Origin of the sequence: Paenibacillus lutimineralis (assembly GCF_003991425.1) — a bacterium.
Classification (GTDB): Bacteria; Bacillota; Bacilli; order Paenibacillales; family Paenibacillaceae; genus Fontibacillus; species Fontibacillus lutimineralis.
Window position 1 is genome coordinate 3,863,748 of record NZ_CP034346.1, and the last position, 230,686, is coordinate 4,094,433.

Consider the following 230,686-nt stretch of genomic DNA (forward strand, 5'->3'; position numbering starts at 1 on the left):
CCCTTCTGCGGCAAATAATAGCGCTCAAGCACCTGGAATAACGTGGTCTTCCCTCCACCGCTTGGACCAACTACCGCCGTGACAGTACCAGGCTCCATCTGGAAGCTTATCTCCTGAAGGATAGGTTCATCCTGCTTATAACCGAACGACAGATTTTCAATTTTAACTGGAAGCTTCGCATCCGTCACCTCAAGGCCGGCATGGAAATCCTCCTCCTGCTCGTTCATCGTCTGCATCATCCGCTCGGTCGCACCGTTGGCTTTCTGCAGTTGGGTGAAGAAGGTGCTGAGCTGAGTTACAGGAATGACGATCTGAATCAAATACAGAATAAAGGCTACTAGTTCCCCAGCGGTCAGTACGCCTGAAGATACCTGCATACCGCCATAACCGATGACTATCACGAGCAGCATCATTAAGACGAAGCTCATCAACGGACTGATCCAGGCCATAATCAGCCCTTCTTTGATCCCGAATTTCAGCAGATTCTGAATTCCTTTGCTTCCGTTCTTATACTCTATCCTTTCTGCATTGGAGGCTTTTACAAGACGGATCTCCGACAGCACTTGGCTGATCATCGCCGTGAAGGAGGCTGTCTCATCCTGCATGCTGATCGAGACCTTATACATCTTGCGGCCGATTGGCACAAGTATAAGGGCCGCCAACGGAATCACGAGGAACATAATCAACGTCATCTTCCAGTTCAGATAGATCAGAACAGCGATGGAACCGATGATGGAGATGATACCACTGAAGAAGCTGGCTACATGCTCGGAAATGAAGGTCTTAATGACTCCTGTGTCATTCGTCATCCGGCTGACGGATTCCCCGGTCCGGTTATTATCGAAATAAGAGACCGGCAAAGCAAGCAGCTTCTTCCACAATTTATCGCGAACGATGGCAACTACTTTCTGGCCGATATAATTCAACAGGAAGATAGACACGCCGGCCGCCAGCGTCTGCCCGATAAAGGCGGCGACCAGACCAACGATCTGCATTCGGCTAATGGATTCCAGAGAGAATCCGTCGACAAGGCTTTTGGTAAACATCGGGATAACCAGACCGACCAGCGTAGAAACAACGCTTAATAAAATCGAGACAATGATTAAAGCCATCGGTGGCTTCGTCTCTTTCATTAATCGATAGAATGACGAGAAATTAGGTTTGGATATATCTGTTTTCATGGTTCCTCTCCTTGAATTATTTAGAGGTAGTTCAAATTGTCGCCCTTAACCTCTAACGAAACAGGGTATCGCTATTTCCAGCAAATTGGGCTGGCAAACTTTCTAACGAAACTGGATAACGTTATTGAAGTGAATAAGGGGCTTATCACCCTATTTTCTTCCAAATAACGATATGGTGTTTCGTTAGATTTTATTTGCCACTGTTTTTAGGCAAATAACGATCTGTAGTTTCGTTAGACATAAAACTGGCCTTTTTGAACATTCCCTTTTTATTCTTAAGAGAAGAATACCCTACTTATTTAAACTGAAGTTAAACAAACCTTCTTCTAAAAGAGGAAGTTCAAAAAGTCCACTTTTGATCACGAAGTCAATCAAGAAGTTATTCGGCATCGAATCTTGAATTCAGCCGGGTCCTCCGGTGCTCACGTACAAACTACGTACGCTCCGCTCCTCAGACCCTAGCTTTATTCAACCTTCTCGGTGCTGAAAACCGGCCTTTTTGAACACGCACTAAAAGTAGTTCAAGTTATAAATTCTCGACCTCGACGCTGATTACATGATCAATATTCCGTACAAAGTTATAAATCTCTGTTGTATATTCCTTCTCCGACGCTGTAATCACCATGTCTACCCGGTGACGCCCTTCATCCAGGTCTTTGATCTTAAGCCGGCGGATGCGATGTTGTAGAATATGTTTGTTGCCGCTCTTGTCATCTTTGCGTTCAATAATCCGAATCAGATCCGTGACATTACCATGCTCCTCCATGACGACCTTCAGAGATACATCACGTTGATTCAACTTATAAGGTCCGATCCACTTAATGAGATACGGGACGAAATTAACAGCGAGAATCAGCAAAATGACTGCTAGCGCAGCTTCGATATAAAATCCCGTACCAATCGCAATCCCAATCCCGGAAGCCGCCCAGATCATCGCTGCGGACGTTAGTCCGGAGATTCCTTCATTACTGCGGCGCAGAATTGCACCTGCCCCCAGGAAACCGATCCCGCTAACTATTTGAGCCGCCAAGCGCATCGGGTCCATATTCGGATGATCCGGCCCGGCAAATTTCTGAAAGGCTTCAATCGAGACGATGGTGACAAGACAGCTCGAGATGCAGATGACCATACAGGTTTTAATCCCCAGCGGCTTCTGCTTCAGCTGCCGGTCGATTCCAATGAACAAACCGAATAATAAAGCAATGCAAAGTTTAAACACCATTTCCCAATCTGAAACCATAACATTTCTCCTTCAATTATATTGAGTATTATTTATTATCCCCTACGGGTAGAGATAAGCTCTCCCGAACTTAAAGAGGTTATTTAAAAAGTCCCCTTTGATCACGAAGTAACACTGAGAGCTATTCGACATCGAATCTTGAATTCAGCCGGGCCTTCCGGTACTCGCGTACCCACTACGTACGCTCCGCTCCTCATGCCCTAGCTTCATCCAACCTTCTCGGTGCTGAAAGTCTGACTTTTTAAACATGAACTTAAAGTAAACTCCATTTTATAATGAAGCACAAATAAAAAAAAGACTCAAAATGAGTCCCATAGTGCGAACGGTAAAATAATAGCCAATACAGCTAATGTCGTTCTGAAAACAATCTCCTGCAAAGATCCCGTATCGATCGCGACCGGCTTCGGCAAGAAGCGGAATTTCCGGTTCAAAGGCCAGAGTAGAGCAACCCCTTGATCATTCAAAAGATCGATGAGCGGATGTGAGGCATAAGCGGCGATAATCGTCCAATAATAGAAGTCAGGCAGTGGAGTTAACAAATAACCTAACAACACTAGGAACAACAAGGAGTGTGTCATCGTACGATGCTTAACGCGCAAGATTTGCAGCAGCCATGATAGCGGCAGCAGAATCTTGGCCATCGTTGATCCTCTCTTATCAATGTCCGCTAGCGGCCCTACCAGACATCCGATCAGCAGCGCTGCTCCCGATTCCCAGGATAGAAGCGGCTGATTGTAGTAGATGATGACGCATTCGGCCGCGACCAGCCCTGCTAAGGTGTGTGTCTTCTGAAGCATTCCATAATTCCTCCGTATCTCTAAGCTGTCTTCGCTATTATAGCAAAAAAATGAACGAAATAGTTTCATATTTTGTCTTGATACGACTTTTATTTACATTTTTTATCTATTAAGGAGGAGCTGCCCATTCGGATAGAGAAATCATTACTTACCACTTTACGTCTGGGGCGGAGCAGGCGAAAGTAGGGATTCCGCACGACGGTCGCCAGTGCACAGCGGACGTATAACATAGATATTCTAATTTCAGGGGTTGTTCGACGTTGGAGTTAATCCGGAGGATTGAAGAACTTCGGTTGGAATTAAATAAACTCTCCACACGCAAGCTGACCGACCGAAAAATCGTAATTCTGAGCCAGAAACTTGACCAATTACTCAACGAATATCATAAGAACAACAAGTAATGGATTTAGAGGAGCCGCCTAAAGCGGCTCCTTTATCACATCACCGCTATGCTTCCTATTAAACTCATAAAAAAAGCTATCCCGCTAATCGTAGATTAGTCGGGGTAGCCAATTTTATTTTCGATGATATCGTAGCAGTCAGGTGCTAACTAAAATTAGAAGCGAGCTGCAAGGTGAGCTGCACGTTTGATGCCGTCTTGAATAATCTCTTCCGCGCGATCCGGGAATTGATTGTGGCCTTCCACGATTACATTCTCGGTGTTCTTGATGCCCCAGAATGCCAGGATATTAGTTACATAATTCAAGGACATTTCCCAAGAAGCCATTGGTCCTTCGGAATATACCCCACCACGAGCGTGCAACAATGCTACTTTCTTGTCGCCAACAAGGCCTACAGGGCCTTCTGGAGTATATTTGAAAGTCTTACCCGCTTGGTTCAAATAGAACAGGTAAGTCAGAAGCTGAGCAGGAATGGTGAAGTTCCACAATGGGAACGCAAATACCACTTTGTCTGCGCTCAGGAATTGATCAAGGTATGAGTTCTCAAGTTCAACGGCCTTCACTTCCTCTGGAGTTGCTTCGAATCCGTTAGCCAGTTTGTACCCACCGTTAATCATATCGTTGTCATAGTACGGAAGGTTCGCATCAAATACGTTCACTTCAGTAACTTCATCCCCAGGATGATTTTCCTTGTAGGATTGCAAGAAACTTTCATACAATTTCACTGTTGCGGATTGCTCAACCGAACGGTTGTTAGCTTTGACGAATAATACTTTAGCCATTTTTATGGTTCCTCCTGGTGTAATTTACTATTTTCCTATCTACTAACTTTTTCTCTTGAAGTATCGTTAACATAGTAAATTACCCAAGGTGATTTGTCAATTGCAGTTTTTAGAAAATTTCTGTAGCTTTTATCACATTTTCATTATCTTGTTTTCAAAGAACTTGAAATCACTTTCTCCCTATAGGTTTCTGCTGCTGACACCATATGTGACAAAGCTGCGACAGTTTCCTCCTGTCCTCTTGTCTTCAGTCCGCAATCGGGGTTAATCCAGAATAACTGCGGATCTAGTACCTCCAGCGCTCGTTCGATCAGAGACAACATTTCTTCCTCGGAAGGAACTCTTGGACTATGAATATCATAGACGCCAAGCCCAATGCCGAGCGGGTAAGTATGTTCTTCGAAGCTGCTGATCAGTTCTCCATGGCTGCGCGATGTCTCGATCGAGATCACATCGGCATCCAGGGCCTGGATCGAATCAATGATGTCCTGGAATTCGCAATAGCACATATGCGTATGAATTTGCGTTGTATCTTGCACTGAACTTGTAGAAATCCGGAAAGCATTTACCGACCAGTCCAGATATTCCTGCCACTCCTCCCGTTTCAGAGGCAATCCTTCTCGAAGTGCAGGCTCATCCACCTGAATCATCTCGATCCCTGCTCTCTCCAGAGCCTCTACTTCTTCACGCAAGGCAAGAGCAATCTGATACGCAACATGCTTCCGAGGGATATCCGTCCGTACAAACGACCAGTTCAATATAGTGATCGGTCCGGTCAACATACCTTTAACTGGCTTCTGTGTCAGCGATTGAGCATATTGTGTCTCTTTTACAGTCATAGGCTGGCCGAATTCCACATCCCCGTAAATAATTGGCGGCTTCACGCAGCGCGTCCCATAGGACTGAACCCATCCACCACGTGTAAAAGCAAAACCAGGCAGCTTCTCGCCGAAAAATTCAACCATGTCCGTCCGTTCGAACTCTCCATGTACGAGTACATCCAAACCGATTTCTTCCTGGATTCGGATCCATTTATCAATTTCAGATTGAATGTATTGATCGTATTGCTCCGTGCTCCATTCGCCTTTGCGCCATTTCTGCCGTGCCGAACGCACTTCCTTCGTCTGCGGGAAGCTGCCGATGGTCGTGGTTGGAAGCAATGGCAGCTGCCATTTCTGTTCCTGCTGCACTCTGCGTGCTGCGAATTCATTCTTCCGCTCCGCAGGCTGCTGCAATGCCTGCTCAACCCTATTGCGTACATTATGACGATTACGGACCGGAGCAGCAGACAATGCCTGAATGGATTGCTCATTCTCCACAAATAAGGCAGGAATGGACGAGCTGCTGAACGATTCCTTTAGACTAGCGACTTCATCCAGTTTCTCTTCCGCAAAGGCCAGTGCCTCCTTCAGAAGCGGTTCTAGCTCCGTCTCTCCTTGCAGGCTGACCGGTACATGCAGTAAGCTGCCCGATGGCTGCACAATAACCTTTTCCGCCTCCGGAGCTAGCTCTACGATCTCATCCAACAGCTGCTTGGCCGCCTTCAGGTCGCTGCGCCAAATGTTGCGTCCATCGATGACTCCTGCTCCGAGCACCTTGCCTGCCGGATAGCCAAATTCTCGCAGTGCCGCAAGATTGCCCTCTAGACCGTGTATAAAATCCAAGCCAATTCCCTGCACCGGCAGAGCAATCACCTGCTGATAACCGGACACTGCGGCGAAGTAGGTTTGCAGCATGATGGAGATTCCCGGTACTTCCTGAACAATTTTCTTATAGATCGAATTAAGTTGCTGGATATCCTCTGCGGTTAGCTCTGTTACGAGAGCTGGCTCATCGATTTGTACCCAGGCTGCACCTTCTGCCGCAAGCTCACGCAGCACCTGAATATAGAGCGGCAGCAGCTTGTCGATCCAAACGCTGAACTCTCCCTCTGCATATCCTTTGGACAGTTTCAGGAACGTATACAAACCAAGTAATACGGGTTTGCCTTCAATTTGCAGAGCTTGCTTCGCTTCTCGGTACGCCTCTAGCGGATAATTTACAGTCAGCTTCGGCTCTCTGTCTCCAAGCTCAGGTACGATATAGTGGTAATTCGTATTGAACCACTTGGTCATCTCGCTAGCCGCAGCCTGTTTATTTCCTCTGGCGATAGCATAATAGGTGTCTAACGGTACTGCCACGCCGTCATACTCGAATCGTGCCGGGACTAATCCGAACATCACCGCCGTATCCAGCACATGATCATAATAGGTAAAATCACCGACTGGAATGACATCGATTCCTTTGCTTTGCTGCGTACGCAAATTGTCCAGGCGGATCGCCGTCAGTCGTTCCCGCAGTTCTGGCTCAGCGATTTGTCCTGCCCAATAAGCCTCAATCGCTTTTTTCCACTCCCGATTCCGTCCAATTCTTGGATACCCTAGATTACCGCTTACGATTTTGCTCAATTCAATCAACCTCCATGAATAATGTTTGATGAGACACACGTTCATAAATCCAGTCCAGTTTAAATAAAAAGAGGCTCCCTTTAAGCAGTGCTAAAGAGAACCTCTGTATGGATATACAATGGCAGTAATCTTTAACACCTCCCTATCTCCCGTAGGTAATGCAGTGTTGTCAGAATAGGCAGGTCTCCTGGCTCCAGATTCAACGTCTTCATGCTGCCTTCCCGATAGACTTGTATCAGTGGCAAGAATCGCAACGGACTCCTCTGTTACAGTGGCGGGACCGCGCCGGTATTGAACCGGACTTCCCTTTTAAGCTCCCAATCCATTAGACTGGAGCACCTATCCCCACAAATATTAAGTTGAGAGGTAGTTCAAAATTGGCCTGTTTGAACTTGTTTTATTCTTAGATATCATCATACATTGCATCGGGATACGATACAACCAGTAGTCTTATCGGAATTTACTATAACTAGTTATAATTGTCCTGAACCGCCTTTTGCAGCATACCAATACAGCGATCGAGATCGGTCTTCACCTGCTTCTTGTAGAGCTTAGCCTTGTCCCGTCCATCTTCCGTAAAATGGTACAGTACAATCTCCTGAAAGTCGACGCTTGGATCATTTCCCTTCAACTGCTTAGTCCGATATAGAACTCCTTCCTGCACCAACTCATGTAAAGCCCGGTAAATCTCGCTCAGCGGAGGCACATACCCGAACAGCTTGAATTCCTCCTTCATTTCCTCCAGCATCTGATAACCATATCCACGCCGCTGCTCCACCTTCGTAATCAGGTATAACTTAATGTAAGCCCGCTGGGCAATCATAAAAGCCATGGGCTGTCACCCCCCTTTTGTTTCCAGTATACTTAATATATGAATTTTTCACAATAGTTGATTTAGTAGCCCTTTTTAAGTAGTGGAAAGGTAGCTAGATCGTCCTGAGAGTAGCAATTAAGGTAAAAGTAATTAAGCAGCATGAATTTGATCTTACTATTATGAATTTTTCATATAATGAAATTATAACACAAGAGTTTGTTGTCATTCCTTATTTCCAGCATTTAGTGCGAGATGACCGGTTGTGAAATAAGAAACTAGGAGTTTGGAAGCTTATACTTCCGTTGGAAAAGGAGTAAAATCAGTATGATTAGAATTTGATACTTATGATGAGTGGAAAGAAAATTACGATATAGTGGTACGAGATATTAAAAATAGGAAGCTCATCTATAGTTCCTATCGCGATTGGAGTGATAAGAGTAATGACGTTTGAACCGGAGAATAAACTCGAGGAAATTTTAATGACGGCAGCAACCGCCCCCTCTGCCCGATATGATTTTTACAAGGAACTGGTGGGTTCCAACATTTACACGATTCAATACGGAAGTGAAATTGATACGAATGAAGGAGTATTAAAAGAAGGTTCCTCGATTCAATTATTAAATATTGAAATCAACCAGAAATTATATATACCGATCTTTACATCATTACGCCGTTTACAAGAGGCCATTGATCAGGAAGTTAATTATTGTTCGATGAATGCCGTGGATTTCTTTCAATTAACTCGTGGCGCTGACGTATTTCTAAATCCAACTTCAAGCTATGGAAAAGAATTTACGGCAGAGGAAATAGAGTCCATTCTAAATGGATCCATTTTCAGCCCTTCCCAGCAATATGAAGTACAGAAAGAGACAGAGGTTATGATCGGACAACCGGCCATTATGCCAAAAGAGCTCCTTGATGTACTAAGCGAACTATTTGCGGATATGAAAGAAGTTAAGCTCGCCTATCATGCACATTTCTTCAACCCACAAATGGATGAGAGACCACACACACTCATCGCTCTTGAAGTGTGTGACAACATGAATGAGATTGTTGCCAAAGCAGGAATGGTGGCAAATTCCGTATACGTTCCTGACCCACCCGTTACATTTATTCAGTTGGATGGGTCATCAGGATTGGAAGATTACTTTAAGTCCAATGTGAAGCCTTTTTACAAAAAAAGAGTTCTTGGGCTATTCTAGCGTTCCTATACGTGTTATATCCAACTCGGCGAATCTACAGACCCGCACTAAATCCACCCTTGCTCCATGGCATAGCGCGTCAATTGTACCCGATTCTCTAAATGCAGCTTGTGCATGATATTCTTCAGATGGTTCTTAACGGTCTGATCGGAAATGTCGAGATCCTTAGCAATCTCCCGATTAGTCATCCCTCGGGCGACCAAATCGAGTATTTCACGTTCACGATTCGTAAGTGGATGGTGGCCGGTCTGATTCGGTTTCTGTAATGAAAACTCCTGTAAAATACGTAAAGCCAGCTCACTTGTCATCGGTGCTTCCTCACTGGCCACTGCGCGAAGATATTCAAGCCAAATACCCGGCTCAAGATTTTTCAGCAAATAGCCCTGCGCTCCCTGTTTCAAAGCCTCAAATAGATAAGCTACATTATCGGAGACGGTAACGAGCACAATTTTCACATAAGGAAATTTCAGCTTGATCTCTCTCGTCGTCGCAAGGCCGTCCTGACCTGGGAGATGGATGTCCAGTAGAATTAGATCTGGCATCCACATTTCCGTCTGTAATACAGCCTCCTCCCCACTCTCAGCAAATCCGATGATTTCAAAGCTCTCATCCTCCGAAAGGATGTCACTAATCGCTTCGCGAGCGTGGGGATGGTCATCAACGACCAATACGCGGGTTCTCATAATTTTCTTGTCCTCCTTGGATCATAATACAGGTCTCTCCAGACATCGATTCTACGGTTAAGCTCCAATGCATCTGTTCGGCTCGCTGCTTAATGATCCGCAGTCCGTACCGCTCCGGCGATAGTTCCCCTACTTTAAATCCATTCCCCCGGTCGATAATGCTCACTTGAAAAGCTCCTTCTTGCTCTCTTCCCTGCACAAAGATGTCCTGAACAGCGGCATGCTTGCTAGCGTTCACGATCGCTTCCCGGATGCAAGCAAGCAGCTCCAGCTTCTCCTTGGCTGACCACCGTTCCTCTGATAGTGTCCAAGCCAGATGCAGACCCAGTTGATACTCATCGGCAATCTGCTGAATTCGTTCCGGGAATGAGAGATGGTTCCCTTCCGCATCAATATCTGGCGGCAGCTTCAGATCGGATATCGCCTGCCTGACATAACGATTAACGTCCTGAATGGTCGTTCTGAGCTCATTTAAATCCGCCACTTCCCCGCTAGAATTCTGTCTTTTCTCCGCTCGATCCACTTTGACAGACAACAGGAACAATGATTGCGCGATGCCATCATGCAGTTCTCTGGCTAACTGCTCCCGCTCTTCCCAGCTCGCCTTAAGAGACCGCTCCTTCTGGAGTTCCTCCTGCATACTCTCCAGCTTGCGGAACCATTTATACTGCAAGGTCACACTAATCATGAACAGCAGCACGGGTGTTAAGTAATTGCCTGTATCCATCGATAAATACGGCATCAGAAATTGATGTCTGACATATTCCCAAATCCCGATCAGTAGCGTCGGGACAATTAAGATCATCCATTTTAACTGTCGATACGACATGCTGCACCTCCAATATCTACTTAATATAAGGTTGGTCCACCTGCCAACAGTATTATAAGCTATTATGCAAGGATGGGCATAAATCCAAGCAAAATAAAACCGCCCCATGCTCGGGCGGCATTTGAGCTAATGATTATAAACTCAACGCAGAATGATGATGTTCCTTCTTCTTCTCTTCTTCATAAAGGCGAATGCTGATCGCTAGACCCATGCAAATCATATTAATCACAAGCGAAGTTCCGCCATAACTGATAAATGGCAGCGTGATTCCGGTAAGTGGCATCAGTCCAATGAACATCCCGACATTCTCAAAGATTTGATAGAGGAGCATGGACACAATGCCTACGATTAGGTAAGGACCGGCTCGTTCCTTGCATTCCAATGATATCAATATCAAGCGATGGATGAGCACAAAATACAACAGCAGCACAACTGAACTACCGACAAAGCCGAATTCTTCAGCAATCACGACGAAAATTGAGTCCGAATATGTAAAAGGAACCCGATCGGACTGCACATTCTCCCCCTGCATATAGCCCTCGCCGCTCATACCGCCGGCAGCGATCGCCATCTTGGCATTTCTCGTATGATAAGCCGCATCATCCGTAGCCACCTCTGGCATCAGCCAAGGATCAATCCGATTGATCCAGTGTTGGCGGCCGATATCGACGAGAAATTGCTGAATCTCATCATGATGTTTCTTATATGCCCCAATCCCCCCGATGACTGCTCCTACCAATAAGACTGCTGCTAGAAAGGCATGGGTGTATTTAATATTCCCAATCCATAGCATACCGCCAAGTATGACAAGATAGCTTAGCGCGTTCCCCAGATCATTCTGCACCATAACTGCGGCGAATGGAATGAATGTAATGAGACACATCGGTAGGACGTCCCGCCAGAATCCCAGCTTAGGCTTTTGCTTGCGAAATAGTATATAACTTAGGAATAGCACTAGAGGCAGCTTGAAAAATTCAGCAGGTTGGAAGCTCATCCTAACCACCGGGATCGTCATCCATCCTGTGGCGTTATGATAGGTGTTCCCGATAAAATTTACGAGTACCAGCAGGCCGAGTCCAAGCAAGTAAATATAAGGAGCCAATTTGAGCAGAATCCGGTAATTGACCAAGGAGATAACAGCTAGAACAAAAAAACCAAAAATATAATATTTCAGCATTTGCATATGGTATCCCTGATACGCCGTGTTCATGGTTGCACTATACAGAACGGCGATGCTAATACCCATAAATAGCATCAGAATAAACAGAATGACGAAGTCAAATCTTTTTAACCTGTCTAGTATAAACATGGCTTCACATCTTCACTTTGGATTTGGACAAGCTGCTTCCACCAAGCTGAAATACAGTAAATTCTTGAATTTATATTATCATAATTCAACCACCGAAGGAATGATCTGGAATTGTATATCAGCAAAAAAACAGGACAGATCCCGAAAGATCTGCCCTGTAAGTAAACGAAGTTTTACCCAAATGCGAATTACAACATCTTATTGATTTCGTCCTTGATCGCTTCGGATTTCGGACCGAATACAACCTGAACTGCGCCTTGACCGAGTCTCATTACACCGGAAGCGCCTAGCTTCTTAAGTGCTGAATCATTCACCTTCTTATCATCCCTAACGACTAGGCGAAGACGAGTGATACATGCATCTACAGACTGAATATTGCTTGGTCCACCGATCTGCTCCAAGATCTGGGCAGCGCGACTGTCGGAGGAGGATACAACCCGATCCCCACTGGAGGCATCGGCCTCTGCGTCTTCTTCGCTATCATCTTCACGTCCAAGCGTCTTCAAGTTGAACTTGACGATGATAATGCGGAACAGGAAGTAGTACAACAGGAAGAATCCAACACCTACCGGCAGCAATATCCATGCGTTCGTCGACAGCTTCATGTTGACGAGATAGTCGATCAAACCAGCCGAGAAGGCGAATCCTAGCTTAACATCTAGCAGGTACATAATCAGTCCTGAAAGCCCAGTCAAAATCGCGTGCACAACATACAGGACTGGTGCAACGAACATAAACGCAAATTCAAGCGGTTCAGTAATACCTGTCAAGAAAGAAGCAACAGCGGAACCGATAACGAGAGAAGCTACCATTTTACGTTTGGATGGCTTAGCTGTATGAATAAACGCCAGCGCCGCACCCGGCATAGCAAACATCATGATTGGGAAGAAGCCGGTCATGAACATCCCTGCTGATTTATCTCCAGCGAAGAAACGCCACAAGTCACCGTGTACAACCTCACCAGCTGCATTCGTGAAATCACCGATTTGGAACCAGGCGATTGAATTCAGAACGTGATGCAAACCAAGCGGGATCAACAGCCGGTTTGCAATACCAAATACCAATGATCCGATGCCTCCAAGTCCTACGACCCAGTTACCAAAAACACTGATTGCATCTTGAATTGGGCTCCAGATCATGCCAGCAAACACTGCGAAAACCATCGTACTTGCTGCCGTGACAATTGGAACGAACCGTTTCCCTGCAAAGAAACCAAGCCAATCTGGCAACTTAATATTATGGTATTTATTGTATAAATAGGCAGCCCATAGACCTGTAAAGATACCGCCCAGAACCCCCATATCCAATTTGACATCATCCGCGATAAAGGAAAACACACCAGGGATTTCTGCCAGTACTTTGGTTAACACCATGTAAGAAATAAGTGCCGACAATGCTGCTACCGCATCTCCGGCAAACCCGATCGCGACACCGATTGCAAAGATCAGAGCCAAATTGCCAAAAATGGCCGATGCACCTGCATTTAAGAAAGTAGCAATATATTGATTGATGAATCCTCCAACTGCCGAACCGAGACGTAAATCCTTCTCATAATCAATCAGAGCCAAACCTTGCAAAATCCCTGCTGCAGGTAGTGTTGCAACCGGAAGCATGAGCGATTTGCCAAGCTTTTGGAGTTTTGCTAGCATTGAACAATCATCCTTTCAAATAGTGATATTAAGACTTCATAACCGCCTTTAAAATAACGTCTTGGCCTGCTGTCACTTGTCCGCTGAGTCCTTCCAAGCTCTCGGTCACTTCATCAGCGTTTGTAACAATAATTGGCGTGATCGTTGGATAACCCGCGCTAGCAATCTTAGCGGTATCGAATTCGATCAGCACTTGACCAGCCTTCACTTTGTCTCCAATGTTGACATGTGAAGTGAAACCCTCACCCTTCAATGAAACGGTGTTAATACCGATGTGGAACAGAAATTGCAGCCCTGAAGCATGCTCCAGCATGACGGCATGGTTCGATTTGATCACATGTACGACGGTGCCTTCGAAAGGTGAGATCAATTTACCCTCTGTTGGCTCAATCGCGATCCCCTTGCCCATATGCCCTGCTGCAAACGCCTCATCTGGAACCTCCGTTAATGGAACGGCCTTGCCTGTTACCGGTGCTAAAATTTCGAATTGCTTGCTCTCAGTTGATTTCTTTCTCCATTTAGAAAACATGAGTTAAACTCCTCCTAATCCTGTATGTTAGATGAACAATGGTTATACCGACCTAAGTGTCCTAATACGATCATATCTTCTATAATCTTACTTTCGCATAAGAACTATTCTTGCCGGGCTCCCTCCCCACGTCATCATCATCTTGATACCGTTTACATAACGGGTGTCGTCCATTCCTTAGACATAGTCTAGACTTAGATTCGTCTGCCTAAAGATTTGCACAAAAAAGAGCCAAGAAAAGAATCCTAAATAAATAGGACTGCTTTTCTTGGCTCATGCCCACAAATTGAATGGTAACACGCCAAATGTAACCGATATGTTGTTATGTGACTATCATAAATCAAGCTTCTGGCAACGTCAATAGGAAAATTGAAAGCGTCTCTATTTCTCTGCAATAGTACCAAGCTATGGATGATTCTACCGCCATCTCGGAATAATAAGCAAAAAACGAAAATGGAGATCGCTGTGAAAAAGATACTATTCATTTATGGCTCGGACTTACGTGGCATTATTACCAATTGGGCTGCCGCCATCATTATATCAGGATTAATCTTCCTCCCTTCTCTATATGCCTGGTTCAATATCGGTGCTTCCTGGGATCCGTATGGTCAAACCTCGGGGATCAAGATCGCGGTTGCAAATGAAGATACTGGAACTTCGATGCGTGGACAATCCATTGCTCTAGGGCAAGAGATCGTCAACTCACTGCATGAGAACCATAATATTGGTTGGGTATTCACCGATAGAGACAAGGCAATCCGGGGCCTAAAATATGGCAAGTACTATGCCGTCATTATCATTCCGGCTAATTTCTCAGCTCGAATTGCAACGGTTCTTACCCCGAACCCCGAGAAAGCGGAAATCCAATACTATGTCAATGAGAAGATTAATGCCGTCGCGCCAAAAATCACAGCCAAAGGAGCTAGCTCGATCGTTAGCGAAGTCAGCCAGAATTTTGTGAAGACAGCCAACGGGACCATTTTTCGTATTTTCAATGAAATCGGGGTGGAATTAAGACAGGAGCTTCCTCTCATTAACAACGCCAGGCATCTCGCCTTTCAAATGGTACAGCTCTTCCCGGAGATTAACGAGGCGGCAAATATCGCTGTAGAGGATTTACAAAAAGGACAGACCATCGTCACTAAAGTACAAAAAGAACTGCCCTTTGTCGCCGAACTAGCCCAAAAAGGCGAAGGCTTTGCCAGCCAAACCTCTGATTTCCTTGCCCGTAGCAAGGACGCTGTACAAGCTGCTGGCCCAGTAGCCAAAGAGACATTAGTACAGCTTAAGCAGTTGGCCGATCTGGCTGGTCAGACGATCAACAATCTGTTATCTGGCCTCGATGTGGCTGAAGATCTGGGACCATTGCAGCTGCCGGAGCATTTGGAGACTGGGCTTACTGTTGCTGCTAAGGGAGCTGATTCACTTGGCAAGCTGCTAAGCCGATTACAGTCCATTGCTCCTAGCTCCAGATTAAATGCAAAAATAGCTGAACTGGACCGAATAGCAGCAGATTTCAGACAGATGGCGCAAATCGCAAGGGACATTTCCGCATCTGCCGACCAAGGAAAAGACGTCGTACGTTCCTTACTTGAAAAATTCAATAGTCTGGCCAAGGATGCTTCCGGACGTCTGGATGGACTAATCGGCAGCTTCGACAGCACAATACTTCCTGCAATGACAGCCGCTCTCGAACAAGCACAGAAAGACGCCAATCATACGAAGAGCATCTTGTCGGAGGCTTTATCTGACTTACCTGTCGTCAGCGACATTATTAAAGATGCTAAGAAAGGTCTGGTCGTGGCAACAACAGAGGCCAAGACCATACGCGGACGCCTTCCAGAGGCAGAGCGTAAGCTCAAGGAAGTGACCAACCGCATCACGGCTCTGGAGAAAAAAGGCTCGCTAGAGGATCTGATCAAGCTGCTGAGTCTGAACTATGCCAAGGAGGGCGATTTTTTTTGCCGAGCCGGTCATCTTGAAGGAGACCCGGATGTTCCCGATTCCGAATTATGGATCGGCGATGTCCCCCTTCTTCACCACCCTATCATTATGGGTCGGCGGCCTGCTGCTCGTCTCCATGCTTACCGTCGAAGTGCATGACAAGACCATTCACGGCGTTCCACTACGCAGCTATCACGAGTATTTTGGCCGCTTCTTCACCTTCTTGACGCTGGCATTGCTGCAATCGCTCTTCGTAACGGCAGGAGATCTGTGGATTCTAGGAACCTATGCCGCGGAGCCACTCCGATTCATTCTGTTCGGGCTCTTGATCAGCGCGGTGTTCATGCTCATGATCTATACGTTGGTATCCGTATTCGGCAATGTTGGCAAAGCGATGGCGATCGTTCTGCTCGTTCTGCAACTAGCCGGTTCGGGCGGTACATTCCCCATTCAGGTTACACCGCCCTTCTTTCAGGCGATCTATCCTTATCTGCCCTTCACCTACGGAATCGGACTGATGCGGGAGGCCGTCGGAGGAAGCGTTGCCGGCTTGATCACAAGGGACATCAGCATTCTGCTTATCTATGCCGGCTTATCGTTAATCCTTGGGCTGGGTCTCAAAAGTTTCGTGAACCGCGTCTCCACAAAATGGGTCAAAAAAGCCAAATCCGGGCATCTGATCCATTGAAGCCTAGAAGGAGCTCACCCAACAAGAACTAAGCTTCTAAATTTCTGTCGTTTGATTGGAATTTACCCGGAAATCTGATGTCTGGATTCGAACCAGACACCATCTTCTTGTATCGCATCACAGTCACAGCATCCACTTGTAGCAAATTTGTTAAAGAAATAAACAGCAATAAGGATCTTGCTATGGAATACACCGATCTCTTAAAAGAGGCATTAGATGGAAACACCAGTGAGAAATTTGTGTGCTAAGTTTTGCGAAATGGAAAAAGAAGTGATGGAGATTTATCCGGATATATTTACAGAGACTAGTTCAGTCTGTGCAGATAATAAATTGAAAAGGAACCACCCCTCAGCTGCGAGCCACGGGGTGGTCTTGTTTATTCGGCTGCCAAAATATCGGCAAATCTATCGGGGTGCAAGAGCTTTATCACCCGGCGGTGGATCTGAATGTTTTTACTATTCCGTGGATAGTGACCATCCTCAAAATATAAGCATTTCCATTTCGGTTCTTTTCATATGGCATCATATCTTTTCGTGCTTGATCGGTACGGCATGTTGTTTAAAAAATACAAGCTGTATGCAATAATGATCTTAAATAGAATTTACGTTTTTTCTGATGCATCATGATTATCTTATTATAGGAGGCAGCAATGAAGTTTACCGAATCATGGATTGATAAGGCTGATAGTGCCATACGTAAGAAGATCATAGAATTTAACCTATCGCAAGCAACTGGAGAGCTTAAAGACGACGTAGGAACGGTTGAAATTACACTTGTTAACGATCAGGATGAACTGGTGGCAGGGATTACCGCATCGATCTATTGGAAGCAGATGCATGTCGATTTTCTGTGGGTCGACGAGTCGCTCCGCGGCAAGAACAAAGGGTCTGAACTGCTCGAAAAGGCCGAGGAAATTGCCAGACAGCATCATTGCCGTTACATCCAGCTAGAGACCTTTAGCTTCCAGGCACCGGAATTTTACAAGAAAAAAGGGTTCACCGTCTTTGGTATCCTTGATGATTCCCCTTATGACGGAGCACAACAGTATTTTCTGAAGAAAATACTTGAATAACCAGGGTTACAAACAAAAAAAGGGCGCCCCAGGCCACCGCTCGTAACTTGGGGACTGCCCTTTTTAGGCATATAAATGAGTGGGACGACCATCTTCGAACAGAAGGAATGGCCTCTCGAAATTCCCCATTTTATAAAATATCAGTTCACATAATCCGCAATCTAATCTCGTATCGAAGCTTCTTAATACGTTTATACCTTTCACCAATCAGGCCCGCGAGCTGCAGATTTCACTAGCAATTGAATGAACTCAGACGCCGATTTATGACTGTCATCGTCGCAAATATACCTATGAAGAAAAACAGCCTGTTGAATGAAGCTCAACAGGCTGTTTCTTATTAAGAAGGGGTACTCGGTACATTGAATCGTCCTAACGAAACTGCATATCGTTATTCCTTCGAAAATACGTCGGTAATTATTCTAACGAAACTACGTATCGTTATTTGCAATAAATTCAGGCCTTGAACGGCTTTTTTGGCAAAATAGCGATACCCTGTTTCGTTACATTTTTCAGGAGCCTGTTTTGACGCAAATAGCGATATAGTGTTTCGTTAGCGATCCCCACTTCAAATGAAGGCTATAAAAGAACGGTTTTCAGCACCGAAAAGGTTGGATAAAGCTAGGGACTGAGGAGCGCAGCGTACGTAGTTTGTACGTGAGCACCAGAAGGCCCGGCTGAATTCAAGATTCGATGCCGAATCCATTGCATATGAAAAAACTTCATGATCAAAAGCGGACTTTTTAAGCTTCCTCTTCAAATCATGGCTTTAAAAGAACGGTTTTCAGCACCGAGAAGATTGGATGAAGCTAGGGACTGAGGAGCAGAGCGTACGTTTTGGGTACGTGAGCACCGGAAGGCCCAGGTGAATTCAAGATTCGATGTCGAGATCGCCTCTTGATATTACTTCGTGATCAAAAGCGGACTTTTTAAGCTTCCTCTCAAGGTTTGTTGGGGCGGACCTTGCGGGTGGCTGTAGCCTCCAACGGATCATCCGGCCAATAATGTTTCGGATAGCGCCCCTTCAGATCCTTCTTGATCTCAAAGTAAGTACCGCTCCAGAAGCTGCGCAAATCCGAGGTCACCTGGACAGGACGGCTGGCAGGCGACAGCAGATGCAGTGTAATCGGGATACGTCCGTAGCCGATTCGCGGCGTCTCCATCATGCCGAATACCTCCTGCAGACGGACTGAGACATATGGCGCCTGCGGACCCTCATATTGAACCGGTATCTTGGATCCGCTTGGAACGATCAAATGTGTCGGCGCTTCAGCCTGAAGTTCCTGCATTCGAGCCCAACCGATCCTATTTTCCAGAATCGTATAAAGCGACAGGCTCTGGAGCTCCGAACGCTTGCGCATACCGGTCACATAAGGCGCTAGCCATTCATGTACGTGACGAGCCAATGCTTCATCCGTTAGATCAGGCCAGGAAGGCTCAAGACGGCGCAGGAACTCCACTCGAGCCTGCAGCTGTTTTGACTTGGCATTCCAAGGCAGCAACGTGTCGATTTGCTCCGCCACTGCGCTAAGCAGCGCTTCTGTAATTCGCTCTGCGGTTGGATTTGGATCCGGCTTATCCTGTAGCAAAATGGCTCCTAACGTCAGACGACGGCGCACCCGCACTACCCCAGTATGTTCATCCCAATCCGCATGAGCGCTCTCCTCCATCTGATCCCGATAATACTCATATACATGCTCCTCCGGCATCGGAGCGGCTAGCAAAATACGGCCCTCCGCGCCTTCGTCATCAACTTCTGCAATGGCAACAAACGGCTCGTCGCCGAGCAGCTGCCTATTCCGGAATACCGCTCCCCGGCCCGAACGCAGTAGGTATCTTCCATCCGAGCGTCGCCGTGCGATCCGGTCCGGATAGGCATAAGAGACAAGTAACCCGCAAAATGACAGCCAATCATCGGTATTTCCACCAGCCATCTCATTACTGGGCTGGATATCATCGGCTATCTTATGAAGCTGCCGCTCCCATTGGCCGCTGACCTGCAACAATCGCTGCAAGGCGTAGCCGTCCACATCGGCGCTATTCGCGGCACCGGGACGCGGGCTTCCTTCTTCGCCAGCTGCCATGACAAGCGATAGGCGCGTGCGCAGATCGCTGTCATTGGCAGCGGCTTGCCCGCGGAACAGGTCGCGCTCTTCGAGCAGCGCGGCCAGACGGCAGGCCGCGCGGGAGAGCCCGAGCGGGACCGCGCGCAGCAGCATATGGGCGAGCCGCGGATGCAATCCGAGCGAGGCCATCTGACGGCCGTGCGGCGTGATCGCGCCGGCCGCATCCAGTGCGCCGAGCTGGCGCAGCAGCTCGGTCGCTTGGCGGTATGGAGCAGCTGGCGGCTCGTCCAGCCAGACCAGCTCCTCCGGGCTGGCGCCCCAGGCAGCCAGCTCAAGGGCAAGCGGCGTCAGGTCCGCTTCCAGCATTTCCGGCGGCGTGGCTGGGGCCAGCAACCGATCCTCAGCCTCGCTCCAGAGGCGGTAACACACGCCTGGAGCGAGGCGGCCCGCCCGACCGCGGCGCTGGTCGGCCGAGTCGCGCGCCGCGCGCATCGTCGTGAGTCGGCTCATGCCGGTGCGCGGTGAGAACAGCGCGGTACGCCGCAGACCGCTGTCGATGACAACCGTGATCCCGGCCACGGTCAGACTTGACTCGGCGATAGACGTCGCCAATACGATCTTGCGCTTGCCCGCAGGTGGTGCGGCAATCGCCTGCTGCTGCATCTCCTGTGGCAGCGCGCCATAGAGCGGGGTGATCAGCACGTCGCTGCCCACCCGCTGTTCCTGCTCTAAAGCGCTTTGCACGCGGCGGATCTCCCTTGCACCAGGCAGAAACACAAGCAAACTGCCCGAATGGGCATTTAGCGCCTGCAGAACGGTGCGAGCTACCGCCGCTTCCAGCAGTTCATTCGGTCGCGTTGGCGCGTAAATCGTCTCCACGGGATACATGCTGCCCTTGCATTCAATGACTGGGGCGTCTTCAAGCAGACAAGCCACGGCAGCAGCATCCAATGTAGCCGACATGACTAGAATCCGTAAATCCTCACGCAGTATGGAACGGCTCTGCATCGCCAGCGCCAATCCAAGATCCGCATGCAAACTCCGCTCGTGGAATTCATCAAATATAATGAGTCCGATTCCGGTCAAACCCGGGTCATTCTGCAGCATCCTTGTCAGAATCCCCTCTGTCACAACAGTAATTCTAGTTCGGGCGGACACTCGGCTCTCTGTACGGATGCGATAGCCGACCGTCTCTCCAACGGATTCGCCTAATTGCTGTGCCATATAGACGGCCGCGGCTCGCGCAGCAAGACGCCGGGGCTCCAGCATGATGATACCTTGGCCATTCAGCCATGGCTCATCCAACAGCGCCAGCGGCGTACGCGTCGTCTTCCCCGCCCCTGGCTCCGCTGTCAGGACGGCTCGTCCATCCTCTTGTAATTTCTCTATTAGTGTTGGCAACACCTTATCGATTGGCATCGGTTGTGAATTATGCATAAATAGCTCCTGTACTTTTATTTGTGTATACGATCAATTTGTGGAGGCCAGAGAACATCATCTCCGGCTCCTTATTTACTGCCATGTATAGCGTATAGAATTCACTTACAGTGCGCAAGCTCCTTCCGTTTTTAAAATAACTGTATTTATACACTTGTTCCGCCAACTTATTGCTCAAAAGAGAAATTTAGTTGCGGATATGCAACTATTTTCTCTTTTTTTCTCCAATGCACTGTGTATTTCAATAAATAAGTGTATAAATGCAACTATATGTCCAAGGAGCGGCTTATAAAGCCAAAATAGTTGTAATTAAGCACTTATTCTTAGCAGGTCGCTTCAAAATAAGATATGAGGCTATACCGCTGATAGAGATAGGCAATGAAGCATACTACCTATACTTCATTAGCCTATGTATTCAACATTTGCTGCTCTTGTTCACAGCCCATCCCTGAAGAGTTATAATGTGCTAGGAAAGTTATTGGTACGAGGAAGTGATTGGAAGATGAGACGAGGACGCTTTGCGCCTACTCCTTCAGGGGATATGCATCTTGGCAACGCCAAAATCGCCCTGCTATCCTGGCTGCAAATCCGTGCGGCCGGCGGACAATTTATTCTGCGAATTGAAGACATTGATATACAGCGCTCCAGACCGGAGATTACAGAGAGGATTATCATCGATTTGAAATGGCTCGGGCTGGATTGGGATGAAGGCCCAGAGGCGGGCTGCTCCTATGGCCCTTATTGGCAAAGCGAGCGGCTCGAGCTGTACCATGAAGCATTGGTCAAGCTGCAGGCGAAGCACCGCCTCTATCCGTGCTACTGCAGTCGCGCCGAGTTGCTGGCTGTGGCTGGCGCGCCGCACGGCCTTGCCTCCGAGGGCACGGCTTACGCTGGGACCTGCCGCTTCCTGAGCGAAGCAGAGCGCATAGAAAAAGCCAAGAGCAAGACGCCTTCGCTGCGTTTTGCTCTTGGCGAGGATGCCACCTCCTTCGAGGATGGCATCTTTGGTCCACAATCGTTCCCGCCCGGCAGTGGCGGGGACTTCATCGTACGGCGAGCAGACGGGATGTATTCCTACCAGCTCGCCGTCACCATCGATGATGCCTTGATGGGCATCACCGATGTTCTGCGCGGCGCGGATCTGCTCGATTCCACGCCGCGCCAGCTCCAGCTCTATCAAGTGCTGGAGCTAACCCCGCCTACCTTCGCCCACGCACCGCTGCTGCTCGGCGAAGACGGACATCGCCTGGCCAAGCGGCATGGCGATCTCAGCATATCCGCGCTGCGCACAGCTGGCGCGAGGCCAGAAGCAATCATCGGCTGGATCGCTTACATCTGCGGAATCATCAGCAAGCCGGAGCCCGTCCAGGCAAGCGATCTGGTCAGCAGCTTCTCGCTGCATTCAATAAAGCACCAGCCTTTTATACTGACGCAGCAAATCATTCGTCAGCTCCTGCCCTCCTAATCTAAAGGAGAGACAGAAGCTAAGCTATAACAACGACTCCGCACCGTCGATGACAATGCGCGCCCCTGTAATATGCGAGGATTCATCGCTAGCCAGGTAAGCGACCAAATCGGCTACTTGAGCAGGTTGGCCCGGACCATCCGCAAGCGGCTGTGAGCCCTCCGGATATTCGACGGGAATCACAATCTCCTTCAGTTCTTCACGAACTTCAGTGGACGAATCAATATTCGTCGAAATGGCACCCGGGCAGATGACGTTGACGCGGATTTTATATTTGGCAAGTTCCAGCGCCATCATCTTGGCAAAGGCAACCTGTCCCGCCTTCGTTGTACTGTATGCCGACATTCCAAAGCCGGAGAAGCGGTCATTACCATTGATTGAGCTCGTTATGATAATGCTTCCACTGTCTTGCTGTTTCAAATAAGGTACGGTATGCTTGACGGTCAAGAATGTACCACCCAGATTAATGCTGATCGTCCTCTCCCAATCATCGAAGCTCAATTCCTCCACAGGCGCCAGCACACCATTAATCCCGGCATTTGCGAAGACGATATCAATCCCGCCAAAATGAGTCACCACTTCCTTCACGGCCTGCTCGACCCTTACCGGATCAGCAACATCGACATCGAAGGCTCGTGAATGGCCATGAATCACTTCATTAATATGTCGCTCCGTACTACGGGTGCGCTCATCGATAAGATCAAAGAGAGCGACATTGGCCCCTTCCCCCGCTAGCTTCAATGCTGCTGCTCTACCGATCCCAGAGCCCGCTCCGGTGATCAGCGCTGTTCTTCCACTAAATCTTCCGGACTTGCTAAGATTTTCTGTCATATTGAACACGCTCCTCATTATAGATCATGCGACACAGACACATAACATCTGTTCATGCAAAAGTCCCTGTCACAAGATTACCCATAATGAGGGGCTATTTAATCATTAAAGATCCCTTCTCTTAAAGATGGACCAGGAGATTAGATAGGATATGACGATGATCAGCAGCAATGAGCTTATACCAAGCGCGATACTCCCTGTCTGATGGGAATTGATCCATGAAGTGACCTGCTCAATGTCATTTGTGTCACCCGCAATGCTCGATATAGCGATATTGCCCAGCATGACAAGTACCATCATGGCGATATTCAAAAACTGCGCACCGTGTATACCAAGCCAATAATACAAAGGCAAATAGATACTCATCGTCAACAGCACCGAAGCCAAGCTTCCGGCTAACAGAAAGTATTCATTAAATACAATCTCCGAATTAAATTGCCTTATCCCAAAGCTGACTCCAAAGCAAACAGCCTCCGCTAAGAAAATGGCCAAGACTGAGGATACATATTTGGCTAACACGATAATGCTGCGCTTAATTGGCAATGTGATCAGGAACTGCTGATTGCCCAGCCGCATATCGCTACCAACGACGAGAATCAGCATCATCCCCGGGAAGAGACCATATAGCATATTCGGATTATTCGTTGAGAACATTCCAGAGAACGCGAGTACGTAGAGTGCGATAATCCATAAATAACGGCGCTGTAGAATGAAATCCTTACGTACCAGATTGATAATATTAGACACGGACCTTTCTCTCCTTTACCGTAAAATACATAATATCCTCCAGTGTCGGCTGCTGATACATTACCGAATTACCGAACATGGAGACCGCACTGCTGCGATCAGCAGACAACCCTTCAAAGCCCAGGCTCGTCTCTCTAACTCCGACAAAGGCTTGACGCACATCATTATCCAGTAGCTCCTTGCCACCCTTAATAAGCACATACCGCTCCAGAATTTCATCCTTCGTATCTGTAAATACGAGCCTTCCCCGATTCAAGAACGTCACATAGTCAGCAATCCGATCTAGATCAGTCGTTACATGAGTCGAGAACAGAATCGTCCTCTGCTCATCCAATATATATTCAGACAACAGCTCCAGCAATTCACGACGGAACACCGGGTCAAGCCCAGCCGTAGGTTCGTCCATGATGAGCAGCGAAGGATTGTGTGCCAGCGCAATCGCAATCGCATATTTCATCTTCATTCCTTTGGAGCAGTCCTTAATCTTCTTGCGCATTGGAAGCTCGAACTGATCCATATATCTCTGGAAAGCGAGCTCATCCCAATCTTTATAAAAAGGGGCTACAACCTTCTTCATCTGCTCCATACTTAGCCAATCATAAAAAATATTCTCATCGGAAATATAACCGATCTTCTGCTTATATACAGCTTCTTCCTTCCCCGTGTCCTGCCCCAGTACTCGGATGCCGCCCTGATCCGGCGTTACAATCCCCATAATCATTTTAATAATCGTACTCTTCCCCGCTCCATTCGGGCCGATCAGTCCAGTTATATATCCCTTAGGGGCCTCAAATGTAACGTCCGACAACTCATAATTTTTATAATTCTTGCCTATTCCCTGAACTTCAATGGCATTCATCCCTCTTTACCTCCCTCTTGATCTAACAACCTGATCCATTCGATCAGATCATCGGTGGACACTGAAATTTGATTAGCCCCATCCAGCAGCTCTCTGATCTGCTTCTCCAATTGTCTCATCTGCTGCTCACGGATAAATTCCTGGTTTCCACCTGATACGAACGAACCTTTGCCCACTACAGAGTCGATCAGTCCTTCCTGCTCCAGCTCGTCATACGCTCGCTTTGTCGTTATGACACTAATTTGCAAGTCTTTGGCCAGTTGACGGATTGACGGAAGAGCGCTCCCTGGCGCAAGCTCCCCCTGCAGAATACCGCTGCGGATCTGTCTGACAATCTGCGAATATATGGGTTCTCCCGAAGAGTGGGACAATAAAATGTTCATGCTTCACCTTCTTCACTTATCAGTGTTATGTTCGTTTCTAGTGTATATATACAATATATACAATCAGCGCATATTTTGCAACGGATAGTTAAGGTTATAATTTGAAAGTCAAAATGATTTCTAATTGATTCTAACGGTCAGTGTGCACAGCAAAAAGGCCATCACCAAGGTGATAGCCCTTTTGAGTAAGCTTGTTTGGTTATTCTATCCTGCTATAACAAACTGAAGGATTCCAACCAGGAGCATGGCCCCAGTTACAATGAGAAAGCCCGTTATAAACCATTTTAAATAATGACTTGGCCGGGTTGGTTGCCCTTTATACTGCTCAAGCTCTCTTTCCAACCGCTCCACACGCTCGCGAAGATCACGAACATCATCATTATTAAATGAACTCATTATCTACTCCCCCTCAGGTAAAAGGTTATTCAATAATCCCCCGTGTGATCACGAAGGAATTCACGAAATAGGCTCGGCCAGCCAGTCTTTAATCATCTCCTGAATATTTTCCATCGAAGTAGGCGTTGCGATCATCCAGTCCTCATCATGCTTCGCACTTGATCGAATCAACCAATTAATATGATGATTACTCATAAATTGTACGTATTGAACTTCCCAGACATTATTATTCCATAAATAAAAACGAAGTGAACCTTTGGAGGTATTCGACTTGATACATCTTGCCAAAGCAATCATGGCTTCCTGTTCATCTGTAGTATTCGAGAGCTGTTCTATCAATTCCTCTACATCCAGCTGTGTAGCTTCAGATAATATTTCATCAAATTGACTCCTGGACAACATAAGAGCCGGAAGCTCTCCAGGGTTCTGTAGCTTCTGCTCCGTACAGCCAAATGAATGCACAAGCTCATTATTATCTATGTTCAAATAAGTTAATCGATATTGTCCTTCATCTTTCTTGAGACATTCGATTCTTATGATTTTATCTTCGTGTATATACAGAAACTCCTCATACTCCCGGTCGTCCAATATATACTGAAGTAAATAAGCTTTCTTGGCTAGATAAATATGACCGAGCATAATAAGCAGTTGGGCTGAAATTCGAAGCTCTCCATCTGTTCCGGGGATGAAATATCCTTTACGCTTCAGCAATTCTCTACCTTCATACCAGATTTGCTCTGCAGAATCGGATGCGCAACATTGAAGCACGAAAGCTTCCGTATCTTGATCCGGCAAGCCTTTCTCCCCTAATAGATTAATCATGAAATATAATTCCATAGAGCTTATGATGAATTCGCCTGGCTGGTCTGATTCCACTGTGTCCATCTTCACACCCCCTTTTTTGTTATTATTTTCCACTTTATTCAACCTCAAAATAGGTGTACAACAGCGGATAAACTCAGTTGTAGCAACTATTTATAAGCAATTCAAGAATTCCCATATAGCAATCTACCATGTTATCAGAGACGGTTCAACTTATTTGACGCAACTTTCTTGAAAATGTTGTGCCTAGTATTTTTTTCTAGTATTATAAAAGCAAATATGTATGATTGTCTTACAAGCGTCACAAAACATTAATTGAAAAATAATGAAATATTAATGTATTTTTAAGCATTCTAACCTACAATATGTAATATGAAACCACTGTATAGAGGTGATCTGGTATGAGAATCTTAATAAACTTTCAAAATGTTCAAGTTCCTGTATATTTTAATGCTGAGACGAAACAACCCATTCAACGTACATTAAAATTGCTGACAAGCGCTCTCGATAACAAATTGCGAAATGGCAAGAACGCCTTGAAGAAATGCTTGAACTCATTGATTAGTATCGAAATTGAAGGATCCGAAGCGATTCTGCATAGTAAGAGCGAATTTGACACTGTGGCACTATCGCTCTATTAATAACAACATTACTTTACTAGACATAGAAAGACCCGTAAGCAGTTATTCGCTTACGGGTCTTTCGTTGTTAAGGCATGATTAGAGATTAGCTGCGAATCAATGAGATCAGCTCGTTCAATTCATAAATCTCATGCCAAGGCTTTCCCCCTTGCAGATCCGCATTCCAACCATGTGCACGGCGAAGCCACACGCCTCTGATGCCTATGTTTGCTGCTCCCCATATATCATTTCGCGGATGGTCGCCCACGATAATCGTCTCCTCTGCCGCTGTTCCCAATCGTTCCAGCGCAGTCCTATAAATTCTTGGGTCCGGTTTCTTTATGTCGATATCCCCCGACACAATAATCGTGTCAAAGAATGGTCTCAAACCAAGCTGATCAATCTTTCCATGCTGAACCTCGCTTCTGCCATTGGTGATAATGCCAAGTCTGAGGTCAAGCGCTCTGCATTGTTCCAGTGTCCAGACAGCATGATTCATTGCTCTGGCATGAGTCATATAGTTTAATTCATAGTATCTCGTTAATTCGTCCAGATCTGGCCGTTCCACCCAAGGAAGTCTTTCGATCAACTCCCGGAAGTATCCTTGTTTCTCGCGATATCCATCTGCGTCGCTCTCGATCATATAAGCAATCAGACGTTCCCGCTCCTCTGCACTCACCTCAATCAGGCACTCCTCGATGAGCTGCAAGGCGAATTGCTGGAATGTCCAATCTCTATCCATTAACGTATTGTCCAAATCAAACAGTATAGCTTTGATACTCATGTCTTCCCCCTATGATGTCTCTTGCATATTTATTTTAATATCTTTACTTGTACTCCTTACTTTATTCTAATAAACGTGTCAACCCTGGGCATCCCTATCATACTTTACTTCCAGCTTCAATTTTAACATCGGTAATTCTTTAAATAGGTTAATGTTCAATGAAAAAAGCGCAAGCCCAACACGCAGGCTTACGCTTTATTTTAAATATCCAATTGTATTACATGATCTCTTTACGCCTGTGGGTCAGCAGCATCTCCTGGTCAGTGATGTACAGCGGAAAAGGCGGTAATTCCTTCAAATAATGCTGATCTCTTAGCAGTCGGACATCGACCTGATTATACTGCGAATTGCCCAGAACAGGGATTTTCCCCCGTTCCTCTATATAATCGTCTACAGCAACCTGAACGATATCCAAGTAATATGGAATTTCCCGATCTGCTTCTTCAAATATTTCGTACGTCTCCCTCGATAGATAGAACTTCTGATCGCTTACTCCGCCCAAATATCTCGACAAACGCGATAATTCAAGGCTGCCATCAGACAGCAGCAGTGATTTCCGCGAAATACCCTTAGGCATATCAGTTTCGAATTGCAACACGGCCTTTTTGACCTGCTCCAGCGTCACATGGATTGCAGGCTTAGGTTCGGCAAGGGGGGGCTTGCGGCTATTTTTTCTTCTCCAAAATAGAGGCATAACTCTTTCCTCCCTTTACGCTTTATAATAGAAATGCGAATAACGGAAAGCGTTTACACTTCTAGTGTATCCTTAATTTTATATTTTGAGCGCATTATATGGTAATTGTCACTATATTGTCAATATTTTTCTTGAAAATGTATTCATTTTTGTACATCTGGATATTAAAGAACTTTTGCTGTAGGATGGATATGGCTTATTCTTTTGGTGAATTGCCAACTATTTTTATCGTTCTAGGAGGTATCTCATGCAGGATGTTATCATTATCGGAGCTGGCCCATGCGGACTATCCGCTGCGATCGAATGTCAGCGCCGCGGATTACATACGCTAGTTCTGGAGAAGCATTGCCTTGTCCATTCGATTTTCTCTTATCCAACGCACATGCAGTTCTTCAGTACAGCTGAGCTGCTGGAGATTGGCGATATGCCTTTCTCGACCCCGAATGAGAAGCCATTCCGGCATGAAGCCCTGGCTTACTATCGCAAAGTCAGCGAGCAGTATGAAGTCCCTATAGCTTCTTATGAAGAAGCAACTAAAATCGAGCGGCTGCCGGATGGTACTTTTAAAGTGCATTCGATTACCCGCGGCGGTGAGGTCTGGGAATATGAGACACGTTATGTCATTATCGCTACCGGATATTTCGATCATCCTAATATGCTTGGCATTCCTGGGGAAGATACAGATAAAGTATCCCATTATTTTCAAGAAGCCCATCCGTATACGGGGATGAAGGTTGCTATTATCGGAGGCAGCAACTCTGCAGTAGATGCAGCTATGGAGCTGTCCCGAGTCGGAGCAGAGATCACAATGGTTTACCGTGGAGATGAGCTCTCCTCATCCATTAAGCCTTGGGTTAAGCCACTGTTTGAGGGTCTCGTTAACAAAGGGAGAATTAATCTGATGTTATCCTCTCGAGTCATTGAGATTAAGACTGCGGAGATTGTTGTGGAGCTAAGCGATCATAACCATGTCCACCTTCCGAATGATTTTGTGCTTGCCCTGACAGGCTTCCGCCCTGACCGCAAGCTGCTTCATGAGGCCGGCGTGGAGTTAACCGATGAGATGGAAAAACCGAAGTTTGATACGGAGACGATGGAGTCGAATGTCCCGGGGATCTATGTTGCAGGTGTTATTGCTTCAGGACGAAATGCCAATGAGGTATTTATCGAGACAGGACGCGGGCATGGGCGGGTTATCGCCGAGCATATTCTGTCCTCTCTTGGGCGAGAATAGCCTCATTCCACTTTTGATCACGAAGTAAGTCATGAAGCTACTCGACATCGAATCTTGAATTCAGCCGGGCCCTCCGGTGCTCACGTACCAACTACGTACGCTCCGCTCCTCACGCCCTAGCTTCATACAACCTTCTCGGTGCTGAAAAGCGGAACGGTCCACTTTTGATCATGTATTTTATTAAGGAGAGCTTGCTATGAATCAGATTGATATGACTTCATTGCTACTACTATTGATGGCAGCACTCGGAATTTTCAGTAACAATATGCCGATTACCGTCGCCATGATTGTACTTCTTCTACTTCGGGTGCTGCATATGCAGTTCATGTTCCCTTGGCTGGAGAAGTACGGGCTTACGATCGGGATTATCGTATTGACGATCGGTGTAATGACTCCGGTCGCCAGCGGCAAACTCTCGCTGCAGACGCTCTGGTCATCCTTCTTCAACTGGAAGTCAATACTTGCGATCGGCGTTGGAATGCTCGTGGCCTGGTTAGGCGGGCGCGGAGCCGCCCTGATGGGGAATCAGCCGACGATTGTTGCTGGACTACTGATCGGCACCGTCCTCGGTGTCGCCTTCTTCCGCGGCGTCCCCGTCGGCCCCCTTATCGCGGCCGGTATTCTCTCACTTCTGATCGGCAAAATGTAAATCAGCAAAACAGGCCTCTGCATATCGGTGCAGAGGCCTGTTCTATTATTCTTCCCCTGACCATTCCCGGTAGAAACGCTCTACATATTGTTCCATGTAGGAATGTCTCTCTGCCGCGATTTGTTTCGCGGATTCGGTATTAATCAGGCTATTCAATTTAAGTAGCTTCTCATGGAAATGGTTGATTCCCGTGCTTTTCTCTTGCCTATACTGCTCCGTGGTCATCTCGGTTCGCGGCGAAATTTGCGGATCATGAATGGGATTCCCCTTCACCCCTGCATACAGGAAGGCTCTCGCAATAGCAATCGCCCCAATAGCATCGATCCGGTCGGCATCCTGTACAACTTGCCCTTCCAAAGTACGCATCGGCGGGTTCTTGCCGGCATTGTAGGATAGATTCGATATAATCTCTATAATATGCTCCTGGTCGGCGCCCTTAAAGTCATGCTGTGCGAGCCAGTCTCTGACCTTATCTAGTCCAGCCTGCTTCGAGACATTGAGCTTCTCGTCCGCCACATCGTGGAGTAATGCTGCAACCGTGCAGATGAATTCATCCGCTTTCTCGGCCCGGGCCAGCCGCTTGGCCATTTGAACAACCCTCTGTATATGCCACCAATCATGCCCGGTCTGGTCATGCTCCAATTCCGCGCGGGCAAATTGCTCGGCCTCCCGGATCAATTGTTCCTGAAGTTCGGTCAATACTTTAATTTCCATATATTCAAGCCCCTCTCACTGTGAAGAATCGCCTTGCTATAAGTTCAATTAAGCGTTCAAATTCTGTATATTATACAGTTGCGAGTAGACGCCATCTTTTTGCATCAACTCTTCATGGGTTCCCCGTTCAGCAACTGTACCGTTCTTCATAACGATAATCTGATCCGCATGGGTAATCGTCGACAAGCGATGGGCCACGATCAGGGTTGTTCTACTCTTGGACAATTGCTGCAACGCTTGCTGAATTAAATGCTCGGACTCCAGGTCGAGCGCCGAAGTCGCTTCATCCAGAATAAGGATCGACGGGTCTTTCAAGAACACGCGGGCGATGGCAATCCGTTGCTTCTGGCCGCCCGACAGCTTCACGCCTCGTTCCCCGACTTCAGTATCGTAGCCCTGAGTCAGGTTCATAATGAAATCATGGGCGTTAGCCGCCTTCGCCGCCGAAATGACAGCCTCCTCATCTGCCTCCGGGTTCCCAAGCATAATATTATCTCGGACTGTACCACTGAACAGGAAATTATCCTGCAGTACCATGCCGACCTTGCTTCGTAGGCTCTCCATCGTCCACTGGCGAACATCTTTGCCGCCGACGATTACAGAGCCCTTCTGAATATCATAGAAACGCGGAATCAAGCCAACTAATGAAGATTTACCGCCGCCGCTCATCCCAACGAAAGCAACCGTTTGTCCTGGATTCACCTGCAGCGAAATATTTTTCAGCACCCAACTGCCTTGCTCTTGATATTTGAACCATACATTCCGAAAAGCGACTGAATGGCTACCCGCCGGTAATTGCATAGCATGCTGATCATCGGTCATATCATAAGGCTCGTCCAGTAATTCCAACACACGCTCCCAGGATGCCGAAGCCTGAGTCAGAATGGTCGAGGAGTTGATCAGCCGCTTCAGAGGCGCATACAGACGATCCAGATAACCGAAGAAAGCGACAAAGGTTCCCAGCGTCAAATGACCTTGGATAACCTGATATCCCCCATAACCAATAACGAGCAGCGGAGCGACATCCGTCAACGTATTAATCACAGCGAATGTCCAAGCATTCCAACGGCTATGAGCCATTGCCTTGTTCAGATATTTGCCGTTGATCGCCTCGAATTGCTTACGATCATGCTTCTCCAGCGCAAAGCTGCGAATGACCGAGATCCCTTGAATTCGCTCATGAAGATAGGCCTGAATTCCAGCCAGAGCGGCGGAACGGTCTTTGGTCAATTTCTTGAGACGTTTATAGAGAACTTTAACGGCGATCGCATAGAGTGGAAAGATGGAGATGGAGACCAGGGTCAACAATGGATTCAAATAGAACATAAAGCCAAGCACGAACACCAGCGTGAATGTATCCAGCCAGACATTCATCATCCCGACCTCGACTATATTCTTCGTCTGCTCTGCGTCGTTAATGAAGCGAGAGATAATCTCTCCCACCTTCGTATTCTGATAGTATTTAAGCGACAAACGCTGCAAATGACCGTACAGCTTATTGCGCAGGTCAAATAGTATTTTTGCCGTGATGAATTGCGCGAAATATTGCCGGGCATATTCCACCGGGCCGCGGACAATGACGAACAGCACGAAGGTAATCCCCAGCACAATCATCAGCTGCGACACTTTATGCTCGATATCCATAGCTCCGTTCATCAAAATGTCGTCTACTACGTATTTTTGCACCAAAGGCAGCAGTGATGGAATCCCGAATTTCAGTATCCCGATGATCAACGTTAATATAATCCACTTTGTATACGGCTTTACAAACTTAAAATAGGCCTTCCAATACTTCAAATTGTGCACATCCCTCATGTCGTTCTTTCTAGTATTAAATCTATAACTCTATCAGGCTTTTTACCACGTGACTGGCTATCTGAGTTGGAGCCAAAAAGAGCTGCCCATAAATTCTAACGAAACTGAGAACCGCTATTGGGACGCCCTTCTCCATTATTGCTTCACGATAGCTTTGCGGCCAGGCTCTCCGCATATTCATCTATCCGCTCTTTGATAATTTGTGTACTCAAACCGGTGAAGCCAAGGTCAATCCAGCCCTGATACACCTCTGGCGGCCAGCACAGGAAGTCGGTCAGACTCAGCATATCCCAATAGCAATCTGTGACCTCCTCCGTACTCCCTGGGCTGTTTAAATACGCCTCGAGAAAAGCATCCGCGGTCTCGACCCCGTGCAGCTGCACGAGGTTTACACGGCAATGCCCCGTGTCGATGCCCGCAGGGCCGTAGCAAGAATTGACCCAATCCACAATTCCGCTCACTTTTCCGTTCTTCCATAGGATATTGGTCGGATGATAATCACGATGGATGAAGCGCGGTGTATATATAGGGGTATCCCCTTGAACCCGCTTTATGATTTTCCCCCAGGCTTCTGGAGAACCGGTCCAATCTGGAATCTGTAGCGCAGTGATATTATTGTACGTGAAGTAGTTCCATCTCATTGGAGCTGTATCTGCTTGATGCAGCCCAGCCAAAGACCCCGCTAGTCCCTCTATCCAACCTGGTAACTCCTGAGGCTGCAGAATCACCTCACCTTCCAGCCGTGTCATCAGTACAGAAGGGAAGCCGCAGGATTGACCTGCGAAATCACCAGCAATCCACTGCGGTGAAGGAACATCTGCTCCATAAGCCCGGATTAAGGCCTCGGCCTCATGCTCTGCAAGATCTGGCTCGTGTGCCAGCCATTCACGATCTGTGAATTGTCGAAGCACGTATTCGAACGTCTCCCCTTGCCTCTTCCCCTGTATTCCATACACTGCCGATGAGATACCACCCTTCAAGGCGTTGACCTGCTCGATCACAGAACCTGTTCCCGCCTGCTGCAGCAGCCATTGCATTGTGGCCTCTGACAGCGGAAGAGTAGAGTTATTACTTGTTGAACTCACTACATCCTCCCCTTTGTTTCCGAGTTTTTTATGTGAAGACTGTATTTGCCCAGACAATAGTGATATACTCCTAATTATTATCAAGTTATTGTCTTCGCGCCCCAATTATTGAGGCGATGCAGAGAAGCAGGCATATGAACAACCCCTTTACTGCTTATGGAGACAAGTTGCCGCATTAGGAGGAGAATCATGTCACGTAGATTTGTCATTGAAGCCGTGATGGTGGCGATTTACGGTGAATTGTTAATACCGTCTGCACCTGTGGAGTATATCGTTCCTTACAGTACCGTCATGGAACTGTATGAATTCCAGAACAGTCAGGAACCATTAATGCATGATCCTGCTGATGATCTCCATGTCAAACATAAAATCAATGAGCTTATCACTTATCTCGAAGAACCGCTCAATCGCAAAAAAATAGAACGCGCCCTAAGTGTTCCCTGGTCCAAAAGTCCGTCCATCCTATTCGATGACAATATTGTATGGACCATCGTCAACGCGGTCGATAACGAACGATTCGGCGACTTTCTCGATCCGATAGAGACTGAGATTATTCTTACCGCCGAACGGGAACGGGCCCCGATTCTATCTGACCAGCTTGAGCTCATTCGCCGCATTATTGAAGCGGAGATCCCTGTACAAGTGTTCGATATTGGAGATTTTGATTTTGCCATGGAAGACAATATATTCTATAACAAGCTTCGGTAAGCATAACGATAAGTACAATCTAACAAGGCCCGCCTATAGCGGGCCTTGTATGTATTTTCGCATCCGTATTCCCAATCAGTGAGAGTTATTTGTGCGTGTTCCAACCTCTTATTTAGAATCAGCAGCCTCATATTCGTACTCAATGTCGCCGGCGTTCGCATTATAAGTTACATTGAAATGATATCCTTCCAAATACCATAAATCCCGCTCTTCCATATAGAACTTGATCCCCCCAGCTTCAGTCAGGAATCCAGGAACTGTCGGAACATTGACTTCAATTCCTAGTGAGAAGCCGGGATGCACCCCTCCGCCGGAACTATAACGAGGAAAAAATCGAATAGCTTGTCCTTCTTGTAAGTCCAGTTCCTGTTTAAACCACTCAGCAGCTTCATTTGTAATATTTAGCATAGCTTTTTTCCCTCCTATCAAGTTTATTGTAGATGAATCTGTCCATAAAGCCAAATGAAGATTTGATAAACCCACCCCTAGCTCAAGTCGTAAAAAATTTGAATTGACATCTTTGTAAAACCAGTGATAAAATCGTCAGAGTAATCGATTGAAATTATTACCAAACCAGAAAGGGTGAATCTCGGTGACTATCTTTAATACTTATCCTGTATTGTTCCATACAGGACAACATCAATTGAATACCGAAGCAGCCCTGCAGGTTCGAATAGATTAACTGGCCCCCATTGTCTCATTGTCAATGGATATAATCGAATTCGGTCATACCGTATGCTGCTTCATCTATAAGCAGCGTTAGCGGTATATGCGGAGATCCTTACGGCATATCGTCTACTGACGGTATGCCTTTTTGTATGGTTTCCTCAGCTGCAGACGCTAAATGATGCAAACTAAAAAGGCTGTCTTGATCACGAACTATGAGATTTCGAACGTAAGGAGGAAACCTGAACATGTTTTCTGTATTAAAAAATTTAGGCTGGTTCTTCGGGCAGGAAAAAAGGCGCTACCTGATTGGAGTGACCTTCCTGATTCTCGTCGGCATTGTGGAGCTTGCTCCACCGCGCTTGCTTGGCAACGCCATTGATGAAATCGTCACCGGCTCCATTACCTGGGGCTCGCTGACCAAGTATATATTGCTCATTCTTGGTGTACTGGCATTTATCTATATGATTACTTATGTGTGGATGCACAAATTGTTCGGCGGCTCCAATCTGGTCGAACGGCTGCTTCGTACCCGGTTCATGAACCATCTGCTGCGGATGACGCCTCCGTTCTTTGAGCGCAGCCGTACGGGCGATCTGATGGCTCGGGCGACGAACGACCTGCGTGCAGTATCAACGACCGTTGGCTTCGGAATGCTGACTTTGACCGATTCCACGGCTTATTTAACCACTATTTTGGTCGCCATGGGAACGCTCATTAGCTGGAAGCTGACACTTGCAGCCATCCTCCCTCTGCCATTTATTGCATTAGCGATGAAAATATATGGGAAGATCATTCATGAACGCTACACACTAGCCCAGGACGCATTCGGCGGCATGAACGACCAGGTCCTGGAATCGGTTGCCGGCATACGCGTCATCCGCGCTTATGTCCAGGAACGCAATGACGAGCAAAGATTCGAAGATATTACGAATGATGTCTACAGGAAGAACTTGGCGGTTGCTAAGGTCGATGCTTATTTTGAACCAACCATCCGCCTGTTCGTTGGACTTAGTTATGCGATTGGCCTAACCTACGGGATCTACCTTGTGTTCCAGAATGAACTGACCCTGGGCGATCTTGTCTCCTTCAATATGTACTTAGGGATGATGATCTGGCCGATGTTCGCGATCGGCGAACTAATCAACGTCATGCAGCGCGGCGGAGCTTCACTCGATCGGGTGAATGAGACGCTGAATGTCAAGCCTGACGTACAGGACATCGATAATCCGGTGCATGTGGAGTCGCCTGACAGTATACAATTTAAAAATGTCACCTTCCGCTATCCTACCTCTACGGTAAATAATCTTGAGCAGATTGACCTGACGATTCGCCGCGGCGAGACGCTGGGCATCGTCGGTAGAACGGGCAGCGGAAAATCAACTTTACTGAAGCAAATTCTGCATGAATATCCACTTGGAGATGGGCAGATTACGATTTCCGATGAACCTCTGCAGAATATTGCCCTGAACCAGTTGCACGGCTGGATCGGCTATGTTCCTCAGGAACAGATTCTGTTCTCCAAGACGGTGCGGCAGAACATCCAATTTGGCTTGCCGAATGCACCGGATGAGCAGATTCTGGAGGCCATACGCACCGCCGCTTTTGATCAGGATTTGGGAACCTTGTCCGATGGGCTCGACACCCTGGTCGGCGAGAAGGGCGTGGCTCTCTCCGGCGGACAGAAACAGCGCGTATCATTGGCCAGAGCATTTATTGCCGACCCGGACATCCTGATCCTGGACGATGCCTTGTCCGCAGTAGATGCCCGAACTGAAGCCCGCATTATCGATAACATACGAAGCAAACGCTCCAGCAAGACGACACTGATCTCGACCCACCGCCTGTCTGCTATTGAACATGCTGACTGGATCGTCGTGCTGGAGAAAGGACGAATCGTAGAGCAAGGTACCCATGAGACACTGCTGCGAGAGGGCGGCTGGTACCTTGAGCAATACGAACGTCAACAGGTGGAATCAAGCCTGGACGACTAAGGAGGTATCCAAAGAATTGCACACCAATGTTGCTAAATCACTTTTTAAATACGCCTTAACGGCTAAAAATACGTTTATACTCGCACTTGTTATGCTGGCGATCGGTGTAGCCGCCGATTTGGCCGGCCCGTTCATCGCCCGCTCCATGATCGACGATCATATGCTTGCCATTGAACGACCTTTCTTCGAGACAAACAATCCAGGCGGTTCGGAGACCGTTAAATTCGATGGCCGGTACTTTAAGCGCGGCGATCGTTTCTCGGATGGAGAAGCTAAAGGAAATGAAGCACGCCTGATTCAGGCAGGCACTTCCTTCATCTTCGTCGAGCAATCGATCGCAGATGTGACGGGGAAACGAAGCTATCAAGACGGTATTCTGACGATCAATAAGAATGGAGAAATTCAGCAATACCCGGGACAGAAACTAAGCTCATCCGAGCTATTTGCCTTCTACAAGCCTGAGGTTCCTGGAATAATTCAACTGGTCGGCTGGTATTTCGTCTTCCTGGCGATCTCCATCATCATGGAATTCGGCAAAACCTATTGGCTGCAGTCTTCTGCCAACAAAGTCATCCAGAAACTGCGCATTGACGTTTACGCCCATATCCAGCGCCTTCCGGTACACTTCTTTGATAATTTACCGGCTGGTAAGGTCGTATCACGGGTTACAAATGATACCGAAGCGGTCAAGGACTTGTTCATCGCGGTATTATCCAACTTTTTCTCCGGGGTCATTAATATGATCGGGGTCTATGTCGCCTTGTTCCTGCTTGATTTCCGCCTAGGACTGATCTGCTTGTTCGTCGTTCCTGTCATTTGGGCCTGGGTTGTGCTGTACCGCAAGTTTGCGACCAAATATAATACGATCATCCGCTCTCGTCTGAGCGAGATCAACGCGATCATCAATGAATCGATTCAGGGCATGTCGATCATCCGTATCTTCCGCCGCGAAGCACAGACGAAGGAAGAGTTCGAGAATCTGAACAATGATTATATGAAGCATCAGAATAAAATGCTTAATCTTAATGCCCTGACCTCCCATAACCTGGTTAACGTAATTCGCAGTCTCTCCTTCGCCGTTGTATTATGGTTCTTCGGTTCGGAGCAGCTTAGCGGAGCCGGCATCATCTCGCTTGGTGTCCTATACGCCTTCGTTGACGTCCTAGGTCGGCTGTTCCAGCCGATTACAGGTATGGTCAACCAGCTCGCTGCACTGGATTCCTCCATGGTGTCTGCCGGAAGAGTATTCGCGCTTATGGATGAGCCGGGCGAAGAGGTAACAGACGGTTCGATGCCGCGTTACAAAGGAAATGTGGAATTTAAGGATGTATCCTTCGCTTATAAGCGTGATTATGTCCTGAAAAATATATCCTTCGAGGCCAAGCAAGGACAGACGGTTGCCCTCGTTGGTCATACCGGCTCCGGTAAGAGCTCGATCATCAACCTTCTGTTCCGCTTCTACGATCCGCAGAAAGGAACGATCACGATCGATGGGCAGCCAATCAAGGAACTGCCAAAGCAGTGGATTAGACAGCATATGGGCATCGTACTGCAGGATCCGTATCTGTTCACCGGCACGATTGCCTCCAACGTCAGTCTCGGTGACGAGCATATCCCCCGTGAGCGGATTGAGAAAGCGCTGGATGATGTCGGAGCCACGCGCATTCTAGCCCATCTTCCTAAAGGCCTGGATGAGCCCGTTGTGGAGAAAGGCAGTACGTTATCCGCAGGCGAACGGCAGTTAATCTCCTTCGCGCGGGCGCTAGCCTTCGATCCAGCGATTCTGATTCTCGATGAAGCTACAGCTAACATCGACACCGAGACCGAAGCCCTCATACAAGAGGCGCTGGAAGTACTGAAGCGCGGGCGCACAACCTTCATCATCGCGCACCGTCTGTCGACCATTCGTAGTGCCGACCAGATTCTGCTGCTGCATCGCGGTGAAATCGTCGAACGCGGCACTCATGACGAACTGCTGGCCAAGGGCGGACGCTATTATCAGATGTACCGCTTGCAGCACGGATCGGGCGATCCACAAGCATCGCCGACTGCTCCCACTGCTGCCTCATCTGCTTCAGCGCTAGTATAATGCTTAAGGTTTGACCCACAAAGCTAGCGACGATATAACTTAAAAAGAGCAAGTATCAAGGTACAACCACCTCGGTACTTGCTCTTTATGTTTGATAGAGATGTCTTGAATTTTCCTATCATATATTCTGTATCATTTCTTCTTTAAGCAGTTCAAGCTCAAGTTATGTTCATCGTCGACTGATCCGCTGACTTGCCCGAATCTTTTCTTGCTCTGCGCTTATCGCTCATCCATGCAAATATAATCCCTGGTGATATCATTAAGCTAGCGTAGATAAAGGATTTACGGAAGCCATTAACAGAAGCTTGCTTCATATCGGCTCCGGCTGATGTGAGCAATAGCTTTACTTCCTTCATTTGATCGTCCCTGACTGAGGCAAATGCCTTTTGCTGCTCTGGATCAAGCTTGGCTACAGCTGTCTCCATCCCCTTCGCGATCCGACCTGCCACCTCTTCCTCTTGAAACTCACTTCCTGATCCAGTCTGCATGTTGTTTCCTATTTCATCCACTGTTGCAACGAGCACCTCTTTGATCATTGGCATTAGCCGCTGATTCTCGTTCACTTGCTCCAAAATGTGCACCTTTTCGGTTTGCATTTCTCCACTTATACTTTGCTGCAGCAAGGTAACGATGACGGCCACCCCCAATACACTGCCTATCGATTTAGTCATATTCATAATACCTGATGCTATACCGACTTTCTCTTCAGGTACATGGCGGACTCCTGCCGACATCACCGGTGGCATCGTCAAGCCGACACCGATTCCGGCAATAAATAATCGAAGCAGCACATCGCCTAGTGGAGACTGAGCATCCAAACTGCTCATAGCGTAAATGGCGCCGAAAATGACCGCAACCCCTGCCGATCCAAACCAGCGGCTACCGAATTTATTAGATAACGAACCTGATATCGCCGAACTGATGATTGAGCCAGCAGCTAATATCGATAAGACTAGCCCTGCCTTTAACTCCGTCATTCCCATCTCCCGGGTCAGGAAAAAGGAAGTCAGCAGAGCCAGATTGGATAATGCCGCTCCGACAATAAACATCGCCAGTGAAGTGCCGTTAAACTCCTTTATTTTCAGAAGTACTAGCGGAAGCATTGGATCCTTTTCCCGCGACTGCAAATAGAAGAATAAAACGGCAAATATCAGCCCAGAGCTGATCAACGAATAGAATTCGATTGAATTCCAGCCATAATCATTCGCCTTAATAAAAGCGTAAGTAATAAGTAGCATACCGGCGGTAATAGACAACATGCCGCTATAGTCCACCCTCTTACCTGCCGTTTCATCCCGTGATTCTTTAATAAACAGGAGGGTCAGCAAGATGCTTAAAAGACCTAGCGGAACATTAACATAGAAGATCCATTGCCAATTAAGTTTTTCTGTTAAGATCCCACCCAGCGATGGCCCGCTGGCTGCGGCAAGTCCTGCAATTGCTCCCCATATGCCGATGATCATCCCATGCTTCTCTTTTGGAAAAGTCGTCGTCGTGAGTGGAATTGTTACTGGCACGATGATGGCTCCGGCTAGTCCCTGTATCGCTCTGAACAAAATTAGCATGCCAAGCGAGCTCGATAGTCCGGCAAGCAAAGAAGACAACGTAAACAATACTAATCCTAGAATAAATATTTTTTTGCGTCCGAACTGATCTGCCAGTCTTGACGCTGTCAAAATCAGTGCGGCAAAGGCCAAATTGTAACCGTTCATGACCCATGAAATTTGCGAAACCGTACCCCCGAAATAGCGTGTCATTTCAGGCAGAGCAATGTTTACTATCGTTGTATCAAGTAAGGCCATAAAATATCCTAACAAAATGGCTGAAAAAGCCAGCACAGCTCTTAATCGTGTATTCATCTCTTACACTCCTTTACGTAATATGAACTTCAGTTCACTTTTTGATTATATGAACCTTAGTTCATGTTTGTCAACAAAATTATGAACTTAAGTTCATGTTTCATTGACAGGCCTACTATTCTCACCTACAATCGTAATTACAAAGGGGGCAATGAAGAAGTGACCGAGAACGAGTACGAGAGCAAAATCCGAATACCCCGGCAAGAACGGAGCATCAAAACAAAAGAAACCATTTTGCAAGCAGCGATGGAGCTTTTTTCCGAGAAAGGCTATCATGGTACCAACACAAAAGAGATCGCTGCTGCGGCAGGTGTATCCACCGGCAGCTTCTATTCTTATTACAAAGACAAACGAGCCGTATTTTTAGATTCACTGATTATTTATAATAATACGCTCGTAGAGCGGATCGATACCTATCTTGACGGAGTGGACTTCCAGTCCATGGACAAGATTGATTTTATTCGGGAGGTAATCGATAGCCTTATATTCTCTCACAAGGTGTTTACCGAGTTCCACAAGGAATTAGCCGTGATGTATAATTCAGACCCTGAAGTTCAAACGCTTATGGATACACAATTTGAATTCGGACGCCGGAAAACTCTCGATTACTTATTAATGAACCCTGAGGAACTCAAAGTGGACAATCTTGAAGCCGCTTCTGTCGTCATATTTGAGACACTGAACAGAGTCGTGGATCTCATCGTCTTCTCTCCTCAAATTGTCGATGTCGAACAGCTAAAAACCGAGCTTGCAAAGATGCTCGTAGCTTATTTATATAAATAATGAAATCATGTAATCTGAAAACTCATTATAAATGTAAACAACGCAGCCCGATCAGGCTGCGTTGTTTACGTCTGTACTATCGAATTGTTTATTTCAACCGTTTAAGCTCCATCGGTGATGTATCGTGAACCAGCGCGACCTTATAGGAGCTAGAAATATAAGTTTCCGTTTTCGTCGTTGTAATGACCTGCGGATACATTTGCCCCGGCTTAGGAGAGAGCAGCTCATAATAGATGGTCGCTACCTGATCCTTGCCGAACTCCACCTTAGTAACGGCAATCCCGTATCCTGGGTTCGGCTGGTTCTCACGCTGTAGAATTACTTTGTTGATCTGGTCATTCACTTTTTCCATACTATACGTGACTTCGTCCTGCATCGGATCATCCGCTTTCCTGTGATTATCTACAAACTCGCGGCTATTGTAGACCCATTTTGCTGCTTCTATTCGGGTGAGAGGCTGTTTGGCGTGGAACTTGCCCGCATCATCCAGCTCTGTAATCTTCATAAGCAGCAAAGCTTGAACACTGTTAAAATAACTCGTCGTTACTTCATCGGCATCCGCGATCTGAATAAGCATAGCTATGAGTGGATAATCACCGGTCGCATGGATACCTTGCTGCAGCAGGATGGCGAATTGTTCCCGTGTAAGCTCCTTACTGACCGAGAAGCCTTGCGGCAATTCGATTCCATTGTCCGCCGCGATCACCAGCGACTCATCATACCAATGCCAATTTTTATCCGTATTTTGGGAACTCACCTGGTTATCAGGCTTGGCCTTCAATCCCAATGCCTGTACGATCATATGAACGCCCTGAGCCCCGTTCACCTTACCGAGCGGAACGAACTTATCCTTCGTCATCCCTTGGATAATTCCTCTATCCTGCAGGGATTCAACCATTCGCGCATCGTCCCCCTGTACATCATTAAATGCCGATGCAGCAGGAACAAGTAGGAGCGACCCCGTTAGAAGTGCCGCAACAGCCAGATTTAATTTCTTTATTTTCACGATAGATCACCTCTGCTCCCATAGACGTACACAGTCGCCAAATGTTGCACTATTTTCCCAGATCAATCTGGTTGAACAATTGCTCAGTATATTGCTGCAGTTTAATCTCCATCACCCTGGCTCATCGCAGAATGTCCGCAGCTGCCTGGTATGTACAACAATCCCACCTACCGATCAAGGTAAGTGGGATTGTTCAAGGTTTTCCGGATTCTCACCAGTCCGGACGGTAAGTTCCAATCTCTCGTGCATTAAGGCAAGTGTAATTCCAGCAGTCTATTGCTTCGACTTTTGGGATGCACCTTTAGAGGCTTTTGCATCTGCACCAGCTACAGCAGCGCCTGTTTCTTCCGCAAATTCCGTATTAAGATTTGGAACACCCAATTTCTTTTTTACTTGCTTGGACCTATGCTTCGCATTATTCTGGTTGTTCATCACTTTACACCTCCTCAAGTCGTATGAATCGGCAATTATCTGAACGGTTTGAGATAACCACGGTTTACTCAATTAGTATTATGTGATGAACAGCTTCACCCTATGCTGTTTTCGGCTTCTTCTGCTCTCATAATCCTCCCAGCTCTATGCTTTTTGGGTTCGATCTCCTGTACCTTTTCTGTCCATCCACCACTTTGTCATTCTTACTCCTCTTCTAATACAGCTAATAGAGCAGCTTTACATATAGCACTTTCAGCAGTAACATCTACAACGTTAATACTCTTTTTTTCGTCCCTATAAAACGTTGCCTCCCACCGTTCCCCTTCATTGTTTAAAATGAAAAGCCAACCTTTCTTCTTCATTTCCTTTACAACATCAAATGCCGCATGGACGTCTCTACTATAGTCCCTCGGGTAGAAAGACGTATTGCCTCGCAAGAATCTCCCGGATCTATGCTTATCAGGTTGATACTCAAAAACCTCTAAAGCCACGGCATAATTTAAATTTTCAAGTTCAGAGTCTAGTATATCTTCAGGTGTCATACTTCTCTCTCCTTCTCTAAGGGACTAAGCCCTACCTGATCCGTTCTATCTCAATGTCATCACCCAAATTTACTTTCTTATTCAATTTCATTTGATTACTTTCTACTGTGAGTTTGACCAGCGGATGATTCGTTTGTTAAAATCAAACTACAAATAGGAAAAGGATGAGGACGATGGTTCGTCGTTTGAAACGGTTTAAAAATGTTGCTATTGCACTAAGCTTCTAAGTAAAAAAGTGATTCATACTACTTAGAAGCGAGGGAAAATAATGAAACAACAACGATTTGGCCACTGGTCTGAAATAATGTATCTAAAGGAAATTGTCACCAACCCAATGATTACAGTAGGGGATTACTCATACTATTCTGGTTATTACGATAATCATGATTTTGAAGATGGCTGTGTAAGATACCTATGGGGGGATGAAAAATCAAGAGCGTTATTTAATCCCATCCAAGACTATGGTTGGCAGATAGATAAGTTGATTATTGGAAATTACGTATGCATAGCAAGTGGTGTAATTATTTTGATGGGTGGAAATCACAATCATCATCCTGAATGGATTACCGTGTATCCATTTGTGGAGCACATTGAAACTTCTTACAAACCTAAAGGGGATACAATCATCGAAAGCGATGCCTGGATTGGTATGAATGCAATGATTATGCCCGGTGTGACAATAGGTGAAGGTGCCATTGTTGCTGCAGGATCGGTTGTTACAAAAGATGTCCCACCATATACAATAGTAGGCGGTAACCCTGCTAAAGAGATAAAGAAGCGCTTTACAGACAAAGAAATCGAAAAGTTAAAAGAAATGCGTTGGTTCGATTGGGAACGTGAGAAAATTGAACGAGCCAGTCATATCTTGTCAAGTTCTTCTATTAATCAATTGTATGACTTTTATCAAAGGGAAATAAAAATTTAACGTTTAATTCCAGCCCCTTCTTAATTAGCTATTAAAAAGAGGCTGTTTTCTATAGAAAGACATATTTTATACAAATATTGCACTTGTTCAACCAGATTAATCTGGTCGAACAAGTGCTCTGTATATTGCTGCAGTCTTATATCCAGCTGTTTTACATCTAGTTAACTCTACATCAAAAAATAGCACTCTACAAGTCATTTTCAGGTAAAATGCGGGTGCTAAATTAACCGCTTGGGCGATGCTCCTGAGCGGTATTTTTTGCTGTACTTATGCCGAGCATATACAACAATCCCACCTACCAATTAAGGCAAGTGGGATTTCTTTTTTACTCCGCAGACAGAATATCAGACATCCAAATCCATTGCCAATCGTTCTGAGCGGTCGAAAGCTTAATCTCCCGACGATACGTCTGGATTGCTGTTACGATGCCGCTGATCTCGACATTATCGTACTCGTCAAATAATCGCAAAGTGATTCTCCTGTGCTCGTGGAATGACACAGATAATACTTGCTGAATCTGTTCCAATTCCTGACCGTCCAAGATCGGCCTAGTCTTCCTTGTTGCCTCTCGACTTTGACGCTTCATAGCTTCCTTATGTTCGGGCAAGATAAAGCTTCGCTCCCATATGCCCCCATCTTCAAGTAACCCTGCCATACATACCGCCCCTTTAATATTTAGTCCAATAATCAATGTTGCTTGATATCGTCGGCTTAGGTGTAGGCAAAGATGTATCCCGTTCCCAGCCTTCCAGGATCACAATGGTATCAAGTCGAGGGTTATCCGGCCAGAAAATATACCTCTCCTGTACTAACACATCCAGAGCGGACTTAATATCCTGGTACTGTCGGCCAGTCGTGCGTTCTAACTCAGGCTTCATCGGCATTCGGTGCCGCTGCGTTGAGAAGTTGAACAGAATTCGAAGAACTTTACGTTCCAAATCACTTAACATTACTCTCACCCCATATAGGAACATATGTTTGTATTATATGCCTGATGGCAGAATTTGATCAATATGAAAAAAAGACCACTCCACTGAGTGAATCTTTACAGATTTATGTCTCACAACATTAAATCACATATATAGACATTATTGTTTAGACAATCCATGGGTTTATTTGTATTATTCTTTATGCAGATAAATTATAAGGAGATGCTGTTTTGAATAAAAAACTAATAGTTTCTATGTTGATTACATTATTATTTGTGACTTTACTAAGCTCTACTCATACTTTCGCAAGCTATGAAGTTGAATGGACAAAGAAAAGTGATTTACCACAAGCTAGGGCAGGTTCTGCTATCGTCGAATATAAAAATAATATATATGTTTTTGGTGGAACTTCAGACGGTTTGGGTGCTGCTCCTGGTAATAAAACCAACACGACATTTGTGTATGACCCAATTCATGACACTTGGTCTGAAAAAAGCTCAATGCCGACTATTCGATCAGCTGCATCGGCTACTGTTCTCAATAACAAAATATATGTTATTGGGGGATATCAAGGTCCAAACGCAAATAAGAAACTAAATACTGTGGAAATATATGATCCATTAACAGACACGTGGATAAGCGGAAAACCATTGCCTGTTGAAAGATCCTGGCCAGGTGTAACTGTAATTGAGGGAAAAATTTATATTTTTGGTGGTGGGACTCCTTCTGATCTTCCATCGAATACAGTATACAGTTATGACCCTCTAAATGATGAATGGTCTACTATGTCCCCACTTCCCATTAACATGTATAATGCTTCAGTGATTAAAGCGAATGATAGAGTATACCTTATGGACAACACAGGATATTTACTTGAGTATAATCAAGAAATAGATTCATATTCACAAAAAGCAAAGGCTCCCGAAAAAATAGGAGGATCATTTAGTTTTATTGAATATAAAGGTAAATTATTAACTCTAGGTAACCAAAATAATACTATAGTATATTCATACGACCCTAACTCTGATAATTGGGACAAAGCTTTTGATCTTTCGTTCTTAAGATATCAAAATGGAGCTGTGACAGTGAATGGGAACATTTACGTTATTGGAGGGTGGAATAAGGTAAATATATTAAACACAGTAGAAATGCTCTCGTTTAAAGATACACAACCTGAACCACCTGGTAATCGCGCAATTCTCACAATAATCATGACAACTGGTTTAGAAAAAGAATTCGACCTCTCGATGGAAGAAGTGAACGCCTTTATTGATTGGTACGATGTTAAAGAAAATGGCGTAGGACCTGCAAGATACGGTATAGACAAGCATAATAATAACAAAGGACCATTTAGCAAAAGAGTTGACTATGTAATATTCAAGAACATACTGTCCTTTGAAGTGAATGAGTATACAACGGAATAATTAAATGGAAGCCCGCTGATCATATAGGTTAGTGGGCCTTCTTTATTAAGCGCCCTCAACGATTAAAATAACGAGATAAACTATCGAGGAGTTTTAATTATGTGCGGACGCTTTACTATCACGGCCCCTATCGAGGACATAATGATACAGTACTACGTCGATAAAAATACAAATATAAACTATAAACCAATATATAACGCAGCTCCAATGCAGTATGTACCTGCTATTATTCATGGTAAGGACGGAAATCGGCTTGGAGAGCTTCGCTGGGGACTCGTACCCTCCTGGGCTAAAGACGATAAGATCGGCAGCAAGATGATCAACGCCCGCGCGGAAACGATCACGGAAAAGCCGTCGTTCAATCGACTTCTAGCATCCCGACGTTGTATTATCCCGGCCGACGGGTTCTACGAATGGAAACAAGACGGGACGCGAAAACAGCCGTACCGGATCGTGTTACGCGATGATAATCTTTTTTCTTTCGCTGGGCTATACGATATTTGGGCGGATGCGAACGAAAATAAGCTCGCTACGTGTACGATAATTACCACAGAACCAAATACCCTCATGGCCGAAATTCACAACCGTATGCCGGTGATCTTGCATCGGGAAGACGAAACCGAATGGCTCGATCGTGGGAATACGGATATATCTCCTTTGTTGAAACTGTTACGCCCGTTCGACGCGAATAGAATGCGTGCGTACCCCGTATCATCCGCAGTTGGCAACGTAAGGAATAATTCCCCGGAGTTGCTAAATGAAATTTCCAGCCATTAGACCAATTTTGCAAATATAAAAAAGTCCACCAACCATTTAAGGTCAGTGGGCTTTTCTTTCATATTGTATGGCGGCATGGGCATTTGATGTACCCCAACTATTGGAAAGTTGAAGCTGATATTAGATTGATCAATTAAAAAACAAAGGCCATTGAAATGATTACGAGCAGGATGAACAGAACTAAAATCGCTGCAGTTGATGTAAATAATCCACCGCCACATGATCCTACACCGCCTACACCGCCAAATACTTCACCCATGTGCTTACCTCCTTGTATTTAGAGTACACACCATCCTATTCAATTTTTGTAACACAGATTGGGCTCCTTACTTATAATAAAGCCTATTTATTAGATACTTATACTACAAGTTATACCCTCCACTATCTGGCTTCGTAGGGTTCGAGATAATCCCAAGTGTCACCAGCAGCCCCAGGAACACATCAACGATCGTTAAGATATTCTGCTTCATCACATCAGTTAAGTCGAACAGTCCTGTCAGATGTCCAATAAGCTGAATAAGGAGCAGTACTTGAGATACAATACTGACCCATAATGCGTAATTACGCCATCTCTTCTTATTCATCATTGTAGTTCCCCTCCCTTCTCGATTGTCTCAAGCTGCCTTTCAAGCTCAGTGATCCTTATCGTGTTGCCATCAATAAGTTTTAAAAAGTTATTCCGCAGCCGGTTATTGACGATGGCCGTTTGATCCCTGGTAATCGGAGCTCCTGGCCGTCTGCCGTCAAAGTAACCGTTTGCCTTACCCTCGGCCCAATCTTTGGCCGCCCATTCATTTACCTGGTTAACATTTCTTTCAATCACTGTCGGCTCCTCCTTCTTCGGTCCGTATTTATTCTTCAGATCAGCCTTGGTACCATCGAATTCATTAAGGTCCACCTGTCCATGAATCCAGTTTACCTAACGGGATCCATTCGGTAGGTGTATCCTCCGGCTTGTCCGTCATTGTACTGCCAGAACTCCCAGCGTCTCCATCCTGATGCATTGGCGTTTGAGTGCTATACCGTGCAATCCAGAGTGGGTACTGGCTCAATCCGCTGAAGTTACCAATAAATGCTGGATAGGTGTAGAGTATCGGAGTGATGCCAGTTAACCGTTCGATTTCACTTAGAAATGCTTTCGCGACCACAGTGGCTCCCTCGACGCATAAACTGCCAGATTTCGATTCGTAATCCACCAGCTGACTGGATCTCATCTTAGAACTTCTTGGCTACCGCCTTTGCAGCTTCTGCCATCCGTAACAGATTCATCTAAGTAGTGATAGGCACCAATTAGTAGGCTAGACGCCTTGGCACCTCGAACATTTTCAATAAAGCGCCTGTCCACACTATTTTGGGTCGCCTTGATATAAGTAAATGATATGCCGCTCGCCGCTACTTTAGGCCAGTCGATTGCTCCGTTCCAATGTGAAACGTCGATACCTTGAGCATTGCCTGATTTACGTCCTTGCATGTTAAGCCCTCCTTGTATCTTAATCACAGTTAAAATAGCTCCTACGACAATCGTAATGATCGATGCTGCGATAGTACGCCACATCCACTTCTGAGCGTCCTCGTTCTTGTCCATTCGGTGGTGAGCTGACCTAGCCGATGATAACGCCTACTGCCGTCTCATTGGCTGCAATTGCCCGGTCCAGCCTCTCATCCATGCCGTCAACCTTCGTCTCTACTCTTGTGATCCGCTGTAGCATTTCTGCTTGTACAGCATCCATTCGCGTACCTTCTCTCAACTAAAATAGCCATCTGGCATAAATAAATCACTTTCCTACAATAGGCGTTCCTTAGACTGCTGCTCTATTGACAACTTCCGCTACTTCGTTATCAGCATCCTCACTACCTTCATTTGGTGAATTCTGACGTGCTTGGGCTGCAATAGCTTCCCCAATACGTAAATCAAGCTCACGTAAGATTTTTCTGAATGGATGATTTTTTAGTACGGCATTAATTACGTGAACAATTTCATCCACTGGTTTCTCAAGATCGAGATGTATACCAAGCATTGGTTTAATTTTAGCCAATCTGTTCGCCTCCAGTCTTTTTGAACGCAAAAAGAGAACACTCCCCAAAAGAGAATGTTCTCTAGTTATATTGTAGATTGTATTTGATGCTAAGTTACTACGTTTCTTGAATATCTTTCAATGTAGAAAAGAAGTTCTGGATAGTTTCGTTGGATGCTTTTACATTCTTCTTTTTCTTGCTGTCTTTATTACTAATGTAGACATCATAGTACGTTTCTAACAGAAGCAATTTAGTACATTTCGAATCTTGTTCGTCACTTAACCTTGGGTTGTCTAGATATTTATCAAAATAGCTATCAACATACGTTTTGTCTGCTTCGCTTAATTCATCTAGCGTATTGTATTTTGATGTATAAATTAATATTAATTTTTCAGTCTCCATTTCAAAGTACTGTACTTATACGGCCGCCACTTTGTTAAGATATTCGGTCGTCTCGATGGCCTTCGGTCTATTATGTCACGCTTAATTTTCGTATTGCTCATTAAATTGTGGTTCTGATTCTAATTCGCCATGGTAACTTGAGTCAAATTTTGCTATGTTAGTATGAATAGACTACTAAACTTATAGAGGAGTGCGTTATGAGTAGAACACTTGAGGAATTACAAAAAGAAATCATTTTTGAAGCAAGAAAAGGGTACCCCATTTTGCTGTCGGGCGTAATTGTCTTTTTAATTTTCACCCTTATGCCCTTAGTTTTACCAATAGAAGCTGTGCGTTTAATTTGGATATTTGGCTTAGGTGCCATTTTTCCTATTGGAATTCTAATTAGTAAAATTCTTGGTGTTAATTTACTTACTACCGGTAACCCTGTAGGTACTTTAGGAGGAATAGTTGCAGCTCCGCAAGCTTTTTACATACCTGTATTTATAATTGTATATATGAACATACCTGAATACCTTCCCTTCACCATCGGTTTACTTGCAGGCTCTCATTTTCTTCCTTACATGTGGATTTATAAGAGCAAAGCTTATTTATTTGTTACTTTAGGTACCTGTTTTTCTTCCCTAATCTTAGGTGGATTCCTTGTTGATCAAGCATTCACTCTTGTACCTTTAGCAATAGCTATTGTGTATGGTATTGGTGCTCTTTTAATTATTAGAGAACTTAAAGCTAGTCTTGTTTAATCACCTTTTATTAGGTGATTTTTTTATATAAAAGAAGAGATTTATACTGCATAGTTTGGGCTTTGAAGTAGCGGAATCATGTCAAATCTTTCGCCAGCTGCGCGTTTCAAACTTCTTTTCGCCAAGGGCTATCAATGTGCCCAAGCTCTTTACCTCCAAGCCTGATTAATTCTTCCTTTAATTGTTTCCAAAGAGCCGCTTAGAGGCAGATCTTAGGGAAGCGGAAGAACGGGCCGAACGAGCGGATGTCTCACTCATTCCCTTGCCGCAACAGTGGTGGCTATAGCTGAACTGAATGATCGGTGTTACGGGTAATTGCGGGTAATGTTACTGTTTCTCCAGATCAATCTGGTTAAACAATTGCACTGTATATTGCTGCAGTCTTATCTCCATCATTCTAGCTTCATCGCAAAATGTTCGCAGCTCGGTGATCATCGCCTCTCTACCCTGCTTGTCAAACGCTTCATGAATCCTGAGCTTAAAGTAATCATGTACGATGTAATTGCGCTGCTTCCAGATTGCTTTCAGCTTCGCTGACTCTTCGTCCGCAAATGAAAAATGATGCTGAATTTCGTTCACCAATTGGCCGAGCGAACTGCTTAGCTTCTTGCGAAAGTTCTCGTTAAACTGTTCCGCGCTCTGCATATCTCCCTGCGACACCTTCATCACCATGATCAAATTGGCCAGCTGCTGCTCCAGTGCCTGTGAATAATATACCGCTAGCCCAAAGTAGGTGAACAACTCCTTGGAATTCTCATCCCCCGGTACAAAATTCTCTTTCATAGCGACCTTCCCCCACAATATTTCCTGTTATTGTCTTATTGTATCGCACCTATAACCGCTATACCAGAGCCACTGAAATGGGGGAATGCAAGATCCGCCAATCTGTTCAACATTCTACCTGGAGACTTCCACTTAGGATTGGGCTGCTTGCTCCTCCAGGCTCTTAAGCCCCTCTGCAAGTGCTGTCTTATCAAAATGCTCGCCAATAAAGACAGCCACATCCGGCACATCTCCCTGCGGATTAATCTTCATAAAGTCTGCTTCCCGATAAGCATATTGGAACATGAAACGGCTAGAAGTATCGGAGAAATGCAATATACCTTTCCCGCGATATACTTCTCTTGGAAGCTCCTTAATAAACTTTTCAAAGTCAACACTGTTCACTGGGCCTGTAAAATAATGCGTATAGACCGTAACATGCTCGTGCGAGTGGTGGGCCGAATGGGACCCGTGATCATGGTTTTCATGATCATGGTCATCATCATGTGTATGGGCATGATCACTATGGTCTCCGTGTTCGTCTAGCTCATGGCTAGGTTCATTTGCTTCATTTCTACTCAACAGCAGCTCGATATCTATCACGCATTTCTTAGCTGTAACTACTTGGGCATAGGGATTAAGCCGCTGTAGCAAAGCTTGTAGTTCACGAAGCTCATCCGCAGAGACAAGATCAACTTTATTCAGAATCAGCCATGATCCACAGCGAATTTGTTCAATCATCAGACGATAAGTTTTCCCTTGCTGTGCTTCATACAATGCTGCTAAGTGAGCAGCGTCCACCACAGTGATCATCGGTCGGATATCCAGCTTCAACAGTAAGGACGATTCCGAGACCGCATCGAAAATCTCCATCGGGTTGGCTGCTCCCGTGGCTTCTATAATCACTACGTCCGGCTTCTCCCCTTGGATCAACTCATAGAGCTGCATGCTTAGATCACTGCGAATCGTACAACATATACAGCCACCCAACATCTCCGCCATCGGTACCTCCGGATCAATCATCAGACCGTCCAGATTAACTTCACCAATCTCATTCATAATGACAGCTGGCTTAAGCCCTTCATTTTTCCATTTCGCAATTAAGCGCTGCAGCAGCGTTGTCTTCCCACTGCCCAGAAATCCTGACAATATGTAAATGGGTGTTGCTTTATTCATCTTTTTCATTCCTCGCTCTCTAGTTAGAGGTTGTTCAAAAAGTCCCTAGCTTTTTCCAACTGAAGCGTTTTGAAAAAACGCACATCGGAACCCTAAGCTTCGGTGCTGAAAACCGATCTCTTTGAACCCCCATTATAATGACTCTCTTCCATGAATGCGAGTTTACACCATGCTATAGAAACACGCAACTTTCTGGGTTTAATACTTAATGAGAAGCTAGAGGAATATGATAAAATAGAAAGATAACATCACGTTAGAGAGGATAATTGATATGATACGATCAGTTGATGAACATCGAAGCCAAGCACCGTCTCGTAAGAACTGCCTAATTATTACGGTGTCGGATACCCGGGATAAGAGTAATGACTACAGCGGACAATTTATTCAGGACCTGCTTGCAGCTAACGGATATAATGTTGTGGATTATACAATTGTCAAAGACGATTACGATGGAATCCGCCAATTACTACGGCAAGCCGCTGCACACCGTACTATCGATGTCGTCCTGCTTAGCGGCGGAACCGGTATCGCCCCGAAGGATATGACCTATGAGGCAGTGCGCAGCTTGCTTAATAAAGAAATGCCAGGCTTTGGAGAATTATTCCGTCATTTGAGCTTTATTGAAGATATCGGCTCTGCCGCTATCCTTAGTCGAGCGATCGCAGGAACGATCAGTAGTATGGCTGTCTTCTCTATGCCAGGCTCCCAGGCCGCTGTTAAGCTAGCGATGGAGAAGATCATCATTCCGGAATTGCCGCATATTTTGAATGAAATTCATAAGAGATAGACAGCTGCAAAAGAAATCCCCCTGCTGGCGACAAGCCTGTCAGGGGGATAGTTATTATTTTTACAGTGAATCTTCGTTGATCTGTTGTAATACCTGTTGAAAAACATTCTTAAGCTCAGCGCTATACTCGCTTTTCTTCTGCCCGCTTGAAGCATAGATCAGAGCTACCTTGCCTTTCGTCTTGATAACGTAGGCTTCATCCTTTGCCGTACCCGCACCATATATTTCAGATATTTCACTGATCCGGTCCTGCTCACTCGGATACACATTGAAAATCAGAAAATGCCTGGCATCGCCATTGATATAATAATTGTAGCTGATCCCTCCATTCAAGGCTTCCGCATACGTCTCATGGGTAAGCCTGATTCCACGATTCGCACACTCCGCCTGCAGAGATTTGAGAAGTGAACTGTTCAGCGTCGTTCCGCTAACCAATTGCCGATCATTACCCTCTTGATAGCTCTTCATATTTAATCTGTCGAGTTCTTGCTTCACGATCTGCTGCGAACCTGAACCGCAACCGCTAAGGAGCAGCACGGCCAGCAGCGCATTCAAGCCCCATGCTAGGCATCTCATCGGAGTACCCCCTTCCTCATCGAAAGCTAGTCTTCTGTTGATGATGTTAGCATGGCTCATCTACGCCCTCTTTATACCAGTTTTTCCCTAAGGGAGGTTGTCAAAAAATCTGCTTTTGATCACGAAGTAAATCATGAAGCTATTCGACATCGAATCTTGAATTCACCCGGCCTTCCGGTGCTCACGTACCCACTACGTACGCTGCGCTCCTCAGTCCCTAGCTTCATCCAACCTTCTTGGTGCTGAAAACCAGCCTTTTTGAACACACACTAACAGAGGTTGTCAAAAAATCTGCTTTTGATCACGAAGTAAATCATGAAGCTATTCGACATCGAATCTTGAATTCACCCGGGTGTTGAACGAACTATTATTCATCAGACTGCTCGTAAAATATCAGGTGCTCCTTCTCCGCCCTATAATATTGCAATCGTTCCTGCAGGCTACCCGTATGAAATTCAAACATATGACCATCGGGATCGAGGAAATATATCGAGCGTTTGTCCTGCTCATCCCGCTCCCGTCCGGGCAGCAGTGTTACATTCAAAGCGGTCAGCCTGGATATCAGCAGCTCATAATCGGACTCTTCGATTGTAAAAGCAATGTGAGTATAAGTCCGTTCAGTCGTATTACGCTCAACATCCTCTTGATTCAGGGCAATCCACATTCCATTCAAATCGAAGTAAGCCAGCTTTCTCCCCTTTACCAATATCCGGGCTCCAAATACATTCTCATAAAACTCAATGGATCTATCGAGATCCGAGACAGAAAAGCATAAATGATTAATACTTTGGATTTTCATAACATAGCAAGCTCCTTCAAGTTGTGAATTCCGTCTTATCTGCAAAGTGTTCACTCTGTTCTTCTGATAGGCGTGATACTCGGTGAACGAAGCGAAAAATGACTATTCTTCACTTAATTGAGGCGGGTAACGGTACATTGTCGCCTGTTCAAATGCATAAGCCAATTTGATTAGGGTCGGTTCACTGAACGCCTTACCCGAGAATACGATACCGAATGGTCCCTTGGTAGAGTCGCCGTCTGTATCAACGATTCCTTGCTGAGAGTAGCCTGCTGGGACCGTGATCAAAGGATAACCTAACCGGGCAGCGATGTACATCCCGTCTACATCCCCTGGCAACAGAAGAGCGTCCAACTCATAGCGCTCTAGAACATAGTCAATTCCCTCCGTGTTCGGAAGATGATTGTACTGTTGTCTCTTCTCTATGTATTCCTGTTCTGTTAGCACCGTTGCCTCTGCTCTCAACAGTGTATCCTGTCCGTATCTCAGCGCGATCTCTGAATTGGCTTCATTGTATTCAATTAGATCACGTAAAGAATGAACCTGTGATATATCTGGCAGTTGAGCCAAGTAATGATTCAGATCCCGTTTGAACTCGTAACAAATCACATCATTATTCCAGTTTTGCTGCTCGACAACAATATCCACGGGATCAATGATGACAGCACCTTCTTGCTTCAATGTTTCAATCGCCGTCTCCATGATCGCTCGCCGCTCTACGTCCAGCCCCATATAATAATGCCTTGGGACACCAATTCTCGCCTGACGCAAATAATCTGCATCAAGGAAAGAGGTGTAGTCGGTATACGCGTGGCCTTCACTCGACTTTGTTGTTTGATCCCGTTCATCAGCTCCTGTCAGCACGCCCAACATCATTGCCGCATCCTTAACTGTCTTCGCAATAGGGCCGGGAGTATCCTGACTTGCGGAGATAGGTATAATACCAGCGCGACTAACAAGTCCTACCGTCGGCTTAATTCCGACGAGGAAATGCTGGCAGGCCGGCCCGATAATGGATCCCGCCGTCTCTGTTCCAATGGCTGCCGTCGCGAAATTAGCCGCAACTGCGGCGGCGGGGCCAGAGCTAGAGCCACTGACGAACAACTCACCTGGATTATAAGGGTTGAGGACAAGCCCGCCTCGCGAACTGTATCCAGCCGGCATATAACTCGACATAAAGTTAGACCACTCCGTCATATTTGCTTTGCCCAGAATAATTGCACCCGCTGAGCGAAGCTTGGCGGCAACGGCAGAATCCTGTGATGCTACAGACCCTGCTAATGCAACCGATCCGGCACTAGTATGCATCTTATCGCCAGTATCGATGTTGTCTTTTAGAAGTATGGGGATTCCGTGCAGCATCCCGCGACTCCCGCTATCTAGCCGCTCTTGATCCAAGGATCTAGCTATAGATATCGCATCCGGGTTAATCTCAAGTACCGAATTAATCCGCGGGTCATATCTGTCAATCCGGTCTATGTATTCCGCTACCAGTTCCTCTGAGGTAACAAGCCCTTCCTCCAGGGCCGTCTGCAGCTTCGTAATATCTACTTCAACGATCCATTCTCGTAAATTCAAGCTCATTAATAACAGCTCCTATCCAGATACTTGAAAAACCCCCAATAATCCGAACCAACTGATGCTTGCTTCGAAATTCTTCTTCAATCCTTCCACAGCCTCGTTACTTGAGTTAGTCGGGTTCCTTGAAACTCCATTTTATAAATGTCCGGCTTCTTCGTCTCAATGAAGAAATCCCAGCCATAGTCTGGGTCAAAATAATTCATCATCAATGTCATGACGTTGCCATGTGTACCGATAACGATTTTCTTCCCCCGATGCTGTTCAAGCAATTCAAACATTACAGGAACAGCTCGCTGCTGACAAACCTTGCTCGATTCTCCCCCAGGCAAAGCATATTCCGGATCAGAGAACATATTCTGCACTTGTGTCATAAACTGCTCATCCCTGATCAAATAGCTATCATCAGCAAACTGCCTCTCCCTGAGATCTTCATAGGTCTCTATCGGCAAATTCAACTTCCCGGCCAGCCCCTCCACGGTGAGCATCGCTCTCGCATACGGGCTAGAGACGATCATATCGATACCTTCATCCTGCAGCAGCTCTGTCACCTGCCTGGACTTCAATTCTCCATCAGGACTCAGTCCTCTTATTCTCTCTTCACCAGCCGTATAAGGCGACTCCGCGTGCCGTACCATATAAATCGTCGTTAACATAGTTGCCTCCTTCCAGCTGATCGCTGTTCATCTGATATTCTATCTCATCCATAACATTCTAAGTTGTTCATCTTCCCAAGTTTCTAGCTCCAATAATTTGCTGAAAGGATCTCCATCTAGCTGCAGTAGATTGGCAAAGGTCGGTTCCGTCTTCAGCCCCTCACGCTTCAGAGCAATCACTTGTTGTCTAAAATCCTCTCCATACAAGCGAAGCAACCGATTCTCAATCACCATATGTCGATACCCGTTCTGTTCCATGACAGGCTTCTGCTGTGCAAATATTTCCACAGGCCAATGCTCCAGCCAGAAATTCACTTTAAGTCTCCATAAGCCGTCTACTTTCCGTCTCGTCAGAGTGTAACCCCGGTACTGCTGCAGATGAGCCCTGGCTAACTCTTCTAACGCATCGAAGGAAGCGATATCATTTACTTCGCAAATTAAATCCAAATCACTGTTCTCAACGTGAATCCCGATTGGAATGGTTCCAACCAGAATCGGACGATATAATTCGAGAAGATGCATAAGTCTGTACTTGACTAGCAAATGATAGACTTCACGTTGCGTTGCATTACCACGGAGGAGATACTTTAAATCTGTCCAGTTATGACTCAAATTGAAGATTTCCTTTCCTTAACTTATCTATAAGAGATCAACGCCTGTTTACTATTATCAAAAGTAAATACTAACTTGTTCCCATCATCTGATGTCTCCTTCATTTCTTCTAGGTACGAATCCGGAGCATAATTCCTTACAGTCTTTCTCCAAAAGGCCTGTGCTCTCTTGTTGCTGTCCGTTGGATTCGTCTGCAGTTCCCAAGTGCCGGAATGTAGATTAAAGACCTGTATGGCTGCCGCTTCAGCAACCCCCTGACCACGGAAGGAACGCAGGATGAAGAATTCATTTAAATAAAATTCAGTTCCATGTGGCGTATAAGGCGGTGTCGCTACAAGTGCAAATCCCGCTGGAATATCTTCTACAGTGACGAGATAGGGGATTAGAATAGCCGGCTTCTCCCACCAGATATCAAATACTTTATTCTGATCCTGTAGTGTCAACGTATCGTCCGTCTCAAAGACGCCATATTGGTTCGGTCTCCATCCCCAGACCTCAGATAGATCATGCAGATACAATGGATATAGATTATTAATTACAAATTTCGTAGTCTGATCGGTTAAGCTAATGGATACTTCCATGCTCTTATCGCCTCCGCTTCTGACCTTAGCTTTTATGATATGTGACTACAAGATGGAGAATAACTATAGTTATTCTTTACTGCTACCACTAGATTTCCTACCGATGTACAATAAATGGGACGAAGCTCCGAGAATATAAGGGTTCTCCGATTCATTCATGATCAATTCCATCAACTGAGTGAAGGCATCGTCCCCTTGCCTCTTCCAATAATCCCACTGCTCTTCCGTCATTCCCCCAGCGACACTGCTTGAACCGATAAGTTTGATCGTCTGGAAGCCTTGCGATTCCATGAAAGGGATAATTTCAGCGATATCAAAATAGTAGGCCCCAGTAAATCTACCTTCATCGTCATGGTTAAAGGCCCCAGATTTCATAAAGTCTGTTATCCCTTGAACGGTATGATTGGGCCTCCACCTTTCCGGATATTGCAAAGACGTGGACAGGAACCTCGTTCTAGACATAAATGCAACGAAGATAAGTCCATCTTGCTTGGTCACCCGGTACAATTCAGCAATTGCCCGGTTTCGATCATCTTGGGACTGTAAATGATACATCGGTCCTAACACCAATGCCGCGTCAAATTGCTCATCAGAGAGTCCACTTAAATGTCTCGCATCCATTACGTGAAAACCATCGAACTGCTTTTCTAGATTAAGCTCTATCGCTTTTTGCTCCGCTAGTTCCACTAGCCTCGGTGTCAAATCAGTCAAGGTAACCCGATAACCCTGCTCTGCTAACCACATCGAATACTTACCTGGACCTGCTCCGTTATCTAGAATACGACCAGATCGAGGGAGGTTCTTCTGCATGTGGTGTAGATGAATCAAGTATTCTAATGGCTCGCGATCGAGCCTTCCCCACTCGTCAAACTGATTATAGTATCGTTTCACCGAATCCATAATGCCCCCTCCTTATTGCTCAGTCACGTTCCACGGTTCCATAGGTGATCTTCATATTAAGCGCGTAGGTTAACCAGCTATTTACTCCGAATTTCTCGGATAATAATAATTCAGCGTTGTATTGACTTATCGCTTCTTCCTCTGTCAGACCCTTGGCCAACAAACGCTCAACGACTTCGGTTCGATTTCCAGGGATTTGTCCCAGCCCTTCTTCTATCAGAGATTGATAGAGTTTGTCTTTCGCCAGTGGTTCCATGTTCTGATCCAAAAAATTCACTTTGTCGCTCACCCTGCATTCAACATCGTGCAAGCCCATCTGACTTAGCATGATTGGAAGCTGAATTCCAATGTTTCCATCCTTACCATTAAGCCGAGCATCTTCTTCATATAACTGTTGCAGCAACCCCAAACGAATAATTCTCGATTGTTCAATCCCATCCATATAATAGTTCGACATATTCGCAATCCAGTGAGGTTCAAAACAAATGATTCGCCCATGATTCTGAACGCTGTCGATCATTTTCTGGAGGATTGCTTTCGAATCCGGCATATGTAATAGAAAAGCATGGCACATAGCAATATCATAATCTCTTGCTATGACCACTTCTTCGATATCAGCTTCGATAAATTCAGTCTCGAATTTCTGATGCTCAAATATTTCCCGAGCTGCTTGGATCAACTTGCTTCCTTTATCGATCCCTGTATATGTCGATCCTTCCGGTAAGAGCGGCAAGAGCTTTAGCCCTAAATAACCATACCCACAACCGAAGTCAATAATCTTCACCGGTCGATCGATCTTCCAGACGACTTTTACTAGAAATTCCAGATAATCATCGTTATAGTAGAGACAGCGAGTATTGCGCAAATAATCAACCTGGCGATCCCAATAATAGTCACTCATATACATCGGCTCCTATATTCATTATTGCTACTAAATTCACATATATTTGATATTGCGCTGATCATAGAAATGAGGGGGAGAACCATGAGAGATCGTATTGTTATCATTAGCGGTGCCAACTCCGGGATTGGCAGAGCAGCCGCCCTTAAGTTTGCTTCCACAGGGTTCCATGTAGTAATGGCCTGTCGTAATCTAAGTGCAAGTCGCAGCGTACAACAGGAGATTATCGAGAAGAGTGGAAACGATAAAGTAAGCTTGTTGGAACTGGATCTCGCTTCCTTTTCATCGATCCGCCATTTCTGCTTAGCTTTCCAACAAGCCTTTGACCAACTTGATGTATTAATCCATAATGCGGCATACCTTAAACACGGCGAAAAAATCTATCAACTTAGCCCCGATCACATTGAGCTTTCCTTTGCCACGAACTTATTTGGACCCTACTTAATGACAAAGCTATTAATGGATCCGCTTCGTAAATCATCGGATGCCCGGATCCTCCATGCCTGCAGCACGAACATCAAGCACTTCTTTGATCCCAAGCGAAAAATTGAGTTTGACAATCTTCAAGGTGAATTCAAAGATAACCGTCCTTATAGCACCTATAAAATGTATGGTGACTCAAAGATGGCATTATTTATTATGACGAAAAGATTGGCTGAGGAACTTAAACGCTATGACATCAAGGTCAATGCGCTGCAAATTCCCGCTACAAAAATATCCAAACGGACCATAGACAACTTATCCCCGATCTGGCGGACTCTCGCAGTACTCCAGAACCTATTTAATCCCTTACCAGATGAAGTAGCGGAGTGCTACTATCAAATTTGTACGGCGGAGAAATATGCGAATCTGTCCGGGCATCTCTTTAATAAGCAGGGTGAGATTATTCTGCCAGGTCAGACCAAGCCTGACCCCCTCACACAAGCCAAGCAAATATTCGGTTCAACTTATTATCCCGCTTATGCGGATGATCCTGATATCGCCCAACAAGTATGGGAGCTATGTACAAAATGGACCTAACGTTAGGATACAGGTGTCAACCTGAACCCAGCCATTAAGCAGATTTGAAGTTGAAGAATCGATCAGCCGACTATGCCAACAAATCTTCACGTAGATACTGGTTATTATTAAGGATGCTGCGTGCTCTTGATAATGTGTCTCTACCCTTTGCTAGCTCTGGAGCTATACGGGATAGCAGGACCCATCTCAAGCAAGCCAGTGCCTCGAAATGCTCGGATTCATCAGAAGTAAACGCCCTCTCATCCATAAATAAAGACTGATATGTCAAGCCGTTACGTTCACCTGCGTAAATCCGCATTAATAGTATCGACCAGGCAGCATCATATCGAGAGTCACCAAGCTGTACATTGGTCCAGTCAATAATGGAATACTTTCCATTCAGGTACAGAATATTCCCCAAATTATAATCCCCGTGAATGATGCAGTTCTGACGCATACTCACTTTAGGAGCAAGCTGCTCAAGCAAAAGCTTGATGTCCTCATATTTCTCAATCATCGGAAAGAAATAACGGACAAAATCATACTTAGGGAGAGAAAGCCCTTTCAATTCGGAAATGGGAAACCGATGTAACTCAGTCAGTTTCTGTACAAGGGTCGACAATATCGATTTATTCAGCTTATTGATAGGTTGCCCGTCATAAGGCGTTAGCAGGACCGAATTTCCCTCCTGATCCAGTCCATAACCCAGCGGCTGCGACACGGCTATCCCTTGAGCGGATAGAGCATGCAAGAGATTATACTGTAAGGCCACATCAGGCTTGGAATCTCGATTCCATACCTTAAGCACGGCATGATTGTCAGCAATGCTTATTTTTACGACTTCTGCCTCTAAGCCGGAAATCAGAGAAGTTAGTGTATAAGCACCGGGAGTCAATAGAGCACCTGCTACAGTGCCCCCCTCTAGCCAACGAATCTCATTTATCTGATCTATCACCACGCTCACATCCTTCTTCATCTGTACAGCTTGTAATGATGATAGGATTCACCATCGATTTCTATAGCTCCTACCTTCGTAAATCCGGACTTCTCGATAACTTTATTGGATGCAACATTTCGTAATAATGCGATGGCGTTAAGCTCGGATATGTTCGTGTGCTCAAACAAGAACTTAGTCAACCCATTCACAGCTTGCGTAGTGTATCCTTTATTGCGATGATTCCTTGAAATAGCATACATGACTTCTCGATTTGGAGCAGGCAGTTCCTCCTTCATTCCCGTACAGCACCAACCAATAAATTCGCCCGTCTCCTTTAAAATAATCCCCATTCTAAGACATAGTTCATTGATCTCACCATCTTCTACAGTCGCCTGTAGAAACCGCTTATTCTCAGGAATTTCATAATTCATCATCCAATCAAGTCGCTGTTCTCGCGAAGCCCTCCAGTCCGGTAGATATTCATATATTTCCGGCTGCTGGGTCAAATTGACCAGACTATCAAGATCCTGAAGTCTATACTCGATCAGTAGGACATCCTCACACTCAATCGTAAATTCTTGATCAACAGTACCCTTTTTTATATCGTTCATTTTACTCTCCCCTTGGTTCTTCAATCTTCCGACAAATATATAACGCGCATCCTCCTATAGTTGAGCAGATTCCGCCGTACATTCGATCAACCAGCAATCTCTTAATTGCCCTTCATGCAGCTCATGCTCCTTGAGCAGCTTCTTCTTGACGAATCCGCACTGTTCATAACAAGCGAGAGCCCTTGCGTTCCAGGCTTGCGGGTCCATGACCACTTTGGCCGCTTTACGCTGATGGATTAAGTAGTCCCGCATCGAGCTGACCAGCTTCTTACCGATGCCTCTATTCCAATAACCCGGGTCACCAATAAATTGATCCGTTCCATAGATGATACCGTCTGCATCGGTATACCCATATTCTAGTCTGGAATCCTCCTCGAGCGGGTAGAATTGGATGTAGCCGATCGCTTGGCCTTCATATTCAACAATACATCGCGTCTCGTCATCCTCCAGATAGAAATGCTCCCTGACCATTTCAAGATCATGTGGTCGGTCACGTCCCTCATAGTATTGAAGTACTTCCGGATTAGACAGCCAATCTGCAAGAAGCTGCTGATCCGCCTCTGCAATAGAGCGGACCGTGATTTTATCATTTCTATAGATCATTTCTAATCCCCCAGTTGTTTCTTAAGGTCTAGCATTTCGCATACGTATCATAGAAAAATCTGTAACTGTAGAAGCAAGAATAGCATCCTTCAAAGGATGAAGAACCGGAGTGAAACGTAGTTCGATATCATAAGACAAGAGCCGATCCAGCATATCTTGGATGGGTTCAATGTGAAGCGGCCGTACCGTCTCTCTGGAGACATAGTATCCGGCGTTGTCATCCATCAGCTCAAACCCATTATCTGCAAAGCAGTATTTGTATATCCGAACCTGCTTCATGCGCTCCAGCCAGCCGCTCTCCACAGCAATGATCGTATTTGCCGCCGTTTGTGAGAAAAATCTCGCTCGGTCAGCCTCGCTGACTCTTGAAGAATTTGAATATATAATGCGAGGACATTCCCTGGGAAAAAGGTAATTTATCAAATGCTTCTCGTCTATCGCCCAAACGACCGGCGGCAAATCCGGCCAAGCCTCGGTTTTCCTTGGAACAAACACTTCTATATTACTCTCTTCACTGATATGATAAAGCAAATTATCGCGCTCCCTGCTTAAAATCTGGATTGAAGTCGATTGATATTGATCACTGAGACATTGCTTGGCATTCATAATTGGGAGCCGCCTCAGAATTTGTCATTACATTGCTCTTTCAGAGACTAGCCACGTTTTGGCCTCTTCTGGATCCAAATAGAATGAAATAATCACCTTGAGCTTTGCTTTCCTAATTCCCCTCTTAAGCCTCCAACGATAAAAACCCGATAATCCTACAACGGATAATTTATCGATATGATGGTTTAAATTTATGATATTTTGGATAAATGCGTTACAGACACTCGGAGTAAATGAGGTTTTATCAAAATCAACCCATATTTTCAGCCGCCTCTTTACCTGAACGATAAACTCCTCTTCTTTCTGCATTAATTGCAACAGCGCCTGCTCGTCCTTGTATTTGTTCCCATATTTGAGACAGTGAATCTCTCCCCCTTTATAGTAATAGGGAAACGTCGAGCCACCCGGAGATTTCATCATTATCACTCCTTCTCTTAGAACGATCACTTGCAACTCACCTTTATGATCTAATACCTTGTAGTATCAACTCATGATCCTTCGATAAAATACATTGGAACCGTTCAACGCCAGGGTACTTTTCTCCCAAGCTATGGATTTCGAACCCAATCTTACTGTAGAATCCTATGGTATCTTGATCCGTCTCAGCGATTATTTTAGCTGGATTATAGCTGTGCATATATTCATAAATTAACTTTGTACCTAATCCGAGCCGTCGATATTGGGGGTTAATTGCAATATGCTTCAGCTCCACCGCTTCTTCTGAGTATGAAACTATACCTATTAACCCAACGAGCCGATGATGAATAACTTCACCGTAAAGCCCCCTACTGTCATCCGTTAAATAGCTATCCAGTTCACGAGTTATCCGTACGTCATCAGGCCACATACATTCAGCCAACAATGACTTCAACTCCGTCAAATCATAATATGTTTTTAAATTTATCAATCCGTTCACCTACGCTTACTTCAACTCGATCTCATAAGGGTCTGACTTGATGCTAACCCTACTGTTTTCCCCACTGCCTGTGATGTGGAACTCAGCCTGAGCCACAATTGTATAAATGCCGGGCCGCTCAAGCACTATTTCATTTAATTTCGTGCTGACATGTCCACCTCCATCATAGCTGTACTTGCTGTTCGGCTCCAGGAGAACTCCAATTCCAATGTCACTTATCGTGTATGTTCCTCGTTCGTTCGGTACTTCAACTCCATCAGAGTTATAGACCACATACGTGAACATCGCTGCTCCATGCAGAATCTCTACCTTTTTATCACTGTTATTGCATAGCAAGCCTTCAATCTCAAACGGTTCATTAACTTGTATATCCGATGGAATAATCATTTCAACGCTAAATATAGATTCATCCTTATCCGGATTACTCTGTTGTACATAGAGAGAAGCCGTTAAATCCTCAGAATTACCAGAACTTGCAGGTAAGGTCTCTCCACTTCCACAACCCGAGAGAACCACTCCTGCAACTATTAGTATAAGTAATAAGCGGAGAGTGTTCTTCCTCATCTTCCCCCCCTCCTTAAGCTAGAGATTTCTTCTATTCTTCTCAGCAATATAAATGTCTAGAGCCTTGATTCCACGATGCGCCAGCTTAATGAACAGGATAAGGCAATAAACACCTAACACCGCGATCAAAATATAAAGCACGAAGATAAAAACCGAGAGGCCTCCAAAAAGCGATACAGAAGTATCCATCACAATAACCCTCTTTCAATTAAATATTGTCGTCACTTCATTTGATTTTCAATATTGTACCATATTTTCCTGTATACCTCTGCGTATTCTGTAGATCCATAATTGCTAAAACAGTTCTAAGGAAACACAGTATCGCTACTGTGACGAAAATAAGCTCAAAATAAATCTAACGAAACTGGGTATCGCTATTTGATATAAAATAACGTAAACTGTTCATTTTACACACACTCTCTACCCGATGCAGCTAGGTTCCAATTCAAGCATGTACACAAAAAAAGAACGCACCACTTCTTCAGCGATGCGTTCCTACTATAATTTTCATTCGTACTGCTTCTAGTTCATATATACGGCCTTGCCCGTACGTGCCGATTCGTAAATTGCTTCAAGAATCTCCGAGACAACGCAGGCCTGTTCCGGCGTAACGACCGGCTCAAGATCCTGATCGATCGCTTCAATCCACTTTCTCATTTCAACGTCGGAGGCATTCTCGGCTTGGCCGTCATAGAAAGCTACCCCGCCGGAGCCAAGCTCAATCTCGTTGGTGTACAGACGGCTAAATTTCTCACCGTTAATGCGCAGTCCGCCCTTCATATCCGCACCGGCTTCCGTTCCGCTGAGGCTGCATTTTGCCTCATCCACTTCAAGCGAATTGAGCGCCCAGCTGGATTCGAGCATCACCGTAGCGCCGTTCTCCATCACGATCATACCAAATGCCGAATCCTCAACCGTAAATTTCTCAGGGTCCCAAGGTCCCCAAGCATTTGCCGCATTCTCGCGTTTAGCAAGTTCATGATACTTCGTACCGAGAACGACCTTTGGCTTGTAATTGTCCATCATCCACAGCGTCAAATCGAGCGCATGGGTGCCGATATCGATCAGTGGGCCTCCGCCCTGCTTCTCTTCGTCCAAGAATACACCCCAAGTTGGTACTGCTCTTCTGCGAATCGCGTGTGCCTTGGCAAAATAAATATCCCCAAGCTCCCCTTCCTCGCACAGCTTCTTCATATACCAGCTGTCTGCCCGGAAGCGGTTGTTGTAGCCAATCGTCAGCTTCTTCCCGCTGCGCTTCGCTGCTTCAACCATTCTTCTTGCATCGGCAGCTGTCTTCGCCATCGGCTTCTCGCACATGACATGATGACCGCTCTCCAAAGCTGCGATGGAAATATCAGCATGGGCGTCATTTGGGGTCAGAACATGGACGATATCAAGCTGCTCTTCTGCAAGCATCTCTTTATAATCCGCATAGACCTTCGCTTCCGGTGTTCCAAATTTGGCCGCGGCTTCCTCCGCCCGCTCAGGAATAATGTCACAGAATGCGACCATTTCCACATTCTCCAGCTTGCTCAGGCTTGGCATATGCTTGCCGTTGGCAATTCCGCCACAACCTACGATTCCGATCCGGTATACTTTACTCATATATAATCACCCTATTCTTAGTTAATAGCTTGCTTCCACTTGCGATAAGCTGCAGGAGTCATGCCGAAGCGTCTGCGGAATACAGAATGCAGATAGGTCGCATTCGAGAAGCCCTCGGTCTGAGCGACCTGCTCTATCGGCATGCTGCTCTCCTCCAGTCTGCGGCAGACAGCTTGCAGTCTAATGTCTTCAACTATTTTACTAAATGGCCGATTCTCATCCATGCTTCTGAACACCCTCTGCAATTGCCGAGCACTAATATTCAGCTTCTCGGCCACGTTGTCCAGGGTCAAATTGTTTGCATAATTCGCTTCAATATACTGAACAGCGTAATGATAGCGATGCTCCAGCATGTCGCGGATCGGCGCCTCGGCACCGGTATCGCCCGAGTCCCAAGCCCGGGCTGACTTAAGTAGAATGCTGATAACAGACTGCTTAATCGATGTGTAGAAGCCCCGATACTTCATATCCGCCGCCTCATAGGCCTCAAGGAAGCAGTGCATCGCATGATGGGTATCCTGCGTCGGCTTGAGCGGAAAATGCCGAAGCTTCTCGATGCATTCTTCCGCTTCGGCCGCCTCCCATGGGTCCACATCACTCTTAAATCTAGGGACGATATCGACATGGAGGCATAATTCATCCATCGCCTCTTCGGGCGACGCCTCCTGATAGTGCATCACGCCGGGCCCCGTTAAATAGAACATGCCCTCAGCCAAGGAGTAAGGGGTATCCTCAAGAATAACTGCACCCTTGCCCCTTGGGATGAAGTGGAATTCGAACTCAGCGTGGTTGTGAAAATCAATAAACCGCCCGGCATCAAACGACGTTAAATGAAATCGTAGAACACGAATTTCATAATGCCCCCAAGAGACGATGATCTCCAATCTCTCCATCATGTCCTTCTTCTCGAACATGACTTCATACGGAAATGAATTCACTAGCCTGGGCTCCATCTTCTACTCGCCTAGCTGCGCGGGCTGCACTACACGGCCTTCCTTAGCCGAGCGATTCGCCGCCTCCATTAATCTGGTCAACTCCAAAGCCATGCTGATATTCTCATCAGCCTGGGTACCGTTCTGAATATGCTGCACCCACTGCTCAAATGCGCTCTCGCGATTGCTTCCGGTTGACCGCTCATGCCAAGCTTCTCCAAGCTGAGCACGGTTACTTCTGATCCGTAGCGTCTCATCCGGCGTTCCATACATCAGTGTTCCTTCCGTCCCATGAACCTCGATCGAGAATGGAGAATGGCTGTTTACAAACCCCGCCTCAACGACACCGATCGCTCCCGATGCTGTGTACAGGCTAACGACGGCGTTATCTTCAACCTCTTTGCCTGTAATATAGCCGAAGTTCGCGCTTACGCCAGTAATCTCCTGGTCCAGGAATAGACGCGTCAAATACATCGGGTGACAGCCCAGATCGATTAACGCCCCGCCAGCACATTGCTGTAAATTATAGAAATGCTCCGGCAACCAGCCGGCAATAGCACCGTTATGAGATAGACGAACACGCACATAAGTGATCTGACCTAACAAGCCCTGCTTTAAAATATCCTGAATAGCCAGCGTATAACCATCATTCAAGCGAGGTAGTGATACCGTCAGTTTCACTTCATTACGCTCGATCTCTTTTAAAATTTGCTCCGCTTCCCGAACTGTCGGAGCCAGCACCTTCTCAGTGAAAATATGCTTACCTGCATTTGCAGCAGCAGTGATTACCTCTTCATGTGTATCGGTTGGAGCATCTACAATAACTGCATCGATTTCCGGGTTGGATAGCATCTCATCAAGCTTCGCATAATAGGGAACACCTAGTTGTTCAGCCGCCTCCCGGCCGCGCGCCTCATTGTCGTCCCAAACTGCTGTGATCTCTGTGTCTGTGTGCTCCTGGGCTTGGCGTGTGTAATCCCAAGCGTGAACATGCCAGTAACTAACCTTGCCTATTCGAATTGTCATCTATTCTAGCCTCCCAAGTATATATAATTTCCTGACATCTAGTTATTAAGTTACCACAATAAATCGTTGTTTTTTAGTCAAAGTATACGACAATTATATATAATATTACGACAAAGTTATACTACTATTCTAATATCACTATACTGTATAAAAAAACAGATCAGGTGGGACTCATCCACCTAATCTGTTAGCTAAACTCGCTTCAAGAGGTTGTTCAAAAAGTCTACTTTTGATAAGAAAACCGATCGAAGTTATTCAAGGATGAGCGACCGCGATCCAATGGTAGGTTTTCTTGCGATAAAGAATTTCATCAGCTACGCTGATAACGAATAAATTCTATATCTAACACGAAGTGAATCAGGAAGCAAATTCGACATCGAATCTTGAATTCAGCCGGGCTTTCCGGTGCTCACGTACCCAAAACGTACGCTCTGCTCCTCATGCCCTAGCTTCATTCAACCTTCTCGGTGCTGAAAACTGGCCTTTTTGAACACGCACTTCTTTCTATGCTATTTTATCTACCCTTAAGGCTTTTTACTTCATGAGATTAATAACCTGTCTTCCCACGGCTTGGCCAGCGAGGACGGTCGTCAATGCCTCTGATACCCGTTCGAGCGGAAGCTCAGTGACCCCTTCAGCGAGAGCCATCTCCGGCCTCCACTCACCAGCTAGCTGCTGCCACAATTTTGAGCGCAGCGGCATCGGACATAACACCGAATCGATGCCAAGCAGATTCACTCCGCGCAGGATGAACGGAAATACCGTAGTGTCAATTTTATTGCCTCCAGTTAAGCCGGAGATAGCAACCAATCCGCCGTATTTGATCTTCTTCAGTACTTCACCTGTCACCGCCCCCCCCACAGGATCAACGACAGCAGCCCATTGCTCCTTGGACAGCGGCCCTTTCCCGCCAGCCATGGCTTCCTCGCGGCTAATGATCTCAGCGGCACCAAGCGCACGCAATTTCTCACTGGCCTGCACCTTTCCTGTGACGGCGATAACATGGTAACCAAGCTTGCCTAAAATGGATACCGCCATGCTTCCAACGCCACCAGAAGAACCAAGAACTACAACCGGACCGAAGTCAGGCGAGAGTCCGTTCGCAATCAGTCGCTCTACTGATAAGGCCGCTGTAAAGCCAGCCGTCCCAATGGCCATCGTCTCCATAGGCGTCAGCCCTTCAGGTACCTTCACCAGCCAATCCCCAGGTACACGGGCGATATCCGCCAGTCCTCCGTCCTGGCTTACGCCAAGTCCGTAACCGGTGCATAGCACGAGATCCCCTGGCTGATAACGACTGTCGCTCGACTCCAACACTTCACCAGCCAGATCGATTCCCGGAGTGATCGGGTAGCTTCGTACTATTTTTCCATCCGGAATGCTGGCAAGTCCATCCTTATAATTGACACTCGAATAGTGAACCCGGATCGTTACGTCCCCGTCAGGAAGGTCCGCGATCTGGATCGTCTCTATCCCCGTCCGAAATCCCTGTTCGTCCTGATTAACCCGAAAAGCTCTATATGCTTGCTCCATCCTATTCTCCTCCTTAGATCAATCTTGGAAAAGTTAATTTATCAGCTATAATCATTTATTACTATCTTACAACAATTAAAGCTGAAGACTGAAATATACCAGCTCATTGTGGCATATTTCAATCTCCAGCTCCATGCTTTACTTCATATTGTTACGGAATAATTCCCGTTATTACAGGAGAGGATTCTCGTGCTTCGCCTTCAGAATCTGCCAGCGACGATCCACTTCCTGTTCGAATCCAGTTAACGCTTCGGCATTTTCAGGTTTAAGCAGATGACGTGTCTTGCCCATCGTCTTCAGCCAATCTGTAAGCGGAACCCGTTTGTTCTTTTCCTCTGGATTATAAGTAATCGTTGTCTGTCCATGCTCGACCTCATACAACGGGAAGAAGCAGGAATTTACCGCTGCATCCACGATGTTCGTGCCTTCATCATCTGGAGATATCCAGTTCAATGGACACGCGATCAGAATCTTGCCATAGACGAGTCCTTCATTTTGTGCATACCACTGTGCTTTGGCAGCCTTCTTCACCAGATCCTGCGGATACGCTTCGCTACCGGTAAATACATAAGGGATATTCGTCGCCGCCATAATTTGCGCCGTATCTTTATGATGGAATACTTTACCCTTCTGCACCGAACCGATATTCGAAGTCGAAGTACGATGTCCGAGCGGTGTGGAGTAGGAGAGCTGGGCACCTGTGTTCATATAACCCTCATTATCATATTCGACAATGATCATGCGATGTCCGCGCAATGCTGCGCCAATCGCCGGTCCCATACCGATGTCCATCCCGCCGTCGCCAGTAACCATAACGAAGGTGAAGTCATCCTGTAGCCCTAATTCATCTAGTTCTCCTCTACGCTTGCGCTCCCAGAACATCTCAACTACGCCAGACAGCGTTGCGGCTCCGTTCTGGAACAGATTGTGGATGTAGGTTGCCTTATGTGATGAATACGGGTAACCCGTCGTAACGACCATCGCGCAACCTGTATGGAACAACGCTACGATATCGCCCTCAATCCCCTTGAAGAACAACTCCAGACCAGAGAAAATACCGCAGCCTGGACAAGCGCCATGCCCAGGGGCAATCCGCTTCGGCTTCTTCGTCAAGGCCCGCAGCGGAGGAATCCGTACGCCGAGCTTGCCGGTCTCTTCATTCATTTTCACCTGAATTAGACCGGTCTTGAGGTCCTCGAACTTCATCGGCTTCAGTACAGGCTGAGGTACTTTGGTCTTATCCCCAGGGGTATGTCCGTAGTAATCAAATGGTACTACCACTTTATTCTTCTCAGCTGCTTCAATTGCCAGTTCGAACAAGTTATGTCCGTCTTCAGCATAGAACTCTTTACCGCCAAGGCCGTAAATACGACTGATCACTTTCGTTGAGTGATTGCCGTAAGTAAACAGAGCCGCCTTGATCTCATTCACCATATTACCACCATGGGCACCAAAGGAATCAGCGCGGTCGCCCACTGTGATCGCTTTGACATTTTTGAGGGCTTCAGCAATTTGCTTCTGTGGGAATGGACGGATCATATTGGGTGCAATTGAGCCGGCCTTAATGCCTTGCGCGCGCAGTTCATCAACGACGTCCTTAATGATCTCAGAAGCCGAGTTCATGAGGAATACTGCAACCTCAGCATCCTCCATCCGGTACATATCAAGCATTTGATATTCGCGGCCCGTAAGCTCCCCGTATTCGCTAGCAATTCGCTCAAATACTTTCTCAGCGTTATACATCGCTTCGGATTGCTGATATTTATTATTGATATAGTCCGGTTCATTCATATATGGTCCAACCGTAATCGGATGGTTGCGATCCAGGGTATCTGGGAAGCCTGCCGGTGGACGCTCGCCCACAAACTTCAGAACATCCTCATTATGCGCGAATGTGCGAACACGACGCTTCTGGTGAGATGTAAAATAACCGTCCGAAGCGACCAGAACAGGTAATCTGACCTCTGGATCCTCAGCAAGCTTAAGCGCCAGAATATTCATATCATAGACAGCCTGCGGATCGCGGCACATCAGAATCGGCCAGCCTGTATTCAAGGCAAAATACAAATCCGAATGGTCGCCATGAATATCGAGCGGGCCGGATATAGAACGGCAGACCAAGTTCATGACCATCGGGAAGCGGGTGCCGGATTGCACGTTCATCTGCTCCAGCATATACATATAACCGTTCGCACTCGTGGCATTAAAGACACGACCGCCTGCTGTGGAAGCACCATAGCAAATCCCGGCCGAGCTATGCTCACCGTCAGATGGAATCAGCTTGATATCATGCTGACCGTTCGCCTTCATCAAATCTAGAAATTGAGCTACTTCCGTCGATGGAGAGATTGGAAAATACCCCATGATATGATAATTAATCTGATGGGCGGCATACGCTGCCATCTCATTACCGGATTCATATACGATCCGTTCTTCCACCTTGGCTAATCTTTGTTCCTTCTCCATATTGATTGCCATCAATGTTACCGCCTTTCTATTTCAGATTTATTGAATGGCCAGGTCGAATAAATGCGGAACGCGATGCTCCTCTGCATAGCCTTCTTCTTCACGAGCTTTGGAGAGCGCGTCTGTTGGACAAGCATGAATACATTTCAGGCAGCCTTTGCAATATTGATAATCGATGCCCTTCAGGAACATCTGTGGTCTGCCCTTCTTATCCGGAAGCTCTTCCCAGACGAAGCAATTATCAGGACATACATTGTCGCACTGGGCACAATGAATACAAGAAGCAGCCTCGAAATGCGGCATCATTCCCGAACGAGAAATACTCAAGTCTTTCAAAATGCTATTGCCCGGATTTGAGATAATACCGCCGATAGGTTGTGTCTCGTATCCAAGCACCGGCGTGTCCATCCGTACAAATTCCGGCATGCTTGCTCCTTCTGGAAGATCGAATGTCTCGAACGTTACTTCCTGATAGCCGCGTTCAAAGGTAGCCAAAGCCGGAGCAACCGTCTGCGGGTACTTCTTCTCCAGCGACTTGCGGATAACATCCTTCATCGTCTGCGGATCAAGGAACGGACAGAGTCTGAACATAGCCCCCAACATAGCCATATTTACGCGATTCTTCTCTTCGAGCGCGATGCCCGTAGCATCGACCACGGCGATCGTTCCGCCGATTAATTTCATTTTCTCTTTTAGATCTTTTGGAGTTTTCGTTGAATTAACAAGAACCGTGCTATCTTCATATATACCGCTAATTACATTTACGGTCTTGGCAAGCGCCTCCTGGAATATTCCAACAATATGCGGACGCTCTACCGGTGAGGTATCCCGGATCGGAGTATCCAGATCACAGAAGCGGATATGCGCCTTAACCGCCGAGCCCTTCTTCTCCGAACCATAGGACGAGAAGCTGACTCCGTTGAAGCCCGCTCCTTCCACGCCAGCCTCCGCCAGCATTTTGCCAGCTAGATTAGCGCCTAATCCCCCAATGGATTCCAGACGAATCTCAAAAAATCCAAGCTTATTCTTTTTTGGTAACTGTGCCACGTCATAGCTCCCTTCTTCGCAAATGCGAGATCATAACGACGTTAATCAGTAATAAATATCATAAAAAATAGACCCTACTTAATTTTTCAATCTATCACAGAAGCAGTGTGACGAATGTAACAAATGTCATATGGACAATCTCATTTTGACTGTTTTACTTGGATTGTCACAAAATTTAAGTATTGTCGAATTTCGTAGCAGCTTATATATAATAAAATCGATTTTTGCGCTTTCCCGAGAAATAATTCAATTGCACGCAAAAAAGACTGCTACAAGCGAACACTACGCCTAAAGCAGTCTTTGAATATAAATAAATTATTCCTCTATTATCTCATGTACACTAAGCCGTTCCTCAATCATTCTCTGCCGAAGCTCCCAAGCCTCCTGACTTAATCTAACACGGTAGATTTCCGGATTTAACTTGCGTAAGTATTCCGGCCAGAACATGTCGACCTGCTCTTTATGGTAGGCTTTAATCTCTTCCAGTGTAGGCAAGTCATAGACTAATTCCCCCTGCTCAAAAATCGGTTGAAGCATTGGGATCGCCTCATAGTTCTTCACAGACTTCTTAATATATGGATGCACGGGATCGAACAGTCGTAAATTACCGCCCGTCCGGGCCTGCTGTTCATGCGGGAAGCAGACGTAGTCGGCGATGCATTTGCAGCTCTCCTTGCTGACAATCCGCAGTATATCCTTCTTCCCTGGAGAAGTAACCTTCTCCGGATTGCCAGAGATCTTGATTGTTGGCTCCATTACGCCGTTATACTCGCGCTCCACCAGCTTATACACTCCGCCGAGCGCCGGCTGGTCTGCTGCCGTTATGAGCTGTGTTCCGACTCCCCAAGAATCGATTCTGGCACCCTGTGCCTTCAAGTTAAAGATCGTATTCTCGTCCAAGTCGTTGGAGGCTACGATCTTCACATAAGGGAGTCCAGCATCATCCAGCATCTTGCGGGCCTTAATAGACAGATAGGCAAGGTCGCCGCTGTCAATACGGATGCTGCCAAGACGTTTGCCAGCCTCCTCAAGCTTACGTGCCGTCTTGATTGCATTCGGCACACCGCTCTCTAGCGTATCGAACGTATCAACTAATAGCGATACTTGATCCGGCAGCGCTCTAGCATATATATCAAATGCCTCTTCCTCGGAATCGAAAATCTGTACCCAGGAATGCGCGTGCGTCCCTTTGGTCGGGATACCGAATACTTTGCCAGCCAGCAGGTTCGATGTTGCATCAAATCCCGAGATATACGTGGCTCTGGCTCCCCAGATCGCCGCATCAGCTTCCTGAGCACGGCGCGTTCCGAACTCCATCAAGATATCATTCTCAGCCACTCGCTTAATACGGGATGCCTTCGTTGCAATCAGCGTCTGGAAGTTCATGAAATTAAGCAACGCCGTCTCCACAAGCTGTGTCTCCATAATTGTGCCTTCCACGCGAATCAGCGGCTCATTCGGGAAGCATAGAGCCCCCTCTTTAAAGGAATAGATATTGCCGCTAAAGCGGAAGTTGCGCAGCAGTTCCAGGAACTCAGGCTGATAATTCTCCTCCTGCGTTGCCAAATAGCTGAGGTCCTCTTCCGTAAATTTCAAACTGGATATATAGTTCACAATCCGCTCCAACCCTGCAAACACCGCATATCCATTACCGAACGGCAACTTGCGGAAGTAAGCTTCGAATACGGTTTGCTTCAGATGGGTACCATTCAGCCAGTGTGCATAGATCATATTGATTTGATACTTATCCGTATGTAACGCCATATCTGTACAGTACATGGTCCTCGTCCTTTCTATCAATCCTGATGACAAAAAAAGGCAGCAGGTGAAACTCCCTCTGCCCTATTATAAATTAGGCTAAAAACCGATCTTTTTGAACACTCACTTTAGGTATAAATCGATAACTGAGGTGTAAAATCAGTAAACCGGTAGAGCTGGGCCGGACGCTGGGAATACTGGTTGGACAACATCGGCTTGCCGTCCTCATCACGAACCTCTTCCAGAATGCCCTGCCTGCTCCGCGTGGAGGTGATTTTACGAATAAAATTAAGCTCTGCAAAATCTGGTACAACCGTCTGAATCACCTGATATAGCTCACCCAGCGTAAAATGTGGTGGCAGAAACTGCTTGGCAATTGTCGTATGCAGCATTTGCTGCTGTATTCTTAAATAGGCATCCTGCAATATTTCACGATGGTCAAAAGCCAGCTGCAGCTCATCAAGCGCCTCGCGCACCGGGAACAGACCCACTTCCTGGGCATCATCCGCAGCTTGCCGCTTCTCGATCACCCATTCCTCAACCAATGCGAAGAAAGCGTGCGAAATAATCCACCCACGCGGGTCGCGGCCTGGCTTGCTGTATACGCCGAGATATTCCAAGTGATGTCCGTCAACTCCGGTCTCTTCCTTCAGTTCTCTTCTTGCCGTCTCGTACAACGATTCATCTTCCTGGCAAAATCCCCCTGGCAAAGCCCATGCCCCCGCAAACGGCCAGCTTCTTCTGCGAATCAGCATGACCTTCAGATCAAACCTTGGCAAAGATTTGGTCGAGGCCTTTCTCTCCTGACGGGTCAAAGTAAACATCACGATATCCGCCGGAATTCCATCCGGTGTGCGATATTTCTTAACCTCCATCACGCCCTTGGCCCTCTCTTGCTCTTGTTCTTTACTCATCACGATTCACCATCACCACATCAGTCATAATGATAACGCCCTTAGAGGTAGTTCAAAAAGTCCGTTTTGATCACGAAGTAACACTGAGAGCTTATTCGACATCGAATCTTGAATTCAGCCGGGCCTTCCGGTGCTCACGTACCCACTACGTACGCTCTGCTCCTCAGGCCCTAGCTTCATCCAACCTTCTCGGTGCTGAAAACCGGACTTTTTGAACCTTTACTTAAATATATTATTATATAACATTCTACCCTAAGGACGAAAAATGCAATAAAAGAAAATACGGTTTCTTTGTTAATATCGTTAATAAATAATGGGATTAGCCATGTGCTTGTCTGTCATAACCTGCATTTATCTTCGCTCATTCGCGAGGCAAACGGAATGTTCCAGTAGCTACGCAGCATAGTTCATCATTACTGTCACGAACTTCTGCACGGCAGGTCATGGTACGAAAAGTCTCGTGCACAGGATAAGCATAGGTTCTGATGGCTCCCGCTTTAGCTGCATGCAGAAAATTAACATTCAGATGCGTCGTTACCCCAAGGCGTCCCTTAATTGCGCCTACCAGGGTTCCCATCGCTTGATCCATCAGCGACGACAGAACTCCTCCATGCACGATACCAACATAATTCAAATGCTTCTCTTGAATCTCAAGCTCCAGCTCCACACATTCCTTATCAATCTGATTGAATTTCATGCCCAAATTGCCTGAGAAGCTCATTTGCTCCTTCAGCATAATTTCTGACCAATCCATGAACCGCAACCTCCTTATTTTCTATGTATTTTTCTCTTCAAGGCGCCGATTCAGCAATCAATAAAAAGGTGCGGAAGCACACTTCCGCACCGACTTATTACGTCATTAATCTCCATAGCCGGAAGTCGTTGCCGGCTCTCCGCTTCCCGTCTCTACATTTACCTTCTGTGACACAGTGTCGCTTATTACCGAAATGACAAGCTGCAGCAAATAGTTGATATCACTTTGGCTTTGCTGAAAATCAGTAACGAGTGGAATATTGTCTAATTCATCCTGCAATGCTGAAATTTCAGCTTCGATCTTATCCACCATTGCTTTGTTCTGAAAGCTCTCAAATGCAACAATTTCCTTCTGCTTCTTCTTAATGGCGCTAATTAAACTTTGCACCTTATCATGCTTCTGAATTTGATGCTCGGCTTTCTTAAATTGCTGAACTTCCTCGCTAGTGCCGATCAAAGCGGCCAATTCTTTCGCTTTTGCCATAATATCTTCGCGAATAACCATATCTCGGGAATCAAACTTCGGAATCCCACAATCGGTCTGCTGTTGATGTTGCTGCGTCAAGGTTTTCCCTCCTCATCATATGCTATCGGTTAGTAGAGTTCTAATTCGTTCAGGTGGTTTCTATCGTCTAATTAAGACACGGAAGTAACGCTCTCCGGTAAGATATTCCCCTTAATGTACCAGGTCATCGGCTCTGTGATTTCTACCATGACGAATTTGCCGATCAAATCGGTGCTTCCTTCAAAATGAACGAGCTTGTTCGTTCTTGTGCGGCCGGAGAGAATATTCGAATTTCGCTTGCTTTCCCCTTCGACCAACACTTCAACAATTTCACCACGAAGCGCATCATTAAACTTGCGACTGTATTCATTGATCGCAGCATTCAACCGCTGCAGTCGCTGCTTCTTCACTTCCATCGGTACATTATCTTCCATGACCGCAGCCGGTGTACCTTCCCGCGGCGAATATATAAATGTAAATGCCGAGTCAAAGCCGACTTCACGAACTAAAGACAGCGTCTCTTCGAACTGCTCATCCGTCTCTCCTGGGAAGCCAACGATGATGTCCGTTGTCAGCACTACATTGGGTATTGCGGCCCTAATCTTCGCAGCAAGTTCCAAATAGCTCTCGCGCGTATATTTACGGCTCATCTTCTTCAGCACAGCACTGCTGCCCGACTGCACTGGAAGATGAATATGCTCTACGAGATTGCCGCCCTTCGCCAATACTTCAATCAGATGATCATCGAAATCGCGCGGATGCGAAGTCGTGAAGCGAATGCGCGGAATGTCGATCTTATGGATGTCATCCATTAAATCCCCGAATCTATAATCGATATCGGTAAAATCCTTGCCGTAAGCATTCACGTTCTGACCCAGCAGCGTAATCTCCTTGAATCCCTGCCGTGCCAGTTCTCTTACTTCGGCAATGACATCCTCTGGCCTGCGACTCCGCTCCTTCCCACGTGTGAATGGAACAATGCAATATGTACAGAACTTGTCACAGCCGTACATAATGTTCACCCAAGCGCGCATGCCTTCACGTTTCTTTGGCAGGTTCTCGATGATGTCGCCTTCCTTGGACCAGACCTCGACCACCATCTCTTTACTGAACAGCGCTTCCTGAATCAAATAAGGCAGACGGTGAATATTATGCGTACCGAAGATCATATCTACAAAACCGTGCTTCTGCAGGATCCGGTTCACAACGCCCTCTTCCTGCGACATACAGCCACATACGCCGAGCAGTAAATCCGGTTTCTCCATCTTCAGCACTTTCATATGCCCAAGTTCACCGAATACTTTGTCTTCAGCGTTCTCACGGATCGCACAGGTATTGTACAGAATAATGTCCGCTTCCTTACGATCCTCCGTTGGCTGATAACCCATCTGCTCGAGAAGACCCTTGATCGTCTCACTGTCATGCTCGTTCATTTGGCAACCAAACGTATACACAATATAGTGCTTGCCGAGTCCAATATGCCGAAGCTCCTCCGGTACCATATTGTCATATAGCACTTTGATCTCTTCCTTACCACGCTGTTTCTCAATACGGCTGTTCGGTTCCGACAAGATTTGGATCTCTCGTCCGCGGATTCTGATCTTCTTCCCACGTTCGTCCTCCGAGATGACTTTAGCGTCCGAAAAATCAAAATACTTGGAGTAATCCTTGGTTTCTTTAGCCACGGTGTCGGCTCACTCCCTTTTACAATCTATGTGTGTACCCAAGAGGTTCAGCAACCTTATAAAAATGCATTACACTAAATTATAACATGATTTATAGTGCTTATCTACCTGGGTTCACGCGAAAGAGTCCATTTCCTCTGCCATTAACGCACCCACTTATTCAACAAAAAAAGAAACCTCGTTCAGATGAGAACGAGGTTTCTCTTTTTTACCTTAATGATTAGAAGCCTTTGTACTGTGGTTCTTCCTGTTCCAGCTGTTGTACGCGAGAATTCACTTGATCCACGATTTGCTGCGTTTGCTGAGCAGCATTAGTGAACAGTTGCTTGGCTTCCTGGTTTTGCGTACTGAGAGCAAATGTCTCAAAGCTAGCCTGAGCACTTTTTAGGGATGCAACGGTTGTCTTCACTTGGGACGCTACAGTCAATTTGTTCACCACCTTATCAGATTATCAATTGAACAAGCATTAATTTTGCCATATTTGCTCGGACTAATTCATTTTCCTCTTGCCATATATTGTGTTAGTAAAATAACGCAAGTTGCGCATAATTGGGATACAATGACTGTTCAAAAGTCAGATAAGTGAATGTCAAATTGTGCATGCATGCTGAAAGGAGCCTTCTCGCTATGCCCGTGTGGTTAGAAATTATCGTCAGGACTTTATCCGCCGCCTTCGTGCTCTTTCTTATGACCCGTATTCTCGGAAAAAGGCAGCTCTCACAATTAACCTTCTTTGAATATGTTACGGGAATAACAATCGGGGATTTAGCGGCTTTTCTATCCATAAATCACGATCAAGATTGGTACATTGCGCTTGTCGCTATTGTGACCTGGTTCTTCGTCTCCCTAGGAATCGAGTTTCTGCAAATGAAGAGCAAGAAATCGCGGGACGTGATCGACAGCAAAGGCACAGTTCTTATTAAAGATGGCAAAGTCTTAGAGGATAATCTGAAGAAAGAAAAGCTGACCAACGAGGAGCTCATGGAACAGCTTCGCAGGAAGAGCATCTTCAAGGTATCCCAGGTCGAATATGCCGTCATTGAACCGGATGGCCAGGTCAACGCCTTACTGAAGGATCAATATCAACCGATTACGCTAGCACAACTAGGTATTAAGATGCCAACCGAGGCCGAGCCGCAAACTGTTATTCTCGACGGCAAAATGATGGACGAACCTTTGGCAACGTCTGGATTCAGCCGACAATGGCTAAATACAGAGCTGGAGAAGCAAGGCGTATCCCTTGAAAATGTCTATCTTGGCCAGGTTGATGGTTATGGGCAGCTCTATGTCGACCTGTATGATGATAAAATCAAAATTCCGCAGCCGCAGGAAAAACCGTTGCTTCTCGCAACACTTAAGAAATGTCAAGCGGATCTTGAGATATTCGCCCTTTCGACAGAGAACGAGACGAACAAGCAAATATATACCACCTGCTCCGAGCAATTGCAGCACGTCATTGATGATACGAGACGAGTGTTGATACAACAATAAAGGAAGTGCGTAACATGGCTAATGCAAAAAATAAAAAAATGACACCTGCGCAGCAAAAGTACCAGCGTCTAGCTTCGTCCATGGAGCCTAAACGCCCGGTGCTCAAGAACTGTCTGCGTGCTTTCTTGGTCGGTGGAATCATCTGCTTGCTCGGCGAGTGCATTCGCCAGGCATTTATCGCTTTTGGAGGATTCGACGAGAAGTCGGCCTCCAATCCAACGGTCGCGGTCCTCGTTCTGATCGCCGTTATTCTGACATCCATGGGCGTCTATGACAAAATCGCACAATGGGCCGGGGCTGGCACCGCTGTGCCAGTCACCGGATTTGCCAACTCAATGACCTCGGCAGCACTTGAACATCGCGCAGAAGGAATAGTTCTCGGGGTTGGTGCCGGCATGTTCAAGCTTGCAGGTTCCGTCATCGTATTCGGTACCTTTGCCGCGTTCATCATTGGTTTATTCTATGCCATCTTCATTCCTGATTTTGCTGGAGGAGGTCACTAATCATGTTACAGGGCCATCAAAGCTGGGTGTTCGAGAATAAGCCAGCCATTATAAGTAGCGCCACAATCGTCGGGCCTTTCGAAGGACAGGGGCCTCTGGCTAATGACTTCGATACGATCCATGCCGATCTGTACCTAGGGCAAGAGAGTTGGGAAAAAGCGGAGAAAACTTTGCTTGAAGAGTCTGCCAGCAAAGCCATTGAGAAGGCTGGGCTTACGAAGGAGCAAATTCAGTTCTACTTCGGCGGCGATTTGATGAACCAAATTATTAGCAGTAGCTTCGCAGCTCGGACGCTCAACATCCCTTATCTGGGTGTATTTGGCGCCTGCTCCACATCGATGGAGAGTCTTGCCTTGGCTGCATATATTGTGAACTACAACGGTGCCAAGCATGCACTTGCCGGAACCTGCAGCCACAATGCCAGTGTGGAGAAGCAGTTCAGATATCCAACTGAATACGGCTCGCAGAAGCCGCCAACCGCGCAATATACAGTCACCGGCTCGGGATCAGCTGTGCTGTCGCTGGAAGGTAGCGGTCCAAAAGTTACGTCGGCGACGATTGGCCGCGTTATCGATATGGGAATCACTGACCCCTTTAATATGGGCGCAGCGATGGCACCGGCGGCGGTCGACACCATCCAGGCTCACTTCCGCGATATGCAGATTGAGCCCTCCTATTATGATCTGATCGTCACTGGCGACCTATCTAAAGTTGGCTATGAGATCGCCAAAGAACTGTTCAAGCGCCACAACTTCCCAATCGATCAGACGAACTATCAGGACTGCGGAATGATGATCTATAACTATGACAAGCAGAATGTACAGGCAGGGGCGAGCGGCTGTGCCTGCTCCGCTGTTGTGACTTACGGCCATCTGCTGAACCGTATGAAGCGCGGAGAGCTGAAGCGATTGCTTGTCGTTGCTACCGGCGCTCTCCTCTCCCCCCTATCCTACCAGCAAGGGGAGAGCATTCCATGTATCGCTCATGCTGTAGCGATCGAAAGTAATTAATTCAAACCTTCAGAAGTCTCCCCGCAAATTAATAAAGGGTCTCGCTGATCTGTACGATCAGGCGAGACCCTTGTCTATTAATAACTGATGATTAATCTACGATTTCTGCAGTATCGCCATTCTTGGCGCCAGCAGCATTCGCTTCATCCGTATCGATATGCATATCAAGTGCGAAGGAATCCGATACACGCGCGATAACATTTTCCATAATCATACCGCGTTCTCCACCAAAGCGAACCTTCAGCAATTCTTTATCCTTGATGCCCCATTTCTCAGCATCGGAAGTATGGAAGTGGATATGACGGGCTGCTACGATTACGCCTTGCTCTAGCTCAACTTCGCCAGCAGGACCCACTACTTTAATACCAGGTGTTCCATCAATCTTACCAGATTCACGAACTGGAGCCTTAACGCCGATTGCGAAGGAATCCGTACGGGAAATTTCCAATTGGGATGCTGGACGAGCAGGTCCCAGAATACGAACTTTGTCAAACTGGCCTTTCGGTCCAACGACAGCTACTGTCTCGTTAGACGCGAATTGTCCTGGTTGGGACAACGGCTTGAATTCAGTAAGCTGATAACCTTGTCCAAACAAAGCTTCAATATGCTCTTGAGTTAAGTGAATATGACGTGCTGATACGCCGACAGGTACAGTCTTGCTCATTTTGTAAACACTCCTCGTTTTTTCTCTATCACGGGTGTGACGTTTCTATATCGCCCCCTATTATACACCTTTTTCACGTAAAAAGAAAAAGATGTCCGTAAAATACGAACATCTTTTTGCCAATTATCTGAATTCTGCAACAAGATTGTCAAACTCAGTCTCGCTTAATGCCAGCGACTGATTCACAAGCGGCTCTGGCTTAAAGCCATGAACCAGATCCTCATAGCACTTCTTATTTTTGTTCTGATAGATCAGACCAGTGATCATGCTGCCTGTATCCATCAACGTTGTCATTGCCAGCGTGCGGTTGCTAGGATCATAATCCGGCATTGTGTCGAGATTTGTAATATGTTCTTTGAACCAATCGTATGTGTTCACCTTGTTAAAGGTTACGCACGGGCTGAATACGTTGATTAACGAGAAGCCTTCATGCTGGATACCTTGTTCGATCAAGGAAGTCAGTTGCTTCAGATCGCTGGAGAATGATTGAGCCACAAAAGTCGCCCCGGCCGAAATCGCCAGCTCGAGTGGAGAAAGCGTCGATTCAATCGAGCCTTCCGGTGTACTCTTCGTCTTGAAGCCCTCACTACTACGCGGTGAAGTTTGCCCCTTCGTCAGACCATAAATTTGGTTATCCATAACAATGTAAGTCATATTAATATTCCTTCGGATCGCATGGATCGTATGCCCGATACCGATCGCGAAGCCATCACCGTCACCGCCGGAAGCGATAACCGTTAGATCACGGTTAGCCAGCTTCACGCCTTGTGCGATGGGAAGTGCACGGCCATGAATGCCGTGGAGACCATACGCGTTAATGTAACCAGAGATCCGTCCGGAACAGCCGATTCCTGAGATTACAGCCAAACTTTCCGGTTCGAGTCCCACATTCGCTGCAGCGCGCTGAATCGCGGCCTGCACTGAAAAATCTCCACAACCTGGACACCAGTTAGGTTTGATATTGTTACGGAACTCCTTAAAGGTTGCCATTTTGTACCAACTCCTCGTGCGGTTTATAGCCGGCGGCCTTTGCGCATTCTTCGAATACTTCCGAAGGCAAGAACGGACTGCCATCATATTTCAATGCATTCAGAATTTTATCATGGTTGCCGCAATGCAGCTTCATCAGGTTCGCCAATTGACCTGTCGCATTATTCTCAAATACGAGAACTTTCTTCGCCTTCTGAATTTCCGGAAGGATTAATTCCGTAGGGAATGGATGCATTTGGCGTACCGTCATATGGTTCGATGTCACTCCTTCACCATTCAGGCGAAGACGAGCTTGATCGATTGTTCCACCTGTTGAGCCCATGCCTACGATCAGAAGATCGGGCTCGGCATGTGGGGAATGCAGATGAATCGGGTTCGTAATCTGCATTTCGTCCAGCTTGCGCAGACGTTTATCCATCATTTTCTTCCGGTTGACCGTCGACTCCGATGGACGTCCGGCTTCATCATGCTCTACACCAGTAACATGGTGAATGCCATTCTTCTCACCAGGCAACACCCGAGGAGAAATACCATTGTCCGTAACCGCATAACGGTTGAACATACTCTTATCTTCACGTTCCGGAATATCCTTCACGATATAACCGCGTTCGATTTGAATCTTGTTATAATCAAGCATTTCACAGGACTGCTTGCCCAAGGATAGTTGCAGGTCAGTAGCCACGATAACCGGAACCTGATACTTTTCGGCCAGATTGAACGCTTCAACGGTATCATAGAAGCATTCCTCGATTGAGCTCGGTGCAATGACGATCTTCGGAATTTCGCCATGCGTTCCGTAGATCAAGGCATTGATATCGCTCTGCTCCTGCTTTGTTGGAAGCCCGGTACTAGGGCCGCCGCGCTGCGTATCGACGATAACGACCGGCGTCTCGGTCATACCAGCAAGTCCGATCGCTTCCATCATCAGCGACAAGCCTGGGCCCGCTGAAGCAGTCATAGAGCGTACACCAGCATAGTTCGAACCGATAGCCATCGTAATGGCCGCGATTTCATCCTCTGTCTGAACGACAGTACCGCCAAACTTAGGCAATTTCTTAATCAAATATTCCATAATTTCAGAAGCCGGTGTAATCGGATAAGCACTCATGATTCGGCAGCCTGCCGTAAGCGCACCGAGCCCGATCGCATCGTTACCGATCATGAACAACTTCTGCTTACCGTCAGCGGGTTCCAGCTTGAAGTTATCAAGAGGTCCCCCGGCGAGCTCCAGTACAAAATCGGCACCGCGTTTCACCGCTTCGATATTTTTGTCCACAATAGCTTGACCCTTACGGCCAAATTCCTCTTCAACCGCTTTGTTGAATACTTCAAGCGGTAGCCCCAAGAGGGCCCAAGAAGCGCCTGAAGCAACCATATTCTTCATGAGCGAAGTGCCCAGTTCCTCAGCAATGCTCGTAATTGGAACAGGGAATAGCTTCACATCGATTCCTTCAGGAACAGACGGATTAAACTTGGCATCTGCAACAATGACTCCACCGCTGCATAGCTCATGCGCATTCAAATCGATACTTTCTTGGTCAAAAGCGACTAAGATGTCCAAGTCGTCGGAAATAGCTCGAATCGGCTTGGTACTAATCCGGATTTTGTTGTTCGTATGACCACCTTTAATACGCGAGGAAAAATGACGGTATCCGTACAAATAATACCCAAGTCTATTCAAGGCTGTCGAAAAAATCCGGTCCGTACTTTCAACCCCTTCGCCTTGCTGTCCACCGATCTTCCAAGACAATTGACTAATCAAGATCGCCCACCCCTTTAATCGTATCGCACTATAAAAGATATAAAATTAAAATAATAATAGCCCTCTCAGAACGCAGATGTGTTAACTGTCACAATTTTCTGCAACACTTGTGAACATTCTGTTTCAGAGTCATGTCAATTTTATGTCGAAGTCATATAAAAAGCAAGCGTTTTCCACCCTTTTTCATATAGTTGTTTTCGATCATAACGATCTCGTAATTGGATTAATTAAAGCGCTTACTTACCCTGTGGTAGCCACATTCGCAAAAATTCCAGTGCATTGCCGGACATCCAGCCCTTTACAAGCTCTTCTGGATAGTGTTTGAGAAGGGTCTCAACCCATTTGTAGTAATCCCCTGCATGCCGTAAATCATCGATATGGGTATCAATTCCGTCGAAATCGGAGCCGAACATAATATGCTTTTCGCCGCCAAGCTGGCAAATATGATCGAGATGCGGTAGAAGATCCTCACTGTGTACCACCGTGCTATCTTTTACAAACCAAGGCACAAATGTCACACCAATCCGACCGCCGCTATCTATTATCGCTCTGATTTGTTCATCATGCAAATTCCGAGCATGGGCGCAAATATGATAGGCATTAGAATGAGAGGCGATAAAAGGACGCTTCGCACTCTCAGACAGCTCTATTAGCTCCCAGAAGCCCTTTTGAGATAAATGAGATACATCTAGTGTAATTCCTAGTTCATGGCAGGCCTGCACCAGCTCAAGCCCCTTACGAGTGAAGCCGCCATTCCGCAGCTCCATCACACCATCCGCAGCCCAATTCGCATAATTCCAGGTAATGCCGAGAAAGCGCACTCCCCGTTCATAACAGAGCCGTAAATAGAACAAATCTCCCTCCAGGCCATCCGCTCCTTCAATAGAGAGCATGCCGGCCTTCTCTCCTGAGGCTATAACACGTTCCAAATCCGCAGTATTTCTAATGAGCCCGATACCTTCGGATGCAATGCGCTCCTGATATAGGTCAAGCTGCTCCATGATATGTTCAATGCCCGGCGGGCCTAATTTCTCCGACAGGAAAATAGCAAAGCATTGCAGCTGTACCTCTCCTTGCTTCATACGCTCTAAATTAACATCAAGCCCATTATCACATTTGAAGTCCAGACTACGGTCCAGCTGTATTTTGCTAAGCACGTCACAATGGAAGTCAACAATTTTCAATACGTCCCCCTCCTTCATCGCTCTATTTTCCAGTATATTTTAGATCTTACTTATTAATATTCATTTCTAATCCAAAAAGCAAAAAAACCTGTCTACTCATGAGTAAACAGGTTCACCTACATCTCTAATAGACCTTATCTAGGTTCAACTATGAGCTTGATCGCTGTACGATCCTCACCATCAATCACAATATCCGTAAAAGCCGGAATGCATATCAGATCTACGCCGCTTGGTGCAACGAATCCCCGGGCTATGGCTACCGCCTTGATGGCCTGGTTAAGTGCACCCGCTCCAATAGCCTGAAGTTCAGCAGCACCACGCTCTCTTAGAACTCCAGCTAGAGCACCGGCAACGGAGTTGGGATTGGATTTTGCTGAAACTTTTAATACTTCCATGGTAAGTACCTCCCTGGGAATAATGGTTTGACTCCACTACTTAGAAGATATTCGTGAGTAGCAAAATAATTCCTTCTTTTTTGGGAGGTGCCTTAGAGGTAGTACAAAAAGTCCGCTTTTGATAAGAAAACCGATCTTTTTGAGCTCCACTTATAGCGGTATCTCTTGTCAGCTATTCCATGAACCATTCATCCTCAAGCATTCTTATTTTCTCGATCTTTTTCGCTTTGCCGGTGGCCTCGTCGATCTCGACGAACACAGCGTGGAAATGCCATTTTCCTTCACATACCTGGAATCGGACCGGCAACTGCGTCGTGAACTTGCGAATAACCGCCGAACGCTCCATACCAAGCACCCCTTCACGTGATCCAACCATGCCGGAATCCGTCAAATAAGCGGTACCCTGCGGCAAAATAATATCGTCATTGCTCTGCACATGCGTATGTGTACCTACGACGAAGGAAGCTCTACCGTCTAAATACCAGCCCATAGCAATCTTCTCCGATGTCGCTTCGGCGTGGAAATCAACCATAATGCATTTATGCTTCTTAGACAACTCAGCAATAATATCATCCGCAGCTCGGAACGGATCATCGATCGCCGGTAGGAACGTGCGGCCCATCAGGTTGACCACAGCCAGTTCCTTGCCATTCCCCTTAATGACGGTATGACCAATCCCAGGTGTCCCTGGCGGGAAGTTAGCCGGACGAATCATCCGCGGCTCACGGTCAATAAAGTCGAATATCTCCTTGTTATCCCAAGTATGATTACCCATCGTCAAGCCGTGAATGCCTTGATCAAAAAATTCCTTAGCAATCTTCTCCGTAATTCCGCGCCCAGATGCCGCATTCTCCCCATTCGCGATAATAACATGAGGGTTATATTTAGATTTTAAGCGAGGAAGTGATTCCCGCACTGCTTTCCGACCTGTACTGCCAACAATATCTCCTATAAATAAAAGTTTAATGATGTCTCTCCTCCATTCCTTACACCGCTGTTTCTTAGTAGAACCTCTAACGAAACTAGATATCGCTATTCAGCCCATAATGGGCTCTGGAAATTTTAACGAAACTGGGTATCGTTATTTGGCCCAAATCGGGCTCCTGGAATTTTTAACGAAACTGGGTATCGCTATTTTTGCAAATGAGTGGTTAAAAGCAGGGATTTCTCCTGAATAACGATATGACGTATCGTTAGATTTTTTTTGCCACTGTTTTCAAGGAAATAACGATCTGTAATTTCGTTAGAAATTTCATAGACCTATCTATACATCGTGGCCACTCATCCATGAGTGCTGATGAGAAGTTTGCTTAACGAAAGTGGGCCGATTGAACTTCTATATAGAGCTTTCAATGAAAAAGCGGCCCACGAGGGGCCACTTCATCAGCATAACCTTTACTTCGCATATTCAACCGCTCTCGTCTCACGAATGACCGTAACCTTGATGTGACCCGGATAATCCAGTTCACTCTCAATCTTCTTCGTAATGTCACGAGCCAGACGGAACGCTTCGGCATCATCGATCTTCTCAGGCTGCACCATAACACGAACCTCGCGGCCTGCCTGAATTGCGAACGACTTCTCCACACCTTCGAACGATTCTGAGATCTCTTCCAGTTTCTCCAAACGACGGATATAGGTTTCCAACGTTTCACGCCGAGCGCCAGGTCTAGCTGCCGACAATGCATCGGCCGCACCAACCAGCATAGCGATAACCGAAGTAGCTTCACAATCTCCGTGGTGGGAAGCGATACTGTTGATAACAACCGGATGTTCCTTATACTTCTTCGCCAGTTCCACGCCGATTTCGACATGAGATCCTTCCACTTCATGATCCAGCGCTTTCCCGATGTCATGCAACAATCCGGCACGTTTGGCGAGCGCAATATCCTCGCCTAACTCGGCGGCCATAAGCCCGGCCAAGTAAGCTACTTCCATCGAGTGCTTCAGCACGTTCTGACCATAGCTTGTCCGGAACTTGAGACGACCCAAAATCTTGATTAAATCCGGGTGCAGCGCGTGAACACCAACCTCAAATGTCGCTTGTTCACCGTATTCACGAATTCTTTCGTCCACTTCACGACGTGATTTCTCAACCATCTCTTCGATCCGTGCTGGGTGAATTCGTCCGTCAGCTACCAGTTTCTCCAGCGCTGTGCGGGCAATTTCACGACGGATTGGATCAAAGCCTGACAGGATGACCGCTTCCGGCGTATCATCGATAATCAAGTCAATACCGGTCAACGTCTCCAGTGCTCTGATGTTACGGCCTTCACGTCCGATAATCCGACCCTTCATCTCTTCATTCGGAAGAGCAACTACCGAGACAGTCGTCTCAGCAACGTGATCAGCAGCGCAACGCTGAATCGCTAGCGTAATGATTTCACGTGATTTCTTATCGGCCTCTTCCTTCGCCTGCAACTCAATGTCTTTAATCATTTGAGCCGTTTCATGGCGAACTTCCTGCTCGACATTATTAAGAATGATCGTGCGGGCGTCTTCCATGCTCAAATTGGAAATACGCTCAAGTTCCTGAACCTGACTCTTATAGAGCAGGTCGATCTGTTGCTGGGTTTCTTCAATTCTCTTCTCTTTGCCAGCTACTTGTTCTTCTTTACGTTCCAGTGATTCAATTTTTTTATCCAGCGACTCTTCTTTTTGCAACAATCGTCTTTCTTGTCGTTGAATTTCATTCCGACGTTCACGAATGTCTTTATCAGCCTCGGTTCTCAGTTTATGAATTTCGTCTTTAGCTTCCAGAACCGTTTCCTTTTTCAGTGCTTCTGCGTCTTTTTTTGCACTTTCCAAAATTTGACTTGCAGCTTGTTCCGCACTGGAAATTTTAGCCTCTGCAAGAGATTTGCGAATAAAATATCCGATCCCGAACCCAAAGAATAAAGCGGCGACGGCAACGAGAATGATCCAGATTGATGTGGGCATCTGTTCACCTCCCCGCTGTTTCCTCCAAGGCATTCCCTGGGATGCTTGTTAGTTTTCATTTTTCATTCATCATCATACAAAGAATCGATTTCTTGCCGATTCAGACAGGCTATCACGCCAAATCAGCATGAATATTCCGTTAAAATGCCGGAATCTTGGCCCCATGATTGCGAATAGAATCTAGTTAGATCCATCATTTGGAAGGAATAAGGATCCACATGATATAGATTCATGACCATTTTATTATTTAATGAAAGAAATTGTCAAGCAAAGGACATGATTGTACAATCTTTGTCTCTCTATACCACTATGAATCTATAAGTCTTCCCACTCATCCCTGTCTTCTATACCATCTTTTTGAATCAGCTCACGGAGTACCTTACCAGCGAGCTGGCCGGAGAAGCCCCTCCGCATCAAGAATGCGCCTATCTTACGCTTCTTGTCCGCCGTCTCTCCGGACGTAGTCCGCCATTTACGCTGCGCGAGCTGCATGGCGCTGTCATACTCATCGTCTTCACTGACCTGCCCAAGTGCCTCTTCAATCAGAGGCTTGGAAATGCCCTTCTGACGAAGTTCATATCTGATCCATGCCTTACCCTTCCCACGACTGCGAAGACGTTGTCCTGCCCATTCCTGGGCGTATGCGGCGTCATTAATCCAACGCTCCTGGATCAACCGTTCGATCACTTCACTAATCGTCTCCTCGCTCCACCCCTTCTCCTTAAGTCGAGTAGCGATTTCAAAGGAAGTCCGCGGTTTGCGGCTGAGATACTTCAATGCTTCTCCATATCCCCGTTGCCGTTCGTCGGCAATAACGATCTCTTCCAATTCATGTTTGGTAAATACGGCGCCCTTCATCATGCGATACTTGACCATAACATCTTCATGCACTTCCACCTGGAAAGGGCCGAAGTAAATGCGATATCGGAATTTTGGCGATTTCAGCAACTGCACCGATGTAATGGTCAGCTCTTCATCCTCAGGGAAAACAGACAGATCATTGCCCTCTGCTTCCACCGGGCTTGCCGCTCCCCGTTCCTGCTCTTCATCCTTATATGAACGGCGATTCTCCCATGAGCCGGGATCAGAAATGTCGATAATTTCGTCCTTCTCACTATCCTTGCCCGCTCCTGTATACGGTTTGGATCTATGCTTCCCAAATCGTTGCTCCACCAGGTTTACGCTCCTTTATTAGACAAGAGCGCCCTGTCCGAACCAGTTATTACTGGCGGCAGAGCGCTCCCAAATCATTATTATTCTTCTTCGAAAAGTGCCTGCTCTTCTTTAGCATCTTTCTCTTGATCGCTCTCAGACGGTGGTGCGACTGTAGTCGTCAGGTTGCTGTTCTCGCGGATCTTCTGCTCAATCGTATTTGAAATCTCCGGATGCTCTTTCAAATACTGCTTCGCATTCTCACGTCCCTGACCGAGTCGCTCGCCAGCGAAAGAGTACCAAGCGCCGCTCTTATCAACAATATCCTGCTCAACGCCGATATCGATAATGCTGCCTTCCTTGGAGATCCCTTCACCATACATAATATCAATCTCAGCCTGTTTGAACGGCGGAGCTACCTTATTCTTCACAACTTTGATTCGAGTCCGGTTACCGACCATATCATTACCCATCTTGATCGTCTCTACCCGGCGAACATCAAGCCGAACTGTCGAGTAGAACTTGAGTGCTCGTCCACCTGGAGTTGTCTCCGGATTACCGAACATTACGCCCACTTTCTCACGAAGCTGGTTAATGAAGATGGCAATCGTCTTGGATTTACTGATTGCACCTGACAATTTACGTAGTGCCTGGGACATCAGACGAGCCTGCAAGCCGACATGAGAGTCACCCATCTCCCCTTCGATCTCAGCCTTAGGTACCAATGCTGCTACAGAGTCTATAACAATAACGTCTACCGCACCGCTACGAACAAGCGCTTCGGCGATTTCCAGTGCCTGCTCACCTGTGTCCGGCTGGGACAATAGTAACTCATCAATATTTACACCTAGCTTGCTTGCATAAGAAGGGTCAAGCGCATGTTCCGCATCGATAAATGCAGCTTGTCCACCGATCTTCTGAACTTCCGCAATTGCATGCAAAGCTACCGTCGTCTTACCAGAAGATTCCGGTCCGTATACTTCAATAATTCTTCCACGAGGCAACCCCCCGGTTCCAAGCGCGATATCCAATGCTATCGATCCACTGGGTACAATTTCCACCTGCATATGTGTGGATTCTCCCAACTTCATGATCGAACCTTTTCCGAATTGTTTTTCTATTTGACGAAGCGCCATTTCCAGCGCAGCACGGCGGTCTGACAATCAGCTCACATCCTTCTCATTGATTAGAAATTTACACAAATTTGATTAAAAACAAATTAGTTAAATAAGAAAGTCGATTTCTTTTATACAACAATTGTACCTTGTTTTGAAACGTTTGCCAAGCATTTTTTCGAACATACATTCGGTATCTCAACCCACCCAAACCCTCCCTTACCGTAAGGGAGGGCTCCAAAGGGCCTGCCGCCCTCTGGACTCCTGCAAACTGGACTAACGGGTAGGATAGGCTTAGGCGCTCCCTAGCCGCTCTCCCCTTTGGGGAGAGCTCTACTTTGGCACGTGGAACGCTTTTCCCCCTTCGGGTACGTCTTACTTTTGGATCTACTTAGTTGCCTTGGCTGGGGAGTTCTGCTGCTTTCGGCGCACCCGGGTATGCTGCCTGCGATCAGCGCTTTCCTCCCTACGGGCACTCTTTACTTTTCCAGCTCCTGCTCTTGGGTGCTATGTTGGAGTGCTAATGGCGCTCTCCCTTCGGGAATCGCTCTACTTCGGCGCTGTGCGGTACTCCATTGTGTTGTTCGTGGCTTCGCCTCACTCACTTCCTTGAATACGCTTATGAGTTACTACGAGAACTTGATCGACGCTCTCCCTTCGGGAATCGCTCTCCTTGGGCGGCGTGCGTTGCTACCATAGTGGCGATCGCGGCTTCGCTTATCTCACTTTCTTGAATATGCTTATGAGTTACTACGAGAGCTTGGCCGACGCTCTCCCTTCGGGAATCGCTCTACTTCGGCGCTATGCAGTACTTCCATTGCAATTGAATACACTTATGAGTTACTGCGAGAACTTGACCGGCGCTCTCCCTTTGGGAATCGGCTCTACTTTGGGCGGTGTGCGGTACTCCAAAACACTAATTAGCTGGCATAGACATAAAAAGATGCAAATATCCAGGCTTTTTATTCGAAAATGCCCTGTTCAAAATAAATTCCTGCAAAAATGCAGGCTTTTCGTCTGTTTTTCCTGTAATGGAGCTGGAATTGGGAAAATAACTGCATTAATGCAGGCTTTCCTTATTCCGTTGGGCTGAACGGTGTAAATAACTGCATTTTTGCAGTTTTTTCCGACTGTAACTACCTGCACCTAATGGACGTACCCGGTTCATTTCTCTGTCCTAACCCAAACCAAACCAATATTACTTATGTCAATGTGCTACATTCGCCACATCTTTAACGATCACCTTCGTTCTCCACTCAGCCCAGCAGCGATCTAAAGCCTCCTCTCCCCTTAATAATCACGCAAAAAAAGAACCGTAGCAGCAACTTGAAGCAAGTTTGGCTACGGTTCTTCCGTAATTCGATTATATCCAATATTTAGGAATCGGGCAATGTTTATTTGCCGGCTTGGTTCTCGTTCCGTTTAAGCTGCTTCCAGAGATGGTAGAGAACCGTCTTGGTGGAGCGCAGGCGGATGGTGTTGCGGTTGCCTTTAAGATGGAGTTCGTGCACCTCGGTATCGCCATCGCGGCGAGAGATCGCGATATAGACCAGACCTACCGGCTTGCGCTCGGAATAGGCGGGGCCAGCTACACCGGTAACGGCGAGGCCGAAATCGGTATCCACGATCATCCGTACTTGTTCGGCTAGCACCTTCGCTGTCTCAGCGCTAACGGCTCCGGGCGCGTTCTCGCCCTCTAACAGATCATGAGGTACGTTAAGCAGCTTCTCTTTCATTGCATTGGAATAGCAGACGATACCGCCGAGGAAGACAGTGGCGCTGCCAGGGATCGTCGTGATCGTCTGCATCAGCATGCCTCCTGTGCAGCTCTCCGCACAACTAACGGTAAGGCCCTGCTCCGTCATCATATCAACGATGGTCTTCTCGATCGGCACATCCTCATTCGCATAGAAATGCTCCGACAAGCGAGAAGCAATCTGCTCCTCCATCACATCCAGTTTGCTCGAAGCCGCGCTCTGGCTGTTCGCCTTCGTCGAGATGCGAATCGTAACTTCGCTCTCCTTGGCATAAGGAGCTATGGTAGGATCGGTTTGACTCTCGATCAGATCAAGCAGCTTCGTCTCCAGCGCTGATTCACCGATACCAGCGAATTTGAGCATCCGTGAATAGATCGGAGATTCATTCGTCAACACATGCTGCATAATCCAAGGTTTAACCTGTTGTTTGAACATCGGCTTCATCTCGTTAGGCGGCCCAGGTAGTAAAATATAAGATTTCCCGCCCTCAGCGATGGCATTTCCGACAGCAAGACCCGTTTCATTGGCCAGCGGAGTTGCTCCGTCTATGGACAGAGCCTGCCTACGATTATTTTCCGTCATCGGTACGTTCCGGTCCTTGAAGAACCGTTCTATATTATCCATTGCCATCCGGTCGATATGTAATGATCTGTCCAGCACTTCGGCCACTACATCCTTCGTTAGATCATCCTGAGTGGGACCGAGACCCCCAGTAAAGATCAATACGTCCGCCCGCCCTGCGGCTAGCTGAATCGCTTGCTTAAGCCGGGATGTATTATCGCCCACTACTGTCTGGAAATAGACATCAATCCCTAGCGAGGCCAGCTCCTGAGACAAATATTGGGCATTGGAATTGACGATTTGTCCCAGCAACAGTTCCGTTCCTACGGCAACAATTTCCGCTTTCATTCAAGTCATTTCTCCCTTTTAGAGATTGTTCAAAGAGTACTTGAACACATAGCTATAACTAAGCTACGTTCTCGATGTTGTATCTTTCTCCAATTGGATAAGAGGTATTATAACCCCAACAACGTTTCCATTAACGATCACATTTTTGAGAAGTTCAGTACATGCTTGTTCTTGACAAAATAATCAACTCCGGAATACACCGTAATGATTGTCGCAAGCCAAATCATAATGTCCGCAAACGGAAATCCGATCCATTCAAACGGGAAATTGTTAAGCAGCAAGGCAGAGATTGCAATAATCTGCGTAATTGTCTTCGCTTTACCCCAATTGCTGGCAGCAATCACCGAACCTTCTAGCAAAGCGATCTCACGCAAACCCGTGACTGCGAACTCACGGCTGATAATAATAACGACCACCCATCCGTTCACCTTATCGAGGGCTACGAGCGATATTAACGCAGCCGCTACAAGCAGCTTGTCAGCAAGAGGATCAAGTAGCTTACCAAGATTAGTGACGAGATTGCGTTTACGAGCAATATGACCATCGATACCATCTGTGCTCGCGGCAATAATGAACAGAATTGCGGCAATCAGATGATTCACAGACAGTGAATAGCTCCCCAGAGTCAATTCATGAGACCACCACTCAAAATCGAACAGCAAGAACACTAACATCAGCGGAATCATGAAAATACGCGCTAAAGTGATACGATTGGGCAGATTCAAAGTACACCCTCCCCGGACATATCATATTCATATGCATGAGTAATCCGTACTGGAATAATCTCACCAATATCGACTTTGCAATTCGAGACATAGACATCTCCGTCAATTTCCGGTGCGTCATACTGTGATCGGCCGACAAACACGTCACTGCGTCCATCATAGCTCTCGATCAATACGTCCAGCACCTGTCCAACATATTTTCCGTTGTTCTCATTGGACACCTGACGCTGAATTTCCATAAGCGTATTCGCCCGCCACTCCTTGACTTCCTCGTCGATTTGGTTCGGTAGACGTGAAGCAGGAGTATCGTCCTCCTTGGAGTAAGTAAAGACGCCTAGGCGATCAAATTTAATCTCTCTAACAAAATCGCATAACCGTTCAAAATCTTCTTCCGTCTCCCCTGGAAAGCCTACGATCAACGAAGTACGCAGTGCCACGCCTGGAATTCGCGAGCGGATCTTGGCGATTAACTCACGTGTATCACGATTTCGGCCCGGTCTCCGCATACGCTTCAATACTGTATCCTCACTATGCTGCAGCGGCATGTCGATGTATTTGCAGACCTTAGGATTAGATGCCATCATCTCGATTAGTTCATCCGTGAAGAAGCCCGGATACGCATAATGCAGTCTGACCCATTCAATGCCTGGTACCTCACTCACCTTATTGATCAGTTCCGCCAACTTATACTCTCCATCGTATAGGTCGGTCCCGTAGTTCGTCGAGTCCTGGGCAATCAAGCTGATCTCCTTCACTCCCTGAGCCGCAAGCGCAGTAACTTCCGCAATAACAGACTCTATAGAGCGGCTGCGGAATGCTCCACGCATAATTGGAATGCTGCAGAAGGTACAGTTATTGTCACAGCCTTCCGCGATCTTCACATAGGTTGTATATTTCTCCGTCGATAGCTTACGGGGCAAAATCTCCTCGTAATTAAATACAGGATTCCCGACAAACGCCGGTTTCTTACCTCCTAATGCTTCATCGACGATCTGATTAATGTTATAAAAGTCGCCAGTACCAACGATCCCATCAATCTCCGGCATCTCTTCCATCAATGTCTGTTTATAGCGCTGAGTTAAGCAGCCCGATACGATAAGCGCCTTCAGCTTGCCTGTCTCCTTCAGTTCCGCCAAATCTAGAATCGTATTCACTGACTCCTCTTTGGCGGCATCAATAAATCCGCAAGTATTTACGATAATAACGGTTGCTTCTTCCGCCTGCTCTACAAGCGAATATCCGCGCTGATCAATCAGACCAGACATAATCTCGGAGTCAACCATATTTTTCTCGCAGCCTAATGTAACGATCTTCACCTTTTCAGTCATCATGCTATGAGCCCTCCATTTTACAGCCATAATACCCTGTATAAGTATAATATTTCGTGAATACCGCTGTCAAAAACATGAAAAAGTCTCACGTCGCGGCTTGGCCGCTACGAGAGACCGCATGTCATGAACTACCGAAGACACACTAATAGTTCTACTTACTTCAGATTCGTAAACTGTAGATCGACAGTAAGTTCCGCTTTGCGAAGCATTTGGATCACTTGCTGTAGATCATCTCTGCTCTTGCCGGTTACGCGGATTTGATCCCCTTGAATTTGACTTTTCACTTTCAACTTCGAGTCGCGGATCAAGACATTAATCTTCTTCGCATTCTCCTGATCGATCCCTTGCTTCAACTTGATCCGTTGACGGACAGTGCCGAGGGAGGCAGGTTCGACCTTGCCATAATCCAGATTCTTGATCGGTAATCCGCGCTTGATCATCTTCGATTGCAGAATATCTATGACTGCACCGAGCTTGTACTCATCATCGGAAATAACGACTAGTATATCCTTCTCTACCTTAAGTTCACTCTTGCTACCTTTGAAGTCAAACCGATTCGCAATTTCACGCTCCGTTTGGTCAATGGCATTGGATAGTTCCTGCATGTCCATTTTGGAGACAATATCAAAAGAGCTTTCTGAAGCCATCTTTCACATTCCTTTCTATATAAGGGCGTTCAACAAAATTACCATTGAACACACTATAATCCTACGTATCCTAATTATATGTAATAAATTTAGCAAAGTCGAGTATTAAGCCCATTCACAATAAAAAACAGGTGCGACTGAACCATACGCTCAGCCTGCACCTGCTACATTTATTATTGACCCGCTACCGCTCCGTCAGTACCTACATTGGAACTATTAGCGCTATTATTTGCACTATTCGAATCCGAAGTAGTATCAACTTTACCCAGATTCAATTGAATTTTAGAAGTATTCTTGCCGTCCTCAACGACTTGTCCTCCAACCGTAATCGTCGTATTCGGGGAGGCCCCAGACTTGATGAATAGCCCTTCTTCGCCAAGATCATAGTTCAGTACTTCACCATCTTGCATCGTCTGGTAGTAGAGCTTCTCACCACGCTTATCAACCTTGCGTACTTCAACCCAACTGCTGCCTTTAGCTGTAATAACGACTTTCACCGGTTCGCTGCCCACAGGCTGTACCTTGAACTTCGTCGTGCTTCCTTCCTTGCCGTCAGGAGCTACGACAATTTCTTTGTTAGTCGTATCCGTATCATTAGGATCCGTTGTATTTGTATCCGTTGCACTTCCATTGTCAGGAGTCCCAGTCTGATCATCCGTACCGGCATTCGTATTTTTCGCGCCATCTTGATCAGTTCCTGCATTAGAATTCGGCTTTGTATTATTTTGCGGATTTTCCGAATTGTTAGTAATCGCAGTTGGATCAGGCTCATTGGTCTTTGCCTCATTCGACTGACTCCATACTGTGAAATACAAATAAATTACGATCACAATCAGCGCAAAGAAAGACCACATTAAAGCAGTCGTAAGCCACTTCGAATTGCGTTCAGTGCTTTGTCTGCTGCGACGCTTCTGAAGCACAGGTTCCATGGTTGTGTCTGGCACCGCTTCTGGCACATTCTGTTTGTGTTCGGCCAGAAGTTCATCTGCGTTAATCCCTACTGCTTCCGCATATGTTTTGATAAATGCCCGGACATAAAAACTCCCCGGTAAAACCTTATAGTCTCCCGCCTCGATGGCTTCCAAGTATCGTTTGCGAATCTTTGTTATTTCCTGAACGTCATCCAATGATAGGCCCATAGATAGACGAGCTTCTTTTAACTGTTGTCCCAAATCCGACACGACCATCACCTCCTGATATTATTTATACTCCCTCTTCTATCACACCAATTGACATTACACTGTCAATATAAGCCCCGTATCTAATCATTATTTTTAATCCTCTGGATATTGTGTAGCAAACGTATCTTTAACGATTTGTTCCTCCGGATTGTTACGCAATTCGATAATAATGTCAAAATCGTCATAACTATAATCTGTATGCTCTATAAATACATCCGGATGCTCAATCACCTTCGTTGAAGGCATCTCCATAATTTGTTTGATTAGCTGATTGTGCTTCTCATTTGATCGCATCGTGCTTATAATTCCATCTATAATAAATACGTGCTGTGAATTATTTTCTTCTTCAGAAAGCTGTGTTCGTATCGTCTGCCGCAGCAGTGTGGAAGATACGAACGTCCATCGCTTCATTGCACAGACGCTTCCAGCAATGATCGATTCCGTCTTGCCCACACGGGGCATTCCTTTGAGTCCAATCATTTGATGGCCATCCTTCTTAAGCACTTCACCTAGAAAGTCCACCAAAAGGCCTAACTCATCACGGCTGAATCGAAATGTCTTCAGATCATCTGAATCCCGCTCAATATAACGACCATGTCGAACCGCTAGCAAATCAACCAGTCGAGGGCTGCGGAGGGCGGTCACGGTTATACTGTCTACTTTAGCCAGCATTTTACCAATCTGCTCAATCTTCTCATCTTCATCGCTTTCCAGCAGCAATCCGCGCGTATCTCCTTCTACCCCGTTAATGGTCAAAATATTGACTTCCAGCATCCCGAGCATTGAAGCAATATCACCTAACAAGCCCGGGCGGTTCTTATGTATTCTATACTCCAAATACCACTGTCTTTGACCCATTAAACATACACCTTCTTATATTCCTTACAAACTACTCTTTTTCGACAAAATCGATCAAATGTCCTGCCTTTCGAACATAAATTGATACTTTTTCGCCGAAAGATATAAAACAATACGTGTCTAATAATAAAGAAAAAAATTTTGAAAGGCAAGTAGTTGTAAAAAATGGGAGAAAAGCCCCCAGATTTCGGGAGCTTTTCAGGCAAGTCTATGCGTTTTTCTTCGCCAATTTGACCATCAGACGAGCGATTGCCTTGCGCTCCGATTCATCCCCAACATCCCAGAGCTCTTTCAGAGCACGGTTGGAATCATTTTGCGGATCAACCTTGTCCTCCAGAAATCCCCCAATCTCATAAGCAAGATTGGCGATGGCGTCCTCGCTAAAGCCTGCCTTCTCCGCATGTTTTACACGCTCACCCAGGAACTTCTTCCATGTATCAAAATTTTTGAGTACTGTTGACAAATTAATTCCTCCTTGATGTCGGTAAATTATAATCAACAGTCGTAATATTCGTTATTCTCTGCTCATTTATTCACGAGACAGTGCAGCCTATTTCAGGTAACCCAGCCTCCGTTAGGACTAATGATCTGACCTGTAATATAGCTTGATTCCGGCAACGCCAGAAAATAAACCAGGGAAGATATCTCCTCCGGTGCAGCGAGTCTGCCAACCGGAATATCCTCCTCCAATTGTTTCAGCTCTTCGGCATCAAAACGGTCCATCATATCCGTCTTTACGGCACCCGGAGCGACTGCATTCACGGTTACACCGGAAGGAGCCACTTCCTTAGCCAAGGCTTTCGTAAAGGCGTTAACGCCACCTTTGGCTGCGGAATAGACGACCTCGCAGGAGCCACCAGAGATTCCCCAGACGGATGATACATTAATAATTCGCCCGAAACGCTGCGATATCATGTAAGGCATAAAGGCCTGGCTTAGCAGAAAGACACTTTTCAAATTGACATCCATAATCTCGTCCCATTCAGACTCCTCGACATCCGTCAGTAGTCCGTAATGGGAAATTCCCGCATTATTTACGAGGATATCTGGGTACAATCCGTAGCCCGCCAGCCTCTCCTTCATCCGTTCAATCTCAGTCTTACTGCGCAAATCTGCAGATATGGTATGTACCTTTGCTCCCATCTCCATACATTGTCTGGCTACTTCATTCGCTCTTTCATGCGAATTCAAATAGTGAATCACTACATTCATTCCTACCGCCGCGAACCGGAGCGCGATTTGCGCTCCTATTCCTCGGCTGGCTCCCGTAACGAGAACCGTCATATCCCCGATGTTCTTCTCGCTCCCATGCTGTATTGTCATATTACGGGCTCACCACTAGTGATACAGCTAATTGATTCCAGTCAATATGCTCACGCAGACGCCCATTCACATCATCCAGCGTCAATGATTCATAAATCGGCAGTACTTTGAACAAGTCCCCGCCCCGGAAGTTATATCTAGTAAATTCATGGGCGATATTCTCCGGATAGTTAAGCATCCGCAAGTAACCACCGATCTTCTTGTTCTTGGCCCGCTCAAAATCCTCTGCCCGGAATCCGCTTGACTTGACTGCCTCGATCTCGTTCTTGATGACTTCCAGTAATTGATCAGGATCTTTCGTATCCCCACCAATCGCCGAGAAACAGTAATTTGGATTACTGTTATATTCATAAGAGAAGCCGTCGGAAATCAAATCCATATCATACAGCTTCTGATAAAGCTTCGTACTCGATCCAAGCAGCAGATCCATTGCCAGCTTTGTCGTCAAATCCCGGCGTAACAGATCTTCTCCTGATCGTCCAAGTTGCGTCTCCTTGAAGCCGAATAGACATTTCGGTAGCGATACCGGCAGCTTGGAAACTTTACGAGCCTGGTGTACAACAGTTGGTTCCTGGTCAAACAAACGTTCAATCGCACCCTGAGGCTTGTAATCCTTGGCTGCCTGATTGTCCCGAACCATTTGGAAGACCGCTTCAGGATCCACCCCACCCACGACGAACAGCAGCATATTGCTTGGATGGTAGAAGGCATTATAACAAGTATATAACGTCTCCTTCGTAATCGTGGCGATCGATTCTACGGTTCCAGCAATATCAATGCGTACTGGATGAACCGCATACATCGCCTCGATTAAGCCGAAATAGACCCTCCAATCCGGATTATCGCCATACATACCGATTTCCTGGCCGATAATTCCTTTTTCCTTCTCCACATTCTGATCCGTAAAATAAGGATGCTGTACAAAGTTCACAAGCGTCTCCAGATTGGCCATGATGTTCTCGGTAGCTGAAAATAGATATACTGTCTGGTCAAAGCTTGTAAAGGCGTTAGCCGAAGCCCCCTGCATAGCAAATTTAGTGAAAATATCGCCTTCTGGCTCCTCGAACATTTTATGCTCAAGAAAATGGGCTATGCCGTCCGGCACAGATATTTCCGGCTCGCCTTCTACCTTGAAATGATTATCAATCGAACCGTACTTCGTGGAGAAAGTAGCGTAAGTCTTTTGGAATCCGGGCTTGGGAAGAACATAAACCTGCAAACCGTTGCTCATCGTCTCGTGATATAAGGTCTCCTGTAATCGATCATAAGTGATAGCTTCCACAGGTTATCCCTCCTTCTGCCCTGTCAAAAAGTATATCGTGTCAAGGCGAACCGTATTGGCTGCTTCAACAACATCAGCGGGCTGTACCTGTTCTACCTCGCTTAACAATTGCTCCACCGGACGGTCCTTGCCAGATAGTATCCGGTTGAAATCATAGGCGATCATTTCGAACGCTGAATCCTGCATTTCCAGCAGACTGTTGCGGATCATCGCCTTGGTTTGTGTCATTTCCATCTCGCTGATCTCGCCGACTTGTAGGCTAGCTAATTGAGCCTTGATAATATCTAACGCTTTTTCATAGTTAGCAATCTCAATGCCGGATTGAATTCCGATCATACCTTTGTGACCATCAAACCTCGAAGCAGCATAGTAAGCAAGACTTTCCTTCTCACGCACATTCACGAACAGCTTGGAATGCGGGTAGCTGCCGAGGATTCCATTATATAGCAATGCAGCAGCATATCGTTCATCCCCATATGTGATATCCGTGCGAAGTCCAAGATTAAGTTTACCCTGGTTCACATCTAGCTTCTCGGTAACTGTCCGAGGTTCGCTATTGGATAGCTTAACTTGCTCCGGCTTATAACCCGGGGAGGCGGTACGATTCAATTGGAAATGACGAGTCACCAACTCTTCAACCTCAGCCAGTGTCGTATCTCCAACAACATATAGATCAAGGCTTGTGTTCTTCAGCCATTCTTGATAAGCACTATACAACGATTCAGGTGTAACTTGTTCAAGATCGCTGCGCTCGCCAAGAGGATGCAAGCGATAGCTGTCGTTACGGAACATCTCCTCGATACAGCGTTCAGCGGCATAACGCATTTTGTCGTTGATGATAGCCTCAAGCTTCTTGCGCACATTCTCGCGTTCCGAAGCAACGTATGACGACCGGAAAGCATTCGACTCAGTGACGGGTTTCGTCACGACTTCACCAAGAAATTCAAAGCTCTGCGACAAGAGCAATTGCTCGCTCTGTACAAACGAATCATTTATTGTATCCATCCGAAACTGAACGATCTGATAACTACCACGCTTGTAGACATCAAAACCGAATCCCGCGCCATACAAGCGTTCCAACTGCTCTCTGAACTGGGTCGTCTCCGGATAGGAAGCGGTACCGCGCCGGAGCACAAACGGAGTTAGAGCTGTCGCAGTAACCGTCTCTCTGGCAAGCGGAATACCTGCATAGAGCGACACTGCAAACGTCTTGAATCTGGTAGTCGGCATCACATGAATCCGAATTTGACCCACGCTGCCCCGTTCAAAAATCATCTTGTTCAAGACCAAAACTCCTTTACAAAAGACTTAAAATGCAAATCAGCATGTTAAAAAACATGTGCAATGAAGATTCGATGTTGGTTCCACTCCCTTAATTTAAGGGCCAAGAGTGGAACAACTTCGAATTTAACAATGAAATTAGTTCCATTCTATACCATTGGAAAGGAAAGAAGCAACCGCCCATCAAGCAAGCGGCTGCTCTTCATTTAGATCTATTTACATGCAGAAAATATGCTTTCCAATCGTCTTAACCTGCGGTCTGGTCCAGATCCATTTAGAAGTTGCTGTCTCTGGATTGAAATAATAGAGGCAGCCTCCAGAAGGGTCCCAACCATTCAATGCTTGCTGAACCGCCTTCTTCGCGGTCTCGTTCGGCGTCAGCCAGATTTGTCCGTCAGCAACCGCTGTAAAGGCCCCTGGCTGGAAGATAACCCCTGAGACGGTATTCGGGAAGCTTGGCGATTTGACCCGATTCAGAATGACAGCGGCAACAGCAACCTGACCTTCAAACGGCTCTCCGCGCGACTCACCATAGACAGCATTCGCCATAATGTTCAGATCATTTTGTGAAAGTCCCATCGCATTGGATGGCGATAGCTCCTCACTTTCAGTCTTCGCTTTCTCTGGTGCCTTTGCCGGAGTCTTGGCCGTCTCCTTGCCCGTTTCTTGGTTGGATTCCATACCTGGCTTCCATTGCTTGGTTGCTTTCCATAGCATAAGCTTCGTTTTCGGACCTGCTAAACCATCCACCTTGAGTCCGAACTCAGATTGGAACCACTTTAAGGAATCCCGGGTCTTATCTCCGAATTTACTGTCGATCTTCCCGTAATAAAAACCCAAAAAAGCCAGACGGCCTTGAAGCTCGTACACATCCTGTCCAAATGCGCCATAGTTGATAACCTGTTCACTAAATACAGGCACGGCCTGCTTGGGGACCTCTTGATTTGCCTTTACATCGTTGGTCTGGATTAAATGATATATCCCAAACCCGATGCCGAATAAAAGCAGCACTAAACCGGCGGCATACCATATTTTCGCTTTTATCATTCGTTTAGCTCTACCTTTCTGTTGTGGATTAACATGGATGGTTGACTTTAGTATGACAAGCCCGACCACTTCCTATGCACTCCAAAAAAGGCAGTAACGAATGCGATTTGTAACTATGATATGAGTGTTCAAAAAGTCCGGTTTTCAGCACCGAGAAGGTTGAATGAAGCAGGGACTGAGGAGCGGAGCGTAGGCAAAACCTACGTGAGCACCTGAGATGTTTCCGTAGGAAATATGACTTCGTAAGCATCCACTTAGGCCCAGTTGAATTCAAGATTCTATGTCGAATATGCTTTCAGTGTTACTTCGGGATCAAAAGCGGACTTTTTAAACTACTTCTAAGATGAGATCTTGTTATTATTCATTTTGAATTGCTCCATCGTAAGCAGCACTTCCCGTGGTTTACTTCCTTCATAAGGACCTACGATCCCCCGCGCTTCCATCGAATCGATCAATCTTGCGGCCCGAGTATAACCGACGCGCATTCTCCGCTGCAGGAGCGATACCGAGGCCTGCTTCGCCTCCAGGACAATCTGCACCGCTTGATCATATAATTCATCGAGAACCTCTTCCGGCTGTGTCGATTCCTCATCGATTTCCGGAACCAGGCTCTCATCATATTCAGCTTGGCCTTGAGTCCTCACATAAGAGACGATCGTCTCGACTTCTTGATCGCTCATGAATGCTCCCTGAACGCGGATTGGCTTCGATGCTCCCATCGGCATGTACAGCATATCACCGCGACCGAGCAGTTTCTCAGCACCGGCCATATCCAGAATAGTACGGGAATCGACCTGTGAGGAGACCCCGAAGGCAATCCGCGATGGAATATTTGCCTTAATCACCCCGGTAATAACGTCAACCGAGGGCCGTTGTGTAGCAATAATTAGATGAATGCCCGCAGCCCGAGCCATTTGTGCGAGACGTGCAATTGCATCCTCCACATCATTCGCAGCAACCATCATCAAATCGGCAAGCTCGTCCACGATGACGACGATATATGGTAGTACCGCCTCGGGATTATCTTGCATCATTTGGTTATAACCTTCGATATTGCGGGCCCCCGATTTGGAGAACAACTCATAGCGCTTCTCCATCTCAACAACGATCTTCTTCAGCGCTAGCGAAGCGCGTCGTGGGTCGGTAACTACCGGAGTAAGCAGATGAGGAATACCGTTATATACATTAAGCTCAACCATTTTCGGGTCAACCATCATAAACTTGACTTCATCCGGCTTGGCTTTGTAAAGAATACTTGTGATGATCCCGTTAATACATACCGATTTACCTGAACCAGTAGCTCCGGCAACGAGCAAGTGCGGCATTTTGGCTAGATTGCCAACGATAGTCTGTCCCGAAATATCGCGACCAAAGGCAATCGTTAATCTAGCCTCCGAATTCATAAAGGTCGGCGTCTCCATAACTTCACGCATCGTGACAAGAGATACTTCATTATTCGGTACTTCAATACCAATCGCAGATTTACCTGGAATCGGTGCTTCCATGCGAATATCTTTGGCAGCAAGTGCAAGCGCAATATCATCGGTCAGATTGACAATCCGGCTAACCTTAACGCCGATATCAGGTTGAACTTCATAACGGGTTACGGCAGGCCCCCTTACCACCTCAAGCACACGTGCGCGTACCCCGAAGCTCTCCAACGTAGCTTCAAGTTTACGAGCTGTCTGCATATAATCCGCCTGATCGCCGGCTTTGCCCGATCCGGCAGGCTTCGAGAGCAACCGGAACGATGGCAACTTATATGGCTTCGGTGCAGGCTTTGGCGGTGCAATCGGTACATCCGTTTCGGTTTCCTGTTCTCCAGAGGAGGCTTCCGCCTCAAGACTAGAGTCAATCTCATCCAAGTTCGCTACCTCATTCTCTTCAGCAAAAGGATCAGGAACACTTCCCTCCTCTTCAGGCCAAGTCGCCCCATGATCGAAGGCTTCAAAGTCTCCCTCCATGGCTTCTTCCTCATCTTGCAGACGACTCTCCCGCTGAATATTGTCAAAGAAATCACGAATGATAGGTCCTCTATCCTCAGTAGCAAGGTCTCCATTCTGCTGGCCTTCATATTTCAATTCATTCCAGTTAATGCCTTGACTTGATTCTGATTCTAATGGTTCAGTCTGCTGATCTTCATTTATGTAATTATCATTCACAGCCTTAGTCTGGGTTGCAGCACTGCCTTTATAACCAAATAACTGAAAAAATACCGGTTTCTTCTTCGGTGGAGACTGTTGTTCCTCTTCAGCCAACATATAACCTGCATTGTCTTCCTCTATATCCTCACTTGGCGATACTGTCACCGGCTTAGCCTCCCGCCGATTCCGGTTCTTCACGGGAACAGGGCGCAGCATTCGCACTTTCTCACCCATCTGTTTGCTAAGCTCCCCTAATCTGCCACGCAGCAGACGAACGATATCCACATAGGATAAGCCAGTAATCAGCATGAAGCTGATCGCCAGCATGACGATCATGATCAGCGTAGCTCCAGCCATGCCAAATAGGGAAAAGAGCAGAGCAAATTCTATACCGCCGATATACCCCCCACTGATATTTAGATTCAGCATACTGAAGCCCATATCAACCGATGTTGGCTGGAACAATGAAGTACGCAGATCGATATGAATCTGGCTCAAAATATTGCCGAAAGTCAGCGGAACGATCGGTTCCAGCCTTTGCTGCATGGAGATTAGAGTGCTCATCAGAGCGAGCGCAAGCACAGCAAGCAGGCCCCCGCTGCGTCTAGTCGTCCAGCGGGACGGCCATTTGCGATTGATCATGACGGCTAGTCCAACATAAATACCTATTAAAGGAATCACGAAATAGAACTTGCCCAGCAAGAGAGCCGACATCTTGGATAATGTTCTTCCTACCGCGGCTTCGCCGGACAGCGCTATTATAGATAGTGTAATCAGGATGATCCCATAAATTTCATATTTTAGCAAATTGCCTATGGCAACAGCCTTCTTTTTCTTCTTCCTTTTTTGTGCCAAAACAGGAACACCTCCCAGATGAATATTATACCATATCCACCCGATAAAACCGCTACCCCTTTCTTTGAGGTGGTTCAAAAAGGCTACTTTTTGATAAGAAAACCGACCGAAGTAATTCAAGGATGAGCGACCGCGATCCAAAGGTAAGTTTTCTTGCAATATAGAATTTCATCAGCTTCCGCTGATAACGTATAAATTCTATATCTAACACAAGTACTTAGTTAAACAAGGCTGGTAAATAGACGATTTGCTGTCCGGGAGCGAGCCGCGGATTCAAATAATCTTCAAGATTACAGCGCAGCAATCTGACGATCGTTGCTCGATTCCCCTGTTCCATCCGGACCTGCATTAGAACGCCCCCCATCTCAAGCTCCGTATACATCTCCTGAACCTCAGGCTGCGCCCAATACTCCTCTTCAGGCATAATGGTATAATGCGTCATTGCTTCGGTCCTCCTTGAGCAGTCTTTCTTCGCGAATCGATCAGACTGTTTAATTGAAGCAAACCTTCGCCGATCCCCCCAACTCCGTCAATCAGGCCATACTTGACCGCATCATTTCCTCCAACCGATGTCCCGATGTCCCGATTAAGCTCGCCCGTCTTGAACATCAGCTCCTTGAACGTGTGATCAGTAATATTAGAATGCGACGTTACGAAGCGGACGACTCGCTCCTGCATTTTCTCGATGTACTCGAACGTCTGAGGAACACCGATTACGAGTCCGGTCATACGGATCGGATGAATAGTCATCGTCGCACTCTCAGCGATCAGTGAATAATTAGAAGCAACAGCAATAGGTACACCAATACTATGCCCGCCTCCAATAACGACGGTGACCGTTGGTTTCGTGAGGGAAGCGATCATCTCGGCGATAGCGAGCCCTGCTTCCACATCACCGCCGACCGTATTTAAAATGATGAGCAAACCCTCAATCTTCGGATTTTGTTCAGCTGCAACCAATTGCGGAATCAAATGCTCATACTTTGTCGTCTTATTCTGCGGAGGCAGCACAAGATGACCTTCGATCTGGCCGATAATCGTTAAGCAATATATGTTGGACTCTCCTGGAGTTGGTACAGCCGTTTGACCAAGCTGCTGGATCATATCAGTTACATCGGGTTTATCCCCTGGCATCGGCTGTTGTACCTCTGGCTTTTCCCCTGGCTCCGTCTCCTGACGCACTGATACTTCACTATGTCTATGCATTATGCACCTTTCCTTCCGGCATTAGCCTGTAATCTAATCTTACGTCCATAAGGATTAGTATGCCGATATTCTTCCGGCCTCATTACAGTACTAAGCAGAAGAAGTGCCGTGATACAAAAAAAGCCCCCCTCCCACGGGGAACCGTCCAATATTACCTTTGGGAGAGAGGCGACTGTGTGCCTAGAATATTATTTTAATTAGCTGCATTCAAGCAGTATTACACTTCCATGATGATTGGCAAAATCATCGGTCTGCGACGTGTCTGTTCATATAGGAAACGTCCGAGCGCATCTTTGACACCAGTCTTAAGCGAAGCCCATTCATTTACGTTCTCGCTCATCAATTTCTCCAGCGTGCTGGATACGATTCGATTCGCTTCTTCTAAGAGCCCTTCGGATTCACGCACATAGACGAAGCCTCTGGATATAATATCCGGCCCAGAGACGATAGTGCCATCCTGCTTGCTCAGCGTGACAACAACGACCAGGATTCCGTCCTGTGACAGAAGCTTACGGTCGCGCAGTACAATATTACCTACGTCACCAACGCCAAGTCCATCAATCAGTACATTACCGGACGGAACTTTCCCTGCCTTGCGAGCTACACCGTTCTGAATCTCAACAACATCCCCGACATCTACCAGGAAAATATTATCTGGATCAACGCCTACGGATTCACCAAGAAGCGCATGTTTGCGAAGCATCCGGTATTCACCGTGCACTGGGATAAAATATTTCGGACGCATCAGGTTCAGCATCAGCTTAAGCTCTTCCTGACTGCCGTGACCAGATACGTGCACCCCGGAATTTGAACCGCTATATATTACCTCAGCACCAAGACGGAATAATTCATCAATTGTTCTTCCAACGTACTTCTCATTACCTGGTACTGGAGTAGCAGCGATAATAACGGTATCCCCAGGCAAAATATCGACCTTGCGATGTGTTGAGCGCGCCATCCGGGTCAGAGCGGACATTGGTTCGCCTTGACTGCCTGTACACAGAATGACTACACGATCTGCGGCCATTTTATTTACTTCTTCTGGCTCAATCAACAAGCCGTCTGGTACATTCAGATAACCGAGTTCTGAGGCAATCGTCACGACGTTCACCATACTGCGCCCGATGATCGTCACCTTTCGACCTGTTGTATAAGCCGCATCAATAACCTGCTGAATCCGATGAACGTTGGAAGCGAACGTCGCAACAACTACCCGCTGCTCGGCCTTGCTAAAGATATCATCAAGTACGATACCTACATTCTTCTCAGATGGCGTAAATCCAGGCCTCTCTGCATTCGTGCTATCCGATAGCAAGGCGAGTACGCCGTTCTTTCCGATTTCACCCATGCGATGTAGATCGGCAAACTGATTGTTCACCGGCGTATGGTCGAATTTGAAGTCCCCCGTGTGAACGACATTGCCTTCTGGCGTCTCCAGGCATACCCCTACGGAATCCGGAATACTATGGTTCGTTCTAAAGAAGGTAGCCTTCATCGTAGATCCCAGTTGAACTTCGGAATCCGCGTTAATAAGCACCCGCTTCGTCTCACCCAGTAGACCTGCCTCCTTCAGCTTGTTCTCAACCAGACCCAACGTAAGCTTAGTACCGTAAACGGGCACATTCAAGTTCTTGAGAACATATGGCAAGCCACCGATATGATCTTCATGACCATGGGTAATCAAGATACCCCTTACTTTATCACGGTTCTCCGTCAAGTAAGTAATATCAGGAATGACGATGTCAATGCCAAGCATATCTTCCTCCGGAAATTTCAGACCGGCATCGATGACGACGATATCATTGGCATATTGAACGACATACATGTTCTTTCCGATTTCGGCAACGCCGCCCAATGAAAAGATCATCAGTTTATCATTATTCATTTTTTTGGACAAGTGAATCTAACCCTCCTAATTTGTTTGGACGTCGTAAATTTTGAATTTGTTGTTATGCACCCGATCAGTGCTCATTTAAATAAAACTATAAAAAAACTTAACCGCACCCAGTCACTTGAAATACATTATACATGATTAAAAAGATAAAAAACAAGTCAACTGAATTTCCTGCATACCTCTACATTGCTCCAGAATAAAAAAAGCAATGCCTCATTCAAGGCATCGCTTTATGGTTAAGTATCATAAATTTGGTTGTTCGTGAACTAGCTCAGCAACTTGCGAATGCGCTCTGCTTCCGCCTCTGTCGGAGGAATAAGCGGTAGTCGCACCGATCCCACCGAATATCCGCGCTGGTTAAGCGCATACTTCACAGCAACCGGATTTGGGCATTCGAATAATCCCTTGAATACCGGCAGCAATCTTTGATGCAGCTTCGCAGCTTCTTCTACTTGACCTGCCAGGAAGCTAGTGATCATTTCCTTCATCGGACCGCCAACGATATGACTTGCAACACTCACAACCCCATAGGCCCCAACGGCCATAGCAGGGAGCGCAGCCGCATCATCACCGGAATACACTTTGAAATCGGCCGGAGCAGCACTAGCAATCTCAGCCACTTGGTCCAGAGGAGCGCACTCCTTAGTAGCGACAATATTAGGGATTTGCGCCAATCTCAATGTTGTCTCAGCACTGATGCTAATGCCCGTACGACCCGGGATATTGTACAGTACAGCTGGCAATGAAACCGAATTAGCAATTGCAGAAAAATGTTGATATAACCCTTCCTGGGAAGGCTTATTATAATATGGGGCTACAAGCAACAGTCCATCTACACCCAAATTCTCTGCTTTTTTGGACAATTCAATGGTGTGGGCTGTATTGTTGCTACCAGTCCCCGCAATAACTTTGCATCTGCCAGCCACATGTTCTACCGTAAAGCGAAATAACTCCAGCTTTTCCTCGTCTGTCAATGTTGGAGACTCGCCGGTCGTACCGCATACAACCAGGCTGTCGGACTTCTGTTCCTCAATTAGATAATCGATAAGACGAGCTGTCTCGCCCCAATGAATTCGATTCTGTTCATCAAATGGTGTAACCATCGCTGTAATCAATCTACCGAAATCCATCTTCGTCTCCCCTCTCAATTCGCTGAATAAGCGGAATATAACTTATTTATAGGCTTAAGCTATCTACCGGCCCAGTTCAAACTTGGTATGCAAAGCCCGCAATGCCGCCACCATATCATCCTGATTGACTAGTACCCAAATCGTCGTATTGGAATCCGCAGATTGCAGAATCTGTACATTCTGCTCCGTTAATGCTTCAACGATTTTGGCCATAATTCCCGGAACTCCATTGATTCCACCGCCGATAACCGATACTTTGGCGCAGCCTGTAAGCACATCCGGTCTCAAGTCGAGCTGCTCCAATACATGTACCGCTTTATCCGAATCATGGTCAAATACCGTATAAACGACTCCTGACGGGGTAACATTAATAAAATCGACACTGATTGAATTCTCTGCCATCGTCTTAAAGACCTGCAGCTGTAAGTACTCCTTATTGTTGCCACTGGATGCATCAACCTTGATCTGTGTCACATTGTTCACATAGGCGATGCCAGTAACATAACGGTCCAAAATGCCGAGTTGCACATCCTTGAATCCTTCCGGGTTCGCAACGAGCGTTCCTTCGCTCTCCGAGAATGTGGAGCGTACGCGCACAGGTATGCCTGATTGCATGGCAATTTCAACTGCCCGCGGATGAATGACCTTGGCCCCTTGATGAGCCATATTGCATATTTCAGCATAGCTCACATAGTCAAGCTGTCTTGCATCCTCTACGATTCTAGGGTCTGCTGTAAGGATGCCGTTTACATCCGTATAAATATCGACCATTTCAGCATGAAGCGTCGCACCCAGCGCCGTTGCCGAAGTGTCGCTTCCACCGCGTCCCAGTGTCGTAAAGTCGCCGATCTGATTTTGCCCCTGGAACCCAGTTACAATTACAACGTCTTTCTGCTCTAGCTGCTCCAGCACTCGGGTAGGAACAATTTCGAGAATTCTGGCATTGCCATAATGGCTATCCGTTCGGAACCCAGCCTGCGCCCCCGTCAATACGGAAGAAGAAATATTTTCTCTATTCAGCAGGCTGCTAAGCATGGATGCGGAGATCATTTCACCACAGGCTAACAGTAAATCCTGTTCCCGCGGCTCCAATGATCCCCCAGCACCAGCAATAAGATCAAGAAGGGTGTCTGTTGCATATGGGTCGCCTTTTCGACCCATTGCTGACACCACCACAACGAGCCGGAAACCGTTAGCCAGCTCCCGGCGAATATGTGAGATGACGTAATCTCTTGCCTCCGGAGTGGAGAGAGAAGTGCCACCGAATTTTTGCACTAAGATGCGCATGGGTATTCCTCCAATTTACGTATGCGGAGTAAAGCTTGACTTTATTCCGTTATTCTAGGTTGTTATGGTATCAAGTTTTATCCTTTGGCTGCAATAATCTCTGCAATTTGAACAGCGTTCCATGCTGCGCCTTTTCAGCAGATTATCGGACACAATCTACAATTTCAGCGCCCGCGCATTGCCAAGATTACGACGCAGACGGTCTATGAACACCTCCGTCTTGACGGCAGCTTCCGTGACCAGAGTCTTAGCTCTGCACTGCCGGATCGTCAACAAGCGTCACACCCGGTGCATCGGACAGCAAGCTTCTCACTCCATCCAGATCGTGGCCCGTGCCAACTTGACATAGACCGACCTCAAAATGCCCATAAACAACCGGAATACGCACGCAGGTTGCTGTTACCTAAGTTAATAGTCCTTCATATGCCCCTATGAATTGAACCGTTCTCTAATGAGCGGCTGCAATTGCTTACCTTCAAGCGCCGCGAAGCAGGCCTCAGGAACCAGTTCCATCTGTGCCACAAGAGAATTTGGCTTCTCTACCGGATTATCCTGACCGAAAGGAACGAAGTATAGATTCTTCGCGACGATAAGCTTGGCGATGTTCGCCAGATTAAACCCCAGACCATCATTCGTTGAAATGGCGACCACGAGTGGACGCCCATTGCGCATTTGCGCTTTTGCTGCCATCAGGACAGGACTATCTGTTACAGCATTCGCAAGTTTACTGGTCGTAGTTCCTGTACAAGGCGCTATAACCATGATATCTAGCAATTTCTTAGGTCCGAGCGGCTCGGCCTCGACAATTGTAGAAATGATATTATTCCCGGTAATATCTTTTAACTGCTTCTGCCAATCCTCTGATTTGCCAAAACGGGTATCCGTCGTTAGTACCGATTGGGATATGATCGGAACAACTTTAGCACCATCATCCACAAAACGTTGGATTTGCGGCATCACCTCAGCAAGTGTACAATGTGAGCCTGTTACCGCATAACCTACCGTTACACCTTGCCAATTCACTCTTCATCCCCCCGTAAATGGAACTCTTCCGTAATCGACTGACACAATGTGTTCGCTATAATAATTCCAGCCGTTTTAGGAGCTACGATTCCAGGTAATCCGGGAGCAAGGAGCGCTTTGATTCCACGCTTCTCGGCGAAGCGGAAATCCGTTCCGCCAGGAGCTGAGGCAAGGTCGATAATTACCGTTCTTCTAGGCAATTTCGATATGATTTGCGCTGTGATTATCATAGTCGGTATTGTATTAAAAATCAAGTCAATATCGCTAGTGTAAGCGGTCAAATCCCTTGTCATAAAAGGCTCCCAGCCCATAACAGCAGCTCTCGCAGCATCCGCCTCCCGGCGGACACCTACCCTGATTTTCGCCCCTAATCCCTGCAAAGTCTTCGCCAGAGTGAAGCCTGTTCTCCCAATTCCAAGCACGACACAGGTCGAGTCGTGAATGGTAATATCAGTATTCTGAATTGCCATCATAAGGGCTCCCTCTGCCGTCGGAATCGAATTGTATATCGCCACATCATCACGATCAAGGAGTTCGATCAGACGGAAACCATACTCGGTGCTCATCCGTCGCAGCAAGCTCTTGGCCATGCCCGTGTATACCAGGGCTCCCTCCCGTATGGCCATAAACAGCTCCTGCTTCATCACCAGATCTCCGCTTCCGAACGGCGCAGCGATAATTCCATTGTCATCGCAGCCAATCACCGGCATGACGATAATATCCGCCTCTTGCAGCAAAACAGAAGACAACGCTTCATGCCTCACTCCGGAAGGCGAATTTTCCAACTTGTCGAAGCCAACCAGACGAACCAATGCATCTAGTTCAATACACTTATTAATGACTTCGACCTGCCTGGCATCTCCACCCAGGAACACAATTGTAAGACCGGTCAGCATTCAGGACGCCACTCCTTCCAGGCAATACAGTATAGAGCATAGTATGCCGATGCCTACCAAGTGGTGAAGGTGACAGTAAACTTTTTACACTGCCCAAGCTGCTGTTTGGACTAGTCTGAGAAAATAGCAATGTTTCATCCTACTGTGATAGTGATGGCATGGTAAATCTACAAATACACAAAAAACAAGCATGCAGGCTTCAGTCATTCGACTAAGCCTGCATGCTTGTAATTTACTTCTATACTTACTTCGTTCCCGTATGACCAAACCCGCCGGCGCCACGCGCTGTATCGGACAGTTCATCTACTGTAAGCAGGTTAACCACTGGTACAGTCTGGAACACCATTTGCGCAATACGCTCATTGCGTGTAATTGTGAACGCCTCGTGCCCCAGATTGATCAGCAGCACCTTGATCTCTCCGCGATAATCCGCATCGATCGTCCCAGGCGTGTTAAGGCAAGTGATACCATGCTTCAAGGCCAGTCCGCTGCGCGGACGGATTTGCGCTTCAAGTCCAGCTGGCATTGCGATCGAAATGCCTGTGGGTACGAGAAACCGTTCTCCAGGCTGTAATCTGATATCCTGTGTTACTGCTGCATAAAGATCAAAACCAGAGGCAAGCTCAGACATTTTGCGGGGAAGCTCTACGTCCTCATTGCCTGGCATACGTTTTAACTGCACATCAAATGACAAGTTCATCTCTCCTTAATCCGGATATTGCCCGGTCCGAGGCACCTACCATGGCAAGTGCGAACGGCTTCTTGAACATTTCCTTAATACAATAGTCTACATCATCCATCGTTACCGCATCAATACGATCTATCATTTGATCGAGGGTAAAATGACGTCCTAGCATCAGTTCATTCTTACCGAGACGGTTCATCCGACTCCCCGTACTCTCCAAACTTAGAATCAGGCTGCCCTTAAGCTGCTCCTTGCCCTTACGGAGCTCGTTATCGGTCAGTCCGTTTTGTGCGATATCATGCAAAATTTCCTTCGTTAAAGTCAGAACATCTTCGGTCTGCTTCGGCGCAGTCCCAGCATAGACCGTGAACAGGCCGCTATCCGCACTAGAGCTGTGATAGGAATAGACAGAGTAGGCCAGGCCACGCTTCTCGCGAATCTCCTGGAACAGGCGAGAGCTCATGCCTCCACCAATCGCATTGTTAAGCAGCACCATCGCATATTGTCTGTCATCCCCGGTGGCAAGTCCCGGAAATGAGAGACAGATATGATTCTGCTCCGTCTTCTTCTTATAGAACCTGAGCTCGCCGAGAAATTCAGGTACGACCAATTGATCACTAACTCCATGATTACTGAAATTTCCGAAATATTTCTCTAGCAGCTCAATCAGAGAGTCATCGATATTGCCTGCAACACTAATCACTGTATTCTCGATCGTATACTTCTCTCTCATATATTGGCGAAGATGATCTGGCGTCATTGCCAGAAGCTTCTCCTCGGTTCCAAGAATAGGCAGGGCCAAAGGATGTTCCCCATAGGCGGCTTCTGTTATGAGATCGTGAACCATGTCATCCGGCGTATCTTCGTACATCGAGATTTCCTCCAGGATGACGTTCTTCTCTTTGCGAAGCTCTTCTGCATCAAACAGTGAATGGAAGAACATATCCGACAGCACATCAACCGCAATCGGCAGATGTTCATCTAGTACCTTGGCATAGAAGCAGGTATACTCCTTCGAGGTGAACGCATTAACATTGCCGCCGATTGCATCGAATTCCTCAGCAATGTCTTTGGCACTGTATCTTGACGTTCCCTTGAACAACATATGTTCAATAAAATGAGAAATCCCGCCCTGCTCCGGCGTTTCATTACGCGACCCAGTCTTCACCCAAATACCGAAGGAGACAGATCGGCAGGATGGAATTTTCTCCGTAACGACCCGCAGGCCATTGCTTAATTGCGTCTTATTCACTAAGGATCCTCCTAAAGGTTTTGCCCAGCAAAACTTGCTTCGTAAGCAATCATTTAAATGGATAGCTTGACAAGCAACCCGCGAATTGATAAATGCAATCCTATCCTATCAAAAAAAAGGCTACCGCTCAACTCCGGGTGCATCGATCCGGTCAGGGGACAAGGTCTGTTCCACCGTCCCCAGCTTGATCCCCTTACGTTCGATCACCTGAATCATCCCTTTTAAGGCATCTCGTGAAGAAGCTGTTGGATGCATTAGAATCAATGATCCGGGTTCAACCTTTTTGGCAATTTTCTGTACTATCGTGCTTGGTTCAGGTTTCATCCAATCAACCGTATCTACCGTCCATAACACGGTCTTCAGACCTTGCTCAGCAGCTAGATCAATAGTTCTTTGATTATAATCTCCGGATGGCGGTGCGAACCAGCGATTCTCCACCCCGAGCTTCTGCTTCAAGAGATCTTTCGTCTTCGATATTTCCAGCCGGGCCCTGCTATCGTCCAGTTGACTCATGTTCGGATGAGAATAGGCATGGTTCTCCAGCTGATGTCCTCTTTTTTGAATTTCTAGCGCCAGATCGGTATTCTTCTTCAGCCAGCTTCCATCAAAGAAGAAGGTTGCCTTCACTTTGGCTTCATCCAGCGTATCAAGCATCGGTATAATGTACTCGTTGCCCCAAGCTACATTAATCATAAATGCGGCCATCGGCTTGTTAGGATTGCCACGAAAGATCGGTGTTGCCCCCAAATCATCGAGGCTTACCTTCGGCTTTAACTCGCGATAGACAAATTCAAGCTTCTGGCCAGCCCTCGCAGCTTTAGCCTTCTCATAGGTCTTCTCTATATCTACCTCACGACCATTATATCCGGGTACAGCCTTCCATACTCGGTCAACGACCGCATCAATAGGTTCAATCCTCCGCTTATCTGCCTCCGCGCGGATTTGCGCCAGCAAAGGATCATCCTCTTTCCTCTCCGCAAGTAAACCGAGCACGAGCTTATTTCCCTTCTCATGGTCGCCACCTGCTACAAATTTGTGAATTCCAGCAAACTGCCCCAGCATCATCACGAGCAAGGTCGTTGCAACGATTACCACCAGTTTTTTTCGACTCATGACAGACTCACCCCTTCAGCGGGTTTTGTCCTAATCTTATGAAGACAAGTCCTAGAATATGCGAAATAAGCAGGGTTTGGAAAAAAGACTGTTCTTTTCAGAAAATTTATGTTATAATTACATTCGTTGATTAAATTTAACCTCGTAAGTTCCTCGAATTTTTCTAATTAACCCATCTAGAAGTGAAGAAAATTCCTATTTTATAACCCTAAAAAGTAAGAGTTTTAAGTTACGGAACGTTTGAAATTTTCTGATTCACACTGGAGCGGTCATCGGAGCCGCAAGGACGAAAGAGAGGCAGGGCTTTTGTTGTTTTAGAAGCAATGTACCGATTGATGAACTTCACAAATACGGAACCGTGTACAGCAATTTTTTTATTGTGCTGTCAGAGGTTAAATTTATAGAGTCGCTTTATATTAATAGCGCATGATACACAAGTACCCGGCGATAGTCATCGCCGGGTACGTCCAATTTATAGACTTAATATCTTCATTCCTCTTTATGTCGCACTCAATTCCACATTTTTAATCATCGCTTCCTGGTCCGAATCCACTGATTCCCCCTGCCATAGCAGGCGCATTTCTTCACAGGAGGCCAGCAGATCCTGCAAAGTGCCTTCGGCTTCGATTTGTCCGTCTTTCATAACAATAATGTGATCCGCCCTCGTCAGAGCCGCCCGTCGATGGGATACGGCAATACAGGTCATATCTGTTTCTTGGAATAACCCTTCCCATACTTTTTGCTCTGTCTCTACATCCAGTGCGCTAGATAGATCATCAAATATAAATAAGTCCGAATCTGTCATCATCATTCTCGCTGTCGCTGCCCGTTGAATTTGCCCGCCAGACAGCATAACTCCTCTTGGCCCTACATAAGTGTCCAGTCCGTTGTCGAGATCGGCTATATCTTTATCCATGACAGACAGGCGAATCGCCCGCTCCAGAGCTTGCTCATCCGGCCCACCTTGAACGATATTCTCCTTCAAAGTATCACTGAATAGACGAGGAACCTGCGGAGTATAGGCCGCTCTTGGAGGAATCAGGAATTCGGCGGCATTTACCTCCGCACCATTCCACATAATCTCACCTTTTTCCTTAGGCAGAAGACCTAGCAGTGTCCGCACCAATGTTGATTTACCCGAGCCAATTCGTCCGGTTATCACGAGGAATTGTCCCCGCCTTAAACACAGATTCACATCCAATATCCCGCTGTTCGATTCTGGATAATGATAGGACAGATTTTTAACCTCTAGACTTTGCAGACGCTCCTCCGGCTTCTTCTTCCTTATTGGCAGCTCCGGAGGCTCATTGTTCAGGTAGGTCTCTCTTGCTTCAATAATTCGATCCTCTTCACCAGGTCTAAATAAAGTGCGCATTCTATCAAAAGATACTTTCAGACGTTTATGCTGATATACCATATAACCAAATAACGATATACTGAAACCAATATTGGTAAGATAGGTCGTATATAGTGCAAAATCCCCTACTGTAAACCGTCCTGCCTTCATCTCTACCGCACACATGAGCAAGATTAGCCCCGTGCAAATACTCAGCACATGCTGATTCAACGATCTCATCCACTGCTTGAACAAATTGTCCTTAAGCGCTGCCTGCCGTCGCTCTTCATTAAGCTTGGTAAACTTTCGATGCACATGCTCCTCGGCCTGGCCGAGCTTGAGCGCCTGTACCGCCCCAAAGGTCTCAGCGATGAAACTCGTAATTCGACCGGTAGCCTCACGGTTCAATTGACCGTATTTTCGCGCTTTATTGCCGGACAGATTGTTCAGCAAGGTTACGATGATTAAGGGGAGAATTGCGACTAACGTAATCTTCCAGTTAATGTTGGCCATAATAACAACGGATACTGTTGCAAATATCAGCCTCCCCCAGAAATCAACCCAAGACTCTACATATTCAACTACCTCATCCACATCATCCCGAAAACGGCTCATCGCCTCCCCAGGAGACGCAGGCAAGTTCCTCCCCGGCCAGCGCATTATTCCAGCCAGCATATTCGTACGCAAAATCGCCTGGATATGAAAAATATAAGTTACCCACTGATAGAAGGCTGTAAAAAAGGTTCCAACACGCAGAAATCTGACCAGCGCCAAAACGATCAGTGGGGTTGCAAGCCACAAATAATTGTCGCTCCCTATAGTCGCACGATCAAAGAACCACTGCATTCCAAGCCCGAACAGGAGCGGCAAGGAGTGGAATACCCCCCACAGCAGACCATTCAATATGAACAGGAACGGCTTATAACGAAATAGACGGCTGATAAAGCCTGTAATATTCATGCCAATTCCTCCTCTCTACCGGTTGCGAGCAATTTGGCATAATGCGAATCAGGATTGCTAGCCAGCTCCTCACGATCTCCAAACTCCAGGATATGGCCATCACCTAGCATTAGAATCTTATCAACCTGCTCCAACGTAGCCAAGCGATGTGCAATAATTACTCCAGTACAATGCTTCATTAATGAGTCTACAGCCAACTGAAGCATCGATTCCGTAGCTGCATCCAGCCTTGATGAAGGCTCATCCAAAACGACAAGACTCGGCTCGGTCAGAAATACACGCGTTAACGCGAACAGTTGGGCTTCACCGGCAGATAAAGAAGAACCTCCAGAGGACAGATGAGTATCCAGTCCATTCGGCAAAGCTTCAATCCATGTGCTCAAACCAAGGCGCCCTGTCGTCTCCAGAACTTGTTCATCCGTTAAATCTGGATTAAATAGCGTTAGATTGTCACGCAGCGTTCCATCGAATAACTGTACGTCCTGAGTAACCATCCCCACACGCTGGTAGAGCGCAGGCAGCTTCAGCTTCGTAATATCGATGCCTCCGATCCGGATTACCCCCTGATTGATGTTATACAGTCGCAACAGCACACGGCTAAGACTCGATTTACCACTCCCCGTACGACCGATAATTCCAAGTCGTTCCCCGGCTTCAACCCGGAACGTTAAATTGTTCAAGACAGGCTTATCTTCACTATAGTGAAATGACACCGCTTCAAATTCTAGACTTAGTGCACCTTCAGGCAATAACTCCTGATCCCCGCTCACAATTTCGCTGCGGCTTGACAGTAACTCTCTGGAGCGAAGCATACCGGATTTTGCCTTCTGGAACTCCTGCACCTGATCGCCGAGCATTTCTATCGGATCGTTCAGCATCTGTGTATATTGATAGATGAGGAACAGCATACCCAGTGATATTTTACCTGTTAAATAATAATGAACGCCGAGCATCAGCACTGCAGTTACAGCAAGGGCGAACAGAACGACCGTCGTATTCCAAGGAATGATCCGTAGCATCCATGCCCTCCGTCCCGTAATGGCTACTGAGCGCATCGCGCGGTAGAATCGATTCATCACATAAGGCACATGACCGTTAGCCTGAACATCTTCAATCCCGGCTATCCGTTCCTCGATCAGACCGAACAGAGCCGCACTTGTTTCCCTCTCCTTCTTAGACGACTGTACGCCAAGATTGCGGATAATGACCATAAACAGAATCGCAAGCAGTGTGAACAAGGTCATTACGCCAGCGATTAACACATTAACGTTGAACATATACCCCAAGATCCCAGCCAACAGAACGAAGCTCCCGATAACTTGAACGATGAACATGGCAAAAAAATTCGAGATCCCCGTAACATCACCATCGACTCGCTCGATCATTTCCCCTGGTGTCTTCAGATTGTGAAATCGCATATCTAGCTTCAGACAGTGTCTGAGCAGATCGCCGCGCAGCTTGTTCGTTGATCTCCAGGCGACATCATTGCCTATGTAGCTTACGGCTACTGTAATTAACTGATTGCTTACAGCTACGATTAGAAAAGCGCCAGCAAGCAGCAGAAGGCTGGATACGAGGCCGTCCTCTGCGGCTGTATCGATAAAGCGTGCAACAATCTGCGGATTAATAAGCTGCAATGCTGTTGATATAAGCAGCATGACAAGTAGAAGCGCGAGCTTCCCCCTGACCGGCTTCAAATAGGTAAAGAGCCAGGTCATTGATAATTTCTCTTTTGTAGCCATCTCGCCCCTCCCCGTTCTTAGCAAAAATGATCACTTTGGCACAATATTCCTCAATATTACATAAATTCAAGCGCAGATTCAAAGGAAAAAACAAATATAAAAAAAGAGTACGCAAAAAAGAGCCAGAATGATCATTCTGCCTCTTTTCCCGTAATGGTATCTGTTCAAAGTGAGAGCTTAAGAGTTTGATTGTTCCTTCTCCGCGGTTAATACCGCTTTACGGGAAAGATTAACCCGTCCCTGTTGATCGATCTCGGTTACTTTGACAGTAATCGTATCCCCGATTGCAATGACATCCTCCACTTTAGCAACCCGTTCCGTTGAAAGCTGGGAGATGTGCACTAAACCGTCTTTGCCTGGCAGGATTTCTACGAAGGCGCCGAATTTTTCAATCCGTTTGACTGTACCTACGTATATTTCACCAACGACAACTTCCTTAACGATACCTTCGATAATCGAGCGTGCTTTGTTATTCATCTCTTCATTAGTCGAAGCGATAAATACTCGTCCATCCTGCTCAATATCGATCTTAACGCCGGTCTCCTCAATGATCTTGTTAATGATCTTGCCACCAGCGCCGATAACATCGCGGATTTTGTCCGGATTAATGTTCATGATAGTAATCTTAGGCGCATATTGAGACAAATGCTCCTTCGGAGTTTGAATGCGTTCCAGCATTTTACCAAGGATGAACATGCGACCTTCTCTTGCTTGTTCCAAGGCTTCGGACAAGATTTGACGGTCAATCCCGTCGATCTTGATATCCATCTGAATTGCGGTTACGCCTTCAGCTGTACCAGCTACCTTGAAGTCCATATCGCCGAGATGGTCTTCCATCCCTTGAATATCCGTTAAGATCGATACATGCTCTCCATCCTTGATCAAGCCCATAGCAACGCCGGCAACAGGCGCTTTGATCGGTACACCAGCATCCATCATGGCCAGTGTGCTGGCACAGATACTTGCTTGAGAAGTAGAGCCGTTCGATTCCAATACTTCTGATACGAGACGAATTGTATAAGGGAATTCCGATTCCGGTGGAATAACCTTCGACAGCGCCCGTTCACCTAATGCACCATGTCCAATTTCACGACGTCCTGGCGCGCGCAGAGGACGAGCCTCGCCCACACTAAACGGCGGGAAGTTATAGTGATGCATGAATCGCTTCGATTCCTCAAGATCAATGCCATCAAGAATCTGTACATCGCCCAATGCTCCAAGCGTACAAATGCTAAGCGCTTGTGTCTGACCGCGAGTGAACAGACCGGAACCATGGGTGCGTGGCAATAGATTGATATCGCATTCGATTGGACGAATCTCATTCAACTTACGTCCGTCAGGACGAACTTTATCATGAGTGATTAGGCGGCGCACTTCTTCTTTGACGATGTCGTGCAGTACTTCCTTCACATCATCCAACAACTCGGGAGATTCTATGTACTTCTCCTCAAAATAAGCGACAGTCTCATCATTGACCGCATCGATTGCATCCTGACGAGCATGCTTCTCAGCAATCTTAACAGCTTCAATCAGACGCTCGGAAGCAAACGCGCGAACTTCGCCATTCACATCTGCATCAACTGCGTGCAGCTTCACTTCCATCTTCTCTTTGCCTGCAAGAGCAACAAGCTCTTCAATCGTAGCGATGATCTTCTTGATCTCATCATGCCCGAACATAATCGCTTCCAGCATCACTTCTTCCGGAACCTCATTGGCTTCGGCTTCAACCATCATGATCGCATCTTTGGTACCGGATACGACAACATAGATATCGCTTGCTTCTTGTTGAGCAATGTCCGGATTAATGACGAATTCACCATTCACACGTCCTACAGCAACCCCGCCAATCGGTCCGTTAAAAGGAACGTCCGAAATGCTCAGTGCGGCTGAAGTACCAATCATCGCAGCAATCTCAGGCTCACAGTCCTGATCCACGCTCATAACCAGGTTGACGATCTGCACATCATTACGGAACCCTTCAGGGAACAGCGGGCGGATCGGGCGGTCGGTCAGACGGCTTGCAAGAATCGCTTTCTCACTCGGACGTCCTTCGCGCTTGATAAAGCCACCAGGAATTTTACCTACAGCATACAACTTCTCTTCATAGTTCACGGTCAATGGGAAAAAATCTAGATCCTTAGGTTCTTGCGATGCTGTAACAGTACACAGCACAGCCGTGTCGCCATAACGGACCATTACCGCTGCGTTAGCCTGCTTGGCCAAGCGCCCGGTCTCCAATGTTAGAGGTCTTCCTCCCAACTCCATCTTCACATGCTTTTCCATGAAATCCCTCCTTATTCACAAATAAAACTTCGTTACAAATCTCATTATTTCCTGCTTCTATCCGATTCATAAAGCAACAAAAATGATTATTGTTTATTTTTTTCATTATAGCTAAAACAAAAGCTCCTCACGGAGCCCTTCATTAGCAGTTATGCGTCATTATTTCAGAAATAGTACATATTGTATTTCTTCGTAAAAAGCAACCCAGCGGCCGACCATTCGCTGTAATAGCGCTCGGCGGCTACCAGGCTGCTTCTCAAACAAAGGAATATTAACGGCGCAATCCGAGTCTTTCGATCAACGCGGAGTAACGTCTAACGTCTTTGTTCTTCAAGTAAGCCAACAGCTTGCGGCGTTGACCAACCATTTTCAGAAGACCACGACGAGAGTGATGGTCCTTCTTATGGGAACGCAAGTGATCCGTCAAGTTCACAATGTTCTCCGTGAGGATAGCAATTTGTACCTCTGGTGATCCGGTGTCGGATTCATGAGTTTTGTACTCTTCGATCAATTGTTGTTTACGCTCTTGAGTTAATGCCATCCATTCCACCTCCTTTACAAGAATCGCCATTAGCCTAGTAGTCGGACGGTGAGACCTGACAACCAAGCCAAGGTTGTTTTATATTGACATACGGGAATATCCTGCATGAGCAACGTAAATCAGTATAACATAGATAAGAGATAAAAGTAAATGATGCTTGTTCGCATTATTCCGCTGACGACAATATTTGCTTCGCCGTCTCGGCATCATTGGTAATTTGCGCAACTAGTTGCTCAATAGAGCCGAATTTGCGTTCCTCACGGATGAAGCTGATCAGTTCGACCGTTAGCAGCTTCCCATAGAGATCCCCGCTGAACTCCAGCAGATGAATCTCAATGGATGGAACCGTCTCATTCTCATGGAAGGTCGGCTTGACCCCTACATTCATAACTCCATGCAGCACCTGATCTTCATGACCAACTCTTACGGCATAGACTCCTTTTCTTGGTAGGACAAAATGCTCGCCCATCTTCAAGTTAGCTGTTGGGAAGCCAATGGTACGGCCGCGCTTCTCACCGTGCATGACGATTCCCGACAAGGAGTAAGGACGGCCTAATAACCGTCGCACTTGCTTCACATTGCCTTCTTGAAGATCAAGGCGGATGTTTGAGCTGCTCACCTTATCGCCTTCGATCAGAAACGGAGGGACAATCGTGACATCAAGCTTGTAATCGCTCAGCTCGCGCAGCATTCCCGCGTGGCCTTCGCCACGATATCCAAAATGAAAATCAAAGCCAACGACAGCGGTATGAATCTCGAGCGGCATCAGCATACCGCCGACAAAGTTTTGCGGACTTACACGCGAGAAGCTGTCATTGAATTCTACAATATATAAATAATCCACACCCATATCGCGGATAATCTTCTCTTTCTCCGCCGGTGGGGTCAAGTATCCTTCATAGTCACCTTTCTTCATGACTTCCTTCGGATGGGGATGAAACGTCATTACGCCGGAAGGGAGGCCCTGCTCGGCAGCAACCCGTACTGCAGATTTAATGACACTCGCATGACCTAGATGCAGTCCATCGAATTGGCCGATGGCAATGACCTGCTTTCTAGCGCTCCGCGCGATCACATCTTCAGTTAATGGATAGGTCAAATATATCGTTTCCACTTGTCTCACCTGCAATTTCACTGATATAGAGGTAGTTCAATCTCGGTGCTGAAAACTGGCCTTTTTGAACACGCAATTATAGAGCTAGTCCAAAAAGTCCACTTTTAATCACAGAGTAGATCTAGTACCTAAACTTACTCTGAGCCTAATTCGAATCGGGTAGAAATACCTTCACAGGAGTAATCGCCCCGGTCTCTTCCCCTATACGGAAAATGCCTAAAAATTGCTTGGCAGGACTGTATAGACGAATAACGTCCCCACGATTCGCTGACGGCTTGATAGCATAAGGAGAGATCCGCTGTCCTTGCAGGGCTGCCTGTACCTTCTCCTCTTGCACGATATGCGCGGGCAAATGCTGAACAGCCTGATCGATCGGCAACAGGTATGACTGCAAAGTTCCAGCTTGAACATGCTCAGCTACCTGTTCCAACGTAAGGCAATGCTCATCACGGATTCCGGCGGACATCGTTCGCTTAAGTCGAAGCATCGACGCAGGAACACCTAAAGCCCGCCCGATGTCCACGCAGAGCGTTCGAATATAAGTGCCTTTGGAACAGAGCACGCGGAATGACAGTTCCGGATAGGCTAAATCCGGTTGATACGAGATCAGTTCCAGCTCATGAATCGTCACTTCACGTGCCTTGCGTTCTACAACCTTGCCCTCACGGGCCAGTTCATAGAGTCGCTTCCCATCCTGCTTCAATGCTGAATACATCGGAGGAACCTGTGATATCGTACCGTTGAATTGGGACAAGACTGCAGACACCTGCTCTTCATCTACAGAGACATGCTCGTCACGCTCAATCACCGTTCCGGTCATATCCTCTGTATCAGTAGCAATGCCTAGCACGAGAGTGGCTTCATATTCCTTGGGCAATTCCTGCAAATATTCAACCATTCTAGTTGCTCTTCCGAGGCATAGTGGCAAAACTCCGGTCACCGCTGGATCGAGCGTCCCTGTATGGCCGATCCGCTTCATCTTTAAAATGCCGCGCGCTTTGGCAACAACATCGTGTGAAGTGAAGCCAACCGGCTTGGCGATAGGGAGAATTCCTTCATATGATATCATAACTGTAATTTCACCTGCTCCACAACATGTGACACGATCTGTGCCAGATCCCCCTCGATCCGGGCTCCTGCCGCACGCACATGGCCGCCACCTCCGAAGCTCTGGGCAACCTCGGCCACATCTACCTTTCCAGCGGATCGAAGACTGACTTTCACGGCGCCTTCATGGATCACTTTGAACAGCATTCCGACTTCTACCCCTTGAATATTGCGAGGATAATTCACAATGCCTTCGAGGTCCTCATGGATAGCCCCAGTTACTCTCATATCCTCATCCTGAATCACTACCCAACTGATCTTGCCATCATCCGTGATCTGTAGCCCGTTCAACGCTCTCGTCAAGAGCTTCAATTGTGGCAAGGTCATTTGTTCAAGTAGAAGCTCTGACAACCCTGGACCATCCACCCTGTATTCGAGCAGATCCGAAGCAATGGCCATCACCTTCGGCGTTGTGTTGGAATATCTAAATCCTCCGGTATCCGTTAACATTCCGGTGTAAATCGCTGTTGCGACCTCAAAATTCAACGGAACCTCCATATATTTTAATAGATCATATAAAATCTCCGCGGTCGCAGCCGCCTCAGGCACAATTAAATTAACGGCACCGTATGCATCATTGGTTGGATGATGATCAATATTCAAGATAAGGGCATCATCAGCGAACCATTCCGCAGTCCGACCAACTCGCTTAAAATCTGCGCAATCCACGCAAATGACATGGCTGAATTTAGTATCAAGCGGAACCTGTGAGAGATCTACAATCTGCTCAGCTTGCCATAAATAGCTCATACGGCGGGGAATCGGTCCCTCATTCACCATCGTATAATTTTTGCCTAAACAAGAGAGAAGCCAGCCCACTGCTAACGTGGAACTGACTGCATCTCCATCCGGCTGAATATGCGCTACGACCAGGAAATCGTCATGCTCCATCAGGAATTGTTTAACCTGTTGGAACTCACGTTCTTTGGTTTGCATTGCCGTCTCCTTTAAGGGGTGAATCCAAAAGTTTTACGCCTTTTGAACCCACCTTGTTGTTAATTTTCGCCTTCTTCAGAAATTTCATCGAGCAGTTTCTCGATGCGGCTACCGTAAGCGATCGACTCGTCGATCTTGAAGATCAGCTCAGGTGTATGCCGCAATCTGATCCGCTTACCGATTTCGGTTCGCAAGAAACCAGTTGCTTTGTCTAACGCTTTGAGCGTATCTTTCTTCTGTTCTTCATCGCCAAACACACTTAAATACACTTTTGCTTGCGATAAATCACTTGTCACATCGACGCCTGTCACCGTAACAAATCCAATGCGCGGATCCTTCAATTCACGCTGGATCATCACGCTAAGTTCTTTCTTGATCTCTTCGCCTACCCGGCCGGTACGATTCTTAGCCATTGATGACACCTCACCTTACTTAGGTTCGACGGTTTCCATAATAAATGCTTCGATCACGTCGCCCTCTTTAACATCGTGGTAATTGTCCAAGGTAATACCGCACTCATAGCCTTGAGCCACTTCCTTAGCATCATCCTTGAAGCGTTTGAGGGAATCGATCTTGCCCTCATACACCACGATGCCGTCGCGAATCAAGCGAGCTTCTGCCGAACGGGTAATCTTGCCGGAAGTAACCATACAACCTGCAATCGTCCCGACCTTGCTAACCTTGAACGTATTTCTTACTTCAGCATGCCCGATAACCGCTTCTTTATAAACCGGATCAAGCATTCCCTTCATCGCCTGCTCAATCTCTTCGATGGCATTGTAAATGACGCGATGAAGTCTAATATCTACACTTTCTTGCTCTGCAGTCGCTTTAGTCTGACTATCCGGACGAACGTTAAAGCCGATAACAATCGCGTTCGATGCCGCTGCCAAAATAATATCCGATTCGGTAATCGCTCCGGCACCGCTATGAATAATCTTCACGCGTACGCCTTCAACCTCGATCTTCTCAAGCGATCCCTTAAGAGCCTCAACCGAACCTTGGACGTCGGCTTTGATAATAACGTTCAGATCCTTAATCTCGCCTTCCTTGATGTGGCGGAACAGGTCGTCAAGCGTAACGCGGGTATTTGCACCAAGCGAGGTTTGACGTTCGGTCGTTGCCCGTTTATCGGCGATCGAACGAGCCTTGCGCTCATCCTCAAACACCATGAACGGATCGCCAGCTTGCGGAACTTCATTCAGACCGGTAATTTCAATCGGCGTTGAAGGCCCCGCTTCCTTAATGCGGCGTCCTTTGTCATTCACCATGGCACGCACGCGGCCGAAGCAATTGCCGGCTACGAATGCATCCCCAACTTTAAATGTACCATGCTGCACGAGCACCCGTGCAACCGGTCCGCGATTCTTATCAAGCTCAGCCTCAATGACTGCTCCACGGGCACGCTTGTTAGGATTTGCCTTATACTCGTTAACTTCTGCTACGAGAAGAATCATCTCAAGCAGATCCTCAAGACCCATTCTTTGCTTGGCTGATACGTTTACGAAGATCGTATCTCCGCCCCATTCCTCTGGAACGAGTTCGTATTCGGTCAATTCTTGCTTCACCTTATCTGGATTAGCTTCTGGTTTATCGATCTTATTGACAGCGACGATAATCGGCAGGCCTGCAGCCTTGGCATGGTTAATCGCCTCAACGGTCTGCGGCATGACGCCGTCATCTGCAGCAACTACGATAATCGTAATATCCGTCAATTGCGCACCGCGAGCACGCATCGCTGTAAACGCTTCGTGACCCGGTGTATCAAGGAACGAAATTTTCTTACCGTTAATTTCAACTTGATACGCGCCAATATGCTGAGTGATGCCGCCTGCTTCTCCACTGGACACATTCGTTGAGCGGATGGCATCAAGCAATGTCGTCTTACCGTGGTCAACGTGACCCATAATCGTAACGACTGGCGGACGTTCTTTCAAGTCTGCTTCATCATCGACTTCCTCAACCGTCTCGAAGCGATCATCCTCAACAGGAATCTTCACTTCTACTTCTACCCCGAAGTCGCCGGCCAGTAGCAGGATCGTTTCAATATCAAGCTCCTGGTTGATTGCTGCCATGACGCCGAGCAGCATAAGCTTCTTAATTACTTCAGAAGCATCCTTATGCAGGAGCTTGGCCGCCTCACCAACGGTCATCGTGCCACGCACAATGATTTTCTTCGGTGTATTATCAATCTTCTCACGCGGAGGCTGTTGATTTCCACCTCTACCGCCCTTGCCGCCTCTGCCGCCACGATTGTTTCTATATCCGCCTTGGCGATCATCGAAGCCCTTGGACTTATTATTGTTATTGTTATTGTTATTCGTGAATTTGCCTTTTTTGGCGCCTTGGTTCTGTCCATTGCTGCCATTATTGCCACGGTCATTGTTAAATGCGGGCTTCTCGCGGTCAAACTTCTTGCCACCCTTATCGGAACTAGACTGCGTTGAAGGAGCAGAAGTGCTGCGAGTTTGCTGTGATGAATTGGTACGTTGTTGTCCGCCACCTGCTTGCCCCTGAGGACGGCCTGATTGCTGGCCACGGTTCCCAGGTTGGTTCGAATTCTGCTGTGGACGTGAGCCTTGCTGCGGACGTGAGCCTTGCTGCGGACGTGAGCCTTGCTGGCTCCCCCCGTTAGAACGTTGACTTCTATCTTGTGACGCTGTATTGCTGCCTGTGGCAGATGGTCTATTGGAATTTGTTTTTGTATTCATGCTTACCTGCTTTTCTTGTTGATTTTTGTTATTACTTGTTACTTGATTCGTTGACGAAGCGTGGGCCTGGTTCCCATGATGATCAGATCCACTCTTCGCTGGTTCTGGCTTGGCGTTGGCTGAAGCCGGCTTAGACGAAGCCTCATTACGCCCGCCTCCATCACGTTTGGCTGCTGCATTACTCTTAATATCCTTGAAGAATTGTTCCACCTTCGTAACGGTATCATTCTCCATAACGCTCATGTGATTGTTAACTGGGATATTAAGGCGCTTAAGAATGGTTATAATTTCCTTGCTGCTCATATTAAGTGACTTCGCATATTCATAGACTCTGAGTTTATCTTTGTTCTCTTGTTTACTCAATATACTCCACCTCCGGCGTTTTCTCGATTTCTTCTCGAATCATATCGGCAAACCCTTGATCCGTCAGTGCTATTACGACCCGCTCTGGTTTTCCAATACTTGAACCAAGGCGGATCCGATCCGGCCCGATGATCAAAGGGACTTTGTATGTGCCGCATTTATCGCGGAATTTCTTGTGGGTATTATTTGAAGCGTCCCCCGCAACGATAACCAGTTTGGCCTCCCTGGACCGAATGGCTTTCATTACGATCTCATCACCGGTCACCAACTTGCCAGCACGCATTGCCAGGCCAAGCCGGGACAACATTTTACTCATCGCTATCTTCCTCTTCCTGCTCCTGGCTAAGATGGAACTCATCCTCGATCGCCAGGAAATCATGGGCCAACTGTTCGTAGACCTCTGCTCCTACCGTAGCCTTCAAGGCACGATCCAGCGCGCGGTTCTTATGGGCGAGCTTAAAGCAAGCAACCTGTCCGCAAAGATAAGCACCACGCCCCGATTTTTTGCCAGTCAGATCAATCGAAACCTCACCCTCTGGTGAACGAACGACGCGAATCAACGATTTTTTCGGCATCATTTGCTGGCAAGCTACGCATTTGCGCATTGGTATTTTTTTAGCTTTCATTTCAAGCCCCCCATACATACTCCCGGTTATGCCTATATCTCTTTAAAGAGGTTGTTCAAAAAAGTCCTACTTTGATAAGAAAACCTGATCGAAGCCAATTCAAGGATGAGCGACCGCGATTCAAAGGTAGGTTTTCTTGCGATATAGAATTTCATCAGCTTCGCTGATAATTTATAAATTCTATATCTAACACGAAGTAACACTGAATGCGTATTCGACATCGAATTTTGAATTCAGCCCGGCCTTCCGATGCTAACGTACCCAAAGCGTACGCTCCGCTTCTTTCGTTCCAAGCCTCATCCAACCTTCTCGGTGCTGATAGTCTGACTTTTTGAACTTGAGCTGCTAACAAATATTAATCTATAGATATAGAGTCCTGCGGCATTTCATCCTGCTCGGTCTTCTCTCTACCGAACTCTTCCTCTGCCTGGGTCTCACTCTTAATATCGATCTTCCAGCCTGTCAGCTTAGCAGCAAGTCTCGCATTCTGCCCCTTAATGCCGATCGCCAGCGAGAGCTGATAATCCGGTACAATAACACGAGCCATCTTCTCAGCCTCGAACACTTGTACCTCCAGCACCTTGGAAGGGCTAAGTGCATTAGCTACATACTCCTCAATATTGTCGGAATAGCGTACGATGTCGATCTTTTCCCCATGAAGTTCGTTCACAATCGTCTGCACGCGTGTACCCTTCGGACCAACACAAGAGCCGACCGGATCTACTTCACTATTGCGGGAATAGACAGCGATCTTCGAACGGAATCCAGCTTCGCGAGCAACAGAACGAATTTCAACTACGCCATCGAAAATCTCAGGAACTTCCAGCTCGAACAAACGCTTCAACAAACCAGGATGCGTACGGGATAACAAGATTTGCGGCCCTTTGGTTGTATTCTCAACCTTTGTAATATACGCTTTGATCCGGTCGCCGTGCTTGAACTTCTCACCAGGCATTAATTCATTCAGTGGAAGATGCGCTTCAATCTTGCCAAGGTCGACATAGACATTACGCAGATCCTGACGCTGTACGATACCTGTAACGATATCCTCTTCCTTCTCGACAAAAGCGTTATAGATCAGTCCACGCTCCGCTTCACGAATACGTTGGGTTACCACCTGCTTCGCCGTCTGCGCCGCGATCCGTCCGAAATCTCTAGGCGTTACTTCAATTTCCGCTACATCGTCCAGTTGGAAGCTAGGGTTGATCTCGCGTGCTGAATGCAGCGAAATTTCTGTGCGAGGATCGAGAACTTCTTCAACAATGAGCTTGCGCGCAAATACTCTAATAGATCCCGTATGACGATTCATATCTACACGAACGTTCTGCGCCGTATTAAAATTCCGTTTATAGCTGGAGATCAGTGCTGCTTCAATAGCTTCAAACAATATATCTTTGCTGATCCCTTTTTCCCTTTCCAAATCATTCAAGGCTTCGATAAAATCCATACTCATTTGCCTCGAGTTCCCCCTTTCATAATCCTATATAAGTGTTGTTAAAAAATAATCGCCAATCTGGCGCTAGCAACTTTACTATACGATACGGCATGTTTCTGCTTGCCGATTTCAATGACGAGCTCGTCATTCTCAAAAGAGAGAAGGCGTCCCTCAAATTCCTTCAGGCCATTCACCGGCTCGTATGTAGTGACAAATACATCCTTGCCTACGGCTTTGACTATATCGTCCGCTTTCTTCAACGGCCGCTCCGCACCAGGCGAGGAGACTTCAAGGAAGTACGCGGATGGGATCGGATCATTCTCATCCAGCTTCTCGCTGAGATATTCGCTGATCCGGCCGCAGTCATCAATGTCGATGCCGCCGTCCTTGTCAACGAAGACACGCAAAAACCAATTGCTGCCTTCCTTTACATATTCAATATCAACCAATTCAAAGCCGTTCTCCTCGAGATAAGGCATTACCATCTGTTCTACGGCCGCTTTGATTTTCGGTGTGCTCAAGAGTACATTACCTCCATCAATTGTTTCCTGTATACCAAAGAGTAAAGAGTGGGTTTCCCCACTCTTTAGACAACGTTTCTATCTCCATGATTACCAAAAAAATTATAACATAGTCTGGTAATAGTGACAAGTAAAACACCTTTACCACCCTTAGTCCTATCCTTTGGTTAGAACAAGGAAAGCTGATTGCTCTCCGGCAAATCGCGGAAACAGCCCAGCGAGCCGAGCAACTCAATGATGGTCTTACTTGCTTTGGATCTCTGCTGGAAATCTTCCACGGAGAGGAATTCCCCTGCTTCCTTCGCCGCAGCAATGTTCCGCGCCGCATTCTCCCCTATCCCTGCCAAAGCAGCAAACGGAGGAATCAGAGCATCGCCATCCACAATAAAGCGAGTTGCATCAGAACGGTACAGATCGATCGTCTTGAATCGGAAACCACGCGCCGTCACCTCAAGCGCCATCTCCAGAATCGGCAGCATCGCTTTCTCCTTCGGCAGTGCCTGGAAGCCCTTCTGCTCGATCTCCTCGATCTTGCGGTATATCGCTTCATATCCTTGGCAGCATAACTCAATATCGAAATCTTCACCACGGACCGAGAAATAAGTCGCGTAGAACTCGATCGGATAATATAGCTTGAAGTAAGCGGTACGCACCGCCGAAATAACATAAGCGGACGCGTGCGCCTTCGGAAACATGTACTGGATCTTAAGACAGGAATCAATGTACCACTGTGGCACCTTGCACTTTTTCATCTCATCAATCCATTCCGGTGTCAGTCCTTTACCCTTACGAACGCTTTCCGTAATTTTAAAGGCCAACCCGGCATCCATTCCCGCTTTGTAAATCAGGAACAGCATAATATCATCCCGACAGCCAATTACCGTCTTAATGTTGCATGTGCCATTCTTGATCAATTCCTGGGCATTGCCCAGCCAAACGCCAGTACCGTGGGACAATCCGGAAATCTGCAGCAAATCCGCGAACGAAGATGGCTGTGATTCGACAAGCATCTGGCGTACGAACTTGGTCCCCATCTCGGGAACCCCGTAAGTTGCGACTGGAGTGCGAATTTGCTCCGGAGCAACTCCCAGCGATTCCGTCGAGTTGAACATACTCATAACCTTCGGATCATTCATCGGGATCGTCGTTGGATCGATCCCGGTCAAATCCTGCAGCATCCGCATCATTGTCGGATCATCGTGGCCCAGAATATCGAGCTTGAGCAAGTTGGCTTCAAAAGCATGATAATCGAAGTGAGTCGTCTTCCATTCCGCGCCCGTATCATCAGCCGGATATTGTACAGGTGTAACATCTTCGACTTCAATATAGTCAGGTACGACGACGATCCCGCCTGGATGCTGGCCTGTACTACGCTTCACACCAGTACATCCGGCCGCCAGCCTGTTCAGCTCGGCACTACGCCAATGCTTATGATGCTCTTCTTCGTACTTCTTCGTAAAGCCAAACGCAGTCTTCTCCGCTACTGTACCGATCGTACCCGCGCGGAATACGTTCTTCTCGCCAAAGATAACCTTCGTGAAATTGTGAGCCTCCGGCTGATATTCCCCGGAGAAGTTAAGATCTATATCGGGGACTTTATCGCCTTTAAAGCCAAGGAAGGTCTCGAAGGGAATATCCTGCCCCTCTCCCTTCAGCGGCTGACCGCACTTCGGGCAATCCTTCGCAGGAAGGTCGAAGCCACTCGGTACGCTACCATCTAGGAACCATTCACTATGCTTGCATTCCGAATTACGGCACATATAATGAGCCGGAAGCGGATTAACCTCGGATATACCGAGGAAGGTAGCCACGACCGAGGAACCAACCGAACCCCGTGAACCTACGAGATAGCCATCCTGATTGGATTTCTTAACGAGTTTTGCCGAGATCAGATAGTTGGCCGAGAACCCGTATTTGATAATCGGTTCGAGTTCTTTCTCCAACCGCTTGATGACCACTTCAGGCAGATCCTCCCCATACATGGAGCGTGCTGTATTGTAACAAGTTGAGCGGATTTCTTCGTCCGCCCCATCAATAATCGGCGTGAACAGCTTGTCCGGGAATAATTCGAGCTCCTCGAAGGAATCCGCTAGATTTGCCGTATTTGTCACGACAACCTCATAGGCTTTGTCCTTACCGAGAAATTCAAATTCAGCCAGCATCTCGTCCGTCGTACGGAAATGGGCATCCGGCTTGCGGAGATCCTTCAGTGGACTGAATCCGGTAATGCCATGGATCGTAATATCTCGGAAAATTTTATCCCTTGGCTCAAGGTAGTGGGCATTTCCGGTAGCGATGACTGGCTTGCCTAGCTTGAATCCAATCTCAACCACTTTGCGAATCGCCGTCTTCAATTCCTCAACACTGCCAACCAGGCCTTTATCGACGAGATGCAAATACATCGTTAATGGCTGGATCTCCAGCACATCGTAAAATCCGGCAACTTCCTCAGCTTCTTCGACCGTCTTATTCAGTACAGCCTCGAAGAACTCGCCTTTTTCACAGCCCGAGATGACAAGTAGACCCTCGCGCATTGCAGTCAGCTTCGATTTCGGGATACATGGAACCCGCTTGAAATACTCTGTATGCGACATAGAGATCAGCTTGAACAGATTCTTCTTGCCGGTCATATTCAAGGCATAGATTCCGCAATGGAACGGACGGGTATTGGACAGATCCTTACCGACTCGGTCGTTCAGGCGATCGAGCGTAGTCATTCTCTCCTGCGTAACAGCGTCCTCAATCAGCCCGATTAATACACCGGCAAGCGCTACGGTATCGTCGATTGCACGGTGGTGATTTTCCAATGAAACTTTGTATTTCGACGCCAGAGTGTTCAATCTATGATTTTTCAAACTCGGGTGAATCAACCGTGCCAGCTCCAGTGTATCTAGAACCGGGTTGACTATAGGCGGTCTCCCAAGCTCTTTCAGCTTGGCATTTACAAAATCAACGTCGAAGCGAGCATTATGGGCGACCAGTACCGCATCTCCAGCGAATTTTATGAATTCATCCAGTACCTGATCAACCTCTGGCGCGCCCTTTACCATGTCGTCATTAATGTTCGTCAATTGCTGAATATGATATGGAATAAGTTCATGCGGATCAACAAAGGTCGCATAGCGGTCTAGTTCTTTGCCTTCTTGCATCTTGACCGCGGCGATCTCAATAATTTTGTTCTGCGTCACAGACAGACCGGTGGTCTCAATATCGAATACGATATAAGTTGTCGTCTTCAGGTCATCGGGACGTGGATTCAATACGACTGCCACATTATCATTCACTACGTTGGCCTCGACGCCGTAGATCATCTTGATCCCGTTCTTTTTGGCAGCTTTCGCGGCATCAGGATAGCACTGCACTCCACCATGATCGGTTATGGCGATCGCTTTATGTCCCCATTTGGCCGCTATCTTCACATAATCGCCGACTGGAGTTACCGCATCCATCGTACTCATCGTCGAATGCAGATGGAACTCAACGCGCTTCTCAGCAGCATTATCCTTCCGGGATGGTGGGGAGTTCACTTCACATAAATCCGAAGGAATCATGACGAGCTCAGGAATGGACATGAAGCGGTCCATCTCCACTCTACCGCGGGCTTTGATCCATTTCCCGTTCGCTAATTGTCCCATAATCTTGAGATCTTCCTTATTCTTAGCGAACAGCTTCATCTGCAAGGAATCACTGAAGTCGGTAATATAAAAAGTAAATAAAGTATTGCCATTACGTAGTTCCTTGCTCTCCAGACCGAAAATCGCGCCCTGTATCGTGACCCGTTTTTCTTCATCTTGTAGTTCCTGCAGTGGGAGTGGCTGATCTTTGATGTCATATCCGATCTGCAGCTTAACCGCTTCACCATCGTCTTCCTCAGGCGGCGCTTCTGCTTCCATGCTCTCCATCATCCGTTGGATCACTTCGCGTTCTTCCTCAGCAATTCGTTGCTGGAATTCCTCGAATGCTTCCTCATTGTTCTCAGCTACATGCAGCTTGACTCTTACTTCCAGCCCAAAATAATTGTCATAGAAGGTCGTGATTGCCTTGTCTATATTCTTCTTACGAGCTAGTTCCAACGCCATCGCATCGCCTAACGATACCGTTACAAGATCGTCCTCGATCTCATAACCAGCCTTGGCCATCCATCCATTAACGGATGGTACTTCCCGCTGCACCCATTCTAGGAATAGCTTCCAATATTCCGTCACAATCTGCTCAGCAGTCTGGTCCTGTTCATATTGAAATAGAAAAGCGATCTTGGCAATATGCTGCATTCGCTCCTGGATACGCAAGCAGAACGTCCTATAGACCTGGGTAGGAACAAGCGTCTGTTTACGGATTGTAATCTTCCACTCGCGGTTACCGCGGCTTACCTCTACCTGATCGATATATCCGTCTAGGAAATACGGATCCACCAGCGAAGCTGGAACTTCCGCCTGCTTCATCAACAGTTCAAGTCTGGTTCTTTTCTCCTGGACGTCGGTCATTTCTTCCTCCCCCATACTCAAATAGTGACATTGAAACGCTAACGAACGCAGTATCGTTAAAATTTCTTTATCGGTGTTTTCGTAAAAATAGCTCTCTGTAGTTTCGTTAGACGAAAAATACACATCAGTGCAAAAATTAAGGCCTCCGCGAATCTGGCCGACAGGAGCTTGAAGCAACAAATACCTGTCATGGCCGTTCTGCCGAAAGCCTTAATATCGTTATATCCTTTGGACAAGAGTCCAGTTCATCTTGCACAGTTCTTGCGGCAGGACTAATTAATAGGCTCTGGCAAAAACAACGGTATGCTTGGCCGGTTCGCCGCAGACGAGACATTTCGTCTTCTGAACTTCCGGCTCAAACGGAATATTCCGGCTGGTTGCTCCGGTCTCTTCCTTGACTTGATGTTCACAAGCCTCAGAACCGCACCAGCCTGCGAGTGTGAAGCCTCGCTTCTCTTCCATGCTGGCTTTCATCTCATCTAATGTATCTACGGAATAGAAATGCTCATCACGGAATGCCTTGGCACGGTTGTACATTTCCTGATGGACCTGTTCCAGCATCGCTTGAACTTCTTCCACGAGACGGTCTTGTTGTACGACCTTCTTCTCGCCGCTAATACGCGATACAAGAACACAGACGCCATTCTCCATATCACGAGGGCCAATCTCAAGGCGGACAGGAACGCCACGCATTTCATATTCATTGAACTTCCAGCCTGGACGAACGTCAGCACGGTCATCCATTCCTACGCGGATACCCGCCTTCTTCAATTCAGCGAACAATTCATCGCTGCGAGCAATGACCATATCGCGAGTCTTAGGCGGTCCGATCGGTATGATCATTACTTGCTTCGGAGCTACCTTAGGCGGCAGTGCCAACCCGCGGTCATCCCCGTGCACCATGATCAATGAACCGATCAAGCGAGTGCTCACGCCCCAGGAGGTCGTATGCACGAATTCACGTTCATTCTCGCGGTTCAAGTACTGGATATTGAACGCTGTTGCAAAGTTGGTGCCGAGATAATGCGAAGTTCCCGCTTGTACGGCGCGTCCATCCTTCATCATCGCTTCAATCGAGAAAGTATCAACGGCCCCGGCAAATTTCTCGGACGGTGTCTTCTGACCCGTAATAACCGGAATCGCTAGATAACCCTCTACAAAGTCACAGTAGATTTCCAGCATCCGCATCGTCTCTTCGCGGGCTTCCTGTTCATTCTCATGAGCGGTATGGCCTTCCTGCCACAAGAACTCGCTCGTGCGCAGGAACGGTAGTGTCCGTTTCTCCCAGCGAACGACGTTAGCCCATTGATTGATCAATACCGGCAAGTCGCGATAGGATTGAATCCATTTCTCATACATATGCCCAATCATTGTCTCAGAAGTTGGTCTGATCGCGAGGCGCTCTTCCAGCTTCTCGCCAGCCGCTTCAGTCACCCAAGGAAGCTCAGGGTTGAAGCCCTCCACATGCTCCTTCTCTTTCTGGAAGAAGCTCTCTGGAATAAAGAGTGGGAAATAAGCGTTGCGATGGCCCGTCTCTTTGAAACGGCGATCCAGTTCAGACTGAATATGCTCCCAAATCTCATAGCCATCTGGCTTGAACACAATACAGCCGCGTACTGGCGAATAGTCCATCAAATCCGCTTTCTTAATGACGTCAATATACCAGCGCGAGAAGTCCTCTCCCTGCGGGGTAATCTCCGTTACAAATTGTTTCTCCTCGTTAGCCATAAAAACTCTTGTCCTCCCGTAAAAACCTCATAATTATCCAAACAATCGTAATATATCGTTATAGGTTACTGCAATCATTAGCAGGAACAGCATTGCAAATCCAATAAAATGCACTAAGCCTTCATGGTTCGGGTCTACCGGTTTGCGGCGAAGAGCTTCGATGCCCAGGAAGATCAGACGACTGCCATCAAGTGCCGGAATCGGCAGCAAATTGAAGATCCCTAGATACAGACTAAGAATGGCCGTCCATCTGGTAAGCTGTACAATCCCTTGCTTAGCAATCTGCCCCGTTACTTCAAAGGTTCTTACCGGCCCACCAAGATCATCCATGGAGAATTTGTTAATCAACTGCTTAAAACCCTGGAAGATCAGCTTCGTCGTATCAACCATATCCGTTCCGGCTCTGGTAACCGACTCACCTACAGAAGCGCTACGCATAGGGAAGAAAGTAATAATCGAGCTGCCTACCTTCCCTACCTGCTCATTATCTGCCGCACGAGGGGTAACGGTAATATCCACTTCCTGTTCTCCACGCTTAAGCGTCCATACCATCGGCTTATCCTTGGAAGCCTGGATTGACTCAATCATTTTGTTCGCATCGGTTCCAACTGGCTTACCATTAATCTTCTCAATGATATCACCCTCAAGGACTCCAGCTTCCGCTGCAGGCATTCCCTTCACTACATCCCCGACCTGTAGATGGCTCGGCTTATCAAGCGGGATCCCTGCCATTAGCGTATACAACGCAAATAGTACGAAAGCAAGAATGAAGTTCATGAGCGGTCCGGCAAAGATCGATAACGCTCTTTGTCCCACAGTCTTGCTGCCGTATTGACGGTCCCTCGGTGCAATCTGTGTCTCTTTGCCCTTAACAACAAGCATCGCCTGCGGATGAACTGAGTACCTGACGCTCTCCCCATCTACATCCAGCAGTACGGACAGATCATCAACCAGATCGATCTGCAGTACCTCGCCGCGAATGACATTCTTGCGACTGTCCAGTCGATCCAAATAAATCTTACGGACTTTATCTTCTTCCAGGCGTAACGCTATCGTCTGCCCGTTAGAAATCTCAATCAACTCAGGATCGTCTCCGGCCATGCGGGCATATCCACCGAAGGGAAGCAGACGGAAAGTAAACTGCGTCTCGCCTCGCTTATAAGCGAACAATTTAGGTCCAAATCCTATCGCAAACTCCCGTACCAGTATCCCTGCACGTTTTGCGAAGTAAAAGTGCCCCCATTCATGCACCGCCACAATGACGAAAAACATGAGCACCGTCAAAAAAATAATTTTCAGTAGTTCCAATCGAAAGCATCCTCCTTTTGGCCACGGATCGTCCAAGTTCTTTCTAGATTATCATTATTCTCCGATCAGGCACAAGAGAATACAAGAATGAATCTTTTCTATGATGACGACAGCAGGCCCTTTGAGGAATTACAACGATTCAGCGACCGCTCTCGCCCATAGGTCAACATCCCTGATTACTTCAAGACTTGGATCGGCCAGAGCTTCATGTCTGGAAAGCACGGTCTCAATGAGATATTCAATCTTCAGGAATGAAATTTCTCTATTTAAGAAGCGAGCTACCGCAACTTCATTAGCTGCATTGAACACCGTCGGTGCGGTACCTCCTATTTTACCACATTCAAAAGCTAGTCTTAAACAAGGAAAACGTTCAAAATCCATCTCTCGAAACTGGAGCTTACCTGCCTCGGCCAAAGAAAGGCGCTGCGCCGCCGAATTCCAGCGATGTGGATACGAAAGTGCGTACTGAATTGGAACCCGCATATCCGGTGTGCCAAGCTGAGCAATAATGCTTCCATCACGATACTCAACGAAAGAGTGGACAATGCTCTCAGGATGGAGCAATACTCCAATCTGTTCAAATTCAAGTCCAAACAGCCAATGGGCTTCAATCACTTCCAATCCTTTGTTGACCATCGTGGCCGAATCGATTGTCACCTTAGCGCCCATTGACCAGTTCGGATGCTTCAAGGCGTCTTCAACCGTTACATTCGTAAGCTGCTCCCGACTATAATCGCGGAAGGAACCACCCGACGCCGTTAATGTAATGCCTGCCACATCCTCCATGTGCTCACCATTCAGACATTGGAATATCGCCGAATGTTCACTGTCAACAGGAAGTATGGACACACCTTTCTCCTTAGCTAGAGCCGTTACCAGGTGGCCAGCTGTTACCAGAGTTTCTTTATTCGCAAGAGCGATGGTTTTTCCCTCGGAAATAGCCGCTAAAGTAGCTGGTAGACCAGCACTGCCGACAATCGCGGTGACTACCGTATCAGCTTCAGTACCAGCAGCAACTTCAATCAAGCCTTCTTCCCCATAACTAAGCTCTATCTCAGCCGGTAATAGTGGACGGACTTGATCCGCCAATTCCTTGGTAGCAATAGAGGCCTTCTTCGGCCGAAATTGATTCACTTGCTGTACGAACAGATCCACATTGGCTCCAGCAGCAAGACCCTCAACGAAAAATTGCTCAGGATGCTGCTGGACAACATCCAGCGTCTGCGTCCCGATCGATCCGGTCGAGCCGATAATTGCAATTTTCTTCATAACGCACCTCACCACAATCATGTAATGAATGGATAATCAAGATTCGAAGCGAAACCACTTCATATGACTAACCTTCGTGATCAAAAGACAGTTATTGAACTTCCTCTTCTAATCGAGGTTCAATAAGTGGCTTTTCAGCACCGAGAAGGTTGGATGAAGCTAGGGTCCGAGGAGCGTACGTAGTTTGTACGTGAGCACTGGAGGACCCGGCTGAATTCAAGATTCGACGCCGAGACCACTTCATTGACTAACCTTCGTGATCAAAAGACAATTATTGAATTTCCTCTTCAAATCGAGATTTAATGACTTGGCTTTTCAGCACCGAGAAGGTTGAATGAAGCTAAGATCTGAGGAACGGAGCGTAGGCAGGCCTACGTGAGTACCGAAAGAGCTTAGATGAATTCAAGATTTGACGCCGAATCCGCCTCTTTGAGTGACTTCGTGATCAAAAACAAGTCATTAAATTTCCTCTAATAGGGGAGCAGCATGAGGATATGTATGAACGGAAACACCGCAATCCAACTATCACACCGATCAAGAATTCCCCCATGCCCTGGCAAGATCGTTCCGGAATCCTTGATTCCATAGGCTCGTTTGTATGCCGATTGAATCAAGTCCCCCATCTGCCCGACGACAGCAGCAATGATCCCGAGGATAACAGCTCGTCCAATCGTCAACAACCCACCTGAAGCAAGCGCAAAGATTACAGCAGCAACGACAGACAACACAATTCCACCTATCGCGCCTTCCACCGTTTTATTGGGGCTTATGGCTGGCCAGAGCTTATTCTTCCCTAGTCTACGTCCGACAAAATATGCCCCAGCGTCACTACTCCAAATAGAGATAAGCATAAGAAAGGTCCAGAATAGACCCTGCCCATCCTGCGTATTTCTCGTTGCCAAGATCGAGGAGAATCCAATGCCGATATATACCATACCCAGGAATAACAAAGACACCGTAGAAATAGGAAGCTCATTTTTCGTGATCACAGTAACGACTAGAAACAACAGCATCAGCAGGGCAAATACGCGCATCAGATCCCAAGGCATCTCCAATCCGAGCGTCTCCCAAGGGAAGAGTGCGTAGAGCACGCCCAGATAGCCGAGTAGAGCAGGTACACCGAAAGCCGGCAGCCCAATCATTCGAACGAACTCATAGAAACCTATCAAGGCCATGAGCAAAATTAATATGTTGAAGCCGATTCCACCGAGCAAGCAAAGTCCAAGGAAAAAGCCTCCGGCCACAATTCCCGTGATCAATCGTTGTTTCACTGGTCTGCACCTTCCATTTCAATCAAGATTTAATGACTTGGCTTTTCAGCACCGTGAAGGTTGAATGAAGCTAAGATCTAAGGAACGGGGCGTAGGCATGCCTACGCGAGTACCGGAAGAGCTTAGATGAATTCAAGATTCAACGCCGAACCCGTTTCTCTGAGTGTCTTCGTGATCAAAAACAAGTCATTAAATTTCCATCTTCACTAGGATAACCCGCCGTATCGACGTGTTCGCCGTTGATACTCTGCGACCGCAGCGAATAGATGCTCCCGGCCGAAATCAGGCCAATATAGATCCGTGAACCATAGCTCACTATAGGCGGTCTGCCAAAGCATGAAATTGCTAAGTCTGAGCTCTCCGCTCGTCCGGATCAACAAATCCGGATCAGGCAAGCCTGCTGACAAGAGTTTGGATTGAATCATCTCTTCAGTTATCTCTTCAGCAGAGATCTCACCGGCCTGAACACTGCGAGCGAGTTCTTTGACGCCCTCTGTAATCTCGCGCCTGCTACCGTAGTTCAAAGCAAAGTTCAATATAAGTCCCGTATTATTCTTAGTCCGTTCCATCGCTTCTTTCATAGCAGCGATCGTATGGTCTGGAAGTTCCTTGGTATAGCCCATCATGCGGATCTGCACATTCTTCTGAATCAGTTCATCCAATTCTAAGGCGAGAAACTCTTGTGGAATAGCCATCAGGTAGTCTACTTCTTCCTTAGGACGCTTCCAATTCTCTGTAGAGAACGCGTATAGCGTCAACACAGAAATGCCCAGTTCATCGGCCGCGATTGTTGCCCGCTTCACAGCCTTCATCCCGCTACGGTGGCCCATATTACGCGGCATCCCCCGTCTACGCGCCCAGCGCCCGTTCCCATCCATGATGATTGCAACGTGCTTTGGAATATTTCCATCTGAGAGATCCACAGCTGACGGATCTACAGACGACGCGGGTCTATCCCCTTTTTTCCACCAGGATTGAAATAGCTTGATCATTTCTTTTCCTCCAGTAGGTGATGAAAAAGAGACAAAACCCCACCGTATTTGGAGGGGCCGCTTCTCGTCTCTTAAACTTCCATGATCTCTTTTTCTTTAGCTGCAAGCACTTTATCCACTTCCGCGATATATTTATCGGTCATTTTCTGAACATCATCTTGATGTCTGTGAGACTCATCCTCGGAAATGTCCGTTTTTTCCAGCTTTTTAATGTCGTCGTTAGCATCGCGGCGAATGTTACGAATAGCGACTTTGGATTCTTCTCCATATTTCTTCGTCATCTTCACCAATTCAACCCGACGTTCTTCAGTCAGTGGCGGGATCGACAAGCGAATGTTCATACCGTCGTTAGCCGGTGTTAGGCCCAGATCCGACTTCATAATCGCTCGCTCAATATCAGACAGCGACGATTTGTCCCAAGGCTGAATCATTAACGTGCGCGAATCCGGCGTGTTAATGTTAGCCAACTGATTAAGCGGAGTTAGCGATCCGTAATACTCTACTTGAATGCGGTCAAGCAGTGCTGGGGTCGCTCTTCCTGCGCGAAGAGTTGCAAGATCTCTTTTCAACGCAAGAATCGCTTTTTCCATACGTTCTTCAGCATGCTTTTTAATCGTTCCTGGCATTAATCTACACTCCCTTTGACGATCGTCCCGATCTTCTCGCCCAGGACGACGCGCTTAATATTACCTTGTTCTGTAATAGCAAACACGATGAGCGGAATGTTGTTGTCCATGCAGAGCGATGAAGCCGTAGAATCCATAACGCCCAGATTTTTGTTAAGTACTTCAAGATAAGTCAGGACTTCAAACTTCTCAGCTGTTGGATCCACGAACGGATCTGCCGAGTATACTCCATCCACCTTGTTCTTAGCCATCAGGATGACTTCAGCTTCAATCTCAGCGGCGCGAAGAGCTGCTGTCGTATCTGTAGAGAAGAACGGATTTCCCGTACCTGCTGCAAAAATAACAACACGGCCCTTCTCCAAATGACGAATCGCTCTACGGCGAATATACGGCTCAGCTATTTGCTGCATCGCAATTGAAGTCTGGACCCGGGTAGGCACATCAATCTGCTCCAATGCGTCCTGCAGGGCCAAGGAATTCATCACCGTTGCAAGCATACCCATATAATCGGCCGTCGCCCGGTCGATACCTTTGGCACTACCGGCGATTCCACGCCAGATATTACCGCCACCACATACGATAGCTACTTCTACGCCAAGCTCGACAACTTCCTTCACCTGTTCAGCGATCGATGAGATCGTCTCCGCATCAATACCATATCCGTTCTGACCGGAAAGCGACTCACCGCTGACTTTCAAGACAATACGTTTATAAACTGGCTGTTTCAAATGCATACCCTCCACAATCATCCTTCATGAGGCATCGTATATACCCTTCCTGCCTTAGCAAAGAGGATATATACGCGTTCTCACGCTGGGCTTAGGTCAAGCCAAAAGATACAACTGTTCTTGCAAACGGATATACCTCTTGGGATCACTTATAAATTCTACATCTATAAAAGAAGGAACACGGTGTGTTCCCACTTCTATAGATGTAATTCGATTATAGTCTATTGCTTAGTTCTTAACTTGAGCCATAACTTCTTCTACGAAATTATCGACTTTCTTCTCCAGACCTTCGCCAAGCTCATAACGAACAAAGCGACGGATCGAGATGTTCTCGCCAATTGTGCTGATCTTCTCGTTCACGAGGTTAGCGATCGTCTTGTCTTGGTCTTTAACGAAAGCTTGCTCAAGCAGGCAGAACTCTTCGTAGTATTTGTTGATGCGGCCTTCAACCATTTTGTCAACGATCTTCTCAGGCTTGCCTTCGTTCAAGGCTTGAGCGCGCAAAATTTCCTTTTCCTTCTCGATTTCCTCTTGTGGTACTTCTTCGCGACGAACATAGCGTGGGTTCATTGCAGCGATGTGCATTGCAACGTCACGAGCGAATTCTTTAAATTGATCCGTCTTCGCTACGAAGTCAGTTTCGCAGTTGATTTCTACCAATACACCGATACGTCCGCCAGCGTGGATGTAGGATTCTACAACACCTTCAGTCGCAATACGGCCCGCTTTGTTAGCAGCAGCTGCCAAACCTTTTTCGCGGAGCAATTCGATCGCTTTGTTCAAATCATTATTAGCTTCTTCCAAAGCTTTCTTGGAGTCCAGGATTCCTGCTCCAGTCTTTTCGCGAAGTTCTTTTACCAATTTTGCATCAACAGCCATTGTTATTACCCTCCATATCGAATAAGCAAATTGTTTAGCTTCCTCTAAAAAAAGGGTAGCGAGAGGTTTAACACCTACTAACCACCCTTTTTTGATTTAATTTATTATTTCACTGTAAGACTGAATTAAGCTGTAGTTTGTTCGCCTTGGTTAGCTTCAATAACAGCATCAGCCATTTTGCTAGTAAGCAATTTAACAGCACGAATTGCATCGTCGTTACCAGGAATCACATAATCGATTTCGTCCGGATCGCAGTTTGTATCAACGATACCTACGATTGGGATACCGAGTTTACGAGCTTCGGCAACAGCGATACGCTCTTTACGAGGATCGATGATGAACAGAGCACTAGGCAAGCCCTTCATGTTCTTGATACCACCAAGGAATTTCTCAAGACGATCTTTCTCTTTGCGAAGGATGATAACTTCCTTCTTAGGCAATACAGTGAAAGTTCCGTCTTCTTCCCAAGTTTCAAGCTGTTTCAAACGGTCGATCCGTTTTTGAATCGTTTGGAAGTTTGTCAGCGTTCCGCCGAGCCAACGTTGGTTAATGAAGAATTGACCAGCGCGTTCAGCTTCTTCTTTAACAGAGTCTTGAGCTTGCTTCTTAGTTCCTACGAACAGGATCGTTCCGTTCTCTTCAGCGATGCTCTTAACAAAGTTATAAGCTTCTTCCACTTTCTTGACTGTCTTTTGCAAGTCAATAATGTAAATTCCGTTTCTTTCGGTGAAGATATATTTATCCATTTTCGGATTCCAACGACGTGTTTGGTGTCCGAAGTGCACCCCTGCTTCAAGCAGTTGTTTCATGGAGATTACTGCCATCTTCACGCACCTCCTAAGTTTGGTTTTTTTGATGCTTCCTCCGCAAACGTCATTTCCCGCCAAGACTCCCTAGTGCAAATGCCTATGTTGGAGCACCCTTCGCGAAATCAGTCAGCGTGCGTTATAACACCGTCATTTAATATACCATAAGTAAAATGTGGATGCAACAAATCGTCGCAGCTTTTCTCGAAAAAGTGCTAATCATGCAAAAAAGCTCCGTAGATTCAGGAGCTTTCGTAATAGATGAGACAAATCTTCTGTATTAACACGGTCATTATCGAGGGGCAATGATCTTGTCGATGATCGAATCATAATCCTCGCCGACCTGGAACGAATACGTACCGGTACGGATTTTAGAGTTGATCTTGCGCGCTTTAGCCTGCTTGATGAACTCATTCTTATTAGCAATAACACCCTTCTTATGGAGCCCGTCAGCTACATTGGTCAACGTATTGCCATAGGATATTTTGTATTGTACCTCAGCGGCTTCTGGCTTCTTAGGCTCTTCAGGAGCGTCTGTCTTCGGAGTTTCCGGCGAAGTCGTCTTGGCTGTATCTTTTGTACCGCCATCCGTCGTTGCGGGTGTATCAGGCAATGATGGAGCTTTGGGATCCTCCGGAGCATCGGCCTTATTATCCTTAGATTCTAGCTTTAAGTCCTCATCCAAACCTGTAGCTTGTCCCGATTGGGCTTCCCACTCTTCCTTGGTAAGCAGTTCATCGTCATGCTCGACGACCTTCAAATTAAGCAGTGCTGCAGCTTGTTCAACTTGTTCTTTAGTCCATAGCTTCCCGCTGCCTTCCTGCCCAATCAACATAAGCTGAAGAAGCAATGCTCCGACGATCAACCCGACGCCAAGTCCCATCATAAAATGGCGATTTTTAATCATCGGGACTCCTCCCTTTTGGCAAGCTGAAGAATAAGCTGCACTTCTCCACGCGGGATGCCGAGAGTCTTCGTGATGGAATCTATGGATTTTCCACTGCTATACAATTCAAATAATTGCGGATAACGATCACGTACCAATTCTGGAACCTGCGGACCTTGCTCCGGTTCAATTATAGACTCTGCCGAATCCTGCACAATCTCCTCGGCCACTGTTAGAGCAGCTGCCGTTTGAATGACAGCATCACTAAGCTCTGAAAGGGCTGCTTCGGAAACCACTACATCAAGAGTCTTCTGAACGTGATCCAGTTCCACCTCATCCAAGGCAGAAGCAGAAGTAGAGTTTCCTCCAGCTGCAGACGTCTGTTCTCGGGAGGCGAGCTCTACTTCAATGACCCGCTGCCTTAATTCTATAATCTGCTCCTGCTGGGCCAACTGCTTGGAGACAAAGTCCTGCTTCATCTGCGATACCAGATCAATGAGTTCGCTATTCTCTTGTTCAATGTCAGACATATACTGCTCTAAAGTTGCTTCCAACTCATGATTCGCGCCAGTCTTCGCAGCCGCTTTCCGCTCAGGAATGAACAGCGCATAGACAAGCGCTGCCAATCCGAGGAGCACGATGTAAACCCACGGATCACTAAAAGACACTGTCATCCTCACCTTTTTACTGTATAAATATTATGTAATTCTCTATGATTTAATCCGGAATTTGCACTATAAAGATAGATCGATGTGATGTCCTTTATAGGGATGCTCAGCCGGTTTTTCTTTCTCTTTCTCATCCTGATGGTCCCCGGATGATTTGCCCTGCTGCTGCTTTCGGGATGATTCATCATCCCGTCTCACATGAGAACTGGACGAACCCTCATCTACTTCAGTACTGCGATGTCTTTGGAGATCGCTATCCTTCACATTTTGCGCCGATAGCATACTCTGGTCGATCTGAGGCCTATGCTGTCCCTCGTGCTGAACCCGTCCTGCTTCACTTGTTCGCGGCACTGCGATCTGCAATTCGATAGATTTCAAATCCATAGGATTGCCTCTCTTCCCCTAAACATAAGGCGACATCGAAATATCCCCTTCACTATAGTAGAAAGACATTCGTGAGATCGGATCTTTTATATATTTCGTATAACGTCCAATGACGATCCTCGACCCGCCGTATATCATTTTCATTACATCTACACGGGCTTTTCCTGTATCTTCTAGAGCCTTTTCAATATCCAGGATTCGTTCCTTGATATCGTTAATTTCTTCGAGGTTGGATTTCTTGGTAAGCCCCAGCTTGGAGCGCATCGCTACTTTATCCGGAGTCAACTTGCCCATGGAGGCCAATTGATCCAACAAGGTTAGAGCCTTGTCCGTTTTATCGAGATTGACCATAATGTCTTTAATTTGCTGCCTAAGGTTTTGCAGCTCGTTACGAAGCTCTGGTACAGCGCCGACTTCGATCGAGGTTGATGTAGACATCGGATTTCCAATGATACGTGCCACTACTCGCTCGCCAGCTTGAATGATCCCACCTACAATAAGACCTTTGGAACCGCTGCAAATGACATCTTTACCAGCCCGGATATTAGAATGCATGATGCTCTGAGTGGCAATCACATCTTCACCGGCAATGACATTCGCATCCTGGATGAAGGAGCCTTTTACGTTATGCCCTGCCTTAATCATACCTTTGTTATAGCCAATAATGCCTCCGGTGACCTCTATGGAACCATCAGCATATAGCTCGGCCCCTTCGACACCACCTACGATACGAATGTCGCCGGACGCTGTTATCTTGAAGCCTGTAAGCACGTTGCCACGAATAACAACTGTCCCTACAAAATCGATATTTCCTGTACTATAATCTACATCTCCATTAACTTCGTAAACCGGAAAAACATTAATTTTCCCTTTATCCGTCTGCGTCACCAGACCATCAATCGCAGCATACATCGCTGTCTGTTCTGGATTAAGTACCACGTTCTTGCCAACCTTGAACCTGGCCGCTTTCCCCTCCCGATAAGGAATCGGATCACCCGTCACCGCCACCCCTTGCTTGCCAGGGACCGGCGGAATCAATTCCGCGATAATTTGGCCTTTGCGGACATTGTTAAGGCGTGTCACATCCTTATAGTCCACTCTGCCATCTTCCGTCTCCGCAGGTTTTATGCGCTGATCATCATCTAGCGACACCGAAAACTTGATCCTGCCGTCCTCCCCTTGCTGCGACTCTATGCCGATTGCAACCGGGGTTTTACTATAATAATACTCTTTCGGATTTACAATAAAGCGCTTAACAATATCTTGCTGTATTCCGTATTTGATTCCTTCACTGCGTAGAAAATGCAGCAAGGCATCTTCCGTACAGCTAAATTTCTCTTCCTTCTTCAGAAACTGCAAATAGGCAACTGTCTTGTCGTCATTGATCGTAATTCCGAGAATTTGTCCCAAATCACCTGAATAGTCCATTAGCCGCTCCTCTCCGAAATCCATTCACCCTGTGGAAAATGACATTTCATTAATCATTACACATGAGCAGATCCCGCTGCTTTTCCAATGTTCCGCGAAGCCTTAGAATCGCTTTGGAATGAAGCTGTGAAATGCGTGAAGGCGACAACGACATGACCTCCGCGATCTCACTCAAAGACAAATCTTCATAATACAACAAAGAGACCACCGTACGTTCCTTCTCGGTTAACTTCTCGATTCCCTTCGTCAGCGAATCTTTCAAAAAGAACTCCCGTACCTTATAATCCGGGTTTTTTGCCTTCTCGTCAATGAGTAGTGTAAGCCTTGTCTCAGATTCTTCTTCCCGAATCGGGTCTTCGAGAGAGCATAGCGTCATAACTGCTACTTCTTGAAGCATAGATTGAAACTCTTTCTCACTTATCTGTAAATAATCGCTCATCTCCGCATCCGTTACCGAACGCAGATATTGTTGCTCTAGATGCTGATAGCCTTCTTCGATCTTCTTCGCCTTTTCTCTGACGGAACGAGGAACCCAGTCGCCTTGCCGAAGCCCGTCCAGTATTGCTCCTCTTACTCTCCATGAAGCATAGGTTTCAAACTGAAGTCCACGTTTGTAGTCGAATTTCTCGACAGCATCGATCAATCCCATAACCCCATTACTGAACAAATCATCCTTGGAGACGTTCTTCGGCAAACCGACGGCTAGACGTCCCGAAACGTAGTCAACAATATGCAAATACCGCTCAATAAGTTGTTTCTTTGCCTCTAAATCGCCGTGTTCCTTCCAATGCTCCCAAACATCAGCATAACTCAGAGTGGATGTCTTCCGCTCGTGCAATTGCCCTCACCCTCCTTATTGTTCTGTCAGGTGACGAACGACTTTAGCCAGCTCTTCAGGAGCTTTATCGTCAGTAGTCTTCACTAATCTTGGCGGATTAAGCGGTGTAAACTGTTGTTCCGATAACTCTCCTTCTGGAGCCTGCTTCAATAAGTCACCGATCTCCTTGCTTTCATCCGGAGTCGTTAGATCCAAATTGCCACCTTTCCCGAGTTCTCCAGCCAATGCCGCTTCTTCCTGAGCCTCCACATCTGGCGGAAGCTCCTTAAGGACGCTGATAACCCAGCTTCCTGCCCAGGAAAGTGCGAACCATATCGCAAATGCTAAAAGCGACCGGATCAAGCTTGTAGCGAACAAATTATTGCCTGCGGACACCGCGAAAGTAATCAAAAAGCCGATAAAGCCAATCAACAAAAAGTAACGGATTTTCCCTGTCATATGCTACAGTTCCTTTACACCCTTTTGTACACTTCTTATAAATAAAGTGCCTGTCTCAACATCTAACTCAATCGTACGCCCGTGATTTCCACCCGTATCTTCTGCAATTAATGATATCCCCAGTTCCTGCAATTTCTCTTTGCAGGCCTCCACATTTCTCGGCCCAATTCTCATTGAATCCGAAGCCCCGGCAAAAGAGAACATTTGCGCTCCTCCCGCCATCTTGGCGACGAGTCGTTTCTGGCAAGCCCCAATCGCCAGCACTTCCTCCAGCAGCTTGTCCAATGCTGTATCAGCATATTTCGCTAGGTTCAACGCTCCCTCCCGAGCGATCTCGGATGAAGGAAGCATAACATGCGCCAGACCGGCTACTTTCTTAACCGGATCATATAGCGTTAACCCAACACAGGACCCAAGACCGGTTGTCCGGATCAGGCCATGCCCGGAAATGACATTCAAATCGGCCATGCCAACCTTGACAACCTGCTGTTCATCAATCATGATCCAGCGGCACTCCTAGAGCGGTGAATATTTTGGCAAAAGATTCTGGGTCCGGGATAAGGAAAAACTGGCCTTCAACTTCATGCTGTCCTTCGATAAAGGTTGTATCGATCAAGAGTGCGGAATCTCCCATCTCTCCGAATTGTAGAAGACCATAGCTCAGAATGGCTCCGGCCATATCCATCGCTAATGCAGGCACTGTCGGCGTCATCTGCAGCATCGTAAAATCAGCGAGAGAAGACAGATAGGAGCCAGCCAATATGTTGCCGATCTCGGAGAGTGCGGACCATTCCATTTCAGTGAAGTCCTCTCCATCGCAGACCTCGAATCCGGCCAGACGATGAAGCAGCTTCTTGGCCGCCTCAGGACTGAGAATAAAGAAGAGATTGCCTGGCGCATCCCCCTCAACTCGGAGGAAGATGGCCAAGACAACTTGCTCTGCTCCGCCGACTCGATCCGAAATGGCTTCAAACGGGAGCATTTGTACTTTAGGAACGGCCATATCTATTGGCTTGTTCAGCAATCGGGACAATGCCGTCGCAGCATTGCCGGCGCCGATATTGCCAATCTCCTTCAGTACATCCATTTTGAACTCTTCCAAGTGATTGAATAAGTCCACAGGCTTAACCCTCTAAGCTTTCCAGTTGGATAATCTCGCTGCGATTCAATACTTCGGACAAATTCAGCATCACAAGCAAGCGCTCTTCGGAAATACGTGCAACACCGCGCAAATATTTGGCTTTGACCCCGCCCACTACATCTGGCGGAGAATCGATAACATCGCTGTTAATGTCGATAACATCATTGGCGGAATCGACGATGAAACCAACCTCCAGCTCATTCGCTGTCACAATAATAATTCGGGTCTGATCGGAAAATTCGCTCTCCGGTAGACCAAAGCGACCACGCAGATCGATGACAGGGATAACGACACCGCGCAGATTGATCACGCCCTTGACGAACGAGAACGTCTTAGGTACACGAGTGATAGGCATCATACGCTCGATCGTCTGAACCTTGTTCACCTCGATGCCGTACTCTTCTTCACCCAGCTTAAAAACGATTACTTTCAATTCCTCTCCCATGGAAATTCCTCCTTAAATAATTGCTGACTGCTGGCTCAATGGGATGAGCCTGACTAAAGTTAATACCTGCTTGCCTGCTCTTATACAATCAGGTTCAAACTACCTCTAAAGATGAGCTTATTTAATGAAGGCATTCGGATCAATAATCAACGCAACTTGACCATCCCCTAGGATTGTTGCACCAGCGATCCCCTGAATGGCCGGAAGATATTTGCCCAGGTTCTTAATGACAATCTCGCTCTGGCCAATGAAATCCTCAACAGTGACAGCAGCGAGACGATCGCCCTTGCGGACAACGACAATCTCGGATTCCTCTTCCGCATTCTCATCATAACCTGGTACTTCGAAGAGGTTAGCAAGCGATACCAGCGGAATATGCGCATCTCTGTATGGTATCATCGTATAGCCATGAACCTGACGAATTTGACTACGCTGAATGAGCCCGGTCTCGACAATTGATGATAACGGAATCGCATATTTCTCTGACCCTACCTTAATCAGCATCGCAGAGATAATGGATAGCGTTAATGGAAGCTGGACGGAGAACTTTGTCCCCTTACCAAGCTTAGATTCTACCGATACTACGCCGCTAAGCGATTCTATCTTCGTCTTGACGACATCAAGTCCAACGCCCCGACCTGAAATATCGGAGATGACCTCTGCGGTACTGAAGCCAGGTGCGAACAATAGCATGAAGACCTCTTCATCCTTCATCTTTGCGCCTTCGCTCTCGGTGACAATTCCTCTGGATATTGCTTTGGCTAAAATTTTGCTCCGGTCAATACCATGTCCATCATCCTCGATCTCAATAAAGACATGATTTCCGCTATGGAAGGCCCGTAAATTCACTGTTCCGGTCTCAGGCTTGCCAGCAGCAATTCGTTCCGCAGTCTGCTCTACGCCATGGTCGACCGCATTGCGAAGCAAGTGCACGAGTGGATCGCCGATCTCATCAATCACCGTACGATCAAGCTCAGTCTCAGCACCGGTAATAATCAAATCTATCTTCTTGTCCAAAGATTTGGCAAGGTCTCGCACCATGCGTGGGAAGCGATTGAACACCGTATCGATCTGTACCATTCTCAGCTTCAGCACGATATTCTGCAGATCGCTACCAACCCGGCTCATATGCTCAACCGTCTCTGTTAATTCTGATCGTTTGACTTCACTGGCAAGTTGCTCGAGACGAGAACGGTCAATGAGCCATTCGCTTAGCAGGTTCATCAATACATCCAGTCGGTCGATATCAACCCGAATGGTCCTTGAAGGCGCTGCTGAATGATGGGCTGCCGCCTTTTTCGGTTCCGCCTTCGCCGAAGCTGAAGCCTTTTCAGCGCCTGCACTTGGTGCATTGTTCTCAGCGTTTGCCTCTTGAACCGGTTCAGCTACCGCTGCGGCCGCCGCTTCTTGTACCCCGGCAGAGATCTGATTAAGTGTCTCATGATCGAGCTGCATCACTTCGGTAGACTCAATCTCCGAGAGATTCATAATCATGCTCTGCAATTCTGGGGCTTCTTTTTGAGTTATGTAATATAGAGAGAAACTACGATCGAACTTCTCTTGCTCAATGTCCTGAACGGAAGGGCTCGACTTAACAATGTCTCCGTAGCGTTCTAGCAGGTCAAACACCATATATGCTCTCGCTGCCTTGAGCTGACTGTCTTCACGGATGGCTACACTAATGTACAGGACACTATGGCCTTCGGTGATCGATTGTTCTAATACAGAATATTGATATTGATCCAAGTTGATCTCGGCACCACCGGAAGCTTGACTTGTGGTTGACGCTGTAGCAGCAGGAGCCTCATTCGATGCGAAATCCCCACGTACGATTGCCTGGAGCGAAGATACGATCGAGCTGACGTCAGCTTTGCCTTCCCCACCCTGGGTAATATCCTGTACCATCGCTTGTAGAGCATCCAAACCTTGGAACAATGTGTCAAAAATATAGTCCTGCATCTTCAGCTTCTCATTGCGAACCAGATCCAGTACATTCTCCATCTGGTGCGTTAAAGATGACAGGTCCTCAAATCCCATCGTTGCGGCCATCCCTTTCAGCGTATGGGCTGATCTAAAAATAACCTGCACGATCCCGATATCATCGGGGGTTTGCTCTAGCTCCAGCATATTTTCGTTTAATGCTTGCAAATGATCATTCGACTCATCGATAAACATGGATAAATATTGGTTCATGTCCATGGTGAGGCACCTCCTTCGAGAGATTCCGTTATTTCACAATCTGTACAAGTTTCGGGCCAATTTGCTCTAACGGCAATATCTGGCTAACACATCCCATCTCAATTGCTGAACGCGGCATCCCGTATACAACGCAGGACTCTTCGCTCTCCGCAATCGTCGATGTTACTCCAGCATCATAAAGACGCTTCATCGACCTTGCTCCATCGCTTCCCATTCCGGTAAGCAGTACGATATGCTTCTTCAGCCCTTGCAGCGGCACCAGAGATTCAAACATCACATCTACCGATGGCCGATGTCCATTGCAGGGTTCTAGACCGGACAGAGTTGCTTGATAAGACCCGCCAGCGCTAGCAGCCACTGTCAAATGCAATCCGCCAGGGGCAACATACGCGCTGCCAGGGAGCAGCTCCATTCCTTCCTCCGCCTCTACAACATTAAGGGCGCTCAGGCTGTTCAAGCGCTGGGCCAAGGATTTCGTAAAATTAGGAGGCATATGCTGTACAATAACGATCGGAGCCGGAAAATCGGCTGGCAGTTGCTCCAGCACAGCCTTTAACGCTTTGGGACCGCCGGTTGAAGTACCAATAGCGACGAGATCGGTGAACCCGGTTCTTGACCGACTCCGCGGACGACCCTGATCTTCCTTGGCCTGTTCTTGAACCGGCTGTTTTCTCGCCTTCGTCTCTTTGACCTTCTTTACCGGCTCCGGCTTCACTACAGTCTCCTTCGCAGCAGCCACAGGAGCAGTCGGCAGCGACGGCTTCTTCACCGTCTTCTGCCCATCCGTAGTCACCCCACTGCCCTTCGCGACACCTTGGGGCTTCTCCTGCTTTTTCAATCCCCCTGCTATCAATGGTCTATCAGTGTGTTGACTGGCCGTAGGTTCAGCATCTCGCTTCGACGGCTTAGTTGCACCTGGCTTGCCAGTTGTCTGTTGATCCAGATCGAATTTTTGCTTCCGACTCGCCGGAATAACTGGCAGATCTGGCATTGGAGTCAGCGCTTCCTGAAGCTTCGCTTCAAGTGCCGCCTGTCGCATCTCTCTTCTCTCCTTGGCCAGCATCGCCGCTTTCATCTGCTCTCGCAACTCACGCCCAACTTGCTCGATATCGTAAGAGCTTGTTGAAGCCAGCGGTTTGCGGATGAAATCAAAAGCACCTAGCTCCAGTGCCATGATCGTCTCCCGCATGCCCTCTTCATTTACGCCGGAGAGCATGATGACAGGCAAGGGATGATCCTTCATAATCACTTTCAATGACTCCAACCCGTTCATTTCCGGCATTTCTACATCCATGGTAACTAAGTCAGGTTTTAGCTCCGTTACTTTATCGATCGCTTCGCGTCCATTAATAGCCGTAGCCACGACCTGAAATGCCGAGTCCAGCTCAATCAAATCGGATATAATCTTGCGCATGAATCCCGAATCGTCAACCACCATAACCCGATAAGACATTTCTCGCATCCCGCATCCACCTTTAGCTTCTTTTTCAGAATCACTTATCACGTCTTAACCACCTATGCATAAATCCTTTGATTCCTGATAAAGTATCATCCGGTTTTTTCTGTGGAACATTCAAGTAAGTCATTGCGAGGCGCTGAATATCGCGCGCTGCTGCACTAGCGGGAAAAGCCGTAATAAATGGAGTCTGCCCTTTCACTGCTTGCATGACATGGGTGTCATCCCTCAAATAACCAAGCATCGGAATCTCTAACTCAAGAAAGCGGCGTGAGACGAGTGAGATTTTATCAGCGACCTGTCGTGCTTCACTCTCACCGTTCACACGGTTTACTACAAGCCGAAAATTGACCTGATCGTCTAGCCCATGCACGACTTTGATCAACGCATAGGCATCCGTAATCGAAGTCGGCTCCGGAGTAGTTACAACCAGACATTCATCCGCTGCGGTAATAAACTTTAATGTCTCCTTGGAAAGCCCGGCACCTGTATCAAAAATAATAAAATCCATCTCTTCGGCCACAATCTCAATCTGGGATGTGAAATAATTCAGATCTGCTTCCGATAATAGAAATAGGTCCGCTAGACCCGAACCCCCTGCGATAAAGGGCAGCCCCAGCGTTCCCAGCTCAACAATCTCTGACATCTTTCTCTCGCCTCTTAATAGATGATAGAGATTATATTTCGGCCTTGCCCCCATAAGTACATCTATATTAGCCATACCGATGTCTGCATCGAACACGAGCACTTTCCTGCCTAATGATTTGAGGGCGAGTGCAAAATTAAGCGTGAAATTGGACTTGCCTACACCACCCTTCCCGCTACTGACCGTCAGTACGCGCGCTGTTCGCTGCTTGCTGGAACCCTCTGCAAGCTCCCTATAAGAAGAGACTAGCTGTCTTAAAGCTTGGGCCTGATCGCTCATGCTCTGCCAGCTCCCATGACGAGATCAATCATGAATTTCGAATCCGCAACCAGCAGATCATCAGGGACATTTTGACCATTCGTAATGTAAGACATAGACACGGGGTAATCCTGCAGTAAATTAAACATCGGCCCTACACTCTCAGTCTCATCCAGCTTCGTGAAGATGACCTTCTTCAACCCATACCTACTAAAATGCTCGGTAATTCTCTCCATATCCTGCGTCTTGGAAGTTAAGCTAAGGACCAAGTAGGTCTCGCTGTTCTCGGTAGTGTTAAGTAGACTATGCAATTCTGCTACATGAATCTCATTTAAATAGTTACGTCCAGCCGTATCCATCAGGATAATATCACATTGCTCAAGTCGCTGAACCGCCCTCTGTACATCGCCTGGCGACTGCACGACCTCAATCGGTACGTTAAGGATAGAAGCATAAGTCCTGAGCTGTTCAACCGCAGAAATGCGGTACGTATCGGCGGTGATGAAGCCTACTTTCTTACGGGCCCGGAAGATTTGATCCGCCGCTAACTTAGCGATCGTAGTTGTCTTGCCGACCCCGGTCGGCCCGGCGATATAGACGATACGTGTATTCTCGCCAATACCGCCATCTATGCGTCCTTCCAAAGAACCCGACACACAGCTTTGGATTTCCTCCAATAATTCGACTTCAGACATCGACTCCTTAGAGTCAAGCCATTTATCATAAACCTTATCTACCCAGGCTTCGACCAGCTGTGGCGAGAATTCCTTACGTAACAGCAGTTCCTGAAACGCGCTTAACGGCTCTGGTAACTCGCGGCTATCCTTCTGCTGCTTGGCCAATTGTTCCAGCCAGGTTTTCATTTCGCGAATTTCCTCCAGCAGATGTTCCTCTCTGGGGCTATTAGGCGTGTATAATCCGGTTGAGGCCGAAGGAGGGCGTTGCTCCTCCGTCAGCCTCGGTTCGGATGTCCTGACCTGGGTAATCTCGTTCTCTGCCCTTCGTGCGGACGACGCACTCGCTTCATGAAGGACATCAAACGCTCTGCTCAGAACCGGATTATCCACTTCCGCCGGTAGCTTCGGGCGCTGTGATACACTCACCCCGGAGGCCGGCATTGATTCACTGGATTTCATATAAACATCCGACGCAAAAGATTTAGTCATTGGTCTTACTGGGCCAGAGGATGGGCGGCTAACTCCTTTTCTAGATGCTCCAACATCGCTGCCCTCCGAAGCCGCCACAACTTCTATTTTCTTCTTCCGGAACATCCCCATAAAACCACCGATTTTCATCTCTTTCGTACTTAATATTACAGCGTCAACCCCAAGCTCATCTCGTATTTTCTGCATTGCATCAGGCATTGTATCGACGACATACCGTTTTACTCTCATAAGTTCACCACTCCGACGCTTTGAATTTCAACATTCGGTTCCAGTTCACTATAGGACAATACCGGTATATCCTGCATACTCCGCTCAATGATCTGCCGTAAATACATGCGGATCGTTGGCGACGTTAGCACGATGGGCTGTTGGCCGGATTGAATCAGACGGTTAACCTGCTCAGACAGCTTCTGGAAGAGCGTCTGACTGGAGGTGGGATCCATAGCAAGATAGCTTCCATGCTCGCTTTGCTGCACGCTCTCGGCAATCTTCTTCTCCAAGGAAGGTCCTACCGTAATGACGCGCATCGTCTCTCCCTGCTGTGAATATTGCTGAGTAATCTGCCGTGAGAGAGCCTGTCTGACATATTCGGTCAGAATTTCGGGATCCTTCGTATAGGTTCCGTAATCAGCCAAAGTTTCGAATATCGTTACCAAATCGCGGATCGATATTTTCTCTCTGAGCAGCTTAGCCAGCACCTTCTGAACATCGCCAATCGATAGTACCGACGGGATCAATTCGTCGACAAGAACCGCATAATTCTCTTTCAGGTTGTCGATTAGAGCCTTCGTCTCCTGACGTCCCAGCAATTCATGGGCATGGCTCTTAATTAACTCCGTCAGATGCGTAGCAACAACCGAAGGCGGATCCACTACCGTATAGCCAGCTAGCTCAGCACGATCCTTGGTCGCCTCATTAATCCATAGTGCTGGCAACCCAAAAGCTGGTTCCTTCGTCTCAATGCCTGTAATGGAATCATCATCCATCCCTGGGCTCATTGCCAAATAGTGATTAAGTAATAATTCACCACTGCCAACGACATTTCCTTTAATTTTGATGACATATTCATTCGGTTTTAGTTGAATATTGTCGCGAATTCGAATCACTGGAACGATTAAGCCCATCTCAAGTGCGCATTGCCGGCGAATCATGATGATCCGGTCAAGCAAATCGCCGCCCTGAGCTGTATCCGCAAGCGGGATGAGCCCGTAACCGAATTCGAACTCGATAGCATCGACCTGAAGCAAGTTGATGACGCTCTCTGGGCTGCGCACTTCTTCGATTTGCTGTTCCTCCTCCTGCTGCTCCTGCTCGATCTGCTTCTTATTCATGTTCTTCTGCATTCGCCTTGCCGCGAACAACAGAAGTGCCGCAAACGGAAGCGTAGTCCATGGACCAATCGGCGTAAACAGGCCAAGCACTGTAATGGTGCCTGCTACGATGTAGATCAGCTTCGGATATGTAAACAACTGACTCGTAATATCTTCGGCAAGATTTCCTTCCGAAGAAGCACGGGTAACGATCAAGCCTGACGCCGTTGAGATAAGCAGCGCCGGAATCTGACTGACAAGTCCGTCCCCGATGGTTAGCAATGAATAGGTCCCTAATGATGATTGGAAATCCATCTTGTGGATCGTCATCCCGATAATAAATCCACCGATCAAATTGATCAGCAAGATAATGATACTTGCGATTGCATCACCTTTGACAAACTTACTGGCACCATCCATCGCCCCGTAGAAGTCAGCCTCGCGCTCAATCTTTCTACGGCGCTCACGGGCCTGTTGCTCGTTAATCAACCCGGCGTTAAGGTCGGCATCGATACTCATTTGCTTCCCGGGCATTGCATCCAAGGTAAAACGTGCAGCTACTTCCGCAACCCGTTCCGAACCTTTGGTAATAACGATAAACTGTACAACCACCAGAATCAGGAAGACGACAAAACCGACAACCGGTTCCCCTTGAGCCACCCAAGAGCCAAATGTAGCAACCACATGGCCGGCTTTGGCCTGCCCCAGAATCAGCTTGGTTGTCGATACGTTAAGCGCAAGCCGGAACAGAGTCGTTATGAGCAGCATAGCCGGGAAGATCGAAAACTGCAGAGCCTCCCGTGTATTCATCGCCACAAGCAAAATCGTAAGCGAGAGCGATATATTAATGATGAGAAGAATGTCCAGTAGCCATGTCGGGATGGGAACGATCATCAATAGAACGATACCGATTATCCCCACTAATATGAACAGATCTTTGAACTTCTTCACCGGTCTTCCTCCGATCCGAGAGCTTATTTCACTTTGCCTTGTAATCTATATACATATGCCAGCACTTCGGCTACGGCTTGGAACAGATCCGCAGGTATCGAATCGCCGATTTCGGTTCTCTGGAAAAGGGCGCGTGCCAACGGCTTATTTTCCATTGTGATTACGCCATGCTCCTTGGCGATCTCCTTGATACGCAGAGCCACATAATCTTGACCTTTAGCTATCACTTTTGGTGCATCCATCTGCGTGCCATCATACTTGAGTGCTACAGCAAAGTGCGTCGGGTTCGTAATAATCACATCCGCCTTCGGCACCTCCTGCATCATCCGCTGCAGGGCCATCCGTCTTTGCCGCTCACGGATTTTACCTTTGACGAGCGGATCACCCTCCATTTTCTTATACTCATCCTTAATGTCCTGCTTGGACATCTTCAAGCTCTTGTCATGCTCGTATTTCTGATAAATATAATCCAGGACTGCAAGCACAAACAGCGCCGCAGCAATCTTCAAACCGAGATTCATCGTCAATTGAGCCGTAAAATGAAAAGCCTCCTGTACCGGAACATAGCCAAGCGATGAAATCTGGTCTCTAGCACCCCAAATCGTCGAATATACGAGAAAACCGATAATAATAAGCTTCAATATCGACTTCAGAAACTGAACGAGCGAGCGCATCGAAAAAATATTTTTGAAACCTTTGATCGGATCGATCTTGCTGAACTTCATCTTCAGCGGGTCACCGGTCAATAGAAAACCAACCTGTGCATAGTTGACAATAAGTGCCATCACTATGGCAACGAGGAAAATCGGCGCCAGCGCAAGTAGAATCTGAATGGCATAATCACCGAACATGACCATCACATTTTCACTCGTCACATTCATTTGTAAACGGTGATAGTATACATCAGAGAACATGAAGACAACTCGTTCCTTGATATATCCGCCGAAAATGAGCAAGCTCAGAAATGAAGAGAGTAGGATCGCTGCTCCAGACAGATCCTGACTTTTTGCAACCTGCCCTTTCTTTCTTGCATCCTGCTTCTTCTTCGGAGTCGCTTTCTCCGTCTTCTCACCAGAGAACAACTGCAAATCCAGCTTTATCCGATATGCCACCTTCGATTCTCCTCCTTACTTCGGCGCCTCTCCGATGGTAGCAAACAAATTGTGCAGCGCCCGGAACATCACTTCAAACAAATGCTCAAACGCATAGATGAAGCTCGGAATCAGGAGAAGCAGCATCGCCAGGCCTACCAAGATCTTAAGCGGGATGCCGATTACAAATACATTGAATTGGGGTGCCGTTCGGGCCAGGAACCCCAGGGCCACATCTGTCACGAACAGAGCAACCACGAGCGGTGCAGCCATCTGAAAAGCGAGCATGAATGCCTGACTGAACGTAGTAATCAAAAATTCAGACAGATTCCCATTGTAAATTCTTTGAAACACTTCGTTTGATAGCGGAATCCAATTGTAACTGCGAATTACCGCATCAAGCAAATAGTGATGGCCGTTCATACTAAAGAAGATCAGCGTGGCAAATACATACTTCAAGTTGCCAATTACCGGTACACTTGAGCCCGTAACCGGGTCAAGCACGTTAACGATCCCAAAGCCAATCTGTATATCAATAAAAGAACCAGCCATCTGAATGACCGTGAACAGCAAGGTCGCCACATAACCCATTAAGAGCCCGATCAGGATCTCCCGAATCACAACCAGTAAATAGCTAAGATCGCTGGGCACCGCCTGATTCGTTCCTTGTATAAGCAAAATGAAGACGGCTATGATCGCTGACAATCCAATCTTGTAACTGTTCGGGACACCCCGTGATGAAAATACTGGTGAAACTACAAAAAAGGCTGTCATTCGACAAAAAATCAGCATGTAAACGGAAGCGCTCTGCAAAATAATATCCATCGTTGTACCGGCCTAACTAATGTAATTGGCGAGATTATTCAAAATCCCATAGGTGAAATCAACGAGCGTTGACAGAATCCATGGACCGAATATTAACAAGCTAATTAATACGGCAACGATTTTTGGAATAAAGGCCAGCGTCTGCTCCTGAATCTGCGTCGTCGCCTGAAATATACTGACGATAAGCCCGACTGTTAGACCTATCAGAAGCATCGGCGCGCTTACCTTCAGAACGGTATAAACGGCTTGTCCGGCCAAACCGATAATAAATTCCGAACTCATGAACCGTCTTCCCCCCTCTTAACTCGCGAATCCGGCGGGGGAATCCCCCGCATCCACTGCCATAATCTTAATCATAGATGTAACATTGCTATGTAACAAAACTGCTAAGCAGCGATTTGATGACCAGATACCAACCGTCAACAAGCACGAACAGCAATATCTTAAACGGCAGCGAGATCATGACCGGAGGAAGCATCATCATCCCCATCCCCATAAGGACGCTGGCTACTACGATATCGATGATCAGAAACGGAATGTAAATCAGGAACCCCATTTGGAACGCTGTCTTTAACTCGCTGATAGCGAACGCCGGTACCATTACGCTGATCGGAATATCCTCATACTTTTCCGGCTTGGCCGTCTTCGTGTAGCTCATGAACAATTGCAGATCCTTTGGCCTAGTATGCGAGTACATAAATTTCTTCATCGGGACTGCTGCTTTGTCCAGCGCTTCAGTCTGAGAGATTTCCCCTTTAATATAGGGCTGTAGAGCTACCTCATTTACAGTAGACAAGGTAGGACTCATGACAAATAGCGTTAAAAAAAGCGCAAGCCCGACCAGCACCTGGTTAGGGGGCATCTGCTGCGTTCCGAGCGAGTTTCGAACGAAGCCGAGCACGATCACAATTCTCGTAAAACTGGTCATCAGTACTAGAATCGCAGGAGCGATACTTATGACTGTTATAAGCAGTATAAGAGATAGAGAGCTTGTACCCGGTGCGCCATCGGAATTGCCGATTTGAATATTCACATCTGGTATCGGATCGGTCGGAGCTGCGGAAGCCACGGTCACAGCAAAGACACTAAAGAGCATCAGAGCCAAACTTATAATAATAACTTTGTTCTTCATGAATCCCTCAACCGATCTGTAGATTGTTGCTGCTGATCCTTCAGCAGCTCCTGCATTTGCCGCTTGCGATTCGGCATTTTCTGCAGCTGAGCATGGAACATTTCGTGAAAGGCTGATTCATCCAGCTCTTCTTCCTGCACCTTATTCCCTTTGCGAAAGCGGGAGACGAGCCCAGAAAAGACGGTAGTCAGTCCAGCAAACTCGGCCCCCTCTTCTTCAAATGCCTGCTGCAAAAGAATGACTTCTTCAGGGTCGGAAATTTTATCGACCATGGAGATGTCCTCACCTACACCAACCAGATAAATACTACTGCCGATCTCAATGACCTGCAGCGATTTATTGGGCCCGAGACCGATAGCTCCTAAAGTACGGATCGATCGACTTTGCGACAAATAGCGGTTCTTCCTGCCTAAAAAACGGATTAATACAACGATTAAGACAATGATAATGGCCAGAACAACGATTACCATCATCAGATTTCCCCAAATATTAATATCACCACTTGGTAACTGGGAATCCGGTGTCGAAGGCATGACGCGACCTATATTCCCAAGGTTTTGTTGATCGCTTCAATTACCCGATCAGATTGGAATGGCTTAACAATGAAATCCTTGGCTCCAGCTTGGATCGCATCGATAACCATCGCCTGTTGCCCCATCGCTGAGCACATAATTACTTTTGCATTCGGATCCATTTTCTTGATTTCCTTCAATGCTGCAATCCCGTCCATCTCAGGCATTGTAATATCCATGGTGACCAGGTCGGGATGCAATTCCTTATATTTTTCGATAGCCTGTGCCCCATCCTGGGCTTCACCGACAACCTCGAACCCGTTCTTCGTTAAAATGTCACGGACCATCATTCTCATAAATGCTGCATCGTCTACGATTAGAATTCGGTTTGCCATTGCTTTAAAATCCTCCCTAAGCTCTACTATTGTAATTTTTGTATTCGATCCCATTGGCTAACGATATCTGTGACGCGAACGCCAAAGTTCTCATCAATGACCACGACTTCACCCTTGGCGATCAGCTTGTTGTTCACCAGAATGTCTACTGGCTCACCGGCAAGCTTATCGAGTTCAATGATCGAGCCCTGCGATAATTCCAAGATATCCTTAATTTGCTTTTGGGTCCTTCCTAATTCTACGGTGACTTTAAGGGGAATGTCCATCAGTAAGTTTAAATTATTTTCATCTATATGACCTAAAGCTGGATTTCCAAAGTTAGCGAACTGTACCGGTTGAACGTTCAGATTGCGTCCCGGTACCGCTCCAAAATGCTGCGGTTCAGCCATCGGCCGTTCCTGCGGCGGATAATAATATCCTTGCTGCTGGGGCATGGGCTGAGACGGCATGGACGGCGCATTATATGTAGGAGCAGGTGGCTCATAAGCTGGTGCCGGCGGCGCTGCTGCTGCTGCGGTCTCCTGCTTAACTGGCTCTGTGACGGAACCATTAATCAAGCTTTCTACCATTTCCTTGGCGAATTTCACTGTCAGCAGCTGCATGATCGTAGAATCGATCAGGTCGCCAATGGTCAGTCGGAAAGATACTTTGATCAATATCTCATCTGATGGCAGATTATTGATTCCTGTGCCGTTCGTCATGTTCAGAATATCGATTCCCGGCGGCGAAATGTTCACGAAGCGGTTAAAAATGGTCGACATGGAAGTAGCCGACGAACCCATCATCTGATTCATTGCTTCCTGAACGGCGCTGATATGAATTTCATTTAATTCCGCGTCATCCGGACTGCCGTCACCACCGAGCATCAGATCGGCGATAACCTGAGCATCTCTAGTCTTGATGACCAGTGAATTCATTCCTTCAAACCCGTCAACATATTGGACATGAACAGCAACATGCGGTTTAGGGAATTCAGATTCAAATTGAGAGCGCGTAATAATCGATACCTTAGGGGTCGTAATATCGACCTTCTTGCTTAACAATGTGGACAGTGCGGTCGCCGCACTTCCGAACGTAATGTTGCCGATTTCACCCAGCGCATCCTGCTCAAGCGGCGTCAAATAATCCGATACTGTTGGTTCAGTGGGTGTATCCTGATTAGCCTGCTTCAGGAGGGCGTCAATCTCTTCCTGGGATAAATAGTCTTTACTCGTCAAGCTCCTCAACTCCTTCGCTGACAATTTCATCAATTTGAACAGCTACCCGATCCTTGAGCGTACCCGGGCTGCCGATGTATTTCAATCTGTCTCCGACGCGAATAGCAAGTCCCTCTTGAACCGATTTGTTCAGGGAGATCACATCGCCTGCGGATAGTTCCAGGAACTCGCGCACTGTGATGTTCGATTCGCCTAGCTCTGCGATGATCGGCAAATTAGCTTTGCTGACCCGATTGCGTAGTGCGTCCATCTCCTCTGGTACTCTCGACTTCTTCTGCGATACGAACCAGTGATGCACTGACAGCTTCGGCATAATCGGCTCAATAACCACATGTGGTATACATAAATTAATCATCCCGGAGGTGTCGCCGATCTTTGTACTCAGCGAGATCAGTGCGATCGTCTCGTTAGGAGATACAATCTGCATAAACTGCGGATTCGTCTCGAGTCCCTCCATTCGAGGCTGGATATCGATCACGGTCTTCCAAGCCTCCTGCAGGCTGTCAAACGCGCGGCTGAATATCTTCTCCATGATGATCGTCTCGATCTCTGTCAATGAACCGATCTTGGAAGGAGCAATCCCCATCCCGCCAAGCAATCTGTCCAGCATAGCAAAAGCAACGTTAGGGTGAACCTCAAGCACCATACGACCTTCCAGCGGTTCCGCTTCGAAAATGTTAAGGATCGTCATCTTCGGTATTGAACGGATGAACTCGTCATAAGGAAGCTGTTCTACCTGTACCACATTAATCTGCACAAAAGTGCGTAGCTGTGCCGAAAAATAGGTGGTAAGATAGCGGGCAAAATTCTCATGAATTCGAGTCAAGCTGCGAATATGATCCTTCGAGAACCGAACGGCCCGTTTAAAATCGTAGGATCTGATTTTCTTCTGTGTTTCTTCCTTCTTCAATTCCTCGGCATCCATTTCGCCCGAAGATAGAGCCGCAAGTAAAGCATCAATCTCATTTTGCGATAAAACATCTACCAAACCTCTCACCCCCTCCAAAGAAAAGTAATTCTATCAATATCAACTAGTAGTAGAGGTTCTGTCTGTACTAGTAGATCGGCTGCATAATAAAGTTTGTGATATCGATCTGAATCAATTTTCCTTCCGGCAATGACTTGTTGATTAAGTTCAACAATTTGGAGCTAAGATTGTCCTTTCCCTTCGCTCCAGTCAATTCCTCCGGCTTGGTATCGGCCAAAGTCTTGATGATGATTGGTTTAATTTTATAATCCTTGATCTTGTCGAAAGCTTCCTTCGTTGAAGCACTATCCATTTGGAATGCAAAGTCCATTCCAACAACGTAGCCTGCATCCGACAGGTTCGTCTTGATTCCTTCGATCGTGGAAGTGACCTGTACGATCTCATCCGCAGATAGAGACTTAGGTACTGCCACATTACCGACTGCATTCTTCACTTCACTGCCCCGGTCGGGATTTGTAATTTGATTCATAAGCAGGAAGGCGGCCAGTACAATTAGTGTAATTGCTAGTAAAATTGTAATTAACCAAGGCGCCATTTTCTTCATGACAATTCCTCCGTTTGTTGCACTTTAATGGATGCTGCGTGGATGCCGATTTCACTGTAGTAATCCTTGACCATCGCAATGACCTCAGCCGCCTTCTCCAGCACTATAATACGTTTACCAGTAACCAAGGTTACGTATGTATCGGGTGTTTCCTCGACGGTCTCGATCATCAGAGCATTAAGCCACATTTGCGAGCCGTTCAAGCGTGTGACAGAAATCATTATTAACCTCCCGTCTTAACCGTAAGTCGCTTATTCTCCTTCTATAACCTGCAGTTCCATCCGGTAAGTCGGGGAAGGGATCTCCCTCCCCCGTTATGCTAGGCTTAGCGTTTCAGGTTAACAACTTCTTGCAATACTTCGTCGGAAGTCGTAATAATTCGGGAGTTTGCCTGGAATCCACGCTGCGCGACAATCATCTCTGTGAATTCACCCGTCAAATCGACGTTGGACATTTCCAACTGTCCAGCGATAATTGAACCTGTACCCAACTCAGCGTTATTTGCCGTAGTCGGTTCAAGCTCTCCATCGGCAATGGCGTTCAGTGTAACACGATACAGATTGCCACCAATCTTCTCGAGTCCTTCCGGGTTCGTGACCTTGGCTACGCCGATTTGAGCACCTGCCTCCGTCTCTCCAGTATTCATCTTCTGTACGATCGTTCCGTCAGCAGCAATCGAGAACGCTGTTACATCATCGCCGATTGGTTCAAGTACCTCGCCACCGGCGTCACATACAAGCAATCCATCGGAAGTAACCAATTGGCGGGCTGCATCCAGATGGAAGTCCCCTGCTCTCGTCAGAAAAGGAACTTCCTGATCAGGAGACAATTTAACAAGGAAGAATCCATCCCCATCAATCCGCAGATCCAACGGATTATTAGTCGTCATTGCGCTTCCGCCTGTATGCATCGTATCGATCGAGCCGATAGATACGCCAAGGCCGATTTGCTTGGCATTCACGCCACCGCTTTCTCCATCATTCGGTGCAGTGACTCCGGATACCGTCTGACTCATGATATCCTTGAACATTACACGTCCAGATTTGAAACCAACCGTATTCACGTTGGCGATGTTATTGCCGATTACGTCAAGCTTCGTCTGAAACCCGCGCATCCCGGACACGCCAGAGTACATCGATCTTAACATTGATACATTCCTCCCGTTATTGATAGTTATTAGAGCCGCTTCAGTCGATCTGCGGCCTCTGCTTGGCTCTCCGAATCCGGGCCAGCCAATTAAGAAATAATCACTGCACTATCTATCTGAGTGAACACATTATCCTGCATACTGTTCTTGTCCATCGCGGTAACAACGGTTCGGTTCTGAACATTAACGATCAGCGCCATATCCTTCATTAGAATTAATGAATCCTTGGCTCCTTTGGCCGCTGCACGATCGATGGCCGAATTGATCTTGCTGATCTGATCAGGCTTCAACTCTATTCCCCGCTGCTCCAGACGCTTGACTGCATGGTTACTCAACCGGAACAACTCGTCCTGGAACAGTTCCTTGAAGGAATTCCCTTGAGATTGAGCGTTACCCCCGATATGATTCTTCGGTTGCTGTAAAGCACCAGGATGAACGATACCAGGATATAGATTACCTACACGTACGGGCTCATTCATTCTGTCTCAGCCCCTTGTCCAGTGGACGGATCTTCTGGAGCAGTCTCAACAGGAGGTGGATTTTCCGTGGAAGGATTCTCCGCTTCTTGCGGATTTTCCACTCTCTCAACCTTGGATACTTCAATTTCTTGATTGCCTACCTTAACATACATTTCGCCGCCGCGGACAATGACTGCCTCCACGATGCCGCTAGCCTTATCGGATACAACCGACGGCTTACCAGTTGCTATATCGTACTCTCCGGTAGAAGTGGATGTATTCCAGCTAACAACCTTCCCAATAAGTCCGGAAGTGTTGCCGAGGGACTGGCTCATCTTGCCGATCTGGTCAGATATATTGATCAATTGTTCCACTGAAGTAAACTGCGCCAATTGAGCAATCGTATCCTTATTGTCCATCGGAGACAACGGATCCTGATTCCCCATTTGCGTAATCAGCAATTTGAGGAAGGAGTCTTTGCCCAAGGAGTTATCGAGCTTGCTTGCCTTGGCCACATTCTCAGCTGAGTAATTTGGCCACATGACCTTTGACGTAACAACGTCTGCCATTTGCTTACCTCCTCTCTTATGCTCTCGCTACGAAGGAACTGCCCATGTTCAATTCTTTCGCTCGCACTTCGCTGATCCAGTCATTCCATTCTTCATTCAGATCATAGACTGACAGCAATTCTTCCTCAGAGACGGTCACATCACGCCGCTTGCTTTGCTGCTGCCCGCTGCTTCCGCTGCCAGGTTGCCGTCCATCATGATACATATGCGAAGAGAGGGAAGTATTCTGGGTTACCTCCAGCTTGCTTACCTGAAGTCCCTGGGCCTGCAATGCCGAGCGAAGCTGTGACATCTGTGCCTCCAATGACTCCTTGGCAAAAGCGTGCTCCGTAATAAACTGCGCTACCAGTTGGCCGTTCTGCATCTTAATTTGGACATCCACACTGCCAAGATGCTGAGGATTTAAGGAAATTCTCGCCTCAGACATACCCTGAGTCTTAATGATATCCAGCTTATTAATCAGAAACTGTCCAACCTCTTTGCCGAAGTTCTCCACAGGAACTGGTGGTGCTTTGACCGTGAGTTGGGCTGTACCCGCATCGCGAAGTGCAAGTTGGCCTGCGGTCACAACATGTCCTAATTGGAAGTTAGACAGGTCATCCGCCGTGTTAGATCCAGAACCCGACTTCTCGGCACCTTCGAGTACGCGTCCACTCGCTGTTATTGCCTCTGCTGTAGTTAAATCAACGGCACGTGACAGATGAGCTGTAGGAATTGTCTCATTCACCTTCGTAGCGTTACCCTGACCTGCATCTACACGTAGACTTGTATCTGCAGCCAAATGAGGAAGTACATTTTGCCCTCTATTCGAGACAGCAAATCGTGCGTGCTGAGTATCTGTGCCCTTCACTTCTCCAGATAATCCAGCTTCCTCCAGAATACTCTTCAGAGATCCGAGTAAATTCTCGAAGGATTGAACACCATTACTATTCAAACCCGCTGACCTGGATTCCATATTCGCAGCAGCCAATTGAAGCAGTGTATCATGGAGCGCAAACTTTATCGTCTCCATATGTTGTGCCAGTGCAGGCACCTTAGCTTCGATCGTAGACAACGTCTCTGCATCTTGAACAATATCGCTTGGCTGTAACGTTTGCTGGGCCTGGATCATCCAGCTCTGCAGCGCAGACAATAGCGCAGGATTGTCAACCAGTGCTTCATCAAGTTGCTCAAGCTGCTGAAGCAGGCTATCCATCATGCTGCTCAGCGATTCGGCCCCAGGATCAACCTCAGCTTCTCCGCTAGTTGCCTCGGATGTAACGCCGAGCAGAGCATTGAGCTGGGTCAGAAGCTGCGTTTGCTGAGATTTACCGTCCCCTGTCATCATAGACAGCATAGCTTGGCTGAACGATTGTGCCGGGTCTATGGTAGCAGTTCCCTTATTGTTTCCGGAGGACATAATCGAGTTTGCTTGGGTTCCAGCAAGTAGATTGGTTACTGTTTGGCTCATATTTTTTCACCTCCTTTCAAGAGTTCATTTGATCACTTGAATTAGGCCTTTATTTTGCTACGAGCTGATTCAATATTTTTACCGATGCTTTCTCATCTTGGTCAGTCATCGCGGTCATAATCTTCGAGCGGGTCGAATCGTCGATTGCCCGTAAAATCTTAAGCGACTTTTCAGGGCTGATCTTATAGGTCTGTAAAATAAGCTTGGCAGCCGACTCCGTCGACATCGATGCAAACGTCGCGCTTAATTGAGCATCATCCAATCCTTTATTAGCAACCGTGGTCCCGGTCTCGGCTTCCTTCTTGAGCCTGGATTGCAATGCAGCGATATTCAAATCTTCAGAAGGCTTAACATCCTTCAATTTGATCGAGATGTCAGCTGCTTTTTGCGGGTCCATCTTCTCCAGTATCGCGACCTTGCTATCGTTGCTCATGACGCTGAACATCTGCAGAGTCTCTTCCTCCGTCAGTTTGTCAAAAATCGCTGCTGCCTTACTTGGACTCATCTCCGCATAGATTTGCGACAGCTTCTTGACTTCCTTCAAGTAGTTCGCGTCTTGCTCTTCCTGAGCGGCTTTAGACGAAACGTCACGCTCCGTATTCAGAGCATCTTGAAGCTTCTTCACCTGATCGGATTGCTCCTGAGCCTTAGAGTTCGCTTCCTGCAGCTGTGACTCTTGCTTGGCCAGTTGTTCCTTAAGCTGCTTGATTGTCGCCTCGGAACTCTTCTCCTGCAGCTTCGTCTCCTCTTTCTTCTTCGCTTCAGGTGAGCCATCGTCAGGAATCCAATTTTTTACGATTGGAATTTGCTTGCCGAAGTCAAACAAAGTATCCCGAAAATTCATATTGAACAATGCCATAAGCACCGTAAGCATAACAATAAGGAATATAATCGGTGTCACGAAGAATAAAAATCGTGTGAATCCTCCGCCTGATTCCTCTAATTGTTCGTCTAGCTCTACCTCGTTTTTGGCCATTTCTATCCCCTCCTTCGTAAACCCATGCCCGTTACTCCTATAGAAGCCGTTACTTGAACACGTGTTATTAGCGGGCTTTCATGGCAAACCGGACAGTAGCCATCTCGTCCAGTTCATGTTGTTCCCGAAGAAGCATCTCGTGCTGGAATTTTTGCTGCTCCTTTTCCTTCGCTTTAAGCCACACTTTCTCATCGAGCATTTTGCCGGTCAAATGCGTTTTTTTCTTATCAACATTGATTTCGGCACGCTTTACCTCACCGATCTTTTGCGAAATGCACACTTCCAAGTAATCTGCATAGTACTGTAGCTCCTGCAGCTTAACTACCGAAGCCCTATTTTCCATTTCCGACTGAATCTCAGACAAAGTATTCGCACGATCCAAGAAGAGCTGCTCCAAGGAACGCCGCTGAGCCTCCAGTTCCCCAACAGCAGCAGAGAGCATCCATTCAGCCTGAGTTCTCTCATTAGACTTCAAATCTACGACTTTTTGATAGACATAACGGAACCTCATCCTTGTATCTGTCACTCCCTAGTAAATTCGGAAATTAAACGCTCCTGCGCTTCTGACAATACGACCTTCTCATCCACCCTCTGCTTCGAAAAGGCCCAAATACTCTGAATATAGCTTAGCGCTTCATCAATTTCCTCATTGGATCCTTGCTGGTAAGCGCCGATATTAATCAAATCCTCAGAATCCTTGTACACTGCGAGCAATCGTTTGTAATTCTCAGCGGCATCGTTCTGCTCTCTGGACACAATGTCCTTCATCACACGACTGATACTTGCCATGATGTCAATGGCTGGAAAATGCCCCCGATTAGCAATGCTACGGTTTAAGACAATATGTCCATCGAGAATCCCTCGTACCGCATCCGCAATCGGCTCATTCATGTCGTCTCCGTCAACCAGCACAGTGTAAAAAGCCGTAATCGAACCGACAGGTCCAGTTCCTGCTCGCTCCATAAGCTTGGGTAGTGCAGCGAATACCGACGGAGTATAGCCGCGCATCGCTGGCGGTTCGCCGACGGCCAGTCCGACCTCACGAAGTGCCATCGCATAACGGGTAACTGAGTCCATCATCAGCATCACATTTAGACCGCGGTCGCGAAAATATTCAGCGATCGTCGTCGCGATCAGCGCCCCCTTCATCCGGATGAGTGCCGGCTGGTCAGACGTTGCTACGACAACAACCGAACGCTCCAACCCTTCCGGCCCGAGATCTCGTTCGATAAAATCTCTTACCTCGCGACCTCGTTCCCCTATTAGAGCGATTACGTTAACATCCGCTGAAGTATTGCGGGCAATCATGCCCATCAATGTACTCTTCCCGACACCTGAACCTGCGAAGATACCTACGCGCTGGCCTTTGCCGATTGTAAGCAGTCCATCAATCGCTCTAACACCGATGCTAATGGGCTCTTCGACTCTAGGGCGATTCATCGGATTGATTGGCTTCGCGAAGGTGGAATAATGACCTAATCTGGAAGGCAATAGCGATTCATCAAGCGGCTGCCCCAGTCCATCCAACACCTTACCTAGCAGTTCAGAACCAACCTGTACCGTAAGCGGCTTCCCAGTCCCGACTACATCACAGCCGGGTCCGATAGCTTGCAGCTCCCCGAGCGGCATCAACAGCACCTTGTTGTCGCGGAATCCAACAACTTCAGCCATGAGCGGCTGGGATGATTTATTCGGATATATGTAACAGACATCGCCGATGCTTGCGTCCGGACCCTCGGACTCAATCATCAGGCCGATGACTTGTGTGACTTTGCCATTAACACGCACAGGATCAAGTTGTCTCAGATGCTCGATATAACGCGATGAATTAATGGTTGTCATTTCTTCGTCCCCTATTCCTCTGTCTGCAGCGAGATACGCAGTAATTCCTTCTTAATCTCCGCAAGCTGGGTGTCGATTCTGGCATCGATGCTACCGTAGGCGGATCGTATAACGCAACCTCGATCCTTCACAGTCGGGTCAGGTAGAATCTGAAGCTCAGCTTGTGAATCAATCGCTAGCGTCAACTCTTCTCTCGCAGCTTGTACAAAGGAGAACTGAGCAGGGGCTACGCAGAGCGTAATCTCCCCTTGCTCTCTCTTACGAGCCAGGCTGCCCTTAATCAGATCCACCGTATATGACGGTTCAAGTGCCAGTTGCTTGTCGATAACCTTCTCGGCGATCGCACAGCTTAGCTCGACTAGAAAAGGCTCGGATTCTTGGATGATCCGCTCCTTCTCCACATATGCTTGCTGCAGAACCGCACTCGCCTCATGCATCATTTCATCAATCTTCGTCTTCAGTTCTTGTTCGGCCTGCAGTTTGCCTTCCTCATAGCCCTGACTGAAACCCTCCGACTTAATAGCCTCGACAAGATGTTCATCCTGTTCTCTCTTCTCCCGCCACCAAGCTTCAATCTGTTCGTGAGCTTCAGCTAGCAGCTTCTCTGCTTCTTCCGAAGCAGCCCTGACCTGCTGTTCAGCAAAGTCCTTGGCATCGACCAGCATTTGCCGTCTGGCCTCCTCCGCTGCTATATCTGCCTCCGAAATAACATCATCTTGGGCGGTTGGGGCCACTTCATCCTCGAACACTTCGTCCTCGGGTTTGGCGTAGGTTCTCGCTAAATCCAGCTGCTTAAGAACATCTACCGGAACGTACTGCGACACCTTAATCAGATTAGACAATGATGTCATCTCCTCCGCCACGGGCAATAATGATCTCACCGGCTTCTTCCAGTCTGCGGATAGTAGCTACGATACGAGTCTGAGCTTCTTCCACGTCACGCAGCCGTACTGGCCCCATATATTCCATTTCTTCCTTGAAAGTATCGGACATCCGCTTGGACATATTGCGGAATACCGCTTCGCGTACCTCTTCGCTTGCCACTTTGAGCGCAAGCTGCAGATCGGCATTCTCGATATCGCGGATAATCCGCTGAATCGAACGGTTGTCGATATTGACGATATCCTCGAATACGAACATGCGCTTCTTGATCTCCTCGGCAAGTTCTGGATCCTGTATCTCCAGAGAATCGAGAATCGTCCTCTCCGTACCGCGGTCGACGCCGTTCAGGATCTGAACGATCGACTCTATGCCGCCAGCGCTTGTATAGTCCTGAGTCACCGTTGCTGACAGCTTCTGCTCCAGCACACGCTCTACCTGAGATATTACCTCTGGCGATGTGCTGTCCATCATTGCAATCCGGCGAGCCACCTCAGCCTGTTTCTCCTGTGGAAGAGAGGACAATATGGATGCTGCTTGCTCGAACTGCAAGTATGATAATACCAAAGCAATGGTCTGTGCATTTTCATTTTGAATGAAGTTAAGAATTTGATTTGGATCGGCTTTACGAGCGAAATCAAAGGGTCTTACTTGCAAAGTAGCAGTTAACCTATTGAGGATATCCTGCGCCTTGCTCTCGCCAAGCGCTTTCTCCAGAATCTCCTTGGCATAAGTGATGCCGCCCTGTGAAATGTATTCCTGAGCCATGCAGATCTGGTGAAACTCAGTCATGATCATTTCTTTCTCAGCGCTGTCAACCTTGCGTACATTTGCGATTTCAAGCGTGAGTTGTTCAATCTCTTCCTCACGCAGATGCTTGAAAATTTCAGCGGACACTTCTGGCCCAAGAGTAATTAACAAAATCGCCGCTTTTTGCCTCCCGGTAAGCACCGTAGGATTTCCTTTTGACAATGCGTTCACCTCTATTCGTCAGCCAGCCATGTGCGAAGCAAGTTGACAAATTCATCCGGCTTCTTCTTGGCCAGTGTCTCAAGTTGTTTGCGCACTTGGTTCTCGTTCGTGACTGATTCCAAATTAATGGAAGGAAACTCCGGTGTAAGCGGCATTGGAATTTCTTCTTCCTCGATTTCTTGATTTCTGTTACGGCGGACAATCAGGAAGATAATTCCCGCAATCGCCAGCAGTGCAGCTGCCCCGACTCCCCAAACAAGTGGGCTTGACAAGCTCAGGCCAGAAGCATTTTGTTCAGTTCCATGAAATGGTTGCGAATAGACAGCAACTTTTCGTTGTAGTTCTGCGTCTGTATATGTAGTACCGGAATCTGCAAGATATGAACCTACGATATTAGCCAGAATGGTCTGAATCGCTGATTCAGTCGCAGGGTCTAAAGTCTGTTGCCCATTAGGTGGTTCAACCACCGCGTTAATGGTTAGATCCTTCACCACATAAGGACTGGCAACAATATCCTTTGTAATATGATTCACTTCATAATTTATCGTTGAGGACGACTCTTCTGAAGAAGACCCGTTACCTGTCCCAGCAGACGGATATCCCGGAACATCCTGCTCACCGGTTCCAGCTATACCACCTACGCCATTAGCTTGGCCTGTATAGCTCTTTTGAATTTTTTGGGCACTGATTTCGATGCCCTTCATATTCTCTGTATCTACTGGAGTTACTAAGTTGTCCTTCTGAGTAACCTGATCGAAGTTAAGTGTAGATGCTACCAGCACTTCGACCTTTTCCGGTCCAGTTAGTTTGGACAGGAACTGTTTGACGCTCTGGCGTACATCGCTCTCGAATTTCTTCTGCAAAGCCATGTTTTCCTGAACGGCCGTCGTAAGCGAAGCAATCTTGCCTCCGCTCCCCCCCTCTCCCGATGCGAGCAGAACGTTATCATCACTAGAAGATAAGGAGATGTTCTCGATCGGCAGATTAGGCACCGACGTCTTGATTAAATTGAAATATCCATCAATCGCTTCCTGGGTCGGGCGATAGCCCGGCTTGAAACTAACAACTACGGAAGCTGAAGCTTTCTCTTGCTCGGAAGGACTCGCGAATACATTTTCGGCCGGTAGATTGATCAACACTTTCGCATTGTTGACGCCCTTCATGCTCTTCAGCAGTTGCTCTACCTCGCCATTCAGTGCTTTTTTGTACTTCACACTGAACTCATTGTCTGTCATTCCGATCAACGAAGAATTTTCGTTGAAAGATTCTAGTCCGATCGAACCGTTCTGAACGATCCCTTGTGAACCGATATCGACTTTCACTCTAGCCACATTCTTGCTAGGCACCGAAATACTCGAGCCATCCGTGCTCAATTTGTACGGAACACCGCTTGATTCCAAGTAAGTAATAATACCCGCTGCATCCGAGGAATCCAAATTCGTAAAAGCGACATCATATTCCGTTTTAGAAAATTGAACCGTAAGCAGAATAATCGCCAGCAATATAATCGAAACTGTAGAAATTAACAACGTTTTTTGCTTCTTGCTGAAACGGTTCCAGTAACCCGTTAATGTATCCCGGTACTGGGCAATTCTCTCATTCACGACGTCACCTCATCCAAAGCTTGCTAGTTTTCGTTAAATTTGCGTACGCATGATTTCTTGATATGCCTCAATTACTTTGTTTCGCACTTGCGTAGTTAATTGCAAACTTAACAAGGCCTGCTCCGAGGCGATCATTACCTGATCGGCACTTACTTCACCGACCAGGAACTTGTCGTTCACTTTCTGAACATTCTGCTCTTGCGCGGCTACATTATCAAGAGCATCCGATAAGAACGAGCCAAAGCTCTTCATGGCTTCCGCAGGGGTCTTCCCCTTGGCTTCCACTGTACTGTACTGTTCGACTCCTTCCAAAGGCTTTACAGTATTAAAATTCATGCTTTGTATCAACGACCAACACTCCTTAAGTCAAAATAAAAGATGCTATTTGCCGATTTGCAATGCCTTGGTAATCATTGCCTTGCTCGCATTCAGTGCTGTCACATTGGCCTCATAGGATCTTGTTGCCGAGATCATATCTACCATTTCTTTGAGAATGTCCACGTTCGGCATATAAACATATCCTTCGTTATCCGCATCGGGATGGGTCGGATTATAGACCGGCTTGAAAGGTGCGCTATCTTCCCTAATCTCTGTAACCTTGACTCCCTGAGTTGTATCTGCACTGCCTAACGCTGTATTCAGAGCTTGTCCGAAGGTCTGCTGCTTAGGCTCCAGCACAACCATCTTCCTTCGATATGGAACTGCCTTGCCATCAACCACTTGGGCTCTTGTCGTCTCTGCGTTCGCAATATTCGATGAAATAACGTCCATTCTAAGACGCTGCGCAGTCAGAGCGGAAGAACTGATATTAAAGCTATCGCTGATCTTCAACCCCGTTATCTCCCTTCAATCGCATTTCGCTTCATTTTAATCTGGTAATTAATTTGCTCTATGTAGGTGTTATATCTCAATTGATTCTCGGCAAGCTGTGACATTTCGCTATCAATATCGACATTATTCATGTTGTTGTTCATTGCTGTCGTCCTGTCTGTGGTTACCACAGGCTCAGGTATACCTGATGAAGGACCTATGACAAAATGCCTATTATTGGTACGAATGCCCTGCAAAGTCGGCATATCTCCTTCACTTGCTTGCTGTAGCAAACTCTCAAATGACACATTTGAACGTTTGAAATAAGGGGTATCTTCGTTAGCTATATTGTTGGCCAGCACACCTTGGCGCATATTGGCAGCCTGTACTGCTGACTCAAGCCGAGTGAACCCTATTCCGTTCAACAGTTGCATTATTTCGCCCCCTTTATTGTTTCGCATATTTTCCTTAAGTGTACGTATTCAACATTCAGATGGCATTCCCTCTTTTTTCGACATTTTTTCTGATAAAAATTTATCAGTTCGTGCTAGTTTGTAGAAAAAAACATCTTCATGTCATATAACATAAGTTTCTAGGAGAATCGATTTTATTACAATAAGAAAAAAGCACTATCTTTGAAATAATTGGCTTTGAATTTGGCAATATTTAAAAATTTTACTATTTTTTCGAGAAATATCGACAGTAACTAGTCTTATAGAATCCCTCTATTACTCCTTTAGAGATCAGAAAAAGGCCGTCCCCCCCTAATAATACTGGGTCTAACGGCCTTTTCATACAGGTTAGTCTGACATGTCAATGGAAATTTAAAGTATATATTGGCTTAAATCTCGATCTTTCACAATATCTCCTAATTTGTTGTGAACATATTCCGGCGTGATTGTCATTCGGTCAAGCGTCAATTCCGGCGCCTCGAAGGATAGATCCTCAAGCAGCTTCTCCAGTATCGTGTGAAGCCTTCTCGCCCCGATATTCTCCGTATTGGAATTCACATTGGCCGCAATCGCAGCGATCTCCCGGATGGCATCGTCAGAGAAATCAATCTCGATATTCTCCGTACGCAGTAGCTCTGAATACTGCTTCGTAAGGGCATTCTTCGGTTCAGTCAAGATAGATACGAAATCGTCTAACGTCAGACTGTCCAATTCGACCCGGATCGGGAAACGTCCCTGCAGCTCAGGAATCAAATCCGATGGCTTGGCGATATGGAAGGCTCCAGCAGCGATAAAGAGAACATAATCCGTCTTAACAGGACCATATTTAGTCATGACCGTGGAACCCTCAACGATAGGCAGAATATCACGCTGTACACCTTCACGAGACACATCTGGTCCGGAACCTTGCCCCCGGCTTGCTACCTTGTCGATCTCGTCAATAAAAATAATGCCTGATTGTTCAGCCCTACGGATAGCCTCCTGGGTCAGATCATCTTGGTCAATCAACTTAGCTGCTTCTTCCTGGGTTAGCACTTTTCTAGCTTCCTTGATCGTCAGCTTTCTTCGTTTAGTCCGATGCGGCAGCAAGTTTCCGAACATCTCCTGCATATTCATGCCCATCTGATCATTACCTTGACCAGCAAACATATCGAACATGCTAGGCGCACTGTCCTCAACATCGATCTCCACGATATCGTCCTCTATTTGGCCTGCTAACAGCTTGAAGCGTACTTGACGACGCTTCTCGTTCACTTCACTGCTATCCTCTTCTTGAGGTTCTGATCCTGAGGAAGAGTTCTGATTGGTATTTCCGAACAACATCTCGAATGGGTTGCGTACACCTTTCGACTTATGATCGGATGGAACAAGAATCTGTACAAGCCTTTCATTCGCTAGTTCCTCAGCCTTATCCTTTACCTGCTCTGTACGTTCAGCTTTGATCGTACGAATAGCAACCTCCACCAGATCGCGAACCATAGATTCAACATCCCGACCGACGTAGCCAACCTCAGTAAATTTAGTGGCCTCAACCTTGACGAATGGAGCTCCTACCAGCTTGGCGAGACGGCGAGCGATCTCGGTCTTGCCTACTCCAGTAGGTCCGATCATGAGAATATTTTTAGGTACGATCTCATCTTGTACCTCATCGCTGAGCAAGCTGCGGCGATAGCGATTGCGAAGTGCAACTGCAACGGATTTCTTGGCTTGCTTCTGTCCGACAATATATTTATCCAATTCGGTTACGATTTGCCGTGGTGTTAAAATCTGATTATTCATCCAAGATCCCTCCCGCATCAAAGTTCTTCAACGATAATATTGCTATTCGTAAACACGCAAATGTCCGATGCGACTTGCAGCGACTCGCGTACGATATCCTTGGCCTCCATCTGGGCGGCATTGCGTTTTAGAGCACGGGCAGCAGACAGGGCATAATTACCCCCAGAGCCGATCGCTAAAATATCATCATCCGGTTCGATCACTTCCCCACCGCCAGAGATCATAAGCATCCCCGTTTTGTCCATAACGATCAAAAGAGCCTCCAGCTTGCGCAGCACGCGATCCTGACGCCATTCCTTGGCCAGTTCAACCGCAGCTCTCTGCAAATTCCCCTGGTGCTCCTCCAGTTTACCCTCGAACTTCTCAAACAAGGTTATCGCATCTGCAACCGAACCAGCAAAACCCGCCAGTACCTGTCCCCTATACAATCTGCGGACTTTCTTGGCGGTCTGTTTCATAATGACACTCTCGCCAAGCGTGACTTGGCCATCTCCGGCAATTGCTCCCTTCCCGTTGTGACGAACAGCACAAATTGTAGTAGCATGAAATGTAGGAACCATGAACAACCGCATCCTTCCATCTGATAATTATAGCACCCGTCTACCTCCTCCAATCCAGGCTGACGAGGGGCCTGGAGACTATGGAGGACATAGACGGGTGCCGCTATGTCCGCTATGCAATACGATCTAAGATCTTTCCAGGACAGTTTCAAAAAATTCTATCCTAAATAAATCTTATGTCGTATCTCTATGATATATCACGGCAAAGCCAGAGTCTAATTATGCCATTTCTTCAGCTGCGATGAAGGAGCGGAGACTGTCCAGCGCACGCTGTGCCAACGCTTCATTCTTCTCAGCCTTCTTCCGGTATCTTGTATCCAGCTTAGGGAACAGCCCGAAATTCGCATTCATCGGTTGAAAATGTTCAAAGTCCGCAGTTGTAATATATCGGGCCATGCTACCTAGCGCTGTATCTTCAGGTAGGACGATTCCGTCCTCGCCGCGAGCGATTCTAGCTGCGTTGATACCAGCAAGAAGACCCGAAGCTGCGGATTCTACATATCCTTCCACGCCGGTCATCTGCCCAGCAAAGAAGAGCGTTCTGCGCTCCTTCAGCTGATAGGTTGGAAGCATCAACCGAGGTGAATTGATAAATGTGTTGCGGTGCATAACACCATAACGGACGAACTCAGCATTTTCCAAGCCAGGTATCATCGAGAAGACGCGCTTCTGCTCGCCCCATTTAAGGTGAGTCTGGAAGCCAACCATATTATAGAGCGTCCCCGCAGCGTTATCCTGTCTAAGCTGTACGACAGCATGGGGAAGCGTACCCGTATGCGGGTTCACAAGCCCTACCGGCTTCATCGGACCAAATAAAGCGGTCTGCTTGCCGCGGCGCATCATAATTTCAATCGGCATACAGCCCTCAAAATAAACTTCCTTCTCGAACTCCTTAAGCTGAGCAACTTCGGCGGTGATGAGCGCTTCATAGAATGCATCAAATTCCTGCTCTGTCATAGGACAGTTCAAATAAGCGGCCTCTCCCTTATCATATCGGGAAGCAAGGTATACCTTGTTCATATCGATTGATTCTTTTTCAATGATCGGCGCAGCCGCGTCATAGAAATAGAAGTAATCCTCTCCCGTTAACGCCTTGATCTGCTCGGAAAGAGCCGGCGAAGTTAGAGGGCCTGTAGCAATGACTACGACCCCCTCTTGTGGAATCTCTTTGATCTCTTCATTCACCACTTCGATCAGTGGGTGCTCTCGCAAGGTGCTCGTGATCTCCCCGGAGAAGCCATCGCGGTCCACTGCCAGCGCCCCGCCAGCAGGAACTGCATTCCGGTCAGCTGATCCGAGCACGAGCGAGTCCAGCAACCGCATCTCTTCCTTCAATACGCCTACGGCATTCGTGAGCCCATTTGCTCGAAGCGAGTTGCTGCATACGAGCTCGGCAAATTTATCGGTATGATGCGCCGGTGTCTTAACCACCGGACGCATCTCATACAAAGTAACAGGCACACCACGACTGGCGATTTGCCACGCCGCCTCACTTCCGGCCAATCCCGCGCCGATGACGGTTACTCTACTAGAATCTGTCAACTTAAATCCCCCCAGAATTCGCTGCTGTATATGTCTTAATATGATTGAATTGTCTTATTCGCCCGCAGCGTCCTCGTTCTCCTCAATCGGCTGTACAAAATCACAAGCGGTGCATTGCAGCTTCCCGCCCTGTTTATTGCGCTTCTCTACGAGGAGCGATCCACATTTAGGGCAAGGGATTGGTGATGGCCTATCCCAGGATACAAAGTCGCACTCCGGATAACGATCGCAACCGTAGAACACTCTGCCCTTTTTACTACGGCGCTCAACAATATGCCCTTCCTTACATTTCGGACAAGTTACTCCGATATCCTTGATGATCGGCTTCGTATTACGGCATTCCGGAAATCCAGAGCAGGCGAGAAACTTGCCGAATCTGCCCAATTTGTAGACCATCGGTCTTCCGCACTTATCGCAGATTTCATCGGACACCTCATCTTCAATCTCGATCTCCTTCATCTCTTTCTCCGCAACTTCTAGCCGCTTCTCAAAAGGCCCGTAGAACTCGCTCAGGACGCGAACCCAGTCTTCAGTACCTTCCTCGACATGGTCAAGATCTTCCTCCATATGGGCGGTAAATTCAACGTTGAGAATTTCCGGGAAGAACTGTTCCATCTGCTCCAGAACTAGCTCACCCAATTCAGTCGGGATGAACTTCTTATCTTCAATCGCCACATACCCACGCTTCTGGATCGTCTCCAGCGTCGGCGCATACGTACTCGGGCGTCCTATGCCAAGCTCTTCAAGCGTCTTAACAAGCCGTGCTTCGCTATATCGCGGAGGTGGCTGAGTGAAATGCTGCTTCGGATCAATAGCTTCCTTCTGTAGCACATCCCCGGTTTTCAGCGGAGGCAGGAACTTATTGTCTTCCGTCGTTCCGTCATCATTGCCTTCCACATAGACCTTCATGAAACCCGGGAAACGAATCTTCGAGCCAACGGCCCGGAAAGTCACTTCACCTGCAGGAATATCGACGGACATCGTATCGAGTACCGCCGAAGACATCTGGCTAGCCATGAATCGTTCCCAAACCAGTTTATATAAGCGGAACTGATCACGACTCATAAATGACTTCACAGATTCTGGATCACGTAGTGCTGATGTAGGACGAATCGCTTCATGGGCATCCTGAGCTCCGGCCGCCTTCTTCGAATATTGCCGTGCGACTTCTGGAGCGTAACTCTCTCCGTATTTATCCACGATATATTCCTTGGCTTCCTCTTGTGCCGAAGTAGCAATCCGCGTCGAATCTGTACGCATATAAGTAATTAGACCGACCGTGCCCTCCTTGCCTAAATCAACGCCTTCATATAATTGCTGGGCAACAGACATCGTCTTAGCCGCACGGAAATTCAACTTACGGGCCGCCTCCTGCTGTAGGGAACTCGTCGTAAAAGGTGCAGCAGGATGACGAAGACGCTCCTTCTCTTTCACTTCGCCAACCTTGAACTCGGCGCCCTCCAGCGCTTTGAGAATCTCTCCAACCCGCTGCTCATTCGCAAGCTCGAGCTTCTCTCCGCGGTATTTATAAAACTTCGCCTCAAATTCAGTGCCTCCAATTTTCAAGACAGCTGTAATCGTCCAGTATTCCTCTGGGACAAAAGCCGAAATTTCATTTTCGCGGTCTAAAATAATTTTTACAGCTACCGATTGCACACGGCCAGCGGATAATCCCTTTTTAACCTTCTTCCACAATAGGGGGCTAATCTTATAACCGACCAGACGGTCTAGAATTCTTCTCGCCTGCTGGGCGTTGACCAGATCCATATTGATCTTGCGCGGAGTTTTAAAGGCATCCTTAACCGCCTGCTTCGTAATCTCATTGAATACTACGCGGCATGCCTTCGAGGCATCTACATCGAGCACATGGGCAAGATGCCAGGCAATCGCTTCCCCTTCGCGATCGGGGTCAGCCGCCAGATAAATATTTTTCACTTTTTTACTTGCGTCTTTCAATTCCTTCAATACTGAACCTTTTCCACGGATGGTTATATATTTGGGATTGAAGTCATTTTCCACGTCAACCCCGGTTTGGCTTTTCGGCAAATCGCGAACATGCCCCATAGAAGCCTTCACGATGTATTTACTGCCCAAATATTTTCCGATCGTCTTCGCCTTTGCAGGCGACTCCACGATAACGAGAGAATCAGCCATAGATCCATCCTCCTCTCAACAATTGTATATAGTCATATGTTCAAGCCACTCTTCGATAGGAATGGACTATATAATCTTATAAACAGAACCCGGCAGCTGTACTGCCGCTTTTTTCATGATTAAAGATAACAGAACTGAATGTAAAAGTCCAAAATCCCATGACGTTTGCAGTAGTAAATCATCAAAATGATTTATCCCCTGCTGCAACATATCGTAAATGCGCTGCTCCTCATCTGTCAACTCACAAACTTCTGATATCTTCTCCGAGGTCACACGTGAGTAGGATAAAAAAGCCTGATATTCCTCCAAAATATCGTTCACATCCGTGACCATTTTCGCCCCTTGTTTTAGTAATTCCAATGTCCCCCGGCTCTTCGGCGAAGTGATCGGACCCGGCACCGCAAATACGTCCCGATCTTCCTCCAATGCAGCATCTGCTGTAATAAGCGATCCGCTGCGGGCATCCGCTTCAACAACAACTGTACCACGGGAAATCCCAGCAATTATACGGTTACGTTGCGGAAACATTCCCGGATGTCCCTTCATGCCGATCGGGTATTCCGAAATGATCAATCCAGACTCAGCGATTCTACGGTACAAGGAGTTATGCTCAGGCGGGTAAGCGATATCGATCGCTGTCCCCAATACAGCTATGGTTCTTCCACCGCAGTTAAGGGCGGCTTCATGGCATACTCCGTCAATACCACGCGCCATACCACTGACAACTGTGATCCCTCTATCACATAATCCTTTTGTTAACCCTGCGGCTACTTTTCGTCCATAAGCCGTTGGAATCCGCGTGCCAACAATCGCTACAGATAGAGCGGATAGCAGCTTCATATCCCCAATGGTGTACAGAACCCAGGGTGGCCGAACCGTTTCCTTCATTAATAGTGGGTATTTTTCATGATAAATGGTTACCGGTCTAATCCGTTTACGCGCCATGCGCTCTAGTCTTTCTTCTATCCAATTCAAGGTGAACTGCTGGGTCATCCACAGTGCTAATTCCGCCTCGAGTCCTCTCTCCATCCAATCAGATGCGCTAAACTGATAAGCTTGTACCCAACCGGCATCTCTCTTAACGATTTCCTCAATCCGCCTCCATCCGAGACCATTCACTTCATGCAATGCGATCAATACTTCATTTTTATCCACCATTTAATCCTCCCATTCATCCTCAATAAGTTTCGTGAACGACAAAAAAAGCAACCCCCTGCCGTTCGGCCTAGAAGGTTGCTTACCTTAATCTACCTAAAATATACCAATTTGGACTTACTTAGAGTATTATAGCAAATCGGATAAGGGAACACCAGAAGGCCCGGCTGAATCCAAGATTCGATGCCGAGCCTCTCCCCGATTTACTTCGTGGTCAAGAGCGATCTTTTTGAACTACCTCTTAAAATAAACGTTCAAAAAAGATCGGTTTTCAGCACCGAGAAGGTAGGATGAAGCTAGGGTCTGAGGAGCACAGCGTACGTAGTGGGTACGTGAGCACCAGAAGGCCCGGCTGAATTCAAGATTCGATGCCGAGCCTCTCCCTGGTTTTACTTCGTGATCAAAAGCGATATTTTTGAACTACCTCTCTTAATGCGTCGTGCACATGCCTAATAATCCGCGCTCTTCAAGCACACTAACCAAGGTTGCCCCCATCTCGGAAGGAGTCGGCGCAACCTTAATGCCACATTGCTCCAACTTCGCGATCTTTTCTTTGGCTGTACCTTTACCACCTGAAATGATTGCACCCGCATGGCCCATTCTCTTGCCCGGAGGCGCAGTAACCCCACCGATGAAGCCGACGACAGGCTTCGTCATATTCTCAGCGATCCATTCCGCCGCTTCTTCTTCAGCCGTTCCGCCAATCTCGCCGATCATAATTACCGCATGGGTATTGTCATCTTCATTAAAACGGCGCAAAATATCGATAAATTCCGAGCCTTTGACCGGATCGCCACCGATACCGACAGCACTGGATTGCCCGATGCCGCGCGTCGTTAACTGATGAACCGCTTCATAGGTAAGCGTACCGCTGCGCGATACAACGCCAACATGACCTGGCAGATGAATATAACCCGGCATAATGCCAATCTTGCATTCTCCCGGCGTAATTACTCCCGGACAGTTCGGCCCGATCAGTACCGTCTTCTTGCCTTCCATGTAACGCTTCACCTTGACCATATCGAGCACCGGAATTCCTTCCGTAATACAAATGACAAGATCAAGCTCCGCTTCTACCGCTTCCAGGATGGAATCCGCGGCAAATGCCGGCGGTACATAAATAACACTCGCCGTTGCACCGGTAGCTTCCTTAGCCTCTCTTACTGTATTAAACACCGGCAAGCTCGCCGTTTGTCCGTTCTCTAGCTCAATCTCGACCGTAGTGCCGCCCTTGCCCGGGGATGTGCCGCCCACCATTTGCGTCCCGTAGTCCAAGGCGCCCTTGGCATGGAACAACGCAGTCTTGCCCGTGATCCCCTGGGTGATAACCTTTGTATTCTTATCGATCAAAATACTCATACTTCAAGCCTCCCCTTTATGGATAAGGTGATTACATTACGATACGAGCGCAACGATCTTCTGCGCGCCATCTGCCATCGAATCCGCAGATACGATCGTCAAATCGGATTCAGCCAGAATACGCTTGCCCAGCTCTACATTCGTTCCTTCCAGACGTACCACTAACGGACGATCAAGTCCGATCTGATGGGCCGCTTCTACGATTCCCGCTGCGATGACGTCACATTTCATAATTCCACCGAAAATATTTACGAAAATCCCCTTAACTTTATCATCAGACAGTATGATCTTGAACGCTTCCGTAACCTTCTCAGCCGTTGCTCCGCCCCCTACGTCGAGGAAGTTGGCAGGATCGCCGCCATAATATTTAATAATGTCCATCGTTGCCATCGCAAGACCCGCTCCATTGACCATGCAGCCGATGTTTCCATCTAAGGCAATATAGCTAAGATCAAACTTAGAAGCTTCAATTTCTTTCTCGTTCTCTTCTTCCAAATCGCGCAGAGCAACGATATCCTTATGCCGGAACAACGCATTGGAATCAAAATTTAATTTGGCATCCAGCGCCATTACATTACCGTCACCAGTAACTACAAGTGGATTAATCTCAGCGATGGAGCAATCCTTGTCGACAAATGCCGCATAGAGAGCCATCATAAATTGAGCCGCTTTATTTACCAGTTCATTAGGTATGTTAATCGCATAAGCTAGTCTGCGCGCCTGATAGGACTGAAGACCCAGCGCAGGATCAACTACCTCTTTAAATATTTTCTCCGGAGTTGCTGCTGCGACCTCTTCGATCTCTGTACCGCCTTCTTCCGACGCCATCATTACGACGCTGCCGGTTCCACGGTCGACAACAACACCTATGTAGTACTCTTTCTTAATGTCGCAGCCTTCTTCGATCAACAAGCGTTTGACCTCTTTGCCTTCCGGGCCAGTCTGATGCGTTACCAGTACCTTGCCGAGAATTTCCTGTGCATAAGTCCGCACTTCTTCCAGATTTTTCGCGACTTTAACGCCACCAGCTTTGCCGCGTCCGCCAGCATGGATCTGCGCCTTCACAACGACAACTGGGCTGCCCAGCGCAGCCGCTGCCTCTACAGCCTCATCAACCGTAAACGCAACTTGTCCTTTCGGAACGGCGACTCCATACTGCTTCAGCACTTCTTTTCCTTGATATTCATGGATATTCATACTTTAGAATCCTCCTATCAACAGGCGGTATTAGAAGTTGTTCCATAACCCTAAGTAACGAACCTCACAGGTATGGCCAAATCGTTGAAACCCCACTCATTGTACCATGTTTTTGAAACGCTTTCCTTAAAAAGTTCATGATTTATACACAACTTTTTTATATCAATTTGATCTCATTTTGAGATAAATCATTCCCGTTTTTCAAAGTTCACACCTTTTTTTAGTTGACCTCGAAAATCGTCATTTTATTTCAGAATATTTATATATTCGACTTTTCACTTGCCAAGTAATATAAGTGAGTCGCAGCGGATCTGCGAAACACATCGCGAAATGAGATGAATTCCTATTCTATAATGATGATCAACTCGGTAAAATGATGTGATGTTTTTGATTGATTTCAGCAAAGCTTGACATTTCTAAGAGAAACTTCTACGATACGATCAAAGCATAGTTCGGAAAATATGGAAGCACCTTTTTTCCCTCGATAAGGCGCCATTGCCAGGCAACTGGTATCAAATGAAGGTTCGTAAGTTGGGCTAAGCACTCAGCTTACTACTGAACCTCCTTATTATGGAAAAGGGGTGTTTTTTTGTTATGTCCATGTACGGGAAGCTTTATAGTGCCTGTCTATACGGTATCGACGGAGTATTGATTGAAGTAGAAGTGGATCTGTCCAGCGGGATTCCCCAGGTAAATCTGGTTGGATTGCCTGATTCCGCCGTACGAGAGGCCGTGGAAAGAGTGCGCTCGGCGATCAAAAACTGCGGCTATACCTTTCCGCTGCAAAGGGTCACGATAAATCTTGCACCGGCCGATCTGCGTAAGACGGGCAGTGCATTCGATCTCGCCATTGCACTCGGACTCTTGGCAGCAAGTGAGCAGATCCGTCTACCGGAGGAGGAGCACCTGCTTATTCTCGGCGAGCTCTCGCTCGACGGCACGCTTCGTCCAGTTCCTGGAGTGTTGGCTATGGTCGATCTGGCGATGAAGCAAGGCTTCACCTCTGTGCTACTGCCTAAAGACAATGCACCAGAAGCGATGCTGCTGGATGGAATTCATGTTTATGGACTTAGGCATTTACAGGAGTTGGATCCAGAGGGGTTCACCGATAAAAAGGGCATACAAGCTCCCTTGCATCTATCTTCTTTATCCCATTTGCAAATTCATCATGATCATCCGGTAACAGTCGAGGAGCCAGTATTGTTTCCGCCACCTACCGAGGACTACAGCGATGTGCTTGGACAGCAACATGTCAAGCGAGCGCTGACGATCGCAGCAGCAGGCATGCATAATATCGTCCTGATCGGCCCCCCAGGTACTGGCAAGACGATGCTCATTCGCAGACTGCCCACAATTCTCCCTCCTCTATCCCAAGAGGAAGCTCTGGAAGTTACGAAAATTTACAGCTCGGCTGGCAAATTAAAAGGCAGTGGGGGCGACTTAATGAGCACCCGTCCTTTTCGTTCGCCACACCACACTATTTCGGGGGCTGGACTCATCGGCGGCGGCAGCATACCGAGGCCGGGAGAAGTCAGTCTCGCTCATCACGGTGTCTTATTCTTGGATGAGCTGCCCGAATTTTCGCGAGGTGTTCTGGAGGTGCTGCGCCAGCCACTGGAAGAGCGCGTCGTCTCGATAAGCAGGTCGCGGGCTTCTTTTACCTTTCCAGCACGATTTCTGTTGGCTGCTTCATTGAATCCGTGTCCCTGTGGGTTTTTCGCGGCTGAACCGCCGCTTCCACCATGTACCTGCAGCCCGGCCAGAATCGCTCAGTATCGTGAGAAGATATCCGGCCCACTGTTGGACCGTATCGATATGCATGTTGAGGTGCCACGTCCAGCCAATTGGCAAAGCGATGTCCAGCCTTTATCCTCAGCTGAGATGCGTGTCGCCATTGAGAGAGCTGAAGCGATCCAGCTCAATCGATATCGTAATTACACATTCACCCGTAACAGTGAATTATCTGGCCGGATGTTACGTAAGTTCGCCCCGCTTGACGCTGCAGCGAGCCGCTTGTTGGAGGCTTCGTTCGAGACGCTAGGGCTCAGCATGCGCGCCCATGACCGGATCATTAAGTTGGCCCGTACAATCGCTGATCTGGAGGGCTCGGACCGTATCATATCCGCCCATATTGCCGAGGCGATCCAATATCGTCAGTTAGATCGGCGCAGGGTTGAGACCGTGTAAATCAAAAGAAAGCCTCCATTTCCACGGGTATATGTAGTTCTTGGGCTTGAGAAAATTCTATTGCAAGATAAACAATCTTTAAGTGTCGTGGTTACTCATCCTTGAATGAGCTCTCGTTAGAGGTTTTCTTGTAAAGACTCCAGTGTCTTCACGATTAAAAGGCAGCTTCTAAATGCTCCAATTGTGTCTCGCCATCTCCATGGTAGAGAACAGTGATCACGTCAAAACGGACCAGAGCTGTCTGCTTAGCGGTTTGCAGTAAATAGACGGCGGCGGTATCACGCACCTTACGTATTTTGCGGGGAGTGATGGATTCGGAAGGAAAACCATAAGCAAGCGCATAGCCGCTGCGGCTGCGCACCTCGACGATGACAATCTGCTCTTCCTTGGTTACAATCAAATCCAGCTCCCCTGTCCGACAGCGCCAATTTCTGGCCAAGATCCTATATCCCTGATTCTGCAAATATTGCGCCGCCATATTTTCCGCTTGTCTGCCGCGAGCTTGGCGTTCATCTATACCCGATCTTTCATTTCTCGAATTACTCATATGTAACGACTCCTTCATAACTTCTAAAGCAAAGTAAGCATAGTGTTATGGGATATAAAGGTTATAACTACACATAAATCCAATATAAGTTATGGAAGGATATCTGGCAAATTGTTTATGTAAATCACCATTAAAGATATCAAATATCGTCCGAAAACGGTTTAACAGGCATATTCTACTTATATAGACTTCAAGCGCCGTGAATTTGCTTCACGGCGCTCCGTATTATTCGTAGTACCATTCTTCCTCAGCCAGCTTGTCGGAACGGTAAATGAAAGTGAGTATTTCAGCCACGAGATTATAAAGCTCTGGCGGAATCTGTTGGTCCAAATCAAGCTTGGACAGTACTTCTACTAGTGCCGGGTCCTCCTGAATCGGGATACCATGCTCCTTGGCTGTCTCCAGGATACGTTCAGCCAGCATCCCCCTACCTTTGGCAGCTACGATTGGCGCATCGCCTTTGGACGGTTCATATTTCAGAGCGACTGCCTTCTTCATAGAGAGCGGAAGCTCCTGTGATTTGTCCTCACTCATACACGATAGTCCACCCCTCTATATGAGCTGGGCGCGTAGGCTTGAGACATCGTTAAATCATTGGCTCCGTCCTCTTCAACAGCTTTGATCAACCGTTCCGCATTCAAGGCTAATAACCGGTACCCTGCCGAATCCAATGCAGCTCTTACCTCATCCTGACGTGACTCAAGGAAGGTTCCGGCCAGTTCATTCTCACTATAAATCTTGAGCAGTACCTTCTTGTCTGCCACCTGTACATCGACCATAATTTGGCCGAGCGCCTTCATTTGCAAATCGAACCACAGCCGGCAATTGTCAGCGTCGAGCAAACCTTTGCGGCCACGCCTCGATTCGATATGTACGGACGCCGTCTGCTCTCCATCTGGCCCGATAAAAGGCAGAAATAGCGTGACTTGTGCGAACGGAGCCGTACGGTCGGTCGTCAGCAATAGCTGCTGCCCGGTCAATTGGCTGGCCAACTGTCGGGCAGTATCCAGCAGCGGTGCTGGAACGTCGTCCTGCGACAGCACCTGCATCAGCAGCCCCTTCAGTGTATCGCTGACCATGAGGGGGCTGCTCTTGTGCGCAGCCAGGGCTTCCGGCTGAGCCAGCCCCGCGGCAGCCCCAGCGGCTTGCGCGCCGGGCACTGCCCCGCTCGCGCCGCTATGCGGCAGCGCGGGCCCTTCCTGCGGCGCGGCCATAGGCCCGCTGCCGCCAGCCCCGCCGGGTGCGACAGCGCCCCCGGCGGCGCCCCGCGGCGCCTCGCCTGCGGCAGGCGCCGGTTCTTGCTGCGCGCCAACGGCCGCGCGCAGCAGCTGCTGCTCGTGCTCCGCACCGAGCAGCTTGAGCACGCGCCCCACCCACGGCTCAACCGCCGTGGGGGGCGCTACCAGTGGCGAAGCCCCAGCGGGAGCTTCGCCAGCCGTGGCCGCAGCCGCAGCACTAGCACCCGTGCTTGTGCCTGCGGCAAGGCCGACCGCACGCTCCGCTGCGGTCAGCTCTGCACCGCCTTGCCCTCTACTAGGCAAGGCAACGGTATCCTGCGCTATCGTAGCGCGCAGCTGTGTCAGCAAGCTCTGCAGTTTGCTGAGCAGAGCATCCGTCGTCTGAGTACCGGCCCCCTGTACCGTAGACGCCAATGAACCATCTGCCATTGGCAATGAGGAAGCCGAGAAAGGAACTGCCTTTCCACCGCCATCCATCGCAGTCTGGGACATCGTCGGAGCTGGGTTTAACACGCCCTCATTCGCGCCTGCAACTCCGCTTCCCTGTGCAGCTCCTTGAGCAGCAACCGCTGCAGCAGCCGATCCTCCAGCTGATGCACCGGGTGTTGCGGCATTAGGAACAACAGCGTTTGCGGCCAGCTGTCCCATCCCCGCATTCTGCATTTCCGCTCCGGTAGCCATTGGAACTTGAGCGCCGTTCGCTTGCCCACCTGTCTGCCCCAGTACATTTAAGCGGCCTCCTCCTACAAATGCCGCCAACTGCTCCTCCAGATTCGACAACAGTACATGCAGGGGCAGGCCAAAAATCGCTTGATGCAAGCTGCCCACCGTTTCGCCAGTCAAAGGCAAACCTCGATTCAATGCAATTCCAGCAGCTTGGACCCATTCAGATAACGGTACGGAAGATGGTTTTAGTGCCGTTAGACTAAGGAGTTGAGTGACATTCTCCTTAGTCAAAGGTATTCCGCTCGCCTGCATGGATTGGATCAAATCGCGGTTCGCCGCAGTGTTCTCCAATCCGAATTCACTCAATAATCCGGCAAGTGAGGAGGAAGACAACCCCGATGTCACTGGCTGGTTGATTGGCTTAAGCACCATCTGGCCATCCTGAACCTGCGGCTGTACTTGCAATAGCGTCGTCTGGCCTTGCTGCAGCGGGGTTTCTAACGTGGCGTGGAGCTTCACCCCCTGCACCTGAATCACCGCTTCCTGTCCCCCCTCGGATACGCTAAGCACCGTTCCACGTACGACCTGTCCGGCCTTGAGCTCTAATGTGCGCGGCTCTCCAGGACGTGCATCCCCCAGCATACTTCTCAGCAGAGGTCCTATATTCATCAACTTCCCTCCCAACCCTAAAATAGATGAAAATCAAAAAGTCCACTTTTGATAAAAAAACCAATCGAGGCCAATTCATAGATGAGCGACCACGATTCAAAGGTAGGCTTTCCTTCGATATATAAAATTTCATCAGTAGAATCTGATCATCGATTTTCTAACGAAACGTGGTATCGCTATTTCAACTGAAATGACCCTCTAAAAATTTTAACGAAACTAGGTATCGTTATTTAAGCCAATTCGGCGCTTAACACCTTATATTCTCCCAAATAACGATATGGTGTTTCGTTAGATTTTATTTACCTCTATTAGCGAGGAAATAACGATCTGTAGTTTCGTTAGACGATACGGAAAACCCGCCTGACATGGCGGGTTAATCAGAACAACGTCTGTTCTTCAATCAACAAGTTTCGCAAGAAGCTTCGGCGGTGCATCGGCGTCGGGCCCAAAGCCATAATTTGCTCCCGATGCAGCTTCGTGGCATAACCCTTATGTACTGCAATTCCGTATTCAGGATATTTTACATCCCATTCTCCCTGACAGAGCCTGTCCCGCGTAACTTTGGCGACAATCGATGCAGCTGCAATCGACTGGCTTGTGGCATCGCCTTTAATAATAGCCAGCTGGGGAATATCAGTATCGATCTTCTCTGCATCAATCAGCAGCATGTCCGGCATGACGTTCAATTGACTCACCGCCTGCTTCATTGCCAGACGTGCAGCCTGTTTAATATTAATTTGATCAATGGTTGGAGCATCCACATAACCAACTCCTACAGCTACAGCCTGTTCCATAATCACATCGTATAAATGCTCTCGCTTCTTGGCACTGAGCTTCTTGGAATCATCGACATCCTCAAGCACGAGTCCTCGCGGCAAAATAACCGCAGCCGCTACAACATCACCAAACAGACAACCCCGACCTACTTCATCAACACCTGCAATGTTCTGATAAGATAACTCCCAATATTCCTGTTCGTATTTCAATAAATGACTCATCATTTCTCCCCGTTCTCCCCGTCAACTACGCCTAGCATTCTATGATGAGGGGCGGCCCTACACATCCTTGTCCCTCTATGAAGCTATAAGTACACTATATACTATTTATCGGTTGAACGACTTCTAAATTAAGCGATCTATAAGGATGAAATTTTTCCCTGATGGCCAATTTTCATTTACACACAAAGCCTATGTACACAAAAAATCCTTCCAGGAGCCATCAGACTATCCCGGAAGGATTGTATCGTGCTATGAGTTATTGAGGTCAATCTAACTTTAATATGGGGCCTCCATTGAATATCTTCCCAGCTTGCCAGCTCGCAGCTCACGCAGCAATATTCCAGAGGCTTTCTCCAAATCAACACGACCGCCGCTAACGATACAGCCACGCTTGCGCCCTACAGCCTCCATCACCGCTACAATATCATGCGGATTATCCGGATCTTGAGGAGGCTCCTTCAACTCAAATCGGCTAGAGAAGGGCTCCCAATAATATTTAACCAAATATTTAACGCCAAAAAAAGCGATGTCTTCCACATTCAATATTTCTTCACGGATTGCTCCAGTTACCGCCAGGCGATAACCTACATTCTGATCCTCAAATTTCGGCCAGAGAATTCCCGGAGTATCAAGCAGCTCCATATCGGTCCCTACCTTGATCCACTGTTGGCCCTTGGTAACGCCAGGACGATCTCCAGTAGCCGCAATATTTCGCCCCGCCAATCGGTTAATCAACGTAGATTTCCCTACGTTAGGAATCCCTACGATCAGGGCACGGACCGCACGTGGATTCATGCCTTTTGCCCGTTGCTTCTCCAGCTTGTCTTTCAACAACTCCTTGGCTAAGAGAGGGATATCTTTAATCCCTTGGCCGCTGTATGCATCAACAGCAACAGCAAGATGCCCTTCTTGCTTGAATACTTCCAGCCATTGCTTCGTCACGCCGGGATCTGCCAGATCGGCTTTGTTCAGCACGATCAAACGTGGCTTACCCTGCAAAATTTCATCGATCATCGGATTTCTGCTGGACATTGGCAGCCTTGCATCCAACAGCTCGATCACAACATCGATAAGCTTAAGCTTATCCTGAATCTGCCGGCGAGCCTTGGTCATATGTCCGGGAAACCATTGAATCGTCATCGTATCACCTCAATTTTCCCGAGCACATCTTTACTTTCGAAATTAGTGACCGATCATTTTGATATCTTTTACAGGCCAGAATACAAGATCCGCCCGGCCGATAATATCTTTGAACGGTACAAACCCGATCGCACGGCTATCCGTACTATTCGACCGATTGTCGCCAAGTACAAACACATAGCCCTCCGGAACCTTTCCATCCGGAAACTGCTCATTAGGGAAGTTTTCTCTAATATTGTATAGCTGGTTATTTTTATGCTTCTCATCCAGAGCCTCCTGGATATAAGGCTCCTCAATTACTTTACCATTGACCGTAATAGTGTCGCCCTCAACCTTAACGGTATCGCCAGGCACACCGATTACGCGCTTAATGAAATCACGTCCTTCCGATGGAACATGGAAGACGACAACTTCACTGTGCTTAGGCGCACGGAAATCATAAACAATCTTGTTGACGATAATTCTCTCGCCAGTATAGAAATTCGGATGCATTGACGGCCCGTCGACAATAAATGGAGCAAACAACAGCCATCGGATCAATAATACTAATACGACAGCGATCACGATGGCCTTTATCCACTCCATTGCCTCGCTCTTATGTTCTTGGGGCGGTTTTTGGGAATCTTCCGCATGAATATGCTGTTCCATGGATCGCGATCTCTCCTTGTCATATATAGTATGCAGCACTATATAGCCTTTTATAAATATAGAAAGGGAGCTTGAGTAAACACACAAGCCCCCTCTTATCGTTAACCGAATTAACGACGTGCTTCTTTAATTCTCGCTGCTTTACCGCGAAGTTCACGAAGATAGTACAGCTTCGCACGACGCACTTTACCACGGCGAGCCACTTCGATTCTATCGAGTTTTGGGGAATGAAGCGGGAAAGTTCTTTCCACACCTACACCGTTCGAAATTTTACGAACTGTAAAAGTTTCGCTGATTCCACCACCACGACGCTTAATTACAACACCTTCAAACAACTGGATACGCTCACGAGATCCCTCGATAACCTTAACGAACACTTTTAAAGTGTCACCAGGACGAAAGCTCGGAATATCCTTGCGAAGTTGTTCTTGCGTAATCGCTTGTACGATATTCATCTATGACTCCCTCCTTCCACTCAGGTGTTCATGCCTCTTCCGGAAACCCTCATGTTTTCCTTCATCATCCGCAGCGGACCACCGATTTCACAACAAAATTAATAATACCACATTTTATATGGTGTATCAAGAAAATTATCTGTGCTGTTATCTTTGATTTAACAAACAGGAATTCGACTTTTTTGAAGTCCAAGCTCACTAGCTTTTCTTCTTAACTACTTAAATGATAAGAAGTTCAATCTTATGCGTAAAGTGTTCAGAATAATTTAGAAATTTAGCTAATTGCCTCCTTCTGTCTACAAGATGCCTCATTTCAAAGTAAATTCTTCAACTTCAAATCCTTCATGAAGTGACCGTACTATGTACAATTCATCAAATCCTTCATTATATGAAGGTAATTCTAATTTCTTCAGTGTACTTTTGATTCCTACCTCAGGAACCTTTTCTTTTCCTTGCCTCTGTTCATTACGTTCATGCGATAAATCATAATCTGGTTCAAAGTAATAACCCACTAACTTATATTTATGAGCTTTCGCCAAATCGATATACTTTTTACGCTCTTCTATTGTTGGATTCGTATTATCGACCACGAACGGCAGACTAGTATCAATTGATGCCTGAAGAAATACATCTTCTCGATTCCTAGTCCGTAACATATCAAGATTGATCCTCATATGAGTTTTGAAAAACTTTTCTTTATAGAATGTAGATTTTCCAGAAGCTTGAATTCCAATGAAAATTACACACTCCATGTCATTCATCCTTTGATAAGTATACGTATTGGTTTATGTACTCTCTATTCTGACTGAAGATAGGTGTATTTAAGTCTACGTCCCACTTATTTCGAATTACTTCCCCTTTTTTATAGTTCTGTTTTGTAATACAGGCTCCACGTTTTTGCCAAACGGGTAAGTCGTTCCAATTTATACCTTTCTCAAGAAACAACTTGTCCTGAAGCTTTTTCCCATCAAGTCCCTGTAACTCTTTATGAGGGAAGTTTGCCTGAGCAACCATTGCAATACTGTTTTTAGTTGCATCCTGCTGTCTCCATAGAAAGTAGTTAGTTACTTCATCCTGCGGAAGTACCCAGGCTCTGCTATCAAATGTAGCAAGCTCTTTATTTGGATTACCTTTTTGGATTAACTCATTGAACTTTGCAGTAGCCATTGAAGCAGAAACTGAAACCATTTTCTGTAGATTATTTTCAAACCAAGACTGTGTTGTTAACTTATCATAGTTGGTCAGCAGGATAGAGATCTCATCACTCTGATGGTAGACCAGCTTGCAGCCCATTATATTCTCCGCCAGATATTTGCACGTCTCCCAAAAAGCCTGAATTAATTTTTCATCAAACGGCTTTTTCATTCCGCGAGTAAAGCTATGGAAATGTGAACCATCGATTCTTATAATCACTGGAAGTCTCTGAGGAAGTGTTTGTCTAAAAATGTTTTCGTAACCCTTCATTCGGTTACCAAAGTCGTCCTTTTTCATATGTACTCCTTTTTATCTAATCTTCAGTTCCACAGATAGCTCTTTACTTCTTCTAGGCTTCATGATCTTTCCCTATAAAAAAGGCTCTGAACAGATCCACTGTTCAAAGCGACCAACATCATTATTATGTAAAATATCGTGCAAGATGCTTCAAATCGGAGTAGCGGGATTCGAACCCACGACCTCGCCCACCCCAAGGGCGCGCGCTACCTGACTGCGCCATACCCCGATAAGGACTCATGAAACCGCCATATAGGTTTTCTCTACGAAAGTCTGCGCTCGTCATCCGTTACTAGTCAATTATAAGCCAATGCCTCGGGCCCCCGCAAGGGATGAAATAATTGACACACCCCTTAACGCGTTAAAGGATTGTCGCTTTGCATAACGTATGATATGATATGGAAAAACGGAAGGGTGCTTAGCATGATTATAACCGCCTCCTTTATCCTCGCGATCCCAATCGTGGTATTTGGCGCCAGCATCTGGTTAGCAGATGTTCTCCACACCCGAAGTGTAAGACAGATGTCAGGCGCACATCGGACGGTAAACTAATTAGGTCATTCAAACCAAAAAAAAGGCGTAAGCTGAACGGATTAATTCCGTGTGCTTGCGCCGTTTTTTTTTGACTTATTCGTTTCCTTAATCCATTCATAAATTCTCATTCCAATTTTGTAACTTTATTATAGGGAGCGTCGATTATAATTAGGAAAGTAAAAATAGATAAATATAGACATAGGAGAGAAATATGGCACGATTCGTAAAAGTAGGCTCACTCATTTTAGCAGTACTCATCATCGTTTATTCTTTTGCAGTTACTCACCCAACCAATGCATTATCCCACAAGGCCTGTACCTCTTGGGAAATGGTTAAGGACAAGTCATTCATGCTCACCCACTACGGATTCAAGGGATCCAAGTCGAATGAACTTCCTGTTGGCTTCACAGTGAAACCCGGTACAGCCAAAGAAGTCCCCGTCCTGATGTATCATTATATTACCCCGAAGGCTAACAATCGGGAACCAGGAAACAAATCGGTCATCAATCTTGAAGCCTTTGAAGAAAATATGGAGTACCTCCATGATGAAGGGTACTATACCGCAACATTGGAAGAGCTTGAACAGTACGTTCTTGGCGAAATATCACTGCCTGAAAAATCAATCGTCCTCACATTCGATGATGGTTATCAGAACAACTATATTTACGCCTATCCGACTCTGAAGAAGTATGGTTTCCATGCCACCATCTTTATGATCGGCAGCAAGATTGAAGAGCAGACCGTAGCGTTTGATCCGAACAAAAAGAGTTTCCTGTCCCGCGCAGAAATAGACGCGTCCCAGGATGTATTCGAGTATCATAGCCATACATATGATCTGCACCGTAAAGGATTCCCTAAATGTGGGGAAAGCAAATCACTAGCACTTGATACTACACTTCTGCAAAAAGATATTCAAACAATCAAAGCTACCGGGATCGACACCCCTTATTTCGCCTATCCCTTCGGTGAGAAATCGCGGCAAATGATTTATGATTTGAAGAAGAATGGTTATCGTATGGCATTTACAGTTCGCCAAGGCTTCGTAAAGCCAGGCGATCCTCTGATCAAATTAAACCGGTTGACCGTTACCTCGAGGACCAACTTGCCAGAGCTGCTGCAGCATAAGGTCACACCTCAGGATGCGTTAAACTTGAACTCTTCTTATTAACAAGTTACAACCACAAGAACCCTCAGGCCCACTGGACGTGGAACTTGAGGGTTCTTCTTATTGTTCAGCTTCATTCTCCAACTTCTTGAGCCAAGCCATATCGTCCTTGGATAGCTCCAGACGTTCAAGCAGATCCGGCCTACGTAACCAGGTACGGCGTAACGCTTCTCTGCGGCGCCACAGTTCAATATTGGCATGATGACCACTGAGCAGAATGTCAGGCACCTTCCAGCCCCTGAATTCCACAGGCCGTGTATAATGAGGGTACTCAAGCAGCCCGGTACTAAAGGAATCCGTTACTGCGCTCGTCTCATTGCCGAGAACTCCAGGCAATAACCGTGTAACACTATCGATTACCGTCATCGCAGGGATTTCTCCCCCGGTCAACACGTAGTCACCGATCGATAATTCGTCAGTCACTAAATGCTCGCGGATGCGTTCGTCATAGCCTTCGTAATGGCCGCAAATGAAGATCAAATGTTCCTCCTGAGCAAGCTCTTCCGCTTTGCGCTGAGTGAATGTCTCCCCTTGCGGACACATCAGAATGATGCGTGGTGCTCTTCCGGTTGACTCTGTCCCTTCTCTACCCAGCAAATCCTCCACAGCGTGAAAGATAGGATCGGGCTTCAGCACCATCCCCCCGCCGCCACCATATGGAGTATCGTCTACCATACCGTGCTTGTTGCCGGCGTACTCACGGAAATTGATCGCATTTAATGCTACAAGCCCTTTATCCCTGGCCTTGCCGAGAATACTGCTCTGGAATACACCCTCGAACATTTCCGGGAACAAGGTCAGAACGTCCATTCTCATCATTTACAACAATCCTTCCAGCAGATGAACTTTCACCAGCTTCGATTTCACGTCGACATCAAGCACGACATCATCGATCACTGGAAGCAACAACTGCTTGCTGGAAGGCATTTTAACAACCCATACATCATTAGCCCCTGGACGGAGGATTTCCTCAATAACCCCAAGCTCTTCGCCTTCATCACTGACGACCTGGCAGCCGATAATTTCGTAGAAATAATATTCATTATCCGGCAATTCGACGGACTCTTCCTTGGTAACCTTTAGCTCACAGCCTTTGTATTTCTCAACCAGATTAATATTGTCGTAACCATCGAACCTAACGACATACATCTGTTTAACCGGACGCGCAGATGCTACCGTCACATCAGTTATCACGCCACTATCCGGGTTCACAACCTTCAGCTTACTCTTCGGAGCAAATCTAACCTCAGGGAAATCGGTGTGCGGCAGTATTTTCAACTCCCCGCGAATTCCGTGAGTGTTTACAATCTTCCCTACCATCAACAAAGAATCCGACATAACATCCTCCCAAATACAAAAATACTATATCCCAATATCTGAATGGATCATGATTATATTCATCAAGAGTTGCCCGTTTCATACATGCTTGCCGCATGTACGAAAGCGGGCTAGGATGGATCTCCTAACCCGCTTTCGTATATGTTTAAGAGATGATATCTACGGTAACCCGTTTATCCATCTTAACGGCTGCCGATGCCACAACCGTGCGGAGCGCCTTGGCGATTCTCCCCTGTTTGCCAATCACTTTCCCCACATCATCAGGATGTACGGATAATTCATATACAATCAGGTGTTCCTTCTCAACGACCTCCACACGGACATCGTCCGGATGATCAACAAGAGCCTTCGCAATAACGCCGACTAATTGTTCCATATGGACCCTCCAGAATCAGCAACTATTTTTGCAACTTAGACTCATGGAATTTCTTCATTACGCCTGCATTGCTAAGCAAATTGCGAACTGTATCAGATGCTTGAGCACCATTTTGCAACCATTGCAACGCTTTTTCTTCGTCGATGTTTACTACTGCCGGTTGTGCAACCGGGTTGTAATAACCGATCTCTTCGATAAAGCGACCATCACGTGGGGAACGGGAATCCGATACCACGATGCGGTAGAAAGGAGCTTTATGAGCACCCATGCGTTTCAAACGAATACGAACTGCCACCAATTTCACCTCCTTTAAAGATTACCTACTAGCGGTAATTCAAAAAGTCCACCTTTGATCACGAAGCGAATCATGAAGCAACTCGGCATCGAATCTTGAATTCACTTTTTGAACTTGATCTAATTTTTTTATATCGTCCAGTGCTTATAATCACCGGAACGGAAATTTCATTCCTTTGCCCGCTTTGCTGAGCTGTTTCATCATTTTATTGCCTTTGCCTTTAGGGCCCATCATATCCGAGAACTGCTTCATCACTCTACGCATCTCATCGAACTGCTTGATCAATCGATTCACATCAGCCAGGCTCGTACCGCTACCCGTAGCGATCCGCTTACGTCTGCTGTGATTGATGAGATCAGGATTCTGCTTCTCTTCAGTGGTCATCGAGTGCACGATTGCCTCAACCCGGCCCATCTGCTTCTCGTCAACCTTGATGTCCTTCATTTGCTTCATCTTGCCCATCCCCGGAATCATATCCAGGATCTGATCGATTGGACCGAGCTTCTTCACTTGATCCATCTGTTCAAGGAAGTCATCGAACGTAAATTCCGCATTGCGCATTTTCCGTTCCATTTCCTTCGCTTTCTCTGTATCGATATTGGATTGGGCCTTCTCGATCAGGGAGAGCATGTCACCCATCCCGAGAATTCTCGACGCCATCCGTTCCGGATGGAACGGCTCAAGCGCATCGATCTTCTCCCCCAGCGCCGCAAATTTGATCGGACAGCCGGTAACCGCCTTGACAGACAACGCTGCACCACCGCGTGTGTCGCCATCCAGCTTCGTCAGTACTACACCTGTCAGCTCTAACTGCTTATTGAAGCTCTCCGCTACGTTGACTGCGTCCTGCCCGGTCATTGCATCAACAACGAGCAGCACTTCATCCGGCTTCGTTACCTCATGGATCTGACGGAGCTCCTCCATCAGTTCCTCATCAATATGCAGCCGACCTGCGGTATCGATCAACAGATAATCGTTGCCGTTATCCTTCGCATGCTGCAGCGCCTGACGAGCAATCTCCACCGGGCTGTTGCCAGCTGGCAACGTAAATACCGGCACCGTGATCTGTTCGCCGAGTACTTGTAACTGCTTGATCGCAGCCGGGCGGTAAATATCTCCCGCAACAAGCAGCGGACGGTGATTACCCTTAAGCAACAGCTTGGCCAACTTAGCCGAGGTTGTCGTCTTACCTGCCCCTTGCAAACCTGCCATCATGATAACGGTTGGCGGACGATTGCTCTTGGCCAGCTTCGATTGGGTACCCCCCATCAATTCCGTCAATTCCTTGTTAACGATATCGATGATGACCATCCCTGGAGTGAAGCTCTCCATCACCTCACTACCAACGGCCTTTTCTTTCACCTTGGCGATGAATTCCTTAACGACTTTAAAGTTAACGTCCGCTTCCAGCAAAGCGAGTCGAACTTCGCGCATCGCTTCATTTACATCATCTTCCGAAACCTTGCCTTTGCCGCGAAGCTTACTGAATACACTCTGCAATCGGCTTGTCAATCCTTCAAATGCCATTGTCCCGTCACCTCCATTCATTCTTTGTACTTAAAAGGTTTTATGAACTCGAATTTAACTCTATCTCATTAGCTTAACTTCAATTTTACAATCGCTCCACTTGCTGAAGCAAATCCATGACCGTCTCTTTATGTAACGGAGACATCTTGCTTTGTTCCATCAATCGTTTCAATTCGGCTACCATCCTGGCGCGTTCTTCATCCTTGCGCAATAGCCCAAGCTTCTCTTCGTAAGCTTCGAGTACTTCTTCGGCACGCTTGATATGCTCATACACTGCCTGCCGACTAATACCAGATTCGCTTGCGATCTCCCCAAGAGAGAAGTCATCCAAAAAATAATATTTAAGAAACGTCTGCTGCTTTTCGGTGAGCAGCGTTTCGTAGAAATCGAATAACAGGTTGATCCGGTTCGTCTTCTCAAGCTTATTCTCTTGACTCATCTGGGCACCCCCTCCGTCAAGGAAAAACACTTTACAGCGTATCAACATTCACTATAATAACCAATCAGCAAAAGGTTGTCAAGCGAAATTCCTTAACATGTGTAACATCAATCTGGCATGATCAAATTGAACTTCTCCTGTAATACAAATGGCCGCTTGTCAGCTTGCTGATAACGGCCAAAAGATTTTATTAGATGAAGATTTACAAGCTCAAAAAATTAATGATGCGGTAAAAGATAGAGTAAAATCGCAAAGAAATGCGTTACGCTACCTGCCAGTACGAATAGGTGCCAAATCGCATGATGATACGGAAATATACGCCATACGTAAAAGATCGTTCCCAGTGTATATAGAATGCCGCCGGTTACAATCAGTACGATTCCCGGCTGCGGAATTGCCGCTGTTAGCGGTCCCCAGGCGATAATAATCAGCCAGCCCATAATCAAATAGAAGATCGTCGACATAAACAGGAATCGCTTCACGAAGAAGGCCTTGAATAAAACGCCCAGCAAAGCAATCCCCCATACGATCCCGAACAGACTCCAGCCCAGCGGACCGCGAACAGCTATCAATAACAATGGAGTATAGGTACCGGCAATGAACAGGTATATCGAGGAATGATCAAAGAATTCGAACAGATCCTTGACCTTGCCCTCCTTAAAGCTGTGCACCAAAGTGGAACAAACATAGAGCAGCAGCATGCTGACCCCATAAATAGTAAAACTGACGATATGCCAGGCAGTACCTTTTAAGCTGGAGAAGACGATGAGCAGCACAAGCCCGGCCAGGCTGAGCATCGCACCAATGCCATGGGTAATCGCATTGGCAACTTCTTCACGGCGTGGGTAGGTATGAGTATTCGCCATCTTGCCGCCTCCTTATCTAATCATGTTAACTTTAGATCTTTATTTCTATTGTTTAGAATATGGGCGCTAGCCCATAAAGGTTCCTTGACCCTGTTGTCCTATTATTCTTACTGCTCGATATTCGCCGTCTCTTCTTCCTCTTGAATCAATCCAGCGAACAATCCGTGTACGAACTGCTCGGAATCAAATTTCTGCAAATCTTCCATCTTCTCGCCCAGTCCGACCAACTTCACCGGCAGACTCAATTCCTGACGAATAGCGATGACGATGCCGCCTTTGGCAGTGCCATCGAGCTTGGTCAGCACAAGGCCTGTAACCCCACTCTTCTCACCAAACAGCTTGGCTTGAGCAAGCGCATTTTGACCAGTCGTTGCATCAAGCACCATCAACACCTCATGCGGAGCTCCGGGAATTTCACGCTGGATGACGCGGAATATTTTGTTCAATTCCTCCATCAGATTCGATTTGTTCTGCAGACGACCCGCCGTATCGCAGAGCAGGATATCTACACCGCGCTGCTTGGCGGCTTGAACCGCATCGAACATGACAGCTGCCGGGTCTGAACCGGCACTCTGCTTGATGACTTCAACGCCGACGCGTTCTCCCCATACTTCCAGCTGCTCGATCGCTCCAGCGCGGAACGTATCGCCTGCAGCCATCAGCACTCTTTTACCTTGCTGCTTATAATAATGCGCCAGCTTACCAATCGTTGTTGTCTTACCCACTCCGTTGACACCGACGAACAGGATAACAGTAATTCCGTCTGGATTGAGCTTTATCTCATTATCCTCATCCCCGCGCAGCAACCCAATCAGCTTCTCCGACATAATCGGCTGCAGGTCTACTGCATCTTCAATCTTCCGCTTTTTCACTTCATCACGCAAATCATCGATCAATTCCATTACTGTATTCACGCCTACATCGGCGCCGATCAATATTTCTTCCAATTCCTCGAAGAATTCTTCATCGATCTTCTTGCGGCGGGTCACCAATTCGGCAACCTTCTCCACGAAGCCTTTCCGCGTCTTTTCCAGACCATCCTTGAACTGCTTCGTTACAGATTCGGTTTTTGAAGAGATGCTCTCTTTTAGTTTTTTAAAGAAACTCATATGCTGCCTCCTCGTTCTTCTTCAAAAAAAGTTCATTTGTATATTAACCTAAATTCCGATTTACGAAAATCCTTGATGTATATCAGGCGATTTCTACGGTATCCTCATCATCCAGCTTCACGGAGACGAGCTTGGATACGCCGCCTTCCTCCATCGTCACGCCGTAGAGCACGTCTGCTTCTTCCATCGTCCCCTTGCGGTGCGTCACAACGATAAACTGGGTCTGCTCGGAAAATTCACGCAAATATTGAGCGAAACGAATGACGTTAGCTTCATCCAGCGCAGCCTCGACCTCATCGAGCACACAGAATGGAACTGGCTTAACCTGTAAAATAGCAAACAACAGCGCCATCGCCGTAAGCGCCCTCTCTCCCCCGGACAGGAGCTGCAAGTTCTGCAGCTTCTTGCCTGGAGGCTGAGCAACAATATCGATGCCAGTCTCAAGCAGATTGCTCGGGTCCAGTAGCTGCAAATCCGCACGGCCACCGCCGAACAGCTTCGTGAACACGATGCTGAACTCGCGTCTGATCGCATCAAAGGTCATCTTGAAGCGCTTCGACATCTCTTCATCCATCTCCTGGATAACCTGATACAAGGTCGCCTTCGCTTCAACCAGGTCATTCTTCTGCTCGGTGAGGAACTGGTAACGCTCATTGACGCGATTATATTCTTCAATCGCCCCGAGGTTAACCTCTCCAAGCAAGGTGATCTGCCGCTTCAATTCCTTCGCCTCGGCCTGCGCCGTTGGAACATCCTCCGGAATCGGATAACGTTGCTTCGCCATCTCGTAACTCAGCTCATAATCATCACTTAGCTTGCTCAGAATATTTTCCAGCTCAACATCGAGCCGATTGGCCTGAATTTCCGTTTGACGTAGCTTCTCTTCAACCGCCTTCAATGCCAGGCGCTGTTCTTTTGTCTCATTCTCGCCATCGGACAGCTTCTTGACGAGTACAACCCGTGACGCTCTCTCCAGCTCAAGCTGTTCTCCGGCGCGTTCCTTCTTTAATTTATAATCATTCAGCTCTTCACGCTGCGTAGAACTCTGGTGAGTATTCTTCTCTAAGTCTGCCACAATCGATTGCAAAATACTGCGGTTCTGCTCCAACTCGCGCTTGAGAATGCTGCAATCTTCCTCGGAACGGCGCAATTGCTCTCTTATAGAGAAACATTCCTGATCCAGCTTACCTTCACGAACCTTCAGTCCCGTCAAGCGGTCCTGCAGTTCTTCCTTCGCTGATTCATTTGCTTTGCGGGCATACTCGGCCGCTTGAATCGATTGTTGAACATGCTGCTCTTCCTTCTCCAGTTCGACCAGCTTCGCTTCCGCCTGAACTTTTGCCTGCTCCAGTTCTTCGATCTCTTTCAGATAATGGCCTTTCTCCTGGCCATACAGCTCGAATTGCTCGGATACATGTCTCCATTCATGCTCAATTTGCTTCATATCGCTGGCAACGGATTGCTCCTCAGTCCGCTTATGGTCTCCAGCCTCACGCAGCTTTTCGAGCGATTGCTCTGACGCAACCACCTGTTCACGCACATCGGCTAGCCCTTTGCGCAGCTTGTCCAGCATGTCATCCGCTTCACGAATGTTGGTAGCAAGCTGATCGAGTTGGCGCTTGCGTCCCAGCAGGTTGCTGTTCTTACGGTGCTGGCTGCCGCCGGTCATCGAACCGCCTGCATTTACGACATCGCCTTCCAAGGTAACGATCCGGAAGCGATATTGGCAGCGTGCCGCCATCTTATTGGCCCGCTCCAGATCACTGGCGAACACTACATTGCCGAGCAAGCTGCCAACAATATTGTTATACTCCAAATCGTAACCTACCAATTCAGCTCCGATGCCTACAAACCCTTCAGCGTCCTCCATTAGTCGCTTATCCGAAGCTGAAATCTGTCTTGGACGTATAACATCGAGCGGTAGGAATGTCGCTCTACCCAGTTGGCGCTGCTTCAAGAATGCAATGGCCTGACGCGATACAGCTTCATTTTCCATGACGATATGTTGCATTGCTGCTCCAAGCGCCGTCTCCACGGCAATTTCCAGCTTCTCTGGCACGCGGATTAATTCGGCCACCGCACCATGTACCCCATGAAGCACAGATTTGCGTGAGGCTTTGAGTACTTCCTTAACTCCGAGGGCGAAGCCGTCAAAGTCCTCCTCCATCTCCTTCATCGTATCGCGGCGTGAGACGAGTCCCTCACGCTTCTGCTCCCATTTGCGGATTCCGTTCTGGCTCTCCTCTACTAGCCGGTGCAGGGACTGGCATCGTTCACTTTCAGTAATGTACTTGCCGCGTAAATCAGCGATTTCCGCCCCTAATTGCTGAAGCGTATTCTCCAATTGAGTCTTCCTGCCCTTAAGCTGCTCCAGTTGCTCGCTCCACTTGGTTCCTTCTTCTTCCGAGCGCTGCATTCTACGCTGCACAGCTTCCTTCTGCTGATCATTATAGCGAATCTCATTACGCATCCCGGCCATCTGGTTCATGATCTCGAGCAATTGGCCTTTCAGGCCTTCTTCCTGCTCTTGGCTTATCCCGCCGGTGACCCCGATCAGCTTCACTTCCTCAGACCGCAGTTCATCACGAAGCTCGGTCAACTGCCGCTCTGCTGCGGCAAATTTCTCAGCCAATTGCTTCATTTCCGACTCGCGCTGCGCGTAGCGCTCCTCGCTAGCAGCCAGGGATTGCTCGAGCTGCTCTCGATTCTGTGTCAAGTTCTTGGCTCGTTCTTTCAGAACTTCGCCAAACCCTTCACTCTTCTCGTATTTTTCACTATTTTCAAGCAACTGATTCTGCAAAACCTCAATCTTGTCCTCAACCTGGCGCAGCGCCAGTCGATCGCTCTCGAGCTTCGCATCATGAGCCGATACGACTGTAGACAGGGCAAGCTCTTCCTCTTTTAGCTGACCCAATCTATCATTTGTGACACTCCATGATTCATGAATCTGCTCGATTTGATGTACATATAATGAGATTTCTATATTTTTAAGCGAATCGCGTAATTGTTTATATTTTAATGCCTTCTCGGATTGATCCTTCAGCGGTCCGATTTGATCCTCAAGTTCACTGACCAGATCGTGAATTCTCAGCAGGTTCTGCTCGGTATCATCCAATTTCCGCTTCGCTTCGCGCTTGCGGTTCTTATACTTAACAATCCCGGAGGCCTCCTCGAAGATACCACGGCGATCCTCAGAACGTGTACTCAGAATCTCCTCGATCCGTCCTTGTCCAATAATCGAATAGGCTTCCTTCCCGATCCCGGTATCCATGAACAGTTCGGTAATATCCTTCAACCGGCAGGATTGCTTATTGATCAAATATTCACTTTCTCCACTGCGGTGGACCCTCCGCGTTACGGTAACCTCACTAAAATCAAGCGGCAAGGCATGGTCGCCATTGTCCAATGTCAGGGAAACCTCGCCATAATTCACCGCTTTACGCGCATCACTGCCGGCAAAGATGATATCCTCCATCTTACCGCCACGCAGGGATTTGGCGCTTTGCTCGCCGAGCACCCAGCGAATCCCGTCGGAGATATTACTCTTCCCGCTGCCATTCGGTCCTACTACAGCGGTAATGCCGCGGACGAATTCCATCTCCGTCTTGTCGGCAAATGATTTAAAACCTGCTAATTCAATCCGTTTCAAAAACATACGTTCACGATCACCTCTAACGACTATTGTAACACACACACAGTCCCTGTGACAGAAGGACAACAGGCATGGGGACAGGCTCCGCGCAGCAAGATCACTTATACATTTTATAACTATCTAAAAGATAATAAGATGCCAGTTCATCTTGAAATCTTCCGGCAGGTTTGCTAGTCTGATAGACAACCTAGATCTGACAAAGGAGACACCCTATGAATAAGTCTATAAGACGAGCTATTTTACTTCCATTTGTAATCTCCTCGCTCCTTATCGGTTCGCTGGCCGGAGCCTCTTCTCCTGTCTACGCCCAGAGCAGCGTGGTAACGAAAACGACGGCAGCCCCGGACATCCTGCTAAATGGCAGCCCGTTAGCTTGGGCGAGCTCCGAACCATTCGTCTACCAAGGAACTACCTATGTCCCGCTTCGAGAGGCAGCCGAGCAATTGGGCGCTGAGGTCAAGTGGAATAAGAACAAACGAGCCACCGAAATGCTGATTCACGGGAATATCATTGACCATCTTCCGGAAACTCGTTATTTCACTATTAATGGCTATACTCAGTTACAGGCCCCAGCCGCTTCGCTATTACAGAATGGCGCTACTATGGTCCCGCTGCGAACACTTGCAGCGGCGCTTAGTGCAAAGGTTACTTCCTCTTCCAATCCGATTCGCCATATAAATCTGCTTCCGGATAGTAGTACGATCATCATGGATGCTGCGAATAGAGCCGATGAATACTTAATACGCCAGCAATTTTCAGGTATCGCACTCGTTGCTGATCACGGTCAAGTTCTGCTGCGTAAAGGCTACGGCCTCAACGGCCCTGATAAGTTGATCACACCGGATGATCAGACAAGAATCGCTTCTTTAACCAAAGCCTTCACGGCCGCAGCGGTTATGAAGCTAGCTGAGGACGGCAAGCTACAGCTGGATGATACATTGGAATCGTATATCCCTGGGTTTCCGCAAGGAGATGAGATCACGCTACATATGCTCCTATCGCATACGTCTGGTCTGGCCTCCAATTTCCCTCGTACCGCGGGCTTAACATTAGAACAGACCATTGAGGCAATCAAAGGCAAGCCACTCGCCTTTACCCCGGGTGCGGATTTTAAATATAGCAACAGTGGTTATATGCTGCTTGGTCGTATCGTCGAACTTGTATCCGGCAAGAGCTACGACGATTTCATCCAGAGTCACTTCATAGTTCCCCTTCACATGACAGAGAGCGGGATCGCGGATCAACACACGCAGGTGATCAAAGGCTATGTATCCAAAGCCGATCAGTGGACGCTTGCCGGCACATATTATACACAGCCTGGCTCTGGAGGGTTATATTCCACTGTTGATGATTTATTGAAATGGGACGCCGCCTTAAATACGACCGATCTACTGAATCAGGATTCGCTTGATAAGCTGTTCACACCATATTCCTATAAGAACTATGGTTACGGCTGGATGATCGATCAGACGGCTGACAACAAGATTGTATTCCACAACGGCAGCGGCACCGGATATTCGACCGGTATATCTCGTGAGGTAGGTGGCGGAATCACAATTATTCTACTCGGCAATCATGGCGGTGTAGATACACTAACGATGATGAGAGATATTCGCCAATTAATCACTGGTTAACCGAGTCAGGTTAAGTCGAAAGACAAAATATATATCAGATTCAAAAGAATAGGGGCTTTCCAGTTGCCATAAAGATGGTAATTGGAAGCCCCTTCGAAGTAGTTCAAAAAGTCCGCTTTTGATCACGCAGTGAATCATAGCTTCATTCAACTGAAGCGTTTTTTAAAAAACGCACATCGAAAGCATAAGCTTCGGTGCTGAAAACCGACCTTTTTGAACTCTTATTCTTATTTTATATTCAAGTTAAGCCTGCCGAAGCTGCTCCAACGCAACTTGCGCTGCCTGCTGTTCGGCTTCCTTCTTCGACCTACCGGTCCCACGCCCTAAACTGCGTCCGTCCATCCAGACTTCAGAGACGAATTCGCGTTCATGCGCCGGGCCTCTTTCTTCAACAATCCGGTACTCCAAGGCTCCCATATTGTGATGCTGGGTTAATTCCTGAAGCTCCGTTTTATAGTCGGTGGTCTGAAGCTTCCCGTCAAACACGATTTGCGTGAAAATGTAGCGATGCAAAAAAGCGGTGACCGCCTCCAGGCCCTGATCCAAATACAGAGCTCCTACAAAAGATTCAAATACGTCTGCCAGCAGAGCAGGACGGGTTCGTCCGCCCGTCATTTCCTCTCCTTTGCCAAGCAATACGTATTTCCCGAACTCCAGGCGCTCTGCAAACCGTACTAACGACGGCTCGCAGACAATGGCTGCCCGAAGCTTCGTAAGCTCGCCTTCAGGACGGTCCGGAAACAAGCGATATAAATGCTCCGACACCGTCAGCTCAAGGACAGCGTCGCCTAGAAACTCCAGACGCTCGTTGTCCTCATGCTGATTGAAGCGATGCTCATTCACATAAGATGCATGGGTAAAAGCCTGTCTTAATAACTGCTTATTGTGAAATACCAGTTGAAGTTTATGCTGTAATTGCTTTAAATCTCCACTCAACTGACTGACCCCTTATGCTTCGAATTTCTTCAGAATAATGGTGGCATTATGACCGCCAAATCCGAAAGAGTTAGACATAGCTATTCTAACATCCGCCTGTCTTGCTTCATTAGGGACGTAATCCAGATCGCATTCCGGATCCGGATGCTCTAAATTAATGGTTGGCGCGATTATTCCATGCTGAAGCGTTAATCCGCAAATCACCGCTTCCACGCCGCCTGCTGCACCGAGCAGATGGCCTGTCATCGATTTGGTCGAGCTGATCGCCACTTTGTAAGCATGATCGCCAAGCGCTCGCTTAACAGCGGTCGTCTCTGACTTGTCGCCGACAGGGGTAGAAGTACCATGTGCGTTAATATAATCAATTTCGCTCGGATCGATATCGGCATCACGAATCGCCATCTTCATACAACGCTCCGGACCCTCTGGGTTCGGTTCGGTCATATGATAAGCGTCTCCGCTTAGGCCGTAACCGATGACCTCGCCGTAAATTTTCGCTCCTCGCTTCTGAGCGTGCTCCAGCGATTCCAGAATCAGTACGCCAGACCCTTCACCCATAACAAAACCGTCGCGTTCAGCATCGAACGGCCGGCTCGCTCTCGTAGGATCATCATTGCGGGTTGACATCGCTCGCATTGAACAAAATCCTGCAAGTCCAGTTGGACGGATCGTTGCTTCCGCGCCGCCGCAAATCATCACATCAGCATCGCCATATTTGATCAGCTTGTACGAATCGCCGATGGAATGAGTTCCGGTCGCGCACGCAGTCACCGCAGTGCTGTTAGGTCCCTTCGCACCGAACGTAATCGATACCTGGCCAGAAGCCATATTCGCAATCATCATCGGAATGAAGAACGGGCTAACCCGCTTTGGACCTTTCTCCAGCAAAATGGAATGTTGATCCTCCCAAGTTCCCAGGCCGCCGATCCCTGAACCGATCATGACACCAACCCGTTCCGGGTCCGTATCTTCCGCAATGTTCAGACCACTGTCGGCCAGCGCACGGCTGGCAGCAGCAACGGCAAACTGGACGAAACGGTCCATCTTGCGCGCATCCTTGCGTTCCATATAATCCTCAGGATTGAAATCCTTAACCGAAGCGGCAATACGCGTCGTATATTCACTGACATCAAAAGACTCAATTTGCGACACCCCAGATTTACCTTGAATCAAGTTATTCCAGAGCGTATCCAAATCGCTGCCAAGGGCTGTAACAGAGCCCATACCGGTTATGACTACTCTATGTTTCAAACACACTCACCTCATATAGACTTCATGTGTAAATTCAATTTACATGTTCAAATACGGTCGTAAAATACAATAGAAGAGGAGAAGTCCCGCCTGCTTGAAAGGAGGTACGGGACTTTGTCATGACATTAGGTATGAGATTGTATGTAGTTAACAACTTCACCTACAGTCGTAATCTTCTCTGCATCTTCGTCTGAAATTTCCAGATCGAACTCATCTTCTAATTCCATAACAAGTTCAACCACATCAAGGGAATCAGCACCCAAGTCATCTTTGAAAGACGCTTCAAGCGTTACTTCGGCTTCATCAGCGCCGAGGCGATCCACTACAATGCGTTTTACGCGATCAAATACATCGGACATCCGGTTCACCTCCTCTTTGGTATTATACGAGAATCTAAGTTAAAAAGCCATAGAAGGAAGAAGCAAATTACATATACATTCCGCCATCTACGTGCAGCGTCTGTCCTGTCATATAGGACGCGCTGTCCGATGCGAGGAACAAAGCCACCTTAGCAATCTCCTCTGGCTGTCCAAGACGTGCCAGTGGAATATTCCCTAACATGCCTTGACGCACCTCTTCCGGCAATTGATCCGTCATATCGGTCTCAATGAATCCTGGTGCGATGCAGTTCACGGTAATATTGCGCGAAGCTAGCTCGCGTGCCGCTGACTTGGTCAATCCAATTACGCCAGCCTTAGCTGCCACGTAATTCGCCTGACCAGCATTGCCTAGCACGCCGACTACGGAGGAAATATTAATAATCCGGCCTGAGCGCTGCTTCATCATCGGACGAGTTACGGATTTAATACCGTTGAAGACACCCTTGAGATTCGTAGCGATCACTTCATCGAACTCTTCTTCCTTCATGCGCATGATCAAATTATCTCTAGTAATTCCAGCATTATTCACCAGAATATCAATTCGGCCCCAGGCTTCGACAACGCCTTTCACCATGGCATCGAATTGCTCGCTATCGCCGACATGGCCTTTAACCGCGTACGCCTTAACTCCAAGCGCTTCAATCTCGGTCACGACTTTAGCTGCCGCTTCCTCGTTGCCCGCATAATTCACAGCGATATTAGCGCCGGCGCCGGCAAGAGTAAGAGCGATGCTGCGCCCGATCCCGCGTGATGCGCCGGTAACAAGTGCAGTTTGTCCTTCAAGCAATCTGCTCATACATCCATCTCCTTTCCTAGGATAAAACAGCATTCCGGGACGCTTCCTCGTAGTACGAGAAACTATGATACGATCTTTGCCACCAGAAATCAACTAAAATATTGTAAAACGAATATTTTTTTATAATATATGCATATTATTCCTGATTCAATAATCTCTTAGCCTAGTGCCTCTATCGTCTTCTCCAGCGTTTCTAAGTCTTTCACATTGTACAAAGCAACCGTCTTGTCGATTTTCTTGATTAAGCCGGTCAGAACGCTTCCTGGCCCCAATTCAACAAAGGTGTCCACGCCTTGTTCGATCAGCCAGGCGATACTGTCAGACCACAGCACAGGAGAATACACTTGCTCCACGAGCAGTTGCTTAATCTCTTCAGACTGTTGAACCGGACGTGCTGTTACGTTGGCGACAACCGGTACGGGAGCATCCTGGAAGGATACACTATCCAGCTTGCCACTAAGACGCTCTGCCGCCTCTCGCATGAGAGAAGAATGGAACGGACCGCTTACTTCGAGCGGGATCGCCCTTTTCGCGCCTATTTCCTTTACACGTTCTACAACTTGTCCAACGCCTTCTTTGCTGCCAGATACGACGATCTGTCCCGGACAATTGACGTTGGCCAACTCAACTAGATGACCGCCATTGCTAATTTCAGCACATAGCTCCTCTAGGCTCTTGCGTTCTCCTCCAAGCACAGCCGCCATTGCACCTTGTCCACCTGGTACAGCCTGTTCCATAAATTCTCCGCGGGCGCGGACTATAGATACGGCATCTTCAAAAGACAATACACCTGCAGCTGTAAGCGCACTGTATTCCCCCAGACTGTGACCGGCTACAAAGTCGGGCTTAATTCCTCTGGCGGCAAGGGCCTCATACATTACGACACTTGTGGTAAGCAGGGCAGGCTGCGTATTGGCTGTCTGCTTCAGTTCATCCTCAGGACCTTCAAAGATCAGTTCGCTGAGCGAGAAGCCGAGCTTCGTATCCGCCTGCTCAAATAATCGTCTTGCATCCGGGGATTGATCGAACAGATCTTGACCCATGCCGACGCTTTGGGAACCTTGTCCCGGAAAAACAAACGCTATTTTCCCCATTTTATTAACCCGCACTCCTTATTATTCGCTCTTAGAGGTTGTTCATAAAGTCCACTTTTGATCACGAAGTGGAACTTAAAGTTTACTTTTTGAATCAGCACCCTTATTCATCATGCTGCGATAATAACACTTGGCGCAATTACCAGACGAGGACAGACGCTCCCCAGGTCAAGCCACCGCCGAAGCCGACGAGAAGAACTGTGTCGCCTTCCTTGATTCGGCCTTCCTCAGCTGCTTCTACAAGCGCAAGAGGAATGGAAGCTGCCGATGTATTCGCGTACTTATCGACGTTGATGACGCATTTCTCTTCCGGCAGATCAAGCCGCTGCATCGCGGATTGAATGATCCGGATATTCGCCTGATGCGGAACGAATAAATCGATATCTTCCTTCGTCTTGCCTGCTTTGCGCAGTACTTCTTCGGTTGCAGATCCCATTACCCGAACGGCAAATTTGAATACTTCACGTCCGTTCATATAGATATAGTGCTGCTTACCCTGTACGGTAGCTTCAGAAGCAGGCAGGCGAGAACCACCTGCAGCAAGCTTCAACAGGTCGCCCCCTGCTCCTTCGGCACCAAGGTCAAACGACAAGAAGCCACGGCCCTCAGGCACCTCTCCAACGATGACCGCACCCGCTCCGTCTCCGAACAAGACGCAGGTGTTGCGGTCCGTATAATCCGTAATTCGGGACAAGGTATCCACCCCAATCACGAGTGCATTTTTATACATTCCTGTTTGAATAAAGCCATTAGCGGTCGCCATACTGTATACGAATCCAGAGCAAGCCGCGGATAAGTCAAAAGCAGCTGCATTCTTGGCACCCAGTTTATCCTGCAAAATGCAAGCTGTCGACGGAAAAGATGTATCCGGTGTAATCGTAGCAACGATGATCAATTCAAGCTGGTCAGCGGTCATTCCCGCTGACTCCAGCGCTCGTACCGCTGCTTCATAAGCCAAATCAGAAGTCGCTTGCTCCGGTGCCGCAATGTGGCGCTCGCGAATCCCGGTACGGGATACGATCCATTCGTCGTTGGTATCCACCATTTTCTCCAAATCGGCATTCGTTAACACTCGCTCTGGAACATATTTGCCGGTTCCAATAATGCCTACGGAACGCATTTTCATATACTCTCCACTCTCTTCCCGCTAATTTCTTGTGATATGCTCTCCGTTAACCGGCTCTCAATCGCCAGCCGCGCTTGCCGGACTCCATTCTTAATCGCTTCGCTATCCGAGGAGCCATGACTCTTCACAACAAGCCCGCTTAACCCTAGCAACGGCGCGCCGCCATGCTGCTTATAATCCATCATTTGTTTCATTCCACGCAAGGAAGGCATGAGCACAGCAGCTGCCAGCTTGTTCTTCAGGGACTTCGTGAATTCTTGCTTCAAGACAGAGAACATCGCTCCAGCTGTTCCTTCAAGGGATTTCAGCAGGATATTTCCAGCAAATCCGTCGCAGACAAGCACGTCGCAGGCGCCAGTCAGCACATCACGAGCCTCTACATTACCGATAAAGTTGATCGGTAACTCTTCTAGAAGCGGATAAGCTGCTTTAGTTAACTCGTTGCCCTTCTTCGCTTCGGTCCCGACATTAAGCAGGCCTACACGCGGCTTGGCGATTCCAGCCACCTTCTCACGATAAATACTACCCATCAAGGCATACTGGGCCAAATGCTCTGGCTTGGCGTCCATATTCGCGCCCAGATCCAGTGCTAGAACACCGCGGCCGTCCATCGTCGGTATAATCGGAGCGAGCGCTGGACGCTCGATTCCTTCCATTCTGCCGACAACAAGCAAACCCGTTGTCATCAACGCGCCAGTATTTCCCGCCGAGATCATCGCATCAGCTTCTTTATCATGAACAAGACGTCCCGCTACGACCATGGACGAATCCTTCTTACGTCGAACCGCTCTTACCGGCTCGTCCTCCGCTTCAATAACATCTTCCGCATGATGAAGAATAAGATTGGCTGGAGCATCCGTCATTAACGGTCTGAGACGGTCCTGATGCCCGACAAGTATAATCTGGGTATCGCTCCATTCGCGGGCTGCGTCCATTGCCCCCTTCACAGTACTATCCGGTGCAAAGTCACCGCCCATAGCATCAATGGCGATCCGCATGTATGTTTCCCCCTTCATGATTGTCCTCCCCAGTCGAGCGGTAAATGACGAAGTTTCCTTGGAATACCATTTCCTCACCGACATAAGTAAACACTTCAACCTTAGCTTTTGCCTTATTCCCGGAAGAAGGGCGGACGTAAGCCTTGGCGATGCATTTCTCTCCCAAATGAACCGATCTGATAAATCGGATGTCTGCCGAGAAGGTCAAGGCGATCTCATCATTGATGACCGCGACAGCCAGAGAATTCGCTTGAGCAAACACATGATGTCCGCGCGCGATGCCAGTTCTTGAGAATACATGTTCATCACGGATCTCGAAGATAGAAATCCCACTCTTGTCTAGCTGCAGATCAACGATTTCCCCGATCACCTCATGCAGCGGCAACGAACGAACCTGGTCGTAAGAACGTTCCGCCATCTGCTTCATCCGTTCCCTAAGTTCAGGAATACCTAGCTCCATCCGATCCAAGCGAATCGTCTGAATGCTGACCTTCAACTTCCGAGTCAATTCCTGATCCGTAACGAAAGGATTCTCTTCAATTATTTTAACGAGTTGTTGCTGTCTCGCTTTTTTCGGCAAACGTTCGATTGGATATCCCCCCTACAGAATAGTTACAATATTATATTAAAGTACGTAAATATGCACTTATAGAGGTTGTTCAAAAAGTCAACTTTTGATCACGAAGTAACACTGAAAGCTTATTCGACGTCGAATCTTGAATTCACCTGGGCCTTCCAGTGCTCACGTACAAACTACGTACGCTCCGCTCCTTTCGTCCCTAGCTTCATCCAACCTTCTTGGTGCTGAAAACTGACCTTCTTGAACACGTACTTATAAATCCGCTCTTTTTTAGAACCTGGTACTAAAATAGTATAAATCAACTTACCGCAAAAAGAAAGTAGAATTCCAAGCTGAGGCAATTCCGCCCAGCCTAGCCGTTGTTTTCAACGGGACTTACTAGCTTTGCTATTATGTAATGCCTTGAGAGAAAATCTACTCCCGACCTAGCAGCGATATTCCATCTCGTAAAAATTATAACAAAAAAAGTAGCACTTCATCAAAATGAAGTGCTACTTTGCGTTAACGAAATCAAGTTTTATTGGTTAATAATTTCTCTCGATTTGTATGTTCCGCATACTTTGCATACGTGGTGAGCAAGCTTCAATTCTCCGCATTGTTCACATTTTACCATGCCCGGCACAGCCAATTTGAAATGCGTACGGCGTTTGTCGCGACGCGTCTTGGACGTTCTCCGTTGAGGTACTGCCATGGTTCTCCACCTCCTTATCAAATAAACCCTGCATCGGTGTTTTCATAATGTCACTTTCAAGTAGAAACGGTAACCTGTGAGATGGCTATCATCTCTCCTGGAAATTATAAGAAAAACGTCTAACGACGTACTTTCTACCTGCTTACTTCTTGAAAAAATCGCCTAGTGCAGCCAGCCGCGGATCAATCCGCTCCGTGTTGCAATCGCATTGCCGTTCATTCAGATCAGTCCCGCAGGATGGACATAGTCCCTTACAGGTATCCTTACAAACCGCGGAAAAAGGAAGATCAAGCAACAACGCTTCCTCCAGATAGGGCGTTAGATCCAGACGTTCTCCGGATACAAGCACCAAATCCTCTTCTCCTTCATCCAGCTCTACGCTATCCTCGCCGCTTTGTTTGAAGGCTTCTTCAAATTGAAGATCCACGTGATGCTTGAGTGGCTTCAAACATCTGGAACAGGACATGTCCAATTCCGTCGATAAGCGTCCGGTAACGCGAACAACACCGCCTCCTGCCGGCTCAGCCTGCAGATCGACTTGCATCAGGGAAATCCCTGTAATGTCCTTCCGTCCCTGAACTACATGACCAACATCCAATGTCTGATGGAATTCCACCGGAGCTTCAGATGAAGAGATCTGACGAAAATTAATAATCATGAGTATCACTCCAAACAAACAAAAATAATTATACCGATCCAGGCTAAGTTTTGTCAACTGTAATCCCGTATTACCTTAACTTCAATTCACACGGCTTGCCCTCATGGATTCAACCTTCTGATTGGCAAAAAAGCTGAATCCTCACCATAGTTTCTCCTTTAAGGAAGCACGCCGTGGGGGCTATATGTTATATTCTTTATTAATTGAATAACATTTAAACCAATAAACTTAAAGTTAAGAAGATAACACTTATTCTAACCTAAAAGGTGATTGCTTTGAATACCGTCGGACTAATTGTTGAATATAATCCACTACATAACGGACATGCCTATCATTTTCGCGAAGCCAAGCGGTTAGCACACGCCGATACGGCGGTCGCGGTAATGAGCGGTGATTTCCTGCAGCGCGGCGAGCCCGCGATCGTGAACAAATGGGCGCGGACCGAAATGGCGCTGCATCTTGGCATCGACCTGGTGCTTGAGCTGCCCGTGTCGTATGCTGTGCAGCCCGCGGAGTGGTTCGCGCACGGAGCGGCAGCGCTGCTGGATGCGACAGGCGTCGTGTCGCATCTATGCTTCGGCAGCGAGTCAGGCGAGCTGCCTGTGCTGGCCGAGCTGGCGGAGCTGCTCGCCAGCGAGAGCGGCGCGCTCAAGGCCGCGGTCGCGGAGGAGCTCGCCACCGGGGCGAGCTACCCGCGCGCCTACGCGGCTGCTGCCGCGCGCGCCTTCGCCGCCGCAGGCGGCCTGGGCGGCGACGTAGACGCCGCCCGCCTGCTGCTGGAGCAGCCCAACAACTCGCTTGGGCTGCATTACCTGATCGCGCTGCGACGGCTTGAGAGCGGCATTGTGCCGCTCACCATGCAGCGCCAGGGGGCCGGCTATCGCGACGAGAGTCCGCGCGATGCCAGCATTGCCAGCGCCACTGCCGTGCGCCGGCTCATCGCTGGCGGCGGCTCGCTCGCCGCTGCCGCCGCTTACCTGCCGCCCTTCACGCTGGAGATTCTGCAGCGTGAATTCGCGGCAGACCGCGGTCCGATGGATTGGGACCGCTTCTCCCAGCCCTTGTTCAGCCGCCTCCTCTCGGCCACACCAGAGGAACTGGCCGATCATCTGGAGATGAACGAAGGGCTGGAACACCGCATCCACAAAATCTTGCCTAAGCTGGAGCAAGCTTCTGTAACCGAACTGATAGAGCAATTAAAGACCAAACGCTACACCCATACCAAGCTTCAGCGCACACTCATGCATACACTACTTGGTCATTCGCGGCAAATGGGCTCGCGCGAGATCTTATCCGCCGGACCGCATTACTTGCGAGTTCTCGGCTTCAACGAGCGTGGCCAGCAGCTACTGAAGCAGATGAAAAAGACGGCTAAGCTACCGATCATCACTCGTGCTGCCGATCTGTCTCATCCACAGCTCGATGCCGATATTAGAGCTTCAGCCGTCTATGCTAATGCTATGCCGGAGCGGATGGGGTTTGACCTGTTCCGCGACTACCGCCAACCACCAATCAGAGTATGAAGGTGGGCCCTAGCCTCATCCAACCTTCTCGGTGCTGAAAATCGGCTTTTTTGAACATTCATTTTACTAGGTAGTTCAAAAAATCCACTTTTGATAAGAAAACCAGATCGAAGTCAATCCAAGGGTGAGCGACCGCGATTCAATGGTAGGTTTTCTTGCGATATAGAATTTCATCAGCTACGCTGATAACGTGTAAATTCTATATCTAACACGAAGCAACTCATGAAGAAGGCTCGACATCGAATCTTGAATTTACCTGGCCATTCAGATTCAAGCCTTAGGATCAAGCTGTCGCAAGTACTCCAGTGCTTCTTGCGCTGTCTGCACTTTGACCAGCTTCATCTTACTGCCGATCTGATCGGCCTTCGCTTTGGCAACTTCATAATTGTTCATCGGCACGAAGAAGATGTCGGCATGCTGCTTCTCGGCGGCAACGATCTTGAACTGAACTCCCCCGATTTCCCCAATAGTGCCGTCCTCGGCAATCGTCCCCGTACCGGCAATCCGATAGCCTTTGGATAAGTCTCCAGGCGTAAGCTGGTTATATATCTCTAGGGTGAACATTAAGCCTGCAGAAGGCCCACCAATGCGGGTATCGACGAATTTGACCTCCTGATCCTCAACAGCAGGGTCAACCTTGCGAACTTCACCGATGGATACGCCAAGACCCGCTTTGCTTCCATCCTTGTTCTCGGATATATCAATTAGCTCTACCTGTTCATCCAAAGTATTATTCTTACGTTCCAACTGGATGCTTACCTGATCCCCAGGTTTCTTCTCGGCCATTAAAGCCGATAAATCCTCGAATTTGCCAATCGACTGGCCGTCAACTTTACGGATAATATCCCCGGGATGGAAATCGCCCTTAGGAGCAACTGCCTTGTACAGACCGACTATGAACACATATTCTGGAACGATATCATAATCGATATTTGCTAAATGATAAGCCGCCATAATAGCACTTGATTGCGAACTGCTCATATAGTACTTCTGCTGCGTCTCATATTCCTCTTCATTACGATCCGGCTCCTTGCGCACTATCTCGGCATTGCGATTAAATTGCGCGGTCGCCAGCATCGCTAGATTCGCATAACTGACAGACACGGTCGTAAGCATGAACGTGCCTTTTTCTTCCGGATCAGCGGCAGGAATACTTACCATCGGCTTGATCTCCTCCGCTAGTCCAGGCTGGTTAATCATATAAGGCGTCGGCATATATACCATTACATATACGAGAACGACCAGGGTTATTAAGTATAGAGTTACTTTGATGACTACCGATTTATTGGATCGCATTAGTACTCCCCCCTCCGGGTACGGTTGATATATCATTGGTCTTCCGCCCCCTTGTCCAGCATATGCATAGTACTAGCCGTCCATTTCCATATACATATGAAGAAGGTGAACGCTTATGCAACGCGAACAGGGAACCGCTGGCAAGATGTCTTCAACCATACTGTTTGCTGCTATTGCTATACTACTTGTAATCTGTATTGTTGCTGCCCCTGGTCCGGCCTTCCAAGCCTCAGGGCAAGGGTTGTCTCTCTGGTGGAGAGTTGTATTCCCAGCTATTTTGCCTTTTCTCGTTCTGTCTGAAATGCTCATCGCCGGCGGATTCCCGCAGGGGCTTGGCGTTATTCTCGAGCCCTTCACGCGCAGAATCCTCAAGCTTCCGGGCTCCTTCGGCTGGGTTCTCCCGCTTGGGATGACCGCCGGATTTCCAGCGTCTGCCGCCGCAGCAGCAACCCTGTATAAGCAGAGGAGAATCACAGCGGACGAAGCCGAAAGAATGACAGCCACCGCTCATTTCGCCAGCCCGATGCTAATCATGGTCGTCATCGGAGCTGGTTACCTGAATAATCCCGACCTTGGCTTGTTGCTGCTATGCATCCATTGGCTCTCCGGCTTCGCGGCCGCATTTACGTTAAACCATTTCTGGCGTAATACAGCACCAAGCAACAACGAGAAGCGCCAGTTAGGGCAGGAGAACCCTTTGAGCAAGACAGCCCAATCCAGCTCACAGACCGGACTAAGAATGGCACTGCGGAAAATGGAGCAAGCGAGGCAAGAGGATGGCCGCAGCTTCGGTAAGCTGCTGGGCGATTCCGTCACTAACGGAGTACAGACCTTGATGACGATTGGCGGTTACATGTTGATCTTTGCCGTCATTATTCACGTCGTCAATTCTTTTCTCCCAACATCTACCCTATCCTATCTCATTGCTGGAGCATCGGAAATCCATCTGGGAACGCACGCGATCACGAAGCTTACTCTCTCACAGCCCATGCTGGCCGCCTTGCTCGGCGCTGCGTTGGGATGGAGTGGAATATGCTCCTTCCTTCAAGTACAGGCCGTATTGAAGCCTGTCGGCATTGACGGTCGCAGATTTATTCTGCAGCGTATTCTTCACGGGGCCTATGCCTATGTGTTGACTTTAATACTGTGGCGACCACTAATCATCTTACTGCCTGGCGCTCTTCCCGCCTATAAGGAAATGAACCACCCGCTAATAGGCCGGATGGAAGCAGCGCTTCCGAACTGGCAGCTTGCGGCTGGCTCGCTACGTATTTCTATGTGGTTATTGGTCTTACTCATCATCTTCTTTGTTGCTATCTCGCTCACATGGAGAAGAAGCAGCCGACAGTGAGATCTACCTGGTTCATTGTGGCTTTGGCATATCTTCGTATTTCTTTCTTAATGCTTGCTCAATTTCAACCGGAACCAGATCCCCAAGATCACCTTTGAAGTAGGCAATTTCCTTGACTACGCTTGAGCTAAGATAAGAATATTTAGGGTTCGTCATCATAAAGATCGTCTCGACATTATGATTAAGTTGGTGATTCAAGGAAGCCAGTTGTAACTCATATTCAAAATCCGTAACCGAGCGGATCCCCCTAACGATGACGTCCGCTTTGCGATAATCCACATAATTAACGAGTAGATCACGGAAGCTGTCTACCTCAACATTAGGCAAATGGCCCGTTACTGAAGAGATTAGCTCTTTACGCTCCTCAACCGTAAAGAGCGGTTTCTTACTCAAATTGTTCAACACAGCTACGATGAGCTTGTCAAACTGACGGGAAGCCCGCTGAATGATGTCCATATGTCCATTGGTAATAGGATCAAAGCTGCCAGGATATACGGCGATCCGCGGTGCTTTTTGCTGTTCCATAAGTACTGTTTTCCTCCTTAATATGACGGGGGTGTCCTAGTCTGAACTTCTACGGCTCATACCTGTATATGGATACGGAAGTTTCTCCGTATTCCGCTTTGCGCAGCTCTGTAAAATTACCGAAGCAGCTTGGATAGACATAGGAAGATTCATACTCCAACACAACCGTCGCGCGATCTTCAAGCAGCTTAAGCTCGTCCATCGCTTGCATCAGCTTTTCCCCAAACTTAAGCCGATACGGCGGATCAAGGAACACCAGCTCAAATGCTGCTTCACGCTTAGCCAGCACCTTCAATGCTCTTTCCGCATCATTCTTATAAACCTCTGCACGTTCCGCCAAACCGGCGGTCTTCAAATTGGCGCGTACAACCTCGATGCTCTTGTTATCGAGATCCACGAATACCGCCTTGTCCATACCGCGACTGAGCGCTTCAATTCCTAGTCCGCCCGTCCCCGCAAAGAGATCAAGCACGGCACCACCGTCAAAATACGGCCCGATCATGCTAAACACGGCTTCCTTCACTTTGTCTGTTGTCGGTCTTGTTCCCATCCCGGGAACTGCCTTCAGTGTCCTGCCCCGGGCACTGCCCGATATGACTCTCATGCTAGTTCACACACCCTTGCACAATGCCGCTCTATTAAAAGGTAATTCAAAAGTCCACTTGAAAACTGGACTGTTTGAACACAATCTATATAGAGCAATTATATAAATTTTCAGGCTCAAAAAATGCCTGTCGATATCGTACCATAATCCTGCATAGAATGAAAAATGTAATTTCGAATTACTTTTTAAGGATATACATGTATAAATCGCCGAGGCCCGGGCAAACTTGAACTATCGACATCACCAAATGTCGTAGACAACCGCGGAGAAGACTTACGTTTCCCCATAAGCTCTTCGTCCGGTTTCTCCTCTCCCATGATTGGGGCCCTCGTAAGGGGGCCCTGACTTTTTTATGTCAAATTCATCCTTCCACGATCTCCTGCTTATCATTGGTAATTAAAATCTTTTCTCGTATTATGCAATATTCCTTTCAAAGGTAACTATCCAGTCCATTGTCCATCTTGCACACTAAAAAACCCCCCTGAAATGTGACTCATTACTGCCACTTCAGGGGGATTCTTATTAATACTTCGTTGTCGGCTCAGACACCAACTTACATGTTAAACCAACGCAATTCGCCGCCCTTGAGCTCTAATTCAAAGCTCTTGCCATTAGCGTATACTGTCGTGTTGCGCGGCTCCGCGATATTATTGACGACGCAATACGTGCCTGTCTCCGGATAGACATGGATCTCCGTATGCGCATCAGAACTAAACCAATTGTGCAATTCGTGATCTTTACTGCATGACCATAATATTGCACGATGCAGCAATCGAGCATTCTCCGCGCTATATGGTAATCCACCAATATAGACAGAGCGACCACCGAAGTAGTTATTGACTGCAAACTGCACTTCTTTATCGTTGCAAGCTAAAATATCGGCGCTCGTCGCATATACATTTTTCTTGCCCTCTCCAAAATCAATGTCACCATCCATATCGGCGGTAATAAAGTGAGACGACTTCACGTCCCAATTGTATTTATCGTAACCGAGGGTGAAGCCGTGCTCCAGCTCTACGCCAAGAGCATCGCCTAGTTGGAAGAAGCGACCTTGATGTTGAACAGCAGAAGGTTCGCCTACCCCGATAAAGCCGCCTCCGCGAGCAATAAATGCACGGATCTGCTCAACAATGTACGGGTCTTTCCAATTATCGCCGCCAGTATGTGCAGTGTCAGCGTCACCGATGTTAATAATGACATCGAAATCATTTAACAGTTGCGGCTGCTCACGAATGTCATCAAAGCTAATGAAGGACACATCGAATGGAGCACCACTCAAAATTTCAATAATACCCGCATAGCTGTAGTTTTGTTTCTGGTACAGAGCATGATGCACCATATGACAGCCCCAAGAGCGCATTTTACCCCAGCAGTTTAGAACAGCGACTCTAGCAAGGCATAGCGGCTTCGTGCGAGCTTTTTCATATAAATCGCGGAATTCATCAGCAACTTGCGTTACATAATCCACAAAGTCCGGGAAGTCCAGCGCCAGCTTCAAGTAACCGCCATAACCAATCCGATCTACAGGCTTACGCAAAATAGCTCGTCTTGCCGTTAACCAGTTCTCTTGAGCTTCTGCCGTTGGATTACCACCAGGATGGAACGTATCAGGGAAGAAGTATGGCAAGAAGCGCCCTTCTGTATATTTCACCCCAGGAATATCACTAATTAACCGCAATGTCGAACCATTACCAACACTACCCACGACTGCATCTAGCCCGATGGATTTGAACTCGTCCATATAAGGCTCTGTACCAATGAAGTGGTCACCTAAAAACATCATCGCTTCACGGCCTTCTTCATGGGTAATATCAACGAGCTCTTTCGCTAGCCCCGCAACCTCGCGACGTTGGAAGGCCATAAAATCCAAGTATTGTTTGGATGGAATCCGATACTGGTTGTTGTAATAACCTTCATCAATAATATATTCCGGACGGAACTTATAGCCAACTTCACGCTCGAACTGGTCGAGAATATAAGGGCTGACGCTAGCGGAATAACCGTACCAGTCAACGTATTTCTCCCGGCGTAGTTCATCGAATATCAGCGTGAACTGGTGGAAGAACGTTGTGAATCGTACTACATTTACATAGGACTTTTCACGCAAAAATTCACGCAGTCTGCCTTTAGAGTATTCCCGTGTCTTAGGCTGACGTACGTCAAACGTAATTTGTCGTTCAAAATCTTTCCAGTCATTAACGACAGCATTGTACATATGAACAGGATCCCAAATCAGATAGGTTAAGAAGCTGACGCTATACTCATGATAAGGTGTCGTGTTATTAATAATTACGCAGCCGCTAGCTTCATCATAGCTCCAGTGATTTGTCGGTACAACTTCGCCAGTGGTACGATCGATAACCTCCCACCAACGGTAAATATCATCACGGTTGTTTACCAGTAATAAGTCTTCGCTAATCCCTTCCAATAACCGAATAGAGAGAGTAGCGTCTGTGGCAGCAACAAATTTAGTTGAAATATAGCATTGCTGTACTTCATCAGGGTTTGCTTTTGCCCAATTATTGTCTTTACGGGTCGTATAGTAAGTAGCGTATATTTTCGCTCCACAATCTACTAACTCTTGCGGGAATGTTGTGCCGTCTGCATCGCGTACAGCATCAGCGCCCCATAGCTCCATCGTTTTCAGTGTTTCTCCTACGACATCAAGGTCGGTAGGGATTGTGAGGCGCCCTCGATTTTGTTTGCTCTGATTCTGCTTGTGCATATGAGACATGCTCCTTCCAAAATAACTGATGGTTGCCTTCATCATACTTAGCAAACCAGAGAGAACCAAGGACGAATTATGACCTTCCACGAGTAAAATTTTGACCTTTCAAGCGAATACAGATAATAACTATTACCCTCATGTTGGTTGGTTACCCTACGAGAATGTGCAATATTTAAACTTCAATAACGAAAGCCAAGATCCTAAACATCAGACCTTGGCTTTCGATCGAATCATTTTAAGAATTACTCCATAATCGTATCCGGATTAGCAACGGTCTCGATTTTTTGCTCAATCTTCCCTTGACTG

The 230,686-nt window shown here is 47.2% G+C and carries 229 protein-coding genes, 1 tRNA gene, 1 pseudogene and 1 riboswitch (2 of these 232 only partly in view); of the genes and pseudogenes, 30 read left to right on the forward strand and 201 right to left on the reverse strand.

Features of this window, described 5'->3' with window-relative positions; all coding sequences use genetic code 11:
- The 3 genes from EI981_RS16970 to EI981_RS16980 form a co-directional block, all read right to left on the reverse strand.
- A protein-coding gene (locus tag EI981_RS16970) for an ABC transporter ATP-binding protein (protein WP_127000112.1) crosses the window boundary here: on the reverse strand, positions 1 to 1,181 show its 5' portion. It extends 592 nt beyond the left edge of the window; 1,181 of the gene's 1,773 nt are visible here — the first part of the coding sequence; the start codon lies at positions 1,179 to 1,181; its stop codon lies off the left edge, out of view.
- 526 nt (positions 1,182 to 1,707) lie between these two features.
- A complete protein-coding gene (locus EI981_RS16975) occupies positions 1,708 to 2,421 on the reverse strand; it encodes an MgtC/SapB family protein (RefSeq protein WP_127000114.1) in 714 nt (237 codons plus the stop codon).
- Positions 2,422 to 2,720: 299 nt separating this feature from the next.
- Entirely contained in the window at positions 2,721 to 3,218 is a 498-nt protein-coding gene (locus tag EI981_RS16980) for a metal-dependent hydrolase (RefSeq protein ID WP_127000116.1), read from the reverse strand.
- 260 nt (positions 3,219 to 3,478) lie between these two features.
- Between EI981_RS16980 and EI981_RS16985 the strand changes: the two genes are divergently transcribed.
- Positions 3,479 to 3,619 carry an aspartyl-phosphate phosphatase Spo0E family protein gene (locus tag EI981_RS16985; protein WP_068780851.1) on the forward strand — a complete coding sequence of 47 codons (141 nt, stop codon included), beginning with the start codon at positions 3,479 to 3,481 and terminating at the stop codon, positions 3,617 to 3,619.
- A gap of 155 nt (positions 3,620 to 3,774) precedes the next feature.
- On the opposite strand, the gene EI981_RS16990 is transcribed toward EI981_RS16985, so the two are convergent.
- From EI981_RS16990 to EI981_RS17000, 3 genes are all read right to left on the reverse strand, one after another.
- Complete coding sequence (locus EI981_RS16990; protein WP_127000118.1) at positions 3,775 to 4,401, reverse strand: FMN-dependent NADH-azoreductase; 627 nt, start codon at positions 4,399 to 4,401, stop codon at positions 3,775 to 3,777.
- A 143-nt stretch (positions 4,402 to 4,544) separates the two neighbouring features.
- On the reverse strand, positions 4,545 to 6,893 hold the full coding sequence (gene metE / locus EI981_RS16995; protein WP_193556381.1) for a 5-methyltetrahydropteroyltriglutamate--homocysteine S-methyltransferase: 2,349 nt from the start codon (positions 6,891 to 6,893) through the stop codon (positions 4,545 to 4,547).
- Between the two features lie 115 nt (positions 6,894 to 7,008).
- A riboswitch (cobalamin riboswitch) is annotated at positions 7,009 to 7,206 on the reverse strand.
- Positions 7,207 to 7,317: 111 nt separating this feature from the next.
- Positions 7,318 to 7,680, reverse strand: a complete 363-nt coding sequence (locus EI981_RS17000; RefSeq protein ID WP_127000122.1) for a replication termination protein — start codon at positions 7,678 to 7,680, stop codon at positions 7,318 to 7,320.
- Positions 7,681 to 8,102: 422 nt separating this feature from the next.
- Here EI981_RS17000 and EI981_RS17005 point away from each other — a divergent pair, with 422 nt between their 5' ends.
- On the forward strand, positions 8,103 to 8,864 hold the full coding sequence (locus EI981_RS17005; protein WP_127000124.1) for an enhanced serine sensitivity protein SseB C-terminal domain-containing protein: 762 nt from the start codon (positions 8,103 to 8,105) through the stop codon (positions 8,862 to 8,864).
- 47 nt (positions 8,865 to 8,911) lie between these two features.
- Here the strand turns inward: EI981_RS17005 and EI981_RS17010 are convergent, their stop codons facing one another.
- The 5 genes from EI981_RS17010 to EI981_RS17030 all read right to left on the reverse strand — a co-directional run bounded on the left by EI981_RS17010 (position 8,912) and on the right by EI981_RS17030 (position 13,863).
- Positions 8,912 to 9,547 (reverse strand): response regulator, encoded by a 636-nt coding sequence (locus tag EI981_RS17010; RefSeq protein WP_127000127.1) that lies wholly within the window; start codon positions 9,545 to 9,547, stop codon positions 8,912 to 8,914.
- Entirely contained in the window at positions 9,522 to 10,376 is an 855-nt protein-coding gene (locus EI981_RS17015; protein WP_127000129.1) for a sensor histidine kinase, read from the reverse strand. The genes EI981_RS17010 and EI981_RS17015 overlap by 26 nt, the downstream gene beginning before the upstream one ends.
- Positions 10,377 to 10,509: 133 nt before the next feature.
- The gene (locus tag EI981_RS17020) at positions 10,510 to 11,679 is read right to left on the reverse strand and encodes an FtsW/RodA/SpoVE family cell cycle protein (RefSeq protein WP_127004787.1); all 1,170 of its coding nucleotides are present in this window, start codon (positions 11,677 to 11,679) and stop codon (positions 10,510 to 10,512) included.
- Between the two features lie 194 nt (positions 11,680 to 11,873).
- Positions 11,874 to 13,334: a PTS transporter subunit EIIC gene (locus EI981_RS17025; protein ID WP_127000131.1), complete on the reverse strand. Its 1,461-nt coding sequence runs from the start codon at positions 13,332 to 13,334 to the stop codon at positions 11,874 to 11,876.
- 28 nt (positions 13,335 to 13,362) lie between these two features.
- Positions 13,363 to 13,863 carry a PTS sugar transporter subunit IIA gene (locus tag EI981_RS17030; protein ID WP_127000134.1) on the reverse strand — a complete coding sequence of 167 codons (501 nt, stop codon included), beginning with the start codon at positions 13,861 to 13,863 and terminating at the stop codon, positions 13,363 to 13,365.
- Positions 13,864 to 14,328: 465 nt separating this feature from the next.
- Here EI981_RS17030 and EI981_RS17035 point away from each other — a divergent pair, with 465 nt between their 5' ends.
- The 4 genes from EI981_RS17035 (at position 14,329) to EI981_RS17045 (ending at position 17,567) form a co-directional block, all read left to right on the forward strand.
- Complete coding sequence (locus tag EI981_RS17035; RefSeq protein ID WP_227011476.1) at positions 14,329 to 15,966, forward strand: YhgE/Pip domain-containing protein; 1,638 nt, start codon at positions 14,329 to 14,331, stop codon at positions 15,964 to 15,966.
- A complete protein-coding gene (locus EI981_RS29720) occupies positions 15,857 to 16,495 on the forward strand; it encodes a YhgE/Pip family protein (protein ID WP_227011477.1) in 639 nt (212 codons plus the stop codon). The genes EI981_RS17035 and EI981_RS29720 overlap by 110 nt, the downstream gene beginning before the upstream one ends.
- Positions 16,496 to 16,711: 216 nt before the next feature.
- Positions 16,712 to 17,080 carry a hypothetical protein gene (locus tag EI981_RS17040; protein ID WP_127000136.1) on the forward strand — a complete coding sequence of 123 codons (369 nt, stop codon included), beginning with the start codon at positions 16,712 to 16,714 and terminating at the stop codon, positions 17,078 to 17,080.
- Between the two features lie 64 nt (positions 17,081 to 17,144).
- Entirely contained in the window at positions 17,145 to 17,567 is a 423-nt protein-coding gene (locus EI981_RS17045) for a GNAT family N-acetyltransferase (RefSeq protein WP_127000138.1), read from the forward strand.
- A gap of 938 nt (positions 17,568 to 18,505) precedes the next feature.
- Here EI981_RS17045 and hrpB read toward each other — a convergent pair.
- On the reverse strand, positions 18,506 to 21,067 hold the full coding sequence (hrpB, locus tag EI981_RS17050) for an ATP-dependent helicase HrpB (protein ID WP_127000140.1): 2,562 nt from the start codon (positions 21,065 to 21,067) through the stop codon (positions 18,506 to 18,508).
- Positions 21,068 to 21,569: 502 nt separating this feature from the next.
- On the opposite strand from hrpB, the gene gluQRS reads away from it, so the two are divergent.
- Complete coding sequence (gluQRS, locus tag EI981_RS17055; protein ID WP_127000142.1) at positions 21,570 to 22,532, forward strand: tRNA glutamyl-Q(34) synthetase GluQRS; 963 nt, start codon at positions 21,570 to 21,572, stop codon at positions 22,530 to 22,532.
- A gap of 24 nt (positions 22,533 to 22,556) precedes the next feature.
- Here the strand turns inward: gluQRS and EI981_RS17060 are convergent, their stop codons facing one another.
- The 6 genes from EI981_RS17060 to EI981_RS17085 form a co-directional block, all read right to left on the reverse strand.
- Positions 22,557 to 23,363 carry an SDR family oxidoreductase gene (locus tag EI981_RS17060; protein ID WP_127000144.1) on the reverse strand — a complete coding sequence of 269 codons (807 nt, stop codon included), beginning with the start codon at positions 23,361 to 23,363 and terminating at the stop codon, positions 22,557 to 22,559.
- 105 nt (positions 23,364 to 23,468) lie between these two features.
- The gene (locus EI981_RS17065; RefSeq protein WP_127000146.1) at positions 23,469 to 24,110 is read right to left on the reverse strand and encodes an ABC-2 transporter permease; all 642 of its coding nucleotides are present in this window, start codon (positions 24,108 to 24,110) and stop codon (positions 23,469 to 23,471) included.
- A complete protein-coding gene (locus EI981_RS17070) occupies positions 24,103 to 24,969 on the reverse strand; it encodes an ABC transporter ATP-binding protein (RefSeq protein ID WP_127000148.1) in 867 nt (288 codons plus the stop codon). The genes EI981_RS17065 and EI981_RS17070 overlap by 8 nt, the downstream gene beginning before the upstream one ends.
- Positions 24,966 to 25,352, reverse strand: a complete 387-nt coding sequence (locus EI981_RS17075; protein ID WP_127000150.1) for a GntR family transcriptional regulator — start codon at positions 25,350 to 25,352, stop codon at positions 24,966 to 24,968. The genes EI981_RS17070 and EI981_RS17075 overlap by 4 nt, the downstream gene beginning before the upstream one ends.
- A 204-nt stretch (positions 25,353 to 25,556) precedes the next feature.
- Entirely contained in the window at positions 25,557 to 25,748 is a 192-nt protein-coding gene (locus EI981_RS17080) for a hypothetical protein (RefSeq protein ID WP_127000152.1), read from the reverse strand.
- A 60-nt stretch (positions 25,749 to 25,808) separates the two neighbouring features.
- A complete protein-coding gene (locus EI981_RS17085; protein ID WP_127000154.1) occupies positions 25,809 to 26,633 on the reverse strand; it encodes a hypothetical protein in 825 nt (274 codons plus the stop codon).
- Between the two features lie 338 nt (positions 26,634 to 26,971).
- Between EI981_RS17085 and EI981_RS17090 the strand changes: the two genes are divergently transcribed.
- On the forward strand, positions 26,972 to 27,211 hold the full coding sequence (locus EI981_RS17090) for a hypothetical protein (RefSeq protein ID WP_068780830.1): 240 nt from the start codon (positions 26,972 to 26,974) through the stop codon (positions 27,209 to 27,211).
- Positions 27,212 to 27,296: 85 nt separating this feature from the next.
- On the opposite strand, the gene EI981_RS17095 is transcribed toward EI981_RS17090, so the two are convergent.
- On the reverse strand, positions 27,297 to 27,974 hold the full coding sequence (locus EI981_RS17095) for an HAD family hydrolase (RefSeq protein ID WP_127000156.1): 678 nt from the start codon (positions 27,972 to 27,974) through the stop codon (positions 27,297 to 27,299).
- Positions 27,975 to 28,191: 217 nt separating this feature from the next.
- Positions 28,192 to 28,668 (reverse strand): DUF3939 domain-containing protein, encoded by a 477-nt coding sequence (locus tag EI981_RS17100; protein WP_127000158.1) that lies wholly within the window; start codon positions 28,666 to 28,668, stop codon positions 28,192 to 28,194.
- A gap of 211 nt (positions 28,669 to 28,879) precedes the next feature.
- Between EI981_RS17100 and EI981_RS17105 the strand changes: the two genes are divergently transcribed.
- Positions 28,880 to 29,902: a YpdA family putative bacillithiol disulfide reductase gene (locus EI981_RS17105; protein ID WP_227011915.1), complete on the forward strand. Its 1,023-nt coding sequence runs from the start codon at positions 28,880 to 28,882 to the stop codon at positions 29,900 to 29,902.
- A 196-nt stretch (positions 29,903 to 30,098) separates the two neighbouring features.
- Positions 30,099 to 30,551 (forward strand): DUF441 domain-containing protein, encoded by a 453-nt coding sequence (locus tag EI981_RS17110; protein ID WP_193556382.1) that lies wholly within the window; start codon positions 30,099 to 30,101, stop codon positions 30,549 to 30,551.
- A gap of 45 nt (positions 30,552 to 30,596) precedes the next feature.
- Here the strand turns inward: EI981_RS17110 and EI981_RS17115 are convergent, their stop codons facing one another.
- The 3 genes from EI981_RS17115 to EI981_RS17125 all read right to left on the reverse strand — a co-directional run bounded on the left by EI981_RS17115 (position 30,597) and on the right by EI981_RS17125 (position 34,165).
- Positions 30,597 to 31,265, reverse strand: coding sequence for an HD domain-containing protein (locus EI981_RS17115; RefSeq protein ID WP_127000162.1), 669 nt, complete (start codon positions 31,263 to 31,265; stop codon positions 30,597 to 30,599).
- Positions 31,266 to 31,313: 48 nt separating this feature from the next.
- A complete protein-coding gene (locus EI981_RS17120; RefSeq protein ID WP_127000164.1) occupies positions 31,314 to 33,062 on the reverse strand; it encodes an ABC transporter ATP-binding protein in 1,749 nt (582 codons plus the stop codon).
- 161 nt (positions 33,063 to 33,223) lie between these two features.
- Positions 33,224 to 34,165 carry a phosphotransferase family protein gene (locus EI981_RS17125; RefSeq protein ID WP_127000166.1) on the reverse strand — a complete coding sequence of 314 codons (942 nt, stop codon included), beginning with the start codon at positions 34,163 to 34,165 and terminating at the stop codon, positions 33,224 to 33,226.
- Between the two features lie 189 nt (positions 34,166 to 34,354).
- On the opposite strand from EI981_RS17125, the gene EI981_RS17130 reads away from it, so the two are divergent.
- A complete protein-coding gene (locus tag EI981_RS17130) occupies positions 34,355 to 34,873 on the forward strand; it encodes an ADP-heptose synthase (protein WP_127000168.1) in 519 nt (172 codons plus the stop codon).
- Positions 34,874 to 34,981: 108 nt separating this feature from the next.
- On the opposite strand, the gene EI981_RS17135 is transcribed toward EI981_RS17130, so the two are convergent.
- Complete coding sequence (locus tag EI981_RS17135; RefSeq protein WP_127000170.1) at positions 34,982 to 35,281, reverse strand: HesB/YadR/YfhF family protein; 300 nt, start codon at positions 35,279 to 35,281, stop codon at positions 34,982 to 34,984.
- A gap of 506 nt (positions 35,282 to 35,787) precedes the next feature.
- Here EI981_RS17135 and EI981_RS17140 point away from each other — a divergent pair.
- Positions 35,788 to 37,533, forward strand: a complete 1,746-nt coding sequence (locus EI981_RS17140) for an ABC transporter ATP-binding protein (RefSeq protein WP_127000172.1) — start codon at positions 35,788 to 35,790, stop codon at positions 37,531 to 37,533.
- A 16-nt stretch (positions 37,534 to 37,549) separates the two neighbouring features.
- The gene (locus EI981_RS17145) at positions 37,550 to 39,622 is read left to right on the forward strand and encodes an ABC transporter ATP-binding protein (protein WP_227011916.1); all 2,073 of its coding nucleotides are present in this window, start codon (positions 37,550 to 37,552) and stop codon (positions 39,620 to 39,622) included.
- Between the two features lie 158 nt (positions 39,623 to 39,780).
- On the opposite strand, the gene EI981_RS17150 is transcribed toward EI981_RS17145, so the two are convergent.
- Entirely contained in the window at positions 39,781 to 41,481 is a 1,701-nt protein-coding gene (locus tag EI981_RS17150) for an MFS transporter (protein ID WP_127000176.1), read from the reverse strand.
- A 159-nt stretch (positions 41,482 to 41,640) separates the two neighbouring features.
- On the opposite strand from EI981_RS17150, the gene EI981_RS17155 reads away from it, so the two are divergent.
- Positions 41,641 to 42,264: a TetR/AcrR family transcriptional regulator gene (locus tag EI981_RS17155; protein ID WP_227011478.1), complete on the forward strand. Its 624-nt coding sequence runs from the start codon at positions 41,641 to 41,643 to the stop codon at positions 42,262 to 42,264.
- An 88-nt stretch (positions 42,265 to 42,352) separates the two neighbouring features.
- On the opposite strand, the gene EI981_RS17160 is transcribed toward EI981_RS17155, so the two are convergent.
- From EI981_RS17160 to EI981_RS17165, 3 genes are all read right to left on the reverse strand, one after another.
- Positions 42,353 to 43,270, reverse strand: a complete 918-nt coding sequence (locus EI981_RS17160; protein ID WP_127000178.1) for a protease complex subunit PrcB family protein — start codon at positions 43,268 to 43,270, stop codon at positions 42,353 to 42,355.
- A gap of 273 nt (positions 43,271 to 43,543) precedes the next feature.
- Entirely contained in the window at positions 43,544 to 43,702 is a 159-nt protein-coding gene (locus EI981_RS29055; RefSeq protein WP_162616205.1) for a hypothetical protein, read from the reverse strand.
- Between the two features lie 203 nt (positions 43,703 to 43,905).
- A complete protein-coding gene (locus EI981_RS17165; protein WP_127000180.1) occupies positions 43,906 to 44,244 on the reverse strand; it encodes a BC1872 family protein in 339 nt (112 codons plus the stop codon).
- 268 nt (positions 44,245 to 44,512) lie between these two features.
- On the opposite strand from EI981_RS17165, the gene EI981_RS17170 reads away from it, so the two are divergent.
- Positions 44,513 to 45,169, forward strand: coding sequence for a CatB-related O-acetyltransferase (locus EI981_RS17170; RefSeq protein ID WP_127000182.1), 657 nt, complete (start codon positions 44,513 to 44,515; stop codon positions 45,167 to 45,169).
- A gap of 325 nt (positions 45,170 to 45,494) precedes the next feature.
- Here EI981_RS17170 and EI981_RS17175 read toward each other — a convergent pair whose 3' ends face one another.
- Complete coding sequence (locus EI981_RS17175) at positions 45,495 to 45,824, reverse strand: YolD-like family protein (RefSeq protein ID WP_127000184.1); 330 nt, start codon at positions 45,822 to 45,824, stop codon at positions 45,495 to 45,497.
- Positions 45,825 to 45,837: 13 nt separating this feature from the next.
- Entirely contained in the window at positions 45,838 to 46,119 is a 282-nt protein-coding gene (locus EI981_RS17180) for a hypothetical protein (RefSeq protein WP_193556384.1), read from the reverse strand.
- 209 nt (positions 46,120 to 46,328) lie between these two features.
- On the opposite strand from EI981_RS17180, the gene EI981_RS17185 reads away from it, so the two are divergent.
- Complete coding sequence (locus EI981_RS17185) at positions 46,329 to 47,522, forward strand: Kelch repeat-containing protein (protein ID WP_127000186.1); 1,194 nt, start codon at positions 46,329 to 46,331, stop codon at positions 47,520 to 47,522.
- Positions 47,523 to 47,621: 99 nt separating this feature from the next.
- Positions 47,622 to 48,299 (forward strand): SOS response-associated peptidase, encoded by a 678-nt coding sequence (locus EI981_RS17190; RefSeq protein WP_127000188.1) that lies wholly within the window; start codon positions 47,622 to 47,624, stop codon positions 48,297 to 48,299.
- Positions 48,300 to 48,432: 133 nt separating this feature from the next.
- On the opposite strand, the gene EI981_RS17195 is transcribed toward EI981_RS17190, so the two are convergent.
- From EI981_RS17195 to EI981_RS29060, 8 genes are all read right to left on the reverse strand, one after another.
- Entirely contained in the window at positions 48,433 to 48,558 is a 126-nt protein-coding gene (locus EI981_RS17195) for a hypothetical protein (protein WP_127000190.1), read from the reverse strand.
- A 103-nt stretch (positions 48,559 to 48,661) separates the two neighbouring features.
- Positions 48,662 to 48,886: a phage holin gene (locus tag EI981_RS17200; RefSeq protein WP_127000192.1), complete on the reverse strand. Its 225-nt coding sequence runs from the start codon at positions 48,884 to 48,886 to the stop codon at positions 48,662 to 48,664.
- Entirely contained in the window at positions 48,883 to 49,122 is a 240-nt protein-coding gene (locus EI981_RS29725; protein ID WP_227011479.1) for a hypothetical protein, read from the reverse strand. Before EI981_RS29725 ends, EI981_RS17200 begins: the two co-directional genes overlap by 4 nt.
- Positions 49,123 to 49,186: 64 nt before the next feature.
- A complete protein-coding gene (locus EI981_RS29935) occupies positions 49,187 to 49,513 on the reverse strand; it encodes a GH25 family lysozyme (RefSeq protein ID WP_250645654.1) in 327 nt (108 codons plus the stop codon).
- Positions 49,510 to 49,854, reverse strand: a complete 345-nt coding sequence (locus tag EI981_RS29940) for a GH25 family lysozyme (RefSeq protein WP_250645655.1) — start codon at positions 49,852 to 49,854, stop codon at positions 49,510 to 49,512. Before EI981_RS29940 ends, EI981_RS29935 begins: the two co-directional genes overlap by 4 nt.
- A gap of 46 nt (positions 49,855 to 49,900) precedes the next feature.
- Positions 49,901 to 50,029 (reverse strand): hypothetical protein, encoded by a 129-nt coding sequence (locus tag EI981_RS29995; RefSeq protein WP_257791984.1) that lies wholly within the window; start codon positions 50,027 to 50,029, stop codon positions 49,901 to 49,903.
- Positions 50,030 to 50,098: 69 nt separating this feature from the next.
- Positions 50,099 to 50,335, reverse strand: coding sequence for a hypothetical protein (locus tag EI981_RS17215; RefSeq protein ID WP_127000194.1), 237 nt, complete (start codon positions 50,333 to 50,335; stop codon positions 50,099 to 50,101).
- A gap of 97 nt (positions 50,336 to 50,432) precedes the next feature.
- Positions 50,433 to 50,717: a hypothetical protein gene (locus EI981_RS29060; protein ID WP_162616206.1), complete on the reverse strand. Its 285-nt coding sequence runs from the start codon at positions 50,715 to 50,717 to the stop codon at positions 50,433 to 50,435.
- Between the two features lie 197 nt (positions 50,718 to 50,914).
- On the opposite strand from EI981_RS29060, the gene EI981_RS17220 reads away from it, so the two are divergent.
- Complete coding sequence (locus tag EI981_RS17220; RefSeq protein ID WP_127000196.1) at positions 50,915 to 51,460, forward strand: DUF7010 family protein; 546 nt, start codon at positions 50,915 to 50,917, stop codon at positions 51,458 to 51,460.
- Positions 51,461 to 51,787: 327 nt separating this feature from the next.
- Here EI981_RS17220 and EI981_RS17225 read toward each other — a convergent pair whose 3' ends face one another.
- On the reverse strand, positions 51,788 to 52,243 hold the full coding sequence (locus EI981_RS17225) for a hypothetical protein (RefSeq protein ID WP_127000198.1): 456 nt from the start codon (positions 52,241 to 52,243) through the stop codon (positions 51,788 to 51,790).
- Between the two features lie 132 nt (positions 52,244 to 52,375).
- Positions 52,376 to 53,398 carry a CobW family GTP-binding protein gene (locus EI981_RS17230; RefSeq protein WP_127000200.1) on the reverse strand — a complete coding sequence of 341 codons (1,023 nt, stop codon included), beginning with the start codon at positions 53,396 to 53,398 and terminating at the stop codon, positions 52,376 to 52,378.
- A 271-nt stretch (positions 53,399 to 53,669) separates the two neighbouring features.
- On the opposite strand from EI981_RS17230, the gene EI981_RS17235 reads away from it, so the two are divergent.
- The gene (locus EI981_RS17235) at positions 53,670 to 54,185 is read left to right on the forward strand and encodes a MogA/MoaB family molybdenum cofactor biosynthesis protein (RefSeq protein WP_127000202.1); all 516 of its coding nucleotides are present in this window, start codon (positions 53,670 to 53,672) and stop codon (positions 54,183 to 54,185) included.
- A 60-nt stretch (positions 54,186 to 54,245) separates the two neighbouring features.
- On the opposite strand, the gene EI981_RS17240 is transcribed toward EI981_RS17235, so the two are convergent.
- The 8 genes from EI981_RS17240 to EI981_RS17275 form a co-directional block, all read right to left on the reverse strand.
- Positions 54,246 to 54,761, reverse strand: a complete 516-nt coding sequence (locus EI981_RS17240; RefSeq protein WP_127000204.1) for a hypothetical protein — start codon at positions 54,759 to 54,761, stop codon at positions 54,246 to 54,248.
- 367 nt (positions 54,762 to 55,128) lie between these two features.
- Entirely contained in the window at positions 55,129 to 55,560 is a 432-nt protein-coding gene (gene fosB, locus EI981_RS17245) for a metallothiol transferase FosB (protein WP_127000206.1), read from the reverse strand.
- Between the two features lie 102 nt (positions 55,561 to 55,662).
- Positions 55,663 to 57,144, reverse strand: coding sequence for an amidase family protein (locus tag EI981_RS17250; protein ID WP_127000208.1), 1,482 nt, complete (start codon positions 57,142 to 57,144; stop codon positions 55,663 to 55,665).
- 77 nt (positions 57,145 to 57,221) lie between these two features.
- Entirely contained in the window at positions 57,222 to 57,776 is a 555-nt protein-coding gene (locus tag EI981_RS17255) for a histidine phosphatase family protein (RefSeq protein ID WP_227011917.1), read from the reverse strand.
- A 57-nt stretch (positions 57,777 to 57,833) separates the two neighbouring features.
- Positions 57,834 to 58,406 (reverse strand): DUF4269 domain-containing protein, encoded by a 573-nt coding sequence (locus tag EI981_RS17260; protein WP_227011480.1) that lies wholly within the window; start codon positions 58,404 to 58,406, stop codon positions 57,834 to 57,836.
- 23 nt (positions 58,407 to 58,429) lie between these two features.
- Entirely contained in the window at positions 58,430 to 58,987 is a 558-nt protein-coding gene (locus EI981_RS17265; RefSeq protein WP_127000212.1) for a GNAT family N-acetyltransferase, read from the reverse strand.
- A gap of 69 nt (positions 58,988 to 59,056) precedes the next feature.
- On the reverse strand, positions 59,057 to 59,887 hold the full coding sequence (locus tag EI981_RS17270) for a class I SAM-dependent methyltransferase (protein WP_127000214.1): 831 nt from the start codon (positions 59,885 to 59,887) through the stop codon (positions 59,057 to 59,059).
- A 19-nt stretch (positions 59,888 to 59,906) separates the two neighbouring features.
- The gene (locus EI981_RS17275; RefSeq protein ID WP_127000216.1) at positions 59,907 to 60,788 is read right to left on the reverse strand and encodes a class I SAM-dependent methyltransferase; all 882 of its coding nucleotides are present in this window, start codon (positions 60,786 to 60,788) and stop codon (positions 59,907 to 59,909) included.
- An 84-nt stretch (positions 60,789 to 60,872) separates the two neighbouring features.
- Here EI981_RS17275 and EI981_RS17280 point away from each other — a divergent pair, with 84 nt between their 5' ends.
- Complete coding sequence (locus EI981_RS17280) at positions 60,873 to 61,808, forward strand: SDR family NAD(P)-dependent oxidoreductase (RefSeq protein WP_127000218.1); 936 nt, start codon at positions 60,873 to 60,875, stop codon at positions 61,806 to 61,808.
- A gap of 70 nt (positions 61,809 to 61,878) precedes the next feature.
- On the opposite strand, the gene EI981_RS17285 is transcribed toward EI981_RS17280, so the two are convergent.
- From EI981_RS17285 to EI981_RS17375, 20 genes are all read right to left on the reverse strand, one after another.
- Positions 61,879 to 62,742, reverse strand: coding sequence for an aminoglycoside phosphotransferase family protein (locus tag EI981_RS17285; RefSeq protein ID WP_227011481.1), 864 nt, complete (start codon positions 62,740 to 62,742; stop codon positions 61,879 to 61,881).
- Between the two features lie 17 nt (positions 62,743 to 62,759).
- On the reverse strand, positions 62,760 to 63,335 hold the full coding sequence (locus EI981_RS17290; RefSeq protein WP_127000222.1) for a GNAT family N-acetyltransferase: 576 nt from the start codon (positions 63,333 to 63,335) through the stop codon (positions 62,760 to 62,762).
- A gap of 54 nt (positions 63,336 to 63,389) precedes the next feature.
- Positions 63,390 to 63,938, reverse strand: coding sequence for a GNAT family N-acetyltransferase (locus tag EI981_RS17295; protein WP_127000224.1), 549 nt, complete (start codon positions 63,936 to 63,938; stop codon positions 63,390 to 63,392).
- A gap of 21 nt (positions 63,939 to 63,959) precedes the next feature.
- Entirely contained in the window at positions 63,960 to 64,544 is a 585-nt protein-coding gene (locus tag EI981_RS17300) for a DUF6886 family protein (RefSeq protein WP_227011482.1), read from the reverse strand.
- 27 nt (positions 64,545 to 64,571) lie between these two features.
- Positions 64,572 to 64,991 carry a hypothetical protein gene (locus EI981_RS17305; protein ID WP_227011483.1) on the reverse strand — a complete coding sequence of 140 codons (420 nt, stop codon included), beginning with the start codon at positions 64,989 to 64,991 and terminating at the stop codon, positions 64,572 to 64,574.
- Positions 64,992 to 65,004: 13 nt separating this feature from the next.
- Entirely contained in the window at positions 65,005 to 65,424 is a 420-nt protein-coding gene (locus EI981_RS17310) for a GNAT family N-acetyltransferase (RefSeq protein WP_227011484.1), read from the reverse strand.
- Positions 65,425 to 65,466: 42 nt separating this feature from the next.
- Positions 65,467 to 66,024 carry a hypothetical protein gene (locus EI981_RS17315; RefSeq protein ID WP_127000228.1) on the reverse strand — a complete coding sequence of 186 codons (558 nt, stop codon included), beginning with the start codon at positions 66,022 to 66,024 and terminating at the stop codon, positions 65,467 to 65,469.
- 18 nt (positions 66,025 to 66,042) lie between these two features.
- Positions 66,043 to 66,213, reverse strand: coding sequence for a hypothetical protein (locus EI981_RS29275; RefSeq protein ID WP_193556385.1), 171 nt, complete (start codon positions 66,211 to 66,213; stop codon positions 66,043 to 66,045).
- Positions 66,214 to 66,546: 333 nt separating this feature from the next.
- On the reverse strand, positions 66,547 to 67,629 hold the full coding sequence (locus EI981_RS17320; RefSeq protein WP_127000230.1) for a Gfo/Idh/MocA family protein: 1,083 nt from the start codon (positions 67,627 to 67,629) through the stop codon (positions 66,547 to 66,549).
- A 17-nt stretch (positions 67,630 to 67,646) separates the two neighbouring features.
- Positions 67,647 to 68,567, reverse strand: a complete 921-nt coding sequence (locus EI981_RS17325) for a helix-turn-helix domain-containing protein (RefSeq protein ID WP_227011485.1) — start codon at positions 68,565 to 68,567, stop codon at positions 67,647 to 67,649.
- Positions 68,568 to 68,585: 18 nt separating this feature from the next.
- Positions 68,586 to 69,587 carry a Gfo/Idh/MocA family protein gene (locus EI981_RS17330; protein WP_127000234.1) on the reverse strand — a complete coding sequence of 334 codons (1,002 nt, stop codon included), beginning with the start codon at positions 69,585 to 69,587 and terminating at the stop codon, positions 68,586 to 68,588.
- Positions 69,588 to 70,121: 534 nt separating this feature from the next.
- Positions 70,122 to 71,120 (reverse strand): acrylyl-CoA reductase family protein, encoded by a 999-nt coding sequence (locus EI981_RS17335; RefSeq protein WP_127000236.1) that lies wholly within the window; start codon positions 71,118 to 71,120, stop codon positions 70,122 to 70,124.
- Between the two features lie 171 nt (positions 71,121 to 71,291).
- Positions 71,292 to 73,598 carry a thiamine pyrophosphate-dependent enzyme gene (locus tag EI981_RS17340; RefSeq protein WP_127000238.1) on the reverse strand — a complete coding sequence of 769 codons (2,307 nt, stop codon included), beginning with the start codon at positions 73,596 to 73,598 and terminating at the stop codon, positions 71,292 to 71,294.
- Between the two features lie 27 nt (positions 73,599 to 73,625).
- Positions 73,626 to 74,633, reverse strand: coding sequence for a 2-oxoacid:acceptor oxidoreductase family protein (locus EI981_RS17345; protein WP_127000240.1), 1,008 nt, complete (start codon positions 74,631 to 74,633; stop codon positions 73,626 to 73,628).
- 315 nt (positions 74,634 to 74,948) lie between these two features.
- Positions 74,949 to 76,412, reverse strand: coding sequence for a nicotinate phosphoribosyltransferase (locus EI981_RS17350; RefSeq protein WP_127000242.1), 1,464 nt, complete (start codon positions 76,410 to 76,412; stop codon positions 74,949 to 74,951).
- Positions 76,413 to 76,519: 107 nt separating this feature from the next.
- On the reverse strand, positions 76,520 to 77,305 hold the full coding sequence (locus EI981_RS17355; protein ID WP_127000244.1) for an NUDIX domain-containing protein: 786 nt from the start codon (positions 77,303 to 77,305) through the stop codon (positions 76,520 to 76,522).
- A 361-nt stretch (positions 77,306 to 77,666) separates the two neighbouring features.
- Positions 77,667 to 78,059: a PaaI family thioesterase gene (locus EI981_RS17360; protein WP_127000246.1), complete on the reverse strand. Its 393-nt coding sequence runs from the start codon at positions 78,057 to 78,059 to the stop codon at positions 77,667 to 77,669.
- Between the two features lie 105 nt (positions 78,060 to 78,164).
- Positions 78,165 to 78,563, reverse strand: a complete 399-nt coding sequence (locus EI981_RS17365) for a YlbF/YmcA family competence regulator (RefSeq protein WP_127004797.1) — start codon at positions 78,561 to 78,563, stop codon at positions 78,165 to 78,167.
- A 131-nt stretch (positions 78,564 to 78,694) separates the two neighbouring features.
- Positions 78,695 to 80,248 carry a tRNA (N6-isopentenyl adenosine(37)-C2)-methylthiotransferase MiaB gene (gene miaB, locus EI981_RS17370; protein WP_127000248.1) on the reverse strand — a complete coding sequence of 518 codons (1,554 nt, stop codon included), beginning with the start codon at positions 80,246 to 80,248 and terminating at the stop codon, positions 78,695 to 78,697.
- Positions 80,249 to 80,468: 220 nt separating this feature from the next.
- On the reverse strand, positions 80,469 to 80,675 hold the full coding sequence (locus tag EI981_RS17375; RefSeq protein WP_127000250.1) for a DUF1657 domain-containing protein: 207 nt from the start codon (positions 80,673 to 80,675) through the stop codon (positions 80,469 to 80,471).
- Positions 80,676 to 80,875: 200 nt separating this feature from the next.
- Between EI981_RS17375 and EI981_RS17380 the strand changes: the two genes are divergently transcribed.
- The 3 genes from EI981_RS17380 to spoVAD are packed head-to-tail and all read left to right on the forward strand — an operon-like array spanning position 80,876 to position 83,252.
- On the forward strand, positions 80,876 to 81,739 hold the full coding sequence (locus EI981_RS17380; RefSeq protein WP_127000252.1) for a DUF421 domain-containing protein: 864 nt from the start codon (positions 80,876 to 80,878) through the stop codon (positions 81,737 to 81,739).
- Positions 81,740 to 81,753: 14 nt separating this feature from the next.
- Entirely contained in the window at positions 81,754 to 82,242 is a 489-nt protein-coding gene (gene spoVAC / locus EI981_RS17385) for a stage V sporulation protein AC (RefSeq protein WP_127000254.1), read from the forward strand.
- Between the two features lie 2 nt (positions 82,243 to 82,244).
- Positions 82,245 to 83,252 (forward strand): stage V sporulation protein AD, encoded by a 1,008-nt coding sequence (gene spoVAD, locus EI981_RS17390; protein WP_127000256.1) that lies wholly within the window; start codon positions 82,245 to 82,247, stop codon positions 83,250 to 83,252.
- Between the two features lie 91 nt (positions 83,253 to 83,343).
- Here the strand turns inward: spoVAD and pduL are convergent, their stop codons facing one another.
- The 9 genes from pduL to recA form a co-directional block, all read right to left on the reverse strand.
- Entirely contained in the window at positions 83,344 to 83,916 is a 573-nt protein-coding gene (gene pduL, locus EI981_RS17395; protein WP_127000258.1) for a phosphate propanoyltransferase, read from the reverse strand.
- 123 nt (positions 83,917 to 84,039) lie between these two features.
- Positions 84,040 to 84,906, reverse strand: coding sequence for a 2-oxoacid:ferredoxin oxidoreductase subunit beta (locus EI981_RS17400; RefSeq protein WP_127000260.1), 867 nt, complete (start codon positions 84,904 to 84,906; stop codon positions 84,040 to 84,042).
- Positions 84,893 to 86,668, reverse strand: a complete 1,776-nt coding sequence (locus EI981_RS17405; protein WP_127000262.1) for a 2-oxoacid:acceptor oxidoreductase subunit alpha — start codon at positions 86,666 to 86,668, stop codon at positions 84,893 to 84,895. The genes EI981_RS17400 and EI981_RS17405 overlap by 14 nt, the downstream gene beginning before the upstream one ends.
- 236 nt (positions 86,669 to 86,904) lie before the next feature.
- On the reverse strand, positions 86,905 to 87,852 hold the full coding sequence (locus EI981_RS17410; protein ID WP_335926192.1) for a dipeptidase: 948 nt from the start codon (positions 87,850 to 87,852) through the stop codon (positions 86,905 to 86,907).
- Positions 87,853 to 87,986: 134 nt separating this feature from the next.
- The gene (locus tag EI981_RS17415) at positions 87,987 to 88,247 is read right to left on the reverse strand and encodes a stage V sporulation protein S (protein ID WP_006286829.1); all 261 of its coding nucleotides are present in this window, start codon (positions 88,245 to 88,247) and stop codon (positions 87,987 to 87,989) included.
- A 172-nt stretch (positions 88,248 to 88,419) separates the two neighbouring features.
- Positions 88,420 to 89,214, reverse strand: a complete 795-nt coding sequence (locus tag EI981_RS17420) for a TIGR00282 family metallophosphoesterase (RefSeq protein WP_127000266.1) — start codon at positions 89,212 to 89,214, stop codon at positions 88,420 to 88,422.
- 428 nt (positions 89,215 to 89,642) lie between these two features.
- On the reverse strand, positions 89,643 to 91,187 hold the full coding sequence (gene rny, locus EI981_RS17425) for a ribonuclease Y (protein ID WP_127000268.1): 1,545 nt from the start codon (positions 91,185 to 91,187) through the stop codon (positions 89,643 to 89,645).
- Positions 91,188 to 91,502: 315 nt separating this feature from the next.
- Positions 91,503 to 92,360, reverse strand: coding sequence for a regulatory protein RecX (locus EI981_RS17430; RefSeq protein WP_227011486.1), 858 nt, complete (start codon positions 92,358 to 92,360; stop codon positions 91,503 to 91,505).
- 80 nt (positions 92,361 to 92,440) lie between these two features.
- Complete coding sequence (gene recA, locus EI981_RS17435; RefSeq protein ID WP_127000270.1) at positions 92,441 to 93,502, reverse strand: recombinase RecA; 1,062 nt, start codon at positions 93,500 to 93,502, stop codon at positions 92,441 to 92,443.
- A gap of 333 nt (positions 93,503 to 93,835) precedes the next feature.
- Between recA and EI981_RS29065 the strand changes: the two genes are divergently transcribed.
- Positions 93,836 to 94,153: a hypothetical protein gene (locus EI981_RS29065; RefSeq protein ID WP_162616207.1), complete on the forward strand. Its 318-nt coding sequence runs from the start codon at positions 93,836 to 93,838 to the stop codon at positions 94,151 to 94,153.
- Positions 94,154 to 94,848: 695 nt separating this feature from the next.
- Here EI981_RS29065 and EI981_RS17440 read toward each other — a convergent pair.
- The 85 genes and pseudogenes from EI981_RS17440 to hslV form a co-directional block, all read right to left on the reverse strand.
- Entirely contained in the window at positions 94,849 to 96,120 is a 1,272-nt protein-coding gene (locus tag EI981_RS17440; protein ID WP_127000272.1) for a competence/damage-inducible protein A, read from the reverse strand.
- 137 nt (positions 96,121 to 96,257) lie between these two features.
- Positions 96,258 to 96,845 carry a CDP-diacylglycerol--glycerol-3-phosphate 3-phosphatidyltransferase gene (gene pgsA / locus EI981_RS17445; RefSeq protein ID WP_127000274.1) on the reverse strand — a complete coding sequence of 196 codons (588 nt, stop codon included), beginning with the start codon at positions 96,843 to 96,845 and terminating at the stop codon, positions 96,258 to 96,260.
- A complete protein-coding gene (rimO, locus tag EI981_RS17450) occupies positions 96,842 to 98,173 on the reverse strand; it encodes a 30S ribosomal protein S12 methylthiotransferase RimO (protein ID WP_127004801.1) in 1,332 nt (443 codons plus the stop codon). Before rimO ends, pgsA begins: the two co-directional genes overlap by 4 nt.
- A 158-nt stretch (positions 98,174 to 98,331) precedes the next feature.
- Entirely contained in the window at positions 98,332 to 98,823 is a 492-nt protein-coding gene (locus EI981_RS17455; RefSeq protein WP_127000276.1) for a YajQ family cyclic di-GMP-binding protein, read from the reverse strand.
- A gap of 173 nt (positions 98,824 to 98,996) precedes the next feature.
- Positions 98,997 to 100,004, reverse strand: coding sequence for a RodZ domain-containing protein (locus EI981_RS17460; protein ID WP_127000278.1), 1,008 nt, complete (start codon positions 100,002 to 100,004; stop codon positions 98,997 to 98,999).
- Positions 100,005 to 100,097: 93 nt separating this feature from the next.
- The gene (locus tag EI981_RS17465; protein WP_127000280.1) at positions 100,098 to 100,862 is read right to left on the reverse strand and encodes a DUF3388 domain-containing protein; all 765 of its coding nucleotides are present in this window, start codon (positions 100,860 to 100,862) and stop codon (positions 100,098 to 100,100) included.
- 208 nt (positions 100,863 to 101,070) lie between these two features.
- Positions 101,071 to 101,325, reverse strand: coding sequence for a DUF3243 domain-containing protein (locus EI981_RS17470; RefSeq protein WP_127000282.1), 255 nt, complete (start codon positions 101,323 to 101,325; stop codon positions 101,071 to 101,073).
- 92 nt (positions 101,326 to 101,417) lie between these two features.
- Entirely contained in the window at positions 101,418 to 102,185 is a 768-nt protein-coding gene (ymfI, locus tag EI981_RS17475) for an elongation factor P 5-aminopentanone reductase (RefSeq protein WP_127000284.1), read from the reverse strand.
- Between the two features lies 1 nt (position 102,186).
- Positions 102,187 to 103,467, reverse strand: a complete 1,281-nt coding sequence (yfmH, locus tag EI981_RS17480; RefSeq protein WP_127000286.1) for an EF-P 5-aminopentanol modification-associated protein YfmH — start codon at positions 103,465 to 103,467, stop codon at positions 102,187 to 102,189.
- A 3-nt stretch (positions 103,468 to 103,470) separates the two neighbouring features.
- Complete coding sequence (yfmF, locus tag EI981_RS17485) at positions 103,471 to 104,751, reverse strand: EF-P 5-aminopentanol modification-associated protein YfmF (protein WP_127000288.1); 1,281 nt, start codon at positions 104,749 to 104,751, stop codon at positions 103,471 to 103,473.
- A 213-nt stretch (positions 104,752 to 104,964) separates the two neighbouring features.
- A complete protein-coding gene (sleB, locus tag EI981_RS17490; protein ID WP_127000290.1) occupies positions 104,965 to 105,795 on the reverse strand; it encodes a spore cortex-lytic enzyme in 831 nt (276 codons plus the stop codon).
- Between the two features lie 338 nt (positions 105,796 to 106,133).
- Entirely contained in the window at positions 106,134 to 108,794 is a 2,661-nt protein-coding gene (locus EI981_RS17495; RefSeq protein ID WP_127000292.1) for an FtsK/SpoIIIE family DNA translocase, read from the reverse strand.
- Positions 108,795 to 109,011: 217 nt separating this feature from the next.
- Complete coding sequence (locus EI981_RS17500) at positions 109,012 to 109,236, reverse strand: YlzJ-like family protein (RefSeq protein WP_127000294.1); 225 nt, start codon at positions 109,234 to 109,236, stop codon at positions 109,012 to 109,014.
- Positions 109,233 to 110,000, reverse strand: coding sequence for a ClpP family protease (locus tag EI981_RS17505; RefSeq protein WP_127000296.1), 768 nt, complete (start codon positions 109,998 to 110,000; stop codon positions 109,233 to 109,235). The genes EI981_RS17500 and EI981_RS17505 overlap by 4 nt, the downstream gene beginning before the upstream one ends.
- A gap of 217 nt (positions 110,001 to 110,217) precedes the next feature.
- Positions 110,218 to 111,897 (reverse strand): ribonuclease J, encoded by a 1,680-nt coding sequence (locus EI981_RS17510; RefSeq protein ID WP_127000298.1) that lies wholly within the window; start codon positions 111,895 to 111,897, stop codon positions 110,218 to 110,220.
- A 263-nt stretch (positions 111,898 to 112,160) separates the two neighbouring features.
- Positions 112,161 to 113,024: a 4-hydroxy-tetrahydrodipicolinate synthase gene (gene dapA, locus EI981_RS17515; protein WP_127000300.1), complete on the reverse strand. Its 864-nt coding sequence runs from the start codon at positions 113,022 to 113,024 to the stop codon at positions 112,161 to 112,163.
- Positions 113,025 to 113,087: 63 nt separating this feature from the next.
- On the reverse strand, positions 113,088 to 114,311 hold the full coding sequence (gene dapG / locus EI981_RS17520; protein ID WP_127000302.1) for an aspartate kinase: 1,224 nt from the start codon (positions 114,309 to 114,311) through the stop codon (positions 113,088 to 113,090).
- 77 nt (positions 114,312 to 114,388) lie between these two features.
- Positions 114,389 to 114,714 (reverse strand): annotated as a pseudogene (locus EI981_RS17525) (Asd/ArgC dimerization domain-containing protein); the annotation flags it as partial.
- Positions 114,715 to 114,740: 26 nt separating this feature from the next.
- On the reverse strand, positions 114,741 to 115,334 hold the full coding sequence (locus EI981_RS17530) for a dipicolinate synthase subunit B (RefSeq protein ID WP_127000304.1): 594 nt from the start codon (positions 115,332 to 115,334) through the stop codon (positions 114,741 to 114,743).
- The gene (dpsA, locus tag EI981_RS17535) at positions 115,331 to 116,230 is read right to left on the reverse strand and encodes a dipicolinate synthase subunit DpsA (RefSeq protein WP_127000306.1); all 900 of its coding nucleotides are present in this window, start codon (positions 116,228 to 116,230) and stop codon (positions 115,331 to 115,333) included. The genes EI981_RS17530 and dpsA overlap by 4 nt, the downstream gene beginning before the upstream one ends.
- Before the next feature lie 244 nt (positions 116,231 to 116,474).
- Positions 116,475 to 116,897 (reverse strand): dUTP diphosphatase, encoded by a 423-nt coding sequence (gene dut / locus EI981_RS17540; protein WP_418789071.1) that lies wholly within the window; start codon positions 116,895 to 116,897, stop codon positions 116,475 to 116,477.
- A gap of 16 nt (positions 116,898 to 116,913) precedes the next feature.
- Complete coding sequence (locus EI981_RS17545; RefSeq protein ID WP_127000310.1) at positions 116,914 to 118,167, reverse strand: M16 family metallopeptidase; 1,254 nt, start codon at positions 118,165 to 118,167, stop codon at positions 116,914 to 116,916.
- 120 nt (positions 118,168 to 118,287) lie between these two features.
- Positions 118,288 to 119,280: a polysaccharide deacetylase family protein gene (locus tag EI981_RS17550; protein ID WP_127000312.1), complete on the reverse strand. Its 993-nt coding sequence runs from the start codon at positions 119,278 to 119,280 to the stop codon at positions 118,288 to 118,290.
- A gap of 499 nt (positions 119,281 to 119,779) precedes the next feature.
- Positions 119,780 to 121,576, reverse strand: coding sequence for an ABC transporter ATP-binding protein (locus EI981_RS17555; RefSeq protein ID WP_127000314.1), 1,797 nt, complete (start codon positions 121,574 to 121,576; stop codon positions 119,780 to 119,782).
- A complete protein-coding gene (locus EI981_RS17560; protein ID WP_127000316.1) occupies positions 121,573 to 123,318 on the reverse strand; it encodes an ABC transporter ATP-binding protein in 1,746 nt (581 codons plus the stop codon). The genes EI981_RS17555 and EI981_RS17560 overlap by 4 nt, the downstream gene beginning before the upstream one ends.
- A gap of 177 nt (positions 123,319 to 123,495) precedes the next feature.
- Complete coding sequence (pnp, locus tag EI981_RS17565; protein ID WP_127000318.1) at positions 123,496 to 125,601, reverse strand: polyribonucleotide nucleotidyltransferase; 2,106 nt, start codon at positions 125,599 to 125,601, stop codon at positions 123,496 to 123,498.
- A gap of 271 nt (positions 125,602 to 125,872) precedes the next feature.
- Positions 125,873 to 126,142, reverse strand: coding sequence for a 30S ribosomal protein S15 (rpsO, locus tag EI981_RS17570; RefSeq protein ID WP_068780757.1), 270 nt, complete (start codon positions 126,140 to 126,142; stop codon positions 125,873 to 125,875).
- 166 nt (positions 126,143 to 126,308) lie between these two features.
- Positions 126,309 to 127,256, reverse strand: coding sequence for a bifunctional riboflavin kinase/FAD synthetase (locus EI981_RS17575; protein WP_127000320.1), 948 nt, complete (start codon positions 127,254 to 127,256; stop codon positions 126,309 to 126,311).
- Positions 127,257 to 127,401: 145 nt separating this feature from the next.
- Entirely contained in the window at positions 127,402 to 128,325 is a 924-nt protein-coding gene (gene truB, locus EI981_RS17580; protein WP_127000322.1) for a tRNA pseudouridine(55) synthase TruB, read from the reverse strand.
- Positions 128,322 to 129,299, reverse strand: coding sequence for a DHH family phosphoesterase (locus tag EI981_RS17585; RefSeq protein WP_127000324.1), 978 nt, complete (start codon positions 129,297 to 129,299; stop codon positions 128,322 to 128,324). Before EI981_RS17585 ends, truB begins: the two co-directional genes overlap by 4 nt.
- Positions 129,300 to 129,358: 59 nt before the next feature.
- Positions 129,359 to 129,712, reverse strand: coding sequence for a 30S ribosome-binding factor RbfA (rbfA, locus tag EI981_RS17590; RefSeq protein WP_127000326.1), 354 nt, complete (start codon positions 129,710 to 129,712; stop codon positions 129,359 to 129,361).
- Between the two features lie 15 nt (positions 129,713 to 129,727).
- Positions 129,728 to 132,373: a translation initiation factor IF-2 gene (gene infB, locus EI981_RS17595; RefSeq protein WP_127000328.1), complete on the reverse strand. Its 2,646-nt coding sequence runs from the start codon at positions 132,371 to 132,373 to the stop codon at positions 129,728 to 129,730.
- A complete protein-coding gene (locus EI981_RS17600) occupies positions 132,366 to 132,689 on the reverse strand; it encodes a L7Ae/L30e/S12e/Gadd45 family ribosomal protein (RefSeq protein ID WP_193556386.1) in 324 nt (107 codons plus the stop codon). Before EI981_RS17600 ends, infB begins: the two co-directional genes overlap by 8 nt.
- Positions 132,682 to 132,999, reverse strand: coding sequence for an RNase P modulator RnpM (gene rnpM / locus EI981_RS17605; RefSeq protein WP_127000332.1), 318 nt, complete (start codon positions 132,997 to 132,999; stop codon positions 132,682 to 132,684). The genes EI981_RS17600 and rnpM overlap by 8 nt, the downstream gene beginning before the upstream one ends.
- Before the next feature lie 355 nt (positions 133,000 to 133,354).
- Positions 133,355 to 134,452 (reverse strand): transcription termination factor NusA, encoded by a 1,098-nt coding sequence (gene nusA / locus EI981_RS17615; protein ID WP_127000336.1) that lies wholly within the window; start codon positions 134,450 to 134,452, stop codon positions 133,355 to 133,357.
- Positions 134,453 to 134,493: 41 nt separating this feature from the next.
- Complete coding sequence (rimP, locus tag EI981_RS17620; protein ID WP_127000338.1) at positions 134,494 to 134,955, reverse strand: ribosome maturation factor RimP; 462 nt, start codon at positions 134,953 to 134,955, stop codon at positions 134,494 to 134,496.
- A 167-nt stretch (positions 134,956 to 135,122) separates the two neighbouring features.
- Positions 135,123 to 139,439 (reverse strand): PolC-type DNA polymerase III, encoded by a 4,317-nt coding sequence (locus EI981_RS17625; protein ID WP_127000340.1) that lies wholly within the window; start codon positions 139,437 to 139,439, stop codon positions 135,123 to 135,125.
- A gap of 276 nt (positions 139,440 to 139,715) precedes the next feature.
- On the reverse strand, positions 139,716 to 141,167 hold the full coding sequence (gene proS / locus EI981_RS17630; protein ID WP_127000342.1) for a proline--tRNA ligase: 1,452 nt from the start codon (positions 141,165 to 141,167) through the stop codon (positions 139,716 to 139,718).
- Positions 141,168 to 141,200: 33 nt separating this feature from the next.
- A complete protein-coding gene (rseP, locus tag EI981_RS17635) occupies positions 141,201 to 142,475 on the reverse strand; it encodes an RIP metalloprotease RseP (RefSeq protein WP_127000344.1) in 1,275 nt (424 codons plus the stop codon).
- A 129-nt stretch (positions 142,476 to 142,604) separates the two neighbouring features.
- Positions 142,605 to 143,744, reverse strand: a complete 1,140-nt coding sequence (locus EI981_RS17640; RefSeq protein ID WP_127000346.1) for a 1-deoxy-D-xylulose-5-phosphate reductoisomerase — start codon at positions 143,742 to 143,744, stop codon at positions 142,605 to 142,607.
- 470 nt (positions 143,745 to 144,214) lie between these two features.
- Positions 144,215 to 145,015, reverse strand: coding sequence for a phosphatidate cytidylyltransferase (locus EI981_RS17645; RefSeq protein ID WP_127000348.1), 801 nt, complete (start codon positions 145,013 to 145,015; stop codon positions 144,215 to 144,217).
- Between the two features lie 206 nt (positions 145,016 to 145,221).
- Positions 145,222 to 146,007, reverse strand: a complete 786-nt coding sequence (locus EI981_RS17650; protein WP_127000350.1) for an undecaprenyl pyrophosphate synthase — start codon at positions 146,005 to 146,007, stop codon at positions 145,222 to 145,224.
- Between the two features lie 71 nt (positions 146,008 to 146,078).
- Positions 146,079 to 146,633 (reverse strand): ribosome recycling factor, encoded by a 555-nt coding sequence (frr, locus tag EI981_RS17655; protein ID WP_127000352.1) that lies wholly within the window; start codon positions 146,631 to 146,633, stop codon positions 146,079 to 146,081.
- Complete coding sequence (gene pyrH / locus EI981_RS17660; RefSeq protein ID WP_068780740.1) at positions 146,633 to 147,361, reverse strand: UMP kinase; 729 nt, start codon at positions 147,359 to 147,361, stop codon at positions 146,633 to 146,635. Before pyrH ends, frr begins: the two co-directional genes overlap by 1 nt.
- 228 nt (positions 147,362 to 147,589) lie before the next feature.
- Positions 147,590 to 148,240 (reverse strand): translation elongation factor Ts, encoded by a 651-nt coding sequence (gene tsf / locus EI981_RS17665; protein WP_127000354.1) that lies wholly within the window; start codon positions 148,238 to 148,240, stop codon positions 147,590 to 147,592.
- A 125-nt stretch (positions 148,241 to 148,365) separates the two neighbouring features.
- On the reverse strand, positions 148,366 to 149,064 hold the full coding sequence (rpsB, locus tag EI981_RS17670) for a 30S ribosomal protein S2 (RefSeq protein ID WP_127000356.1): 699 nt from the start codon (positions 149,062 to 149,064) through the stop codon (positions 148,366 to 148,368).
- A gap of 274 nt (positions 149,065 to 149,338) precedes the next feature.
- Positions 149,339 to 149,953 (reverse strand): hypothetical protein, encoded by a 615-nt coding sequence (locus EI981_RS17680; protein WP_127000360.1) that lies wholly within the window; start codon positions 149,951 to 149,953, stop codon positions 149,339 to 149,341.
- Positions 149,950 to 150,606, reverse strand: a complete 657-nt coding sequence (locus tag EI981_RS17685; protein ID WP_227011487.1) for a hypothetical protein — start codon at positions 150,604 to 150,606, stop codon at positions 149,950 to 149,952. Before EI981_RS17685 ends, EI981_RS17680 begins: the two co-directional genes overlap by 4 nt.
- A gap of 60 nt (positions 150,607 to 150,666) precedes the next feature.
- Positions 150,667 to 150,984: a hypothetical protein gene (locus EI981_RS17690; protein WP_127000364.1), complete on the reverse strand. Its 318-nt coding sequence runs from the start codon at positions 150,982 to 150,984 to the stop codon at positions 150,667 to 150,669.
- Positions 150,985 to 151,002: 18 nt separating this feature from the next.
- Positions 151,003 to 152,412: a FapA family protein gene (locus EI981_RS17695; protein ID WP_127000366.1), complete on the reverse strand. Its 1,410-nt coding sequence runs from the start codon at positions 152,410 to 152,412 to the stop codon at positions 151,003 to 151,005.
- 49 nt (positions 152,413 to 152,461) lie between these two features.
- Positions 152,462 to 153,250, reverse strand: a complete 789-nt coding sequence (locus EI981_RS17700; RefSeq protein ID WP_127000368.1) for a FliA/WhiG family RNA polymerase sigma factor — start codon at positions 153,248 to 153,250, stop codon at positions 152,462 to 152,464.
- Positions 153,251 to 153,265: 15 nt separating this feature from the next.
- Positions 153,266 to 153,688 (reverse strand): hypothetical protein, encoded by a 423-nt coding sequence (locus EI981_RS17705; protein WP_127000370.1) that lies wholly within the window; start codon positions 153,686 to 153,688, stop codon positions 153,266 to 153,268.
- Positions 153,689 to 153,691: 3 nt separating this feature from the next.
- Entirely contained in the window at positions 153,692 to 154,189 is a 498-nt protein-coding gene (locus EI981_RS17710; RefSeq protein ID WP_127000372.1) for a chemotaxis protein CheD, read from the reverse strand.
- Positions 154,182 to 154,775 carry a chemotaxis protein CheC gene (locus tag EI981_RS17715; protein WP_418789072.1) on the reverse strand — a complete coding sequence of 198 codons (594 nt, stop codon included), beginning with the start codon at positions 154,773 to 154,775 and terminating at the stop codon, positions 154,182 to 154,184. The genes EI981_RS17710 and EI981_RS17715 overlap by 8 nt, the downstream gene beginning before the upstream one ends.
- Positions 154,776 to 154,812: 37 nt before the next feature.
- Positions 154,813 to 155,274 (reverse strand): chemotaxis protein CheW, encoded by a 462-nt coding sequence (locus EI981_RS17720; protein ID WP_127000376.1) that lies wholly within the window; start codon positions 155,272 to 155,274, stop codon positions 154,813 to 154,815.
- Between the two features lie 117 nt (positions 155,275 to 155,391).
- Entirely contained in the window at positions 155,392 to 157,473 is a 2,082-nt protein-coding gene (locus tag EI981_RS17725; protein ID WP_127000378.1) for a chemotaxis protein CheA, read from the reverse strand.
- A 28-nt stretch (positions 157,474 to 157,501) separates the two neighbouring features.
- On the reverse strand, positions 157,502 to 158,926 hold the full coding sequence (locus EI981_RS17730; protein WP_127004803.1) for a protein-glutamate methylesterase/protein-glutamine glutaminase: 1,425 nt from the start codon (positions 158,924 to 158,926) through the stop codon (positions 157,502 to 157,504).
- A 40-nt stretch (positions 158,927 to 158,966) separates the two neighbouring features.
- Entirely contained in the window at positions 158,967 to 159,854 is an 888-nt protein-coding gene (locus EI981_RS17735) for a MinD/ParA family protein (RefSeq protein ID WP_127000380.1), read from the reverse strand.
- Positions 159,851 to 161,227, reverse strand: coding sequence for a flagellar biosynthesis GTPase FlhF (gene flhF, locus EI981_RS17740; RefSeq protein WP_127000382.1), 1,377 nt, complete (start codon positions 161,225 to 161,227; stop codon positions 159,851 to 159,853). Before flhF ends, EI981_RS17735 begins: the two co-directional genes overlap by 4 nt.
- Positions 161,224 to 163,203 (reverse strand): flagellar biosynthesis protein FlhA, encoded by a 1,980-nt coding sequence (flhA, locus tag EI981_RS17745; protein ID WP_237172670.1) that lies wholly within the window; start codon positions 163,201 to 163,203, stop codon positions 161,224 to 161,226. The genes flhF and flhA overlap by 4 nt, the downstream gene beginning before the upstream one ends.
- Before the next feature lie 80 nt (positions 163,204 to 163,283).
- Positions 163,284 to 164,372, reverse strand: coding sequence for a flagellar biosynthesis protein FlhB (gene flhB, locus EI981_RS17750; protein ID WP_127000386.1), 1,089 nt, complete (start codon positions 164,370 to 164,372; stop codon positions 163,284 to 163,286).
- Positions 164,373 to 164,387: 15 nt separating this feature from the next.
- Entirely contained in the window at positions 164,388 to 165,176 is a 789-nt protein-coding gene (gene fliR, locus EI981_RS17755; RefSeq protein ID WP_127000388.1) for a flagellar biosynthetic protein FliR, read from the reverse strand.
- 12 nt (positions 165,177 to 165,188) lie between these two features.
- The gene (fliQ, locus tag EI981_RS17760; RefSeq protein WP_127000390.1) at positions 165,189 to 165,458 is read right to left on the reverse strand and encodes a flagellar biosynthesis protein FliQ; all 270 of its coding nucleotides are present in this window, start codon (positions 165,456 to 165,458) and stop codon (positions 165,189 to 165,191) included.
- 88 nt (positions 165,459 to 165,546) lie between these two features.
- Positions 165,547 to 166,308: a flagellar type III secretion system pore protein FliP gene (gene fliP / locus EI981_RS17765; protein ID WP_127000392.1), complete on the reverse strand. Its 762-nt coding sequence runs from the start codon at positions 166,306 to 166,308 to the stop codon at positions 165,547 to 165,549.
- Positions 166,305 to 166,781, reverse strand: coding sequence for a flagellar biosynthetic protein FliO (locus EI981_RS17770; protein WP_227011488.1), 477 nt, complete (start codon positions 166,779 to 166,781; stop codon positions 166,305 to 166,307). The genes fliP and EI981_RS17770 overlap by 4 nt, the downstream gene beginning before the upstream one ends.
- A 68-nt stretch (positions 166,782 to 166,849) precedes the next feature.
- Positions 166,850 to 167,215, reverse strand: coding sequence for a response regulator (locus EI981_RS17775; protein ID WP_068780720.1), 366 nt, complete (start codon positions 167,213 to 167,215; stop codon positions 166,850 to 166,852).
- Positions 167,216 to 167,241: 26 nt separating this feature from the next.
- The gene (fliY, locus tag EI981_RS17780) at positions 167,242 to 168,432 is read right to left on the reverse strand and encodes a flagellar motor switch phosphatase FliY (RefSeq protein WP_127000396.1); all 1,191 of its coding nucleotides are present in this window, start codon (positions 168,430 to 168,432) and stop codon (positions 167,242 to 167,244) included.
- Positions 168,422 to 169,420, reverse strand: coding sequence for a flagellar motor switch protein FliM (fliM, locus tag EI981_RS17785; protein WP_127000398.1), 999 nt, complete (start codon positions 169,418 to 169,420; stop codon positions 168,422 to 168,424). The genes fliY and fliM overlap by 11 nt, the downstream gene beginning before the upstream one ends.
- A gap of 67 nt (positions 169,421 to 169,487) precedes the next feature.
- Positions 169,488 to 169,964, reverse strand: coding sequence for a flagellar basal body-associated FliL family protein (locus tag EI981_RS17790; protein WP_127000400.1), 477 nt, complete (start codon positions 169,962 to 169,964; stop codon positions 169,488 to 169,490).
- Positions 169,961 to 170,185 (reverse strand): flagellar FlbD family protein, encoded by a 225-nt coding sequence (locus tag EI981_RS17795; protein WP_127000402.1) that lies wholly within the window; start codon positions 170,183 to 170,185, stop codon positions 169,961 to 169,963. Before EI981_RS17795 ends, EI981_RS17790 begins: the two co-directional genes overlap by 4 nt.
- A 104-nt stretch (positions 170,186 to 170,289) precedes the next feature.
- Entirely contained in the window at positions 170,290 to 171,111 is an 822-nt protein-coding gene (gene flgG, locus EI981_RS17800) for a flagellar basal body rod protein FlgG (RefSeq protein WP_127000404.1), read from the reverse strand.
- Positions 171,112 to 171,200: 89 nt separating this feature from the next.
- On the reverse strand, positions 171,201 to 171,590 hold the full coding sequence (locus tag EI981_RS17805) for a TIGR02530 family flagellar biosynthesis protein (protein WP_127000406.1): 390 nt from the start codon (positions 171,588 to 171,590) through the stop codon (positions 171,201 to 171,203).
- On the reverse strand, positions 171,587 to 172,138 hold the full coding sequence (locus EI981_RS17810) for a flagellar hook assembly protein FlgD (RefSeq protein WP_127000408.1): 552 nt from the start codon (positions 172,136 to 172,138) through the stop codon (positions 171,587 to 171,589). Before EI981_RS17810 ends, EI981_RS17805 begins: the two co-directional genes overlap by 4 nt.
- 16 nt (positions 172,139 to 172,154) lie before the next feature.
- Positions 172,155 to 173,588, reverse strand: a complete 1,434-nt coding sequence (locus EI981_RS17815; protein ID WP_127000410.1) for a flagellar hook-length control protein FliK — start codon at positions 173,586 to 173,588, stop codon at positions 172,155 to 172,157.
- Between the two features lie 49 nt (positions 173,589 to 173,637).
- Positions 173,638 to 174,564: a MotE family protein gene (locus EI981_RS17820; RefSeq protein WP_127000412.1), complete on the reverse strand. Its 927-nt coding sequence runs from the start codon at positions 174,562 to 174,564 to the stop codon at positions 173,638 to 173,640.
- Between the two features lie 67 nt (positions 174,565 to 174,631).
- Positions 174,632 to 175,075 (reverse strand): flagellar export protein FliJ, encoded by a 444-nt coding sequence (fliJ, locus tag EI981_RS17825; protein ID WP_127000414.1) that lies wholly within the window; start codon positions 175,073 to 175,075, stop codon positions 174,632 to 174,634.
- Positions 175,076 to 175,086: 11 nt separating this feature from the next.
- Positions 175,087 to 176,406, reverse strand: a complete 1,320-nt coding sequence (fliI, locus tag EI981_RS17830; protein WP_127000416.1) for a flagellar protein export ATPase FliI — start codon at positions 176,404 to 176,406, stop codon at positions 175,087 to 175,089.
- An 11-nt stretch (positions 176,407 to 176,417) separates the two neighbouring features.
- Positions 176,418 to 177,248 carry a FliH/SctL family protein gene (locus tag EI981_RS17835; RefSeq protein WP_127000419.1) on the reverse strand — a complete coding sequence of 277 codons (831 nt, stop codon included), beginning with the start codon at positions 177,246 to 177,248 and terminating at the stop codon, positions 176,418 to 176,420.
- The gene (gene fliG / locus EI981_RS17840) at positions 177,241 to 178,257 is read right to left on the reverse strand and encodes a flagellar motor switch protein FliG (RefSeq protein ID WP_127000421.1); all 1,017 of its coding nucleotides are present in this window, start codon (positions 178,255 to 178,257) and stop codon (positions 177,241 to 177,243) included. Before fliG ends, EI981_RS17835 begins: the two co-directional genes overlap by 8 nt.
- 11 nt (positions 178,258 to 178,268) lie before the next feature.
- The gene (fliF, locus tag EI981_RS17845) at positions 178,269 to 179,861 is read right to left on the reverse strand and encodes a flagellar basal-body MS-ring/collar protein FliF (RefSeq protein ID WP_127000423.1); all 1,593 of its coding nucleotides are present in this window, start codon (positions 179,859 to 179,861) and stop codon (positions 178,269 to 178,271) included.
- Positions 179,862 to 179,894: 33 nt separating this feature from the next.
- Positions 179,895 to 180,209, reverse strand: a complete 315-nt coding sequence (gene fliE, locus EI981_RS17850; RefSeq protein ID WP_127000424.1) for a flagellar hook-basal body complex protein FliE — start codon at positions 180,207 to 180,209, stop codon at positions 179,895 to 179,897.
- 33 nt (positions 180,210 to 180,242) lie between these two features.
- Positions 180,243 to 180,692, reverse strand: coding sequence for a flagellar basal body rod protein FlgC (gene flgC, locus EI981_RS17855; protein WP_127000425.1), 450 nt, complete (start codon positions 180,690 to 180,692; stop codon positions 180,243 to 180,245).
- 5 nt (positions 180,693 to 180,697) lie between these two features.
- The gene (flgB, locus tag EI981_RS17860) at positions 180,698 to 181,105 is read right to left on the reverse strand and encodes a flagellar basal body rod protein FlgB (RefSeq protein WP_127000426.1); all 408 of its coding nucleotides are present in this window, start codon (positions 181,103 to 181,105) and stop codon (positions 180,698 to 180,700) included.
- Between the two features lie 390 nt (positions 181,106 to 181,495).
- A complete protein-coding gene (gene hslU, locus EI981_RS17865; RefSeq protein ID WP_127000427.1) occupies positions 181,496 to 182,902 on the reverse strand; it encodes an ATP-dependent protease ATPase subunit HslU in 1,407 nt (468 codons plus the stop codon).
- Positions 182,903 to 182,919: 17 nt separating this feature from the next.
- Positions 182,920 to 183,462, reverse strand: coding sequence for an ATP-dependent protease subunit HslV (hslV, locus tag EI981_RS17870; RefSeq protein WP_127000428.1), 543 nt, complete (start codon positions 183,460 to 183,462; stop codon positions 182,920 to 182,922).
- On the opposite strand from hslV, the gene EI981_RS30000 reads away from it, so the two are divergent.
- A complete protein-coding gene (locus EI981_RS30000; RefSeq protein ID WP_257791986.1) occupies positions 183,461 to 183,592 on the forward strand; it encodes a hypothetical protein in 132 nt (43 codons plus the stop codon). The two genes, hslV and EI981_RS30000, sit on opposite strands and share 2 nt — an antisense overlap.
- An 89-nt stretch (positions 183,593 to 183,681) precedes the next feature.
- On the opposite strand, the gene trmFO is transcribed toward EI981_RS30000, so the two are convergent.
- From trmFO to sucC, 5 genes are all read right to left on the reverse strand, one after another.
- Positions 183,682 to 185,004: an FADH(2)-oxidizing methylenetetrahydrofolate--tRNA-(uracil(54)-C(5))-methyltransferase TrmFO gene (trmFO, locus tag EI981_RS17875; protein ID WP_237172629.1), complete on the reverse strand. Its 1,323-nt coding sequence runs from the start codon at positions 185,002 to 185,004 to the stop codon at positions 183,682 to 183,684.
- A 54-nt stretch (positions 185,005 to 185,058) separates the two neighbouring features.
- The gene (topA, locus tag EI981_RS17880) at positions 185,059 to 187,158 is read right to left on the reverse strand and encodes a type I DNA topoisomerase (protein WP_127000430.1); all 2,100 of its coding nucleotides are present in this window, start codon (positions 187,156 to 187,158) and stop codon (positions 185,059 to 185,061) included.
- A gap of 66 nt (positions 187,159 to 187,224) precedes the next feature.
- Positions 187,225 to 188,316, reverse strand: coding sequence for a DNA-processing protein DprA (dprA, locus tag EI981_RS17885; RefSeq protein ID WP_418789020.1), 1,092 nt, complete (start codon positions 188,314 to 188,316; stop codon positions 187,225 to 187,227).
- A 426-nt stretch (positions 188,317 to 188,742) separates the two neighbouring features.
- Positions 188,743 to 189,672, reverse strand: a complete 930-nt coding sequence (sucD, locus tag EI981_RS17890) for a succinate--CoA ligase subunit alpha (protein WP_127000431.1) — start codon at positions 189,670 to 189,672, stop codon at positions 188,743 to 188,745.
- A gap of 36 nt (positions 189,673 to 189,708) precedes the next feature.
- The gene (gene sucC, locus EI981_RS17895; protein ID WP_127000433.1) at positions 189,709 to 190,869 is read right to left on the reverse strand and encodes an ADP-forming succinate--CoA ligase subunit beta; all 1,161 of its coding nucleotides are present in this window, start codon (positions 190,867 to 190,869) and stop codon (positions 189,709 to 189,711) included.
- Positions 190,870 to 191,469: 600 nt separating this feature from the next.
- On the opposite strand from sucC, the gene EI981_RS17900 reads away from it, so the two are divergent.
- Positions 191,470 to 193,056, forward strand: a complete 1,587-nt coding sequence (locus EI981_RS17900; protein ID WP_127004807.1) for a YifB family Mg chelatase-like AAA ATPase — start codon at positions 191,470 to 191,472, stop codon at positions 193,054 to 193,056.
- A 154-nt stretch (positions 193,057 to 193,210) separates the two neighbouring features.
- Here the strand turns inward: EI981_RS17900 and EI981_RS17905 are convergent, their stop codons facing one another.
- From EI981_RS17905 to EI981_RS17950, 10 genes are all read right to left on the reverse strand, one after another.
- On the reverse strand, positions 193,211 to 193,603 hold the full coding sequence (locus tag EI981_RS17905) for a YraN family protein (RefSeq protein WP_127000435.1): 393 nt from the start codon (positions 193,601 to 193,603) through the stop codon (positions 193,211 to 193,213).
- Positions 193,604 to 193,828: 225 nt separating this feature from the next.
- A complete protein-coding gene (locus EI981_RS17910) occupies positions 193,829 to 194,137 on the reverse strand; it encodes an EscU/YscU/HrcU family type III secretion system export apparatus switch protein (RefSeq protein WP_127000437.1) in 309 nt (102 codons plus the stop codon).
- Positions 194,134 to 196,176, reverse strand: a complete 2,043-nt coding sequence (locus tag EI981_RS17915) for a flagellar hook-length control protein FliK (RefSeq protein ID WP_127000439.1) — start codon at positions 196,174 to 196,176, stop codon at positions 194,134 to 194,136. The genes EI981_RS17910 and EI981_RS17915 overlap by 4 nt, the downstream gene beginning before the upstream one ends.
- Positions 196,177 to 196,553: 377 nt before the next feature.
- Entirely contained in the window at positions 196,554 to 197,174 is a 621-nt protein-coding gene (locus tag EI981_RS17920) for a ribonuclease HII (protein WP_127004809.1), read from the reverse strand.
- A 276-nt stretch (positions 197,175 to 197,450) separates the two neighbouring features.
- The gene (ylqF, locus tag EI981_RS17925; protein WP_127000441.1) at positions 197,451 to 198,314 is read right to left on the reverse strand and encodes a ribosome biogenesis GTPase YlqF; all 864 of its coding nucleotides are present in this window, start codon (positions 198,312 to 198,314) and stop codon (positions 197,451 to 197,453) included.
- 42 nt (positions 198,315 to 198,356) lie between these two features.
- The gene (gene lepB / locus EI981_RS17930; RefSeq protein WP_127000443.1) at positions 198,357 to 198,962 is read right to left on the reverse strand and encodes a signal peptidase I; all 606 of its coding nucleotides are present in this window, start codon (positions 198,960 to 198,962) and stop codon (positions 198,357 to 198,359) included.
- A 110-nt stretch (positions 198,963 to 199,072) separates the two neighbouring features.
- Positions 199,073 to 199,417, reverse strand: a complete 345-nt coding sequence (rplS, locus tag EI981_RS17935) for a 50S ribosomal protein L19 (RefSeq protein ID WP_127000445.1) — start codon at positions 199,415 to 199,417, stop codon at positions 199,073 to 199,075.
- A 308-nt stretch (positions 199,418 to 199,725) separates the two neighbouring features.
- Positions 199,726 to 200,169: an ATP-binding protein gene (locus EI981_RS17940; RefSeq protein WP_127000447.1), complete on the reverse strand. Its 444-nt coding sequence runs from the start codon at positions 200,167 to 200,169 to the stop codon at positions 199,726 to 199,728.
- Position 200,170: 1 nt separating this feature from the next.
- The gene (locus tag EI981_RS17945; RefSeq protein WP_127000449.1) at positions 200,171 to 200,908 is read right to left on the reverse strand and encodes a tRNA(His) guanylyltransferase Thg1 family protein; all 738 of its coding nucleotides are present in this window, start codon (positions 200,906 to 200,908) and stop codon (positions 200,171 to 200,173) included.
- 155 nt (positions 200,909 to 201,063) lie between these two features.
- Positions 201,064 to 201,137 (reverse strand) — tRNA-Pro (locus EI981_RS17950).
- Positions 201,138 to 201,653: 516 nt separating this feature from the next.
- On the opposite strand from EI981_RS17950, the gene EI981_RS17955 reads away from it, so the two are divergent.
- Positions 201,654 to 202,610, forward strand: a complete 957-nt coding sequence (locus EI981_RS17955) for a polysaccharide deacetylase family protein (RefSeq protein WP_127000451.1) — start codon at positions 201,654 to 201,656, stop codon at positions 202,608 to 202,610.
- A gap of 57 nt (positions 202,611 to 202,667) precedes the next feature.
- Here the strand turns inward: EI981_RS17955 and trmD are convergent, their stop codons facing one another.
- The 9 genes from trmD to smc form a co-directional block, all read right to left on the reverse strand.
- The gene (gene trmD / locus EI981_RS17960; RefSeq protein WP_127004811.1) at positions 202,668 to 203,423 is read right to left on the reverse strand and encodes a tRNA (guanosine(37)-N1)-methyltransferase TrmD; all 756 of its coding nucleotides are present in this window, start codon (positions 203,421 to 203,423) and stop codon (positions 202,668 to 202,670) included.
- A gap of 3 nt (positions 203,424 to 203,426) precedes the next feature.
- Positions 203,427 to 203,945 carry a ribosome maturation factor RimM gene (gene rimM / locus EI981_RS17965; protein ID WP_127000453.1) on the reverse strand — a complete coding sequence of 173 codons (519 nt, stop codon included), beginning with the start codon at positions 203,943 to 203,945 and terminating at the stop codon, positions 203,427 to 203,429.
- Positions 203,946 to 204,090: 145 nt separating this feature from the next.
- Positions 204,091 to 204,321, reverse strand: coding sequence for a KH domain-containing protein (locus EI981_RS17970; protein WP_019638108.1), 231 nt, complete (start codon positions 204,319 to 204,321; stop codon positions 204,091 to 204,093).
- 22 nt (positions 204,322 to 204,343) lie between these two features.
- Complete coding sequence (gene rpsP, locus EI981_RS17975) at positions 204,344 to 204,616, reverse strand: 30S ribosomal protein S16 (RefSeq protein WP_068780673.1); 273 nt, start codon at positions 204,614 to 204,616, stop codon at positions 204,344 to 204,346.
- Between the two features lie 150 nt (positions 204,617 to 204,766).
- Positions 204,767 to 206,143, reverse strand: coding sequence for a signal recognition particle protein (ffh, locus tag EI981_RS17980; protein ID WP_127000455.1), 1,377 nt, complete (start codon positions 206,141 to 206,143; stop codon positions 204,767 to 204,769).
- An 85-nt stretch (positions 206,144 to 206,228) separates the two neighbouring features.
- Positions 206,229 to 206,582, reverse strand: a complete 354-nt coding sequence (locus EI981_RS17985; protein ID WP_127000457.1) for a putative DNA-binding protein — start codon at positions 206,580 to 206,582, stop codon at positions 206,229 to 206,231.
- Between the two features lie 218 nt (positions 206,583 to 206,800).
- Positions 206,801 to 207,448 carry a PAQR family membrane homeostasis protein TrhA gene (gene trhA, locus EI981_RS17990; RefSeq protein WP_127000459.1) on the reverse strand — a complete coding sequence of 216 codons (648 nt, stop codon included), beginning with the start codon at positions 207,446 to 207,448 and terminating at the stop codon, positions 206,801 to 206,803.
- 107 nt (positions 207,449 to 207,555) lie between these two features.
- Positions 207,556 to 208,557 (reverse strand): signal recognition particle-docking protein FtsY, encoded by a 1,002-nt coding sequence (gene ftsY / locus EI981_RS17995; RefSeq protein ID WP_127000461.1) that lies wholly within the window; start codon positions 208,555 to 208,557, stop codon positions 207,556 to 207,558.
- An 82-nt stretch (positions 208,558 to 208,639) separates the two neighbouring features.
- Positions 208,640 to 212,212 carry a chromosome segregation protein SMC gene (gene smc, locus EI981_RS18000; RefSeq protein WP_127000463.1) on the reverse strand — a complete coding sequence of 1,191 codons (3,573 nt, stop codon included), beginning with the start codon at positions 212,210 to 212,212 and terminating at the stop codon, positions 208,640 to 208,642.
- Between the two features lie 209 nt (positions 212,213 to 212,421).
- On the opposite strand from smc, the gene EI981_RS18005 reads away from it, so the two are divergent.
- Positions 212,422 to 213,843 (forward strand): serine hydrolase domain-containing protein, encoded by a 1,422-nt coding sequence (locus EI981_RS18005; protein ID WP_127000465.1) that lies wholly within the window; start codon positions 212,422 to 212,424, stop codon positions 213,841 to 213,843.
- 243 nt (positions 213,844 to 214,086) lie between these two features.
- Here the strand turns inward: EI981_RS18005 and rnc are convergent, their stop codons facing one another.
- The 10 genes from rnc to EI981_RS18055 all read right to left on the reverse strand — a co-directional run bounded on the left by rnc (position 214,087) and on the right by EI981_RS18055 (position 222,353).
- The gene (gene rnc, locus EI981_RS18010) at positions 214,087 to 214,779 is read right to left on the reverse strand and encodes a ribonuclease III (protein WP_127000467.1); all 693 of its coding nucleotides are present in this window, start codon (positions 214,777 to 214,779) and stop codon (positions 214,087 to 214,089) included.
- A 12-nt stretch (positions 214,780 to 214,791) separates the two neighbouring features.
- Complete coding sequence (fabF, locus tag EI981_RS18015) at positions 214,792 to 216,030, reverse strand: beta-ketoacyl-ACP synthase II (protein WP_127000469.1); 1,239 nt, start codon at positions 216,028 to 216,030, stop codon at positions 214,792 to 214,794.
- A 125-nt stretch (positions 216,031 to 216,155) separates the two neighbouring features.
- Positions 216,156 to 216,389 carry an acyl carrier protein gene (acpP, locus tag EI981_RS18020; RefSeq protein WP_068780664.1) on the reverse strand — a complete coding sequence of 78 codons (234 nt, stop codon included), beginning with the start codon at positions 216,387 to 216,389 and terminating at the stop codon, positions 216,156 to 216,158.
- A 67-nt stretch (positions 216,390 to 216,456) separates the two neighbouring features.
- Positions 216,457 to 217,206 carry a 3-oxoacyl-[acyl-carrier-protein] reductase gene (fabG, locus tag EI981_RS18025; RefSeq protein ID WP_127000471.1) on the reverse strand — a complete coding sequence of 250 codons (750 nt, stop codon included), beginning with the start codon at positions 217,204 to 217,206 and terminating at the stop codon, positions 216,457 to 216,459.
- 158 nt (positions 217,207 to 217,364) lie between these two features.
- A complete protein-coding gene (gene fabD, locus EI981_RS18030) occupies positions 217,365 to 218,300 on the reverse strand; it encodes an ACP S-malonyltransferase (protein WP_127000473.1) in 936 nt (311 codons plus the stop codon).
- A gap of 139 nt (positions 218,301 to 218,439) precedes the next feature.
- Positions 218,440 to 219,426, reverse strand: a complete 987-nt coding sequence (locus EI981_RS18035; protein WP_127000475.1) for a beta-ketoacyl-ACP synthase III — start codon at positions 219,424 to 219,426, stop codon at positions 218,440 to 218,442.
- Positions 219,423 to 220,424 carry a phosphate acyltransferase PlsX gene (gene plsX, locus EI981_RS18040; protein WP_127004813.1) on the reverse strand — a complete coding sequence of 334 codons (1,002 nt, stop codon included), beginning with the start codon at positions 220,422 to 220,424 and terminating at the stop codon, positions 219,423 to 219,425. The genes EI981_RS18035 and plsX overlap by 4 nt, the downstream gene beginning before the upstream one ends.
- On the reverse strand, positions 220,408 to 221,004 hold the full coding sequence (fapR, locus tag EI981_RS18045) for a transcription factor FapR (protein WP_127000477.1): 597 nt from the start codon (positions 221,002 to 221,004) through the stop codon (positions 220,408 to 220,410). Before fapR ends, plsX begins: the two co-directional genes overlap by 17 nt.
- A 517-nt stretch (positions 221,005 to 221,521) precedes the next feature.
- Positions 221,522 to 221,695, reverse strand: a complete 174-nt coding sequence (gene rpmF, locus EI981_RS18050; protein WP_018750828.1) for a 50S ribosomal protein L32 — start codon at positions 221,693 to 221,695, stop codon at positions 221,522 to 221,524.
- Positions 221,696 to 221,837: 142 nt separating this feature from the next.
- The gene (locus EI981_RS18055) at positions 221,838 to 222,353 is read right to left on the reverse strand and encodes a YceD family protein (protein ID WP_127000479.1); all 516 of its coding nucleotides are present in this window, start codon (positions 222,351 to 222,353) and stop codon (positions 221,838 to 221,840) included.
- A gap of 275 nt (positions 222,354 to 222,628) precedes the next feature.
- Here EI981_RS18055 and EI981_RS18060 point away from each other — a divergent pair, with 275 nt between their 5' ends.
- A complete protein-coding gene (locus tag EI981_RS18060; protein ID WP_127000481.1) occupies positions 222,629 to 223,876 on the forward strand; it encodes a nucleotidyltransferase in 1,248 nt (415 codons plus the stop codon).
- Positions 223,877 to 224,146: 270 nt separating this feature from the next.
- Here the strand turns inward: EI981_RS18060 and EI981_RS18065 are convergent, their stop codons facing one another.
- Positions 224,147 to 225,172 carry a SepM family pheromone-processing serine protease gene (locus EI981_RS18065; RefSeq protein ID WP_127000483.1) on the reverse strand — a complete coding sequence of 342 codons (1,026 nt, stop codon included), beginning with the start codon at positions 225,170 to 225,172 and terminating at the stop codon, positions 224,147 to 224,149.
- Between the two features lie 115 nt (positions 225,173 to 225,287).
- Between EI981_RS18065 and EI981_RS18070 the strand changes: the two genes are divergently transcribed.
- Positions 225,288 to 226,523 (forward strand): nucleoside recognition domain-containing protein, encoded by a 1,236-nt coding sequence (locus tag EI981_RS18070; RefSeq protein WP_127000485.1) that lies wholly within the window; start codon positions 225,288 to 225,290, stop codon positions 226,521 to 226,523.
- Positions 226,524 to 226,535: 12 nt separating this feature from the next.
- On the opposite strand, the gene coaD is transcribed toward EI981_RS18070, so the two are convergent.
- The 4 genes from coaD to gpmA form a co-directional block, all read right to left on the reverse strand.
- Complete coding sequence (coaD, locus tag EI981_RS18075) at positions 226,536 to 227,048, reverse strand: pantetheine-phosphate adenylyltransferase (protein ID WP_127000487.1); 513 nt, start codon at positions 227,046 to 227,048, stop codon at positions 226,536 to 226,538.
- 49 nt (positions 227,049 to 227,097) lie between these two features.
- Positions 227,098 to 227,652, reverse strand: coding sequence for a 16S rRNA (guanine(966)-N(2))-methyltransferase RsmD (gene rsmD, locus EI981_RS18080; RefSeq protein WP_127000489.1), 555 nt, complete (start codon positions 227,650 to 227,652; stop codon positions 227,098 to 227,100).
- A gap of 553 nt (positions 227,653 to 228,205) precedes the next feature.
- Positions 228,206 to 230,377 carry a 1,3-beta-galactosyl-N-acetylhexosamine phosphorylase gene (gene gnpA, locus EI981_RS18085; protein ID WP_127000491.1) on the reverse strand — a complete coding sequence of 724 codons (2,172 nt, stop codon included), beginning with the start codon at positions 230,375 to 230,377 and terminating at the stop codon, positions 228,206 to 228,208.
- Between the two features lie 245 nt (positions 230,378 to 230,622).
- Positions 230,623 to 230,686, reverse strand: partial view of a 2,3-diphosphoglycerate-dependent phosphoglycerate mutase gene (gpmA, locus tag EI981_RS18090; protein ID WP_127000493.1) — the final stretch only. Its footprint extends 686 nt past the window's final position; the window shows 64 of its 750 coding nt (coding positions 687-750); its start codon lies beyond the right edge, outside the window; the stop codon is at positions 230,623 to 230,625.

Bases quoted from the DNA above. Each gene is read 5' to 3' on its own strand.
- EI981_RS16975 (WP_127000114.1), bottom strand. From the start codon at position 2,421: ATGGTTTCAGATTGGGAAATGGTGTTTAAACTTTGCATTGCTTTATTA.
- EI981_RS16980 (WP_127000116.1), bottom strand. From the start codon at position 3,218: ATGCTTCAGAAGACACACACCTTAGCAGGGCTGGTCGCGGCCGAATGC.
- EI981_RS16990 (WP_127000118.1), bottom strand. From the start codon at position 4,401: ATGGCTAAAGTATTATTCGTCAAAGCTAACAACCGTTCGGTTGAGCAA.
- metE (WP_193556381.1), bottom strand. From the start codon at position 6,893: ATGAACGTGTGTCTCATCAAACATTATTCATGGAGGTTGATTGAATTG.
- EI981_RS17000 (WP_127000122.1), bottom strand. From the start codon at position 7,680: ATGGCTTTTATGATTGCCCAGCGGGCTTACATTAAGTTATACCTGATT.
- EI981_RS17005 (WP_127000124.1), top strand. From the start codon at position 8,103: ATGACGTTTGAACCGGAGAATAAACTCGAGGAAATTTTAATGACGGCA.
- EI981_RS17010 (WP_127000127.1), bottom strand. From the start codon at position 9,547: ATGAGAACCCGCGTATTGGTCGTTGATGACCATCCCCACGCTCGCGAA.
- EI981_RS17015 (WP_127000129.1), bottom strand. From the start codon at position 10,376: ATGTCGTATCGACAGTTAAAATGGATGATCTTAATTGTCCCGACGCTA.
- EI981_RS17025 (WP_127000131.1), bottom strand. From the start codon at position 13,334: ATGCTAGCAAAACTCCAAAAGCTTGGCAAATCGCTCATGCTTCCGGTT.
- EI981_RS17030 (WP_127000134.1), bottom strand. From the start codon at position 13,863: ATGTTTTCTAAATGGAGAAAGAAATCAACTGAGAGCAAGCAATTCGAA.
- EI981_RS29720 (WP_227011477.1), top strand. From the start codon at position 15,857: ATGTTCCCGATTCCGAATTATGGATCGGCGATGTCCCCCTTCTTCACC.
- EI981_RS17040 (WP_127000136.1), top strand. From the start codon at position 16,712: ATGGAAACACCAGTGAGAAATTTGTGTGCTAAGTTTTGCGAAATGGAA.
- EI981_RS17045 (WP_127000138.1), top strand. From the start codon at position 17,145: ATGAAGTTTACCGAATCATGGATTGATAAGGCTGATAGTGCCATACGT.
- hrpB (WP_127000140.1), bottom strand. From the start codon at position 21,067: ATGCATAATTCACAACCGATGCCAATCGATAAGGTGTTGCCAACACTA.
- gluQRS (WP_127000142.1), top strand. From the start codon at position 21,570: ATGAGACGAGGACGCTTTGCGCCTACTCCTTCAGGGGATATGCATCTT.
- EI981_RS17060 (WP_127000144.1), bottom strand. From the start codon at position 23,363: ATGACAGAAAATCTTAGCAAGTCCGGAAGATTTAGTGGAAGAACAGCG.
- EI981_RS17070 (WP_127000148.1), bottom strand. From the start codon at position 24,969: ATGAATGCCATTGAAGTTCAGGGAATAGGCAAGAATTATAAAAATTAT.
- EI981_RS17075 (WP_127000150.1), bottom strand. From the start codon at position 25,352: ATGAACATTTTATTGTCCCACTCTTCGGGAGAACCCATATATTCGCAG.
- EI981_RS17080 (WP_127000152.1), bottom strand. From the start codon at position 25,748: ATGAGTTCATTTAATAATGATGATGTTCGTGATCTTCGCGAGCGTGTG.
- EI981_RS17085 (WP_127000154.1), bottom strand. From the start codon at position 26,633: ATGGACACAGTGGAATCAGACCAGCCAGGCGAATTCATCATAAGCTCT.
- EI981_RS17090 (WP_068780830.1), top strand. From the start codon at position 26,972: ATGAGAATCTTAATAAACTTTCAAAATGTTCAAGTTCCTGTATATTTT.
- EI981_RS17095 (WP_127000156.1), bottom strand. From the start codon at position 27,974: ATGAGTATCAAAGCTATACTGTTTGATTTGGACAATACGTTAATGGAT.
- EI981_RS17100 (WP_127000158.1), bottom strand. From the start codon at position 28,668: ATGCCTCTATTTTGGAGAAGAAAAAATAGCCGCAAGCCCCCCCTTGCC.
- EI981_RS17110 (WP_193556382.1), top strand. From the start codon at position 30,099: ATGAATCAGATTGATATGACTTCATTGCTACTACTATTGATGGCAGCA.
- EI981_RS17115 (WP_127000162.1), bottom strand. From the start codon at position 31,265: ATGGAAATTAAAGTATTGACCGAACTTCAGGAACAATTGATCCGGGAG.
- EI981_RS17130 (WP_127000168.1), top strand. From the start codon at position 34,355: ATGTCACGTAGATTTGTCATTGAAGCCGTGATGGTGGCGATTTACGGT.
- EI981_RS17135 (WP_127000170.1), bottom strand. From the start codon at position 35,281: ATGCTAAATATTACAAATGAAGCTGCTGAGTGGTTTAAACAGGAACTG.
- EI981_RS17140 (WP_127000172.1), top strand. From the start codon at position 35,788: ATGTTTTCTGTATTAAAAAATTTAGGCTGGTTCTTCGGGCAGGAAAAA.
- EI981_RS17150 (WP_127000176.1), bottom strand. From the start codon at position 41,481: ATGAATACACGATTAAGAGCTGTGCTGGCTTTTTCAGCCATTTTGTTA.
- EI981_RS29055 (WP_162616205.1), bottom strand. From the start codon at position 43,702: ATGAACAACCAGAATAATGCGAAGCATAGGTCCAAGCAAGTAAAAAAG.
- EI981_RS17165 (WP_127000180.1), bottom strand. From the start codon at position 44,244: ATGACACCTGAAGATATACTAGACTCTGAACTTGAAAATTTAAATTAT.
- EI981_RS17170 (WP_127000182.1), top strand. From the start codon at position 44,513: ATGAAACAACAACGATTTGGCCACTGGTCTGAAATAATGTATCTAAAG.
- EI981_RS17175 (WP_127000184.1), bottom strand. From the start codon at position 45,824: ATGGCAGGGTTACTTGAAGATGGGGGCATATGGGAGCGAAGCTTTATC.
- EI981_RS17180 (WP_193556384.1), bottom strand. From the start codon at position 46,119: ATGTTAAGTGATTTGGAACGTAAAGTTCTTCGAATTCTGTTCAACTTC.
- EI981_RS17190 (WP_127000188.1), top strand. From the start codon at position 47,622: ATGTGCGGACGCTTTACTATCACGGCCCCTATCGAGGACATAATGATA.
- EI981_RS17195 (WP_127000190.1), bottom strand. From the start codon at position 48,558: ATGGGTGAAGTATTTGGCGGTGTAGGCGGTGTAGGATCATGTGGCGGT.
- EI981_RS17200 (WP_127000192.1), bottom strand. From the start codon at position 48,886: ATGATGAATAAGAAGAGATGGCGTAATTACGCATTATGGGTCAGTATT.
- EI981_RS29935 (WP_250645654.1), bottom strand. From the start codon at position 49,513: ATGAGATCCAGTCAGCTGGTGGATTACGAATCGAAATCTGGCAGTTTA.
- EI981_RS29940 (WP_250645655.1), bottom strand. From the start codon at position 49,854: ATGTGGCGTACTATCGCAGCATCGATCATTACGATTGTCGTAGGAGCT.
- EI981_RS29995 (WP_257791984.1), bottom strand. From the start codon at position 50,029: ATGGATGCTGTACAAGCAGAAATGCTACAGCGGATCACAAGAGTAGAG.
- EI981_RS29060 (WP_162616206.1), bottom strand. From the start codon at position 50,717: ATGGAGACTGAAAAATTAATATTAATTTATACATCAAAATACAATACG.
- EI981_RS17220 (WP_127000196.1), top strand. From the start codon at position 50,915: ATGAGTAGAACACTTGAGGAATTACAAAAAGAAATCATTTTTGAAGCA.
- EI981_RS17225 (WP_127000198.1), bottom strand. From the start codon at position 52,243: ATGAAAGAGAATTTTGTACCGGGGGATGAGAATTCCAAGGAGTTGTTC.
- EI981_RS17230 (WP_127000200.1), bottom strand. From the start codon at position 53,398: ATGAATAAAGCAACACCCATTTACATATTGTCAGGATTTCTGGGCAGT.
- EI981_RS17235 (WP_127000202.1), top strand. From the start codon at position 53,670: ATGATACGATCAGTTGATGAACATCGAAGCCAAGCACCGTCTCGTAAG.
- EI981_RS17240 (WP_127000204.1), bottom strand. From the start codon at position 54,761: ATGAGATGCCTAGCATGGGGCTTGAATGCGCTGCTGGCCGTGCTGCTC.
- fosB (WP_127000206.1), bottom strand. From the start codon at position 55,560: ATGAAAATCCAAAGTATTAATCATTTATGCTTTTCTGTCTCGGATCTC.
- EI981_RS17250 (WP_127000208.1), bottom strand. From the start codon at position 57,144: ATGAGCTTGAATTTACGAGAATGGATCGTTGAAGTAGATATTACGAAG.
- EI981_RS17255 (WP_227011917.1), bottom strand. From the start codon at position 57,776: ATGGTACGGCACGCGGAGTCGCCTTATACGGCTGGTGAAGAGAGAATA.
- EI981_RS17265 (WP_127000212.1), bottom strand. From the start codon at position 58,987: ATGGAAGTATCCATTAGCTTAACCGATCAGACTACGAAATTTGTAATT.
- EI981_RS17270 (WP_127000214.1), bottom strand. From the start codon at position 59,887: ATGGATTCGGTGAAACGATACTATAATCAGTTTGACGAGTGGGGAAGG.
- EI981_RS17275 (WP_127000216.1), bottom strand. From the start codon at position 60,788: ATGAGTGACTATTATTGGGATCGCCAGGTTGATTATTTGCGCAATACT.
- EI981_RS17280 (WP_127000218.1), top strand. From the start codon at position 60,873: ATGAGAGATCGTATTGTTATCATTAGCGGTGCCAACTCCGGGATTGGC.
- EI981_RS17290 (WP_127000222.1), bottom strand. From the start codon at position 63,335: ATGAACGATATAAAAAAGGGTACTGTTGATCAAGAATTTACGATTGAG.
- EI981_RS17295 (WP_127000224.1), bottom strand. From the start codon at position 63,938: ATGATCTATAGAAATGATAAAATCACGGTCCGCTCTATTGCAGAGGCG.
- EI981_RS17300 (WP_227011482.1), bottom strand. From the start codon at position 64,544: ATGAATGCCAAGCAATGTCTCAGTGATCAATATCAATCGACTTCAATC.
- EI981_RS17315 (WP_127000228.1), bottom strand. From the start codon at position 66,024: ATGAGGAAGAACACTCTCCGCTTATTACTTATACTAATAGTTGCAGGA.
- EI981_RS29275 (WP_193556385.1), bottom strand. From the start codon at position 66,213: ATGGATACTTCTGTATCGCTTTTTGGAGGCCTCTCGGTTTTTATCTTC.
- EI981_RS17320 (WP_127000230.1), bottom strand. From the start codon at position 67,629: ATGAGTAAAGTATACCGGATCGGAATCGTAGGTTGTGGCGGAATTGCC.
- EI981_RS17330 (WP_127000234.1), bottom strand. From the start codon at position 69,587: ATGACAATTCGAATAGGCAAGGTTAGTTACTGGCATGTTCACGCTTGG.
- EI981_RS17335 (WP_127000236.1), bottom strand. From the start codon at position 71,120: ATGGAGCAAGCATATAGAGCTTTTCGGGTTAATCAGGACGAACAGGGA.
- EI981_RS17340 (WP_127000238.1), bottom strand. From the start codon at position 73,598: ATGGCAATCAATATGGAGAAGGAACAAAGATTAGCCAAGGTGGAAGAA.
- EI981_RS17350 (WP_127000242.1), bottom strand. From the start codon at position 76,412: ATGTACTGTACAGATATGGCGTTACATACGGATAAGTATCAAATCAAT.
- EI981_RS17355 (WP_127000244.1), bottom strand. From the start codon at position 77,305: ATGAGTAAAGAACAAGAGCAAGAGAGGGCCAAGGGCGTGATGGAGGTT.
- EI981_RS17360 (WP_127000246.1), bottom strand. From the start codon at position 78,059: ATGGATTGGTCAGAAATTATGCTGAAGGAGCAAATGAGCTTCTCAGGC.
- EI981_RS17365 (WP_127004797.1), bottom strand. From the start codon at position 78,563: ATGGTTATTCGCGAAGATATTATGGCAAAAGCGAAAGAATTGGCCGCT.
- EI981_RS17380 (WP_127000252.1), top strand. From the start codon at position 80,876: ATGCCCGTGTGGTTAGAAATTATCGTCAGGACTTTATCCGCCGCCTTC.
- spoVAC (WP_127000254.1), top strand. From the start codon at position 81,754: ATGGCTAATGCAAAAAATAAAAAAATGACACCTGCGCAGCAAAAGTAC.
- spoVAD (WP_127000256.1), top strand. From the start codon at position 82,245: ATGTTACAGGGCCATCAAAGCTGGGTGTTCGAGAATAAGCCAGCCATT.
- pduL (WP_127000258.1), bottom strand. From the start codon at position 83,916: ATGAGCAAGACTGTACCTGTCGGCGTATCAGCACGTCATATTCACTTA.
- EI981_RS17400 (WP_127000260.1), bottom strand. From the start codon at position 84,906: ATGGCAACCTTTAAGGAGTTCCGTAACAATATCAAACCTAACTGGTGT.
- EI981_RS17415 (WP_006286829.1), bottom strand. From the start codon at position 88,247: ATGGAAGTATTAAAAGTTTCAGCAAAATCCAATCCCAACTCCGTTGCC.
- rny (WP_127000268.1), bottom strand. From the start codon at position 91,187: ATGCCCACATCAATCTGGATCATTCTCGTTGCCGTCGCCGCTTTATTC.
- EI981_RS17440 (WP_127000272.1), bottom strand. From the start codon at position 96,120: ATGAAAGCGGAAATTGTTGCCGTAGGAACGGAACTGTTGCTGGGACAA.
- rimO (WP_127004801.1), bottom strand. From the start codon at position 98,173: ATGACTGAAAAGGTGAAGATCGTTACATTAGGCTGCGAGAAAAATATG.
- EI981_RS17455 (WP_127000276.1), bottom strand. From the start codon at position 98,823: ATGGCTTCAGAAAGCTCTTTTGATATTGTCTCCAAAATGGACATGCAG.
- EI981_RS17465 (WP_127000280.1), bottom strand. From the start codon at position 100,862: ATGGGTCAAAGACAGTGGTATTTGGAGTATAGAATACATAAGAACCGC.
- ymfI (WP_127000284.1), bottom strand. From the start codon at position 102,185: ATGACAATACAGCATGGGAGCGAGAAGAACATCGGGGATATGACGGTT.
- sleB (WP_127000290.1), bottom strand. From the start codon at position 105,795: ATGATAAAAGCGAAAATATGGTATGCCGCCGGTTTAGTGCTGCTTTTA.
- EI981_RS17500 (WP_127000294.1), bottom strand. From the start codon at position 109,236: ATGACGCATTATACCATTATGCCTGAAGAGGAGTATTGGGCGCAGCCT.
- EI981_RS17505 (WP_127000296.1), bottom strand. From the start codon at position 110,000: ATGCATAGACATAGTGAAGTATCAGTGCGTCAGGAGACGGAGCCAGGG.
- dapA (WP_127000300.1), bottom strand. From the start codon at position 113,024: ATGGATTTCGGTAGATTGATTACAGCGATGGTTACACCATTTGATGAA.
- dapG (WP_127000302.1), bottom strand. From the start codon at position 114,311: ATGCGCATCTTAGTGCAAAAATTCGGTGGCACTTCTCTCTCCACTCCG.
- dpsA (WP_127000306.1), bottom strand. From the start codon at position 116,230: ATGCTGACCGGTCTTACAATTGTGTTCCTGGGTGGAGATGCCAGGCAG.
- dut (WP_418789071.1), bottom strand. From the start codon at position 116,897: ATGCCAGGCAATGAGGACGTAGAGCTTCCCCGCAAAATGTCTGAGCTT.
- EI981_RS17550 (WP_127000312.1), bottom strand. From the start codon at position 119,280: ATGAGTCGAAAAAAACTGGTGGTAATCGTTGCAACGACCTTGCTCGTG.
- EI981_RS17555 (WP_127000314.1), bottom strand. From the start codon at position 121,576: ATGAATATTACAGGCTTTATCAGCCGTCTATTTCGTTATAAGCCGTTC.
- EI981_RS17560 (WP_127000316.1), bottom strand. From the start codon at position 123,318: ATGGCTACAAAAGAGAAATTATCAATGACCTGGCTCTTTACCTATTTG.
- pnp (WP_127000318.1), bottom strand. From the start codon at position 125,601: ATGGAAAAGCATGTGAAGATGGAGTTGGGAGGAAGACCTCTAACATTG.
- rpsO (WP_068780757.1), bottom strand. From the start codon at position 126,142: ATGGCATTAACTCAAGAGCGTAAACAACAATTGATCGAAGAGTACAAA.
- truB (WP_127000322.1), bottom strand. From the start codon at position 128,325: ATGATATCATATGAAGGAATTCTCCCTATCGCCAAGCCGGTTGGCTTC.
- EI981_RS17585 (WP_127000324.1), bottom strand. From the start codon at position 129,299: ATGCAAACCAAAGAACGTGAGTTCCAACAGGTTAAACAATTCCTGATG.
- rbfA (WP_127000326.1), bottom strand. From the start codon at position 129,712: ATGGCTAAGAATCGTACCGGCCGGGTAGGCGAAGAGATCAAGAAAGAA.
- EI981_RS17600 (WP_193556386.1), bottom strand. From the start codon at position 132,689: ATGAGTAAAATGTTGTCCCGGCTTGGCCTGGCAATGCGTGCTGGCAAG.
- rnpM (WP_127000332.1), bottom strand. From the start codon at position 132,999: ATGAAAGCTAAAAAAATACCAATGCGCAAATGCGTAGCTTGCCAGCAA.
- nusA (WP_127000336.1), bottom strand. From the start codon at position 134,452: ATGAGTATGGATTTTATCGAAGCCTTGAATGATTTGGAAAGGGAAAAA.
- EI981_RS17625 (WP_127000340.1), bottom strand. From the start codon at position 139,439: ATGACCGACGTCCAGGAGAAAAGAACCAGACTTGAACTGTTGATGAAG.
- proS (WP_127000342.1), bottom strand. From the start codon at position 141,167: ATGGCTAACGAGGAGAAACAATTTGTAACGGAGATTACCCCGCAGGGA.
- EI981_RS17640 (WP_127000346.1), bottom strand. From the start codon at position 143,744: ATGAAGAAAATTGCAATTATCGGCTCGACCGGATCGATCGGGACGCAG.
- EI981_RS17650 (WP_127000350.1), bottom strand. From the start codon at position 146,007: ATGATCAAGCTATTTCAATCCTGGTGGAAAAAAGGGGATAGACCCGCG.
- frr (WP_127000352.1), bottom strand. From the start codon at position 146,633: ATGCCAGGAACGATTAAAAAGCATGCTGAAGAACGTATGGAAAAAGCG.
- tsf (WP_127000354.1), bottom strand. From the start codon at position 148,240: ATGGCTGTTGATGCAAAATTGGTAAAAGAACTTCGCGAAAAGACTGGA.
- rpsB (WP_127000356.1), bottom strand. From the start codon at position 149,064: ATGGCAGTAATCTCCATGAAACAACTGCTTGAAGCAGGGGTGCACTTC.
- EI981_RS17680 (WP_127000360.1), bottom strand. From the start codon at position 149,953: ATGATTAAAAATCGCCATTTTATGATGGGACTTGGCGTCGGGTTGATC.
- EI981_RS17685 (WP_227011487.1), bottom strand. From the start codon at position 150,606: ATGACAGTGTCTTTTAGTGATCCGTGGGTTTACATCGTGCTCCTCGGA.
- EI981_RS17690 (WP_127000364.1), bottom strand. From the start codon at position 150,984: ATGGATTTGAAATCTATCGAATTGCAGATCGCAGTGCCGCGAACAAGT.
- EI981_RS17695 (WP_127000366.1), bottom strand. From the start codon at position 152,412: ATGGACTATTCAGGTGATTTGGGACAAATTCTCGGAATTACGATCAAT.
- EI981_RS17705 (WP_127000370.1), bottom strand. From the start codon at position 153,688: ATGACAGGGAAAATCCGTTACTTTTTGTTGATTGGCTTTATCGGCTTT.
- EI981_RS17710 (WP_127000372.1), bottom strand. From the start codon at position 154,189: ATGATTGATGAACAGCAGGTTGTCAAGGTTGGCATGGCCGATTTGAAT.
- EI981_RS17715 (WP_418789072.1), bottom strand. From the start codon at position 154,775: ATGGATGTACTGAAGGAGATTGGCAATATCGGCGCCGGCAATGCTGCG.
- EI981_RS17720 (WP_127000376.1), bottom strand. From the start codon at position 155,274: ATGGGAGAGGAATTGAAAGTAATCGTTTTTAAGCTGGGTGAAGAAGAG.
- EI981_RS17725 (WP_127000378.1), bottom strand. From the start codon at position 157,473: ATGGACATGAACCAATATTTATCCATGTTTATCGATGAGTCGAATGAT.
- EI981_RS17730 (WP_127004803.1), bottom strand. From the start codon at position 158,926: ATGTCTTATCGGGTTATGGTGGTTGACGATTCGGGATTCATGCGCAAG.
- EI981_RS17735 (WP_127000380.1), bottom strand. From the start codon at position 159,854: ATGAGCGATCAGGCCCAAGCTTTAAGACAGCTAGTCTCTTCTTATAGG.
- flhF (WP_127000382.1), bottom strand. From the start codon at position 161,227: ATGAGAGTAAAACGGTATGTCGTCGATACAATGCCTGATGCAATGCAG.
- flhA (WP_237172670.1), bottom strand. From the start codon at position 163,203: ATGATCGTTCCCATCCCGACATGGCTACTGGACATTCTTCTCATCATT.
- fliR (WP_127000388.1), bottom strand. From the start codon at position 165,176: ATGGATATTATTTTGCAGAGCGCTTCCGTTTACATGCTGATTTTTTGT.
- fliQ (WP_127000390.1), bottom strand. From the start codon at position 165,458: ATGAGTTCGGAATTTATTATCGGTTTGGCCGGACAAGCCGTTTATACC.
- fliP (WP_127000392.1), bottom strand. From the start codon at position 166,308: ATGAAGAACAAAGTTATTATTATAAGTTTGGCTCTGATGCTCTTTAGT.
- EI981_RS17770 (WP_227011488.1), bottom strand. From the start codon at position 166,781: ATGATGGTAATCGTTGTTCTGGCCATTATCATTGTCTTAATCGTTGTA.
- EI981_RS17775 (WP_068780720.1), bottom strand. From the start codon at position 167,215: ATGGCAAACCGAATTCTAATCGTAGACGATGCAGCATTTATGAGAATG.
- EI981_RS17790 (WP_127000400.1), bottom strand. From the start codon at position 169,964: ATGAAGAAAATGGCGCCTTGGTTAATTACAATTTTACTAGCAATTACA.
- EI981_RS17795 (WP_127000402.1), bottom strand. From the start codon at position 170,185: ATGATTTCTGTCACACGCTTGAACGGCTCGCAAATGTGGCTTAATGCT.
- flgG (WP_127000404.1), bottom strand. From the start codon at position 171,111: ATGTTAAGATCGATGTACTCTGGCGTGTCCGGGATGCGCGGGTTTCAG.
- EI981_RS17805 (WP_127000406.1), bottom strand. From the start codon at position 171,590: ATGAATGAGCCCGTACGTGTAGGTAATCTATATCCTGGTATCGTTCAT.
- EI981_RS17810 (WP_127000408.1), bottom strand. From the start codon at position 172,138: ATGGCAGACGTTGTTACGTCAAAGGTCATGTGGCCAAATTACTCAGCT.
- EI981_RS17815 (WP_127000410.1), bottom strand. From the start codon at position 173,588: ATGAGCCAAACAGTAACCAATCTACTTGCTGGAACCCAAGCAAACTCG.
- EI981_RS17820 (WP_127000412.1), bottom strand. From the start codon at position 174,564: ATGGCCAAAAACGAGGTAGAGCTAGACGAACAATTAGAGGAATCAGGC.
- fliJ (WP_127000414.1), bottom strand. From the start codon at position 175,075: ATGAGGTTCCGTTATGTCTATCAAAAAGTCGTAGATTTGAAGTCTAAT.
- fliI (WP_127000416.1), bottom strand. From the start codon at position 176,406: ATGACAACCATTAATTCATCGCGTTATATCGAGCATCTGAGACAACTT.
- flgB (WP_127000426.1), bottom strand. From the start codon at position 181,105: ATGCAACTGTTGAACGGAATAGGGTTCACTCGGCTTGAGTCAGCAGTA.
- hslU (WP_127000427.1), bottom strand. From the start codon at position 182,902: ATGAATAATCAGATTTTAACACCACGGCAAATCGTAACCGAATTGGAT.
- EI981_RS30000 (WP_257791986.1), top strand. From the start codon at position 183,461: ATGAACAACCGCATCCTTCCATCTGATAATTATAGCACCCGTCTACCT.
- hslV (WP_127000428.1), bottom strand. From the start codon at position 183,462: ATGGTTCCTACATTTCATGCTACTACAATTTGTGCTGTTCGTCACAAC.
- topA (WP_127000430.1), bottom strand. From the start codon at position 187,158: ATGGCTGATTCTCTCGTTATCGTGGAGTCGCCTGCAAAGGCGAAGACG.
- dprA (WP_418789020.1), bottom strand. From the start codon at position 188,316: ATGGTGGATAAAAATGAAGTATTGATCGCATTGCATGAAGTGAATGGT.
- sucD (WP_127000431.1), bottom strand. From the start codon at position 189,672: ATGAGTATTTTGATCGATAAGAATACAAAGGTTATCACCCAGGGGATC.
- sucC (WP_127000433.1), bottom strand. From the start codon at position 190,869: ATGAATATCCATGAATATCAAGGAAAAGAAGTGCTGAAGCAGTATGGA.
- EI981_RS17900 (WP_127004807.1), top strand. From the start codon at position 191,470: ATGTACGGGAAGCTTTATAGTGCCTGTCTATACGGTATCGACGGAGTA.
- EI981_RS17905 (WP_127000435.1), bottom strand. From the start codon at position 193,603: ATGAGTAATTCGAGAAATGAAAGATCGGGTATAGATGAACGCCAAGCT.
- EI981_RS17910 (WP_127000437.1), bottom strand. From the start codon at position 194,137: ATGAGTGAGGACAAATCACAGGAGCTTCCGCTCTCTATGAAGAAGGCA.
- EI981_RS17915 (WP_127000439.1), bottom strand. From the start codon at position 196,176: ATGAATATAGGACCTCTGCTGAGAAGTATGCTGGGGGATGCACGTCCT.
- EI981_RS17920 (WP_127004809.1), bottom strand. From the start codon at position 197,174: ATGAGTCATTTATTGAAATACGAACAGGAATATTGGGAGTTATCTTAT.
- ylqF (WP_127000441.1), bottom strand. From the start codon at position 198,314: ATGACGATTCAATGGTTTCCCGGACATATGACCAAGGCTCGCCGGCAG.
- lepB (WP_127000443.1), bottom strand. From the start codon at position 198,962: ATGGAACAGCATATTCATGCGGAAGATTCCCAAAAACCGCCCCAAGAA.
- rplS (WP_127000445.1), bottom strand. From the start codon at position 199,417: ATGAATATCGTACAAGCGATTACGCAAGAACAACTTCGCAAGGATATT.
- EI981_RS17940 (WP_127000447.1), bottom strand. From the start codon at position 200,169: ATGGAGTGTGTAATTTTCATTGGAATTCAAGCTTCTGGAAAATCTACA.
- EI981_RS17945 (WP_127000449.1), bottom strand. From the start codon at position 200,908: ATGAAAAAGGACGACTTTGGTAACCGAATGAAGGGTTACGAAAACATT.
- EI981_RS17955 (WP_127000451.1), top strand. From the start codon at position 201,654: ATGGCACGATTCGTAAAAGTAGGCTCACTCATTTTAGCAGTACTCATC.
- trmD (WP_127004811.1), bottom strand. From the start codon at position 203,423: ATGAGAATGGACGTTCTGACCTTGTTCCCGGAAATGTTCGAGGGTGTA.
- rimM (WP_127000453.1), bottom strand. From the start codon at position 203,945: ATGTCGGATTCTTTGTTGATGGTAGGGAAGATTGTAAACACTCACGGA.
- EI981_RS17970 (WP_019638108.1), bottom strand. From the start codon at position 204,321: ATGGAACAATTAGTCGGCGTTATTGCGAAGGCTCTTGTTGATCATCCG.
- ffh (WP_127000455.1), bottom strand. From the start codon at position 206,143: ATGGCATTTGAAGGATTGACAAGCCGATTGCAGAGTGTATTCAGTAAG.
- EI981_RS17985 (WP_127000457.1), bottom strand. From the start codon at position 206,582: ATGAGTCAAGAGAATAAGCTTGAGAAGACGAACCGGATCAACCTGTTA.
- trhA (WP_127000459.1), bottom strand. From the start codon at position 207,448: ATGGCGAATACTCATACCTACCCACGCCGTGAAGAAGTTGCCAATGCG.
- ftsY (WP_127000461.1), bottom strand. From the start codon at position 208,557: ATGAGTTTCTTTAAAAAACTAAAAGAGAGCATCTCTTCAAAAACCGAA.
- smc (WP_127000463.1), bottom strand. From the start codon at position 212,212: ATGTTTTTGAAACGGATTGAATTAGCAGGTTTTAAATCATTTGCCGAC.
- EI981_RS18005 (WP_127000465.1), top strand. From the start codon at position 212,422: ATGAATAAGTCTATAAGACGAGCTATTTTACTTCCATTTGTAATCTCC.
- acpP (WP_068780664.1), bottom strand. From the start codon at position 216,389: ATGTCCGATGTATTTGATCGCGTAAAACGCATTGTAGTGGATCGCCTC.
- fabG (WP_127000471.1), bottom strand. From the start codon at position 217,206: ATGAGCAGATTGCTTGAAGGACAAACTGCACTTGTTACCGGCGCATCA.
- fabD (WP_127000473.1), bottom strand. From the start codon at position 218,300: ATGGGGAAAATAGCGTTTGTTTTTCCGGGACAAGGTTCCCAAAGCGTC.
- EI981_RS18035 (WP_127000475.1), bottom strand. From the start codon at position 219,426: ATGAAAATGCGTTCCGTAGGCATTATTGGAACCGGCAAATATGTTCCA.
- plsX (WP_127004813.1), bottom strand. From the start codon at position 220,424: ATGCGGATCGCCATTGATGCTATGGGCGGTGACTTTGCACCGGATAGT.
- rpmF (WP_018750828.1), bottom strand. From the start codon at position 221,695: ATGGCAGTACCTCAACGGAGAACGTCCAAGACGCGTCGCGACAAACGC.
- EI981_RS18055 (WP_127000479.1), bottom strand. From the start codon at position 222,353: ATGATTATTAATTTTCGTCAGATCTCTTCATCTGAAGCTCCGGTGGAA.
- EI981_RS18065 (WP_127000483.1), bottom strand. From the start codon at position 225,172: ATGCGATCCAATAAATCGGTAGTCATCAAAGTAACTCTATACTTAATA.
- EI981_RS18070 (WP_127000485.1), top strand. From the start codon at position 225,288: ATGCAACGCGAACAGGGAACCGCTGGCAAGATGTCTTCAACCATACTG.
- coaD (WP_127000487.1), bottom strand. From the start codon at position 227,048: ATGGAACAGCAAAAAGCACCGCGGATCGCCGTATATCCTGGCAGCTTT.
- rsmD (WP_127000489.1), bottom strand. From the start codon at position 227,652: ATGAGAGTCATATCGGGCAGTGCCCGGGGCAGGACACTGAAGGCAGTT.
- gnpA (WP_127000491.1), bottom strand. From the start codon at position 230,377: ATGCACAAGCAGAATCAGAGCAAACAAAATCGAGGGCGCCTCACAATC.